Origin of the sequence: Streptomyces cyanogenus, from assembly GCF_017526105.1 — a bacterium.
Taxonomy (GTDB): Bacteria; Actinomycetota; Actinomycetes; order Streptomycetales; family Streptomycetaceae; genus Streptomyces; species Streptomyces cyanogenus.
In genome coordinates this window covers 1,375,566-1,594,615 of record NZ_CP071839.1, presented here as the reverse complement: position 1 = coordinate 1,594,615, position 219,050 = coordinate 1,375,566, and the positions used below count along the sequence as shown (strand labels likewise).

Here is a 219,050-nt window from a genome sequence, read left to right as displayed (position 1 = left end):
TCTACATCCCGGCGGCCTCGGTGCCCGGCCTCACCGCGATCGACGCCCCGTCCGGCGCGGCACGCGCGCGTGCGGTGCTGCGCGAGCTGCAGCACCTGCCGCTGGAGGGCGAGGAGCGCGCCGTCGAGCTGGGCTCCGCACGCGCGGACGACGCCAAGGAACTCGACCGCCTCCCCGGCTCGCCCGTCCTCGTCGTCACCACCCGCTTCCTCGCCCAGGGGCGCACCGCCGCACTGTCGGTGGCCACCTACCGCGCGGACACCTGCCGGCTGACCTTCGGCGAATCGGCGGGCGTGGAGATACACCACGACCCGGGGCGGCGGGCTTCCTGAGCCCTGAGGCAGCCCGCACACCGGGCTCCGCACGACTCCGGACGCGGCCAACCCCCCAGGGGCGCGGGGGCGCATCGAACGTGCGGCTCCGCCGCGCGGGCGCGACCGGCCACGACGCCGCCGCGGCGCTACGACGACCCGCGCCTCGTCGCACAGCTCAGCGCCGGGTAACCGTTCCCTCCACGGCGAACAACTGCTCCTCCACATGGTCCAGAGCCAAGCGCAGCGCCCCCGTGGCGACGGCCGCCTCACCCAGTAAGGACAACGCCACCCGAGGCGGCCGCAGGCAGTAGCGGGCGAGTTCCCGCCGCAGCGGTTCCAGGACGCCGTCCAGACCCGCCGCCCAGCCCCCGATCACGACCAGCTCCGGATCGAGCGCCAGCACCAGCGCGGCGACATCGTGCACCAGCCGCTGGATGAACCGTTCCACGGCCGCCCGGGCCTGCTGGTCGCCCTTCCGGGCCAGCGCGAACACCTCGGCCACCGCCTGCTCGTCCAGCGGGTGCAGCGGCTCGTCGGTGGTGGACAGCAGCGCCTCCGGCGTCGCCTCCCGGCCCAGCAGATGCAGCGCGCCGATCTCCCCGGCCGCCCCGCCGTAGCCCCGGTGCAGCCGCCCGCCGATCAGCGAGCCGGCCCCGGGGCTCAGCCCGGCCAGGACGAACACCACGTCGTCCGTCTCGGTCGCCGCGCCCTTCCAGTGCTCGGCGACGGCCGCCGCGTTGGCGTCGTTCTCCACCAGGACCGGGCAGCGGAAGGAACGGCTCAGCCGCTCCGCGAGCCGCAGCCCCGTCCACTGCGGCAGGGCCGTGCTCAGCCGCACCGTGCCGTCCGCCTCCACGATGCCCGGTGTGCCCACGCCCACCGCCCGCAGCGAGCCGCGCGCCACCCCGGCCCGGCGCAGCAGTTCGGCGACCGCGCCGCGCAGCCGGTCCAGCCGCTCGTCCGCCGGGGCCGTCTCGTCGACCTCCTTGGCCTGGGCGCCCAGCACCCGTCCGTCCAGGTCGGACAGGAGCGCGGCGACCCGGTGCGGCCCGACCTCCAGGCCCAGCAGATGCCCCGCCTCGGCCCGGAACCGGAACCGCCGGGCGGGCCGCCCCTGGCGTCGGGCGCCGCCGTCGTCGGCCGCCGCCTCCACCACGAGGCCGCCCTCGATGAGCCCCTCCACCACGCCCTCCACGGTCGGCCGGGACAGCCCGGTGACGCGGGTGATCTCGGTGAGTGTCGCGCAGCCCGTGGCACGCAGCGCGTGCAGCACCACCGCGGAATTGATCCTTCGCAGCAGCGAGGGATCGCCGCCGGTCAGCTGCCCCACCGTCCGTCCCTCCCAGCTCGCGGGCGTGTTGGCCGGATGGTACTCGGCCCGTCGCACCCCGGCGAACGCCGGGCCCCGCCCGCGGCCGGAGCCCTCGCTCAGCCCGGCTCCACGAAGCCCGACTCGTAGGCCGCGATCACCGCCTGGGTGCGGTCGCGCGCGCCGAGCTTGGCCAGGACGGCGCTCACATGCGACTTCACCGTCTCCGCGCCCACCACCAGCCGGGCGGCGATCTCGGCGTTCGACAGCCCCCGGCTCATCAGCCGCAGCACCTCCGCCTCCCGCTCGGTCAGCCGGGCCCGCTCCAGCACCGCCCGCGCCGGGCGGTCGCCGTCGCCGTACCGGGCGGCGAGCCGTCGTACCGAGGCCGGGAACAGCAGTGACTCGCCCTCCGCGACCAGCCGCACCGCGTGCACGATCTCGGCCGGGCGGGCCCGCTTCAGCAGGAAACCGTCGGCGCCCGCGCGCAGCGCCTCGTACACGTGCTCGTCGTCCTCGAAGGTCGTCACCACGAGGATCTTCGGCGGCTCCGGCACCGTGCGCAGCACCGCGCGCGTGGCCTCGATGCCGTCCATCAGCGGCATCCGCACGTCCATGGCGACCACGTCGGGCCGCAGTTGCCGCACCAGCGGGATGACCGCCGCACCGTCGGCGGCCTCGCCCACCACCTCGATGCCGGGCTGCGCCTCCAGCACGGCTCGCAGACCGGCGCGCACCAGGGGTTCGTCGTCGACGAGGAGTACGGTGACCGGCATCCCGCCAGCGTAGATCAGCCGGCGGGCAGCTCCGCGCGCACCTGCCAGTCGCCCTCGTCCGGGCCGGTCCTCGCGGTGCCGCCGAGCAGCGCGGCCCGCTCCCGTATGCCGCGCAGGCCGTTGCCCCGCCCGGGGCCGGGTATCGCCCCCGGCAGCGGATTGCGGACCTCCAGGGTGAGCGTCCCGCCGGTGACCGCGACCCGGACCCGGACCGGGACGGCCCCCGCGTGCCGCAGCACATTGGTGAGCGCCTCCTGCAGGATCCGGTAGCCCTCACGGGACACCGGGCCCGGTACGGCCTCGACCGCGCCCGTCACCTCGGCGTCGATCTTGGCGCCGGAGGCCCGCGCCGACTCCAGCAGCCGGCCGGCGTCGGCCAGTGTGGGCCGGGCGCTCACCGGCCGTTCGGTCTCCCGCAGCACGCCCAGCACCCGCTCCAGGTCCTCCAGCGCGGCCCGGCCGGTCTCCTCGACGGCGGCCAGCGCCCGGTCGGTGAACTCCGGATCGCCGGCCGCGCGCGCGGCACCGGCCTGCACCACCGCCACCGTCAGCGCGTGCCCGATGGAGTCGTGCAACTCCCGCGCGATCCGGGTGCGTTCCAGCAACTGCTCGGTGCGCTCCTCCAGCGCGGCCAGCCGCTCGGCCGCCGACGGCCCGAGGAGGCGGCGCGCGGCGGCGGTGAGCAGCTCTCCGAGCCCGACCACCGCCCCGTACAGGGCGAGCAGCGGCAGCGGCGCCAGCAGCGCCCAGGCGGGGTGCGGCGGCAGCCGGTCCAGCAGCGGGACCCCGGCCGGCGCCGCGTCCCACGCGCACCGCGCCAGCTCGACGCTGGTGACGGGCAGCCACACCGAGGCGAACACGGCCGCCGCGCCGAGCACCATGCGCAACTCCAGCCACAGCACCGTACGCAGCCGGTCCCGCCAGGTCGCAGCCGACGCCTCGGAGATGCCCGGCTCCGGCTCGCCGGGCGTGAGCAGCAGCCGCGCCTGCACCCCCTCGCCCCGCCGTGTCGCGGGCACCAGTCCGAGCGGGACGAGCAGCAGCGCGGGCACCCACGGGGTCGAGGGGTCGACGAAGAGCCAGACGCTGACCAGCAGCATGGGCACCCACAGATGCAGCAGACGTGTGTACGTCGCCCCGCTCAGCAGCGGGCGCAGGAAGCGGGCCATGCGCTCATCGTCGCAGGCGGCACCGGCAACGGACCTCCCCCGCACGGGGGAGGCGGTCCCCACCGGCGGGGGATCAGCCAACTCCGCCGTACGGCCAGGCCGTTGCCATGACCAGCATCGACGTACGAGACCTCACCAAGGAGTACGGCGGCCGGCGGGCCGTGGACCGGCTCACCTTCCGCGTGCACCCCGGCCGGGTCACCGGCTTCCTCGGCCCCAACGGCGCCGGCAAGTCCACCACCTTCCGCCTCGTCCTCGGCCTCGACCGGCCCACCGCCGGCACCGCCACCGTCGGCGGCCACGCCTACACCGGGCTCCGCGACCCCCTGCGCCGGGTGGGCGCCCTGCTCGACGCCCGCGCCGCGCACGGCTCCCGCACCGCCCGGGACCACCTGCTCGCCCTCGCCGCGAGCAACCGCATCCCGGCCCGCCGGGTCGACGCCGTCCTGGCGGAGACCGGCCTCGCCGCCGTGGCCCGGCGCCGGGTACGGACGTACTCCCTCGGCATGCGCCAGCGTCTCGGCCTCGCCGCCGCCCTGCTCGGCGACCCCGAGGTCGTCCTGCTCGACGAACCCGCCAACGGCCTCGACCCCGAAGGCATCGTGTGGATCCGCGCCCTGCTGCGCCGGCTCGCCGCGGAGGGCCGCACCGTCCTGGTCTCCAGCCATCTGATGGGGGAGACCGCCGCCTTCGCCGACCACCTGCTGATCCTCGGCCGGGGCCGGCTGCTCGCCGACACACCGGTCCGGGATTTCATCCACGCGCGTGTACGGCCGCACGTCCGCATCCGCACCACCGAACCCGCCGCCCTGGAGGACCTCCTCGCCCGGCACGGTCACGACGCCTCCCGGGACGAGGACGGGACGTGGACCGTACGGCACGCGCGCGTGGACGACCTGGGCCGGCTGATGTCCGAGGCGGGCGTCCCGGTCCTGGAACTCGCGGCCCGGGAGGCCACCTTGGAGGAGGCCTACCTCGACCTGACCGCGGCCGAGGCCGAGTTCACCGCATCACGCCAGGAGGCCTGACCATGCCCTTCGCACCCGTGCTCCACGCCGAGTGGATCAAGATCCGTACCCTGCGTTCCCTGCTGGGCGCCCTCGCCGCGATCCTCGTCGCCACCGCCCCGTTGGCGGCGCTCGCCTCGGCCGACGCCGACGACTCCGACCCGCTGTTCTCTATGTTCTTCGGCATCGGCTTCGGCCAGGTCGCCGCGATCGCCTTCGGCACGACGGCCGTCTCGTCGGAGTTCCGGGGCGGTGCGCTGCGGCTGACGCTGGCGGCGGTGCCCGACCGGGGGCGCTGGTTCGCCGCCAAGGCGACGGCGATCGCCCTGCCGGCGCTGGCCGTCGGGCTGCTCACGGGGTTCGTCACGCTCCTGGTGGGCCGGGCGGCCCTCGGCACGTCCGCGCCCGGCCGGACCGAGGGGGTGCGCGGCGCGGTCGGCTGCGGCCTGCACCTGACGCTGCTGGCGCTGTTCGCCGCGGGCCTCGCCACGGTCCTGCGCAGCGGCGTGGCAACCCTCTCCGTGCTGATCCCGTTCCTCCTGATCGTCTCCTTCGTCGTGGGCGACCTGTCGGGCTCGGTCGCCGACTTCCTCCCCGACCGGGCCGGCCAGGTCGCGCTGCACAGCACCTGGGACGGCACCCTCGGCCCGTGGACCGGCCTCGCGGTGACCGCGCTGTGGACGGCGGCGGCCCTGCTGGCGGGCGCGTGGAGCCTGCGCCGCAGGGACGCCTGACGCCGGTCGGGGCACCCTGACAGACCGCCAGTTGTCAGTGGTGCCCGCTTTACTGGACGGCATGGACATCGTGCAGTGCCTGACCCTCATCGACCTGCTGTGCGCCCGGGAGTTCCCCACCGCGCGCGGCAGGACGGAGCACGGCGAGAGCGGGCCCGGCTACCACATAGCCACGTTACAGACGAGCGAGGACTTCTGGGAGGACGACGGCAGCGCACGGGAGGAGACCGCGGACCAGTACGAGGCCGACCGGGACGGCCTCGCCCAGCGGCTCGGCGACCGCTGGGGCCCGCCGCACCACGTCAGCCTGTACAGCGTCCTCGACCGGACCCTGGCGGGCGAGGACATCCCCGAGCCCTGGGCCGGTCTGAGCTGCCACGTCCCCGACGTCCAGCTGTGGCAACTCCCGCGGACCGACCGCTGGCTGGCCCTCGGCATCTCCCAGTGGGACAAGGAACTGCCGTTCCAGCTGCTCGGCATAGTGACCAGCACGGCCCCGCCCTGACAGCCGCTCCCGCCTGCCGGGCCATTGCCCTCGGGGACCCCCTCCGCCCAGGATGGCCACGATCATCGGGGTGACGGCAGGAGTCCGGTGTGGTGGCAGGGGCAGGAGCGGCCGAACTACTGCTGGGCGGCGTCGTCGCGGTGGCTGCTTCCGTGCAGTGGCTCACCGGCATGGGCTTCGCGCTCATCGCGGTCCCCGTGCTCGTGCTGACGCTCGGACCGGCGCAGGGCGTGGTGCTCGCGAACTGCGCGGCCGGCGTCATCAGCATCGGCGGACTCGCCGCGGGCTGGCGACGGGTACGGATCGGTGCCATGGTTCCCCTGGTCGCCGCCGCCGCGTGCACCGTGCCGGTCGGCTCGTGGGCGGCCGCCCGGCTTCCCGAGCCGGTGCTGCTGGCCGGCATCGGAACCCTGGTGACGCTCGCCGTGGCGCTCGTGATGGCAGGCGCGCGCATACCGGCCCTGACCGGAACCAAGGGCGCCGTGACCGCGGGTGCCGTGGGCGGCTTCATGAACTCCGCCGCGGGTGTGGGCGGGCCACCGTACTCGCTGTACGCCTTGAACGCGGGCTGGCGGGTCCACGAGTTCGTGCCGAACGCCCAGTTCTACGGCATCGCGGTGAACGTCCTCTCGGTTGCCGTCAACGGGGTGCCACGGCTGAGCGGGCCGGCCTGGTCGGTGGCCGTGGCCGCCATGGTGGCGGGTGCCCTCGTCGGCAGGGCGCTGGCCCCGAGGGTCCAGGAGCGCGGGGTGCGCCGGCTCATCTTCGTCCTGGCCCTCGCCGGTGGCTTCTCCGTACTGGTCAAGGGGCTGCTGGAGATGGCATGACGCCCACGCGTCGCACCGGCCCTGACCGCACCCTCCCGGGTCGCAGCCGCCCGGGTCGGTGCCGAAGGCTGCCGGGCGGGCCGTTCACCCGAAGGGCCGTCGGGGCACGTCCCCGTCCGCGGCCTCCCGCAGCCGGGCGTACTCCTGCGCCATCGTGGCCGCGGTCCAGTGGGCGTTCAGGCCGCTGGGGTTGGGCAGGACCCAGATGCGGGTGTCGCCGATCGTGCTCTGCTGGGGGCCGATCCGGGCGGTGCGGTCGGCGAAGGCGGCACGGTAGGCGGTCACGCCGACCACGGCCAGCCACCGCGGCTTCAGACGCGTCACCTTGGCGGTCAGCAGCCGGCCGCCCTCGGCGTACTCCTCGGCGCCCAGTTCGTCCGCCCGCGCGGTGGGCCGGGCGACCACGTTGGTGATGCCGAGGCCGTAGGAGAGCAGCTCCTGCTGCTCGGCCGGCCGCAGCAGCCGGGGTGTGAAGCCGGACAGGTGCAGCACCGGCCAGAACCGGTTGCCGGGGCGGGCGAAGTGGTGACCGGTCGCGGCGGTCATCAGACCGGGGTTGATGCCGCAGAACAGCACGCGGAGGCCGTCCGCGACCACGTCCGGGACGAGGCGGTCGCGGGCGGCCTCCAGCTCCGCCTGGGTGAAGCGGGGAGAGCGCGGTGTGCGGCTCAGAGGATCGCTCCGGGGGTGTACCCGGCGGCCTCCGGGTGCTGCTTGACGATCTCCTCGATCCGGGCGACGACCACGCCGACCTGGTCGGCGGCGGCACCCGTGAAGGACAGCTTGTCGGCCATCAGCGCGCCCAGCCGCTCGCGGTCCAGCGGCAGCCGCTCGTCGGCGGCGAGCTTGTCGAGCAGGTCGTTGCGCTCGGCGCCCTGCTCACGCATCGCGAGCGCGGTCGCCACGGCGTTCTCCTTGATCGCCTCGTGCGCGACCTCGCGGCCGACCCCGGCCCGCACGGCGCCCATGAGCACCTTGGTGGTGGCGAGGAAGGGGAGGTAGCGGTCCAGCTCGCGGGCGACGACGGCCGGGAAGGCGCCGAACTCGTCGAGGACCGTCAGGAAGGTCTCCAGCAGGCCGTCCAGCGCGAAGAACGCGTCCGGCAGGGCCACCCGGCGCACCACCGAGCAGGACACGTCGCCCTCGTTCCACTGGTCGCCCGCCAGCTCGCCGGTCATCGAGGCGTAGCCGCGCAGGATGACCATGAGGCCGTTGACGCGCTCGCAGGAGCGGGTGTTCATCTTGTGCGGCATCGCGGAGGAGCCGACCTGGCCGGGCTTGAAGCCCTCGGTCACCAGCTCGTGGCCGGCCATCAGCCGGATGGTCTTCGCCAGCGACGACGGAGCGGCCGCCAGCTGGACCAGCGCGGTGACGACCTCGTAGTCCAGGGAGCGCGGGTAGACCTGGCCGACGGAGGTGAAGGCCTGCGAGAAGCCGAGGTGCCCCGCGATCCGGTTCTCCAGCTCGGCGAGCTTGGCGGCGTCACCGCCCAGCAGGTCCAGCATGTCCTGCGCGGTGCCGACCGGGCCCTTGATGCCGCGCAGCGGGTAGCGGCCGAGCAGCTCCTCGACGCGGCCGTGGGCCACCAGCAGCTCGTCGGCGGCGGTCGCGAAGCGCTTGCCGAGGGTCGTGGCCTGCGCGGCCACGTTGTGCGAGCGGCCGGCCATGACCAGCTCGGCGTACTCGCCCGCGAGCTTGCCGAGGCGGGCCAGTACGGCCACCGTACGGTCGCGCACCAGCTCCAGCGAGAGCCGGATCTGCAGCTGCTCGACGTTCTCCGTGAGGTCACGGGAGGTCATGCCCTTGTGCACGTGCTCGTGCCCGGCGAGGTCGTTGAACTCCTCGATCCGCGCCTTCACGTCGTGCCGGGTGACCTTCTCGCGCTCGGCGATCGAGGCCAGGTCGACGGTGTCGAGGACACGCTCGTAGTCGGCGATCGCCTCGTCCGGCACCTCGATGCCGAGGTCCTTCTGGGCCCGCAGCACGGCGAGCCAGAGCTGCCGCTCCAGCTTCACCTTCTGCTCGGGGGACCAGAGCGTGGCGAGCTCGGCGGAGGCGTAGCGTCCGGCGAGGACGTTCGGGATGCGGGGCTTGGCGGGCGCAGAAGTCACGTGTCCAGATTCTACTGGCGCTTCGTGCAGGCCAATGCCATGGGGGCGTTCGGCGGAAGCTACGAGAGCCCCGTCACGCCGTCCGCCCCCGCTCCAGGGAGGAACGGGCCCGGGCGGCCTACGCCAGGTCCTCGTACGGCAGGAGGTCCGGACGCTTGGCCGGGCGGCCGTCGCCCGAGGAGCGGCCGGTCAGGCGGCGGCCTATCCAGGGGAGCAGGTGCTGCCGGGCGAACCGGACGTCGGCGGTCCGCCGCGTCAGCCAGCCCGGCGGGGCCGTCGCCGGCATCGGTATGTGCCAGTCGGTGTCCTCCGGGTCGTACCCGAGCGTCTGCCACACCGCCTCGGCGACCCGGCGGTGTCCCTCCGCCGTCAGGTGCAGCCGGTCCACGTCCCACAGCCGCGGGTCGGCCAGTGCGGGCGCCCCGTACAGGTCGACCACCACGGCGCCGTGCTTGGCGGCCAGCTCGTCCACGCAGGCGAACAGCTCCTCCATGCGCGGCCGGAACCGCTCCAGCACCGGGCCCTGCCGTCCGGGGCTGCGCATCAGCACCAGCTGCCTGCAGGAGGGCGCCAGCCGCTCCACGGCCTCGGTGAGCAGTCCCCGGACCCGGCCCATGTCGCACTTGGGGCGCAGGGTGTCGTTGAGGCCGCCGACCAGGGTGACGACGTCGGCGTTCATGGCTGCGGCCACCTCCACCTGCTCGTCGACGATCTGCCCGATCAGCTTCCCGCGCACGGCGAGGTTGGCGTACCGGAAGCCGGGCGTACGGGCGGCCATCCGCGCGGCGAGGACGTCGGCCCAGCCCCGGTAGGAGCCGTCGGGAAGCAGGTCCGACATGCCCTCGGTGAAGGAGTCGCCGACCGCGACCAGGCTGGTGTAGGCGGGAGGTGTGGGATTCGTCTGCATGGCGACAGCGATGGTATCCCGAGGCCAATACCAGCCGGTCGGTCAGCCCTGGGTACCGGGCAGCCGCTCCCGGCCCTCAGCTCTGGGCCGGCTGGCCGAACAGCTGGCGCAGGACGTCCTCCATCGTGACCAGGCCCGCCAGCCGGCCGTCGTCGCCGAGGACGGCGGCGAGGTGGGTGCGGCTGCCGCGCATCGCGGTGAGGACGTCGTCCAGCGGGGTGCCCTCGCGGACCCGGGCGATGGGGCGCATGTCGCGCAGCCGGAACGCCACGTCCCGCGGCGAGGCGTCCAGCGCGTCCTTGACGTGCAGGTAGCCGACGATCCGGCGGCCGGTGTCGACCACCGGGAACCGGGAGAAACCCGACTCGGCCGACAGCCGCTCCAGCTGCTCCGGGGTGACGCCCACGCGCGCGTAGACGACGCGTTGCAGCGGTACGACGACGTCGCGCACCGGCCGGCTGCCCAGCTCCAGGGCGTCGTGCAGCCGCTCCTGCGCCCGGTCGTCGATCAGGCCCGCCTCGCTGGCGTCCTTGACGATCTCGGCCAGTTCGGTGTCCGTGAAGGTCGCCGCGACCTCGCCCTTCGCCTCCACCCGCAGCAGTTTCAGCAGCCCGTTCGCGAAGGCGTTGACCGTGAAGATCACCGGCCGCAGCGCCCGGGACAGCGCGACCAGCGGCGGGCCGAGCAGCAGCGCGCTGCGCACCGGCTCGGCGAGCGCGATGTTCTTCGGGACCATCTCGCCGAGCAGCATGTGCAGATAGGTGGCGAGGGTCAGCGCGATCACGAACGACACGGCGTGCCCGGCGCTCACCGGCACGCCCAGCGCGTGGAACACCGGCTCCAGCAGATGGGCGATCGCCGGCTCGGCGACCACACCCAGTACCAGCGTGCACAGCGTGATGCCGAGCTGGGCGGCGGCCAGCAGCGCGGACACGTGCTCCAGGCCCCACAGCACGCTCCGCGCGCGCCGGTCGCCCTCCTGGGCCAGCGGCTCGACCTGCGAGCGGCGCACGGAGATCAGCGCGAACTCGGCGCCCACGAAGAAGGCGTTGACGACGAGGGTCGCCAGACCGATCAGCAGCTGTACGGCGGTCATCGCGTCCCCTCCCGCGTCCCACGGGTTCCGTAGGTGCCGTGGGCACGCTCGTCGTCCAGCGGCGCGTGCAGCAGCACCCGCGCGGCCCGGCGGCCCGAGGCGTCGACCACGTCCAGCCGCCAGCCGGCCACCTCGACGCTGTCCCCGACGGCGGGTATCCGGCCCAGCTCGGTGGCGACCAGGCCGGCCAGTGTCTCGTAGGGCCCCTCGGGCACGCGCAGTCCCACGCGCGCGAGCTGGTCGGTGCGGGCGGCGCCGTCCGCCGCGTACAGGGCCCGGCCCCGCTCGTCCGCGCCGGCCGGGGCGAGGTCGGGCGTCTCGTGCGGGTCGTGCTCGTCCCGCACCTCGCCGACGACCTCCTCCACGATGTCCTCCAGGGTGGCCACACCGGCCGTACCGCCGTACTCGTCGATGACGACGGCCATGGTGCGCCGGCCGCCGAGCCGGTCCAGCAGCCGGTCGACGGTCAGGGACTGGGGCACCAGCAGCGGCTCGCGCATGATCTGTGCGACCGTGCGGTGGCGCCGCTGGTCCGCGGAGACGGCCAGCACGTCCTTGATGTGGGCGGTGCCGACGACGGAGTCCAGGCTGCCCCGGTAGACCGGGAACCGGCTCAGTCCGGTCGCCCGGGTCGCGTTGGCCACGTCCTCGCAGGTCGCCTGGGTGTCGAGGGCGATGACCTGGACGCGCGGGGTCATCACGTTCTCGGCCGTGAGGTCGGCCAGGTTCAGCGTCCGCACGAACAGTTCGGCGGTGTCCGGCTCCAGGGCACCCTCCTTGGCGGAGTGCCGGGCGAGCGCGGCCAGCTCCTGCGGCCCGCGCGCGGAGGCCAGCTCCTCGGCGGGCTCGACGCCGAGCCGGCGGACGAAACGGTTCGCGGTGTTGTTCAGGTGGGTGATGAAGGGCCGGAAGACCGCGCTGAACCAGCGCTGGGCGCTGCCCACCCGCTTGGCCATCGCCAGCGGCGAGGAGATCGCCCAGTTCTTCGGCACCAGCTCGCCGACGACCATCAGGAACACCGTCGACAGGGCCGTGCCCAGCACCAGCGCGACCGAACTCGCCGTGGTCGGGGACAGGCCCATCGCCGTGAACGGCCCGGCGAGCAGCTTGGCGATCGACGGCTCGGCGAGCATGCCGACCACCAGGTTGGTGACGGTGATGCCGAGCTGGGCGCCGGAGAGCTGGAAGGTGAGGTTCCGTACGGCTTTCAGGGCGCCCGCGGCACCACGCTCGCCACGCGCGGCGGCCCGCTCCAGTTCGCCGCGTTCGACCGTGGTCAGGGAGAACTCGGCCGCCACGAAGGCGCCGCAGGCGAGCGACAGCAGGATCGCCACCAGAAGGAGGAGCACTTCGGTCATCGGTTCACCCCCGTCCCATGATCGGACAGGGTGGGACGGAACGCGCGGTGTCGCGGACTGGGAGGCTCGCCCATGGGCGGACGCTCACAACCTTTCATAGAGGGCCGAGTGCTCCCTCAAGAGTAAAGGATGGGCAAAAAAGCCTTCCGGTGCCCGGTCCCGGCCCCCGGTGTCAGTCCGTGAGCGGCTTCACCCAGCGCCGCCAGTGCTCCTCCGGCCCGTACCCGGCGGCGCTCCACGCGTGCTGCGCCCTCTCGTTGCGGACCAGCACCATCGCGTCCGCGCGCCGCCCGCCGAGTCCCGCGAAGCGCTCCTCGGCGGCGGCCAGCAGCGCCGAGCCGATGCCCTGCCGCCGCCGCTCCGGGTGCACCGCGAGCCGGTACAGATGGCACCGCCAGCCGTCGAAGCCGGCGATCACCGTGCCCACCAGCTCACCGTCCAGCTCGGCCAGCACGAGCGCCTCCGGGTCCCGGTCGACCAGCCGCTCCACACCGGCGCGGTCGTCGCTGATGCTCGTCCCCTCGGCAGCCGTCTTCCAGAAGGCGAGGACGGCGTCGAGATCCTCGGGCCCGGCGGCGCGTACACGCAGATCGGTCATGGCGCCATCATGATCGCCGGCTCCCGGGCGCCGCCCGGCATCTCCATCATGCGGACTCGTCCCGCAGCCGTTCCATCACCGGCGCGAACGCCTCCATGAACGGCTCCAGCACGGTCAGGTACGAGAACCCGAACCGCTCGCGCTGCGCCCGCACCTTCGCCACCACGTCGTCCAGCGGGCCGGCCAGCACGATGGGCAGGGCCAGAGCCTGCTCCACGGTCATCCCCGGCCGCCCCGCCAGCAGCGGCTCCAGGGCCGGCTCGGGATCGTCGGTGACGGCCACCAGCTGGATCAGCAGGTTCAGCTCGGCGGGCTCGGCGCGGTCCGCCGCCAGCGCGCGGTACCGGGCCACCCGCTCGTCCAGCTCCTCGGCGTCCAGCGGGTCCAGGGTGCCCGCGGACTTCCCCGGCCGGGCCCCGGTGAAGGCCGCGATGTCCGCGTGCTCGGCGGTCAGGCGCAGCATCCGGTCGCCGTTGGCGCCGATCAGCACCGGCACCCGGGCCTGGGCGGGCCGGGGAGCGTGGTCCCCGGAGCCGAACAGCCGCTCCAGTTCCGTCACCGTGCGCTCCAGGTGGTCCACCCGCTCGCGCGGCGAACCGTACGGCAGCCCGGCCGCCTCGTGCTCCGCCCGCACGTACCCGGTGCCCAGGCCCAGTTCGAGCCGGCCGCCGGTCAGCGCGTCGGTGGTCGCCACCTCGCGGGCCAGCAGCGCAGGGTTCCAGAAACCGGAGTTGAGCACGAACGTGCCGAGCCGCGGCCGCTGCGTCGCCTGTGCCGCCGCGACCAGCGCCGGGAACGGCGCGGGCATGCCGAGATGATCCGGGACGAGGATCACGTCGTAGCCCAGTTCCTCGGCGCGACGACACGTGGCGCGCCACTCGGCGGCGGGCGCCGGCGTGAGCAGGTTGACTCCGAAGCGGAACGGACGCACCATCACATCTCCCCGTTGGCACACGACTTGACCGGGCTCGATTCCATCACGTCCGCTCCGGCACGATCACCGGGGCATGCTCACTCGTGGGCGATCGCCGCCAGCACGTTCATCCGCGACGCCCGCAGCGCGGGCAGCAGCGCCGCCACCACGCCCACCACCGCCGAGCCGATCACCACCGCGACGATCGTGCCCCACGGGATCGCGAGCACCGTCAGCCCGCGCAGGGCCAGCACCCGCTGCATGCACACCCCCCACACGAGACCCAGGCCCAGCCCGAGGACCGCCCCGAACACCGCGATCACCACCGACTCCAGCCGGATCATCCGGCGCAACTGCCGCCGCCCCAGCCCGATCGCCCGCAGCAGCCCGATCTCCCGGGTGCGCTCCACCACCGACAGGGCGAGCGTGTTGACCACGCCGAGCACGGCGATGACGATCGCCAGCCCGAGCAGCGCGTACACCAGGTACAGCAGCACGGCGATCTGGTCGTGCACCAGATCCTTGTAGTCGGCCTGGTCGCGCACCTGGACCTGCGGGAAGGAACGCAGCGCCCGCTCCAGCCGGGGCCGCAGGTGCGCCGGGTCGGTGCCGGGGGCCGCGTCGACGTAGAGCGCGGCGTCCTGCCCGTTCGGCACGTACCTCTCCAGCGTCGCCAGCCCGAAGAAGAGGCCGCCCTGGTTGCCGAAGCCGTCGGCCGCCTCCTGGTCGGTCAGCGCGGCGACGGTCAGCTCCGCCCGGCGTCCGCCCGGGAACTCGACCGGCAGCACACTGCCGACCCGCACACCGTGGTCCTCCGCGTAGCCGGCGTCCAGGGCGAGGTGCCCGTCGGCCAGGGCCGCCGCCGAGCCGCCCCGCGCGTACGCGATGTGGGCGACGTCGTCGAGCCGCGGGCCGTAGCCGGCGGCGGACGTCGTCACCCGACGGCCGTCCGGCAGGCGTACGGCGATCGGGGTGAGCCGCTGCCGTACGACCAGCCCGACCCCGGGTGTCGCGGCCGCCCGGTCCGCGATCTGCCGCGTGAACGGCATGAAGTTGGCGTTCTGGACGACGAAGTCGGCGCCCAGCGTGCGGTCGATCTGGCGGTCGAACGACGCGGACATCGAGGCGCTCGCCACCGACATCCCGCAGACCAGGGCCAGGCCCACCATCAAAGCGGAGGCCGTGGCACCGGTCCGGCGCGGATTGCGCAACGCGTTGCGCCGGCTCATCCGGCCCACCGGGCCGAACAGCGCGGGGAAGGCAGCGCCCAGCACCCGGATCACCGGCCGCACCAGCAGCGGGCCGGCCACCACGGTCCCGATCAGCGTCAGCACGACACCGACGCCCAGCAGCGCGGCGGCCGGCGCGGCCCGCGTCGCCGCCGCGCACCCGGCCAGCGCCGCCGCGCCGGCCGCCCCGACCACCGCACCGGCGATCCCGCGCGCCGCCAACGGCCTGCCCGCGCCGGCCCCTTCGGCGACCCCGTCACTGGCGAGTGCCGCCATCGGCGAGACGGCCGCCGCGCGCCGAGCGGGCAGATAGGCGGCCACGAAGGTCACGCCGAACCCGACGACGTAGGCCGCGACCGGCGTCCCCCAGCCGATCACCATCTCCGTGGCCCTCAGGTTCATCCCGAACGCGCTCATCAGCCGGATCAGCCCGAACGCCAGCCCGATCCCGGCGGCCAGCCCGAGCGTCGAGCCGACCAGCCCCAGCAGCAGCGCCTCGGTGAGCACCGAGCGCCGCACCTGGCGCCGGTCCGCGCCCAGCGCCCGCAGCAGGCCCAGTTCCCGGGTCCGCTGGGCGATCAGCATGGAGAAGGTGTTGACGATCAGGAACACGCCGACCAGCAGGGCGACACCGGCGAAGCCCAGCATCACGTACTTGACCACGTCGAGGAAGGTGCCGAGCGCGGCCGCAGCCGACTCGGCCTGTTCCCCGGCGGTCTTCAGGTCGTACGTCCCGGTGCCGACCACCGCGCCGACCCGGCGCTCCAGTTCCGCGTCGGACACGCCCGGTGCCGCGTCCACCGCGATGCCCGTCGCCCGCGCGGACGAGCCGAGCAGTTCCCGGCCGGCCACCGCCGGGTCGAGGTAGAGCCGGGCCGCGCCCGGATTGGTCGTGGTGAAGGTGACGATGCCCACGACCCGGACCCGGAAGGTACCCGGCTGCGCCTGCACGGTCAGCGGGTCCCCGATCCGTACGTGCCTCCGGCCGGCCGTGTCCGCGTCCAGCAGTGCCTCGCCGGGCCCGCTCGGCGCGTGACCGGAGGTCAGCCGCACCGGGCTGCGACCGGTGGCGTACCAGGCCGCGGCGACGGTGGGGGCGCCGGTGGTCGGGCCGACGGACCGGTTGCGGCGGTCGACCACCACCACGTTCTGCACGGTCACCTCCGCGCGCGCCGCCGCCACCCCGTCGACCCCGGCCACCCGGTCCCGCAGGGCGGCCGGCACGGTCTGCACCGCACCGCTCGTCCGCGCCGACCCCAGGTCCTGCCGGGGCTGGACCGTCACATCGGCGGCGGTGGAGGCGAACAGGCGGTCGAAGGTGCGGCCGACGGTGTCGGAGAAAATCAGGCTGCCCGCGACGAACGCCACCGACAGGATCACGGCCAGCGCGGACAGCGCCAGCCGCCCCTTGTGCGCGAGAAAGCTCCGCAGGGTCGCCTTGAGCACCGGGTCAGCCCTCCTCGTCGGTGCGGCCGTCGCGGGGCCGGCCCCGGACCGCGTCGAACCGCGGCGGCCGGGGGTCCCCGCCGGGAACGACACGCATGCGCTCCAGCACGGCCTCGGCCGTCGGCCGGGCCATCTCGTCCACGATCCGCCCGTCGGCGAGGAAGAGCACGAGGTCGGAGCGGGCGGCGGCACCCGGATCGTGCGTCACCATGACGACGGTCTGCCCGAGGTCGTCCACGGCACCGCGCAGAAAGCCCAGCACCTCCAGGCCGGCCCGCGAGTCCAGGTTGCCGGTCGGCTCGTCGGCGAAGATCAGCTCGGGCCGGGAGGCCAGCGCCCGCGCGCAGGCGACGCGCTGCTGCTGGCCGCCGGAGAGCTGGGCCGGGCGGTGCGCGAGGCGGTCCCGGAGCCCGAGCGTGTCGACGATCAGGTCCAGCCACCGCGCGTCGGGCTTCCGGCCGGCGATGTCCATCGGCAGGGTGATGTTCTCGGCCGCGGTCAGCGTCGGGATCAGGTTGAACGACTGGAACATGAACCCGACCCGGTCCCGCCGCAGCCGGGTCAGCTCCCGCTCCCGCAGCCCCGTGATCTCGGTGTCGCCGAGCCAGACCCGGCCGGACGAGACGGTGTCGAGGCCCGCGAGGCAGTGCATGAGCGTGGACTTCCCCGACCCCGAGGGGCCCATCACGGCGGTGAAGCGGCCCCGCGCGATGTCCACGTCCACCGCGTCCAGGGCGAGCACGGCCGTCTCGCCCGAGCCGTACGCCTTGGTCAGAGCGCGGGCACGGGCCGCGATCCGGCCGTCCGGCGTGCGGCCGGGTGCGTGCTGAGCAGCAGGTGTCGACAAGACCGCCTCCCGGTCGCCAAAACCGCCTCCGCGGGCGAGCGTACGGCTCCGCCCGTCCCGAGCGGGTGCAGGGGCGCACCGCCCGTACCGAGCGGGCGTACGGCTTCCGCCCGCCCCGGGCGAGCGTAAGGGACGCGCGGGCCCGGCGCAGCGCCTCCGTGCGCCCTTGCCGGCGCTAGCACCCCGGCGCTAGCGTCGAGGCATGGCGAAGACCCAGCTGAACGTGCGTGTGGACGAAGAGACCGCCCGCGCGGCCCGCGAGCGCGCGCTGGCCCGCGGCATGAGCGTCAACCGCTACATCGAAGAGCTGGTCAGACAGGACACCGGCGAGGCGGGCCGCACCTTCGTGGAGGCCGCCGCCGACTTCATGAAGAGTTACGAGTCGGTGTTCGCCGAGGAGTTCACCGAGACCCGCGGCACCGACGCCGGCGAAGGCCGCCGCTGATCCCTTGAACGAGCTCAGTATCGACCTCGCCTGGCTCCTCATGCTCGCCGAACAGCGGACCCCGGGAGACCCTCAGGTCACCGACTGGGGCGCCCTGGTCGCCGCCGTCGCCCGGCACCGGGCCGAGATATTCGGCGTGCCCGTCTACGACACCCCGCAGGCCCGCGCCGCCGCCCTCCTCCAACTGCTGATCCACGTCCCCGCGCTGGAGCGCTCCAACGCGCTGTTCGCCTCGGCGGTCGCCTACGCCTACCTGGTCGCCAGCGGCGAGAAGGTCGCCACCACCCCCCAACAGGTCAGGGACCTCGCCCGGCTGGTCAAGGACGGCGCGGCGAGCGTGGACGACATCGCGCGGGAACTGCGCGGCTGGAGCATCTGATCAGCGGGCGTCCGGCTCGTCCGGCCGCCAGGCGACGCCGAGCGAGCAGTACGACGTCGGCAGCGCCGGCCCCTTTTCCGGCAGCAGCACCCGCCGGTGCGGGCCGAGGCGGAACCCGGCGGCGCGCAGCGCGGCGACCGGCTCCCGGGACAGATGACAGCCGCCGCTCACGACCGGCCACAGGGTGCGGTCCAGGGCCTGCTGGGTCAGCGTCATCACCCGGCCGCCGCCCCGCCCGTGCTCGAAGAACCGCACCTCGCCGCCGGGCCGGAGCACCCGTCGTACCTCGCCGAGCGCCCGCTCGACATCCCGCACGCTGCACAGCACGAGTGACAGAACGGCCGCGTCGAACGCCTCGCTCTTGACCGGCAGGGCCTCCGCCGCGCCCGGCACCACGTCGACCGGCACCTCGGCGCGCAGCGCGGCATCCAGCGCCAGCTGCCTGAGCAGCGGCTCCGGTTCGATCGCGACGACCTCCGCGACCGTGCCCGGATAGTGCCGGAAGTTCAGCCCGTTGCCCGCGCCGATCTCGATCACCCGCCCGGACAGCCCGGCGAGCAGCCGCTCCCGCACCCCGGCCATCCCGAGCCGGGACTCGGCGCCCACGCTGATCCGGGCGTAGCAACGGGCGAACAGCGGATGGTGGACGGGACTGCGCGCAACCCGGCCGGAACCGGTGGACAGCAGGCGCATGGCAACCTCCCTGGACAGCACGGTCCTGGGACCTGCCGTCGCGGGGCGGACGGGAGTCCGACGACGGGGCCCAGCAAGAGTGTCCCCCAGGACACGCCCGGGCATCCCCACCGAACGGCTCCCGCGGCCGGCCGTACTGCCGGCCGCGGCCCCTGCCGGCTCACCCGGCACGCGCGTCCACCGCTGCCACGGGAGTCCTGGGGCGGGGGCGTGGGGTGGTGCCGGCTGTGGGCTCTGCCGGTTCGGCCGGGGTGGGCGTCCACCGTTGCCACGGGAGTCCTGGGGCGGGGGGCGGCTACGGCGCCTGCCGGATCGTGAAGGCCTCCGCGTCCCAGGTGCCGTCCAGCCGGGGAGCGAGCCAGCCCGGTGCCGACGTACGGAACTCCGCGGGCGGCAGCGCCCCGGCCCCGGCGGGCACCGCGCCCAGCAGCGGGGCGCCGGCGACCTCCGGCAGGTCGGCCACGTTGCAGCGGGTGGCCAGATCGGGGGCGTCGGGCCAGCTGCCGATCACCACTCCGGCCAACTCCAGCCGACGACGCTCCAGCTCGCGGGCCGTCAGCTCCGTGACGTTGAGCGTGCCGAGCCCGGCCTGGGCGACGACCAGCACCGGCGCGTTCAGCAGCCGGGCCACGTCGGCCAGCGTGCCGCCCGTCGCGTCGAACCGGACGAGCAGCCCGCCCGCCCCCTCGACCAGCACCAGATCGTGCTCGGTGGCCAGCTTGGCGGCCCGCTCGGCCACCTCGTGCGGGTGCACCGGCGCCATCCCGGCCCGCCGGGCCGCCGTACCCGGCGCCAACGGCTCGGGGAACCGCGCGAGTTCGGTGGCCGTGACCGGACCGGCGAGCCGCGCCACCTCGTCGGCGTCCCCGCGCTCGTCCGGCCGTACGCCCGTCTGGGCGGCCTTCAGCACGGCCACCGAGCGCCCGGCCGCGAGCGCCGCGGCGGCGACGGCGGCCGTGGTGACGGTCTTGCCGACCTCCGTGCCCGTGCCCGTGATCACCAGTACCGGCATGTCATCCCTCCCGCGCCGCGGCGCACACCGCGCGCGCGATCCGTGCCACGTCCTCGTCCGAGGTGACGTACGGCGGCATCGTGTAGATCAGGTCGCGGAACGGGCGCAGCCACACGCCCTCCCGCACGGCGGCGTCGGTCGCGGCCTTCATGTCCACCGCGTGGTCGAGCTGGACCACCCCGATGGCCCCGAGGACGCGGACGTCGCGCACCCCGGCGAGGTTGCGCGCCGGCGCCAGGCCCTCGCTCAGCCCGGTCTCGATCCGCTTGACCTCGGCGCGCCAGTCCTGCCCGAGCAGCAGCTCGATGGAGGCGCAGGCCACGGCCGCCGCCAGCGGGTTGCCCATGAACGTCGGGCCGTGCGCGAGCACCGGCACCTCGCCCCGCGAGATGCCGTCGGCGACCCGCGCGGTGCACAAGGTGGCCGCCATCGTCAGATAGCCGCCGGTCAGCGCCTTGCCCACGCACATCACGTCCGGGCTGACGGCCGCGTGCCCGGCCGCGAACAGTTCGCCGGTGCGGCCGAAGCCGGTGGCGATCTCGTCGAACACCAGCAGCACGTCGTGCGCGTCGCAGGCCTCGCGCAGCACCCGCAGATAGGCGGGGGAGTGGAAGCGCATGCCGCCGGCGCCCTGCACCACCGGCTCCACGATCACCGCGGCCAGCTCGTGGGCGTGCCGCCCGATCAGCTCGCGCAGATGGTCCGCGTACGACTCCTCGTACGCGGCGGGCGGCGCGTCCGCGAACACCTGGCGCGGCAGCACACCGGTCCACAGCTCGTGCATCCCGCCCTCGGGGTCGCACACCGCCATCGGCTGCCAGGTGTCGCCGTGGTAACCGCCCCGCCAGGTCAGCAGCCGCCGCTTCTCCGGCCGGCCGAGCGAGCGCCAGTACTGCAGGCACATCTTCACCGCGACCTCGACCGACACCGACCCCGAGTCGGCCAGGAACACATGCTCCAGGCCGTCGGGCGACATGTCGACAAGGTGCTTCGCGAGCCGGACGGCGGGCTCGTGCGTGAGCCCGCCGAACATGACATGGCTCATCCGCCCCAACTGCGTGCGCACGGCCTCGTCGAGCACCGGGTGGCGGTAGCCGTGGATGGCCGACCACCAGGACGACATGCCGTCGACCAGTTCGCCGGAGCCGTCGGCCAGCCGCAGCCGGACCCCGCTCGCCGCCTCCACGACGAGCGGTTCCACGCGCCCGGGCATCGGGCCGTACGGATGCCACACATGCCGCCGGTCCAGTTCCAGCAGCTCCGGCACACCGAGGTCAGGCATTGGGCGCGAGGTCCGTTCCGGCGCCCCGGCGGCGGACCGCGACCAGATCGGTGCGCGGCTCGGCGGCCGTGGCAACAGCCGCCGTACCGCAGACGCCGCCACCTTCGTGCGAGCCGCAGCCCGCCTCGGCGTGCGACCCGCAGCCGGCCTCGGCGTGCGAGCCGCAGCCCGTCTCGGCGTGCGACCCGCAGCCGCCCCCGACGGCCGCCGCCCGGTGCTCCGGCAGCGTCACCTCGCCGGCGCCCTCCACCTCGAAGCCGGCGTCCGCGATCATGTCCAGGTCGGCCTTGCCGGCCTGGCCCTCGCTGGTCAGGTAGTCGCCGAGGAAGATGGAGTTGGCCAGGTGCAGCGCCAGCGGCTGCATCGTGCGCAGGTGGACCTCACGGCCGCCCGCGATGCGGACCTCCACGTCCGGGCAGACGAACCGGACCATCGCCAGGATCCGCAGGCAGCGCTGCGGGGTGAGGTTCCACTCCTTGGCCAGCGGGGTGCCCTCGAACGGGATCAGGAAGTTCACCGGCACCGAGTCCGGGTCCAGCTCCCGCAGCGAGAACACCACGTCGACAAGGTCCTCGTCGGTCTCGCCCATGCCCGCGATCAGACCCGAACAGGCGGACAGGCCGGCCGCGTGCGCCTTCTGCACCGTTTCCACCCGGTCGGCGTACGTGTGGGTGGTCGTGATGTCCCCGTACGTCCCCTCGGACGTGTTGAGGTTGTGGTTGTAGGCGTCCGCGCCGGCCTCGCGCAGCCGTTCGGCCTGGCCGTCGGAGAGCAGGCCGAGGCAGGCGCACACCTCGACGCCCTCGTTCTGCTCCTTGATGGCCTTGATGGTCTGCGAGACCCGGTCCACGTCCCGGTCCGTCGGGCCGCGCCCGCTGGCCACCAGGCAGACCCGCTTGGCGCCGCCCGCGAGACCCGCGGCGGCGGCCTGGGAGGCCTCGTCCGGCTTGAGCCAGGTGTACTTCAGGATGTCGGCCTTGGAGCCGAGCCGCTGGGAGCAGTACGAGCAGTCCTCGGGACACAGGCCCGACTTGAGGTTGACCAGATAGTTGAGTTTCACCCGGCGCCCGAACCAGTGCCGGCGCACCTTGCCGGCCGCGGCCACCACGTCGAGCAGGTCGTCATCGGAGGTGGCCAGCACGGCGAGCGCTTCCTCGCGGGTCGGCAGCTCGCGCCGAAGCCCCTTGTCCACCAGCGTGTTCAGCAGGTCCATGAGGCCCGATCCTGTCCTACGGGACCGCCCCTGGCCAAGGAGACTTCGCACAACAGAGCCGGATCACCGTGTGGGTATTGCCACACGGTGGGCGGCCGGACGTACCGCTAGGGTCTGTCCGCTACCTACAAAAGCACCGGAGGACCCATGGCGTTCGGCTGGATCGACCAGCAGGCCGAGGCGCGCCGCCGCGCCGGACTCGTGCGCACCCTGCGCCCGCGCCCCGCCGACTCGCCGCTGCTGGACCTGGCGAGCAACGACTACCTGGGCCTGGCCCGCCACCCCGAGGTCACCGAGGGCGCGGCCGCGGCCGCCCGGACCTGGGGCGGCGGCGCCACCGGTTCCCGGCTGGTCACCGGCACCACCGGGCTGCACACGGAGCTGGAGCGCGCGCTCGCGGACTTCTGCGGGTTCGAGGCGGCCCTGGTGTTCTCCTCCGGGTACGCCGCCAACCTGGCCGCGGTCACCGCGCTCGGCCCGCACGGCTCGCTCATCGTCTCCGACGCGGGCAACCACGCCTCCCTCATCGACGGCTGCCGGCTCGCCCGTGGCGAGCGGCAGGTCGTCGGGCACGCCGATCCGGAGGCCGTGCGCAAGGCCCTGGCCGCGCACGAGGGCCCGGCGATCGCCGTGTCCGACACGGTGTTCTCCGTCGACGGCGACAAGGCCCCGCTGGCCGAGGTGGCCGCGGCCTGCCGGGAGCACGGTGCGGGACTGGTCGTGGACGACGCGCACGGACTGGGCGTACTGGGTGACGGCGGCCGGGGCGCGCCGTACGAGGCCGGGCTGGCGGGCGCCGAGGACGTGGTCGTCACGGCCACCCTGTCCAAGTCGCTGGGCAGTCAGGGCGGTGTGGTGCTGGGCCCGGCCCGGGTGATCGACCACCTGGTCAACGCGGCCCGGACGTTCATCTTCGACACGGGGCTGGCGCCGGCGGCGGCCGGTGCCGCGCTGGCGGCGCTGCGGCTGCTGGAGCGCGAGCCCGGCCGGGCGGCGCGGGCCCGGGAGGTGGCCGCGGAACTGCACGGGCGGCTGACCGCCGCGGGTCTGGAGGCGGTGCGTCCGGACGCCGCGGTGGTCTCCGTGCGGGCTCCGTCCCCGGAGCAGGCGGTGCGCTGGGCGGCCGACTGCCGTACGGCGGGACTGGCCGTGGGCTGTTTCCGCCCTCCCTCCGTGCCCGACGGCATCTCCCGGCTGCGGCTGACCGCCCGCGCGGACCTGTCCGGGGCGGAGATCGAACGCGCTGTACGAGTCATCGGCGAAACGCGACCATGAGTCGGCGTGACACGGCCGCGTGTCGCCCGCATGCGGTCAGGTACTGATCGATTTTGATCAGAGTGCGGTCAGGAAGCCCGTCCAGCTCGCGAGGGAGAAGAGCAGGGCGGGCCCGGACGGCTGCTTCGAGTCGCGCACGGCGAGCAGTCCGGCCCCAGGGCCGGAGCGCGGCCGTGCCGTCTCCACGCAGTTGTTGGCTCCGGTGCTGTAGCTGCTGCGCAGCCAGCGCACGTCGTGCAGGTCGGTACTGGCAGGGACGTTCCGAGGCAGGGCTGACATGGTGCCTCCTTACGCGCCGTCACCTATCCCGGCGATGTAGTCCAACGATTCCTCGGGGGAAAGGGCGTGGAACTGAAGGGCGTTGAAGGCCTCGGAGTAGGCCATCAGGTCTTCTTTCCGTTCCAGGTAGAGGCTACTCGTCAACTGGTCGAGAACAACCACATCCAGATCAGAAGTGCTCGGAAATGAGAAGATAACGAAAGGCCCGGTGAGGCCGACATGCGCTCCCGCGGCGAACGGCAGGACCTGCAGCCGTACCTGGGGCAGGCGCGCCGCCTCCATCAGCCGCTCCAGCTGCCGGTTCATCACCCCCGGACCGCCCACCTCGCGGCGCAGCACCGCCTCGTCCAGTACGGCGCTCAGCACCAGCGGCGGGTTCGAACGGAGTACGTCCTGCCTGGCCAGACGGACCTCCACCAGCGCGTCCAGGCGCTCCTCGTCCAGGTCCTTCACGGCCGCCCGGGTCACCGCGCGGGCGTACTCGGCGGTCTGCAGCAGCCCGGGCACGACCGTCGTCTCCAGGGTGCGCATGACGCTGGCCTGCGACTCCAGGCTGATGAAATCGCGGTACGTGGGCGGCAGCACCCCGCGGTAGGCGTGCCACCAGCGGTGCCGGCCGCCCGCGTCCTCCGACCCCGCCAGCATCAGCAGCAACTCGCGCAGATGTCTGTCCCGCACCCCGTAGGCGTCCAGCAGTAACCGCAGATCGGCCGGTTTCACGCCGCTGGCGCCGGTCTCGATACGGCTCACCTTCGACTGGTGCCAGCCGACCAGCCGGGCCGCGTCACCGCTCGTGAGCCCAGCGCCGGTACGCAGCGTGCGCAGTTCGGCGCCCAGTTTGCGGCGCCGCACCGCCGGACCGTTCTGCATGGGCTTCTCCTTACTCCTTCCGGGCCGCCCGAATACGCTCTCGCGTCGTAGAGTTCACCGCTTCGGGCGACAGATATATGCATATCTTGGTGGATCGCACCCCGTGGCGGCCCGTTGATGGCACGCTGGCGAACAAGCACCAGTCCGGGACCGTACTCGAACCCTCCGCCGTCTGTCGGACCGCGGTCCCGTGGGAAAGGGACGACGTCGCCATGGCAGACCATCTGGAAGCATCCGTCACTCTGCCGAGCGATCCCGCCTCGGTCTCCGCCGCCCGCGCCTACGTCGTGGGCACCCTCGCGGAGTGGGGCCTGCCGTCCGACACCGAGACGGCCGACACCGTCCGGCTCATCGTCTCCGAACTCGCCACGAACGCCGTACAGCACACCTTCGGCCAGTCACCCACCTTCACGGTCGATGTCGCGCTGCACCATGACGAACACCTGCGCATCGGCGTCACGGACAGCCATCCCCGCTTCCCGAAGAGACTGCCCGCCGCCGTCCAGCAGGACAACGGGCGCGGCCTGGTCATCATCCGCTGGCTCACCGCCGAGTGCGGCGGCAGACTCCGTATCCGCCCCACCCGCGAGGGCGGCAAGACCGTCTCCATCGAACTCCCCTGGAGCCTCCCGGCCGCACCGGTCCCGGCGGGCCGCCCGGAGTAGCCCTCCGGACGGAGCCACGCCGGTGCCCCGGGCCCCCATGGGACAGGTGACGCACGGCAGTTTCCCCGAGGCGTCGGCCCACATCGGGAACCTGTGGCCGCCGACCGGCGCACTCAGCCGCCCGTGCTTCTCCCCGCCCGCCCGAACGCCCCCCGCAGCAGCGCGCGAAAGGCGTCCGCGGCCGGATTCGTCTCCTCTGCGCGGTACGCCACCGAGATCGTGCGCCGCAGCCGGCCGCCCTCCAGGGGCCGCATCCCCACCGGCGTGGTCGCGGTCCGCGCCACCATCTCCGGTACGACGGCCACCCCGAGCCCGGCACTGACCAGCGCGCACACCACGGCGTACCCGGGCGTCGGCACCAGCAGCGCCGGCGTGGCGCCCACCTCGGCGAGCAGCGCCTCGATCTCCCGCCGGGCCTGGTGGTGCGGCGCCATGCTGATCAGCGGCTGGCCGGCCAGCTCCGCCAGCGGCAGCCGGGACGCGGCACTGCCGAGCGCGTGCCCCGGAGCGGTCACCAGCACCAGCTCCTCCACCAGCACCGGCTCCAGCCGCACCGCCGCCGGCACCGGGACGGGTTCGGCCGGGTGGTACGTGTGGGTGAGCGCGAGGTCCACCTCGCCGGCGGCCACCGCCGTGACCCCGGCCGGGGGGTCGTAGTCCGCGACCGAGAGGCGTACGTCGGGATGCGCCCGCCGGAACGCGCTCAGCGCCGGCGGCAGCAGATGCACCCCGGCGGTCGGGAAGGTGCCGAGCCGCAGCGCGCCGCCGGTGAGCCCGGTCAGCCGCGCCAGTGCGTGCCGGGCCCGCTCCAGCTCGTCGAGCACACACCGGGCGTGTGCCACCAGCACCTCGCCCGCCTCGGTCAGCCGGGCCCCGCGATGGTGGCGCACCAGCAGTGCCGTGCCCGCCTCCCGCTCCAGCTTGGCCAGCTGCTGGGAGAGGGCGGGCGGCGTGTAGCCGAGCCGGTCGGCGGCCCGGGTGATCGAGCCGGCCTCCGCGACCGCCACCAGCGCGGCCAGGCGCGTCGGGTCGTACATGCCGCCAGGCTAAAGCATTGCTTAAGGCCTGCCCAGTGAAGTCGACATACCTGCTGAAGGCTCGCGCGGGGCAGGCTGGGCGGCATGGACGGACAGCTCATCGCCTTCACCGGCATCGCCGCGGGCCTGGTCGCCATGCCGGGCGCGGACTTCGCCGTGGTCGTACGCAACGCGCTCGTCTCGCGCCGGGCCGGGGTGGTCTGCGGGCTCGGCATCGCCGGCGGGCTCCTGGTGCACACCACGCTGGCGGTGGCCGGCGTCGCCGCCGTCCTGGTCGCCGTACCCACGCTGTTCCGGGCGCTGCAACTGCTCGGCGGCGCCTATGTGCTGCACCTCGGAGTGCGCGCCCTGCGGGCCCTGCGGCGGCCCGCCGCGGCCCCCGAGGAGACCGCGGCCGGAACCGCCCACCCGCTCCGGCAGGGGTTCGTCACCAACGTGCTCAATCCGAAGGCCTCGCTGACCTTCCTGAGCCTGCTGCCCCAGTTCGTGCCCGCGGGCAGCCCCGCCCTGCCCCGGACCCTGCTGCTCGCGCTGATCGTGTGCACGCTGGCACTGGTCTGGTTCCAGCTGGTCGCCCTGCTGGTGGAGCGGCTCGGCAGGTGGCTGCGCCGGCCCCGGGCCGCCCGAGGGCTTCAGGCGGGCACCGGGGCGGCGCTGACGGCCCTGGGAGCGGCCCTGCTGCTGGAGCCGCTCCTGGCCTGACGGCAGGTCAGCTGACCCGGCCGTACCAGACGCTCTTCGTCCAGATCTTCTGGAGCTTCACCACGTCCCCGGTCTTCGGGGCGTGCCAGATCTTGCCGTGGCCGGCGTAGATGCCGACGTGGTAGACGCTGGAACCCGAGTGGAAGAAGACCAGGTCGCCCGCCTTGCGGTTGCGGGCGGAGATGTGGTGCGACTTGTTGTACTGCTGGGCGGCGGTGCGCGGCAGCTTCTTGCCGGCCTTCTTGTACGAGTAGAGCGTCAGCCCCGAGCAGTCGAACCTGCGCGGTCCGGTGGCTCCCCAGGCGTACGGGGCGCCCTTCTTGGAGGCAGCGATCTGGAGTGCTTTCGTCGCCGTGGTCGCGGCGGAGGCGTCGGTGGCGAGACCGGGCACCGCGATCGAGCCGCCCACGGCGGCAAGGGTGAGGGCCGAGGCCGTGCCGGCCCGGGCCATCAGCGACGGGACACGATTGAGCGCAGTCATGCGCAACCCTTCGTCAGCCGCCTGTGAAGGATGACCTGTCGGATTCGGGCTGGCGAAGTTGCCCGGCCGCGTTGCCGCGGCTTCACCCCAAGGGTTGCTCGGAGCCTGACGCCCGTCCGTGTCGAACAGACGCACATCCGGTCCGGCGACCCGTCTTGCTTGGGTCCTCCACTCCTGCCGATCCACTCCTGTCGACCGGTCATCCGGGCGGCGGCAGGACTCGGCGTCCGCCCGGACCGCCCCGCCGCGGTGGCGGGGGCTTGTCGTCAGACAGGGATCTTGACTCACGACTGTCCGAAAATCCCAATGGAATCGGGGATTTGTGGTGTTACTCACCACTCACCCGTTCGGGTGGACACTGCTCCGTTCGAGCCTCCGTCAACTTCCGGACGTACCCCCCGACCTGGGGCGAAGCACCTTTCCGGCGGCCCATGGACCCGCGCGCCGTGCAACTCGGGAGGCCCGGAAAACGATCTGCAACTACCCGGTCGGCGGTACGTCGTTCGGGGCGTTTGGCGTGCCGTCCGAGCGGCGCGTGTCGACGCCGGGTACCCGGCGGGCCCCGACCGGCGTCCGCCTCAGCAGACGCCGTCCGGCGGGAGCGCGACGCGAGCGACCCGGCGCTCACCGTCCAGCACCCGCAACGCCCGTGCCAGCGTGTCCCCGTGCAGCTCCGCCTCGCCCCGCTGGTGCATCAGCGCGAGCGCGTCCCGCAGCTCTGCCGCCTTGCGCACCAGGGCCTGGGCCGCGCGGAGCCCGTGGTAGGTGTCCCCGGACCGGGCCGGATTGATACGGCCCAGCAGGTCCACCGCCTCCAGGTAACGGTCGATCAACTCGCCCTCGGCACGGGTCAGCGCGGGCAGCGGCGGAAGGTCCGGCAGCATGGGCGGCTCACCTCGCGTCCGGTGCGCCGGGCGTGTCCCGGCGGCCGGGCACGATGCCGTCCACCAGACCGTAGGCGACGGCCCCGGCGGCGTCCAGGACCAGGTCACGCTCGAGGTCCGCGTGGACCTGTTCGGGCGTGCGCCCCGTGTGCCGGACGAGCATCCGCTCCAGCGTCGCCCGGGTCCGGAGCAACTCCTCGGCCTGGATGAGCAGGTCGCTGGGCTGGCCGCGCACCGGTTCGGGCAGCGCGGGCTGCTCGATCACCATGCGGGCGCCGGGCAGCGCGAACCGCTTGCCCGGGGCGCCGGCCGCGAGCAGCACCGCGGCGGAGGCGCCGGCCTGGCCCAGGCAGTAGGTCACCACGTCGCAGCTGACGTACTGCATGGTGTCGTAGATCGCCGCCATGGCGTCGAAGGAGCCGCCCGGCGAGTTCACGTACAGCGTGATGTCCCGGTCCGGCGCCGCGTGTTCCAGGTACATCAGCTGCGCGGTGACATCGCTCGCCGCCGCGTTGTCGACCGGTGTGCCGAGGAAGACGATCCGGTCCTCGAAGAGCTTCGCGTACGGGTCGAGTGTGCGGACGGCGTTCCCGGTGCGCTCGCTGAACTCGGGCAGCACGTGTCGGGCGGCCGGTCGGTGCATGGACATACCCCTCCTCATGACGAAGCCCCGGAGGGCTCGACTTCTGTAAAAAATGTACAGGACGTACGTGACGTTAGAATGGGGGTATGGCCTACGAGATTCCGGTGACGCAAGCCAGGGCTGAACTCGCCGACCTGATCAACCGCGTCGTGTACGGCGGTGAGCGCGTCGTCGTGACCCGGCACGGCAAGCCGCTGGTCGCGTTGGTCTCGGCCGCCGATCTGGAACGGCTCGACGCGCTGGACGAGCCGGCCGACGAGCAGATCATCAGCTCGGTGTCCCGCGTCCGCGAGGCCGGTTCCGTACCCCGCGACCAGCAGCGCTTCGGGATCGCGGCGGAGCACCGGAGGCCGGGCGCGTCCTGAGCCGCCCGTCTCGGCGGGAACCCATCGGCCGGTCATGGGCCGATCAAGGTCTGGTTAACGTCGCTGAAACTCCGGCGTTCTAGCCTGCCGAACCACGCCACCAGGGGTTTTTCTGCCCGGGTTGACGAAGATCCGGCAATTTGTCTGTGTGTTACACCTGTCCCCGTCGCGGTGGCTGCGGCAACCGGACCCCGCACGGTCCGGAGCAAGAACTGTGAGGTGGGACGTGCAACTGACCCCGCACGAGCAAGAGCGGCTGTTGATCCACGTGGCGGCCGACGTCGCCGAGAAGCGCAGGGCCCGCGGGCTCAAGCTCAACCACCCGGAAGCGGTCGCCCTGATCACGTCGCACATCCTGGAGGGCGCGCGCGACGGCCGCACCGTCGCCGAGCTGATGTCCTCCGGCCGCAAGATCCTGACCAGGGACGACGTCATGGACGGTGTCCCGGAGATGATCCACGACGTCCAGGTGGAGGCCACCTTCCCGGACGGCACCAAGCTCGTCACCGTCCACGAGCCGATCATCTGAGGGGGCCGCGATGATTCCCGGAGAGATCCTGTTCGCGGACGACCCCGTCGTCTGCAACGAGGGCCGCGACGTCACCCGGCTGACCGTGCTCAACGCCGCCGACCGGCCGGTCCAGGTCGGCTCCCACTACCACTTCGCCGAGGCCAACCCGGGCCTGGAGTTCGACCGCGCCGCCGCCCGCGGCAAGCGGCTGAACGTCGCCGCGGGCACCGCCGTCCGCTTCGAGCCCGGCATCCCCGTGGAGATCGAACTCGTCCCGCTGGCCGGCGCCCGGACCGTGCCCGGACTGCGCGGCGAGACCGGAGGTGCCCTCGATGCCTGAGATCTCCCGCGCCGCCTACGCCGACCTGTTCGGCCCCACCACCGGCGACCGGATCCGGCTCGCCGACACCGACCTGCTGATCGAGATCGAGGAGGACCGCTCCGGCGGACCCGGCCACTCCGGCGACGAGGCGGTCTTCGGCGGCGGCAAGGTCATCCGCGAGTCCATGGGCCAGTCCCGCGCCACCCGCGCCGAGGGCACCCCCGACACCGTGATCACCGGTGCCGTCATCGTCGACCACTGGGGCATCGTCAAGGCCGACGTCGGTATCCGCGACGGCCGGATCACCGCCCTCGGCAAGGCCGGCAACCCGGACACCATGGACGGCGTCCACCCGGATCTCGTCATCGGCCCCGAGACCGAGATCATCGCGGGCAACGGGCGCATCCTCACCGCCGGCGCCATCGACGCGCACGTCCACTTCATCTGCCCGCAAGTGGCCGACGAGGCGCTGTCCTCCGGCATCACCACGCTGGTCGGCGGCGGCACCGGGCCCGCCGAGGGCTCCAAGGCCACCACCGTCACCCCCGGCCCCTGGCACCTGGCCCGGATGCTGGAGGCGATGGAGGCCTACCCGGTCAACGTCGGCTTTCTCGGCAAGGGCAACACCGTCAGCCACGAGGCGATGCTCTCCCAGATCCGCGGTGGCGCCGTCGGCCTGAAACTGCACGAGGACTGGGGCTCGACGCCGGCCGTCATCGACGCCGCGCTGACCGTGGCCGACCGCACCGGCATCCAGGTCGCCATCCACACCGACACCCTGAACGAGGCGGGCTTCGTCGGCGACACCCTCGCCGCGATCGCGGGCCGGGGCATCCACTCGTACCACACCGAGGGAGCCGGCGGCGGCCACGCCCCGGACATCATGACGGTCGTCTCGCAGCCGAACGTGCTGCCCAGCTCCACCAACCCGACCCGGCCCTTCACCGTCAACACGACCGAGGAACACCTCGACATGCTGATGGTGTGCCACCACCTCAACCCGGCCGTCCCCGAGGACCTCGCCTTCGCCGAGTCCCGGATCCGCCCGTCCACCATCGGCGCGGAGGACATCCTGCACGACCTGGGTGCGATCTCGATCATCTCCTCCGACTCCCAGGCCATGGGACGGGTGGGCGAGGTCGTCCTGCGGACCTGGCAGACCGCGCACGTCATGAAACGCCGGCGGGGCGCGCTGCCGGGCGACGGACGTGCCGACAACCACCGGGTACGGCGCTATGTCGCCAAGTACACGATCAACCCGGCGCTCGCCCAGGGCCTCGCCGCCGAGATCGGCTCCGTCGAGACCGGCAAGCTCGCGGACCTGGTGCTGTGGGAGCCCGCGTTCTTCGGGGTCAAGCCGCTCCTCGTCATCAAGGGCGGCCAGATCGCGTACGCGCAGATGGGCGACGCCAACGCCTCCATCCCCACCCCGCAGCCGATCCTGCCCCGCCCGATGTACGGCGCGATCGGCCGGGCCCCCGCGGCCAACTCCGTCAACTTCGTGGCCGGAGCGGCGATCGAGGACGGGCTGCCGGAGCGGCTGGCACTCGGCAAGCGGTTCGTGGCGATCGAGTCCACGCGCGCGGTCACCAAGACCGACATGCGCGAGAACGACGCCCTGCCGGACGTCCGGATCGACCCCGACAGCTTCGCCGTGCACATCGACGGCGAACTGGTCGAGGCCACGCCGGCCGCCGAACTGCCCATGGCCCAGCGTTACTTCCTCTTCTGACGGCGGCGTGATGTCACGGGCAGCACTCCTGGTCCTGGCCGACGGCCGCTTCCCCGCCGGCGGGCACGCGCACTCCGGCGGGGCGGAGGCCGCCGTCAAGGCCGGCCACATCACCGACGCCGCGAGCCTGGAGGATTTCTGCCGGGGCCGGCTGCACACCACTGGGCTGGTCGCGGCAGCCCTCGCGGCGGCGGCCGTGCTCGGCGCCGACCCCGCCGGGCTGGACGCGGCGGCCGACGCCCGCACGCCGTCCCCGGCGCTGCGGACCGCTGCGCGGCGCCTGGGCCGGCAGCTGCTGCGGGCCGCCCGGGCGACCTGGCCGTCCGCCGAACTCGACGCGCTGGCCCGGCGGTTCCCCAAGGGCGCCCATCAGCCGGTGGTGCTCGGACTCGCCGCCCGTGCGGCCGGACTCGGGCCCGAGGACGCGGCGCACTGCGCGGCGTACGAGAGCGTCAGCGGGCCGGCGACGGCCACCGTGCGGCTGCTGAGCCTCGACCCGTTCGACGCGACCGGGGTCCTCGCCCGGCTGGCCCCGGAGCTGGACCGCGTCGCGGACGCCGCGGTGGAGGCGGCGCGGAGGGTGGCCGACGAGGGCACCGACGCCTTGCCGGCGGCCTCGGCACCGCTGCTGGAGGTCATGGCCGAGCTCCATGCCGCCTGGCCCGTGCGGCTGTTCGCGTCCTGACCTCACCCATCCGCCCTCCTGACCTCACCCATCCGCCGCCTGGCCTCGCACCCGGCCGTGCCGCCTCGCACCCCCGTCGTCCCGGCCTCGCACCCCCGCGGTCCTGGCCTCGCCCGCCCGCCACCACCCACTCCCTCGGACGAACAGTGGCCCTCTCGGCACCGGGTCACTCGCACAAGGAGCCGTACATGCACCTCGATCACGCCCACTCCGGTCCCGCCGCCGTCGGCGCGGACGCCCACCGTCCCGACGGGACCCGCCGTGCCCTGCGCATCGGGCTCGGCGGCCCAGTCGGCTCCGGCAAGACCGCCACGGTCGCCGCGCTCTGCCGGGCGCTGCGCGACGAGTTGTCCCTCGCGGTCGTCACCAACGACATCTACACCCGCGAGGACGCCGAGTTCCTGCTCCGGGAGGCCGTGCTGCCGCCCGAGCGGATCACCGCCGTCGAGACGGGCGCCTGCCCGCACACCGCGATCCGCGACGACATCTCCGCCAACCTCGAAGCCGTCGAGGACCTGGAGGACGCGGTGGGCCCGCTCGACCTGATCCTCGTGGAGTCCGGCGGCGACAACCTCACCGCCACCTTCTCCAAGGGGCTCGTGGACGCCCAGGTCTTCGTCATCGACGTGGCCGGCGGCGACGACATCCCGCGCAAGGGCGGCCCCGGCGTCACCACCGCCGACCTGCTCGTCGTCAACAAGACCGACCTCGCCCCGTACGTCGGCTCCGACCTCACGCGGATGGCCGCCGACGCCAAGGCGCAGCGGGCCGAACTCCCCGTCGTCTTCCAGTCCTTGCGCGGCGAGAGGGGTGTCGCGGACGTGGCCGCGTGGGTCCGCGAGCGGCTCGCCGCGTGGACGGCGTGACCGTCACCGGGGTCCGGGCCGGCGCCCGGATCGTCGCCCGCGCCGACGGCCGCGGCGGTACGGCCCTGCCCGTCCTGGACGGCGAGGGCCCCCTGGCGCTGCGCCGCACCCGGTCGACCGGACCCGGGACGAAGGTCATGATCGTCGGTGCGATGAGCGGACCGCTCGGCGGCGACCGCTTCACGCTGTCCGCCCGGGTGGAGGAGGGCGCCCGGCTGCACGTCGGATCGGCCGCCGCCACCCTCGCCCTGCCGGGCCAGACCAAGGGCGAGGCGCGCTACGACGTCCGCCTCGACGTGGCCGGCGGAGCCGAACTGCACTGGCTGCCCGAGCAGTTGATCTCCGTCGAGGGCAGTGACCTGTACGTCGCCACGCGGGCCGAACTCGGCGCCGGTGCCCGGCTCGTGCTGCGCGAGGAGCAGGTGCTGGGGCGGACCGGTGAGCAGCCCGGCCGGCTCACCAGCCGGCTGACCGTGCGGGTCGCGGGCCGCACCGTGCTGGACCAGGAGCTGTCCTGCGGCCCCGGCGCCCCGGGCGGCTGGGACGGTCCGGCGGTGCTGGCCGGGTATCGTGCGGTGGGGCAACTCGTGGTCGTGCGGGAGGAGTTCGCGCGGTCGGCGGTCGAGGCGCAGGTGCTGGGCGAACGTGCGGCCCTGATTCCGCTGGCCGGCCCGGCGGTCCTGGTCAGTGCCGTCGCGCCGGACGCCTTGCGACTGCGACGGATCCTGGACGAGGCGCTGACCAGGCTCAGCTGACGGTTCGCCGCCCGAACATGATCATCCGGTTATCGGATTGGTAAAGAAGCCCGGAAAACCCTGTTCCCAGCGGCCTCACAGCCGAGAGGATCCCCGCCTGACCACTCACAGCGAGGTACGGGGAGGGGCCCACTTGAGGGACAACAGACCGAAGAGCCGCCTGCTGGCACTCGGTTCCGCCGGAGCGCTTGTCACCGCCACCCTGATCGCCGGCGTCGTGTCGGCGCCCACGGCCGGTGCCGCCGGGCGGACCGCGCCGGACCGGGAGGCCAAGGGTGCGGAGATTGCCGCCGCCCGCGCCGCCAAGGCAGGCGTCAAGTGGCACGACTGCCCGGACGACTGGGGGCTGGAGAAGCCCATCCAGTGCGGCTGGGTCAGCGTGCCGCTCGACTACGCCCACCCCTACGGCAAGCAGATCAAGCTCGCCGTGGACCGCATCGGCAACACCGGCACCAAGAAGGAGCGCCAGGGCGCGCTCATCTACAACCCGGGCGGCCCCGGCGGCTCCGGCCTGCGCTTCCCGCGCCGGGTCACCACCAAGAACGCCCTCTGGGCGAACGTCGCCAAGGCCTACGACTTCGTCGGCTTCGACCCGCGCGGTGTCGGCCACTCGACGCCCATCTCCTGCGTCGACCCGCAGGAGTTCGTCAAGGCGCCGAAGATGGACCCGGTGCCGGACAGCCAGGCCGACAAGACCGCGCAGCGCAAGCTGGCCCGCGCGTACGCGGACGGCTGCGCCAAGCGCAGCGGCGCGATGCTGCCGCACATGACCACGCCGAACACCGCCCGCGACCTGGACGTCATCCGGGCCGCGCTGGGCGAGAAGAAGCTCAACTACCTCGGCGTCTCCTACGGCACCTACCTGGGCGCCGTCTACGGCACCCTCTTCCCGGGCCACCTGCGCCGCATGATCGTGGACAGCGTCGTCGACCCGTCGCGGGAGAAGATCTGGTACCAGGCCAACCTGGACCAGGACGTCGCCTTCGAGCGCCGCTGGAAGGACTGGCAGAACTGGGTCGCCGCCAACGACGCCGCCTTCCACCTCGGGACCACCCGCGCCGCCGTCCAGGCCAAGTGGCTGGAGCTGCGGGCCGCCGCGAAGAAGCACCCGATCGGCGGGGTCGTCGGCCCGGCCGAGCTGATCTCCTTCTTCCAGGGCGCGCCGTACTACGACTCCTCGTGGGTGCCGGTCGCCACCGTGTTCAGCAAGTACTTCGCCGGTGACACCCAGGCGCTGGTCGACGCCGCCGCCCCGGACCTGTCGGACACCGCGGGCAACATCTCCGCGGAGAACAGCAACGCCGTCTACACGGCCGTCGAGTGCGCCGACGCCAAGTGGCCCACCAGCTGGCGGAAGTGGGACCGGGACAACACCCGGCTCAACAAGGACTACCCGTTCCTCACCTGGGCCAACGCCTGGATGAACCTGCCGTGCGCCACCTGGTCGGCCAAGCAGCACACGCCGGTCGACGTCACGACCCACAAGGGCCTGCCGAAGGTCCTGATCGTGCAGTCCACGCGCGACGCCGCCACCCCGTACGACGGCGCCGTCGAACTGCACAAGCGCTTCAAGGGCTCCCGCCTGATCACCGAGAAGAACGCGGGCTCCCACGGCGTGACCGGCCTGGTCAACCCCTGCATCAACCAGCGCGTCGACGCCTACCTGCTCGACGGCACGCTGGACGGCAAGGACGTGACCTGCGCCCCGCACGCCACGCCCAAGCCGTAACCCCACCCGTACGGTGACGAGGGGCGGCCGGACTCTTCCGGCCGCCCCTCTGCCGTGCCCCCGCTAAGCGGTGCGCCAGGCGTCCTCCGCCGCGTAGTCGAACAGGTCCGGATAGACCTGCGCGAGGAGCGGGAAAGCCGCCCGCCAGTCCCGCCCGCGCAGCGCACCGGTCAGCCACTCCACCGTCTCCGGCAGGGTCTCGGCGTACGACACCACCGGCCGGTAGCCCAGTTCCCGCTCGGCGGCGGACATGTCGAACACCACCGGCCGCGGCACCGACCACGGAGTCCGGCCGACGGAACCGGCCGGCGGCCCGTCGAGGTACGCGGTCCGGGTCTCCACCCCCATCACGGCGTCGATGGCCGCGCCGATGCCGGCGACCGTCGGCGCGTCCCCGTCACAGGCGTTGAGCACCCGGGAGCCCGGCCGGGCCGCCGCCAGCCGTACCAGCTCGGCGATGTTCCGGGCACTCGAAGGGTGGAACCGGCTCTCGCCCCGGTGGGCCAGCACCCGGTCACGCCGCCCGTCCAGATTCCGCTTCACGAAGTACAGCTCGCGCGGCAGCGGGCTGTACGGCCCGTGCACGGCCCCCGCCCGCAGCACCGTCACCGGCAACTCGCTGCGCACCGCGAGGAGTTCACGCTCCATGGCGACCTTACGGGTGCTGTAGGTGGCCTCACCGGGAGCGACCGTCGGCTGTGTCTCGGCCACCGGCACCGGATAGTCCGGGAAGCCGTCCGGCTCGCCCAGGGTGTCGAAACCGCGCCCCGCCCCGTCCTGGTACACGGACACACTGGAGATCACCACCGCCGAGCCGATCCGGTCCGTGAGACCCGTCAGCTGCCGTGCGTGCCCGGCGTCGTAGGCGACCACGTCGACCACCAGGTCGCAGCCGTCGCCGACCACCGCGGCCAGGGCCGCGTCGTCGGCACGGTCCAGCCGGACCGTCCGCACCCCCTCGTCCCACGCCGTGTCCCGGCCGCCGCCGCGCGAGGCGGCCGTCACCGCCCACCCGTCCCGCGCCAGCGCCTCCACCACCGGACGCCCGATCTGCCCGCTCGCCCCGATCACCACAGCTGTCCTCATGCGGCGAGCCTAGGCACCGGGCTCCGCCGTGACGTCTTCCTTCTGCCGACGGCAGAGGTCAGACGAGTGGCGCCCGCGGGAACCTGCGCTTCGCGTTCTGCTCCGCCACCTGCCGTTCCTTGACCACCGCCGCGTACTCGTCGACGTACTCCTGCCCGGACAGCGTCAGGATCGCGTAGACGATCTCGTCGGTGACCGCCCGCAGCACGGCCTTCTCGTTCTCCAAGCCGGCGTAGCGGGAGAAGTCCAGGGGCGCGCCGAAGCGGATGGTCACCGGGCGGATCCTGGGGACGACCTTCCCGGGCGGCTGCGCCTCGAACGTGCCGATCATCGCGCAGGGCACCACCGGCACCCCCGCCTTGAGGGCCATCACGGCGACCCCGACCTTGCCCTTGTACAGCCTGCCGTCGTGCGAACGGGTGCCCTCCGGATAGATGCCGAGCAGTTCACCCTTGCGCAGTACTCCGAGGCCCTCGCGGATCGCGGCCTGTCCCGCCTCCTTGCCCGAACGGTCCACCGGGATCTGCCCGGCGCTGCGGAAGAAGAACGCGGTGAGCCGGCCCTTCACCCCCGGCCCGGTGAAGTACTCCGCCTTGGCGAGGAAGGTGATGCGGCGCTTGAGGATCGCCGGCATCAGGAAGTGGTCGGAGAAGGACAGGTGGTTCCCGGCGATGATCGCCGGCCCCGACGCGGGCACGTGCTCCAGGCCTTCGATCCGCGGACGGAAGACCAGTCTGAGCAGCGGACCCAGGAAGACGTACTTGAGCAGGTAGTAGAACACGGCTCGCTCCTCTTCTCACCGGGTCCCGTGAGAACCGGTATCGCCCCAGGTCAGACAGGTACCCAGGGCATGGGCTCGGGGTACCTGTGCTCATCTGTAACCATGTTCGGCCGGTCTCATGCTGGCCCGGTGCCGCATCAGCTGATGGATGGTCAGCGTGGGGATCGCGCGGCGGTTGCGGTGGCGGAGGCGTCCGAGGGCCGATCCGGGTGGAGCACATGCGCAACACGCCTGCTCTGTAACGGAATTGCGTTAGGCGACGATGTCGACACCGCCGTGCTGTATGTGTGGTGCACCGTACTGTCGTGGGTCGTCTATGGACGGGGGAGCGATGACGCATACGACGGCATGCCCCGGATGCGGTCGGGGCACAGCGACATGGTCCACGCGCTGCGGCGCGTGCGGTACGCCCCTGAACGCCCCGCAGCCGGCCGCCGTGCGGACCAAGCCGCCTGCCGCCGCGCCGCTCGCGGCTCCGGGACCCACCACGTGGGGCGGCGGACAGCATCAGATCCCCGCGATCCGGTGGGGCGGCGGCCAGGACGTCACCAGATATCTGTGCGCGGCCGCGTACCTGGATCGCGCGTATGCCGAGCTGCTCATCAAGCAGATCGCCGCGGAACCCCACCTGGGGGTGGGGGCGGCCCCGGCATGCGATGTGTCCGTGGTGCTCCGCCACGCCTACGCTGCCAACGCGCGCCGCCACCAGCGGGACCTCCTGCTCACCCCGCTGTGTGTGCTCGCCCTGCTCTTCTTCTTTTGGGCCTACGACTCCGGGGTCACCATGCTGGTGCTGTTCCTGGCCTGGATGACCGTGTTGGCCTTCGAACTGTCGACCCGATACGGCAGCCACCTGCAGAGTCTGCGTCCGAACCGGTTCGACCCGGCGGCCGCGCCCCCGCCGCGCAACGCCGGCATCGCGACCCGGCTCGCTCAGATCAGTGCGTACGCCGGCGGAAACACCACGGTGTACAGCGGCTATTCCCCCTTCGTCGGTTACGGGGTCCCTCTCGACACATGGTCCCTGACATTCGACGTCACTGCCCCGGGCCCACTGGGAGGCACTCCGCAGGACTTCGACGTGACGGAGCTCTACGACCAGGTCGCCAGGCGCCTCGGCACGCTGGCCCTGCCCTGTCTGGAGATCGAGGAACGGCTCTTCGTCGAGGGATCGACGGTCCTGGGGGATCCCCGATTCCTTGCCGACCCACTCGGCAGGCCCGTGCCACGGGTGGGTCGGGCCCAGATGGATCAGTTGAAGCGTGCGCCCGAAGAAGGCGCCCGCCCCTATCTGGCCGTGCACTCCACGGGCTGGGGCGGTGAACTGGTCACCTCGCTCTTCCTCCGTTTCGTCCGGTCCGACTCCAACTTGTGCGTGGAAGCGGCTCAGACGGTGTTGTTCCCCCTGGACGACCGCTACCGGATCATCGACACCCTCATGCCCCGGCCCTCCCTGCGCGAGGTGGGGAAGCTGCTGTCGGCGACCCTGGCCAGCACCCTGTTCGTCCTGCTGGCGTCACCGGTACGCGCGGTCACGGGCTTCTCCCCCGACTATTGGATCACGTGGCGCGTGCGGCGGCAGAACAAGCAGATCACCTCGCTGCGCCGGTTCGACTACGGAGCACGGTGGGGCGTGCGTCAGCAGGCCGCCACGACCCGTCATCAGCGCCACTTCCAGAAGACCGACAGCGGCCTCGCCCTCAAGATGATCGAGAGACGTGCCCTGGACGCGCTCATCGAATTCGCCGAGGCGCGAGGCATCGACGTGAGCGAACTGGTCCAGCGCCAGCAGTTGATCGTCAACAACGGCATCATCGCGACGGGCGGGGCGCAGGTGGCGTCCAACTCGATCGCCTCGGGAACGCACTCTCGCATCTCCATGCGTCTGCTCAACAAGATCCCGCTGGTGAACACGGACTGATGTCAGGACAGGTGCGGGCGCCCCGGAAGAGAAGGTATGGAGGAACGGAATGAACAGCAATTACGGGATCACCGCGACCGGCGGTTCACATGTCGCCGGGAACGCCGTCGCCAGCGGCGCGAACGCGAAGGCCGACGTCCGGGACAGTGGCCCCGCACGGTCCGAGGAGGACCGGAGGCTCACGCCTCAGGAGATCGGCGACCTGCTCGCCCAACTGATCGAGGAGCTGCGCCGGTCCGAGCATCCCGGCTCCGCCGACCTGATCGAGGCCGCACAGGACGCGCGCGAGGAACTCGACTCGGAGGCACCGCGTGTGGGCAAGCTGAAGCTGTTCTCGCGGGCACTCGTGGACGCGGTGCCGGGGGTCACGGCGCTGACCTCCCTGGCCACGACGATCCAGCAGGCCATCCACAGGTTGTAGCCGGGCCGGCCCGAGTGTGGCCTACATGTCGCGAAGGCCGTGCTTCTTCCAGATGGCCTTCCCGCACAGCACGGTTCCGTCGCCGGGTTTCCAGAGGCGGTCGTTCCCGCAGGCGTCGTCGGGAGCGCCGCCGGGGAACACGTTCGTGAGCCGGACGGTGTACTGGTACTTGTCGGGGATGTTGGCGTCGCAGGGAGTGGTGGCGTTGAAGTACATCGAGAGCTTCTCGCCGTCGGCCTCTGCGAACATGCACTGGCCGGTCACGTAGTTGCGATCGAGACAGAGATTGGTGTCGGAGTAGTCGCTGTTGCTGTGGTACCAGGTCATGTCGTCGGAGGTGCAGGTGCCGTCCTCGATCGACGTGACACGGAAGTAGGCGTCGGTGTCGGAGCAACTGGTCGTCGTCGGCGTCGAGGAGGACCAGGACCCGTCCTGGTAGTAGTCACTGAGGCAGTCGCCGCGGGAAACCTCGCTGAATGCCAGGTCCTCCGCGCTGGGGGGAGTGGTGCTGGGGTCGGCCGCCGCCGCGCCGCCACTGTCGCTGCTGCTCGCGTCGCCGTAGGAGCCGACGCTCGGGTCCTCCGACGTCTCGCTGGTGTCGTCCCAGGAGACGGTGGGCTGGGGTGAACTGTTCGACGCGGAGCTGGAACCGCCGTCCGAGTGCGTGGCCACGAACGCGACGATGATCACGATCACGGCGACAACGGCAGCGAGTCCCGTGAGCACGGATCCGTTGACACCGGTGGGGTTTCCCGCCGGACCCCGCACGGACCCCGTCGGGCTCCCTCCGCCGGGGCTGCCGGGTGAGGATGTCCGGGGCCCGTGGTGGGCCCTGCCTCGGACACCAGGCGCCTTGGCCGGGACGGTCGACGCGGTGGGGGCGGCCGCGCGGAGTTGCTCGGTCCATGCGGCCGGGGTCGGTCTGCGGGCCGCGTCGGGGTTGAGGCCGGCGCGGGCGAGGTCGCCGAGTGCCGGGCTGAGCGCGGTCAGGGCGGCGGGGTCGGTGGTGGTCTGATCGCGGGCGAAGAGCCGGATGGCGAGCAGCGCGAGCTTGTACACGTCACTGGCGCGGGTGGCCTTCTCCTCGCCTGCGAGGACCTGCCAGTCGGGTGTCTCGGCCTGGGGCAGCACGGTGGCGCCCCGCACGCGCATGGCGTCACAGTCGATGAGGAAGCACTGAGGCTGGGGGGCTGTGGTGAAGAGCAGGTTCTTGGGTGAGAGGTCGCCGACCGTGATGCCGAGGCGGTGCAGGTGCGTGAGGGTGGCCGCCAGGTCGGCCAGGATCTCCAGCCGGTCGCGTTCGCTGATGGTCAGGCCGATCCCTGCGACGTACGCATCGTCGTTGAGCAGGTATTCCAGGTTGGCCAGGCGCTTGGTTCCGGTGGACGTGCCGGCCAGGCTCCGGAAGGCGAAGCGGAAGGGGTCGGGCACGGCACGCATGAGGAAACCGCAGGCCTGGCCCTGTCGTTCGACCACCGCCGCGGGCCAGGCGGTCCTGTCGCACAGCCACCGGCCCTCATCGGCGCTCAACTCGCCGAGCAGGCCCACCTGCGATGCGAGTGCGGCCGCGTCGAGGTCGGGCAGCACGGCGGTGGCGTATTCCTTGTAGGCCACGTCCCAGCCGCCGTTCTCGGCCTCGTTGATCTTCTTGTTGGTCACCTGATGGACCGTGCCCTGGCCGCCTTGGCCCAACTGGCGCCCCAGGGCGAGCGTGCCGCGTTCGACCACCGGTAACGGCTTGGGGGTCATCGTGGCTCCGTCGCGGCGCGTGGCCAGACGGCCAGCAGGGTGCGGTCGTCGTCGAAGGTCTCCCGGGAGAAGTCCAGCAGGTGTGCCAGCCACAGCGTGGGCGGCGGGGAGGCGAGATGGCGGGCGAACAGAGCACCGACCTGGCCGTCACCGTCGCCGAGCGGATCCCCGAAACCGTCCGTGCCGATCAGCAGCACCTGACCGGAGTCCAGAGTTGCGCTGGTGTGTTCCAGCGCATCGGGGACATGGGGCAGCGGCGTCACCTCGTTCGACACCACCAGCGCATCGGAGGCGGTCTTCGAGCCGAACAGCGGCTGATACCGCGAGCTGGGTGGGTCCAGGACCCAGGCTCCCGAGTCCCCGATACGGAAGACCTCGGTCACGGGCCCCGCAGGATGGGCGCGCACCACGCCGGCTACGAGCGTCGTCGCGTACAGGCCCGCCACCTCGCTCGGCTCGGGCTCCTTGCCGTTCAGACGCCACTGGGCGAGCTGCCGCAGTCGCTCGGCGGCATGGCGGGCCACATCCTGAAAGGACAAGCCGCTGTCGTCCTGCGAGAGCTGGTGGAGCAGCATTTCGATGGAGGCCCGGCATGCCTCGACGGCGCCGAGCTCGGAGTTCGCGGCACTGGAGACGCCGTCGGCCACTGCGAAGACGACATGGCCCGTGGGCCCGTGCACCGCGGCACGCGCGGCATCCTGTCGCGGCTGGCGGTAGTACCGGTGTTTGGCGCCACGCACCGAGGCAAAGCGCAGTGACAACAGGTCGGTTGACCAACCGTCACATTCGGTGTCGGGAAAGTCGAAGTCGTACTGGCCGGGCGGCCGTGCCTCGAACTCGGGGCCGGGCACCCCCACCGCGACCCGTTGCCAGGGCGCGGGCCCCGGCGCGGCCACGGGAGCGACCCCCGATGCCGCGGGCTCGCCGCCGCTCGCGAACCTCACTAGCCCACCTCGTCGATCGCCATGGTGAACTGGTCCGGCCGGTTCACCACCAGCTGCGGACTGCCCGAGTTCAGTGCCTGTCCCGAGGCGACCAGGCTCGCGGTGAGCGCATGGAAGAACTCGGCGATGGCACGGCCGATGTCGGTCCCCGGCTTGGCGACGAAGGCGAACTCCTCGCGCGTCGCGACCTCGACCATCGTGTGCGCCTGGGCATCGCCGATGCCGCAGGCCACGATGTTCGGTGCGGCCGGCGTGGTGGCCCGGTCCGTCAGCCTGGCATGGGGCTGACGCCAGGCCCCACCGTCGGTGGGCTGCCCGTCGCTCAGGAAGAACACCACCGGACGGTGCACCTTGTACCCTTCACCGCGCAGCCACTGGACGTCGGACGGAATCCGGTCCAGCAGATCGTCGAACACCGCTTCGTAGTTGGTCAGGCCCCGGATGCTGACCCGGGGCAGGCTGGTCTCGGTACGCATGTCGGCCACCGCGAGGCGCACCTGCACGTCATCGGAGAACCCGAGCACGGCCAGCCGGAGCTTGGCCGCGATCATCGGCTCCGCCCGAAGGCCTTCGCACAACGACACCAGGCCATTCGACAAGTCCTGCCGGTACGGTCCCATCGACTGCGACTCGTCGGCCAGCACATAGGCCGGCAGCAGTACGCCCCTGGTCTCCGCCATTGGGTTCGGTCTCCCCGTTGTGTGGTGTGCCGTGCGGTGCCGGAAGTGTGTCGGGTTGGGTGAACTCCTATAAGTACCACGCGAGTTGAAGTATGTTCCGGCGATGGGTGCATAGGCTAGCGATACGGGGTGGAGTTTCGGTGGGGAATCACTCCTGGAGCAACGAATCCGACGGGCCGAAGCTGCCCACCTGGCAGCAGACACCCCGCGCCGTGCCACCGCCCCAGGGGCGGCCCGTGCCGCTGCCACCCACCCGGTCCGGAGCAGGCGGAGCTGCCGGTCGAGGCGGGCCGACCGGGGCCGCCACGGGTGCGAAGTCTCCACCGGGCACGGGTGGACCGCCGCCTCCGGCCGGGACGAGGGGATCGACGTGGTCCGGTCCGGCGGCGCCGCAGTCCGCACCACCGCTGTCGCCGGGGCCCGGACCGGCCCCGGGACCGCCACCCGGACCATCGCACCGGCCGGGGTACGGGACCGGCACCTCCGTGGCCACCGTGCTCACGCACGGCACCGGCCGCTGGGTCGTGCTCGTGGCGTTCGCCGCGGTCGCCGCCCTCGTTGCGGCACTGCTGACCTGGCGCGGCTCCGGGACGTCGCCCACCGATCGCCGGGCGCCGTTCGCCACCGCCCTGGTGGACCTGGCCCTCCAGCAGGGCGTGCGGTACCGCACGGCGACCGACGGGGCCGGCTGGACGGAGGCACGGGTCACCACCACCGGTGAGGCGCTCGGCGAGGCACCGTACGCCGGGACCCGTGTCCAGACGCTGACCGTGGGCGGGACCACCTACGTCAAGATGCCCGACCCCCTGCCCGCCGCTCTCGGTGGTGCGGACGGCCGGACGGATCTCGCGGGCAGGTGGGTGGCCGGGGCCGCGAAGGCCGATGCCGCGAGCGGTGCGACACCCCGCGCCGGAATGAGCCCCACGACGCTGGCGAACGCACTGCTCAAAGCGGTCGACAGCGCGAGCACGACCCTGCCGGACCCCGAGGCCACGCCCGTGAGTGTCGACGGCGTGCCCGCGCTGAGGGCCGCCACCGCCCAGGGCGATGTGTACGTCTCGAAGGCGCGCCCCCACCGCTTCCTGGAATTCGTACCGCGGACCTCCCCGAGGACCGGGCAGAGCCTCACGCGAGCCGCCATGCAACAGGCCGTCGCGCACGAGCCGGCCGCCGCGAGCCGCCTCGCCGCCCGGGCGAGCGCACCGCCTCCCGGGGCCTTCACGACATCCGCGTTGTCCGGACCGGAGAGCAGAGCCCTGAGGAGTGAGATCCGGGCCCGCACCGCGCAGTTGTCGGGTGCCCTGGATGCCGGCGTCACGGCACGTCTGGAGGAGCAACCGCAGGTGAGCTGCTCCGCCACCGGATGCGAGGTGGGCAGCCACATCACCGGTGTGTTCCCCAGCCGCGAAGCCAGGAAGCGGATCACCAGCGGACGGGTGACCGTCGAGCTGACGGCGACAGTGACGATCGAGGGCCGGCCGGCCGGCACCTGCACCGCCACCGAGGAACTGCCGCTTGACAGCACCGGCGACATCACCTGCAGTGCCGCGGACGCCGGCGCGGTCTTCGCCGAACGGGAGGCCGAGAAGAAGCAGCAGGCGGAGTCCGAGTCCCGGGCCCAGGGCGGGACGCCCGTTCCCTTCGACCTCCATTACACCGCCGACACCTACGTCCGCGTCCTGGCACAGGTGGACGTGGCGGCCGTACAGCAGGCGCTGGAGCAGGAAGAGGAACTGACCCGGGAAGCACCGGCCCCGGCCGATGTGGTCGAACGGGCGGCGCCGGCCCAGGACGACGACGAGGCTCGGGACTGCACCCGTTCCCGCCCGGACAAGGCGGTCGACAACGGTGCCGGCTGGATCCTCAACACCCTCGGCACCAATCACCGCAGCGAAACCGGTCAGGCCTGCCTGAAGAACCCACCCAACAACAGCAGCAGGGAAGCCAAGACCGACCCGGTCGGCTATCGGGAGGCCCAGGCGAAGGTGCGCAGCCTCGGCCGGGAGCCCGAGGCGGATCTGGCGCGCTGTCACATCGTCGCGGCACGCTTCGGAGGGTCGAACAAACTGGCGGCCAATCTGAGCCCGTGCGGCCAGCTCGTCACCAACAACGGCCCACTCGGGATGTCGGCGTTCGAGAACCAGGTGGCCGAGGAACTCGCACGCCAACCGTCCGGTAGCGTCCGCTACCTGGTGGAGCCGTTCTTCGCGTCGGCCCGGAGCAGCATTCCCAAGGGGTTCGTGATGATCGCCATCGCCTACACCCCTGACGGGTTCCCGAACGAGGTCGTCTCGCGATCGGTCCTGAACGTGGTGGAGTCGGCCGGCGGCACCCTGACGAACCTGGGCGACTGAGGCCGACCGCGTCCCTCGTCCGCTGCGACCCCGCCGCCCGAAGGAGTGGCTCGGCCTCGGCCCACCGGCCGCACCCCGGCGTGCCCCCGCACGCCGGCCGCATCCGGCCCTCGTACGATGTCCCCGATGACCGGCACCCGAGCACACGCCCAGCGACCGCCCCGGCGGCGGCACCGCGCGCTGCTCGTGGTCGCCCTGCTGGCCGGGCTGCTCGGCATGCACGCCCTGGCACCCGGCGGGGGCATCGCACACGCCGGACACGCCCCGGCCGCGCACACTGCGGTGAGCGTCACCGCGCCGGACGACTGCCCGGACGGTGCCGGTCACTGCGGCGGCCACCGGCTGCACCACGCCGACCCCAGCTGTGCCTCGGGCGCGCTGGACGGCGGCCCGCAGCTGCCCGCGCCGGCCCCGGACCCGGTGGCCGTCGTCGCACCGGCCCCCCGCCCGTGCCCCGGTCCGGCCACCGCCCCGGACGGCGCCCGCGCCCCGCCCGATCTGGCGGAACTCCAAGTCCTGCGGATCTAGAGGCCGCCCCGGCCGCCGCCCTGCCACGGCGCAGGTGCCGCGGTTGTGCGCACGCGTGCCCGAAATCCCCTCAGAACAGCAGGAGTTCCCCGTATGACCATCCGTACCCTGACGCGCCGTGCCGCCCTCGCCGCGGTCGCCGTGACCGGAGCCCTCGTCCTGGCCGCCTGCGGCGGCGACAACGACGGCACCGGGGCCGGCCACACCGGCCACGGCTCCTCCGCCACCGCGGGCGCGCCGGCCACTCGGAGCGCGTCGGCCGCCGCGCACAACGCCCAGGACGTCTCCTTCGCGCAGGGCATGATCCCGCACCACCAGCAGGCCCTGGAGATGGCGAGGCTCGCCGCCGGCCGGGCCGCCTCGGCCCGGGTGAAGGACCTCGCCTCGCGCATCGAGAAGGCCCAGGACCCGGAGATCCGCACCATGACCGGCTGGCTGACGTCCTGGGGCGAGGACGTCCCCATGGCCGGCATGGGCCACTCCGGCCACACCGGGATGCCCGGCATGTCCGGGATGATGAGCGAAGCCGGCATGACGGCCCTGAAGAAGGCCACCGGCAAGGACTTCGACACCAGGTTCCTGTCGATGATGGTCGACCACCATGAGGGCGCCGTCGAGATGGCCACCACCGAGAAGGCGAAGGGCGAGTACGGCCCCGCCAAGACCATGGCGGACGCCATCGTCACCGCGCAGAACGCCGAGATCAAGGAGATGAAGCAGCTCCTCGGCAGCCGGTGACGGCACGGCGGGCGGGGGCCGGTGCCGCCACCGGCCCCCGCCCGCCCGTCCCTCAGCCCAGCACCTTCTCCAGCGCCGCCAGGGCGGACCGCAGCTCCTCCGCCGTGATGGTCAGCGGCGGCGCCAGCCGGATCGTGGAGCCATGGGTGTCCTTGACCAGGACGCCCTCGCGCATCAGGCGCTCACTGATCTCGCGGCCGGTGCCGAGCGCCGGGTCGACGTCCACGCCGGCCCACAGCCCGCGCGAGCGGAACCCGGTCACGCCCTTGCCGACCAGCTCGGTCAGCCCGTCCCGCAGGATCACACCCAGCTCGGCCGCCCGGCGCTGGAACTCGCCGGTCTCCAGCAGCTCGACCACGGCCGTGCCGACCGCCGCCGCGAGCGGGTTGCCGCCGAACGTCGAGCCGTGCTCGCCCGGGTGCAGCACGCCCAGCACCTCGCGCCGGGCCACCACCGCCGACACCGGCACGATGCCGCCGCCCAGCGCCTTGCCGAGCAGCAGCATGTCCGGGACGACGTCCTCGTGCTCGACGGCGAGGGTACGGCCCGTGCGGCCGAGGCCCGACTGGATCTCGTCCGCGATGAACAGGCAGCCCTTGCGGCGGGTCAGTTCGCGCACCCCGGCGAGGTAGCCGTCGTCCGGGATGATGACACCGGCCTCGCCCTGGATGGGCTCGATCAGCACCGCCGCCGTCGTCTCGTCGACCGCCGCCTCCAGCGCGGCCAGGTCGTTGTACGGCACGACCCTGAAGCCCGGCGTGAACGGCCCGAAGCCGGCGCGGGCCGTCTCGTCCGTGGAGAAGCTGACGATGGTCGTCGTCCGGCCGTGGAAGTTCTCCGCCGCGACCACGATCGTCGCCTGCCCGGCCGGGACGCCCTTCACGTCGTACGCCCACTTGCGGGCCACCTTGATGCCGCTCTCCACCGCCTCCGCGCCGGTGTTCATCGGCAGCACCATGTCCAGGCCGGTCAGCTGCGTCAGCCGCTCGGCGAACTCCGCGAGCCGGTCGTTGTGGAAGGCGCGGGAGGTCAGCGTCAGCTGGTCGAGCTGGCGGTGCGCCGCCTCGACGAGCGCGGGGTGCCGGTGGCCGAAGTTGAGGGCCGAGTAGCCGGCCAGCAGGTCGAGGTAGCGGTTGCCCTCGACGTCCTCCACCCAGGTGCCCTCGGCCCGGGCCACGACCACGGGCAGCGGGTGGTAGTTGTGCGCGAGAACCGGCTCCTCCGCGCGGATCAGGTCGTCGGACGTACGGGTGCGCGCGGGTGCAGTCATCAGCGGATCTCCTGGGTGCAGCACTTGATGCCGCCGCCGGCCTTGTGGAACTCGGACAGGTCGACGGGGACGGGGACGTAACCGTGGTCGGCGAGGCGTTCGGCGAGCGCCTCGGCGCGGGGCGCGATGAAGACGTGCCGGCCGTCGGAGACGGAGTTGAGGCCGAACGCCAGCGCGTCCTCGCGGGTGGCGAGCACCGCGTCCGGGTACAGCCGCTTGAGGACCTCCCGGCTGCCCGGCGAGAACGCCTCCGGGTAGTAGCAGATGTTGTCGTCGTCCAGGACGAACAGCGCCGTGTCCAGGTGGTAGAAGTACGGGTCCACCAGGGTCAGGCCGATCACCGGGTGGCCGAGGAACTCCTGCGCCTCCCGGTGCGCCTCGCGGGTGGTGCGGAACCCGGTGCCGGCGAGCACGTACCGGCCCGTCCACACCAGGTCCCCCTCTCCCTCCGTCACCGACTCCGGCCGGTAGACGTCGTAGCCGGCCGCCTTGAACCAGGTGTCGTAGTGGACCGACTCCGGGCGCCGCTCCGGAGCGTGGAACAGGGAGCCGAACACCCGGCCGCCGACGACGAACGCCGCGTTCGCCGCGAACACCATGTCCGGCAGGCCGGGGACCGGCTCTACGGCGTCGACGGTGTGACCGTGGGTCCGGTAGGCGCGGATCAGCGCCTGCCACTGCTCCTGGGCCAGGTCCAGGTCGACGGGACGGTCGGGATTCATCCAGGGATTGATCGCGTACTGGACGGCGAAGTGTCTGGGTTCACAGACGAGAAAGCGCCGTGGACGCGGCACACGACTGTCGGACACAGAGGGTTTCCTCCGCTTTCCTGTGTGTCACTGAGGGGTGACACCACGGTAGGAAGGGAGGAAGTCGGACGACAAGCGAGAAGAGCTGCGTGGTGGTGCAGCATTGCTGCGTTCTCGGCAGGATGCGCGCACGATCCCTGCGCGTTCCGAGGTCACTCGGGAGCCGCGTGGGTGGCGCCGGCTTCCGGGCTTTCCGGGAGCAGATGGGACAACACCATCACACTGATCGTCTTCCGGATGAACGGCTCGGCACGGATCCGCTCCAGCACCTCCTCGAAGTGCTCCACGTCCCGGGCGCGCACGTGCAGCAGTGCGTCGGCGCCGCCGGTCACCGTCATCGCCGCCGCGATCTCCGGATGGTTGCGGACGACCTCCGCCAGCCGCCGGGGCGGGGCCGCGCCCTCGCAGTACACCTCGACGTACGCCTCCGTGCGCCAGCCCAGCGCGGACGGCTTGACCGTCGCCGTGAACCCGGTGATCACCCCGGTCTCGCGCAGCCTGTCCACCCGCCGTTTGACCGCCGTGGCGGACAGCCCGATCGCCGCTCCTATCTCGGCGAAGCTGGTCCGGGCGTTCGCCATGAGCGCGGTGATGATCTGGCGGTCCAGCTCGTCGAACGAGGGCGTCCTGCTGTTCATGCGGGCACTGTAGCCAGCCCCGCCCCGGCCGACCGGCTCAGGACTGGGTGACGACCAGGGTGAGGGTCAGCAGACCCAGCACCACCCATCCGAACCACAGCCAGCCGTTGCTGCCGAGCGCGACCGTGTAGGCGGTCACGAGGACCAGCCCGCCGACCGTGAGTGCCCCCATCGTCCTGATGGAACCGTTCGTGGAACCGGGCATCGCGACACCCTCCTCATGGTCCGTTACCGACCATGGTGCCCCGATTCCCGGGAAACGGCGCCTGCCGGGAGGATACGGCTGCTCAGCCCTCGCGCGCGTTCAGCGAGGCCAGATAGGCGTTGTACGCCGCCAGCTCCTTGTCGCCGTCCCGGTCGGCGGCCCGGTCCGTGCGCTTGGCCTGCCGCTGCTCGGAGCGGTACCACTGGAACAGCAGCGCGATCAGCACCAGCACCGACGGGATCTCGCTGAACGCCCAGGCGATACCGCCCGCCGCGCTCTGATCGGACAGCGCCTCGACGCCGAGCGAGCCGGGCGGGTGCTGGAAGGTCTCCACCATCGGCGTCGACGCCATCATCAGCGCGATGCCGAAGAACGCGTGGAAGGGCATGCCCGCGAACAGCTCCAGCATCCGCATCAGGTGACCGGGCCGGTGCGGGCCGGGGTCGACACCGATGATCGGCCAGAAGAACACGACACCGACCGCGAGGAAGTGGACCATCATCGCGACGTGCCCGGTCTTCGAGCCCATCAGGAAGTCGAACAGCGGGGTGAAGTACAGGCCGTACAGGCTCGCGATGAACAGCGGGATCGTGAACGCCGGGTGCGTGATGATCTGCATGTACCGGCTGTGCAGCAGCATCAGCAGCAGCTCGCGCGGACCCTTGCGGCCCCTCCCGGCCGTCGGCAGGGCGCGCAGCGCGAGCGTGACCGGGGCACCGAGCAGGATCAGGATCGGCGACAGCATGCTGATCACCATGTGCTGCACCATGTGCACGCTGAACATGACCATGCCGTAGTCGTTCAGCCTGGTGCACATGACCAGCGCGATCGTGAGCACACCGACGACGTACGACACCGTACGCGACACCGGCCACGCGTCCCCGCGCCGCCGCAGCCGCACGACCCCCCAGCCGTAGAGCGCCAGACCGGCGAGGCAGGCCACGAGGAAGAACGGGTCGGCCGACCACTGAAGACCCCGCCCCAGCGTGAACGGCGGCAGATCCATCATCATGCCGTGCCCGCTGTGATCCATCCGGCCGCTCCTGGTTCGTGGGGGTTGCGCGGTGTCTGTCCGCAGCTGTCTTGTCCGCACCAAGAGTAGAACCGGCCCCGGTCACCATCGTGACCGGGGCCGGTTTGTTCTCACCGGAACCACTGCGTCAGAGGACGCACTCCGCCTCGTCGTACCGCTCGGTGGGCACCGTCTTCAGTGTCTCCACGGCCTCCGCCAGCGACACCATCACGATGTCCGTCCCGCGCAGCGCCGTCATCTTGCCGAACTCGCCCCGGTGCACGGCCTCCACCGCGTGCCAGCCGAAACGGGTCGCCAGCACCCTGTCGTACGCGGTCGGCGTGCCGCCCCGCTGCACGTGCCCGAGGATGACCGGACGGGCCTCCTTGCCGAGCCGCTGCTCCAGTTCGACCGACAGCTGCCGGGCGATACCGGCGAACCGCTCGTGGCCGTAGATGTCCTTGCCGCCCTCGTCGAACTCCATGGAACCGGGCCGCGGCTTGGCCCCCTCCGCGGCGACCACGATGGCGAACCGCTTGCCCGCCTCGAACCGCTCGCCGACCTTCCGCGTCAACTCCTCGATGTCGAAGGGCCGCTCGGGTACGACGACGGCGTGCGCGCCGGCCGCCATGCCCGAGTGCAGCGCGATCCAGCCGGTGTGCCGGCCCATGACCTCCACGATCAGCACCCGCTGGTGCGACTCGGCGGTGGTCTTCAGCCGGTCCAGGGCCTCGGTCGCCACGGTCACCGCGGTGTCGAAGCCGAAGGTGACATCGGTGACGGCGATGTCGTTGTCGATCGTCTTGGGCACGCCCACGATGGGCAGCCCGCTGTCCGACAGCAGCCGGGCCGCCTTCAGCGTGCCCTCGCCGCCGATCGGGATGATCGCGTCGAGGCCGAGTTCCGCGACATGGCCCTTGGCCCGCTCCACACCGTCCCGCAGATGCTCCGGGCGGACCCGGGAGGAGCCGAGGATGGTGCCGCCGCGGGCCAGGATGCCGCCCACGGCGTCGAGGTCGAGCTTCAGGTAGTCGCACTCCAGGAGGCCCTTCCAGCCGTCCCGGAAACCGATGACCTCGTCGCCGTGGTCGGCGACGGCACGGTGCACGACGGACCGGATGACGGCGTTCAGGCCGGGGCAGTCGCCGCCGGACGTGAGGACACCAATGCGCATAGCCCGAAATACCTTCTCAACGTGGGCCGGGTAACCGGACCACGTTGTCCGGCGGATTCCCGGTCACCCTACCGGCGGAAGGGGGTGGCTCCGTAGCGGGCGTCCGCCTGCTGGACGCGCCCGCACATGTGAGCGGACGGACCGTCAGGCGGGCCCCAGGGAGTCTGCCGGACCACGTTGAAATCCCGTGAAGAACGGGTTACGCAGGCTGCTGCGCAACTGTCACCTACGCAGGCTGCTGCGCAGCCGCGATGCGCTCGTTGCGGAGCGCCTCGTACCAGCGGTCGTCGATCGGCGGCAGCGCGTTGACGTCCAGCGCCAGCTTCAGCAGCAGGTCGGCGATCAGCGGGTTGCGGGCGAGCACCGGACCGTGCATGTACGTGCCGAAGACCGTCCCGTTGTACGCGCCCTCCGTGCCGTCCCCGGTGCCGTTGCCCTTGCCGATCTGCACGCGGGCGAAGGGGCGGGCGGTGGGGCCGAGGTGGGTGACGCCCTGGTGGTTCTCGAAGCCGGTCAGCTGGGGCAGGCCGAGCTGCGGGTCGATGTCGCCCAGCACGTCGCCGACGCACCGCTCGCCCTCGCCGCGCACCGACACCACGTCGAGCAGGCCGAGGCCCGGCTCGCGCTGGCCGAGGTCGTTGATGAACTCGTGGCCGAGGATCTGGTAGCCGGCGCAGACCGAGAAGACGATCGCGCCGTTCTCCACCGCCCGGTGCAGGTGCCCGTCACGGCGCAGCCGCTCGGCCGCGAGCCGCTGCGGACGGTCCTCGCCGCCGCCGATCAGGTAGATGTCGCCGGAGGTCGGGATCGGCTGGTCGCTGCGCACGTCCAGCCGGGCCACGTCCAGGCCGCGCTGCCGGGCCCGGCGCTCCACGACGAGCGCGTTGCCCTGGTCGCCGTAGGTGCTGAGCAGGTCCGGGTAGATCCACACCAGCCGCAGTTGGTTGTCGCTCATGAGGTGATCGCCCTTCGAAGATCAGTTGCCGACGCGGCGGCGCAGGTCCTGGAACGCGGTGTAGTTCGCGATGACCTCGATCCGGCCCGGCGGGCACATCTGCACGGCCTGGTCGAGGTCGTCGCAGACCTGGAAGTGCTGGTTCGCGACCTCCAGACGGACGGCGAGGTCCAGCTTCCGGTCGCCGATGACGAAGATCGGGTGGCCGGTCAGCCGGGTGTAGTCGACGTCCCAGAGCCAGGAGGTGTCGGTGCCGTCGGCGCCGCGGGCGTTCACCGACAGGATCACCGGCGCGGGCGGCGGGTCGATCAGGGAGAACGTCTCCAGCCAGCCGGCCGGGTTCTTGGCCAGCAGCAGCCTGAGGTCGCGGTTCTGGAACTGGACCACGTCGTACCGGCCGGCCACCGCCTGCACCTGGTACATCCGCTCCAGGGCGACCTGCGGCGGCACCCCGAAGACGGCGGCGACCGCCGCGGAGCTGGCCGCGTTCGCCTTGTTGGCCCGGCCCGGCAGCTGCAGGTGGATCGGCCAGGCGGACCCGTGCGGGTCCAGCACGTGATCGCCGGAGAGCGCCCAGGTCGGCGTGGGCCGGCGGAAGCCGCACTCACCGCAGAACCAGTCGTCGCCGGGGCGCTGCATCACGCCACCGCACGACGGGCAGGACCAGGCGTCGTCCTTCCACATCTGCCCGGCAGCGACCCAGATCACATTCGCGGAGGAGGACGCGGCCCACACCACCAGCGGGTCGTCGCAGTTGGCGACGACGACCGCCTTGGAGCCGGCCAGACCCTCGCGCCAGTTCTCGGCGAGCATCCGGGTCTCGGCGGCTCGGTCCAGCTGGTCGCGGGAGAGGTTCAGCAGGGCGATGCACTTGGGGGCGGTGTCCCGGGCCACTCCGGCCAGGTACTTCTCGTCCACCTCGATGACGCCGAACTTCGCGTCCGAGCCGCCCGCCAGCGCGGACGTGATGCCGGCCGGCATGTTGGCGCCGAGCGCGTTCGACACGACCGGGCCCGCGGCGCGCAGCGCCTCCGCGATGAGCCGGGTGGTCGTGGTCTTGCCGTTGGTGGCCGACACCAGGACGACGTCCAGGTTCTGGGCGAGCCGCCCGAGCAGATCGGGGTCGAGTTTCAGCGCGACCCGGCCACCGATCACCGACCCGCTGCCGCGTCCTGCGGCGCGCGATGCCGCAGCGACCGCCTTGCCCGCGGTCACGGCCAGCTTGGCCCGCGGCGAGAGCGGGTCCGAGTTGCCTGCCATCAGTTCTCGATCCTCCTTGCGTACGCGCCGCGCCTGGGGCCATCCGGCAACGTGGTGTGAACCTCAGCCTATCGAGATCCATTCCAGTGCCGAATCCCGGCCCCAGGCCTCGAGCGGCGGGCATGAGCTGAACGAACCGTACCCTTGCCGCCATGCGACACGGTTCCATTCCGGGCGCCCACGGGCGCGTCCGGCCTCTCACCCTGCTCGGCGACGCGGCGCTGCGCGAGCCCTGCCGGGACGTCACCGACTTCGGACCCGGCCTCGCGGACCTCGTGGAGGACCTGTTCGCCACGATGTACGCGGCGCGAGGAGTGGGCCTGGCCGCCAACCAGATCGGGGTCGGTCTGCGGGTGTTCGTGTACGACTGCCCCGACGACGAGGACGTCCGTCACCTCGGCCATGTGGTGAACCCGCGGCTGGTCGAGGCCGACGGTGTGGTGATCCGGGGCCCGGAGGGCTGCCTTTCCCTGCCGGGCCTGGAGGCGGGAACCGAGCGCTACGACCACGCGGTGGTCGAGGGCTTCACCATGACGGGAGACCCGGTCACCGTCCACGGCACCGGCTTCTTTGCCAGATGCTTGCAACACGAGTGCGACCACCTGGAGGGCACGGTGTACGCCGACCGCTTGGCGGGGTGGCGCCGCCGGAAGCTGGTGCGGCAGATCTCCCGAGCCCCGTGGCACCGGCCGGCTGCTCCCGCTCGGGGACGCGGGGAACTGCGCGACCAGCCCCCGCCGGCCCGCGGCTGAAGAGCGGCCGTCAGAAGCCGGGGCCTCCCATCCGGTCCCCGGCCGCGGCCAGACGACCCCACAGCAGGTCCGCGAGAGACCGCACCAACTCGGCGCGTGAACAGGGGCGTTCACCCAGCCACCAGTCACCCGCCGCGTGCATCATCCCGACGATCCCGTGCCCCCACACCCGAGCCAGCTGCTGGCTCTCCGGACCCAGGTCCACCCGCTCCTCGATGACCTGGGCCAGCTCCTCGCCCATCCGCCGGAGCAGCGGAGCGCTGTGCTTGCCCACGTCGAAGCCCTGGTCGCCCCCGGTGCTGCCCTCCGCCGGGTGCATCAGGAACCGGTACACCTGGGGCCGTGCCTCGATCGCGGCGAGGTAGGTGGCCAGCGTCGCCTCGACCCGCTCGCGCCGGTCGGCGGGTGCGTCCAGCGCCGCCCGCAGGGAGTCGAGCAACGCGTCGGTGTGCCGCTTGGCGAGCGCCGCGTACAGTCCGCCCTTGTCGCCGAAGTGCCGGTAGAGAATCGGCTTCGTGATACCCGCTTCCGCCGCGATCGCGTTCATCGACGCCTGCGGGCCGTCGCGCAGCACCACCCGGTCGGCGGCCTCCAGCAGTTCGCGTCGTCGGCGGTCGGCGGACCGCTGCTGCTCGGTCCGCTGCGTGGTGTCCATGTGCTCTCCCCACCCGTGCTGATTCGGTGACGCCTGCGCAAACTAACACTGACCGTTCCCCGCACATCGAACGGGATGCTGAGGTGTCATCACCGGTTGACTTTCCTTACCGATCAGTAACACACTTCGGGTTACCGCTAGTAACACCGCACTGCCGCCCGCTGGAGGGGACATGGCCGAGTTCACCATGGAGCTGAACGAGGAACAGAGGGAAGTACGCGACTGGCTCCATGGCTTCGCCGCGGATGTGATCCGTCCCGCAGCGGCCGAGTGGGACGAGCGAGAAGAGACGCCATGGCCGGTCATCCAGGAGGCCGCGAAGGTCGGCATATACTCCCTCGACTTCTACGCGCAGCAGTACTTCGACCCCACCGGCCTCGGCATCCCGATGGCCATGGAGGAGCTGTTCTGGGGCGACGCGGGCATCGCCCTCTCCATCGTGGGCACCGGCCTCGCCGCCGTGGGCGTCCTCGCCAACGGGACCGAGGAGCAGATCGGCACCTGGATCCCGCAGATGTACGGCGACCAGAACGACGTCAAGGTCGCCGCGTTCTGCTCCTCCGAGCCCGACGCCGGCTCCGACGTCGCCTCCCTGCGCACGCGTGCGGTGTACGACGAGGCCAGGGACGAGTGGGTGATCAACGGCACGAAGACCTGGGCGACCAACGGCGGCATCGCCAACGTCCACGTCGTGGTCGCCGTGGTCGACCCGGAGCTGGGCTCCAAGGGCCACGCCTCCTTCATCGTTCCGCCGGGTACGGCCGGTCTGTCCCAGGGCCAGAAGTTCAAGAAGCACGGCATCCGTGCCTCGCACACCGCCGAGGTCGTCCTCGACAACGTCCGGGTGCCCGGCTCCTGCCTGCTCGGCGGCAAGGAGAAGCTGGACGAGCGCCTGGCCCGGGCCCGCGAGAAGGCCGGGGCGGCCGGAGGCTCGGGGAGCGTGAAGAACGCCGCGATGGCCACGTTCGAGGCGTCCCGCCCGGCCGTCGGCGCCATGGCGGTCGGCACCGCCCGTGCCGCGTACGAGGTCGCCCTCGACTACGCCAGGACCCGCGAGCAGTTCGGCCGGCCGATCATCGACAACCAGGGGGTCGCCTTCCAGCTGGCGGACATGCGGACGCAGATCGACGCCGCGCGTCTGCTGGTCTGGCGGGCCTCGTGGATGGCGGTCAACGGCAAGCCGTTCACCGCGGCCGAGGGCTCCATGTCGAAGCTGTTCGCCAGCGAGACCGCCAAGAAGGTCACGGCCCAGGCGATCCAGATCCTCGGCGGCAACGGCTACACCCGCGAGTACCCGGTCGAGCGGATGCACCGGGACGCGGCGATCTACACCATTTTCGAGGGGACGAGCGAGATCCAGCGGCTCGTCATCGCGCGGGCCCTGTCCGGGATGCCGATCCGGTAGCACCGTCCTTGCAGTAGGACGCGCATAGATCGTTCACGTGAGAAAGGCCCTCCCGGACAACCCGGGAGGGCCGCTGCGGCGTGCTGAAGTCAAGATCCAATCAGGCTTGGGAGACGACTGGGAGATCGTTTCTGGCGGGGCATCTGGAGCGGGGGATACGGGCCGAACTCGCGGCGGTCCACGACCACCCTCAACGAGTCCTCCCAAAGGCGTTGGAGGTACTCGGCGATCGCCAACTCCATCGCCAACGTCACGTGCGAGTAGGTGCCTTCGACGCCCTGGAGCACATGCCCCATCCGCGCCTCAACAGCAACTCTAGGATGATTGCCCTCATCCAGCCAGACCTTCTGCGAGTGCCGTAGCCCATGCGGCGTCAGCCCCTCAACGCCGAGCACCGGCCTGATCCCGACCCGTGCCTTCGCGCCCCTCACGACACCGCGCGGCGCCCGCCCGGACACCAGCGGCTGCCAGGTGTCCTTGTACCAGTCACCTCCCCGTAGCAGCCGACCGCCCTTGGGCGCGGTGAAGACCCATTCGCTGCCCGGCCGGGAGTCCATCAACTCCTGCAGCAGCTCGGCGAGGAACCGCGGCAGAATCAGTCCGCGGCCCGAGTCGTACTTGTTGGCGATCTCCGTGAACACGCCGTCGATGTACTGGCTCTGCTGTACGGAGTGCAGGCGCGCCCCCTCACCGGTGTCCTTCAGGGCCAGCTGGTCGCGGTGCACGCCGGCCAGCTCACCGATCCGCAGGCCGGTGTAGGCCGACGTGAGAACGAGGACGTACTCGTTGAGGCCTCGCATCTCCAGCGCATTGCGGGCAATGAGGAGCGCCTGGCGCGGGGTGGCGATGACCTTCTCGTCCTTCGGCTTCGGCTTGTACCGGCCGCGCCGGCCCGACTTTCGGGTGGCCACCGGGTTGTCGCCTCGCAGCTTCTCTGTGACGGCGTCATCGAGCATCGTGCGGAAGACGCTCATCACGCCGTCCGCGTAGTTCTTCGCCAGCCGCTGGCGTAGGCCCTTTTCCCAGGTGGCGATCGCGGTGGGGGACAGGTCTCCGATCGCCACACCTCCCCACTCGGGGAGGATCTGGTTCTTCAGCCGCAGCCGGTATTCCTTCTCGGTGAGGGGGCCGACGTCGATGGACGGCAGCCAGGCCGCCGCCCACTCTGCGACGGTGATCCGACCGTCACGGGGGTTGATGAACTGCTTGCGCCGGACGTCGACTTCCAGGCCGTGTGCGTACTGCTCGGCAGCGCGTTCCGTGTAGAAGGGCTGACCTTGGTCGTCCTTGGAGACTGACCCCCACTTGCCGTTGGGGAGCTTGTACCGACCTCGATACCGCCACTTGCGGGCGCGCTTGTCGTAGCCGCGCTTCTCTCCGTAGGCCATCGATCACCTCTGGGCTCATCCAGTGACCGCACGCAGTGCGGTCCGGACCATGGTCTCGTCGAGCCGTTGCCAGCCGGTGATGGTGACGTTGAGGATTTGCTGAAGGGCCAGGGCGCCGTCGTCCTGGATCAGACTCTCGTCGATGTAGACGTTGAAGCGTCCGTCATCCCGGTCGTCGACCCAGATGCGGACTTTTTTGGGCATTCCCGAGACTGACAGAACCCGCACACACATAGGTCCCCCAAGACCACTGCGGGCGCCCTCCATTGTGGTGTCCGCATATGACACCACACTTCCGGGTGATGCTGGAAGGGATCGTGCACGACCAGTGAGGGCCGAGTTACGAGCCGTTGGCAGCCTGCGGCTCGTCTCCGTTGTCGTCATCGTCGTCTGGCAGCCGGTGCAGCTTGCGCTCCGCCCGGCGCCAGGCCAGCAGAGCCTCCTGGATTTCCTGGGGTGTGGCGTCCGGCTGGCCGTGGACAACGACCGTCATGCGGGCGCCCTTCGTGCCGGGAAGCTGGATGACCTGTGAGTCGATGAGCGGATCGTCGCTCTCCAGTTCATCGACGACCCGCAAGGGGAGCTTCCGGCGGAGCTTGTCTTGCCCGACGCGCAGCTCGGCCGACCCCTCGTGAACGACCGGCACGCGGGTGGGCTCTCCACCGCGTAGCACTTCGAGCCCCGAGCCGGGGGCCCATCCGAGGTGCGGCTCGACCTTGCCAAGGGAGGGTGGAATCCGTGTGCGGGACTCGCCGCTCTCCAGATTCTGGACGCTGCCTTCGCTGATGCCGGCGAGCTCGGCGAGGGCGACCTGGGTGAGCCCGCGTGCTTCGCGGGCCGACCTGATGGCATCCGCGAGCTTGGGCCACTGCCGTTTGGTCCGGTCCTCTGTCATGTCGGCCATCATGCCGCACGGTTTGGCAACACGCACCTACCGGATCCCCCAATTGACCTGGATTGATCGGTCTTAGGGGCGCATTTTTGTTGCTTCGTTAACGGCTCGTTGCGCTTGCGCGCCGTGCATGCGCCGCTGCGCGCCGTACTTCTCTGGCCACAGCTCTCGTCATCGAACCCGCAAGTAGGCCCAAGTAACCCAGAACAACACCCAAAGAAACCAGCGCTAGCCGCTTGCCGTTGCGGCTTCATTAGGTCTACGTTGTGTCTCGTGAGACCGAACGGAGCCGCAATGAAGGCCATCCGCGAGGCACGGGGAATCAGCCTTCAGCAGCTCGCGAAGGACATAGGCAGAGACCCCGGCTTCCTCTCCCGAGTCGAGAACGGCCAACAGGGAGCAGGGGCCGGAACCCTCCACCTCTACGCCTCACGCCTGGACGTGCCTATCGCAGCCATCACACACGAGGAGAGAACCCGTGACCAGGAACGACCTGGCTCCCCCCACCGACACGACGCTGATCCTGCGACTCACCGAGCTGACGGCAGCGGTTGAGCGTCTGGCGTCCGCCCCCACCGCGGCCGAGCTGGAGCTCAAGTGCTTCACCCCCGAGGAGGCCGCAGCCATCCTCGGCAAGACGACCAACTGGGTCGTCGAGTCCATCCAGGCCGGCCGGATCCCCCACACCTACGTCGGCAAGTCGCCGCGCATGACCGCCGCCCACATCCGCTGGGTCCAGGCCCAGGGCGAGCGGGTGCCGAACCAGTACGCCAAGCCGATCTCCCGCCGCCCGGCCCGCGCCGCCGCCTGACGCGGCAGCAAAGAGGCCGCCCCGCGCCTACGGGACGACCTCGAACGATCCACCCCTCACGAACCTCACGAACGAAAGGGGCTTCACGTGCCTCAAGTATCACCCAACCTGATCGCGGCGATCGACACGATCGACCTCTCGGAGGCGGCTGACACGATCCGCCCCACGAACTCCGCCCTCGCCGACCTGCTTGACGCGGTCGATGACGTCGAGCGGGACAGCCTGCACACGATGGTCGAGTGGCCGAACGGCGAGACCGAGTGCAATGAGGACTGCGCTCCGTGCACCGCCAAGTACGCCGCCCAGGTCGTGGCCCACCAGTACCTGCGAGCGATGGCGAGGGCGGCGTCATGAGCGACCTGACCCCGGAGCTGATCGCCGACATCGAGGAAGCCCTCCTCGGCGACTGGGACGACGACGTGATGGCGGTCGTCCGCCAGGGCTACGTCGCCGGTGCTCTGACCGCCTACGCCTGGCGTGACGGCGGCGCCCACATCCCCACCGACACCGAGAACGGGGGCGCGCTGTGAGCGACTACCCGGAGATCGCCGCCCGGTTCACCCGCGACACGGCCGGCCACCAGATGACCGTCCTGCACGACGACGGCCTCTACCGGCACCTGCGGTTCACCAACAACCCGCGCGGCTACGGCGAGTACTGGTTCGACCTGATCACCTGGCCCGGACGGCTGGCCATGTGCGGTGACCTGGGCGACGACTACGTCTTCAGCCGCATGCCCGACATGTTCGAGTTCTTCCGCGCGGACCGCAGGTGGGGCATCAACCCGCACTACTGGGCGGAGAAGCTCGGTGGTGGGCGCCGGTCCGTCAAGGAGTACTCCGAGGAGCTGCTGCGACAGCGAGTCGTGGAGCAGTTCGTCAATGACGCCAAGTGGGGCGGAGTCCCCGCCGGAACAGGCAAGCACCTGCGCACCTGGGTGCTGAACGAAGACCTGAGCGACGAGCACACGGCACGGAACGTGCTGGAGGACTTCGCGTTCCAGGGCTACGAGTTCAAGGACGTCTGGGAGTGGGACTTCCACGACTACGAGTCGTCCTTCATCTGGGCCTGCTACGCGATCCAGTGGGGCATCGCCCGCTACGACCGGGTCCGCAAGTACGGCCTGCAGAAGCTCGCCGTTCCGGCGCCCGTCGAGGGCAAGGCGGGTGAGTCGCGATGACCGTCGACCTGTCCCGTCTGGACGTGCGGCTGCCGGTGGTCGAGGCCGACGCCGCACTGCAGGCCCTGCTCGCCGAGCCGCCCGCCGGCCACACCCCGAACCTGCAGCCCGCCGACTGGTACGAGCGCGTCTTCGACGCCATGGCCTGCGCCCACCCCGAGGCGTGCACGTGCAACACGGAGCCGGTCCGGTGACCGCGGCCGTCGACCCGGCCGACGAAACGCACCCCGCGATCGTCAGCCTGCGGGCCCGGGTCGCCGAACTGGAGGCCCAGCTCGTCGCACTGGAGCGGACCAACTTCGAACTGAAGGCCGCAGCTGAGACGAGCCGCAACTTCCGGGCCGACCGCGCTGCCGGGCACATCATCGACCTCGACAACTGGGGACAGCCGTGAGCCTCACCCTCATACCCGGCCGCACGAACCGGCCCGCCCGCAAGCACCGCGCTATCGACCGGCTCGCCCAGCGTGAGCAGGAACTCGCCGAGCTGCAGCGGCGGCTCGCCGACGCCGACGCGCTGATCCTGCGGCAGGCCACCCGGCTCAGCGAGCTGGAGACGGCCAACGAGCAGCTGGCTGACCGGCTTCAGCAGACGCGGGACGCGCTGATCAACGTCGGCCGGGACCGCGACGCGCTGGAGCGGTACGTCGGCGAACTCGAAGGCCAGGTCGCCGACAGGGACCGGCGTCTCGACATCCGCACCTGGGCTCACGCCGCGGTCACCCGCACGCAGGAGATGCCCGTCGTCGAGGTCGTGCCGCTGCACCGCGCACCGTTCGCCGTAGTTGACGAGGAGGTCGTCGCATGACCGTCCGTCCCCCGATAGTCGGCGCGGCCCTGTGGACCGCGGTGATGAGGAATGCCGGCCACCGGTGTGAGTGCCGGGGCGCCTGCGGCAAGAAACATTCCGCGCCGGGTCAGCGCACGCAGGGCCGCTGCGACCTGGAGAACGGCAAGCACATCTCCAAGCGTGGCGAGGTGGTCCTGATCGCGATGCCGCGGGACCCGATCAACGAGGGCGACTTCGTGACCGCAGCCTCGTTGCCTGCCCGGCGCCTCGCGGCGATGTGCCCCGACTGCTACGACGCGGTCCGCCGAAAGATCGCCAAGGCGATCAAGCAGCTGCCACCGCAGGAAGACGGCCTCTTCGCCGTCGAGGAGTTCCGCGTCAGCCCGGCCAGCAAGAAGCAGGTCGACGTCGGAGCCGCATAAGCCCGTCGGTCGGGCGGTCGACCTCGCGTCCCGTCCGGCCGGCGCGCCCAACTCCACAGCCGCCGCGTGAGCGCACCCCCTCGCGCTCCGCGGCACCCGAGGCGGCTCGCCCCGCAACCCCCCGGTCGGGGCGAGCCGCCACCCATCAGCACACCCATCTGGAGCCTTCATGAACGCCAAGCGCCCCAAGATTCCCGCCGAGGTCGCCTGTCACGTCCTCTCGCACTTCGGTCGTGGCGGCTACCCGGCGGGGGACTGGACCGAGTCCCTGATCAGCCTCATCGACCGCGCCGACGCCGTGAACCGGGTCAAGCTCTGCACCACCTTCCCCGACTACGGCGACGCCATCCTCCTCGCCAAGTACGACGAGAACGGCATCGCTGTCCTGCAGGCCATCGCCCGCGGGCAGGCGGCAGCGTGAGCCCGCTCGCCTGCCGCCAGTGCGGCAACACCGACGGACCGTTCACCCGGGACGGCCTCTGCGAGGACTGCGAGGACGGGACCGGAGCGGCGCCGGCCGAGGTCGAGCCGGGTCTGTATGACATCCCCGCCGACCTGTATCACCGGGACCCGATCCCCGGCGGCAGCCTGTCGTCGACCGGCGCCCGCAAGCTCGTCACCGAGTGCCCCGCCAAGTTCAAGCACTGGCTCGACAACCCGCAGCCCCACAACAAGGCCCTCGAACTCGGCACCGCCGCGCACAAGCTCGTCCTCGACGACGGCCCCGAGCTCGTCCTCGTCGACGCCCCGCGGTGGGACACCGACAGCATCAAGGCCGAGGTCGCCGCGATACGAGCGGCCGGCGACATCCCGCTCAAGCGCCACGAGCTGGAACAGGTCCACGCCATGGCCGCCGAGCTGCGCGCCAACGAGGAAGCAGCCGCCCTGCTGGAGCCCGGCTCCGGACTCGCCGAGATGTCCGCCTTCTGGGAGGACAACGGCGTCTGGCGCCGCTGCCGCTTCGACTGGCTCCGCCACGACGGCCAGATCGTCGACTACAAGACCGCCCGGTCCTGCCGCCGAGCGGACCTGGAGAAGGCATTCAACGAGCACGGCTACCACCAGCAACAGGGCTGGTACGAGGACGGCGGTGAAGCCCTCGGCGTCGCCGACCCCGAGCGCCCGATGCAGTTCGTGGTCCAGGAGAAGGACCCGCCCTACCTGGTCGTGGTCACCACCTGCGACCCGATGGCCCGCAGCATCGGCCGCCACCTCAACGAGGTCGCCCTCAACACCTACGCCATCTGCCGCGAGCGCGGCGAATGGCCCGGCTACCTGCCCAACCCGATGATCTCGCTCCCCTCGTGGGTCGAGCGCCAGTACGCCTAGGAGCAACCCGCATGTCCCAGCTTCCCCAGCCCGTCCGCACCGCGCGGCCCGCCCAGCAGCAGGACGCCCCCGGGCAGTTCGCCTTCCGCCCGGCGAGCAAGGCCGGCCGCAAGGCCCGCCTGTCCATCCAGGGCATGTCCGGCTCCGGCAAGACCTGGACCGGCCTGTCCATCGCCCACGGCCTCTCCGAGGGCCGCAAGTTCGGCGTCATCGACACCGAGGGCGGAGCGGCCAGCCTGTACGCCGGGATCGGCGGCATCCAGTTCGACGCCGTCTCCCTGGACCGCTACGACCCGCGCGACCTCATCCGCATCCTCGACTCCGCCGCCAACTTCGGCTACCCCACCGTCTTCGTCGACAGCCTCTCCCACTTCTGGAAGGGCACCGACGGCACCCTCGACCAGGTCGAGAAGGCCAGCAGCCGGTACGGCGGCAACAAGTTCGCCGGCTGGAAGGACGGCACCCCCATCCAGAACGACATGGTCGCCGCGATCCTCGCCTACCCCGGCCACGTCGTCTGCTCGATGCGCTCCTACACCGAGTGGGTGCTGAACGGCGGCAAGCCCGAGCGGGTCGGTATGCGGCCCGAGCAGCGCAAGGGCATCGAGTACGAGTTCGACGTCGCCGTGGCGATGGACCTGGAGAACACCCTCGAAGTCCTCAAGTCCCGCTGCCCGGACCTCCACCGCAAGGTCATCAAGCGGCCGGTCGGGGCCCGCGACATCGCCGGCCCGCTCCTCGCCTGGCTGAACGCCAAGCCCGAGCCCACCGAGCAGTAGCCCGCACAGCGGAGGCCGCCCGCGGGCAGTGCGGGCGGCCACGGACCAAGTAGACCCCGAGTTCGACTTCGTGGCGAACAACCGCCACATCAAGAAGTCGCGCCCGGTCAACTGACCAGGGAGAACCACGTCATGCATGATCGTGGAACATCGCGTGAAACCAAGCGCGTCAGTGTCGTGCCTTCGAATCCTGGCATGACCTCCATCCAGCCCGCCCTCGACGGCAGCATCCCCGAGCCCAGCAAGACGAAGACCCGGCAGCAGGCCGAGGACTACGAGTCCTGGCTCTCCGTGGTCTGGCCCAAGTTCATAGCCGCCGCCGCTACCGGACGCACCTTCACCTGCTACGAGGTAGCCGACGCCCACCATCTGCCCGACCCGCCCAACCCGCAAGCTCACTGGGGTCGACTGATGACCCTGCTGAAGGACGAAGGCTACGTCCGCACCGCCGGCTGGGCCTGCAGCGACCGACCCAGCGTGCACCACAGCGGCGTCCGCACCTGGCGCGGCACCGCCGCCGCGAGGAGGGCCGCCTGATGGTCCGCTACTTCGCTCTCGCATGGCTGGCCGCGATCGCGGTCGGGACGCTCGTCGGCGCCACCGCTGGTGCCTGCCTCAGCCTCGCCGACTGGGTTCGCGCCCGTCACGGCATCCGCCGCCTCGAACAGCACGCCAACCAGACCAGCATCCGGAAGGAGAAGCCGTAATGCCCCGCCGCACCGGAGAACCGCCGCACCACCACAACCTCACCTGCTACACCAACTACGGCTGCCGCCTCCCCGAATGCGTCGAGCGCTACAACGCAGCAGAGCGGGATCGCCGCAACCGCAAGCAGCAGGGCAACTACCAACGCTTCACCGAAGCCGGACCGGTACGCACCCACGTGCAGCAACTCATCGCGGCCGGAGCCACACCCCGCGGCATCGCCATCAAGGCCAACGTCGGCGACAAAGTCGTCCGGGGACTCCTCCCCACACGGGCCGACGGAACCCGCATGCCCCTGAAGCACCGCCTCGTCGCTGACAACGCCGCCAAGCTCCTCGCCCTCACAGCAGATGACGTCGTACCCCAGTACACGCCGGCCTTCGGAACCATCCGACGGCTGCAAGCACTCGCCGCCGACGGCTGGCCGCAGAAGGTCATCGCTCGGCACGTGGGCCTCTACCCGAGCTACATCAGCCAGTTGCTGTGGCGGGCCAGCACCAACGCCGAACTTCAGGTCCGCGGCAGCACCGCCCTCGCCGTCGCCCGCGCGCACGACGCCCTCCGCGGGAAGAAGCCCACCCGCAATGGCGTGGCCCGCAAGGCCTACAAGCTGGTGCGCGCGGCAGCTCAAGAGCACAACTGGCCGCCTACCAGCTACTGGGACCAGCACCCGGGCGCGATCGACGACCCCCACTTCGAGCCCCTGTACGGCGTCACCCGCCGAGAGATCGTCGCCCAAGACGCCGCCTGGGTCATGCGCACCGCCGGCCTCGACCGGCACGCCGTCGCCGAACGCCTCGGCGTCCACAAGAGCTACCTCGACCACGCCTTCCGCGAGTACCCCCAGTACGCGATCGGGGTGGCCGCGTGAACGGCTCCCGTGTCGGCCACGGCGCCCGCGAGCGCCTGTACGCCTCCACCACTGACACCTTCGACTCGGACAACGACCTCGACTACATCGCCATCGAGTACGCCCTCAACGGCGAACGCGTGAAGCTCACTCCCGCCGAGAAGATCCACGCCGCGCAGATCCTCGCCAACCGCGGCTTCAGCGACAAGGCCATCGGTGACCGCGTCGGATGCAGCGCCTCCACCGTGGACGGCTGGCGGGCCAACGGATGGAAGCCCGGCCCAGCACCCACGCCTCAGCCCCGGCAGAAGCGGCCCGAGCCGGTCTGTGGCGAGCCGCGCATGTACCGCCGGCACCTGAAGAACGGCGAGAAGTGCGACGTCTGCCGGGCTGCGAACGCCGCAGCCGACCGCCGCTACCGACTCACCGGCAGTCAGAGGCCCGCGTGACCGCGGGCCGCCGGCCCCGCGACCGGCCCTAGCAGCAACACACCCCACCCCATCCGAACACAGAGAGGAGGACCGCGTGAACGACATCGCACTGCCGACGCAGGAAGAGGCACGCGCCCTCACCGACCGAATCAAGATCGCTGTTGAAGGAACCTGGCAGCTCATCCGCGAGGCCTACACCACCCGCACCTGGGCGGTCCTCGGCTACGACACCTGGGACGCCTACTGCACCGCCGAGTTCGGCGAGACACGGCTCCGGCTCCCGCGCGAGGAGCGGCAAGAGGTTGTCGCCTCCCTGCGCGACAGCGGTCTCAGCGTCCGGGCTATCGCCTCCGCTACGGGGGTCGGACGAGGGACCGTCGAACGGGATCTTGCAGGTGTCCCATCTGGGACACCTGGCACACGGTCTGTAGTCGGAACCGACGGTCGGGTGTACGCGCAGTCACGGGCGAGCGACGCCGACATCGTGGACGCCGAGTTGGTCGACGAACCCGCCCGCCCCGAGCCTCCAAAGGTCAAGCGACGCCCGCTGCCGGAGGCGTTCACCGACGCCGGCCGCGACCTCACCCGAGCCGCCGAGCGCCTCGCCCGGCTCACCGAAGACGACCGGTTCGCACGCAACCGGGAGACCACCCACCACCAGGTGCCCGAACTCCTCGGCGCCCTGGAACACACCACCCGGCTCGTACAGGCCATGAACCTGCCCACCGCCGAGGCAAGCGAAGAGGCCCGCCGCTGGTGGGCGACGAGCCTCCACAAAATCAGCGACGCCCTCGCCGACGTCGCCAACTCCCTCGAGAAGGAGCTGTAATGCCTAAGCCCAAGGTACCCGCGATCACCGGCCCTCAGTACCGGGTCGTCGACGTCACACCGGCACTCGCCGAGAAGTGGCTCGCCCAGAACACCCACAACCGCAACCTGCGCGAGCGCGCCGTCCTTGCCTACGCCCGCGACATGGAAGCCGGCCACTGGGCCGAGAACGGCGAGTCCATCAAGTTCGCCAAGGGCGCTGTCCTGCTCCTGGAGGGGCAGCCGCCCCTGTACGGCGGAACCCTCCTGGACGGCCAGCACCGCCTCCAGGCGGTCGCGCTCGCCGGAGTCACAGTCAAGCTGCTCGTCGTCACCGGGCTCGAGCACCGCACCCAGGAGACAATGGACGACGGGCGTAAGCGAACCTTGGCTGACGCCCTCGCCCTCCGCAGCGAGCAGAACGCGGTGGCGCTGGCCTCCGTACTCCGGCGCGCCCTGATGTGGACGCAGGGCCAGTACCGCAACACCGGCGCCTACACCCCCACCAACACCGAGTGCCTGACGTTCCTCGAGGAGCACCCGGAGACCCGCGAGTCGGCCAACATAGCCAAGGCTCTGCGAGTTCCCACGAAGCTCCCTTCGTCGGTGCTCGGACTCACGCACTGGGTGTTCACGCAGATCGACGCCGATGACTCCGCCTGGTTCTTCGAGCGACTTGGCACGGGCGCGAACCTCGAGCAGCACCATCCCATCCTGACGCTCCGCAAGCGCGCCCAGGAGCTCGACAAGGAATCCGGCCGGGTCCCCGAGGACGTCCTCCTCGCCTTCGTCATCAAGACCTGGAACGCCTACCGCAGCGGAGAACAGCTCAAGCTCCTCCGCTTCAAGCCGGGCGGTGCCAACCCGGAGAAGTTCCCCCTCCCGAAGTAGCGCCCTGCGGGGCTGCCATCCGTGGCGGCCTCGCCCTTCCCGAACTATCCGCTTCAGCCGAAGGACTACCGCCGTGACCTTGGACGCCATGCACTGGGTGTGGAAACACTCCCAGTCGAGGGGGAACGCCAGGCTCGCCATGCTGTTTGTGGCGGACCAGGTGCGCACGCCGGCGTGCGAAGTGCGGCTGAGTTATGCCGACTTCGTCGAAGCGCTCAACGCGTCCAGGTCCGTCGTCAAGGCGGCCGTACAAAAGGCGGCCGAAAGCGGCGAGCTGGAGATCGTCGAGCAGGGGAAGGGGACGCGCCCCTCGCTCTACAAGCTGCCGAAGGCCGTTGGCTTCACTCGCCCCACCGCTTCTAGTGGGCCGGAATCAGGCCCACTAGACACCCCCCGCGACTCACCTAGTGGGCCGGAATCAGGCCCACTAAGCCCCAATCGTGATCACGCTAGTGGGCCGGAATCAGGCCCAGAGTGGGCCGGAATCAGGCCCTCTAGTGGGCCGGAATCAGGCCCACACTCCCCATCCCCATCACCCAGCAAGCAGGAAGCGCCGGAACAGCCAGCCGGCAGCAGCGACTGGGGGATCCCCGACGAGGTCCGTCCGCTCGTCGACAGCATGACCGCGAGCGGGGTCATCGTCCGCTGGCCCTTCAAGGGCGACCAGTGGTTCCCCGTCATCGCCCTCATCCGTAAATGCGGCATCCCAGCCCTCGTCGCCTACGCCCGCCGGACCGCCGACCGAACCCACATCGACTCAGCCCGCTACTTCATGCGCGGCTGGACCGAACTCCCGCCCGCACCCGCCGCCGGCACACCCGTCGTCCGCCACCTCCGGCCCGTCGCCGGCCAGAGCCCCGAAGACAGGGGGATCTTCTAGTGACCACCGAACTCGAGCCCGACTACACCGGGATCCCGCTCGAGCGCGTACCGCCACAGGACTTCGACGCCGAGCAGTCCGCCCTCGGCGCGTGCCTGCTCACTCGCACCGCACTCCGCGAAGTCCGCGACACCGTCGACATCGCAGCCTTCTACCAGCCCCGCCACCAGCTCATCTTCGCTGCCATCCTCCACATGGACGACCGCGGCCTGTCCGTCGACCAGATCACCCTCGCCAAGTACCTCGCCGACACCGGCGACCTTGCCCGCATTGGCGGCTCCCAGTACCTGTACGAACTCACTCGCGCTGTACCCACCGCCGCCAACGGCGAGTACTACGCCGAGATCGTCCAGGACCGCGGCCTGCGTCGAGCCCTCATCGAACTCGCCACCCGCATGGCGCAGGCCGGCTACGGCACCACCGGCGAGACCAGTGACCTCATCGAAAAGTTCGTCGCCGAAGCGCGCGAACTGCGAGACCGCGGCATGGCCTCCGAAGACCTGCCCGTCGAAGACATCCTCGACTTCGTCAAGAAGGAAGACGTCTACGACTGGGTGGTCCCCGGGCTGCTCGAGCGGCAGGACCGGCTGATCCTCACCGCGTCCGAAGGTGGCGGCAAGTCCACCCTGCTCCGGCAGATGTCCGTCACCCTCTCAGCCGGCATTCACCCGTTCCGCACCTGGGAGATCATCGACCCCGTCAAGGTACTCACCCTCGACTGCGAGAACGGGGAAGCCGCCTCCCGCCGCAAGTTCCGACCCCTCCTCGCTGCCGCCGAGAGCCTCGAGCAGCCGGTACGCCGCGGCCAGTTCCACATCGAATGCCGCCCGGCCGGGCTCGACCTCACCCGCCCTGCAGACCGGGCCTGGGCCATGCGCCGCGTCGAGAAGATCAAGCCCGACGTGCTGATCATCGGTCCCGTCTACCGGCTCCATGCCGGCAACCCGAACGACGAAGAGCTCGCCCGCAAGGTCTCCGTCGTCATCGATGAGGCCCGCGCCACGGCAGGGTGCACCGTCCTCATGGAGGCCCACGCCCCACACGGCAACGGCCTCGGCCCGCGCTCCCTGCGCCCCCTCGGCTCTTCGCTGTGGATGCGCTGGCCCGAGTTCGGCTTCGGCCTGCGGCCTGTCGAGGACGAGAAGTCTGCGCAGAACGTCGAAGGCGCCCGCGGCCGAAGGGTCGTGCCCTGGCGCGGGAGCCGCGACGAACGCGACTGGCCGCACTTCGTCAGGCAGGGCGAGCGCTGGCCCTGGATCTCCTACAAGCCCATCGACGCCGACCCCATCACCGGCTGGAGCGAGACGGGAGCGATCTGGTGACGGACACCTGCCCCCGCTGCTGCCGCCGCAACGTCCCGCCTCGCGCCGAGCGCACCGACGCCGGCCAGATCCGCAGCGCCTACCGCTGCCCCGCCTGCGGCCACGCCTGGATCACCAGCCGACAGCGTGCCGCCTACCCCGCCGCCTAACCCAACCCGAAGGAGAACCCATGTCTTACCCGCAGTTGCTCACCCCGGAAGAGAAGCTCGCCGACGCCAAGGAGCGTCTCAACATCCCGCACGTCGTCGTCATCTGCGGCAGCACCCGGTTCATGCAGCAGATGGCCGACGCCGACCGCTCCCTCACCTGGGCCGGCCACATCGTCGTCAAGCCCGGCTGCGACATGAAGCAGCCGCACCCCCTGTGGGCGGACCCGGCCGCGGCCGAGGCCGGCAAGGCCCGCCTGGACGACCTGCACCGGGCGAAGATCCGCCTCGCCGACGCGGTCCTCGTCGTCGGCGACTACATCGGCGACAGCACCCGGGCCGAGATCGAGTACGCGCGGTCGCTGGGCAAGCCGGTCGAGTTCACCCACCCGCACGTTGACCCCGCCGCCTGATCCCGTCCGCGCCCCCACCGCCCGCCACACCGGCAACCACCCACCACGGAGACACCGATGAGCCAGACCTCCCGCCAGAACCCCGACGGCACTTGGAGCCCTGCCCAGCCCTTGCCGCTTACCCGCGACTTTGACGCCGAGGTCTATGGCACTGGGCCGTGGACGTGGATCGCCTACCGAGCGGGCGTCGAAGCAGCCTCTGGCCGCGCCCGCACCAAGTTCGGCCTACGCGTCGCCCTGCTTCGGGCCCGCGTCCGCACCGCTCGCCCCGCCCAGCCCGCCGTCTGACCGGCCCACCACACCGCAACGGAGACACCATGACCGACCAGCAGCCCGACCTCGACGTCCTGGACGCGCTCGCCGACGCCGCCACCCCCGGACCGTGGACCGTGGACTCATCCATCCCCTACGGACACCGGGTCGGCAGCAGCGACAACGCCGACTGGGTCGCGTGGACCGGCGAGCACGGCGAGACCGGCTCCGAGGCCGACGCCGCGTACATCGCCGCGATGAGCCCCGAGGTGGCGAAGGCGCTCGTCGCCGAAGTCCGCCGCCTCCGCGCCGCCATGGAGGAGATCCGGCACCTGCACAAGGACTCCCCGATGGGCCCCTGCCCCGTCTGCATCGACGCCGACGCCATCGCGGAGGGCCGGGACGGGCTGATGCCGTACCCGTGCCCGACAGGCCGTCTCGCGGGCGCACAGGACTGCGAGCCCGCCGCCCCCGTTGTCCGGTCCGCCGCCGACTGAGGAGCCATACCGTGGCACAGCGCCGGCCGCCCCTGCAGCAATCAGGGGCGGCCGGCACCCCGAACCTACCCGACCACCTGGAGTTGATCGTGAACGACCGCCCGTTCCGCGACGAACCCACCGAGGTGCTGCAAGCCGCCCTCGACCTCGCCAACACCCACGCCCAGCAGGCCGCCCGCTTCCGCCCAACGCAGCCGGACGACGCCCTGCCCGCCGTTGCTGGCCTCTTTCAGGCCGAACTGCAGCACCGAGGCGATCACACGCTCCCGGCGCCGCAGGGCCCCGAGTACAGGCGCTGCAGGGTGTGCAGCCACATCGAGCCCGAACACGAGCCGAACGCTGGCCCCTGCCTGGTCTGCGACTGCGCCGGCTACCAGCTGGTGGAAGCCTCCGCCTGGATCGACGGCGACCCGCTGATGGAGGCCATCGCCGCCGCAGTGTGGGAGCACTGCCGGACCGAAGGCACGAGCCTCGTCGTCGACGACCCGCGGAACATCGCCGCCGCCGTGTCTGCTGTGGTGTCCCCGCCGACGAGCCGGGCCGAACTGAGGGACCGCATCGCCGAGGTGCTGGTCACCACGTCCCGCGAGGAATGGCCTTACACGCCGGGCCAGGAGAAGTGGGACCACCACAAGCACGGCGAGCGGCCCGGCCACACGTACAGCATCTCGTGCGCCCTGTGCACCAACGACGTGGACCGGCTGGCCGATGCGGTGCTGGCCGTGCTCGGCGAGCAGACAGACCGGGCCGCCGAGGCGCTGGCCACGGCGCGCGCCACCAACCAGCGCCTCAACCGGCGCGCCCAGAAGCTGGAGTCGGAACTCGCCGCCTACCGCCGGGCGGTCGCCGACTGGGAGATCAGCGACCGTGGTACCTACGTGCCGCTCCGCACGCTGGCCACGATCGCCAAGGCTGCCGGGATCGACGTGCCCGCCAAGTGGGAGCTGCACCACGAGCGTATCGAGCGACTGGAAGCGGAGCTGCGCCGTCTGGTCGTCGAGCACGGAACCGAAACACGGCAGCAGGACGACACCGAGTGGGCCGAGCTCGACCGGCGGGACGCGCTCATGGACGCGCAGCGCTGGTACGACGAGATGCGGCAGCAGCCCACCGGCGAGGACGTGGTCGAGACACACCGGCTCGCCCTTTCCGAAGCGCTCGGCCTCGGCAGCGGCGCCCCGTGGGACGCGATCCGCGAGCGGGCAGCCGAACTCCACGCCGCCCAGCCCGTCCCTGGGGCGGAGCAGCCCGCGGCAGCCCACTCGTGCCCGAACTGCGAGGGCGTCGACCCGACCAGCTGCCTGGCGAACCCGGGCCGGCAGCAGCCCGCGGCGGCCGACGACGAGGAGACGCCCGTCCACGCCTGCCCCGGCCCGGACGACAACGGCATCAGCCCCTGCTGCGGACGTCAGCCGTTCGACTTCCGCGGCGAGCACCTCACCCGCGACCCCGGCAAGGTCACCTGCCGAGGACCGCGCCCCTGACTCGCCCGGCCTCGGCTGTCACCGTGCGGGCGGCCGGGGCCGAGACGGGGCCAGGAACGCCCCACGCGCCCGCCTGAGCCACGAACAGGCCACGCAAGCCCCGCACTAGCCCCACGCCCGCCACAGCCCCTCCAGCGCCCACACAGGCGCCCGACGAACGGAACCCACCGTGCCCCGCAACCTCACCCACCCACTCAGCCCTGGCGAACTCGCCGCCCTCCGCCTCGCCGCGTCCGGCTACACCAGCCGTCAGATCGCCCGCCGGCTCGGCACCACCGAGAGCGGCATCCACCTCCGGCTGAAGTCCGCAACGGCCAAACTCGGCGCCCGCTCCCGCACCCACGCCGCCGTGACCGCAGTCGCCAACGGACTCATCCACCTCGACGAACTCGAACTCCCCGACCAGCAGCGAGAGGTAGCAGCGTGACCGTTGCCCCCGCCCTCTGCGAGCACCACTATGAGACGCACCTGCTCGGCGGCCACCCGATCAGCGTCCGCGTCTGCCTCTTCTGCCGCACACCCGACTGGCCCGACCTCTACGAGCAGGCCGTTCAGCTGTACCAGTGGGGCCGCGACGAGGAACTGGCCGGCCGACCGCCCCGGGCGACGCTCAGCGCCTACGACATGCCCCACCAGCCCGCCCCCGCGGCCGGCCCGACCATCGCCGAATGCGCCGACAACGACCGCAGCGACGACGAGGACGCCGGGGCCGGTTCGCTCATCCCGCCGGAGGTGCTCGCCGCCATTCGCCGGGCCGAGGCCGAGAGTGAAGCCACCATCGCCGCCATCGCCCGCTTCGACGAGGGGCCGACCGTCGCCGAAGCAGCCGCCAACGACCGGCGCTGGCCACTGGAGAAGGAGGGCGAGTGATGACCGCCGACCAGCTCTCCCTCGGTGACTGTGACCCGATGTGGTCCGACTGGGAGGAGCTCTGCCAGCGCGGCGCCGAGGAACTCGCCGACCCCGTCGAGCCCCGCTGGCGTGACCTCCGGCATCAAGGCCTCACCGCCCACCAGTACCACCGGATTGTCGACGTGCACGTCGTCGGCGACTGGCTCTAACCACCGCACGAAAGGCACCGCCATGGACGCGCCCGCCGCATGCATCGTCTGTCGCAACGACCTGTTCGACGACGAGTGGGACCGCTACTGTTGCCGCCCCTGCCAGAACCACATCGACGCCGACCTCGCCGCACTCGCCGGGCCGCCCCTCTGGCAGGACACCAAACACGGGCGCCGACTCGTCTCCGGCCTGTTCACCGCGCTCACCGGCGAGTTGGAGCCCGGCACCAGCGCCGGCGGGCCCCGCGTCTCCGGCAGCAAGACGGCGCCCATACCCGCCCGGATGGAGCCGCTCAGCCAGTCCGCGCACGGTGGACTCGTCAACGATCTGGAGGAATGGGTTCGGGACTGGGAGCACCGCGGGTACGCCACCAGCTGCCAGGCCGTCCGCCCCCAGTACCGGATGGACCAGGCTGTCGCCACGCTGCGCTTCAACCTCGACATCGCCGTCCGCAAGCACGAGGCGATCAACAGCTTCGCCGAAGAACTCACCATGATCAGAGGCACCTGCGAAGCATTGATCATCGGAGCTGTGCCGCCACGCCCGCTCTCGGCGATCTGCCCCTGCGGAACCCGCATCAAGTTCCACTTCGACAGCCCCATCCGCCACTGCAGGGGCTGTGGCAGCGACTACGGGCACCACGCTCTCATCGCTCTCGCCGTCGCCACCCAAGCCGCATGACGAAGGCCCCGACCGCGAGTGCGGTCGGGGCCTTTCGTCGTTCACTGGGTCGGCTGCCCACTCCCTGGGCATGTCTCCCGGCTGCCGTCCGGCTTCTGGTGATGCGCGGCCGGCTGCCCCTTCTCCGCACCCACCCACGCCCCACACTCCGAACACGCCGCCTCTAACCGTGACGGATCGAACTGACTGTGCACGCTGGCCCCCTCACTCGACGGGATCACTCACGCGCACCATGCGCCTGCAGCGAGACAGCCGGAAGGGGGTCAGACCAGGCGCACGAAGGCACGCTCCCCGTTGTGGAAGAACACCGTCAGCCCCTTGCGCTGGTCACCCTCCCGTGCCGACCACACGTCGATCCGCTCCGTGTCCGCCGACTCAGCCGCGCCGATCACACCTGCCAGCCACGCGTCCGGCGTAGCACTCACAGGCGCGGCCTGGAATGAGGCCGGCGCACCTTCCACAGCAGCCGTCGCATGATCATGCTTCGCACCCTCCGCCAGCTGGCCGATGATCTGCCAGCGCTGCTCACGGCCGGCCGCCGTCACAGCCAGCGCATACGGGTACGGGCCACCCTCCCAGACGTCAACCTTCTGCACGTCAGGGGTGTTCTTCAGCACGTCAACCAGGAAGTCGCGGTAATCGGCGGGGCGCATGAGCAGCGGTTCCTTTCGTGGGGCGTCAGCCAGTGTAGGAGGGTAGAGAAAAGCGAGCAGTGAAAGGGCGCCCCGCCACAGCGAGGCGCCCCAGGCGCGCAAATGAGCTACAGCTCGGTCAGCTCGTACAGGCTCGGCAGCTCAGGCAGTGGCACCCGCAGCACGCGGCCCAGCATCGAGCGGGCGATCATCTCCCACTCCGCCTCCGGCTGGCCCGCCGGACGCACGAACAGCAGGGTGCCGTCCGCCCGGACGTAGGCGCCACCGGTGAAGCCCGGGTCCGTCTCCAGCGTCGACACGTCGACGCTGTACTCCGTCAGCAGATCGGCGAGCGGGGCATCCATCAGGTGGTCGACCGGGGGATTGCGCTGGGCAGCGGCCTTGGACTGCGTTAAGGTCATGGGTGAACCTCTTCTCTGAACGGATGGGGTACTGATCGCGAGTGGCGACTCGCGGTTGGCAGAACAGGCCGGGCGTGGCGACGCCCGGCCGTTCGCGTTTCTAGGACACCGGGATCTGCTCCCCGGGGGCGTACACGTCCTCCCAATAGCCGAGCGGACCCTTGTCGTCGTGGAAGGTCACGTTCGTGACGAGCACGGCCACAGCCATGTGCGCGGGCACATCGAGCTGAAGCGCGTCGATCTCGTCCTGCGATGCCTGCCGAGCGTGGGCCGTCCTCTGCCCCTTGGTGACCTCGCGGCCCGTGCGTTCGGTGTAGATATCGCCGAAGTAGCGCTCCATCCGCTCCTCCTCGGCCAGCTCGGGCACCTCCGCCACAGTGCGCGGCGGGTAGACCGAGACACCGACACTGGTCGGCCGGCCGTCCTGCCGGAACGTGCGAATGCGGATGACGACCTCTTCGCCCGGTTCGACGTCGAGCGCCTGGCATACGCGCCCGTCGACGACCGAGCGCCGCATGACGCGATGGCCTGTCGAGTCCTCGCCAGCCCCGTAGCGTCGTCCGGTTCGGTGCAACCGGTCGAGCCGGTCGACGCCACTGATGACTACAGCGGGGCGCGCCGCGACGACGGTGCCCACTCCGGAGCGGCTGACGATGAGCCCTTCCGTCTTGAGGAGGTCGTAGGCCCTGATGACCGTCGTTCGGTTGACCCCGAACTGTTCGGCGGCCTTGTTGTACGACGGCATCTCGTCCCCGGGGTTCAGCTCGCCATCGGCGATCTGCCGCCTGAAGTGGGTCGCGATTTCGGCATATCCAAGCATCGCTCCTTCCTCTCCCTTCGCTGGGTTGGTGCTTGACCATAGGGCGACTCACCGCCGTGGGTCAACCGGTTGACGACCGGTGGACCACCGGTCTACCGTCATTCTCGCACCGCCGGAGCTCGACGACACGGCGGCCCCAGCCTCCCTATGCCTTGAGGAAGGAACCTCGCCATGGTCGCGCCTGCCCTCACCCCCACCGCCCCGCTGCCGCCGGCCGCCGTCGACGTGATGCGCCGCCTGGAGCTGGCGCTCGCCGCCCCGGATGTCGTCCGTGCGATCGTCCGCTACGAGGTGGCCTCGGCCCGGACCGCCGAACTGTCCGCCGAGATGGACACTCGCGACCTGACGGGCGCCGAGTTCGACTCGCTGGTTCTCGCGCAGGACGTGATGGCCGCCTCCCGCACCGTGCTCGCCGCCGCCGGCCAGCTGCACCTGATCGAGGTGGACCGGTGAGCGTCTCTGAGGCCTACAAGCGGCGTTGGCAGCGAGCCGCGTACCGGGTACTCGGTGAGTTCCTGAAGGTCGACCTGCCTGCCGTCTCCTGGTCGATCCCCGTGTCCGGCGCACTGGTCGGGGATGTCGACTCGCTGACGTCGACGCCGGCCGAGCAGCGGGCCGCGTTCGCGGCGTGGACCCAGTATCTGGACGCCGACGTGATGCCGGAGCGGGTCGACTCGGATGGTGTGACCCGCCTGTACGCCAAGTTCTGGCGGCACGGCGACCGCGACGGTGTCCGCGGCGCGATCCGCGCCAGCATCTACCCGTCAATGGGCGACGAGGAGGCCGCCCGGTGACCGCCACCGCGGCGCCCCGGATCCCCGCGGACGCATCCGACGACCTGGTGCTGCGCCTGTATCAGGAGACGGCGCGGCAGGTGCCGGCCGAGCAGCGGGTGACCTGCCCGATCCACCTGAACTGGCGCGACCGCTGCGCGCACCTGCACGTGCGCTAGCCCCCTATAGCCGCCGCGCTGGCGGCATCCATCCATCCCCCGCCAGTCCGCCAGCGCGGCACCACCGTCCCATCCCAGCCTGACCAGCCGAGGAGATCCGTCATGCCCGCTTCCGCCCAGACGGCCAGCGAGCACGTCCACCGGTACCGCTGCACCATCCACGACGGTGACGGCTGTGACAGCCACTGCGACGTCACCGTCGACCAGCTGATCGCCCAGCACGCCGACACCGTCGCGGCCGTCATCGGGCAAGCCCCGGCCACCACCCTGGCCGACTTCGTCAACCAGATCAGCACCGCGTCCTGCCGCATGTACGACGCCGGCATTGTCGAAGCCGAATTCCTGGAAGACGCAGCCATCTACCTCGGCGTCTCCACCGAAACCAGCGGCGACGAGCAGGCCGGGCTGATGAAAAAGGCCCGGGACACCCTCACCGGTCTCGCCGCCCTGGTCGACGAGTACCGGGCCATCGCCTGACCCGCCAGACATCCACCCCATCCCAGCCCCATCCGACCAGTGAGGAAGATCCGTCATGTCTCCGTTCCTGTCCAGCGCTGATCTTGCCGTCACCGACCTGGGTCGCCACTTCCGGTCCACGATCACCGTCGGCGACGCCGTCGACGCGAACGTGGCCGCCCTGTTCGTCGACTACGCGACCGCCCTCCGTACCGGCCGCACCGACGTGGCCGGCCTGATCCGGGACCACGCCGCCGCCATCGACCCCGGCCTCGTCGACGAGCTCGACGGCTTCGACTACCCGGCCGCCGCCTGATGGCCGCCACCGAGTACGAGCGGCTGCCGCCCGGCACCGTCCGCGACCCCGAGGCCATGGACGACTGCCCGCCGCAGATCTGGGGTCCGGACGACGACGAGGAGGACTGACCAGCTGCCCGATCCGCCCGTCTCGCACGGGCGGTGAGGGGAGCCGGGACAGTCCCAGCCCAGGAAGGAGCCCATCGTGGCCCGCACTGAAGGAAAGAACCGCGCCGAGCGCCGCGCCAACGTCAAGGCGCTCCGTGAGGCGGACGCCGCCCTCCACGCCAACCAGCGCCGGGAGGAGGCCGCCGGGGTCGACCACGAGACGCCCGAGTACCTGCGGCTGAACGGTGCCGCCAACAAGGCCGCCGACAAGGTGTCCCGCTGGCGCGGCGGCAACCGCTAACCCCCAGCCCCGGCCCAGCCGCGAGGGTGCCGGATCGAATCCGGCCCGGGGCGCGCACCACCAACCCACTCACCTACCGAAAGGACCAGCTCATGTTCGGACGCAAGGCCGCCGAGAAGCTCGACAGCGCCGCCGCTGCTCTGCATCGCGCAGGCAAGAAGGTCGGAGGCGAGAAGGGCGGCCGGGCCGGTGACGCCCTCGCGAATGCAGCGATCGCCCCCGTCCGCCGGCACATCGACACCGGCTGCACCCGCGGCAAGTGCAAGCAGCACTGACCCGCTGACCGTCGACCTCGGTCCGCGTCTCGCACGCGGGCCCTGGCCATCGATCAGCCAACCCCCATCCGTCTCGACCCCGAAGAGGTCGCCATGCTCCGCATCATCGCCGTCGCCCTGTTGGGGCTCTACCTGATCGCCGTGGGTCTGTGGCCGCCGGCTGCGGCCCCGATCGCCGCCGCGCTCACCGGTGCCGCCGTGATCGTCGGCCTGATCCCGGGCCCGGTCTGGCTCGGCCTCGGCGCCATCGTCTGGCACCGAAACCGGAAGGCGGTCGCCTGATGGCACGGGACAAGGCGCACGGCGCCCGCACCGACGACAGCCGACGACCGCAGGACACCGCGCCCGTCCGCACCAGCGTCCCCGGCGACAGCCTCGTCCAGGGCTGCACCCCGAGCACCACCAGCGACCACATCCGCCGGCGCCCCCGCGTCAAGGCCAGCTGACCGCAGAGAGGACTGATCCCCGTGACCGCCGCATCCGTCGAACGGGTCAACGGCACGCCGCTGCCCGCCGAGCCCCGCTTCGAGTACGACCCGGTGGCGCACGCCGAGGCGGAGGCGATCCGGACCCGCGCCGAGGCCGAAGCCGAAGCCGCCCGCATCAAGGCCGAGGCAGAGGCTGAGGCCGAGCGCATCAGGGCCGCCGAGGAAGCTCGCAAGCAGAAGATCGCCAACGACAAGGCCGAGGCCCGTGCCCGTGAGGAGCAGGCCGCCCGCGAGGCCCGCATCGCCAAGCTCAACCGGGAGCGCGAGGAGCAGGAGCGCGCCGCCCGTGACGTCGAGGAGAAGGCCGCCGCGCAGGAGCAGGCCGAAGCGGCGAAGGCCGCCGAGATCGCCGCCGCCGAGGAGCAGTGGCGCCAGTACGCGCTGCGGTTCTACGCCGTCTGCGCGATCGTCGCCATGCCCGTGCAGATCGCCGCGTTCTACAACCCGAACGCGCTGTGGCTGATGGCCGCGCCGCTCATGCTCGAAGGTGGGGCGTGGGTCGTCCTCAAGGGCGCCCGAGCCGCCGCCGCCGGCCACCGGCCGCACTGGCACTACCGGCTCATCGCCTGGATGCTCGCCTTCATCGCCGCCGCCATCAACCTGTGGCACGGGCTGCACGCCTTCGACCCGGCCACCGCGGTCGGCACCGCGTTCGCATCCATCGCCGGCCCCGGCGTGTACGACCTCCACGAGCACGGCCAGATCCGCAAGCGCGACGGAAAGCTGACATGGCGGCAGCGCCGCGCACAGCGCAAGACCGAACGCGCCGAGGCCGCACGGAAGGCCGCCGAAGAGGCACAGCGCGCCGCCGAACGGGAGGCTGCCAAGCAGGCCGAGGAGGAGCGTCTCAAGCAGCTCGCCGAGAACCGCGCCAACGACTTCCCGAAGGTGTGGGCGCACGCCCTGAAGCTTGCGGCTGCGCTCGGCGAGACCACCGTGACCGAGCCGATCTGGATCCGCGCGCACGTCGACATCGAGGGCTGCGAGCCGGGCGACTCCGTCGACATCATCCGCACCCGCAACATGAACGCGAAGCGCGTCGAGCTGGCCCGCGAAAGCCGCTCGGTGAACACCGTCAGCAAGACCGCGAACGCGCAGCGTGCGATCCAAATTAACGGCTCTCCGCGCCGGTCTTCGTACAAGCCCGTTCCGCCCCGCCGCACGCCCGGCGACACGGCCCCCTACCACCCCCTCGCGAGGCGCGCCCACGGCGAGACCAAGCGCCGTTTGAACGCCACCAAGAAGGCCTCCGAGAAGAAGGACTGAGAGGACCCGCCATGGCCATGCCGCTGCCCGAGGAACGGGCCACACTCACCCTCGTCCCGTCGATCGAGTCGGCCCCGGTCTTCAAGGACGAGCCGGCCGGCCGGAAGCCGCTGGAGTCGGTGCGCTTCATCGCCGAGCGCACCAACCGGATCGCCTCCCTGACCCTGCTCCCGCGCACCTTCCGCGGCTACCGGCAGCTCGGCCGGCTGTGGCTGGAGAGGTTCCACGACGACTACCCGCAGATGATCGCCACCGCCAGCCAGGCGGTCCGAGAGGCCGAAGGCGACATGCACGCGGAAGCCGCCGCCAAGAAGCGGCGGGCCGAGCTGCGAGCCGAGTACAAGCGGCACCGCCTCACGTACACCGGCAAGACCGCCGGCGTAGCCGGAGCGGTGGCCGGGGGAGTGTCCTTCGGCGCCGTCACCGGCAGCCTCTGGATCGACCTGCTCGCCGGCCTCGGCGTCTGGGGGCTCGGCGCCTTCCACGGCCGCAACCGCAGCCAGCCCGACGCGGATGAGGTGCTCGGCCTTCCCGCCGAGGAGACCGTCCGCGCCCACGGCTCGGTCACGCTCGACGACCTGCCCGAGGGTGCCCGGCCGTTCCCGATCCGCCGCGCCGAGACCCCGCAGCAGGCCGCGGTGTGCGTGCTCCTCGCAATGGTCGCCGAGGGCGTGCCCGTAGTAGAGGTGTGGGACATGGAGCGGCAGCCGTGGGGCTGGCAGTGCAAGGTCCGCGTCAGCGAAGGCACCCCCGAGGCCATCATCGCCAAGGCCGGCGGCCTGGAGACCCGGTTCGACCTGCCCACCAACGGCGTCCGGCCGCAGCCGCTGAAGGAGCGGCGCGCCTGCGCCATCCTCCGCCTCGTCGAGGGCGACCCGTTCGCCACCGCGCCCGGCCTGCCCTACCGTGCCCCGAAGTCCATCAGCATCACGGACAAGTCCCGGCTCGGCACCTCGGTCGGCGGCGACCCGCTGGATGCGGCGTTCGCCGGTGTCATGGGCCTCGTGGTTGCCGCATCCGGCGGCGGTAAGACCGGCATGCTGCAGGCCATCGGCGAGATCACCACCGCCTGCTACGACAACATCACCATCGACCTCGACCCGCACGGCGACGGCCTGGAGGACTTGCACGACGCCGTTCGGATCACAGCGCGCAGCCACGAGCAGATCGAAGCGGTGCTCATGTTCCTGCTGATGCTGTCCAAGGCTCGGGCCCGGCTCCGGAAGAAGCTCGGCATGGGCAAGAAGTGGAAGATCAGCAGGCAGCGCCCGCACTTCACCGTGATCTTCGATGAGTTCCCGAAGGGCTCCGAGCTGGCCAAGCGGCTCGCCTTCGAGCTCCTCCTCGTCGGCCGCAAGGAAGCCGTCACGCTGATCATCGCCTCACAGGGCGGCACCAAGCTGTACCTGGGCGAGAACATCGCCCAGATGATCGCCCTCAAGGCCGTCGGGCCCTGCAAGGTCGGCGACACCCGCGCCGTGTTCGGCGACGGCGCGGTCGCCGAGGGCTGGCTGCCGCACAAGCTGTCCCCAGCCACCGACACCGACCCTAAAGACGCCGGCCACATCTTCGTCCAGGGCGTACCCGGCATGGCTGACGAGCCGATCGAGTACGCCATCCACCCGACCCCGTCCGACACGCTGCGCAAGCTCGCCGTCGAGCGGAAGGCGGACGGCCTGGTCGACCCCGACCAGGACTCGTTGCGCGCCACAGCCGAGGTGGACCTGCCCGACATCGGGATGCCGCTGCCGAAGCTCCTCACCTGGGAGCAGCTGCTCCGCCTGTGCGACGCCGACCCGAGCGAGGGCGCGACAGCCGACGGCGAGGCACGGATCCTCATCGAGGACGCGGTCGCGGTGATGGAGAAGGAGCGCGTCGACCGGATGAAGACCGAGGCGCTCCTGCTGGCCCTGCGCGACTTCGACGAGGCCTACCTGGAGTGGACCGTCGACGAGCTGAAGGCGGCCCTGAAGCCCAGCGTCGGCTCCCCGGAGACGCTCGGCCGGATCGGTGATGAGCAGAACCCGCGTGGCTACAAGCTCGCGAGGCTGACCGCCCTGCTGTGACCGTTACGCGGAGTATGTACCCCTGATCAGGGTCTGCTCAGCCCTGATCAGACCTCAAACCAGCAGGTCACAGCCGCTCACGCTGCTGCTCACGGCCTGCTCACCCACTGCTCTGAGCAGCCCCTGATCAGAGCAGTGAGCAGCCCTCACCTGCACTAACGCCCGCTGAGCAGACCTGAGCAGCGGGAACAAACCACCACGCATCAGACAGGAGATCACTCATGGCCGGACGCAGCTGGGAGCCCACCAAGAAGGGCGCCAAGGACCTCAACCGCTTCATCCGCAAGGGCACGACCGTCTACACCATCCGTAAGACCGCGAAGAACATCGCGCCCTACGAGGCCGACGAACTGTACGCCGCCCACACCTTCGACTGGCGGTCCCCGATCACCGGCAACTGGATGACCGGCCACCTCTCCGCCGAGGGCCTCCTCGCCCAGGAGGGGACCGTCTACGAGCGGAAGCCGGAGATGCGCGAGATCGGCAGCCCCGGCCCGCAGGTTACCGGCCCCACCTCGCAGGGCGTCCTCGACCGGCTCCGCGGCGGCGACCGCGCCAAGGCCGGCAGCCGCCGATAGCCGCAACCCGACAACCCGACCCACCAACCACCAAGGAGAGCTCATGACCACGCAGTCCGACGCCGTCCGCCGCTTCACCGACGCCTGGAAGTGCGGCGACGACGACACCATCAACCAGATCACGATCGAGATCACCCAGAGCGGCAACGACGCCGACATCGTCGCCATGAGCCGCGTCATGGCGAAGACCACCTACGCCAGCAGCAAGTAGTGCCGCCGGGGCGCCCCTCGAAGCCTGCCAGCAACCCAGGGGCGCCCCGCCACCCATCCACACGTCACCGCGCAGAGAGCAGACCCACATGACCACGACCACTGCCCCCACGACAAGGCCGCCCCGGGCCCTCACCTTCGACGAGCGGCTCGCGCTCGCACCCCTCGCCATCGATGCCCGCATCGCCACCACACCGCTCGACCTCGCCGACGTCATCCGCCTCCCCGTCGACACCCGGCCCCCGGCCGCCCCCGGCCCGTATCGCACCCCGCTCGCCGCGCTCCTCCACCGGGCCGCCGTCCGCATCGAGACCGACGGCTGGGCGACTGGCGCCTGCCGAGACGAGGACGGCCGCCGCTGCCTCGTCGGCGCCATCCGCGCCGAAGCCAGCAGCCGGCGTCTGGCCGACGACGCGTGCACGCTCCTCCTCGACGTCATCCGGCGCGAGTTCGGCGGCGCCGACGACACCGTCCCCAGCTGGAACGACCGCCAGACCAGCCCGCGGCCCGTCCTCCTCGCCCTCGGCCGCGCCGCCCAACTCGCCAGCGACCGCAACCGGTAAGGAGCCCGACATGGCCTTCGAACGCATCAGCAAGATCCTCGAAATGCCCGACGGCTCGTTCGTCTACGCCCAAGCAGATCACGCCGCGAACGCGTTCCGGGTCGTCTGTTCCGGATGCCCCGAACTCCAAAAGACGCCCTACAACAGTGGGACCGGCGCCATGCTCGCCGCCTCTTTCCACGCCGAACACGACCCCGACCAGCGCCACGTGCCGACAAGGGTCTGACGCCCACCGAAAGGAAGAACACATGGCCGTCACCCTGCAGCAAGGCCACGCCTGGGACGCCTACCAACAAGTCGCACACCACCTCGACGACCCCACAGCCCCCGGTGTCCCCTGGATTGCCGCCATCGTCGAAGACGCCACTGGACGACCCATCGTCACATCCGATCCCGCAGCCACCGAGCAGGCAGCCCGCGCCGACGCCGAAGGCAAGTACGAAGCATGGAAGCAACGGAACGGGGCGTCTTGATGGGAATCAGCATCAGCCACGGAGCGCGCGGCCCCCGGTCCGCCCTCACCATCTCCAACCTCGGCCAGCACCTCGCCAACACCCTGAACAGCAGCGAGTGGAGGGAGCTCGCCGACCTGTTCGACGGCTCCTTCGCCGACGTCGCCAGCATCCCGCCCCGCGAAGCCAGCCGCATAGGCGACCTCCTCCACAAGGCCGCCCGGCACCGGCTCATGCCCGCCGACTGGGGCAGCCTCGCCGCGGAGATCGGCGACGCCGCCCACCGGGCCGCCCGAGCCCGCCAGAACTGGGAATGGACCTGACCATGCCGATCCCCGTCTGGTGGCCGCGGATCGTGGCCGCCGCCGACCGCCGCCGGCACGTCACCGGCATGCTCCTCGCCCACGCCACACCCACCCTCGACGACGGCGTGCTGCGGCTCCACTTCGCCGACCCGCGCGTCGCCGCCGCCTGGCAGGAGAGTGGTGCCCAGGCCGCGCTCGAAGGCGCGATGAAGGCTGGCGGCATCGATATGCCGGTCGAGACGACAGCCAACCAGAAGTTCAATCGGAGGACCCAGTGAACACCGATGAGGCCAACGCCGTTGAGGACGACTACGAGGAGCCCGAAGCGTGTGGAGAGGGCATGTGCCAATGTGCCTGCGGCGGCTGCCACGTCTGCGGATGCGACTGCTGGCGCTGCCCCTACTGCCAGCAGCTCCCCGAGGACTGCGAATGCGAGGACGACTAGTAGCACCTACTTGCTAGCTGCTCGTTGAAACTGTAACCTCCGGAATTGATGGTGGAACACCCATCACAAGAGCACTCCAGAACCCCCGCCGTGAACGAGCCGGCGGGGGCTCTCGCGTACCGGGGAGGTGGCCGTGCCGACCTTCCCAAACCCCGAGCTGTACGAGCTCTACCAGCGGGACCTCGGTGACATCTGGGAAGCCGCCCGCGTAGCCGGTGTGAAGCCCGGCACCATCCGCGTCTGGGAGACCAGAGGCAAGATCGAACGGGTGCGGCTCGACGACGATCGGCCGCTCTACCACCTGCCCACCATCAAGGCAGCCGCCCAGGTGAAGCCCGGCCGCCCCAAGGCCGCCTGATGCGTCCCGTCGTCCGCTCTCCGTCCCGGACGGCGGGACTCGCAGTGCTGGGAGGCGGCCGTGGCTTACGACGAACTCTCAGACCGTTGCTGCGGATGCGTCGGAGAACAGTGCTGCAAATGCGGTGAGGCTCCCTGCTCGGACAACGAGGACGATCCGCCGGTGCAGTGCTGGCACACGGAACCGGGTACGCCTTGCGACTGGGACGTCTGCCGTCAGCCTGAGCGGCTGGCTCGCGGGGACATCGGCATCGACCCCCGCTACGGGGCCTAGCCCTGATACGTCCCGCCGCCCGCCTCCGTCCCGGACGGCGGGACTTTACCCGTTCTGGTTGCTGTCACCCGGGGCTGGTGCGACGATCCGCGCACTATCAGCTCCACTGCGGGGGACTCATGCGCACCACTGTGACGGCGGCTCTGGCCGGCGCTATCGGGATCGTCATCGGCGCGGCAGGCTGGGCGGTGATCGGCCCGGAGAAGACGAGGACCGTCGATGCCAGGCCGAGCGCTGCGGCCACCGCTTCACCCACCCTGGCCGATGGCAGCCGTCACTACAGCTCGGCCCAGCAGATCGCCGATGCGCTGCAGACCCACGGCATGACGGTGTCGATGCTGCACAAGAGCAGCGAGGACACCTACATAAGCGAGGTCGGTGGCAGCTCCTACGACTTCACCGTCAGCGACAAGGCCGGCCAGCCCGCACCGGGTGACGCCGGGATCAACATGTTCCCGAACCGTGAAGCGTTGACGTCATGGGTGGAGCTCTCCAAGAGCATGGGTGGTATCGCTGTCACCGGGGATACCTGGGCAGTCAGCCTCCCCACCACCAGCACAGCAGCCCGCACGGACAGCAAGCGCCTAGCCCCACTGGTGGCCAAGGCCCTGGACGGCACAGTGCAGCAGTAGCTCCTGCCTCACTCAGACCCTGTAGGCCGAGCACGGTGGGGTATGCACCGCCTGCCCTGCCCGCCCCTGCCCTACCCGTACCGCCTGGGTGTGGAGGTGCCATGGCCTACAGCAAGGGACGCTCGGGCACTGCGTGGGCTGCGATGCGGGCAAGGGTGTTCGCCGAGGAGTCGCACTGCTGGATCTGCGGCCAGTGGGTGGACCAGGCACTGCCTCGAACGCACCCGATGAGCCGGACGGTGGACCACATCGTCCAGCTGTCGCACGGCGGGGCGCCTCTGGACCGGGCGAACTGCCGGCTGGCCCACCGCCGGTGCAACGGCCGGCGGGCGGAGCCGCGGGAGCCCCGGCGGAGGCCGAGGCGATGGGTATCGGTCGAGGCGACAAGCCTCTGACCTGCGGAAACGCGCCAGCGTGGGGGGAATGTCCGTTTTTTGATTTGATCTTGCTTTGACCCCGCGCCCCCTTCAAAAAAATCTCCCCCCGAAGAAAAAGTTCGAGGGGTTCGATCTTGGTACCGGGGGGGATCATGGCCACGAAGCGGCCGACGGGACTTGGTCCTCGCGGCTCTCGGCTCTGGCGGGAGATGACGGGCTCTGGCTCTCTGACTCCGGCGCACTTGGTGCTGTTGGAGGAAGCTTGCCGTCTCGCTGACCGGCTCGATTGGCTCAACGCGATTCTGGCGCGGGTCTGTTCTCCGGTCAAGGCGGACGACGGAGAAGACTCGGGTGAATCTCCGGCGATCGGGCCTCTTCTCGCCGAGGCTCGGCAGCAGGCGACGGCTCTTCGGGGTCTTGTGGCGGAGATTCGGCAGGCGCAGAAGGGGTCGGCGGCCCCCGTGGGGAAGCCGGCGGCGAAGGCGGGGGGTTCGGGTGTCGCGGATCTCTCGGCGCGAATCGCTGCACGGCGCGGCCAGGCCCAGGGTTGAGTGCGTCCCACCGGCGGCCTACTCGCTCGGCGATGAGGCGGTGGAGTTGGCGCGCCGGGCCGGCTTGGTGCTGGATCCGTGGCAGGCGGATTCGATCCGGCTGATGCTGTCCGTGCGGGAGGACGGCAAATGGGCCTGCTTCGAATACGGCGAGATCGTCGCGAGGCAGAACGGCAAGGGTGCGATCCTTGAAGCCCGCGCTCTGGCGGGCCTGTTCCTTCTCGACGAGCGCCTCATCATGTGGAGCGCCCACGAATACAAGACGGCGATGGAGGGCTTCCGTCGGTTCAAGGCTCTGCTGAAGGGCCTGGGCGAGCCGCTGTCGGAGAACCTGATCGACGTCGACGGCGTCCACATCAAGGTCATCAACACCAATGGTGAAGAGAGCTTCGAGCGGCTCGACACCGGCGCGAGGGTCAAGTTCATCGCCCGGTCGAAGGGCTCGGGGCGCGGCTTCTCGGGTGACTGCAACATCATCGACGAGGCGTTCGCGTATACGCTGCTGCAGCAGGATGCGCTGATGCCGACGATGTCGGCCCGCCCGAACCCGCAGATCGTCTACACCTCGTCGCCGCCGCTGGACGGGGACGACGGCTCGGGCGAGGTGATGTTCGCGCTGCATGCCCGCGCGGAGGCTGGCGGCGACGACTCGTTCGGCTGGCGGGACTGGGGGATCGAGGGCGACCTCGACCACCTCGACGCGATCGACCTGGACGACCGGCGTCTGTGGGCGGCGTCGAATCCGGCGCTTGGCTACCGCCTGTCGGAAGAGGCGGTGCTGCGAGAGCGCCGCAGCATGGGTGACGCCGGGTTTGCGCGGGAGCGGCTCGGGGTGTGGCCGCGGAAGAGCGAGGGGAACGCCGTCATTGACGCGGCGGCCTGGGCGCGGCTGGCGGATCCGGAGTCGGAGCGGGACCGCGACTGCGGGGTGGCGATCGGTGTGGACGTGTCGCCGCTGCGTGACTATGCGGCGGTGTGTGTGTACGGGGTCCGTGGGGACGGGCTGGGGCACACGCAACTGGCGGACTACCGGCCGGGCACGAAGTGGCTGGTGCCGCGGCTGATCGAGCTGCGAGAGGCGCTCGGCCCCATCTCGGTCGCGATGGGGCGAGGCACGTTCGCGTTCTTGGAGACGGCGCTGGACGCCGCGGACTTTCATCGACCGGAGGATCCTGAGGCGCCGCAGCCAGGCGATCTGGCTGTGACGAACGCGGTGGACATGGCCGCAGCGGCCGGCCAGCTGTTGGAGGCGGTACGCGAGGAAAGCTTCCGGGTCGTGCCGAACAGGCAGCTGGATGTGGCGGTGGCGTCGGCGAAGACGCGGGCGACGGGCGACACGATCGCCTGGACGACGAAGGGTGTGCAGGGCGACATCAGCCCGCTGGTGGCAATGACGCTGGCTCGCTGGTCCTACGTGACCCGCTCGCACCTGCTTGAGGGATCCCAATACGACGTCCTGCAATCGATCTTCTAGGAGGGCGTGCTCCATGTCTGAGCACCTGCAAGTGAAGAAGATCGGCCACTGCGTTCCGGTCTCGGGGCAGCAGCTGCTGGATGCAGGGCTGCCGCTGCCGGATGGCATGACGCCGCCGCCGTCGCCGCCGCGACCGTCCCTGTACCGGCGGTGGCGCTGGGCGTACCTGGACGCTGTCCGGCGAGGCCGTGAGCGAGTCGGCTTCTGGATCGCCGGCTACGAGCCTGATGACAGCGGCTGGTGGGAGGCGTGATGGGCATTCGACGTTGGTTCCGTCGCGCTTCGAGCCGGCCAGCGGAGAACGCGGGGCCGGTACTTGTGGGTGACGTGTGGATGGAAGCCCGCGGTCGTTCCACGAGCAGTTGGCGGGCGACCGCCCGCGCTACATGGGGTCGTCGGCTCGGCTTTGTGGCTCATGGATTTCGGCAACTCGGTGCCTGGGTTGTTGGGGTGGAGACGCGGTCACGGACCGAGCAGCGCTCTATCGACTCGGTGCCCTGGGCGCAGGGCGGCGGGGGAGGCAACGGCTCGGTCGGTGTGGACCGGGTGCTTCGCCTGGCCCCCGTGTATGCGGCAGGGCGGCTGCTGTCGTCGAACATCGCGGCGGCACCGCTGCGACAGTTCCGGGAGTCCAGCGGCTCGGTTCAGCAGCTGCCGCTGTCGAGCTTGTTCGCGAACCCATCGGTGCAGGGCAACTTGCACGACTGGATCAAGCGGGCTGTTCTATCGATGGTGTACCGGGGGAACGCGGTCGGCTACGTCACGGCCCGGGACTACCTCGGCTATCCGGTGATGGTTGAGTGGCTGCCGATGGACTGGGTGCAGGTCGTCGACTCGGCTCCCTCCGGCGAGGGGTCCTTTGTCAATCCGATCTGGTACGTGCTCGGCAACCGTGTGGACCGCACGGACATCGTTCACATTCCGTGGTTCACGCTGCCGGGCAAGGTGCTGGGCCTGTCGCCGATCGGCGCGTTCGCCTCGATGGCGAGGACGAATCTGGCCGCGCAGGAGTACATGGAGGCGTGGCACTCGACGGGCGGGGTTCCGCCGGGCACCTTCAAGAACACCACCCAGACGGTAGACCAGGCGGACTCCGCAGTCATCAAGGCCCGCCTGATGGAGGCTATCCGGACCCGGCAGCCGATCGTCTATGGCAAAGACTGGGACTACAACCCCATCACCGTGCCCGCTTACGAGGCGCAGTTCATCTCCACGCTGAAGCTTGGCGCCACGCAGCTGGCGGCGATCTACGGGGTGCCGCCGGAGCTGATCGGCGGCGAGACCGGCGGCAGCATGTCGTACAGCTCACCCGAGCAGCGGGAGATCGAGTTGATCCAGCTGACGCTGCTGCCGTGGATGAGCACGCTGGAGTCTCATCTGTCCATGCTGATTCCGCGCGGCCAGTGCGTGAAGTTCGACGCTGACGCCCTGATCCGCCTGGACCCGCTGACCCGCTGGTCGATCTATGAGAAGCAGCGGCTCATCGGCGGCGCGAACATCGACGAGATCCGCAACAAGGAGAACATGCCGCCGCTGCCGGACGACCAAGGACGGGACTACACCCCCTTGCCGATCGCAGCCGGCGTGTCGATCAGTCCGCCATCGATCCGCAGCACAGAGGATCCCAGGCTGCGTCTCGTCCGTGAGGAACGCGACCGTGCCTGATCGCAACATCACCCGGACCGCCGTAGGAGGCAGCACCGTGGAAATCGAGCGCCGGTACACCTCCGGCGATACCGGCAAGGCAGAACTGCGCGCCGACCAGGGGCAGAAGCGCATCGGCGGCTACGCCGCAGTCTTCAACCGTCAATCCCGCAACCTGGGCGGCTTCGTCGAGATCGTCGACCCGATCGCCTTCAACCAGTCCCGCGGCGACGGGTGGCCCGAGGTCATCGCCCGCTACAACCACGACGACAACCAGCTGCTGGGCACGACGGCGGCCGGAACTCTTCGGATGAGCCTGGATGCCTACGGGCTGTCCTACGACGTGCTCCCGCCGGCCGCGATGGCGCACGTGGTGGAGCTCGTGGAGCGCGGTGACGTCCGTAAGTCGTCGTTCGCATTCCGCACGGTCGCCGACGACTGGTCGACGACCGAGCAGGGTTACCCGCTGCGCCGCCTGACGGGCGTGCAGTTGGTTGATGTGGCCCCGGTGAACACCCCGGCCTATGCGGACAGCACTGCGGGCCTGCGCTCGCTGGCGCACAAGTTCGACGCGCCCCTAGAGGAGGTGCGGTCGCTGGCTGAGCAGGACGAGCTGCGCAAGTTCTTCGTCCGCACCGATGGGCCGCAGCCGAAGAAGGTGCGTCGCGGCATGGCGGGTCACGCCGCTGCAGCCGCTCTGCTGGCCCGCCGTGAAGACCCCTACGTCTGAGCCTCGCCTCAGACCCCCCTAAGACCCCCGTTTCATGGGGGCGGTACGCCGTTCTTGGACCGCGTAGCCGCACTGCCACGGCGTCGACTTGGGCTCTCCCGGTCGGTGTCCGCTCTGGGTGCGGTGAAGCACACAACGGGCCAGCGTGCGACACGAGGCAGCGATCAGCGGACCGCCGGTAGCGAAAAGGCGCCGGCCGCAGGCATCCACCAGGGTGCGGGACCGCGCGGGCTCCCCGTTCGAGATCGATTTCGAGCGGACGAGGAGTCCACACCCATGTCGGAAATGGTTCAGAGGCTTCGTGAGCGGCGCGCCCAGGTCTGGGAGCAGATGAAGACGATCGCCGACCGCAGCACGGAGGAAAACCGCAATCTCACGGCCGAGGAGCAGGGCCAGTGGGACGTGATGAACGAGGAGCTCGACAAGCTTGACCAGCGCATCAAGGCGGCGCTGGACACCGAGCAGCGGGCGAAGGACGCCGACGAGGCCTTCGAGAGGCTGCACGGCGGCGGCCAGCGCTCGGGGGGCTCCGGCGGTGGTCAGGTGGAGCGCCGCGGCGAGCAGCCCGCGGCGCAGGGCGGCAACAGCGAGGAGCTGCGGTCGTTCCTGCGCGGTGAGCGGGGCCGGTTCTTCGACGTGACTCCGGACGGGCCGGTCGACTACCGGACGCTGGTGAAGGGCACGGCGACCGCGGGCGGCAACACGGTTCCGACCGGCTTCTACGACCGGCTGATCGCGCACCTTATTGAGGTGTCGGCGATCATGCAGGCGGGTGCGACGATCCTGAACACCAACTCGGGTGAGGTCATCCAGGTCCCGAAGACGACCGCGCACAGCTCGGCGGCGATCGTTACCGAGGGCAACGCGATCGGCGTCTCTGACCCGGCGTTCGGGCAGGTACCTCTCGGTGCCTACAAGTACGGCACGATGATCCAGGTGTCGCGCGAACTCCTCGACGACACCGGCGTCGACCTGGAGGGCTACCTCGCCATGCAGGCCGGTCGCGCGCTGGGTAACGCGTTCGGTGCGCACGCCATCGCAGGTACCGGTACCGGCCAGCCGCGGGGCATCCTCACCGACGCCACGCTCGGCGTGACCGGGCAGTCCGGTGTCACGGGCGGCTTCTCCGGCGACAACATGATCGACCTGTTCTACTCGGTCATCGCGCCGTACCGGGCGTCCGCATCCTGCAAGTGGATCATGCGGGATGCGACCGTCGGTGCCGCCCGCAAGCTGAAGGACACCACCGGCCAGTACATATGGCAGCCGTCCCTGCAGGCCGGGGCCCCCGACCTGCTCCTCGGCAAGCCGGTCCTGACCGACCCGAACGTGCCGGCTGTCGGCCTGTCCGCCAAGTCGGTCCTGTTCGGCGACTTCAGCCAGTTCTTCGTCCGCTTCGCGGGCGGCGTCCGCTTCGAGCGGTCTGACGACTACGCGTTCAACACGGACCTGGTCACCTTCCGGGCCCTGCTGCGCGCCGACTGCTCTCTCGTCGACCTCACGGGCGCCGTGAAGTACTACGCCGGCAACGCAGCGTAGGCCGCGGCGCATCACCGGGGAGCGGCCTGTCGGTTCGCTCCCCGGCCGTCAGTCACACCACAGGAGAAGTCCATGACCAAGGGGCAGCAAGTCCTCGGGACGGACGGCGCACTGGCAGTTCGAGCCAGTCTGGCCGATCTGACGAGCGCCGCGGGCACACCCGCTGCGGGGACGGTCGACGTCACCAGCACCCCCACCCAGTCAACGATCAACAACAACTTCGCCACGCTCGTGCAGCGCATCAACGCCCTGACGGCGGCCCTGCGCGACGCCGGGATCATCGCCAACTGAGAGAGGCAGATCGATGCGTGTTCGCATGATGACCGACGTGTCCGGCTCGCGTGACGGCCAGCCGTGGCCCAAGCGCGGCGAAGCCTTCGACGTCTCCGACGAGGAAGGGGCGTCGCTGTGCGCATCCGGCATCGCGGAGCCGGTCGGCGACAAGGACCGGGACGTCGAGAGGGCGGTCCCGGGCGACGCGGAGAAGCGTGGCGTGCCGACCTTCGACGGGCCGGTCGGTGACGCCTACCTGCCCAAGGACGGCGGCCGGGACCCCGTGGTGCAGGGCCAGAAGGATGTGGCGATGGTCGCCGCCGAGCCGGAGAACCGGGACGTGGCCGCCCGCGCCGACGACCAGCACCCGCCGCACGAGGTCACCCAGGACGTGGAGCAGGCGCAGGCTGAGAAGCCGTCGGCATCGGCGGCCGAGTCGAAGCCGCGCCGCAGCACCCGGGCGAAGCCCTCTGAGAGCAGCAAGGGGGCGTGATGGAAGCTCAGTCCTTCGTCCTGACGGTGGAGGCCAGCGGGGAAGTCGTTCCCGCTGGCGGCCAGCAATCGGAGGCCGACGAGCCTTGCGAGGAGGAGTCGACCGATGGCTGAGGGGCTGAGCACCACGCTGGTGTCGAACTGGCTGAACACATTGCGGAGTGCAGGCGCAGCGTTCGGCCCGGTGTCGACCTACGTCCAGCTGCACACCGCCAACCCGGGTGCCGCGGGCACAACGGCGATCAGCGCGGGTTCGACGACCAGGATCCAGGCGACGTTCTCTGCCTCGTCGTCCGGGTCGGCGCTCGCCCTGTCGGGGGCGGTGGGCCCGTGGACGAACGGTGGCACGTCGGAGACGCTCACGGACATCTCGGTGTGGACGGCCAGCAGCGCGGGGACTTTCCTGTTCTCCGTGGCGTTGTCGGCGTCGAAGGCGTGGGCGTCGGGCGACACTTTCACGCTGAACACGCTCGGTGTGAGCCTCAGCCCGCAGGCGAGCTGACGCCCTGACGGGGAGGGCTCGTGACGACCTTCACCGACGACTTCAACAGGGCGAACGGCGCCCCGGGAGCCAACTGGGTTGACTTGACCGGCCTCTGGACAATCGTCTCCAACCAGCTCTCGTCGGGGACTGCGGGCGGCACGATCATCATCCGTGCCGCGACCGCGATGGCCACCAACGATCACTCCGCGCAGGTGACGATCGCCGCCACCGGAGCTGTCAGCCACGGTGTCTGGTGCCGCGGCAACACGGCCTTCACCAGCGGCTATCTGTGGCGGAATGACGGCACGTCGTGGGTTCTCTTCTCGAACGTGGGCGGCAGCTTCACCTCCATCGGCTCCTTCTCCGGGGCAGCCGTCGCTGGTGACGTCGCGAAGATCCAGGCGGTCGGCTCGACGATCAAAGGGTTCGTCAACGGCGTCGCACGCGTCACGGTGACCGATACCGCCGTCACGACCGGTACCAGCGTCGGGCTCCGCGCCGAGTCGACGAACCTGCTCCGTTTCGATGACTTCACCGCGGCGGATGTCACCTCCGGCGTCACCGGCGACGCAGCACTGTCCAGCACCGCAACACTGTCCGCGTCAGGCCTGCGCGCCACCGCCAGCGGCGCTGCCCAGGCGGCCACGGCGGGACTCTCGGCGGCAGGTCAACTGGCCGCAGGCGGGTCGGCCTCCGAATCGGTGACCGCAACGCTCACCGCGGGTGGCACGCGCAACGCTTCCGCGGCGGCGTCCAGTGCCGTGACCGCTGCAATCTCCGCTGCAGGGGCGGTCGCCGCGGTGGGGGTCGCACCCGCCTCGGCTGCGGCAGGCCTGTCGGCATCCGGGACGGCGGGATTCACCGACGGCGCGTCACTGGCAGGCTTTGCCGGCTTGTCTGCGGGCGGCATTCGGGGCAGGTACGGCGTCGGCGCTGTGGCTGCGGGAGTCGCACTGTTGGCCGCGGGATCGGTGGCGTCCGCGGCGGTTCGGGGGACGTCGGGACCTGGCGTGACGGCTTCGCCGAATGCGGGTGCGGGCGCAGGGAGTGCTCCGACGGCATCGAGCGGCAAGGTTCTGGTTCCTACGGCGTCGGGAGGCTCCACGTGATTGACCTCGGCGCCGTGCAGCAGATCGCTGTCGATGTCCGCGACGCGGCCGGAACGTTGACGGACCCGTCGTCAGCGACGCTCACGCTCACCCTCCCCGACGGCAGCACGCTCACCCCGGCCGTTCCGCTGCCGTCGACCACCGCGGGCAAGCTGCGGATCGACTACGTCACAACGCAGGTCGGCCGTCACGCGTGGCGGCTGGTCACCTCGAATCCGACGACCGCGTATGCGGACGTCTTCGATGTGCGGCCCGCGGTTCCGGTCGGCATCGTGTCGCTGGCGGATGCGCGCGCCCAGCTGAACATGGGCCCAACGGAGACCGCGGACGACGATGAGTTGCGCGGCTTTATCGGGGCGGCGACGAGCGCGGTGGAGCAAGCGCTCGGCCGGGTCGTAGTGCGGCGCACGGTTGTGGAGCGGCAGCAGGTCGGCCGGACCAGGGAGGTGCTGCTCCGGCAGGTACCGGTGCTGTCCCTGACGTCGGTCGCCGCCGCGGATGGCTCGGCCGCGTGGGACCCGATGAACCTGCGGGTCGACCAAGGGACGGGGCTGCTGACGGTCACGTCTGGGGCGTTGCTCGCGGGGGCCGTGGACTTCACGTACCAGGCGGGTGAGGCCGTCATCCCAGAGAGCTACCGTCTCGCGGCGCTGATCATCATTCAGCATCTGTGGGAGACGCAGCGCGGCGCCATGGGCGTTCAGCTCGGAGGCGACTCCGACAACTGGTCGGCTGGCCGCGGTTTCGCGATACCGCGCCGCGCCCTGGAGCTGCTCGGCCCGCAGCTGCCGGGGGTGGCGTGATGCCGTGGTCCTCGAAGGTGCCTGCCGCGATCGAGGGACTCGTCGTGGCGTTCGCTGCATGGCCTGGCCTCGCCAAGGTGAAGATCCTCGACGGACCGACGACCTCCCAGCAGACACTGCAGGAGGTTCTGACGGTGGGTTGGACAGGCGGCGAGGACGACTCGGACGCGGAGTCCACGCTGCTGACGGAGGGCCTCGGCGGTGCAGCGGACCGGGAGCAGTTCACGATCCGCTGTGCTGCGGCGGTCCTGCGCGGCACGGACGATCTATCGGGGGCCCGTCGCCGCGCCTACGAGCTGCTGACGGAGGCCGGGGCAGCTATCGCCCAGGATCGTCGACTGCGAGGCGCGGTGATGAGAGCGATGGTCGCCTCGCACAGCCTCTCACAGGAGCTGACGCAGCAGGGTGCGCAGGCTGTCGTCGTCTTCGAGGTGTCTTGCGACGCCTACTCCGGCGCCTGACCGAGGCGCCGACATCTCGCCCGTTGGGCCAGTCAGAAGGAGAGACCGCGGATGACCGCGCTCGTCACCAACGTCGTGCCCAATGCGGGGCTCGACATCGGCTCACTGCCCGTGGCAGCCACAAACGGCGACACCGCCGCCTGCGGCTCCGGCACGTTCCTCTACGTCAAGAACACCAACGCCAGCGCATGCACGGTGACGCTGACGACACCGGGGCAAATCGACGGCCGCCTCGCCGTGGCGGACTCGACGTTCAGCGTCGCCGCGAACACGGGCATCGGGGTCATTCCGCTGATCTACAACCTGTACGCGGACCCGACGACGGGGCTAGCCACCATCACCTACTCCGTGACCAGCGGCGTCTCCGTAGCGGTGGTGAGGGTCCCGTGAACCAGACGATCACCATGCGACACCCGACCCTGCCCGCCGATCAGGAAATCGTGGTCCCCAAGGACGCGATGCCGCACTACACGGCCGCGGGCTGGCAGCTGGTACCGCAGGAGGAACTCGACGAGCGGGCCGCAAGGGCGAAGGCCGCAGCCGAGGAGTCGGCCGATAAGCAGACCACCGACGAGCCGGAGCAGCCACAGCCGGCGGATGAACCCACCGACAGGCCGGCGCGGTCGCGCACCAAGGCGGCCCCCAAGAAGGACGAGGAGAGCTGAGACATGGTCGCCACGCCGATTGCCGCAACCAGCCGGTACATCCCGCCGGGCACGACCCGCTACTACTGGGTCGCGTCCATCTCGAACTACCAGTCGCCGACCCGCGCGGAGCTCAACGCCGGCAGCGACCTGACCGCAGAGATCTCCGCAGTGTCCGGGTTCGCCACCAACAGCGACCAGCAGGACACCCCCGACCTCGGTTCTCGCTTCACCGGCAAGATCCCTGGCCGGATCACCGCCGACGACTCCAGCATCACGATGTACGCGTCGTCGACATCGTCGGACGCCCGCACGCTGATGCCGCGGGACACTGCCGGCTACATCGTCATCTTCCCGGAGGGCGACATCACCGGGCAGAAGATGGACGTCTTCCCCGTCAAGGTCACCGGCGTCCCCAAGAGCCGCGACGTCGAGAACCCGGCCGCCATGACGTTCCAGTTCGCCATCACCAAGATCCCGGCCGAGAACGTCACCATCCCGTGAGTCTCCCGCACGTACCCGACTCTGTATCCCGGCACACCGTCATGGCCATCTGCGAGCACCTGGAACTTGATCCCAAGCTGGTCGAGTCGCTGGAGTTCAGCACCTACGGCCTGTACGTCGCGTTCCATGCCACCAATAGCGCGGGGCGCCGCCTGTCCGATGGTAGCGGCGTAGCCCGGCACCGCATCTACATCCCGTACACGGAGGAAGGTGCGCTGTGATCGAGATCCGCACGGGCGAGGAGCTTCGACGCATCAGCGCCCAGTTGCGGCGGCTGGACAACCCGGAGCTCAAGAAGCGGTTCCGGAAGGAGCTGCGGGCTGTGGCCAAGCCGCTGGTGCCGCTCGTCCGGGAGTCCATCCGGAACATCCCGTCCAAGCGGGGCTACAGCCCCGAGGGCTTGCGCGCCCAGATGGCGAAGGCCGTCCGGGTCGAGGTCCGCACGACTGGCAAGGATGCGAACGTGTCGATCCGTGTGGACGGCCGCAAGATGCCCACCCACATGCGATCCCTGCCGTCTATGGCCGAAGGCAAGAAGCGCTGGCGTCACCCCGTCTTCGGTAACCGTGAGGTCTGGGTCACCCAGACTTCACGCCCCTACTTCTACAAGGTGGTCCGGCCCGCCGGCGCCGCCTCCCGCCGAGCTGTCAACCGCGTGCTCGACGGCATCACCCGAGACATTTCCTAGGAGCACCATGGCCCTCAACCGCGACGCCATCCTCGGCGTCAACGACCTCCTGACCGAGAAGGTCGACGTTCCCGAGTGGGGCGGCGAGGTCATCGTCCGCGGGCTGACCGGCGAGGAGCGCGACGCCTACGAGGCCTCCCGTCGGCAGATCCGCAACGCCGGCACTCCGCAGCAGGAACTCGTCATCCTCTCCGAGAACATGAGGGCGGGCCTGCTCGTGAAGTGCCTGATCGACGAGAACGGCGACCGCCTGTTCACTGACCAGGACGCTGGCCTGCTCGGCATGAAGAACGGCCGCACCCTCGACCGGCTCTTCGACGTCGCGTCCCGGCTCTCTGGGCTCAGTGACGAGGAGGCCGAGCAGATGGAGGGAAACTCCGTGACGGCGAGCGAGGACGCCGCTTCTACTTCGTCCTCGCCCGAGACCTCGGATGCACCGTCGCAGAGCTACTGAGGCGCATCTCCTCTAGGGAACTGACCGAGTGGGAGATCTTCTACCGCATTGAAGCCGAGGAACGCGAAGTCGCCGAGGTCGAAGAAGAGAAGCGCAGCAGCCGCAACTGGCCCTGACTCGCCCGCAATGTGAGGGGAGGCGGCCATGGCGTCCACTGCTGTCGTCTACCGGCTCATCGCCCGCGACAACGCGTCCCGCGTGTTCAACAACGTCGGCCGGTCCGCGCAGCGTCTGCAGACCACGTCCGAGCGGGTGGGCGCGGCCCTCAAGAAGGGCCTGACCATCGGTGCGATCGCCACAGCCGGGCTCGGCGCGAGCGTCGTGCAGATGGCGGGCGACTTCGAGAAGAACATGAACCGCGTCGAGGCCCTCAGTGGCGCGACGGGTTCCCAGCTGAAGAAGCTGCGTGACCAGGCCAAGGATCTCGGACGCAGCACCCAGTACAGCGCCTCCCAGTCCGCGGACGCCATGGCGCAGCTCGCCACGGCCGGCCTGAACGTCAACCAGATCTACGGCTCGATGCCGTCGGTGCTGGCGTTGGCGTCCAGCGAGCAGCTGGACCTGACTCGCTCTGCGGAGATCTCCACGTCGGTCATGACCGGCTACGGCATGACCGTCAAGCAGATGCCGCACGCCATCGACGCCATGGTGAAAGCGTCCGTCAAGGCCAACACCTCGGTGGACGATCTCGGTGAGGCGTTCAAGTACGCCGGCCCCATCGCACACACCGCCGGGCTGAAGTTCGAGGAGACGGTTGCCTCGATGGCCCTCATGGGCAACGCCGGCATCAAGGCGTCCATGGCCGGTACCGCGCTGCGCGGCGCGGTGACGCGGCTCCTGTCACCCACCAACAAGATCACGGAGACGCTGGACGACCTGGGTGTCAAGGTGTCGACGGCGGACGGCAAGCTGCGCCCGCTCAACGAGATCGTGCAGGATTTGGCGAAGCACGGAGCAACAACCGGCCAGATCATGACGATCTTCGGGCAGCGAGCTGGCCCCGGTATGGCCGCACTGATCCAGCAGGGGTCGGACAAGCTCGTCGGCCTCACCAAAGAGCTGGAGAACTCCGGCGGCACCGCCGACCGCATCTCAAAGATTCAGATGAAGGGCTGGCGCGGTGAGATCACCAGGTTGAAGAACGCCTGGGAAGGACTGATGATCGCCATCGGCGACAGTGGCGTCCTCACCGTCGCGACCAAGGCGCTGTCTGGGGTGACGACAGCCGTCGGCGGTTTCGCGAGCTGGGTCAACGAGCGCGGGGTTCCAGCAGCGCAAAACATCAAGAGCCGCCTGGGCGACATCGTTCCTGTCGGAGACATCAAGCGCCAGTTCGGTGAAGCAAAGACGGCCGTCTCCGACTTCCTCGCCGGCCTGTCCGGTAACAACGTGAAGAACGTCGCCGTCCCCAGCATCGACAAGGCGCCCGTGATGGTGTCGAAGGGGCACGCCGCGGACATCGGCCGGTCCATCCATGACGCCATCGCTGGCGGCGTCAAGGACATCGACTGGGGAAACCTCGGCAGCATCCTTGGCAAGGGCCTGTCCGATGCAATCGGCTGGGTCGGTCAGCACGCGGCCGACATGACGAAGAAGTTCGCTGGAATCCTCGCGGGCATCGACTGGGTGAATGTTGGTAAGGGCGTGGGCGGCCAGGCGATCCCGTTCGCGATCGGCTTCATCAATGACCTGTTCAAGCCGCTGTTCTCCCTCGACTTCTGGAAGAAGCACTGGCTCGACGCGATCATCGCTGTCTTCTCGGTGATCCCGATCGGACGCATCGCCGGGGTGCTGGGGAAGCTGTTCAGCAAGATCCCCATCCTCAAGATCTTCTCGCCGATCCTGCGCGGCATCGAGGGTCTGGGCGGGACTGTCGAGAAGGGTCTGATGAAGACCATCCTCAAGCCGCTCGCCCGGTTCGGGCGGGCCGTGTGGGACGGCATCGTCAAGGGCTTCACCAAGGTCTTCCCTCAGGCTGCTGGCAAGATCGACGAGTGGGCCGGGAAGATGGCCCTGAACATCCTGGGCTACGCCGGCCGTATGGCCGCCGCAGGACTGCGCATGATCCAGGGCCTGGGTCGAGGCATCCTGTCCTTCGGAACGAAGATCGGCGAGTACATCGGCCGCGTGATCGGCTGGCTGGTCAAGCCGTTCGCCCGAGCGGGCTCGTGGCTGTGGACCAAGGGCAAGGCCATCGTCGTCGGCCTCAAGGACGGCGTGGTCTCCGCAGCCCGGGGTATTGCAGGCTGGGCTTGGCGTAACGTCGGGCGGCCAGCCGTAGACGCCTTCAAGGGCGTCGGTAGCTGGCTGTGGTCTAAAGGTCGAGCCTTCGTCGTCGGCCTGAAGAACGGCGTCGTTGCGGGCGCCAAAGGCATCGGGGGCTGGATCTACAGGAACGTCGTGGCGCCCCAGGTGACCACGTTCGCTCGTGCCGGTTCCTGGCTGTGGTCCCGAGGCAAGCAGCTCGTCGGCGGCATGAAGAACGGCGTGCTCTCCGCAGCCAAGGGCATCGGAGGCTGGGCATGGCGCAACGTCGGCCGACCGGCCGTAGACGCCTTCAAGAATGCTGGTAGCTGGCTGTGGTCTAAGGGCAAGCACCTGATCTCTGGACTAAAGGACGGCATCGTCTCGGGCGTCGAGGGCATCGGTGGATGGATCAAGACGAACCTGATCGACCCGGTCGTGGGGGCGGTCAAGCACTTCTTCGGTATCCGCTCACCAAGCCGCGTATTCATGGGCATCGGCGGTCACCTCGTCAGCGGCCTCATGAAGGGCATGGCGAAGACGTCGGGCACGGCAATCGCCAAGAAGGTCTTCGGCAGCCTGCCCAAGGCCCTCGGGTCGATCGTGAAGAAGGGGCTCGTCAAGGTCAGCGAACTGCCTGGGAAGGCACTGAAAGCGTTGGGTTCCCTCGGCGGGGACTTCCTCGGCCTGCTCGGGCTCGGTGGTAGCGGTGGCAGTTCCTCGGCCAACCAGAAGATCGGGCAGATGCTCGCGGCTGGCCGCGGATGGTCCGGGCAGCAGTGGATCGCCCTGCGAGCACTGTGGAACGGTGAGTCCGGCTGGAACGAGCGAGCGCTGAACAAGGCGTCCGGCGCCTACGGCATCCCGCAGTCGCTGCCCGCCTCGAAGATGGCCTCGGCCGGCTCCGACTGGCGGACCAACGCGGCCACGCAGATCAAGTGGGGCCTGAACTACATCGCCGAGCGCTACGGAAGCCCGCTGCACGCCTACTCGCAGTGGCTCGCGAGGTCGCCGCACTGGTACGCGAAGGGCACCGGCGGCGCCGCCCCGGGCCTTGCCTGGGTCGGCGAGCGCGGCCCGGAGCTGGTGAACTTCAAGGGCGGTGAGGACGTCCTCAGTCACCCGCAGTCCATGGCATTCGCCAAGGCCCACGGCATCAAACTGCCCGGGTACGCCTCCGGCACCATCGAGAACGCCGCGGACCGGCAGCGCCGGGCCCGGCAGAAGGTGGAGGACGCCAAGGACGACCTTGCCAGGGCCAAGCGCAGGCACAAGGGCGTCGCCGCGGCAGAGAAGCGTCTCAAGGCCGCAGAGAAGGAGCTGCAGGCCGCCGAGATCGCCCTCCGCAACGCGAAACGGTCGGCGAAGAACACCATCGCCAACAGCATCAAGACCGGCTTGGAGAAGACTCTCGCCACCGGCACGGCGTCGGCCATCGGCTCGGCCATCAAGAGCCTGGCCACGAAGCTGCTGAACGCCGGCTACGGCCGCACCGCGGCACGCGTGCAGAAGCAGGGCGCCAAGCTGCAGAGGCTCTCCACAAGGCGCGCCGACATCCAGAAGCGCATCGCGGAGGCCAACCAGTACGCCGCCGATCAGGCCGGGAACATCCGGGACTTCCTCAGCATCTCGGGGACGTCCGCGACGAATGTCGGCGACCTCATCTCCCAGATGGGGGGCCAGCAGAAGACCGCCTCCAACTTCGTGGCCCTCACGAAGTCCCTGAAGGCGCGTGGGGCGTCGAAGGCGCTGCTGCAGCAGTTGTCCGATGCCGGTCCGGGCAGCCAGCTCGCGACCATCCTCGGCCAGAAGAATGTCACCACGGGCGACATCGCCAAGCTGAACAAGCTGATCAGCTCGGGCGGCAAGCTCGCGACGTCCTTCGGTCGCGACATGGCCGACATGATGTACGACAGCGGCAAGGACGCCGGAAAGGGCTTCCTCGCCGGCCTGAAGGCGCAGGAGAAGGCGCTCGGCAAGCAGATGGCGAAGCTAGCCAAGGACTTGATCAAGGAGATCAAGAAAGCGCTGAAGATCAAGAGCCCATCGGGTGTCTTCCGCGACGAGGTCGGAAAGAACGTCGTCCTAGGCATGGCCGAGGGAATCGATCTGCACGGTCACCTCGTCGGCGCCGCAGCCCAGCGGCTCGCCGGCAGCGCCACCGACGCCTACAAGACCCGCCGCTATGTCCCCACCACCCCCCGCAGGAGGCCCGCGCCGCACGACGATCAGGTGTGGGAGCGGCTCGCCGCCGCTCTGGAGTCCCTGGCCGCGGAACTGGGTCCGGAGGTCCACGTCCATTTCAACGACGATCGCCTGCGGAACCTCATCGACGTGCAGGTCCGGCCGAAGATCAAGGCGTCCGAGGATCGGCAGGCCTACCTGGCGCGGGTAGGGAGGAGGCTGAGGTGACCATCTCGTTCGGCAGCACCGGAGCCCAGGTCAGCCACACCGACACCATCACACCCGTGGTGGCTGGTACAGCCGGGCACCTGGCCATCTTGCAGGTGGTCTCCGGGCATCCGAACGACAACATCCCCTCGACCCCCTCCGGGTGGACGCTTGCGGGAAGTACATCCGGTGGAGGCGGCGTCTTCGGCGCCTCCACCGGACCACGACGCCTCACCTGGTTCGTGCGCGTGCTCGTCGGGGGAGACGCCAACCCCACCACCGCCATACCCTCAGGGTCGGCCGGCTCCATCATCACCGGCCGCATCGTCAGCCTGTCTCGGACCGCTGGCACCGGCTGGCGCTGGGCAGTCAGCTTCGGCGACGACCAGACCAGCGGCACCGGCTTCTCCGCCACCGGCACCACAGCCCTGACCTGGAGGTCAGGGGACTGGGCTGTCATCGGCTACGGCGTCGCATCGAACGCCGACAGTTACACCGCAGAGGCCATCTCCGTCAGCGGTGTCACTTTCGGAGCCGTGACTGAGCGAGCAGACACCGCAGTCGCCACCGGAAACGGAGGCACCGTGGCCCTGGCGACAGCCTCCGTCTCGTCCGGCACCGCCACGCTCGGCCCCACCCTCACCGCCACCTTGGCCAGCGCATCCACCGGCATCGCCGGGGTGCTGCGCGTCCGGGAGGCGTCGACGGACATCACCGCCAGCGCACAGTCCGTCTTCCCGCCGCGGAACCTCGTGTCTGCGACCGGGCTCACCGGAGACGACATCGTCACCGCCACTCTGTATCGGCAGGTCGGCACCGACCTCACAGCTGTGCGAGCAGCCAGCAACGTCGACGTCACCGGGCAGGCGTCGCTGCTGCGCGTCGACGCCGAGCAGCCATTCGGGGTCAGCCTGACCTATGCCGCCGTCCTCACCGACGTCAACGGCGCCCAATGGACCATCTACTCGTCGTCACTCACATCCACCGTGACCAGCGACGTCATCTCCGACGCCATCCGAGGCGTCGGCGCCGCCGTCAAAGTGGAGTCGCCGCTCGGATGGAAACGCGACCGCGACAGCAGCAGCTTCAACATCAACGGACGCATCGTGGTCGTGGGCCGGCCCCGGTCGGCCCCCTCCGCGACCATCACCGTCCGCACGGAGACCGACGAGGCCGGCGACGCCCTCAACGAGATCCTCGATCACGCCACCGAGGGCACCATTCTGCTGCGCCGGCAGACATCGCTGCCGCGACTCGACGGCACCTACGCGCTCATCGACGACAGCGAAGACCCCAACTGGTACGACACCTACCGCTGGTTCCAGCTGAACCTCGTCAAGAGCGACGACTGGCCGGACGTGATGGAGGCGGCCGGATTCACACTGCAGGACATCGCGAACAACTTCTCCACGCTCCAGGACATCGCCAACGCCTTCCCCGGCACACTCCTGAGCCTCGCCCAGCACGACTTCGGACCTTGACATGCTCGATATGTCGACAACTGCGCTCGCTGTCGTGCAGGGCAGCTACACCATGGCCATGCGCGCCGAATCCTGGCTCGACGGCCAGCTCATCGCCGACAACATCCCCATAGCCGACGGCTCCGAGAGCCGCGACCGCTCCCTCGCCGTCCCCGAACAGATCAGCCTCACGATCCCGCGCCGGGAAGGCGGCTTCGACTGGGACCCCGGCACCGACCCCGAGCACCCCCTCGCCGCCTACGGGCAGCAGCTCCGCATCGACTACGGCGTCGACGTCGGCGGCCAGTTCGAATGGATCAACCGGGGCTGGTTCCTCGTCACCGAGTCCGGTACCGACGGCGAAACCGTCTCTGTCACCTGCCAGGGCCTGCTCACCCTCATTGACGAGGCCAAACTCATCAGCCCGTACCAGCCCAGCACCAGCGACACGCTCGGCACCGTCATCCGCGGCCTCGTCGAGCCAGCCCTCACCGTGTCGTTCGACGGTGGCCTCACCGACCGTTCGGTGCCGCTCGGCATGCAGTGGGACAACGACCGGCTCGCCGCCGTCACCGAAGTCCTCAACGCCTGGGGCGCCGAAGCCAGTGTGACCGCGGACGGCTACCTGCTCGTCGAGCCCGTCAGCGACTTCGGCGCCCCGCTCCTGGAGATCACCGATGACCGGGCCACCGGCACCGTCGTCCGCTGGCAGGGAGCCACCAGCAGAGAAGGCGCCTTCAACGTCGTCGTCGCCCAAGGCGAGGACTCCACCGGCAACCAACTGCAGGGCGTCGCCTACGACGGCGCGGGCGACTCCCCGTACCGATACGGCGGCCCTTTCAGCCCGCTCCCCGTCCCCTACACCTACCAGTCCAGTCTGCTCACGACAGTCTCCCAATGCCGCACAGCCGCCTCCGCACAGCTCAAGCTGCTACGTCGGCAGGCCTTCCGGAAACTCGGCGTGACCATGGTGCCCCACCCCGGCCTCGTCCCCGGCGACATCCTCTCCGTCACCGGCGCCGGCCTCACCCAAGCGCTCTGTGTCATCGAGTCGATGACTCTGCCGTACTCCCCAGGCGAGCAGACCCTCACCATCCGCGTTCTATAGGAGGTGCGATGGCCAGCCTCGCCGGCACCCGTGTCTCTCTCGCTGGTACGGGCACCCTCCGCGGCACGGCCGTATCCACCGTGTCCGGCAACGCCTGCTTGGTCATGGTGGGCGGCATCCAGGTGACAGCCCGGGTGGCCACCACTCTGACCGTCGCAGTCGGCAACGTCCTGCTGCTCGCCCGCCTAGGCAGCACGTACTACGTCATCAATGTCGTCCCGCCCGCCCCGACGACCACGCCGACGACGCCAACCCCCGTGGACAACACCCCCCCTGTCGACACCGGGGACAAGCCGCCGCCGCCCAAACCCACGACGACGACCGGCACGCTGACGTGCGTCCCCGTGGCCACCGCCTGCTACCGGGACGGCTCTTGGCGCTCCGACGGCGACCCCGTCAACAGCTTCGACCTGTACCAGGGCCGCTACGGCGGCTCCTCTTACGGCCGCAACACGGGCGTCGCCTTCTACGGCTCCAAGCCGCACACCTTGTCGGGCGCCACCTGCACCAAGGCGACCGTGAAGATCAAGCGGCTGTCCGCTGGTGACTATTCCGCTCGCTCGGCAACGCTCCGGCTTGTCTCCCAGACGACCCGGCCCGGCGGGGCGCCGACCCTGAACGAGTCGACCAGCGGGCCCAGCCTGAAGATCGGCGACTCCACCACGTTCACGCTGCCCACCTCGTGGGGCCAGGCACTGATCGACGGCACCCGCGGCGGCATCGGCATCAGCATCAGCAGCGACGACCCGTACATCCACCTCGCCGGACGCAGCTCCTGGTCCGCCGCCTTCACCGTAACGATCTCCTGGAGGCGCACCTCGTCATGACCGCCAACACCTCCAAGGGCATCACCTATCCCCAGAGCACGGACCACACCCGGATCTGGGAACACATGCAGACGCTCGCCACCACAGCCGACAACATCATCTTCGGCAACATCGACCGGCAGATCTTCACCTCCAGCGGCACATGGACACGCCCCGCAAACGCCATCCGCATCTTCGTCCAGGTGCAGGCCGCAGGCGGCGGATCCGGGGGAGTGGCGGCGACCGGCGCAGGACAGGCCGCCTGCGCCCCGGGCGGCGCCGGCGGCGAGTACGCCGAAGGCTGGTTCACCCCGGCCGCGACCGGTGCCGGCGTCTCCGTCATCGTAGGCGCCGGAGGCACGCCCGGCTCAGCCGGGGCAAATGCTGGCGGCGACGGCGGGCAATCCACCTTCGGCGCGCTCATCACCTGCAACGGAGGCGGCGGATCAGCAGGCGGAACCGCCTCGGCCGCCACCTCCATCGGCGCCCCCAACGGCGGCACCGGCGGCACCGGTGGTGACTTCCGCGTTGCCGGCGGCGACGGCGGCAACGGCCAGGTCATCGGCGGCGTCCCCGTCAAGTACAACAACGGCGGCTACGCCTTCCTCGGCGGCGCCCGCCGTGCATCCGGCGTCGCCGCGTCGACGACCACCGGGTTCAACGGTTACCCCTACGGCGGCGGCGCCTCCGGTCCCGCCAACGGTGCCTCGCAGGCCGCGGTAGCCGGATCCACTGGCGCTAGCGGCATCGTCATCGTCACCACCTTCACCGCATAAGGAGCCCCGATGCCCCTCGATCCGCCCCAGACATCGACCAGCGACGTCACCTGGGTCGTCAACGGCCGCTACAACGCCAACAGCGTCACCAGCTTCCAGGTGCACATCAGCGTCGAAGGCCCCTCCGACGAGGACGAAGGCGACGCCTGCCTCCAGGCCCTCGTCGACCTCCTCCGCACCCGCTTCGCCGGCGTCACCGGCACCAAGGGCTACACCTCCTACACCACCCGGGCCATGACCCCGTCCTGACCGACTACTACAGCCCGGCAGCAGCCCCTCCGGGGGCATTTTTCATGCCCGAGGAGCTCCATGCGCACGCACGTCTTCCACCCGTCAGACCCGCGGCTAGGCCGGCACGTCCAGCACGATCCCCGCTCTCTGCGGTACGCGCACGGTGTCCTGCCGAAGTCCGCGTTCCGGAGCGTCGACTGGGTCCGCCGGGCGCCCATCTTCGACCAGGGGCAGTTGGGCAGCTGCACGGGCAACGCGGCGACGGGCCTGCTCGGCACGGACTCCGCGGTCAGGCCGGGCCTTACCTCGGTGACGGTCTCCGGGAACGTGCTGCCCGTCGACGAGACTCTGGCCGTGCAGGTGTACAGCCTCGCCACACAGCTCGACAGCATCCAGGGCGCCTACCCGCCCGACGACACCGGTTCCAGCGGGCTCGGCGCCGCGAAGGCCCTCGTGCAGCTGGGGCTGGCCACCAAGTACCGGCACGCCTTCAGCGTCGACGCGGTGAAGAGTGCCCTGCAGTCGGCGCCCGTCATGGTCGGCACGATCTGGCTGGACAGCATGTTCGACGTCGACACCGGCAGCGGCTACGTCCACGTCGACCGCGGCACGGCCGTGGCCGGCGGTCACGAGTACATCATCAGCGCCTACGACGCCTCCACCCACGCCTTCCGTCTCGACAACTCATGGGGCGAAGGCTGGGGGGTCCGTGGCAGCGCGTGGCTCGCCCAGACAGACCTGCAGTGGCTGCTCTCCCAGGACGGAGACGTCACCGTCCCCGTCTGGACCGTCGCCCCCGCACCCAAACCCGCGGTCACGGCCGCAGACCTCGCCGAGCAGGTGCGGTCCCTCCTCGCAGCGAACGGAGTCTGACCATGGTCGACCTGTGGATGCCGGGCGCGACTCGGCACTCCCTCGGCAACACCGGCGCGATGAACGGCGGGCCTGCTCGCGCCGTCTGGCACATCACGTCCAACGCCAAGGACTGGACCTTCGCGCGCGAGCTGGGCTGGTTCACGGGCGGCGGCGCCTCGGTGGCCCCGCATCTGCTGTGGGACCCGTTCACGGGAGAGATCGCGCAGTTCTTCCCCGCGGACTCCCGCAGCCTAAGCCTGCAGAACGCTGGCGACGTGAAGACGAACCGCACTGGCAAGTACTGCATCCAGATCGAGATCGTCTTCACCGAGGGCGAGACCGTCAACGGCAAGAAGTACGCCACCGTGCGGGACACCCCATGCAAGAACCTCGACAAGATCGTGGCCTGGCTCCGCAGCCTCGGCATCCCCGACACCTGGCCCGGCGGCGCGCCCACCGGCTTCACTCGTGACACCGTCAGCCTCGACGCGTGGCTCAAGCTCGGCGGCCACTACGGACACAACCAGGTCCCCGGAAATTCGCATGTCGACCCGGGCCCCATGCCGAACCTCTTCGCGACCGTGCCGGCCCCGCAGAAGCCGCCCACGACGAAGCCCAAGGTGTCCCTCGCCCACGTCGTGTACGCGGCCAAGCACGACCCCGCTGCTGCGCAGGGCCACACCTCATACAAGAGCGAGGTGCTGCTCGTCGAGAAGGCCCTGGCTGCGGAGAAGCTGCTCGCCTCCCAGTGGGTCGACGGCTCCTACGGCACCAAGACCCTGACGGCCTACGCCGCCTGGCAGCGGAAGCTCGGCTACACCGGCTCGGACGCCGACGGCACCCCAGGCAAGACCAGCCTGACCAGGCTCGGTGACAAGCACGGCTTCGCCGTCACAGCCTGACCCCTACTCGCAGAACGGTACCTCTCATGCCCACGTACAGAATCTTCGGCCGCGAACCGGCGGCGGTCCTGGCCTTCATCAGCGTCATCGTGAAGCTGGTCTCCGCCTACGTCTTCCACGCCTCCGAGACCCAGCAGGCCACCGTCAACACCGTCGCCGCCTGCGCCGTGGCCCTGCTCATCGCCATCAGTGCCCACGACTCGGTCGGTGCCGCCGTGTTCAATCTGGCGCAGGCCGTCATCGCCGCAGCGGTCGGCTTCGGACTCAAGCTCGACGCCGACCACCAGGCCCTGTGGCTGTCCCTGGTGACCGTCGTCATCGGCCTGTGGTCCCGCACCCAGGTCATCGCGCCCACACCGGTGCCCGCGAGGACGGCACCGCGAAGCGTCTGAGCCAGTGCACGTCTTATCAGCAGGGGAGGGCGCGGTGAGCACGGTCTTCGGTATCAACCCGGGAGGCGTCGGGCTCGGCGCGCTCCTCACCCTCGTCATCCTGTTCATCCTCACCGGCCGCCTCGTCCCCCGGAAGACCCACGAGGATGCCCTCGCCGACCGTGACCGCTGGCGCGAGGCGTTCCTCCAGAGCGAGGCGGCCCGCCAGCTGGAGCACGAACAGACGGGGGAACTGCTAGAGATGGCGCGACTCGGCGGCCGTATCCTCACCGCACTACCCCACCCGGGGCGCGCGGACAAGGAGGAGGTGAGGAGCGGTGGCGATGCCAGCCTGGATCCGACGCCTCATACACAGCTCTGACCGCCACGATCCCTGTGACTCCGAAGCCGCGCTGGCTCGGGCCTGTGAGGCGCGGCGGGCCGCCGAGGCTCGCCGGCCAGTCGTCGAAGCGGTGGCCGCGCGGCTACGGCAGGCTCGCGAGGAGAACCACTTCCGGGAGCGCATCGAGCAGGCCTTCCGAGGAGCCGAACAGTGAGAGAGATGAGCGTCGACATGTGGGTGAATGTGGCCGCGTCGGTGCTGGCCGCTGCGGCGTGTGTCGTGTTCGTGGCGACGTACCACCTCCACGCCTCTTGGTGGAGGTCAGAAGTCGGCCGCAACCTGATGGGGTTCGCCGCCGCCGTCGGCATGCTGTGCCTGTACACGGTGCTCGTGACGGTGTGGCCGACTGGCTGCGTGGCCATCCTCCTGCGCGCGATCCGCACGGTCGTACTGCTCGCGGTGGCCGCGCTGATGGTGCAGCGCACCCGGTTGCTGATCAAGGCTCAGCGGGAGTACCGCGACCGAACTGGAGTGTGAAATGCCCGAACCGCCGCACCCCCGGGAGGATCCCGGCGCTGCCGACATGCGGGTGCTCGTGCAGCTGGGCCGCGAGGAGTCGCCTCCCGTACCCGCGCCGGCCACCAACCCGTTCCTGGAACCGCAGTACCCCGACGGCGCCTGGACTGACGGCACCGATCCCGCATGAGAACGCCCCCGCTCCTCGCCGCGTACAGCGGTTGGGGAGCGGGGGCGTTTCTTCGTCTCAGAACGGGGCCTGGCCGCTGCCGAGGATGCGGATGACGAAGGGGTTGCCGTCGTTGCTGGTCCAGTCCGACCGGTCGGGGCGGATGAACTCGCCGGGCTTCCCGTCGATGAGTAGGTGGCCGTCGTCGACGTTCAGCAGCACCGGAACGAGGGCCTGATCGTGGAAGGTGAGAGTTCCGCGCCAGCTGCCGGACGGGTCCTTCGTGAGGTCTGCGGCGGTGTCGAACTGCCGGCCGTCGTCGACGAGGAGGACGGCAGGGCCGTTGTACGTGGTCATGGTTGGAGGCTAGCGGCGGCGTCAAGCGAGCTGTTCATCAATCGGTCGTTACATGGCGGCGGCCACCAAGGGGCGTAGTTCGGGCGTAGTTTCCTGCGATCCGTTCATCAAACGGTTCATCAACCGCTAGCGTTCAACTAACTACACCTACCCCTTTGATGAATGAGAGGCTGCATGGCCCTGGTTGGACTCGTTCGCGTATCCACCGACAAGCAGAACGTCGACCGGCAGCACGATGCGCTCGACCCGATCTGCGTCAAGGTCTTCGAAGAGAAGGTCTCCGGCAAGCTGGCCGTCGTAGACCGCCCCGGCCTCAGCGCCGCCCTCGACTACCTACGCGACGGCGACATGCTCTGCGTCCAGGAAGTCGACCGCCTCGGCCGCGACACCCTCACCGGCCTCATGACGCTCGCCGAACTCTTCGAGCGAGGCGTCGCCGTGAAAGTCCTGACAGGCGTCGGCGCTGGCGAACACAAGGAGATGAACCTGCTCCTCGAACTCGCCCTCGTCCTTGCGTCCGAACGGCGCCGGGACATCGTCAAGAAGACCAAGGACGGCCTCGCCGCCGCCCGCGCGCGCGGACGTGTGGGCGGGCGCCGGCCCGTCATGACCGAGGCCCTGACGATCCAAGCTGTGGCCCTACGCGAGAAGGGCTTCAGCATCCGGCAGATCCAGCCGCACCTGCGGATCGCCGACGGCAAGAACAAGGGGAAGAACCCCAGCACTGGCGCCATCTCCCAGGCGCTGCGCGCCCACGACGCGGCCAAGGAGATGGCGGAGTGACCGACCAAAGGCCAGGGAAGTGGGCCATCGTTCAGCACTGGGCCGCTGAGCCCTTCGGGTATGAGGTGTTCGCACCACACCTCGACGCCGGTAATCCATGCTGCTTCGCCTGCGGTTGGCACTCCGAACGATGGGCGGAAGGGCGTAGCCCCCGCAAGGCGTGGGAGCGGGCAACCCTGGAACGCGCGCACATCGTCCCGGCAGGGCTGGGCGGCTCCAATGCGGCCAACAACATCATCCTGCTGTGCGGTCCCTGTCACCGCGATGCGCCGGACTGGCACGACCCCTGGGAGATGGCCGTCTGGATATCCCGCCGGGCCGAGCGTGCAAGCAAGGAGCTAGAGCACGTGGATACATGGCTTCGAGCTGCCGAAGCGGTACCGCTCTTCAAGCAGGCACTCGGTGAGGTGGTGGCCCGGGGTGGCTCGGCGGAGCAGACCGTCGAGGTGATGCGCCGACACACCCGTCGTGCGGTCGTGCACAGCGGAGAGCTGAGCCAAGGAACGATGGAGGCGATCCTGCGAGCCACAGCCCGCGAGCTACTGCCCTGATCCGGTAGTGCCCCGCCGCGCAGTCCCCCTCCTGGCGGGCATCTATTTCCAGCCGACGTCTTCCTGAGTGGCTGGTTCGTGATGCATGGTGTTCCGCACGGGAATCCCCCAACCCCCAGGTGGACTCCCCTCTCGGGCCCTGCCGTCTGCTGCGGACGGCGGGGCCCGCCGCACCTCCCGGCTCCCCACGGGAGGCCCTGTGGCTGCCGTGCGTGGCCTACGCCACAACCCCACTGCACTGCCAGTGCACACGGCACCCGCGGGCCCCGCCACGATGAGTCCCATGACCGAGCTGCTGCACGAGCTGTACGAGGTGGAACGCCTCCAGATCCTCGCCGGGGACCCAGAGGGCGCGCACCTTCGCCGCGAGTACTTGCTGCGCCGGGCCGCGGTCCTGGACCGGCTGGCAGAGACACCGGAGCGGGTGGACTGGGTCATCGACTACGTCATCCACGCCGCCCTCGCCGCGCGCGACCTACTTGAGCACGATGCAACGCACTCCAGCACGCACGGTGCAATCCCCGCTGATGCGGCTTGCTGGGGGAACGACCCCCGCGGCTACGCCCGGCAAGAGCACCGGGCCTGGATCATCGACACCCTGTAGGAGGACACCATGGACAGCGTGTGGGACGACTACGTCACCGCCGACGGCACTCGCGTACACGTCAGCACCGACGGCTATCGGCACGCGATCAGCCAGCACGGCGTCACCAGCCAGCCTGACCCGCACCACTCGCCGGCCGACGCCGCCGCCCTTGAACGCGGGGACATCGACATCGTTGAGTACCGGCGCCGCTACAACCGGCGGGCGGCTCAGTCCAGGTAGCCGAGCGCCGAGTCGGGGCGGCAGTGCGGGCAGGCGGGCACGCCCTCGGTGAGCGCTCGCAGTGCTACGTCCCGGGGCACGCCGCGGCTGCGTTTGGCCGCGTTCCAGCAGCCGCCTTCGTGCACGTACACCGGCACGGCGTCCCGGCCGATGCCCAGCTCCAGCATCCAGTCGGGCGCCGGCGGCCGGGCCTGCTCGCCCTGCTGCCGCTCCGCCTCCCGCCGCTCGGCCTCGGCGATCTGCTGCCGGACCCGGTCGAGGCTCACGGCGAGCCACGTCTCCAGGGTGCGGAGCCGGGGAAGATCGGGCGGCAAATCGTTCACGGGTTCGATTCTATGATGGTGCTCGTGACGAGCAACCCCGACCCCAGCCGCTACCACCTGCTGCTCACCTCCGACGGCCGGCCGATCCAGCACGGCTGGTGGGGGAGTGAGGAGACCGCGCGGGACAAGTTCCGGCGCTGGATCGGCGAGCACGGCAGCCTGCCCGACGCCCGCGTCACCCTCACCGACGAGGACACCGGCGAGCAGCTGGACGCCTGGCCCGACGACAGCCCCGGCATTGTTAGTGGGCCGGGTTAACGTGGTGGGGTCATTGTTCGTGCCCGCTCTGCACGGCTGACTGCTCGAATGGCGCCCCGCCGGAGTGATGCCCGGCGGGGCGTTGCGCTATCAGGCCGCCTTCTGTGCTGCTCGACGCTTGGCAGCGAACTCGCGCTGACGGCGATTATGGCAGGCGATACAGAGCCGAGCGCCAGTCGCCCGAATGATGCGGGTGTTCTCCGGCGTGAACTCGTGGCCGTGCTTGCAGTGGGTTCGCAGGTGGCGCCCAGCTTTGGTATGGGGCGAGCGGGTGCGGTTCTCGCTCTGGGTGACCGCGTCGAGGTGGTACGGGTTGATACACCGGTGATGAATGCAGTAGGTGCCGCCAGGGCACTCCGGGTCTCGATTGTGGCAGGCGTGGTCGATGACGAGGCCTGGCGGTATCGGACCCTTGACGAGCACGTAGGCGGCTCGGTGCGCGTACTCAGCATGGCCGGAGCCGAGGGAGATCTGGCCGTACCCGGTGACTGGGTTGGATGTTCCCGTCCAGATCATGCATCCGTTGCGACCAGCTACCACGCGGCTGAACAAGCGGACCAACGCGGGCTCAGGCTGTATCGCCTCGAAGGTGCCCGTCTTCTTCAGGGCGTAGACGTGCCGCTGGTAGCAGTTCCGGCACCGCCCGCGGGTGAGGCTCTGGCGGCGCTCCTCGGACTTCGGCTTGCCGCAGTTGATGCAGCTGTCGATTGGTTCAGTCATCCGTCTGCGCCTTCCGCCAGTAGGTGGCGTCGGGGCGTTCGGGCAGCTCGGAGTCGGGGCGCCGGATGTACCAGTCGATGAAGGCCCGGATGACGGCTGCACGCTCACTGCCTTGGGCTTTGGCGGCGAGGTCAAAGTCGTACCACTCGTCGCCGATGCGCATCTGGCGGGCGGGGGTCTTCGGCTGGTTCGGCATGCGTGAACCGTAGCCGGGTGTAGCTACGACAGCCATTTCTTGATCCTTTCTCGCGGGTGCTTGCGGTGTAGCTACACCTACTCTACGGTGTAGCTACACCTGGATCAACCACCCGCGCTCAACCCACCGCCACCGAAAGGACCCCGCCGTGGAGATCGTGAAGCTGGACAACGACGGCACCGTCACCGTGAAGATGACCGCCGCAGAGGCGAAGGAGGTCCGCGACGACCTCGGCGGCATCGCGTTCACCCTGGTGACCAAGTCCGGCGACAAGCTGCACAGCCTGCTGGAGTGCGTCACGCCGAACCAGCGCACCAGCCGGGCCCGGCCGACGTTCCCCGGCGGCGGCTTCTGACCCGCACGCCCGCCGCCTGACCGCCCGACACGACAGGATGGACCCCATGGCATTCACCACAGGAACCCGCGTCACCGTCCCCGAGTACAGCGTTCCCGACAACTGGGCGCGCGAGGGCGAGATCGCCGAGAGCAACGACGAGACCGCTGTAGTGGAACTGGACGACGGGCACCGTCAGGAAATCCCGCTGGACGAACTCACCATCGCCGACTGACCACCTCTGCAGAACCCGAAGGCCCCGACCCTGCCGCCCAGGATCGGGGCCTTCCTCCTGCGCTTTACGCCGCGGTCGCCATCTCCCCGCGGTCGGCCGCGATCCACTCATCCCGCAGCTGCTCGTACCGGTCCCGGGTAGGCCCCCACAGCCAGCCACCCGTCTCCTGCATCAACGCACGGATCTCCGCCTGCACGACCTCGGCCGGCCGCGGCGCACCCTCGGGCGGGGGAGTGGTGGACATGATCCGACTGTATCGGCCGGGTCTGACAGTGGCCTAGGAGTTCGAGCGGTCGGCGATGTACGTGCCCTTCGCCGGCAGCGTTACGACGAGACCGCGCTCCCGTAGATCCTCGACCGCCCGCCGCACGGTGCCCACCGCGACGCCGACCTGCTCGGCCAGCTCCCGCTCGCCCTCCAGGCGCGCGCCCGGCTGCAGCTCACCCGAGTCGATGCGGGCCGCGATCCAGTCGGCGACCTGCCGCCACACGTAGACGGGCCGCTGCGGATCCACCACCGGCTCTTGATCACCCATGCTCCGAAGCTAGGGCGGCATACCACAGCCCATCTCGGCAGGTAGCTCCATACAGCGGCATGGAGCAGTGTGTAGCGGTACCGTCTGATCAGGACAGCACAGACCCCCGCGACCGCGCACACGGCCCGGGGGCACGGCCGACGGAGTGGAATGTCGACATGGGTGAGAGTAGACCCGAACCCCCCGCCGCGAACCCAGTCCGGCTGGGCAAGCTCAGCCCGCTGCAACGGGCCTGGCGCGACTACCGCCGCCACACCGACAGCTGTGGCCGGTGCCGAACGAGGGCCGGCGGCCGGTGCGAGGAGGCTGCCCGTCTCTGGTCTGCACACCGTGCACTATGCGACGAGGCCTACGCCACGCTCGCCGCCGACCAGGACCGGTCGTGCCCGTAAGGCAAGGAATGGGCGCGGTCGTTGCCTGTAGGGAAAGTCCTGGCCAGGGGGTGGGCGCGCTACGTGGCGGTAGCTGTGTGCGGCGTTAGATAAATGCAGCGCGCAGCCTTCCCTCGCGGGGGCAACCTGTTGTTGAATCTTCTTCAACGGCCGGTCAGGAAGCGGCTGCGCCGTCCCCTGCTGTCAGCCGTGCAGGAGGTCGGTGACGTGTACGCGGAGGGCGTGAGCGACGTGAAGCAGGTGGCTGAGTTTCATCTCGGAGCCGGCTTCCATGCGCTGGATCGTGGACCGGTCGACGCCGGCCGCGTGGGCGAGGGTCTCCTGGGTCATGTCCAGATGCAGCCGACGCACGCGGATGCGGTCGCCGACGGCCCGACGGGCGTCGATGATCCACTGCGGATGGTCGGAGGCTGGCACCCGACACACGCTTTAACGATCATGGTCTCACGTCAGCAGCAGATCTGAGGCATTTTTTGATCATGAAGCCTTGTGGTCTGGCATATGCCGCAGGGCTCGCTGTAGTGTCCAGAAATAGAACACGTGTTCACTCGAAGGGGTGAACTGTGGCATCGACCTGCATCCATCCGGCAATCCGGAAGGTCGAAGCATCCAAGACGTGCCGGTGGGTCACGCAGCGGCGCCCTCCGTTGTGGGCCACCGGCGCGAGCCCGCCCCCGGTCGCAAGACTGGGGGCGGGCGCTCGTTTTGGGAGACGACTTGGGAGACGATCATGCAGGCGGAACCCCGAGAAGCACCCAAGCAACCCGGAACAACGCAGCCAGACAGCCCGTAAGGACGTGGGTTTTCGTGAGCAGGGGCAGGCAGTGCACCGGGACGCGGCGATCTACACCATTTTCGAGGGGACGAGCGAGATCCAGCGGCTCGTCATCGCGCGGGCCCTGTCCGGGATGCCGATCCGGTAGCACCGTGGGGCGGGGGTGCGCTGCGGGCATGCCGGTTCATCCCGGCCTGTCCCGCAGTGCCCCGCGCCCCCGACGAGTCACCTGTGCCTGAGCGGCGTCAGCTGCTGGATGTCGTACTTGGCCCGCAGCGCCTCGATCGCCTCCTGGTCCGGCGGGCCGCCGTCGGCAAGGATCTCCAGCAGTTCCTCGAAGTAGCGCTCGTGATCCGGTGGGGGAGAGGCCTGGAAGAACATCTTGGCCGGGGTCTCCGTCGGATTGGCGAAGGCGTGGGGGCAGCCCGGAGGTACCACGACGACCGTGCCCGGCGTCGCGCGGACCACGCGGTTGCCCGAACGGGACTCCCACTTCTGCCAGTTGTCGGGGGTGCGGACGCGTGGCTCGAAGGCGAGGACGTCCAGCTCGCCCTCCAGCACGTAGAACAACTCCTCGCTGCGCGTGTGCACATGGGCGCCCACGTCGAAGCCCGGCGGGACCTCCACCTCGAAGGTGGAGGCCATCCGCGAGTGGGTGCCGGTGACCTTGAAGGTCACCCGCTGGGCCGGAGTCGCCACGACACGGCCGTGGCCCGGCGGCACGTACAGTCCCTCGGTCTCGGTCATGGGCGGCTCACCAGGTCACCGGAAGGGATTCGGGCCCCCGGATCAACGCGCCCTTGCGGAAGGTGACCTGGTCCGGCGGTACGGCCAGGCGCAGCCGCGGGACCCGGTCCAGCAGGGCGTCCATCAGCAGTTCCTCCTCCAGTCGGGCCAGCATGCCGCCGGGGCAGTAGTGCGGGCCGAAGCCGAACGCCACATGCGGGTTGGGGCTGCGGGAGAAGTCGATCGTGTCCGGGTCGGTGAAGACGGCCGGGTCGCGGTTGGCGGCCAGGTAGGAGACGTACACCGGGTCGCCGGCGCGGATGCGGACGCCGCCGATGTCCACGTCCCGCAGGGCGATCCGGGACAGGCCGACCGCGTTGCGGTGCGGGATCCAGCGCAGGAGTTCGTCGATCGCCCGGGGGCGCAGCTCCGGCTCCGCGCGCAGCCGCCTCAGCAGGCCGGGGCGGGTCAGCAGCAGGTAGAACATCTGCCCGCTGTTGTTGGTGACCGCCTCGCCGCCGATCTGGAGCAGGACGGCGAGGCCGACGGCCTCCTCCAGCGTGACCTCGCCCCGGCCCAGCGCGGCGCCGAGGAGCGAGGTGACGTCCTCGCCGGTGCTGTTCTCGCGCAGGCCGATGAGGTCCGCGAAGTAGGCGCTCATCTCCCGCTTGGCCGTCTCGCTGACGTCCTTGCCGTGCGCGGCCGACAGGATCAGCTGGGTCCAGGTGTGCATGCTGTGCCGGTCGCCGGCCGGGACGCCCATCAGCTCGCAGATCACCGCGATCGGGAACGGGCCGAGGACCGCCGCCGTGAGATCCGCGGGAGGACCGCCCTGGAGGAGGTCGTCGACCAGCTCGGCGAGCATGCTCCGGGCCCGGGCGCGGACCCGCTCGACGCCCTTCGCCGTGAAGGCGGCGGCGACCGAGCGGCGCAGCCGGGTGTGGTCGGGCGGGTCGAGGAAGCCGACCGCGTCCCGGTCGGGGATGAAGTGCGGGGCGAGCCGGGTGACCTGCCGGTCCATGACGGCCGCACGGCTGAAGCCGGGGTCGTTGGTCACCCTGCGTACATCGTCGTACCGGGTGACCAGCCAGGCCCAGCCCTCGCCGTTGGGCAGCTGGACCCGGGTGACCGGGCCCTCGGCCATCAGTTCCGCCAGCACCGGGTCGAACTGCGTTCCGGTGAGGTCGAGCGCCGGCCAGTGCCGGACCGGGGGCCGGGTCTCGGGGAGCGTGGTCTGCCCGATCATCGGGTGTCCCCGTCGGCGTCGACCCAGCGGCCCACCGTCATCTCGGCGGTGATACCGGGGCCGAAGCCGGCGAGCAGTCCACGGGCGCGGTCCTCGGCGCCGCCTTCGTCGAACAGCCGGCGCAGCGCGTCCAGGACGACGGCGCTGGCGATGTTGCCGTACTCGGTGAGCGTGGCCCGGCTGAACCGGAAGGCGTGCGGGTCGACCTGCAGGAACTTGCTGAGGTCGTCGAGTATTCGGGGACCGCCCGCGTGGATGATGTAGAAGTCCAGGTCGGACGCGTCCCAGCCGTGGCTGCCTGCCAGGTCCTTGAGCGCCGGGGCGAGCGGTTCCATGGTCGCCGGCACCCGCTTGTCCAGCAGGAAGTGGAAGCCGGTGGCCCGGACGTCGTAGGCGATCCAGTCCTCGGTCTTCGGGATCAGGTAGGAGCCGTTGCGCTCCAGGCTGACGCCCGTGCCGCCGCGCCCGCGCACCACGGCGGCGGCGATGCCGTCGCCGAACAGTCCGTTGGAGAGCAGCGAGCCGACGCCGAGGTCGGTGGGCTGGTAGCACAGCGAGCAGAACTCGCAGGCCACGATCAGGGCGTTGGCGTGCGGGTAGGCCGAGCAGAAGTCGTGCGCCCGGTTGATCGCCGCACCGCCGGCCGCGCAGCCCAGCTGGGCGATGGGGAGCTGGCGGGTGGTGCTGTCGAAGTCCATCTCGTTGATGAGCCACGCCGTGAGCGAGGGCATCATGAAGCCGGTGCACGAGACGTAAATGATCACGTCGATGTCGCTGGTGAGCAGCTCCGCGTCGTCCAGCGCACGCTGGATCACCGCCGGGACGCGGGCCTTGGCCTCGGCCTCGTAGAGCTTGTTGCGCTCCTCGAAACCCGGATGCTTCAGGGTCTCCTCGATGGGCTGCACGATGTGCCGTGTCCTGACGCCGGTGTTCTCGATCAGCCTCAGGGCGAGTGGCAGTTGAGGGTGGTCCGCGTGGCGGGAGCGCGCCAGCTCCAGCGTCTCCTCCATCGTGATCACGTGCTCCGGGACCGACACCGAGGGTCTGCACAAAGTCGCCATGAACCGTCCCTGCTTTCCGCTCTCCGGAGGGCCTGGGCCCCCGGCCAGAAGGTGGGTTCACCTCTGTGGGTGCTACACCCACCGTCACCCGGGAGGACGACGATCTCGCGCTGGGTTACTCCGAATCGGGGACCCGCGGTCCGTCGCGCAGGGCGATTCATGCCGCCGGACGAGGGAAAACGCGGGAACGGCGGTTACGGCGCCGGACGGAGGAACGCGGGGAACGGCGGTTACGGCGCCCCGCTGCTGTGCGCGATGCAGGCGACGTCGATACGGTCCGCCAGTTTCGCCAGCTCGATGGTGAGCGCGGCGACGGTGTCCTCGTCCAGCACCTGCTCCCCGGCCTCGACCAGATGCAGCCACCGCGCACCCACGGTCCGCAACAACTTACTCACGTCGGCCGCGGCCACCTGCAAGGTACCGCGGTCGTCGACGATCAGAGGCAGGGTCACTTCGCGGTTCACAAAACGGGATGGTAGCCGCGAGGCGCTCACGCACCCTGCCAAACCGTGGTGATGTTGCAGAACTCCCGGATTCCGTGCCCGGACAGCTCACGCCCGTACCCGGACCGCTTCACCCCGCCGAACGGGAACGCCGGATGGGAGGCGGTCATCCCGTTGACGAACACGGAGCCGGCCTCCAGGTCCCGCGCGAACCGCTCCACCTCGTTCTCGTCACGCGTCCAGACGTTGGAACTCAGCCCGAACGGCGTGTCGTTGGCGATCAGTACGGCCTCGTCCACGTCGTCCGCCCGGTACAGCGTGGCGACCGGTCCGAAGGCCTCCTCGCGGTGGATGCGCATCTCCCGGGTGATGCCGGACAGGACGGTCGGCGGGTAGTACCAGCCAGGCCCGTCGGGCCGCTGCCCGCCGCACAGCACCTCGGCCCCGCTGCGCCGGGCGTCGTCCACCAGCTCCTCCAGGTCGGTCCTGCCCTGCTCGCTGGCGAGCGGCCCGATCTCGGTGTCCTCCGCCAGCGGGTCGCCGATCCTGAGCGCCTCCATGCCCGCGACGAACCTCTCGGCGAAGGCGTCGTAGACGTCGGTGTGCACGATGAACCGCTTGGCGGCGATGCAGGACTGCCCGTTGTTCTGCACGCGCGCGGTCACCGCGACCTCGGCCGCGCGGTCCACGTCGGCGGAGGGCATGACGACGTAGGGATCGCTGCCGCCCAGCTCCAGCACCGTCTTCTTGATCATCTGGCCGGAGGTGGACGCGACCGCCCGGCCCGCGGGCTCGCTGCCGGTCAGGGTGGCCGCCTTCACGCGCTCGTCGCGCAGGATGTCGTCCACCGCGCCGGACCCGATCAGCAGCGTCTGGAAGCAGCCCTCCTGGAAGCCCGCCCGGTGGAACAGGTCCTCCAGGTACAGGGCCGTCTGCGGGACGTTGGAGGCGTGTTTGAGCAGGCCGACGTTGCCGGCCATCAGCGCGGGCGCCGCGAACCGGACGACCTGCCACAGGGGGAAGTTCCAGGGCATCACGGCGAGCACCGGACCGAGTGGCCGGTAGCGGACCCGGACCCGGCCGGCGCCGGAGTCGCGAACGTCCTGCTCGGGGGGCTCCTCGTCGGCCAGCAGCCCCTCGGCGCGTTCCGCGTACCAGCGCATCGCCTTGGCGCACTTCGCGGCCTCCGCGCGGGCCTGCCTGACCGGCTTGCCCATCTCGGTGGTCATGATCCGGCCGATCTCCTGCTGGTCCTCGTCCAGCAGGTCGGCGGCCTTGTTCAGCAGTCGGGCGCGGTCGGCGAAGGAGGTCGTCCGGTACGTGCGGAAGGTGGCCTCGGCGAGTTCGAGCCGGCGTTCCAGCTCGTCCTCGTCCATGGGCTCGTACGTCTTGAGCGTCTCGCCGTTCGCCGGGTTCACCGTCGCGATGGGCATGGCTGACCTCCCTGGGAGCGGGCTTGTCTCGACCTTCGCGCGCGGCCCCGCAAGTCGCAACGCGACAGGCCTCCGGGCGGTTCCTTCCGGTCGCCGCAGGAGCGCGCCTCCTAGCCCGAGTGCTCCGCCAGCCGGTCGAGAAACGCGGCCTGCGCCGTGACGATCACCTCACGGGCCCGGTCCAGACCGAACCACTCCACCCGGTCCAGCTCGGGGAACTCCTGCGTCCGGCCGGACCGCGGCGGCCATTCCATGGTGAAGGTCCCCGGGGTGATCGTCCGCGGGTCGAGGTCCGCCGCCACCGCCCAGGCCGTGACGATCTTGCCGTTGCGCTGCACGACCTCGCCCAGCGGCACGGCCTCCCCGTCGGGCGGCGCCAGCCCCAGCTCCTCCTGGAACTCCCGCCGGGCCGCCTCCCAGGCCGGCTCCCGCGGGTCGTACGCGCCCTTCGGCACCGTCCACGCTCCCGCGTCCTTCTTCGCCCACAGCGGGCCGCCCATGTGCCCGAGCAAGACCTCCAGCCCCTGATCGGTGTGCCGGAACAGCAGCAGTCCAGCGCTGCGCTTCGTCGTCCGTACCGTCACGGCGTGACCTCCGGGTGGGCTGCCAGCAGGGCCTCCACGGTATCGGCGTCCTCGGGGCGCTTGTCCTCGCGGTAGCGGACCACGCGGGCGAAGCGGAGGGTGACGCCGGCCGGGTAGCGGGAGGAGCGCTGGAGGCCGTCGTAGGCGATCTCCACGACGAGTTCGGGGCGGACCCGGACCACCCAGCCGTCGTCCTCGACCGCCAGCTCCCGGAGCTTCTCGGTCTGCCAGGCGAGCATCGCGTCGGTCATGCCCTTGAAGGTCTTGCCGAGCATGGCGAAGCCGCCGTCCGGGGTGCGGGCGCCGAGGTGCAGGTTGGACAGCTTGCCGGTGCGGCGGCCGTGGCCCCACTCGGCGGCCAGCACCACCAGGTCGAGGGTGTGCACGGGCTTGACCTTCAGCCAGGCGGCGCCGCGCCGGCCCGCGCTGTAGGGCGCGTCGAGCGCCTTGACCACCACGCCCTCGTGGCCGCGGGCCAGGGTGTCGGCGAGGAACCGCTCCGCCTGCGGGATGTCCTCCGGGCCCGGGACCACCGTGCGCCGCACCCGCATCGGTTCGGGCACCAGCCGGGCCAGTTCCGCGTGCCGCTCGGTGAACGGCAGGTCGAGCAGGTCACGGCCGTCGACCGCGAGGGCGTCGAAGAAGACGGGGGAGACCGGGGTCTCCTCGGCCGCCCTCGCCACGTCGGTGCGCGAGCCGACCCGGCCCGCCGTCTCCTGGAAGGACCGTGGCCGGCCCGCCGCGTCGAAGGAGATCACCTCCCCGTCCAGGATGAACCGCTCGCCCCGCAACTCCATCGCGGCGGCCGTCACTTCGGGCAGCCGGTCGGTGATGTCGTCCAGGGTGCGGGTGTGGATCCGTACCGTGTCCCCGTCCCGGTGCACCTGGACCCGGATGCCGTCCAGTTTCTCCTCCACCGCGCAGGCGCCCAGCTTCTCCACCGCCTCGGCGACCGAGGAGGCGCTGTGCGCCAGCATCGGCAGTACGGGCCGGCCGACCGTGAGCCGGAACCGCTCCAGCGATCCGGGCCCCTCGCCGAGCACGGCCCGGGCCACCGTCTGCAGCGATCCGGCGAGCATCACGGCCCGCCGTACGTCCGCCGGGTCCGCGCCGGTCGCCTGGGCGAGGCCCTCCACCGCGACCGCGTCCAGGGCGCCCTGCCGGACCTCGCCGGTGAGCAGGCCGAGCAGGAAGCGCTGCTCCTCCTCGGTGGCCGCGCCCATCAGCTCGCCGACGAGCCGGGCCCGCTCCGCCTGGGAACCGGGTCCGGACACCTTGCCCAGCTCGCTCAGCCGGGCGTCGACCTCGCGCACGGTGAGGGACGGCTCGGCGGCCGGCGGGACCGGGTGGCCCAGCACTTTCCAGCCGACACCGAGCCGGCCCTGCGGCAGCCGGCCGGCGAGATAGGGGATGACGACCGGCACGTCGTCCGCCTCCGCGTCCCGGAACAACTCCGCGAGCAGCGCGATCTTCCGGGACCGCGCCGCTGTCGCGGCGACCTCCCGGGACACCTGGGCCAACCGGGTCAGCAGCATGCAGTCATCGTGCCTCAGCGCTCTGCCGGGTGCGCGGTTCCCTTGCGTGCGGGTGCGTGGGGGATTGCGTGGTGGGGCCCCGCGCCCCTTACGGGGCGCCGGCGTCCAGGCCGGCCATCAGGAGCTCTCCGTTGATCGCGGCCCCGGCGCGGTAGCCCCGGCTCGCCGCGTTGACCACCTGTTCGGCGAAGCCGCTCGCGTTGCCGGCCGCCCACAGGCCGGGCACGGTGGTCAGGCCCCGCTCGTCGATCACCGGGTAGCTGCCGAACGGGGTCTCCCGCAGCTCGGCGCCGAGCCTGATCAGCAGGTCGTTGTCGGGGACGGCGCGCGGGGCGGCGTACAGGACCTCGCGGTCGTGGACCGTGCCGTCAGCCAGCCGGACGCCGGTGAGGCGGTCGTCGGCCGTCACGAGTCCGGCCACCTCGCCGGGTACGACCGTGACGCCGGCGGCTGCCAGCAGGCGCAGGTCCTCGTCGGTCAGCGCCGCCTCGCTCACCTCGTGCAGGAAGAGCCGTACGTCCTCGGACCACTGGGTGACCATGAGCGCCTGGTGCACGCTCGGCGGGGACGTGGCGAGGACGCCGGTGGGCAGGTCGCGTACCTCCCAGCCGTGGCAGTAGGGGCAGTGGACCACGTCCCGGCCGAACCGTTCGGCGAGTCCGGGGAGCGGCGGCAGCTCGTCCCTCAGACCGGTGGCCATCACCAGCTGCCGGGCCCGCACGGTCCGGCCGCCGGCCAGGACGGCGGTGAAGTCCCCGCCCTCCTCCCTGGCCGCGTCCACCACCCGGTCCCGGACCAGCTCCACCCCGTACCGGGCGATCTCCTCGCGTCCGACGGCCAGGAACTCGGCCGGGGACATGCCGTCCCGGGTCAGACAGCCCTGCAGGTGCGCGGACGGCGCGTTGCGCGGCTCGCCCGCGTCGACGACCAGCGTGCGCCGCCGGAACCGGCCCAGGACCAGGGCCGCGGACAGCCCGGCCGCTCCGCCACCGACGACGACCACTTCGTACCTGTTCTTCCCGGTCATGAGGCGACGGTCGCCGGAGCACTGCGGGATTGACAAACACGTTTGCCGTTCCTGCAATAGAGGTCATGAGCACAGACGACGTACTGGCGGACGTGGGCCCGAGGCTGCGCCGCATCCGCAAGGAGCGGGAGGTGACCCTGGCCGCGCTGTCCGAGGCCACCGGCATCTCGGTGAGCACGCTCTCCCGGCTGGAGTGCGGCCTGCGCAGGCCCAGCCTCGAACTGCTGCTGCCGATCGCCCAGGCCCACCGGGTCCCGCTGGACGAGCTGGTCGGCGCGCCGCCGGTGGGGGACCCCCGGGTGCGGTCCAAGCCGGTCGTCCGTGGCGGGCGCACCCACTGGCCGCTGACCCGCCGGCCCGGTGGCCTCCAGGCCTTCAAGGTCCTCGAACCCCAGCGCAGGCAGCAGCCCGAACCGCGGACCCACGAGGGCTACGAGTGGCTCTACGTCCTCTCGGGCCGGCTCCGCCTGGTCCTCGGGGAGCACGATGTCGTGCTGTCCGCGGGCGAGGCGGCCGAGTTCGACACGCGGGTGCCGCACTGGTTCGGGTCGACGGGGGAGGGGCCGGTGGAGTTCCTCAGTCTCTTCGGGCCCCAGGGGGAGCGGATGCACGTGCGGGCGCGGCCCGCCCGCACGTGACCCACGCTACTGTTCCCTGATCGGCAAGCGACCGCTTAGTATGCCGTCGGACCCGGTCAGACGAAGCAGTCCCGTGGAGGCCCCGCATGCAGGCATGGCAAGTGCACGAGAACGGCGAGCCGCGTGAGGTGATGCGCCTCGCGGAGGTGGAGCGCCCGACACCCGCCGACGGCCAGGTGCTGCTGCGGGTGCGCGCCGCCAATGTCAACTTCCCGGACGCGCTGCTGTGCCGGGGCGAGTACCAGGTGCGCCCGCCGCTGCCCTTCACGCCGGGCGTCGAGATCTGCGGCGAGACCGAAGACGGCCGCCGGGTGATCGCCAACCCCGCGCTGCCCCACGGCGGTTTCGCCGAGTACGCCCTCGCCGACGCCCGCGCCCTGCTCCCCGCACCCGAGTCGCTGGACGACGCCGAGGCCGCCGCCCTGCACATCGGCTACCAGACCGGCTGGTTCGGCCTGCACCGCCGCGCCCGCCTGGAGGCCGGCGAGACCCTCCTGGTGCACGCCGCCGCCGGTGGCGTGGGCAGCGCAGCCGTACAGCTCGGCAAGGCGGCCGGCGCCACGGTGATCGGCGTCGTGGGCGGCGCGGACAAGGCCGCCGTCGCCCGGGAGCTGGGCTGTGACGTGGTGGTGGACCGGCGCACCGAGGACGTCGTCGCCGCCGTGAAGGAGGCCACCGCAGGCCGGGGCGCCGACGTGATCTACGACCCCGTCGGCGGCACGGCCTACGCCCAGTCCGCGAAGCTGGTCGCCTTCGAGGGCCGGATCGTCGTCGTCGGCTTCGCCAGCGGCACCATCCCGAGCCCGGCCCTCAACCACGCCCTGGTGAAGAACTACTCGATCCTCGGCCTGCACTGGGGCCTGTACAACACCAAGAACCCGAAGCTGGTCCAGCACTGCCACGAACAGCTCACCGAGCTGGCCGCGCGGGGCGCCGTCAAACCGCTGATCAGCGAGCGGGTGCCGCTGGCCGGCGCCGCCGAGGCCGTGCAGCGGGTCGCCGACGGAGTGACCACCGGCCGGGTCGCCGTCCTGCTGGAGAACGGAGCCGCCGCATGACCGACGCCGACGACCTGCGCCGCCTCACACGAGAGTTGCTGGCCGCACATCCTCCCGCCACGACCGACCGCCTGGAGTTCCTCCGGGCCCGCTTCGACGCCGGGCTCGCCTGGGTGCACTACCCGAAGGGCCTCGGCGGACTCGGTGCCCCGCGCTCCCTGCAGGCCGTGGTCGACGCCGAGCTGGAGGCCGCGGGCGCCCCCGACAACGACTCGCGCCGCAACGGCATCGGACTCGGCATGGCCGCCCCGACGATCCTCAAGTACGGCACCGAGGAACAGAAGCAGCGCTATCTGCGCCCCCTGTGGACCGGGGAGGAGGTCTGGTGCCAGCTGTTCAGCGAGCCCGGCGCCGGCTCCGACCTCGCCGCGCTCGGCACCCGCGCCGTCCGTGAGGGCGACGACTGGGTGGTCAACGGCCAGAAGGTGTGGACGTCCGGCGCGCACAACGCCCGCTGGGCCATCCTCATCGCCCGCACCGACCCGGACGTGCCCAAGCACGCGGGCATCACCTACTTCCTCTGCGACATGACCGACCCCGGTGTCGAGGTCCGGCCACTGCGGCAGATCACCGGTGAGGCCGAGTTCAACGAGGTCTTCCTCACCGACGTCCGCATCCCCGACTCCTGCCGCCTCGGCGAGGTCGGCGACGGCTGGCGCGTCGCCCAGACCACGCTCAACAACGAGCGCGTCGCCATCGGCGGCATGCGACTGCCTCGCGAGGGCGGCATGATCGGCCCGGTCGCGAAGACCTGGCGGGAACGCCCCGAGCTGCGCACCCACGACCTGCACCAGCGACTGCTCGAACTGTGGGTCGAGGCCGAGGTCTCCCGTCTCACCGCCGAACGCCTGCGCCAGCAACTCGTCGCCGGCCAGCCCGGCCCCGAGGGCGCCGGCATGAAGCTCGCCTTCGCCCGCCTCAACCAGCAGATCAGCGGCTTGGAGGTCGAACTCCTCGGCGAGCAGGGCCTGTTGTACGACGACTGGACCATGCGCCGCCCGGAGCTCGTCGACTTCACCGGCCGGGATGCCGGCTACCGCTACCTGCGCTCCAAGGGCAACAGCATCGAGGGCGGGACCAGCGAGGTCCTGCTGAACATCGTCGCCGAGCGCGTCCTGGGCCTGCCCGCCGAGCCGCGCACCGACAAGGACGTCGCCTGGAAGGACCTCGCCCGATGACGGATCTGCTGTACTCCGAGGAGGAAGAGGCGCTGCGGGCCGCGGTCCGCGACCTGCTCACGGACCACTGCGCACCGGCCGACGTGATCGCCCGCAGCGAGTCGGCCACCCCGTTCGACCGCGGCCTGTGGAAGTCGCTGGCCGAGGGCATGGGCCTGGCCGGCCTGCTGGTGCCCGAGGACCAGGGCGGGCAGGGCGCGACCCACCGGGAAGCCGCCGTCGTGCTGGAGGAGCTGGGCCGAGCGGTGGCTCCGCTGCCGTACCTGACCAGCGCGGTCGTGGCCACCGAGGCCCTGCTGGCCTGCGACGACCGGGAGCTGTCGGCGCAGTTGGCCTCCGGGCGCACCATCGGCGTGCTCGCCGTCGGCCTGCACACGGCGCCGGGCGCCGCCGTCGAGACCGTACGGGTCGAGAACGGCACCCTGCACGGCGAGCTGACGGGGATCGCGGACGCGGCCGTCGCCGACGTGCTGCTCGTCCCGGCCGACGACGGCGGCCTGTACGCCGTCACCGCCGACGCCGCCACCATCACCCCGCAGGTCGCCCTGGACCTGACCCGCCCGCTCGCCGCCGTCACCCTCGCCGGCGCGGCCGGTCGCCGTGTCGGCGACGCGGAGCCCGCCGTACGACGGGCCCTGCGCGCCGCCGCCGGACTGCTCGCCTCCGAGCAACTGGGCGTCGCCGACTGGGCGCTGACCGAGACGGTCCGGTACCTGAAGGAGCGCAGGCAGTTCAACCGGCCGGTCGGCGGCTTCCAGGCGCTCAAGCACCGGCTCGCCCAGCTGTGGCTGGAGGTCGTCAACCTCCGGGCCGCCGCCCGCGCCGCCGCCGACGCGCTCGCCTCCGGCGAGGACACCGACATCACGGTGGCCGTCGCCCAGGCGTACGCCTCCCCCGTCGCCGTACACGCCACCGAGGAGGCGCTGCAACTGCACGGCGGGATCGGCATGACCTGGGAACACCCGGTCCACCTGTACCTGAAGCGGGCCAAGGCGGACTCGATCGCCTACGGCACCGCGGGCGCCCACCGCGAGGCACTGGCCGAGCTGACCGACCTCCAGGCACCCTGACCGGCCGACGGTGAAGCCCGCCCCACCCGGGGCGGGCTTCTTCCGCATGTGCCCGCGGAGGAGGTGAACAGCACACCAACTCCCCGCGCGACAGGCCTCTTTGGGCGGTGAGTGCCCGCATACTCTCCCCGGTCCCCTCACCCCCAGGGAGGCAGTGCATGGCCCTCACCACCCGTCGCAGAGCCCTCACCACCCTCGGTGCCGCCCTCGCCGGCACGCTCGCCCTGCCCGCGAGCCGCGCGTCGGCCGGTGACCGCGGGCCCCGCCCGCTGTGGCACGCCCACGCCCACAACGACTACGCGCACCCGCGGCCCCTGTACGACGCCCTCGACCACCGCTTCGGCAGCGTCGAAGCCGACGTCTTCCTCGTCGGCGACCAGCTCCTCGTCGGCCACGAGGCATCCGACCTCGACCCGTCCCGCACCCTGGAATCCCTCTACCTCGAACCGCTCGCCGCCCGCGTCCGGGCGCACCACGGCGCCGCCTACCGCGGGTGGCGCCGGCCGCTCCAGCTCCTCGTCGACATCAAGACCGAGGGCTCCTCGGCCTACCTGGAACTCGACCGCCAGCTGCGCCGCTACCCGCACCTGTTCACCCGGTACGCGCACGGCCGCGTCCACCCGGGGCCGGTCACCGCGGTCGTCTCCGGCGACCGGGCGGCCCGTACCCCGATGGAGGCACAGACCGAGCGCCGCGCCTTCTACGACGGCCGGCTGTCCGACCTCGGCGGCTCCGCCCCGGCCTCCCTCATCCCGCTGATCAGCGACAACTGGACGCAGAACTTCACCTGGAGCGGCGTCGGGGCGTTCCCGGACGCCGAACGGCACAAGCTGCGCGGCATCACCGGCGCCGCCCACGCGCGCGGGCAGCAGGTCCGGTTCTGGGCCACCCCGGACACCGCCGGCCCGGCCCGGGACGCGCTGTGGACCGAGCTGCTCGACGCCGGCGTGGACTACCTCAACACCGACGACCTCGCCGGCCTGGAGGCCTTCCTCGACGTCCACCCCGCCGGGTAAGACCACACGATCGGAGGACACGTCAGCCGCCCGGACGAACCCTCCGCTACGCCACACTTGCGGCCGAACGCCGCACACGGGGCGTGGCGGAGGAGGGTTCCCGATGGCCGTTTCCATCTCTGTGGTGCTGCTGCTTCTGATCCTGGCCGTGATCTTCATTCGCAACTGCTCGCTGAAGATCTCCCACGCCCTGGTCTGCCTGCTGCTCGGCTTCTATCTCGCCAGCACGAGCGTGGCGCCCACCATCCACAGCGGGCTCACCGCGACCGCCGACCTGGTGAGCAGCCTGCGGCCCTGAGTCACTGCGCGGAGAAGACGCCGATGCCGTTGGGCACCGGACGTTCGGCGCCGCCGCTCGGGTGGTTGCGCACCGACACGGCCGTCTCGCCGGGGTCGCGGGTGACCAGCTCCGTCGAGCCGCCGCCGTCCAGGTTGAAGGCGTCGGTGGCCCCCAGCGACCGCATGGTCTGCGCCTCCTCCGCGACGGTCAGGCCGGTGCGGTAGGCCGCGGCGCCGTCCAGCGCCAGGAGCAGCAGCCGCCGGCCGTCGTCCGTGAAGCCGGCGACCGTGCGCACCGCCGACGTGGCGGTGTCCAGGCCGGACAGCGGGGCGCCGTCGCGCAGGATCGGGAAGCCGCCGATGGCGAACGTGTACGGCACCCCGGACGAGGAGGCCACCAGGGTGTGGTTGACGTCCACCGGGTCACCGACCGACAGCTCGCGCAGCTGCTGCGCGCCCGCCTCGCGGCCCACCAGGACCGTGGTGCCCGCCGGGATCGTGCCGCTGCCCGGGGCGTCGGAGGCCGAGACCACCCGGCCGCCGCGCACCTTCACCTCGTACGTGTCGCTGCTGCACGGATCCGACCGCCGGCTGTCGGTGCCGCACACGGCCCGCACCCGGGAGGCGCTGCCCCAGCGGGTGGTGAAGGCGCCGACGGAGTCCACCGGCAGGGCGTACTGGTTGAGGCCCTTGAGCGGCAGCCGTCCCGCCGGCGTGCCGACCGAGCCGCTGAGGGAGAGACGGTCCAGCCGGGCCCGGCCGTCGGTGCCCACACCGAACACGTCCCGGGTGCTGCCGCCCGGGGGCAGCGCGGGCCCGAACCGCTGGCCGTTCGGCACCGCCGCCTTGAGCATCTCTCCGCCCGCCACCGCCGGTCCGACGGGGGCACCGGTGGCCTCCACGCCCGGGTGCTGCGTCTCGCTGATGTCGAAGAAGTCCCCGTTCACCCCGGCGACCGCCCCGGCCGAGTCCGCCAGCCGGGAGACCGTGGCCCGGGCCGCCACCGCGCCCGGGTACAGCAGGTCGACGCGGACGTGCGGATCGGCCAGGTCCACCGTGACCAGGTGGGCGCGGGCCGTCCCCGCCGCCGCGGGCACGTCGAAGTCCCGGTAGGTGACGCCCGGCGCGAGCCGTCTGCCCGCGGGTGCGGCACCGGCCGGTGCCGCACCCGTCAGGGACGCACCGGCCAGCACACCGAACGCCGTGACCACCGTGAGAACCGCTCTGCCCGCTGCCGAACGCCTGCGACCTCTCGTCACCCTGTCCCCTGATGTCTCGTCAGCTGATCCGTGCGCAGGGGCAGTGCACCAGACGCGGGCGGGCGGGGGGCCGACTAGGCGTCGACGACGCGAGAACGGGTGAGAAAACGCACCCCCTCGGGTGCTTCGAGCGAGAAGCCGCTGCCGCGCCCCGGTACGACGTCCACGATCAGCCGGGTGTGGCTCCACGCCCGGTACTGGCTGCGCGACATCCAGAACGTGACGGGCTCGGGCACCCCCGCGACGTCCAGCTCGGCCAGCAGCACGTCCGAGCCGCCGGTGCGGAACTCGCCGTCCGGGTAGCACATCGGGGCGCTGCCGTCGCAGCAGCCGCCGGACTGGTGGAACATCAGCGGGCCGTGCTCCTCGCGCAGGCGGCGCACCAGCTCCGCGGCCTGCGGGGTGAGTTCGACGCGCGGGGTCTCCTCTTCCATGTCACCGTCCCTGACAGCCGGGGCCTCGGGTCCGCTCCAGTCTCACGGACGGTCACGAAGCCGTCCAGGACGCCTCGTTCCCCTGCCGGGCCGGAGCGGGTCGTGACGTGCGCCGCCCACCGGGACGGCGTTAATCGCTGGTGTGCGGCGCGGTGCCCCTTGTAGGTTGGCGGCGCGACCGCGCCTTCCGATGCGCTCGGCTGCGGCTACTTCCTTCTGACAACCAAGTGACGCCGCCGCCCCTTTGATCTCGGCAGGCGCGGCCGTTTCCTGCCCCGTCGGCCTGTGTGGCCGGGGCCGATCGATCCTTTGAATCCGGGGGGATTCACTGCCTCGTCACAGCCCACGCGTCTCCAAGATATGGCCCGAGATGCTCGTGGCCCCGCACGTCTCGGCGGCCGCCCGCTCCCTGCACCCGCCACGGCCCCCTCACCGGCCCGCCACGCCGGGCTTCCGCACCTACGCGGGCGGCCCGGCCTTCGTCCGGGAGCCCCGCGAGGAGCTGTTCCTCCTCGCGGTCGGCAACTTCGTCTCCCAGCGGACCTTCTACGAGAGCGGGGAGGAGCGGGACGACCGGTACACCCGTCTCGTCGGAGAACTCGCCGTCCAGGACCCGGTGTGGACGGCCGGCCTGCTGCGCTGGCTGCGCGTAGAGGGCAACATGCGCACGGCCTCCCTGGTGGGCGCCGCCGCGTACGTACGGGCCCGGCTCGACGCCGGGGCGTCCGCGGGCCCCTCCAACCGGTCCGTGATCGACTCGGTGCTCCAGCGCGCCGACGAACCCGGCGAGCTGCTCGCCCACTGGATCTCCGCGTACGGGCGGAACGTGCCGCAGCCCGTGAAGCGGGGCATCGCCGACGGCGTACGCCGGCTGTACACGTCCCGCTCCCTGCTCAAGTACGACACCGCGTCCAAGGGCTTCCGCTTCGGCGACGTGCTCAACCTGGTGCACGCCTCCCCCGACCCGGACAAGCCCTGGCAGGGCGCGCTCTTCCGGTACGCCCTGGACCGCCGCCACCACCCGGAGCAGGCGGTTCCGCCGGCCTCCGACCGCCTGCTGACCGCCCACCGGGCGCTGATGGAGTCGGCTGCGGACGAGCGGCGGGCGGTGGTGACCGGGCCCGGCGGCCCCGAGCGGCTGGCCGCGGCGGGTATCACGTGGGAGGCCCTGGCGGGCTGGCTCCACGGACCGATGGACGCCGCCGTCTGGGAAGCCGTGATCCCCGCGATGGCGCCGATGGCCCTCCTGCGGAACCTGCGGAACTTCGACGAGGCGGGGGTCTCGGACGAGGTCGCGGCCCGGGTCGCCGCACGGCTCTCGGACGCCTCCGAGGTCGCCCGGTCCCGGCAGTTCCCCTTCCGCTACCTGGCCGCCCACCGGCACGCCCCGTCGCAGCGCTGGGCAGCCGCTCTGGAACGGGCCCTGGGCCACTCCCTGGCCCACGTACCGTCCCTGCCCGGGCGGTCCCTGATCCTGGTGGACCGGTCCGACTCCATGTTCTGGGACACCGTCTCCGAGCGGTCGAAGCTGACCCGGGCGGACGCGGCGGCCCTGTTCGGCACCGCGCTGGCCCTGCGGGCCGAGCAGGCGGACCTGGTGGAGTTCGGCTGGAACAGCGCACCGGTGCCCTTCGCGCCGGGCGAGCCGGTGCTGGAGGTGCTGAACCGGTTCCACAGCCTCGGAGGCACCTGCACGACGAAGGCGGTGCGGACGCATTACCGGGGACACGACCGGGTCCTGATCGTCACCGACGAGCAGTCCGCCTCCTACGACCCCGGAGGGCCGGCCGACCCGGTCCCGTCCGGCATCCCCGTGTACACGTGGAACCTGGCGGGGTACCGGCCCGCCCACGGTCCCACGGGCCCCCACCGGCACACCTTCGGCGGCCTCACGGACGCCGCGTTCCGGATGGTCGGTCTCGTCGAGGCCGGCCGTGAGGCCGCCTGGCCGTGGACCGCCGAGCCGGCCTGACCCCCGTCCGCGTCCCTGGCGTGGCCGCCGGTGAACCGTGGCGGGGCGCCCGGCTCAGCGCGCGGAGTCGCGGCGCCTGCGGCGGGCGCGGAGGGCCTCCGGGAGCAGGGGCAGCAGCGACACGACGACCACCAGGGCGACCAGCGGCAGCAGATAGTCGTCGATGTGGGGGACCGAGGCGCCCAGGGTGTATCCGGCGAGCACCAGCGTCTGCGACCAGAGCACCCCGCCCACCGTCTGCCAGAGGGTGAAGGTGCCGGCCGGCACACCCAGGGCGCCGGCCACCGGGTGCAGCACCGACCGCAGCAGCGGTACGAACCGGCCGATCACCAGTGCCTTGCCGTGGCCGTAGCGCGCCAGCAGCCGCTCGGCCCGCGCGGCCGTGGCCTTCGCCCGGCCGCTGGACGTCCGCGCGAGCAGCGCGCGGCCGCCGTGCCGTCCGATCAGATAGCCCACCTGCCCGCCCGCCACCGCCCCGACGGCCGCGCACAGCAGCACCTGCCACAGCGTCAGCCGCGGCGGCTGGCCGGCGCTGCCCGCACACAGCACCCCGGCCGGGAACAGCAGCGTGTCACCGGGCAGGAAGAAGCCGACGACCAGCAGACCCGACTCGGCGAAGATCACCGCGAGCACACCCAGCGCGCCGAAGGCGGCCAGCACCGAGGCGCTGTCCATCGGGTTGACGGCGATCACCGGCCGAGCCTCCTGGCCTCCTCGGGGGACCTGTCCGCCCAGCATCGCGCGTCCGGCGCGCCCATGCCCGCCGGTCGCGGAGGTCAGGCGCACGAGGTGCGCCGGGACCGCGGCGGCAGCACGTCGCCCGCCGACGGGTGCGCCGGGAGGGCCGTCCGGCCCCCCTTCGCCACCACGTTTCCGCGGGCCGTTCTCCGGTCGGGGCGGGACCGGTGGCCCTCACCGGCGGCCGCCGCCGCGCTCAGCATGGAAGGCGATCCCCCGCACCGGGCGAAAGACGGGCCGGCCCGGCGCTGCCCGCGGTGGTGCCGCTCAACTTCGCCCTGGGCAATGACGGAGCGGTGCCGCTGCGCACCTCGGCGGGCTACGAGCTGGCCCGCGCGGTCGACGGCGCCGTCGTCGCCTTCGAGGCGGACGCGGTCGACGCGGACACGTACTCCCGCTGGAGCGTCGTCGTCACCGGCCGCCCCGAGATCGTGACGGATCCGGCCGGGGCGGCACGCCTGGAGTCGATCGTCCCGCTCTCCTGGGCTCCCTCGCCCCCAGGAGGTCCTCGTGTGCATCGGGCCCGAACTGGTCACGGGGCGCGAACTCGTCGGTGGCCGGACCCTGTGCGGCCTGCACCCGGCCTTCTGACCGCAGGCGCACGTGCCCGCCGGGCCGCCGGCCGTGGCAGTCCGTCCGGGCGTGGACGCTCCCGCCGATGCCCGGCGCGGCTTCGGGGAGGTTCGCAGACCGTACGGCAGCTCCCGGACCGCGATCAGACGTCGTCGGACTCGTCGTCGGCGGCGAGCCGGATGCCGGTCACCAGATCCGGGCGGATGCGTACCGCGTAGTCCATGGACCGGTGCACCCAGGGGCTGAGCAGGGACCGGTAGCGGGCCAGCTCCTCCGGGTCGGTCACCAGGTGCGCGTAGCCGGTGACCACGACGCTCCAGCCGAGGTGCGTGTCGGGGTCGATGGCGTCGGCCTCATAGGCCACCACGACGCCCTGGCCCCCGGTCTGCCCGGCGCGCGCGGTGAGCGCCGCGCCCTCGTGCGTGCGGATGACGATGTCGCCGTCGTCCAGCACGTGGTTGACCGGGCGGACGGTCGGCAGCGCGTGGCGGGTGAAGACGATGCGCCCGAAGGACACGCTGCCCAGCAGCCGCAGGGCTTCGTCGCCGTCCAGCTCGATGCTGCGGCGCGGCCCGGCCGGGAGGCCCTGAGCGGGGTCGAGGGTCGTGGCGGGCTTCCGCGTGGACTCGTCGCTCACTGCTGCGTGTCTTCGGCTGGTGCGGCGAGGCGGCTGCACGGTCTGTCGCCGTGGTCGCGGCCGGTGCGCCGGAACGGCATGTGCGTCGTCCCTTCGAGACGTGGAGGCTGCCTGTCCGCGGCACCCGCCGGGAGTCACGGAAAGACGTGATCAGGCCATTGGAACGGCACCGCGGCTCCTCACACCAGGGCCGTTCGGCCCTGGTCCGTGTCCGCTCGACCCGCCCCGGCACCACGCAGGCAGGCCTGTTCCCGGGGAGGGCGTCGCAGTCGGCGTGCGCCGTGAGCCCTTCGTGAGCCGCCGGTCCATGGCGATGGTCATGTCGGACGGCGCATCGGCAGCCGCTTCTGCCCGTTGCACGGCCGGCCTCATGACGGGTCGTCGGGGGGGGGGGGAGCCTCCGTCGACGAGAGAAGTCGGCGGCGGCCGACGGTGTGCGGGCGTGAGCGGCACCGCGGGGGATCGGTGCCGCTCACGCCTTCACTCTCGTCCTGTCCGGTCCCCGCCACCAGGTGCCGATGGTCCCTTCCGGGGGCTGACCGGCACGGGTCAGGCGAGGCCGGGTGGCCCGTGCCGCGGCGGAGGCCGTGAGGGGCTTCAGCCCCGGCCGCCCTGGGCACAGCCGCCGCGCCACGGAGGCGGAGTGGCCGACCCGCGGGTCTCCTCCCTGCGGTGCGGTACAAGGTTCACCTGGCTGCGCAGGCGGTCCTGCAGCCGGTCCGCCAGTTCGTGTGCCGTGACCTCCTGGGCGTGCACGACGACGAGGGTGTTCCCGACGACGAGCTCGGCCCGGGCGGACCAGGGCCGCTCGGTGTGCTGCGCCACCGCCCTGGCGATCTTCACCGCACCGCTCACGGCCGGAACCCCGGGCCGGCCGAGAACCGCGCCGACCTTCTCACGGACGTATGCGACGGCTTCCTCCTCCACATCGCCTTCGACGCACACCTCGACGGCGACGGTGCCGGTGACCTGGGTGCCGGTCTCCTTGGCAGCCATGTGCACGCTCCTTCTGATCGTTCCGCAGCGGTTCCAGGCTTCTGGCGGTACCGGTTCCGGCCCAGGGCCGGCAGGCCCCGGCCGCGGGGCCGTCGGACCCTCACCCTGCGGGGTGGCGTGATGCGGGTCCGCGCGGTGCGAAGACCTTCGAAGGGGCCGACGGGCCGTTCCCCACCGCTGCGGCGGCGGTGCCTCGTGGCCGCGGGACACTCCGGGCGGACAACAGGGCCGATCGGCCCTGGCCCTTCGGCCCGCGCGCGGGAAAGGATCCCGGTAGGAAGGGCCGATTCCCGTCCACGAGCGGACATCGGCGCGGAACGCGGAACCAGGGAGCGTTTTTGATGGCGGACAGCGAGCAGCCCGGCGCCGGTAACCCGATCCGGGTCTTTCTGCTGGACGACCACGAGGTGGTACGGCGCGGAGTGCGCGACCTGCTGAACGACGAGCCGGACATCGACGTGATCGGGGAGGCCGGCACGGTGGAGCAGGCGCTGGTGCGGGTGCCCGCGTTGCGTCCGCAGGTGGCGGTGCTCGACGTCCGCCTGCCCGACGGCGACGGCGTGACCGTGTGCCGGGAACTGAGGTCACGCATGCCGGAGCTGGCCTGCCTCATGCTGACCTCCTTCGACGACGAGGAGGCACTGCTCGACTCGATCATGGCGGGCGCCTCCGGCTACGTCCTGAAGCAGATCCGGGGCTCGGACCTGGTGTCCGCGGTGCGCACCGTGGCCGCCGGCCAGTCCCTGCTCGATGCCAGTGCCACCACCAGGCTGATGGCCCGGCTGCGCGGTGGCGGGCAGGAGGAGGAGCAGCCGGACGGACTGCAGGGGCTGACCGAGCGGGAGCGGGAGATCCTGGCCCTGATCGGCGAAGGCCTGACCAACCGCCAGATCGGCCAGCGGCTGTACCTGGCCGAGAAGACGGTGAAGAACCACATCTCCCGTCTCCTCGCCAAGCTCGGCGTCGAGCGCCGTATCCAGGCCGCCGTCATCGCCACGCAGGTCCAGGACCGGCAGAGGCAGGAAGGACGCTGAGGCCCTGAGGCCGGCCCCTGCCGTGCGACGTCCGGACGGCCCCGTAGCGTCCCGTCCGGATGGCCGGTTCCTGCCGTCCGACGTCCGGATGAGCCCGCACCCTCCCGACCGGGTGGGCCGGTCCCCGCCGTGCGACGTCCGGATCACCTCTACCGTCCCGACCGGGTGCCCCTTCTTCACCGGCCGGTGAGCGTGATCCCGTACCGCTTCCTCTCGTGGGCGGATAGCGTGGTCCGGACAGGGACGGCCGGCCGTTGGTGGGCTGGAGCTTGGAGGAACACTGGTGGGAGGCTCCGAGGGAGGCCGCGTACGGATGCCGCAGCTGCGGCTGGACGAGCTGCTGGAGGAACTCCAGGCCCGGCTCGACGCGGCCCGCGGTACTCGCGACCGGGTGCACAGCCTGCTGGAGGCGGTGCTGTCGGTCGGCCGGGAACTGGACCTGGAGCAGGCGCTGCGCAGCATCGTGGAGGCCGCGGCGGCCCTGGTGGAGGCCGAGTACGCGGCCCTGGGCGTGATCGGTCCCGACGGCAAGCGGCTGTCGGAGTTCCTCACGGTCGGCGTCACCGAGGAGCAGATCGCGCGGATCGGCCCCTACCCGGAGGGCCACGGCATCCTGGGAGAGCTGATCCGGCACCCCGAGCCGCTGCGCCTGGCCAAGCTCTCCGAGCATCCCGCTTCGTACGGCTTCCCGCCCCACCATCCGCCGATGAACACCTTCCTCGGCGTGCCGATCCGGGTGCGCGACCAGGTCTTCGGCAACCTCTACCTGACCGAGAAGCGCGGTGGGGGTCAGTTCGACGAGGAGGACGAGTCGGTCCTGTCGACGCTGGCCGTGGCGGCCGGTGTGGCCATCGACAACGCCCGCCTGTACGAGGAGTCCCGGCTGCGCGAACGCTGGCTGCGAGCGAGCGCGGAGATCACCCACAGCCTCATGTCCGGCAGCGACCGCGGTGAGGTCCTCGGGCTGATCGCGGAACGCGCGATGGAGATCACCTCGGCGGCGCTGGCCGTGGTCGCGGTACCGATGGAGGGCACCGACGCGCTCGCCGTGGAGCTCGCCCTGGGACACGAGGCCGAGGCGCACCGCGGGCTCGTCCTGCCCGCGGACGACAACCTGATGGGACAGGCCTTCTCCAGCGCCTCGCCGGTCACCAGCCCCGATGTGTCCCACAGCGAGGCGGAGGCCACCCCGTCCGGGGACCGCGGTGACGCCTCGGCCACCGCTTCCCGCTTCAGCGGACTCGGCCCGGCCGTGGCCCTGCCCATCGGCTCCGGTGACGGTGTGCGAGGCGTCGTGCTGCTGGCCCGTGCGGCGGGCCGCACCGTCTTCTCCGAGAAGGAGACCGAACCGTTGCGGGGTTTCATGGCCCAGGCCGCGGTCGCCATGGAGCTGGCGGAACACCGCAAGGACGCCGAGCAGATCGCGGTGCTCCAGGACCGCGACCGCATCGCCCGTGACCTGCACGACCTGGCCATCCAGCGGCTGTTCGCCACCGGCATGACCCTGCAGAGCGCGGGCCGCTTCATCGAGCACGCGGAGGCGTCCGAGCGCGTGCTGCGGGCGGTGGACGATCTGGACGAGACGATCAAGATCATCAGGTCGGCGATCTTCGGTCTGCGCTCGCGTGACGACGGCACCGCCGGGGCCGGCCTGCGCGCGCGTGTGGTGCGGGCGGTCGGCGAGGCGGCCCCGGTGCTGGGCTTCGCGCCGAGTGTGCGCATGGAGGGCCTGCTGGACACCGAGGTCCCGAAGGAGATCGCCGACCATGCGGTGGCCGTCCTGTCCGAGTCCCTGACGAACATCGCCCGCCACGCGCACGCCGACCGCGCCGAGGTCGGGCTGGTGACCGACGGGCGGGAGGTGCGGCTGAAGGTCACCGACAACGGCGTGGGCATTCCGCCCGACGGCCGCCGCAGCGGCCTGCGCAACATGGCCGAGCGGGCGGAGCAACTGGGCGGAAAGCTGGAGTGGACCAGCCCGGCGGGCGGCGGCACGACGCTGGTCTGGCGGGTGCCCGTGGCAAAGGAGTAGCGGGGCCCGGGCAGGATCCCGCCGGCCGACGGGGAGTCGCCGTGTGCCGCAGTCGGGGTCGCTGTCGCGGAACTCCTCCTCCGGCAGCAGGCCGGCCGCAGGACGCTGACCTCCCGGTCGGGACGTGCGCATCGCCGCCTCCAGGGCACTGTGCCCGAAATCCGCGCTCGCCAAGGAAGGCCACGGTGCGGGCGCTGGCTGACCGACCGGATCCCACGGCCGGGTGACGGCGGTCGCCCGCTCGCGCGCACGAGGTATGCCGCCCACCTCGTCACCAAGGCGCTGTCCCCCAGGGGACGTTCAGCCCGAGGGAAGGACGGCGGCTTCCGCGGTCTCCCCGCGATCGAGGCGACCCGGGCACGGCGGAACCGCCGGCGGTTCACGTTCGAGCCGCAGGTCGCGCAGCCACGCCTCGTGCGCCGCCCACCCCCGGCCGTGTGACCAGCGGCTGCCCCCCTTCCGTGCCGACCGCGGCAGGACGGGCCGACCGGCGCTGGGCCGAATGGGCCAGGGAAGAGCCCTTGCGGTCCCTACCCGGCCGAGTCGCCTCAGGAAGACGCCGGCGGTACCCAGCAGGACCAAGCGCAGGAGGTGCGCACATGCTGTCGCCGTCATCGCCGGAGTGGACGGATCGGCCGAGAGCCTCGCGGCCGCCGAGTGGGCCGCTCGCGAGGCGCTGCTGCGGCACCGGCCGCTGCGACTGGTGCACGCCTGGCGACCACCTGCCCGACGCCCGGGGCGAGGACGTCGTCTCCGGAGTCCGCGACGCCGTGCCCCTGACGAGCTGAAGACGCTCCACCTCCGTTCGCACGTCGAACTCGGCGACCACCTGCGCACGCTGGAAACCACTACCGCGACCTGTGCGACATGGAGTTCACCGTCGAACATGGTCCCGCCGCGCCAGGCGAAAAGCGGCCGTTGAAGAGTGGTGCACACCTTCCGGCGCGGCGGCGGTGTACCGCCGTGACGGCGGGCACTCGGGCGGGCGCGGCCGTAGTGCGCCGACGCGAGGGGCGTGCGGCCGCACGCGACTGGGCGGACCGGACCGACGGGCCCAGTCCTCCAGGGCGGTTCGGCCCTGGTGCGGGCGACGGCCGCACCGGATGATCGATGTGCCGGTCGAACCCGCATGGCGGGCCCGGCCGTGGCGGTGAAGCCGTCCCTCCACCTACTCACAGCTCAGGGGAGTTCCATGCTTTCGCCCGAGTCGGCAGTTGTCGTCCGTGCCACCCTGCCCGCCGTCGGCGGCGCACTGGACGAGATCACCGCACGCTTCTACGGCACCATGTTCGCGGAGCAACCCGAGCTGCTGGACGGTATGTTCAACCGGGGCAACCAGGCCAGTGGCGAGCAGCGCCGGGCCCTGGCCGGGTCCATCGCGGGCTTCGCCCAGGCCCTGCTGGCCGACCCCGACGCCCGCCCGGACGCCCTCCTCGCCCGGATCGCGCACAAGCACGCCGCGCTCGGCGTCACCGAGGACCAGTACACGATCGTCCACAAGTACCTCTTCCGCGCCATCGCCGAGGTACTCGGCGAAGCGGTCACCCCCGAGGTGGCCGCCGCCTGGGACGAGGTGTACTGGCTGATGGCCGGTGCCCTCATCGCCCGGGAGGCCCGCCTCTACCAGGACGCCCAGGTCGACCCGCGCAAGCCGTGGCGGCAGTGGACGGTCGTGGAACGGCGGGAGGAGACCCCCGACGCGGTGTCCTTCCTGCTGCGCCCGGCCGACGACGGCCCCCTGCCGCAGGCGCGGGCCGGCCAGTACGTCAGCGTCCGGGTGCTCATGCCCGACGGCATCCACCAGACCCGCCAGTACAGCCTGTCCAACGGTCCCGGCGACAGCCTGCGGCGCATCACCGTCAAGCGGGTCGCGAGCGTCGGCGACGCCCCCGAGGGCGAGGTCTCCAACCAGCTGCACCGCGCCGTGCGGGTCGGCGACGAGCTCACCCTGTCCGCCCCGTTCGGCGACGTGGTCCTCGACGACTCCGACACCCCGCTCCTGCTGGTCTCCGCCGGTATCGGCTGTACCCCGATGGTCGGCATGCTCGAACACCTCGCCAGCACCGGCTCGTCGCGGCCGGTGTGGGTCCTGCACGCCGACCGCACCCCGGCCGACCACGCCCTGCGCGCGGACGTCCGACGCCTGGCGGACCAACTGCCCGACCCCATGGTCGAGTTCTGGTACGAGCAGGAGGGGAGCGAGGAAGCCGGCTCCCACACGGGCCTGATGGACCTCGACGCCCTGGACCTCCCCGCGGACGCCGACGTCTACCTGTGCGGCTCGCTCCCCTTCATGCGCGCCGTCCGCACCCAGCTCCTTCAGGCCGGCATCCCCGCCCGCAGCATCCGCTACGAGGTCTTCGGCCCCGACCTCTGGCTGGTCCACGCCGAGCGCTGAGACCCCGGCGTCCGCGAGGGGGCGGGCGCTCACCGTCACCGACCGTCAGAGCAAGCTCCCGGGGGATGCAGGTCCCGGTCGGCCATGCGGGGGGTGACGGGGCCGGGCGTCCCCGGGGATGCTCCGTTCGGCTGTCAGCGGCAGGCGTGGCCCGAACGGCCCTGTCGGAAGCCCCGTGCGGCGCCGGAGGGTGGGGGTGCAGAGTCCGGCCCGCACGGTACCCGGTCACTGTCCCGACTCGGAAAGGAACCCCGATGTCCGTCGACACGCAGGCGCCCGCCCGGCTGGAGGAGGACCAGCTGAGGTCGCTGGACGCCCACTGGCGCGCCGCGAACTATCTCGCCGTAGGCCAGATCTACCTCATGGCCAACCCCCTGCTGACCGAACCTCTGCGCCCGGAGCACGTCAAGCCGCGGCTGCTGGGCCACTGGGGCACCTCGCCCGGCCTGAACCTGGTGCACACCCACCTGAACCGCGTCATCAAGGCCCGTGGTCTGGACGCCGTGTGCATCTGGGGGCCCGGTCACGGCGGTCCGGCGGTGCTGGCCAACTCCTGGCTGGAGGGCTCGTACACCGAGACGTATCCGGACGTCCCGCGGGACGCGGCCGGCATGGCGCGGCTGTTCAGGCAGTTCTCCTTCCCCGGCGGCGTACCGAGCCATGTCGCCCCGGAGACGCCGGGCTCGATCCACGAGGGCGGTGAACTCGGCTACTCGCTCTCCCATGCCTACGGTGCCGCGCTGGACCATCCGGACCTGCTGGTGGCCTGTGTGATCGGCGACGGCGAGGCGGAGACCGGTCCGCTGGCCGCGTCCTGGCACTCCAACAAGTTCCTCGACCCGGTCCACGACGGCGCGGTCCTGCCGATCCTCCACCTCAACGGCTACAAGATCGCCAACCCGACCGTGCTGTCCCGCCTGCCCGAGCACGAACTCGACGCACTGCTGCGCGGCTACGGACACGCCCCCCTGCACGTCACCGGCGACGACCCGATGGTCGTCCACCGGGCGATGGCCGCCGCGATGGACGACGCACTGGAGCGCATCGCGGCCATCCAGAGCAGCGCCCGCGAGGACGGCGTGGGGGAGCGGCCGCACTGGCCGGTGATCGTGCTGCGCACCCCCAAGGGCTGGACCGGCCCGGCCGAGGTCGACGGCCTCCCCGTGGAGGGAACCTGGCGCTCCCACCAGGTCCCGCTGGCCGCCGTACGGGACAACCCCGAGCACCTGCGCCAGCTGGAGCAGTGGATGCGCTCCTACCGGCCGGAGGAACTGTTCGACGAGCACGGCGCCCCGCGCCCCGACGTGCTCGCCTGCGTCCCCGAAGGCAGGCACCGGCTGGGCGCCAACCCCCACGCCAACGGAGGCCTGCTGCTGCGCGAGCTGCCCCTGCCGCCGCTGGAGAAGTACGCCGTCGAGGTCGACAAGCCCGGCGCCACCCTGCACGAACCCACCCGTGTTCTCGGCGACATGCTCCAGGAGGTCATGCACGCCACGAGTGAGCGGCGCGACTTCCGCCTCGTCGGCCCCGACGAGACCGCCTCCAACCGGCTCCAGGCCGTCTACGCGGCCAGCGGCAAGGCCTGGCAGGCCCAGCTGCTCCAGGTGGACGAGCACCTGGAGCGCCACGGCCGGGTCATGGAGATCCTGTCCGAACACACCTGCCAGGGCTGGCTGGAGGGCTACCTCCTCACCGGCCGGCACGGACTGTTCTCCTGCTACGAGGCGTTCGTGCACATCGTCGACTCGATGGTCAACCAGCACATCAAGTGGCTGCGCACCACCCGCCGCCTGCCCTGGCGTGCTCCGATCGCCTCGCTCAACTACCTGCTCACCTCGCACGTGTGGCGCCAGGACCACAACGGCTTCTCCCACCAGGACCCCGGCTTCGTCGACCACATCCTCAACAAGAGCCCCGAGGTGGTACGGGTCTACCTGCCCTCGGACGCCAACACGCTGCTGTCCGTGGCCGATCACGTCCTGCGCAGCAAGGACTACGTCAACGTGATCGTGGCCGGCAAGCAGCCCTGCTTCGACTGGCTCTCCATGGCGGAGGCGAAGGCCCACTGCGCACGCGGCGCCGGCATCTGGGAGTGGGCGGGCACCGAGGACGGCTCCCGTGAACCGGACGTGGTGCTGGCCTGCGCGGGGGACGTCCCGACCCAGGAGGTGCTCGCCGCCGCCCAGTTGCTGCGCCGCCACCTGCCCGAGCTGGCCGTGCGGGTGGTCAACGTCGTCGACATCGCCCGGCTGCTGCCGAGCGAGGAACACCCCCACGGAATGAACGACTTCGAGTACGACGGCCTGTTCACCACCGACAAGCCGGTCATCTTCGCCTATCACGGCTACCCGTGGCTGATCCACCGCCTGGCCTACCGCCGTACCGGGCACCGCAACCTGCACGTGCGCGGCTATAAGGAGATCGGCACCACCACCACGCCGTTCGACATGGTGGTCCGCAACGACCTCGACCGCTACCGCCTCGTCATGGACGTCATCGACCGCGTCCCCGGGCTCGCGGTCCGCGCGGCGACCGTACGCCAGCGCATGGAGGACACCAGGCAGCGCCACCACTCCTGGATCCGGGAACACGGCCTGGACCTGCCCGAGGTCACCGACTGGACGTGGGACGGCTGACCAGCCGTCTTCCGCGTGCGGGGGCGCGATCACCGATGGCACTCCACAGGCGTCTGACCGGCCGGTGAGAGGCTCCGTCCAGGCACCCGTCACCTCTCCGCGGAGCGAAGGCGGCCAGGTCCACGGCCGCGCCATGCACGTGCTCTACGCTCCCCAAGCAGGGCCGCCCTACGAGATCTCTTCCATTCCCTCTGGCATCCCACCCGCCACGCCGGCCTGAGCCGCCCGGTCATGACGGGGATGTGGAAGCCGGCCCGGCGCCCGCGTGCCCGCAGACGCGTGGTCGGCCTCGTCGGCCCCCTCGCCATGGTGACGGTGGTCGGCCTCTGGGCCGTCATCCTCATCCCGCGCTGGGCGGTCATCTACTGGCCCCACATGCCGAGGGCCTTCACCCTCACGCCCGGCTCCAAGGCCGCGCAGCAGCCCGCACTCCTCGACTCCGTCTGCCTGTCACTCGTCACCGTCGCCACCCTCGGGCTGGGTGACATCACACCCGGCCAGGGGTGGCTCCGCCTGGTCGCGCCCCTGGAGGGGCTCGTCGGCTTCGCCCTCCTGACGGCCACCGTCTCCCGGGTGCGGGAGATCCACCCCGCGCTGACCCGCAGGAGGGTGCTGGCCATGCACTGGGGATGCGTTGCCGTGGTGGCGAGCGATTGCCGGCAGGGCAGAAGAACAGGCCAGTGTTCCGGAGGGTTTCCCGGCGGCATGCACCGGTTCCGGCAGCCGAACGCGGGCTGCTGATCCAGGTGTTGCCTGGTCTTCCGACCGCTTCTCAGCCGTTCCGGCCCGCAGAAGCGCTCTCGTGACCACCTGGCTGCGCGGGGGGCGGGGCCGTGGTGGCCCGGGGAACCAGGTGCGTCGGGAGGACGATGTGCTGCTTGTGATCCGGGTCCGCATCATGGATGAGCTTCAGTGCCAGCTCGCCGGCGAGGCGGCCCATGTCCGAGGGTGACTGGGCGACCGTGGACAGGTCTGTCCATTCGGCCATCTGATGGTCGTCGAAGCCGATGACGGACATCCGCTCGGGCACCGGTATCCGGGCCTTGCCCAGGCAGTGGACGATGGCGATGGCCAACTCGTCCGTCTCGGCGAAGATGCAGGTGGGCGGCTCCCTCAGGCTCAGCAGGTTCCCGAGTCCCTCGGTGATGCCCCGCCTGTCCTCGAAGGACATCGTGACCACCAGGTCGTCGTCCAGGGGAATGTCCGCCTCCGTGAGCGCCTGCTGGTAGCCGAGCAGCCGTTCGCGCGAGCTGAAACAGAAGCCGCTGGCGCCCAAGGTCGGCGTGAAGGCGATCCGGCGGTGGCCGAGGTTGAGCAGGTGCCGGGTGGCCTTGACGGCTCCGGCCACGTCGTCCACGTATACGCTCGGGCGGCCCTCGACGTGCTGGCTGACGTAGATGACCGGCATTCCGAGGTCATCCAGCCGCAGGGTCTCCTCGTCGGTCAGATCGAACCCGAACACCACCAGCGCGTCCGCGTTCCGCCCGGCCGGAAGGCGCTCGAAGAACGCGGTGCGTTCGGCCATGTCACGTATCGCGTAGACGGACAGCTCCATGCCTGCCGCGCGCAGCAGCGGGCCCAGGCTGGACAGTGCCGACCCGTGGAACCAGGAGTTGAGCGTGGGTACGAGCACCGCCACGACCCCGGTCCTCCCCGTGACGAGACTCGCGGCCTGTCGCGAGACCGCGAAGTTCAGCTCACGAGCGGCCTCTTCGACCCGGGCGCGGACCTGCGGCGAGACGCTGGGCAGGCCGCGCAGCGCGCGCGAGACGGTGGATGGGGAAACCCCCGCCCGTTCGGCGACGTCGACCATCGTGGGGAGCCGTTGAGCGGATGACATGAGCGGAAGTTAGCACAGGTGCGTCCGATCTGTTCGCTGGCTCATAACAACGCTGTCACCGCCTCCTGTTCGGCACGGTTTTATCCCTTTTGGTCGTAAATGCGGCTGTACGGTGCGCCGATGTCCGGCCTTATTACCGGCTGGTTACGCATTGACATCCCACAGGTGCACTCCTAGCGTGCAAGCGTTGTCTCGACGAGATCGAATTCGCTCCCCCGAAGCAGTCATTTGGCTTGCTGACCAGCAGCTTTCTTTCATGCAACGTTGCGACAGCACTGTCCGTCACACTTCGGTTTCCGCACGACCAGGAGAAAGAAAGACAGTGAAGACCAAGACCACCAGAGCTCTTCAGGGTTCCGCGATCCTCGCCACCGCCGGGCTTCTCCTCAGCGCCTGCGGCTCGTCCGGAGGCACAGACTCAGGGGAGCAGGCCGGGAGCACGTCCTTCCAGGGCCGCGGACCCATCACGTACGTGGCCGGCAAGGACGCCACGGGCGTCGTCCCCAAGGTCATCGCCCGTTGGAACGCGCTGCACCCGAAGGAGAAGGTCAGCTTCGTGCAGCTGCCGACGGACGCGGACTCGCAGCGGCAGCAGATGATCCAGAACGCGGAGACGAAGTCCGACGCCTACACGGTGCTCTCCCTCGACGTCGTGTGGACCTCGGAGTTCGCCGCCCACCAGTGGATCGACCGCTTGCCCGAGCAGCAGTTCCCGCTGGCGAAGATGCTCAAGCCGGTGGTGGAGACGGCGAGGTACCGCGGTGGTCTGTATGCGGCACCCGCCAGCTCGGACGGCGGCATGCTGTACTACCGCACCGACCTGCTGAAGAAGGCCGGCATCACCCGGCCGCCCGTCACCTGGGCGGAGATGACGGACGACTGCGCCAAGGTGAGGAAGCTGCCCGAGGCGAAGGACATGTCGTGCTACGCCGGTCAGTTGCAGAAGTACGAAGGCCTGACGGTCAACTTTGCCGAGGCCGTGAACTCCGCGGGCGGCACCGTCACCGATGCCGGCGGGAAGCCCGACGTCGACACGCCCGAGGCCCGCGCGGGGCTGGACTTCCTCGCCGGCGCGGTCAAGGACGGGACCATCCCCAGGGAGGCGGTCACCTACCAGGAGGAGGAAGGGCGTCAGGCGTTCCAGGCCGGCAAGCTGGTATTCCAGCGCAACTGGCCGTACATGTACGCACTTGCCGAGAAGAGCAAGCTGGCGGGGAAGTTCGCGGTCGCGCCGCTGCCCGGCCTCAACGGTCCCGGCTCCTCCAGCCTCGGCGGCCACAACCTGGCCCTGTCGTCCTTCGCGAAGAACAAGGCCACCGCACTGGACTTCATGAAGTTCTTCAGCAGCGAGACCAGCGCGAGCACGTTCCTGAAGGACGCCTCCCTCGCCCCGCCGTACGCGAACCTCTACGACGACCCCTCGCTGGTCAAGCAGTATCCGTACCTGCCCGTTCTGAAGCAGTCGATCCTGCGTGCCGTCCCGCGCCCGCGGGTCGTGAGCTACGGCGACGTGACGTCGGCGATCCAGCAGGAGGCGTACGCCGCGCTCACCGGCAGCAAGAGCAGCGCGCAGGCGCTCAAGGACCTGCAGAGCGACCTGCAGAAGTCCACGGCGCAGTGAGGAGCGTGGTCATGGCCGACACCAGGACCCCGCCCGACACAGAGGCGGAAGAACCCGGCACCACAACCGGCAGTCCTTCAGTACGGCCCGCCGGGCAGGCGAACCCTCGTCGCACGCGCACCAAGGCGACCGCGGGCTCGGGATGGACGGCGGCCCTGCTGGTGTCCCCGACGCTCCTGGTGCTGTCGATCGTCGTGCTCTATCCGACGCTGATGGCGCTGCGGGAGTCACTGTACGGGGTCAAGGGGCTGGACCCGACGACCGGTTTCATCCGCACCACTGAACCTTTCGTCGGCCTGGAGAACTACAGCCAGATCTTCGGCGCCGCCGGAGACCGCTTCTGGAACGCCTTCTGGAACACCACCTTCTTCACCGTCGTCACCGTGGGGCTCGAAACCGTGATCGGGGTGGCCATGGCCCTGATCATGCACAAGGCGTTCCGCGGCAGAGCGCTGGTACGGGCCGGCATCCTCGTCCCCTGGGCGGTGCCCACAGCCATCTCCGCCCTGCTGTGGCGCTGGATCTTCCACAGCGACGGCGTTGCCAACGCCCTCATCGGCCACCAGATCCTGTGGACCACCGAAGGCTTCCACGCCAAGGTCGCGGTCATCGTCGCCGAGGTGTGGAAGACCGCGCCGTTCATCGGTCTGCTGGTCCTGGCCGGCCTGCAGGTGATCCCGAATGAGGTCTACGAGGCCGCGCGCATCGACGGCGCAGGCGCCCTGCGCCGGTTCTGGCACATCACCCTGCCCCTGGTGAAGCCCGCGCTGCTGGTAGCGGTGCTGTTCCGCTGCATGGACGCGCTGCGGATGTTCGACCTGCCCTACATCCTCATCGGCGCGCAGAAGAATTCGGTGGAGACCCTGTCGATGCTGGCGCAGCACGAGGCTTCCAACGTCCGCTTCGGACCGGCCTCCGCCTACGCGGTGCTCCTCTTCCTCTACGTCTTCCTCATCGCGTTCGCCTTCGTCCGGCTGCTCGGTACCGACCTCGTCGGCGGCACCGAACGCAGCAGCAGTCCGGGAAGGACCAGGCGTCGGCGCTTCGCGGCCCTGCGCCGTGCGGAGGTGGCGGCATGACCACGACGGCGAGATGGCGGAACCGACTGCTCTACGTGGGTGTGGTCGCGGTGGTGGCCTACTGCCTGGCCCCGTTCTACTGGATGCTGGTCTCCAGCCTGCGGCGCAGCTCGGACATCTTCGACACCTCACTGTTCCCCAGCACGGTGTCGTTCGAGAACTACCGCGCGGCGTTCGACCCCTCGCAGGGCTTCACCAAAGCGCTGCTCAACAGCCTGATCGTGGCCGGTATCACCACCGCGCTGGCGCTGCTGCTGGCCACCTGCACCGCCTACGCGATGGCCCGGCTGGACTTCCGGTTCAAACGGCTCATCCTCACCCTGATCATCGCCACCTCGATGTTCCCGGTGGTGTCCATCGTGGTTCCCCTGCTGAAGCTGTTCACCGACATCGGCTGGATCAACACCTACCAGGCGATGATCGTGCCGAGCATGTCCTTCGCGCTCCCCCTGGCGGTGTGGAACCTGACCACCTTCTTCCGGCAGATGCCCGACGAACTGGAGCACGCCGCCATGATCGACGGATGCACGCGCGGTCAGGCCTTCCGCAAGGTCATCATCCCCCTCGCCGCACCGGGCATCTTCACCACCGCGATCATCACGTTCATCGCTGCCTGGAACGAGTTCCTCATCGCCCTGTCGATGACCAACAAGCCGGGCATGCAGACCGCACCGGTCGCCATGTCGAAGTTCGCCGGCGCCACCCAGTTCGAGACCCCGTTCGGCAGTCAGATGGCAGCGGGAGTCCTGGTCACCGTGCCCCTGGTGGTCGTGGTGCTGCTCTTCCAGCGCCGCATCGTCGCCGGACTCACCGCAGGCGCGGCCAAGTAGCCACCGGACGGCACGCCCGTCCCTCCCTCCCCATCCCCGAAGGAGCAACGCAGCAGCATGTCCGGTACTGCACCGTGGTGGCGCGACGCCGTCATCTACCAGGTCTACATCCGCAGTTTCGCCGACGGAAACGGCGACGGCGTCGGCGACATCGCGGGCATCCGCTCCCGCCTTCCGTACCTGAAGTCGCTCGGCGTCGACGCCATCTGGATCAACCCGTGGTACAAGTCACCGATGGCGGACCACGGTTACGACGTGGCCGACTACCGCGCGATCGACCCGCTGTTCGGCACGGTGGCCGAGGCCGAGGAACTCATCGCCGAGGCGCATCGACACGGGATCCGAGTCATCCCCGACATCGTGCCCAACCACACTTCCGATCAGCATGCCTGGTTCCAGGCCGCCCTGGCGGCCGGACCCGGCAGCCCGGAACGCGAACGCTACGTCTTCCGGCCCGGCCGCGGACCCGACGGGGGCGAACCCCCCAACGACTGGGTCTCCTGCTTCGGCGGCCCGGCCTGGACACGGCTGCCCGACGGGGACTGGTACCTGCACTTGTTCGCCCCCGAGCAGCCCGACCTCAACTGGGAGCACCCCGAGGTGCGGGCAGAGTTCGAGTCGATCCTGCGCTTCTGGTTCAGCCGGGGTGTCGACGGCTTCCGTATCGATGTCGCCCACGGCCTCGTCAAGCACCCCGGACTGCCCGACCTGCCTCCCCGTCAGCAGCCGGCCCAGCAGGGTCCCCTCGCCACTGCCGACCCCTCGCAGGAGGGGCCCCAGCAGCACACCGACCACCCGCACTGGGACCGCGACGAGGTCCACGAGATCTACCGTGCCTGGCGCAAGGTGGCCGACGAGTTCCCCGGCGACCGGTGTTTCGTCGCCGAAGCGTGGGCCGACACCCCTGAACGGCTCGCCGCCTACGTCCGCCGGGACGGTCTGCACACCGCCTTCAACTTCGACTTCCTCATGTCCAGTTGGAGCGCAAAGGACCTGCGCGCTGTCATCGACGACTCCCTCGGCATGCTCGGGGCGGTGGGCGCACCGGCCACCTGGGTGCTCTCCAACCACGATGTCATGCGCCACACCAGCCGCTACGGCCGCACGACGGTCAAGCGATGGGCGGTCAACGAGCCCTACCGGCCCGAAGGCCCCGTGGATCTGGAACTGGGCACCCGGCGCGCCCGTGCCGCAGCCCTGCTGATGTTGGCCCTGCCCGGCGGCGCCTACATCTACCAAGGTGAGGAACTCGGTCTCCCCGAGGTCGAGGACCTGCCCGAAGCCGTACTCCAGGACCCCATCTGGGAGCGGTCCGGACACACGGACCGAGGCCGCGACGGCTGCCGGGTACCCATCCCCTGGTCCGGGCGGACGCCACCGTACGGCTTCAGCCCCGAGGACGCTTCCGCGGCGCCCTGGCTGCCGCAGCCGGCGGACTGGGCTGAGCACACCGTGGAAGCGCAAACCAGGGACGAGACGTCCATGCTCGAGCTCTACCGCGGCGCCGTGCGGCTGCGCCGTGAGCACCCCGCGCTCGGCGACGGCACCCTCACCTGGCTCGACGCCGCCGAGGGCGTCCTGGCCTTCCGGCGGGACCCGGGCTTCGTATGCGTCGTCAACCTCTCGGCCACGGCATACCGGCTCCCCGACCACACGTCGATCCTGCTGGCCAGCGGTACCGCGCAGGGCGGGCTGCTGGCACCTGACGAGGCGGTCTGGCTCTCCGTGTAGCCGTACGCCTGCCCGGGACCTGTCCGGTGTTCCCCCTGCTCACCGGACAGGCCCTGGGCCCTTCTGGCCGCGCGTCCCGGTCCGGGTAGCCGCACTCGGTCCAGGACGCGCGTGGGGAGCCGGAGACGCAGCGTCCTCGGGGAGCGCCGAGGTGGGCGGCGTGCCTCTGCTGCAGACCTGGCTCTAGAAGAAACCGAGCTTCCTCGGCGAGTACGACACCAGGAGGTTCTTCGTCTGCTGGTAGTGCTCCAGCATCATCTTGTGGGTCTCGCGGCCGATCCCGGACTGCTTGTAGCCGCCGAACGCCGCGTGCGCGGGGTAGGCGTGGTAGCAGTTGGTCCACACCCGGCCCGCCTGGATCGCCCGGCCCGCCCGGTAGGCGGTGTTGATGTCCCGGGTCCACACGCCCGCGCCCAGGCCGTACAGCGTGTCGTTGGCGATCTTGATGGCGTCGTCGAAGTCGTCGAAGGAGGTCACCGACACGACCGGTCCGAAGATCTCCTCCTGGAAGACCCGCATGCGGTTGTCGCCCTCGAAGATGGTCGGCTGGACGTAGTACCCGCCCTTCAACTCGCCTTCCTGCTCGATGCGTTCACCGCCGATGAGGATCCTCGCGCCCTCCTGGCGGCCGATGTCCAGGTAGGAGAGGATCTTCTCCAGCTGGTCGTTGGAGGCCTGGGCGCCGATCATGGTGTCGGTGTCCAGCGGATGGCCCGGCTTGATGAGCCGGGTGCGTTCGACGGCCGCCTCCAGGAACTCCGCGTAGTGCCCGCGCTGGATCAACGCCCGGGACGGGCAGGTGCAGACCTCGCCCTGGTTGAGCGCGAACATCGTGAAGCCTTCGAGCGCCTTGTCGCGGAAGTCGTCGTCCTGCGCCCACACGTCGTCGAAGAAGATGTTCGGTGACTTCCCGCCGAGCTCCAGGGTGACCGGTTTGATGTTCTCCGAGGCGTACTGCATGATCAGCCGCCCGGTCGTGGTCTCCCCGGTGAACGCGATCTTCGCCACCCGCGGGCTCGACGCCAGCGGCTTGCCCGCCTCCGCGCCGAAGCCGTTGACGATGTTCAGCACGCCCGGCGGCAGCAGGTCCGCGACCAGGCTCAGCCAGTAGTGGATGGAGGCCGGGGTCTGCTCGGCCGGCTTCAGGACCACCGCGTTCCCCGCGGCCAGCGCCGGTGCCAGCTTCCAGGCGGCCATCAGGATCGGGAAGTTCCACGGGATGATCTGCGCGACGACCCCGAGCGGCTCGTGGAAGTGGTAGGCCACCGTGTCGTCGTCCACCTCGCCCAGCGATCCCTCCTGCGCCCGGATCGCCCCCGCGAAATAGCGGAAGTGGTCGATCGCGAGCGGGATGTCGGCCGCCAGCGTCTCCCGCACCGGCTTGCCGTTCTCCCAGCTCTCGGCCACCGCCAGCGGCTCCAGGTACGCCTCCATCCGGTCGGCGATCTTCAGCAGGATCTCCGATCGCTCCGCCACCGGCGTACGGCCCCACCCGGGTGCCGCCTCGTGCGCCGCGTCCAACGCCCGCTCGACGTCCTCAGCGGTACCGCGCGCGATCTCCGTGAACGGCTGCCCGTTGACCGGCGACGGATTCTCGAAGTACCGCCCACGCGCCGGCGGCACATAGGTGCCGCCGATGAAGTGGTCGTAGCGTGCCTGGTAGGAGACGATCGCGCCTTCGGTGCCCGGCGCCGCGTAACGAGTCATGCTGGTCTGCCTCCTGGTGCGGCGCTGCCCGCCGTTGGGCAGCTCTCGGCGCGAGGCTAGGCAGGCGGACGTTGCACGTACGTTGCACCGCAGGTCCGCCCCGGTGCCCGTCCGACCGGTACCGCCAGCTCGGCCTCCAGCGCGGCGAGCCGGGCGCGGACCGGGGCCGTCGGGCGCACCGCCGCGAGCGCCCGCCACACCTCGAGGTCGTCCTCACCCCAGGGCGCGTGCGCCCAGTCCGCCAGCAGGTCGGGATCCCGGTGCGCGATCAGCGCCGTGCGCAGCGCGCCCGCGAGCCGCTCCCGCAGCCGGACGATCGCCGGGGCCTGCGAGCCGGGCAGCAGGGGCCCGGTGTAGGCCTCCGCCGCCGCGGTGAGCGCACCCGTCTCCAGCCGCCGCTCCACGACGGTGGCGTCCGACTCGACCGTGGCCGTCAGCCGGTAGGGCCGCGAGGCGAGCAGCCCCGGACCCAGCAGCCTGCGCAGCCGGGCCAGTTCGGCCCGCAACGTCACCGGGGTCACCGACTCGTCCGCGTACAGGGCGCACAGCAGCTCGTCACCGCTCAGGCCCTCGGGATGCCGGGAGAGCAGCAGGAGGATCTCGCTGTGCCGGCGGCTCAGCCTGATCCGCCGCCCGTCCAGGGCGAGTTCGGCCTCGTCCCGGCCCAGCGCTCCCAGCAGCGGCCCCTCCCCGGCGGCGGGCGGCGGGGCCAGCAGGGCGAGCTGTGCCTCGGCGGCCCGCGCCACCGCCTGCACGAAGCCGAGGCTGTGCGGATGGGCGAGCCCGTCCCCGCCGGTGATGTCCACGGCCCCGAGGACCCGACCGGTGCGTGGATCGTGCACCGGAGCGGCGGCGCACGTCCACGGCTGCACGCGCCGTATGAAGTGCTCCGCGGCGAACACCTGCACGGGCCGGCCCACGGCGACCGCGGTCCCCGGCGCGTTGGTGCCGACCGCGCTCTCCGACCAGCGGGCCCCGGGCACGAAGTTCATCCGGTCCGCGCGGCGCCGGGTGGCCGCATGCCCCTCCACCCACAGCAGCCTGCCGTGCGCGTCGCACACCGCCAGCAGATGCTCGCCGTCGGCCGCGAACGTCCCCATCAGCTCCCGGAACAGGGGCATCACCCGGGCCAGCGGATGCTCCGCGCGGTAGGCACCCAGGTCGCCGTCGGACAGCTCCACGCACGCGGTGCCGTCCGGCCCGACACCGGCCAGCGCGCTGCGCCGCCAGGACTCCGCCACCACCGACCGCACCGGGCGCGGCACCGTCCCCGCCGTGGTGAACGTCTCGTGCGCCCGGCGCAGCACCCGGACCCGCTCGGCGGGGTCGGCCCCCGGCTCCAGGGCAACCCACGGATCGGTCAATTCGGCCTCCCCGGACGTGATGGCGGTGTTAAGGCGGCGGGGACCATCGTCACCCCGGGTGTTCGCGCGGACAACCGGTGCGACGGGGGCTGCGCCGCGGCTAGGCGAAGTTGACCAGTCTGATGTAGCGCACCCAGTCCCAGGCCGGTCCCGGGTCGGTGTGGTCGGTGCCGGGCACCTGATAGTGGCCGATGATGTGCTCGCGGTCGCGGGGGATGCCGTACGCGGCGCAGATCGCCGCCGTGAGCTTCGCCGACTCCTCGTAGAGGGCGTTGGTGAAATAGCCGGGCCGGTCCACCCAGCCCTCGTGCTCGATGCCGATGCTGCGCGTGTTGTAGCTCCAGTTGCCCGCGTGCCAGGCGATGTCGGCCTCGTGCACGCACTGCGCGACATGCCCGTCCGCCGAGCGGACCACATAGTGCGCGGAGACCTTCTTCGTCGGATTGCCGAAGATCGCCAGCGTGTTGGTGTACGTCTCCTGCGTCACGTGGATGACCACCCGGTCGATCGCGTAGTCGCTCGGTCGTTCGGCCATCGTGTAGTTGGAGATGCTCGCCGGCTGCCACTCGGCCGGCGGGTAGTCGACGAAACCGGTCTGCGCTCCGGCACGCGGGTCGGGGAGCAGAGCGTAGGGGACGGCGGCGAGCGCCGCGCCCTTCAGCAGCCGTCGTCGGCTGAGCCGCGGTTCGGCTCGGTCCATGTCCATGGCGGGATGCCTTTCGGGATGCCTGCGGAAGGCCCTTCGGGAGTCAGAGGTACGGCGGAGACGTCAGCCGCGCGGGGTTCGTGCGGTCTCCGGCAGCCGCGCGTGCACGCCGCGGTACGTCTCCCGCGCGGGCAGCCACTGCGTGCGGGGCTTGGCCACGCACGTGTAGTTGGTGTCGCACACGGCGGCCAACGGCGATTCGACCGCCTGGGTCGCGGATTGGTGCGCGTCCAGCTCACTGAACCCGTAGTCGCGCACCAGCCACTCCACCAGGTCGAGCTGGGATATCCGGAACGCGTCCTCCAGCGGGCGGGCCGAGCGGGCGTGTCCGTCGCCGAGGCCGAGCAGGGCCCCCTCGGCGTTGACCCCCAGGTCGCACGTGATGCTGGCTCGTATCTCCGGCGTGGCCATGTTCCCGCCGTGCGCGTCCGGCATCCCGGTGGAGCTGCCCCTGGACCCGAGGCACGGCACGGCGGGCGTGGCACCCGCCGACCCGGAGGTGCGCTCGGCCCTGGTCTCGGAGCGGACCCGGTGGGCGAAGCAGTCCTTGGTGTCCAGGGCGAGGACGGTGCCGGGTGCGATCCGTGCCGGCGCCGCCGCCCCGCCGAACGTCCAGGCGTACCGGTCCGGTTCCGGGCGCACGGTGATGATCCGGGGCTCGGTCATCGTGACGTGGCTCCCTTCAGCGGAGCCCGCCGGCAGACCGGTGCGTCGGAACGGCCGGGCCGTGGTCGGCGCCGCCGTCGGAAGGCTGCCGCCGGTGGAGGCGGCGCCGGACGGCCTCGACGCGGCCACCGCGGCGGCCGGTGCCGTCGCCGCGATGCTCCGGAACAAGGCCTCGCCCGATCCGATGGCGTCGCGTCGCAGTGCCTTGATCGGCTCCCGGTCCATATGTCCCCCCGAATGTGTCGGTCCGCTGCCGCCTGCCGCCTGCGCGCTTGCGTCATCTCGCGGGCCCCCGACCGTTCATGACGGTCCGTCGGCTGCGCTTCGCGTGAATTCACGGTACGGCTCGGGGCGGTCGGGCAGAAGGGCGTGCCGCGGTTCCGTGGACAAGTCGAGGCTTGTGGACAACTCGATCACCCGATCGGGCGAGGCTGGGGACACACGGGGCCGGGGAGCCGGGTCAGGCGCGCTCCGCCACCACGGCAGGATCGTCCAGTACCGCCCGGACGACCGAGTGCGCGGCGCCCAGCAGCGGGCCCTGGGGTCCCAGCGGGGACACCGTCACCGGGCAGGCCGGGCCTGCCGTACGGCCCGTCAGCTCCGTCTCCAGGGACGGCAGCAGCCAGGGGGAGAGGCCGGCCAGGGCGCCGCCCAGGACCACCGTCTCCGGGTCGAGCAGGTTCACCGCTCCGGTCAGGGCGATGCCGAGGGCCGTACCGGCGTCCCGCAGGGCCGCCCGCACGGCCTCGTCGCCCGCCACGGCGCGCTCCGCGAGCAGGCCCACCAGGTCCTCGTGCGGCTCCAGCCCGGCCGCGCGCACGACCGCCTCCTCGCCCGCGTACTGCTCCAGGCAGCCCCGGCCGCCGCAGGGGCAGGTGGGCCCGTCCGGCCGTACCGGTACATGGCCCAGTTCGCCCGCGAATCCCCGGGTCCCGCGCAGCAGCCGGCCGTCGACGACGACCGCGGCACCGATGCCGATCTCGGCCGACACGTGCAGGAAGTCACCGGGGGTGCCGGCCCCGAGCCACAGCTCCGCCAGGGCGCCGAAGTTGGCCTCGTTGTCCACGGTCAGCGGCCAGTCGTCGGGGAGCAGCCGGCCGAGGTCGGTGTCGTGCCAGTCGAGGTTCGGGGCCCGTACCACCGTCCGTCCGTCCCGGGCCACGAGCCCTGGCACGGCGACCGCGAGCCCGGCGGGCCAGAGTTGCGCCCGTTCCGCCTCCGCGACGACCCGGCGGATGAGCGCCGTCAGCTCCGCGATCACAGGCTCGGCGGCCCGGCCCCGGTTGGCGCCGTGCCGTACCGCCCGGGCACGGACCTCGCCGCGCAGGTCGACCGCGCACACCGCGAGATGGTCGACGCCGATCTCCGCCCCGATCCCGGCCGGACCCCGGCCGCTCACCGCCAGCGCGGACCCGGGCCGGCCGACCCGGCCCGGCCGTTCGGGGCCCAGTTCCTCCAGCAGGCCCCAGCGGATCAGCTCGTCCACCAGCGTCGACACCGCGGCCCGGGTCAGCCCGATCCGGGAGGCGACCGCCGCCCGGGACAGTGAGCCCTCGGCACTGACTGCGTGCATCACCCGGGCGAGGTTGCGCCGGCGCATGCCCTGCTGGGTGTCCGGCAGGGGGCGCCCGGCGCCCGGTGGGCGCGCCTCGTGCAGCGGTGCGGTCATGCCTCCGTCAATCCTCGGTGTCTGCCGCCCGGCGGCGGGCGGGCGGCTCGGTCACGGGGTGTGTGTCTCCCGCTCCAGCAGCGGGGCCGCGTCGGAGAGTACCCCGGTGATCCGTTCCAGCGTCGACCCGTCTCGCTCCACGGCCTCCAGGACCGGGCCCGCGGCCGTGTTCCAGCGGCGGGCCACCGCCGCGGGATCCTCGCCGGTCAGCAGGCCGGCCGCCTGCGCCGCCGCGCCCAGAGCTACCAGTTCCCCGGCCTCGGGCACCTGGACGGGCCGCCCGGAGAGCCGGCGCACCGTCTGCTGCCAGGCCGTACCCCGGGCCCCGCCGCCGATCAGGAGCAGCGGGGTGCTGCGGTCCGCGTCCTCGTCGAGGACCAGGTCGAGCGCCCCGAGCAGTGCGTGCACCGCGCCGTCGTATGCGGCCTGGAGCAGCTGACCCGGCGTGGTGTCGTGGCGCAGTCCGTGCAGCAGTCCGGAGGCGTGCGGAAGATTCGGGGTGCGCTCGCCGTCCAGGTACGGCAGCAGCGTCACCGAGCCGCCGGGTTCCACGGCCTCCCGGTCCAGGTTCAGCAGGGCCGCGACGCGGTCCACCGCGAGGGTGCAGTTCAGGGTGCAGGCCAGCGGCAGCCAGCCCCCGCGCGCGTCGGCGAAGCCCGCCACCGTGCCGGTGGGGTCGGTGGGGCGGCGCCGGGAGACGGCGTACACCGTGCCGGAGGTGCCGAGGCTCAGCACCGGGGTGCCGGGCCTCAGGCCGAGGCCCAGCGCCGCCGCCGCGTTGTCGCCGGTCCCCGGGGCCACCAGGGTGCCCTTGGAGAACGGCAGGTCGTGGCTGTCGCGCACGGTGCCGGCCACCTCGCCGGGGCGGACCACCCGGGGCAGCAGCGCCGGGTCGAGTCCGATGTGGGCCAGGGTCTCCTCGTCGTACGCCTCCGTCCCGGACGCCCACCAGCCGGTGCCCGAGGCGTCGCCGCGGTCGGTCGTGCCCTGCCCGGTCAGGCGCTCGGTGAGGTAGTCGTGGGGGAGCCGTACCGCCCGGGTCGCGCGGACCGCCTCCGGCTCGTGCTCGGCGAGCCACGCCCACTTGGTGACCGTGAACGACGCGCCGGGGACGCTGCCCGTGCGCTCCGCCCAGGCCTTCGCCCCGCCCAGTTCCTCCACCAGCCGGCGGGCCTGCGGTGCCGAGCGGACGTCGTTCCACAGCAGCGCCGGGCGTACCGGCTCGCCGTGCTCGTCCAGGGTGACCAGGCCGTGCTGCTGGCCGCCGATCGACACCGCCGCCGCCTCGTGCGCCGCGTCACCGCACTGGCGCAGCGCCGCGCACAGCGCGTCCCACCACTGACGCGGATCGCTCTCCCGGCCCGCCCCGGCGGTCACGGTGTGCGGGGCCTGGCCGCTCGCCACCACCTGACCGGTGGCCGCGTCGACCACCAGTGCCTTCGTGGACTGGGTGGACGTGTCCACCCCGACGACGAGCGGACCCTCGACTGCTGACATCGGGCTCTCCTCTTCCGCGGCTCCGCGGGAATGTGCGGTGGGCTGTCGAAGACACCTTGCTGTCGAAGACATCTTGTTTCTTCCCAGCGGTGCGTCGGCATACTAATTTGTAAACTGCCATGACGAATAGGCGTACGCACCAAGGAGCCGCGGCATGAACTACCAGCCCACCCCCGAGGACAGGTTCACCTTCGGCCTGTGGACCGTCGGCTGGCAGGGAAGGGACCCGTTCGGCGACGCCACCCGCCGCGCCCTCGACCCGGTCGAGACGGTGCAGCGCCTGGCGGAGCTCGGCGCCCACGGAGTGACCTTCCACGACGACGACCTGATCCCCTTCGGCTCCTCGGACACCGAGCGCGAGTCGCACATCAAGCGGTTCCGGCAGGCCCTGGACGCCACCGGCATGACCGTCCCGATGGCCACCACGAACCTGTTCACGCACCCCGTCTTCAAGGACGGCGCGTTCACCGCCAACGACCGCGACGTACGCCGCTACGCCCTGCGCAAGACGATCCGCAACATCGACCTGGCGGCCGAACTGGGCGCGAGGACGTACGTCGCCTGGGGCGGCCGCGAGGGCGCCGAGTCCGGGGCCGCCAAGGACGTACGCGCCGCCCTGGACCGGATGAAGGAGGCCTTCGACCTCCTCGGCGAGTACGTCACCTCCCAGGGCTACGACCTCCGGTTCGCCATCGAGCCCAAGCCGAACGAACCCCGCGGCGACATCCTGCTGCCCACCGTCGGACACGCGCTGGCCTTCATCGAGCGCCTGGAGCGGCCCGAGCTGTACGGCGTCAACCCCGAGGTCGGCCACGAGCAGATGGCCGGGCTCAACTTCCCGCACGGCATCGCACAGGCCCTGTGGGCGGGCAAGCTCTTCCACATCGACCTCAACGGCCAGTCCGGGATCAAGTACGACCAGGACCTGCGGTTCGGCGCGGGTGACCTGCGGGCCGCCTTCTGGCTCGTCGACCTCCTGGAGAGCGCCGGCTACGACGGGCCGCGGCACTTCGACTTCAAGCCGCCGAGGACCGAGGACCTCGACGGTGTGTGGGCGTCGGCGGCGGGCTGCATGCGCAACTACCTCATCCTCAAGGAGCGTGCGGCCGCTTTCCGCGCCGACCCGGAGGTGCAGGAGGCGCTGCGCGCGTCGCGGCTGGACGAGCTGGCCCGGCCGACCGCGGCCGACGGACTGCAGGCCCTGCTCGCCGACCGCGCGGCCTTCGAGGACTTCGATCTGGCGGCGGCCGCCGCGCGCGGGATGGCCTTCGAACGCCTCGACCAGCTGGCCCTGGACCACCTCCTGGGCGCGCGGGGCTGAACGGAGAAGGGCCGGGGTGAGCGGCAGCGGCTCACCCCGGCCCGCCCGGCCCCGAGGCCGGTGTCACCGCTTCTCGGGCAGCCGCACGTACGTCACCGTCGTCCTGACCCCGCTGTCGACCAGTCGGCCCTCGGCGTCGAACGCGCCCGCCCCGTCGGTCATCCCGAAGTCGTTGTCGTTGACGAGCGCGAGCGTGTCGCGATCCACGCGCGCGATGCCCTCGATCTTCCCGGGCACCCCGGCGACCTTGCCCAGGTCCACGACGAGCTGCTTGGACAGCACCGGCACACCCGCGGTCGCGGGGTCGTCCAGCTGCTCCAGCGACGGCGACGTGGTGTCGTCGTCCCAGGGGCCGCCGAGGATGTCGGAGGTGTTCCGCAGCCTGACCAGCTGCAGCCGGGCCGTCTTGTCCGTGCGCTCCTCGACCAGCAGCCGGTCGCGGCCGGCCGCCACCACCGACGAGATCTTCAGCGCGGAAGGGTCGTCCTCGCCCGGGTCCACCACGCCGACCGGGTCGAAACGGTAGGCGTACTCGGCCGTGACGGCCTTCTCGCGCGGCGAGAAGCGCAGCAGCCGCGTGGTGCGCGAGGCGTCCCCGGCGTCCGCGTCCGGCAGCGAGAGCGGGCTCTGCAGAGCCATCACCAGGTCACCGCCGGGAAGCTGCGCCAGTCCCTCGAACCCGCGGTTGGTCTTCCGGTGCAGCAGGACCGACGGCAGCGCCTCCACCACCGGGTAGTCCGTGCCGGTCGTACCGAGCCCCTTGGGGACATAGCGCGCGAGGACCCTCCCGCGCGCGGATACGTGCACCAGGGACGGCCCGTACTCGTCCACGAGCCAGAAGCTGCCGTCCCCGGCCCGGACGATGCCCTCGGTGTCCAGGCCGTCCGGGTCGTAGGAGAGCGGCGTCCTCGCGTCGTAGGTGTACGGCGCCTCGTCCCGGCCCTTCTGGTTCGGCAGCCCGGTGACGGCCTTCCCGGAGGAGGTGGTCAGCGGGATCGCGTCGACGACCTCGACCCTGTCCCCGGAGACCCGGATCCTCACGATCGCCGGGTCGAATCCGGGCACCGGGAAGGTGCGCCGCTTCTTGCCGTCGATCTTGACCTGACCGTTGGGGCCGCGGTCGGTCACCGTCCAGTACTCGTCCTTGCGGCCCGCCGGGTACATGTCGCTGCCGATGCCACCCAGCTTCACCCCGTGGTCGTCGGCCACACTGCCCGGCAGCAGCCCGTTGCTGAACGTGCCGAGCGGGATCTCGCCGAGGGTCGCCGTGCGGACGACGCGGGCGTCCCCGGACGGCGCCGCCGTGGCCGTCCCCGCGGCCACGAGGACGGCGGCCAGGGTCAGCGGCAGGCCCGTGGCGACGAAACGGTGGACGCGGTGCCGGCCGGCGGCATGCGGGGACATCAGGCCTCCTGGAGACAAGGTCATTGGCTGCGGCCACCCTTGGGCCTCCGGAGGAACGCCCGCCGACCGCTGGGTGAACGGCCGGCGACCGCGGCTCGTCGGATCATGCCGGTCCCGTGCCGACCGCATGTCACAGGCCTTCCGGTCCATCTGCGCCGGGCCGTGCCGAGGCCAGTGCCGTGGCGGGGTCGGAGTCCGCCCCGCCCGCCGGTATCCAGCGGCCGCCCTCGTCGCGGTACGGCCACCAGAGGCCCTCGCGCCCGAGCCGCAGCTGAACGCCTCCGCCGTGGACGGTCCACCGGTTGCCGCTCCGCTGGAACTCCGGCCGCTCGTCCGCCTCCCAGGCCGCAACCAGGGCGGCACGCGCGCGTGCGAGCGTCACGCCCTCCACCTCCCGTTCCTCGTCGAGCACGGTCAGCGCCGCCGCGCCCCCCAGCCGCCAGGCGCGGACGGCCGCCGCCAGCCCGGCACGGTCCCGCCCCGACCCCGTGGCGAGCCGCTCGGCGACGGCGGCGGGCGCCGGTCCACAGGCCAGCCGTACGGCGTCCTGGGCGGCCGTGAGGTCGGTGCCGGCCTGTGTGTCACCGCACCGGGCCGCCGCCAGCAGCCTGTAGGCCTCCACGGCGGTTCGGCCGGCCAGGTGCTCCAGTGCCGCGGGGTCGATCCCGGGCGCCGCCGCGGCCTCGGCGGTGAGGGACGGCGGTGTGCCGATGCCCTCCGGGAGCCCGGGCAGTGCCGGCAGCGGCGGCAGGACGTCGGCAGCCGCCCACGCCTCGGCCGCGTCCACGCCCGCGGCCGCCGGTGTGGCCCCGGACCGCTCCGTGGTGCCGCGGACGTGCAGTTCGGCCAGGAAGGCGTCCTTCCCCCGTCCACGCACCAGCAGCAGCAGAAGCGGATCCTCGTCCAGCAGCCGCGCCACCTGGTGGCACAGCGCGGCCGTGTGTCCGCAATGGTCCCAGGCGTCGCAGTCGCACTCCGGTTCCAGATCACCGAGGCCCGGCAGGAGGTCGATCCCCGCCACCGCCGCGTCCTCGATCAGATGGGGCGGCAGTTCCCGGTCGAGCAGCGCGGCCATGTGCCCGGCCTGCTCAGCAGCGAGATCCTCGAACCGCCCCCACTCCTCGTCGGACAGCTCAGGCAGCAGGACATCGGCCCGGTGGGCCCCTCCACCGGGGTCACGTACGACGGCCGTGACCCGGCCCGGCCGCACGGTCACCGCGCCCACGCCGCCCGCGCGCGCGAGCCGGCGTCCCGCCTTGACCGCCGCCGTTTCCAGTGCCGCGTCCTCCAGGGCCTGCAGCCAGGCGCGCCCCCACCAGCTCCGGGCGAAACCACGCCCGCGCGCGGGCGGCAGTGCGGCGAACGTGCGCCCGGCGTCCCGCCCGTGCTCGTCCTCGCAGCGGTTCATCGCGCCTCCCCGCGCAGTTCCACCAGTGCGGCCAGTTCCTCGTCCGACAGTTCCGTCAGGGCCGCCTCGCCGGTGCCGAGCACGGCCTCGGCCAGCTGCCGCTTGCGGCCCAGCATCTCCGCGATACGGTCCTCCAGGGTCCCCTCGGCGATCAGCCGGTGCACCTGCACCGGGCGGGTCTGCCCGATGCGGTACGCGCGGTCGGTGGCCTGTGCCTCCACCGCCGGATTCCACCAGCGGTCGTAGTGCACGACATGCTCGGCCCGGGTGAGGTTCAGTCCGGTTCCGGCGGCTTTGAGCGACAGCAGGAACACCGGCGCCTCGCCCGCCTGGAAGCGCCGGACCAGAGTCTCGCGCAGGGCGACCGGCGTCCCTCCGTGCAGCAGCAGCGAGGGCACCCCGCGGGCCGTCAGATGCCGTTCGAGCAACCGGGCCATGCGCACGTACTGGGTGAAGACCAGCACGCCCGACCCCTCCGCCAGGATGGTGCCGAGCAGTTCGTCCAGCAACTCCAGCTTCCCCGAGCGGCCCGCGAGCCGCGGATCCTCCTCCTTCAGGAACTGCGCCGGATGGTTGCAGATCTGCTTCAGGCCGGTGAGTAGCCGCACGATCAGGCCCCGGCGGGCCATGTCGTCCGCGGTCGCGACACGAGCCAGGGTCTCGCGCACCAACGCCTCGTAAAGCCCTGCCTGTTCGGCAGTGAGGGCCACCGGGTGATCCGTCTCGGTCTTCGGCGGAAGCTCGGGGGCGATGCCCGGATCGGACTTGCGCCGCCGCAGCAGGAACGGCCCGACGAGCCGGGCGAGCCGTTGCGCGGCGGCGGGGTCGCCGCCGCCCTCGACGGGCTGCGCGTACCGCGCGCGGAAGCCGCCGAGACCGCCGAGCAGGCCGGGTGCCGTCCAGTCGAGGATTGCCCACAGCTCCGTGAGGTTGTTCTCCACCGGGGTGCCCGTGAGCGCCACGCGCGCGCGTGCGGTGATCGTGCGCAGCGCCCGCGCGGTCGCGGAGTAAGGGTTCTTCACGTGCTGGGCCTCGTCGGCCACGACCATTCCCCAGGGCACCCCGGCGAGCCGTGCCGCGTCCAGGCGCATCGTCCCGTAGGTCGTCAGGACGAACTCCCCGTCCGCCGGAGCCCCCAGGTCGCGCCCGGGGCCGTGGAACCGGCGCACCGGGACGCCGGGGGCGAAGCGCTCGACCTCACGCTGCCAGTTGCCGAGCAGCGAGGCCGGGCAGACGACGAGCGTGGGCCCGGCCGTCGAGGGGGCCGTCCCCCGGTGCAGGTGCAGCGCGATCAGCGTGATCGTCTTGCCGAGCCCCATGTCGTCGGCCAGGCAGCAGCCCAGACCGAGGGAGGTCGTGCGGGCCAGCCAGTCGAGGCCGCGCAGCTGGTAGTCCCGCAGGGTCGCGGCCAGGCCCGGCGGCTGTACGGCGCCGGTGTCCGGCTCGTTGGCCGTGAGCCGCTCCCGCAGCCCCGCCAGCCATCCTGTGGGGCGTACGTCGACCGGCCGGCCGTCGACCTCGGCCGCACCCGTCAGCGCCGCGGCCAGCGCCTCGACGGGAGTGAGGGAACGGTCCGGCGCGGTCCGCGCACGTTCCGCCTCGCGCGGATCGACCAGGACCCACCCGTCACGCAGCCGCACCAGCGGGCGCTTGGCCCCCGCGAGCCGGTCGAGGTCCTCCCGGGACAACTCCCGCCCGTCCAGGTCGAACCACCAGCGGAACGTGACCTTCGTGTCCGCGGACGGGAACGACGGCGGGGCCGAGGCCGCTCCGGGCGAGCCGGTGCCGTCGTCCGGCGGGCCGATGGCCGCGTGCGCGGTGAGGCCGCGCGCCAGGTGCTTCGGCCAGTGCACCTCGACCCCCACGGCGGTCAGCGCCCGCGCACCCTCGCCCAGCAGCTCGGCGATCTCCTCGTCGGCGAGGTCCACCGCGTCGGGAACGGCGGCGGAGAGCAGGGGGGCCAGCGGGGGCCAGGCCCGGGCGGCGCGCCGCAGGGCCAGCAGGGCGTCCGCACGCGCGCGTGGAGCGGACGCCAAGCGCCCGGTGTCCGCACCGGTCCACAGACCGGCGGCATCCATGACGTCGTCCGATCCGCTCCGACCGTGCACCTGGAGCACAGCGCGGAAGCGGACCTGAGCGTCGTCCCGGGGCAGCACGTCGTCGAGGCCGGACGCCTCCACGCGGAGCGACAGCCGCACTCCCGCGTCATGGCCGGCGGCGATGTCGTCGGCCCAGGCACGCAGTGCGGGCAGATGCTGGGGCTCGGGTGCCGCGTACGCGGGGCCACCGGTCACCAGCGGGGCGGCGGGGGAGCGCGGGAGTACGTCGGCGACCGCGTCCAGGAAGGCGCGCAGCAGCGGCTCCGGTTCGGGCAACAGCGGCGGCCCGTCGCCCGGGAGCGGCACGGCACGAGCCTCCGGGGGCATGGCGGCGGCGAGTTGCCGGACCAGCTCCGCATCGGGTGCGGACAGCGGACCCACGCGCCAGGTGTCGTGGCCTCCGGGGGACAGGCCCGGCAGGAGCCGGCCGCGCGCCAGGAAACCCAGCGCGAGTTCGTACGCGGTGCGCCAGAAGGCCGCGGCCCGGTGTTCCCGCGGCAGCGCCCGCGCGCGCGTGAGCACCGCGAGCGCACCGCTGACCGGCAGCAGGAGGACGGGCACCGGGACGCGTTCGACCCGGCCGTCGGCCGCGGGCTTCGCCAGCTCCAGATCGGTCAGGGAACTCTGCGCGCACGTGGGCGGGGTCCCACCGTCCGGTCGCCAGAACCCGATCCGGCCCGCCCGCGCCGGGTCGGACGGCAGGAAGACCACGCCGCACCCGGCGAGTTCGGACAGGTCGGAGGGTGGTGCCGAGGGAATCGTCTGCACAGCTCTGCCGCACTCCTCAAATTTGACTACTCGGCTGGAGTCGCCGAGGGTACAGCACGATTTCCACCCGTGCTGTCGAGTCCCGGGGGCGAGCCGCAGCCCGGTACCGCGAGGAGAGGCACCTAGGGGCTGGGTCTCGGGGATGTCTCAGGGGCAGCGTGCGGAACCGCGGGGAGCGGGAGGCCGTTCTCAGATCAGAGAGCGGCAGTGGCCGCGAAGGAGGCGACACTCATGTCGATGAACGCGAAGATCGCCGCAGGCGGCGTGGCGGTCGGGCTGATCCTGCTGATATGGCTGCCCTGGTGGGTGGCGTTCCTGATCGTCGTGGGAGTCCCGGTGGTCGCGTACCTCGCCCTGGATCCCTCGCAGCGCCGCAGGGTGCGTCGGGTCACCCGCAAGGAGCTCGGCCGCTGAGGCGCCGGCGCACGGCGGGGGACCGGTCCCCGAGGCACCCACGCGGGCCGGCCGAGCCGTCGGTGGCCGCGCCGCCACCCGCGGCGCGGCTCGTGGAGCGGCACGGCTGGCCTCGTACGGCCGTCCAAGCTCACAGAGGCCGTACGGCCATCTTGTCGAGCGCCTCCAGCAGTCCCGGCAGCTCCGGGCCGCGGCCCACCGGCAGGACCTCGCCGGGCTCCTCGTCGAGCAGGACGAACGCGATGTCGTCGGTGCGGGCCACGATCGACCAGCCGGGGCCGTCCGCGCGCAGGGTCCGGGCCTCCCCCGGGGCGAACGACGAGCGCACCCGGCCGAGCGGCGGCGGGGAGTCGACATAGCCGCGGGCCTCCGCGAGCACCCGGCGGACGCCGGGGTGGCCGCCGGACGAAGCACCCTCCTCGCCCTCCGGCGCGGCGGGCTCCGCGGCCTTCGGCTGCTCATCCGGCGCGGGGAAGTCGGCGTCGTTGATCTGCTCCCGCCAGGCGGCCCACTGCAGCGCGATCTCGTCGGCACCCAGGCGGCGCTGGGCCGGCCCCCAGGAGCCGGTGTCCGGCGGGCTGAGCGCCGGTTGGCCCGCCTCCTCGGGAGCGGGGTCGTGCGGTGCGGGCACGCCGGGCGCCGCGACGGCGACGGCCAGGGGCCACCCCGGCAGGGCGGTCACGACCGCGCGCTCGTCCGGCGACAGCTCGTACTCCATGCCGCAGTCCCAGGAAGCTATCGCCACGGCGACCAGCGAGACATCGTCGATGACGACCGTCCAGCGAGCACCGTCCCCGTCCTGGCCCAGCACCAGGCCGTACCCGTCGGCACGCGGCGCGAGGCCCAGTGCCGCGCACGCCTCCGGATAGTCGTCGCCCAGCACGCTCGGAAACTGCGCCGGCGTCAGCAGCACCGCCGTCAGCACGTACAGCGCATCGTCCGCGGCGGCGACGGCCTCATCGTCCGTCCCAGCCATCCCTGCCTCCCCAGTCGTGGTCCATCGGCGCGCACCCTAGTGCGAGCGGAAGCAGCTTGTCACGACTCCGCGCACCACCCGGAGCTGCAGGTTTCCGCCTGGACAGGGGCGAAACGGGCCGCAACTGGAGAGGTCTGTTCCGCTCAGGCCGCGGGCAGCCCGAGAAGGCCGCGGGCCACGGCGTCCGGGGACTCGGCGCGTTCCCGGGCCAGTGCGAGCACCGCCCGGCAGGCCAGTTCGCTCACCCCGAAGGACAGCGCCTCCGGCGACACCCAGGCCGCCGCCTCCTCGATCCGGTCCTGGTCGTCCTCCGCGCGGGCCGCCACATAGACGGCCGCCGCTTCGAACAGGTTGTGCGTGCGCCTGTCCCGGGTGCCCTCCGGCCGCGCGGGCGCGGACGTGCGGAACCTGCCTGCGTACCTGCGGATCATGTCGAACACACGGACCATCCTCTCCCCGGACGGGCGTCGGAAGGACGCTCATCTTCTGTCTCACAACGTAGAGTTGGAGATCCGGCGGCAGAAGGGGGACGACGGGGTGAAGCGGTTCGAGCGGCTTGAACGGATCCGCCGGATGGACCCGGTGGCGGACGCGCCGGAGATCTACCGGATCAGTGTGGCGTACGAGTTCCCCTGGGACTATGCCCGAGCCCTCGAACTGGCCCTCTACCGCACCTACGCGGTGCCCGGCATCGGCCGGCTGCTCGCGCGGACGGCGGAGCTGACCGAGCGGACGCAGAAGCGGTACGACGACACCGCGCTGCTCCTCGACACCATCGTGGAACACGGCTTCGCCGCGCAGGAGGGGCGCACGGCGATCCGCCGCATCAACCAGATGCACCGCAGCTACGACATCGGCGACGACGACATGCGGTACGTGCTGAGCACCTTCGTGGTGGTGCCCCGGCGCTGGATCGACGCCTACGGCTGGCGGCGGCTGTCCCGGCACGAGATCGTCGCGACCACCGAGTACTACCGCACCCTCGGCCGGCACATGGGCATTCCGGACATCCCCCGCACCTATGAGGAGTTCGAAGCCCTTCTCGACGCCTACGAGGAAGCCCACTTCGGCTGGGACGAGGAGGCCCGGCGGGTCTCCGACGCCACCCTCGGGCTGATGGCCTCCTGGTACCCGCGCCCGCTGGCGCCCCTGCTGCGCACGGCGACGCTCGCCCTGCTCGACGAGCCGCTGCTGCGCGCGTTCCGCTACCCGCGGCCCGGGGCGGCCACCTCCGCGCTGGTGCGCGGCGCCGTACGGACCCGCGGCCGGCTGGTCCGGCTGCTGCCGCCGCGCCGCAGCCCCCACTTCGCACGCCAGAACCGGGAGATCAAGGGCTATCCGAACGGCTACCGCGTGGCCGACCTGGGGACGCGCCCGGTCCCCGGGCTGCGCGGCTGCCCGGTACGGCACCGGGACACGTCAGCGGCCGACCCCGTCGAGTGACGCCAGGGTGTCGCGGAGCCAGGCCAGTTCGGCCCGGCTCGTGGCACGCGCGATGGTGAGGACACCCCGCCGGAACGGGTCGTCCAGTTCCTCGGCGCGCAGCGGCCGCTCGCCGTCGTAGAAGAAGCTGGCCGGCTCTTCCAGGAAGGCCAGCCGGCGCCGCAGTACGGCCGCCTGCGCGGCGGGGTCCTCCAGGTGCCGCAGAAACGCGAGCAGCGTGAACCAGTGGTTCTCGTCGGTGATCTCACGCTGGGCGGATTCGGCGAGCCGGCGCCTCAGCTCGCGCCCGCCCTCCTCGGTCAGCCGCAGCACATGGCGTGGCGCGGCCACGGCACCGGGCTCGGTCGCCCGCACGAGCAGACCGGCCTTCTCCAGGCGCTTGATCGCCGGGTACAGGGTGCTCTCGGCGACGGGCCGCACGTGGCCGGTGAGCGCCGCGATGTGGCGGCGCAGGACGTAACCGTGCAGCGGGGCGTCGTACAGGAAACCGAGGATGGCGAGTTCGAGCATGACCGCATTCTTCCGCAGGGATACATCGTCCAGCCAATACCACCTTGACAGTATACATCGGCACCGAGGTATCGTGGGTGTCGCGGAACTCGGGGAGGGGCACGGTGCAGCAGGCCACGTTCGACAGCAGGGGAAGTCACATCCGGTGGACCGAGGTGCCCGGGGCCGACCCCGCCCGGGTGTACCTGCACGGACTGGGATCGATGTCCGCCGTGTACCACGCGCACATCGCTGCCCGCCCCGGACTCGCGGGCCGGCGCAGCCTGTTCGAGGACCTGCCCGGGCACGGCACGAGCGACCGGCCCGCGGACTTCGGGTACACGCTGGAGGAGCACGCCGACGCGGTCGCGGTCGCCCTGGACGCGGCCGGAGTCACCGGCGCGGAACTGATCGCGCACAGCATGGGCGGCGCCGTCGCCATCGTCCTCGCCCACCGGCGGCCCGGACTCGTCTCCCGGCTGGTGCTGACGGAGGCCAACCTGGACGCGTTTCCGCCGTCGACCGCCGCCAGCAGCGGTATCGCCGCCCACGAGGAGGACGAGTTCGTCGAACGGGAGCACGCGCGCGTGCTCGCGGCGGTCGGCCCGCTGTGGGCGGCGACCATGCGGCTGGCCGACCCGCGTGCCCTGCACCGCAGTGCCGTCGGACTGCGCAAGGGCTCGGACCCCGTGATGCGCACGCTCCTGGAGGGGCTGACCGTCGACCGCGTCTTCCTCCAGGGCGAGCACAGCGGCGAACTCGCGGGCCGGGAACGCCTGGAAGCCGCCGGGGTGCGCGTGGTGACGGTGCCCGGCGCCGGGCACAATGTCATGTTCGACAACCCCGACGCCTTCGCGGCGGCCGTCGCCGGTACGGACTGACCCGCCTGGCGCCGTCAGCCCTCGCGCACCGCGAGCGCCAGGAAACGGGCGTCCTCGTCGACGTACGACGTCATGCGCCAGCCGGAACGGGCGAGGAGCGGCCGGAGGTTGGCCTCGGCTCGCAGATCGTCGGGAGTGATCCGGCGGCCCTGGCGTGCCGCCAGAGCCGCGCGGCCGACGGGGTGGAAGAGTGCGAGCTTGCCCCCCGGCCGTACCCCGCGGGCCAGTTCCCGCAGATTGTCCACCGGATGCGGCAGGTGGGCGATCAGGCCCGCCGCGAACACGGCGTCCAGGCAACCCGAGCGCAACGGCAGCGCGGCGACGTCGGCGAGCATCAGCCGCCCCGCGCGGTCCCTGCCCGCCTCTGCGGCGGCCCGGAGCATCGCCGGGGTCAGATCGACGCCCAGCACCACTCCCGAGCGGCCCACCGCGGCCCGCAGGGCCGGCAGGGCGCGTCCCGTACCGCAGCCGGCGTCCAGCACGCGATCCCCCTCCCGCAGGCACAGGTCGGCCACGGCGGCCGCGTAGGCCGGGCCGTCGTCGGGGAACCGGCTGTCCCAGTCGGCGGCGCGGGCGGTGAAGAACTCCTGGACACGTGTGTGGTCGTCGCTCATGTTCCGCATGATCCCTCACCATCAGGAGGGACGTCTCTGTGCGCATGTTCGAGCGGGACGCGATCGTTCCATCGCAACTGTGCGCCACATTCCGGCACTTTTCGAAATGCGCCCCCTTTGTGCGCCCCTGCTCCCGCTAGCGTCCCGGGGCCATGGGACACCTGGACCACGCCGCCTTCGGCTGGCTGACACCCGTGCTGTCGTACGTGATGGCCTGTATAGGCGCCGCACTCGGACTGCGCTGCACCGTCCGTGCGCTCGCCACCACCGGCCGCTCGCGCCGCAACTGGCTCGTCACCGCGGCCTCCGCCATCGGGACGGGCATCTGGACCATGCACTTCGTGGCCATGCTCGGCTTCCGGGTGAGCGGCAGCGACATCCGCTACGACGTGCCGCTGACCATCCTCAGCCTGCTGGTCGCCATGGTCGTCGTCTGCGCCGGCGTCTTCGCCGTCGGCTACAGCCGCGACCGCACCCGCGCCCTCCTCCTCGGCGGGCTCACCACCGGACTGGGCGTGGCCAGCATGCACTACCTGGGCATGGCGGCGGTCCGGCTGCACGGCGACGTCAGGTACGACCCGGTCCTCGTCGGACTGTCGGTCCTGATCGCCGTGGTCGCGGCGACCGCGGCCCTGTGGGCGGGACTGAACATCAAGTCACCCCTCGCGGTCACCGTCGCCTCCCTCGTCATGGGAGCGGCCGTCAGCAGCATGCACTACACCGGGATGTTCGCGGTGAGCGTGCGTGTGGACCCGTCCGGCGACGCCCTGCCCGGGGCCACGGCGATGCAGTTCATCTTCCCCCTCGCCGTCGGCCTCGGGTCCTACCTGTTCATCACCTCGGCCTTCGTCGCCCTCTCACCCACCGCGGACGAGCGCGAGGCGTCCGCCTCCGCCCAGCAGACCGTCGAGAGCGTCGCCCGCTAGCGGGACCCCGGCCCGAGCGCACCGACCCGAGCGAGGAGGCCATGCGCCCACCCCGTACCACCGAGAACGCCGCCGCCCCGGCACACCGCCCGCGCGGACGACGTGCACACGCCGGACCGCCCGCCGACGAGGGCGCCGACCGCCCGCTCGGCACACCGTCCGGCACGGCACGCGCGCGTGGGGGCCACCTGCGCCTGCGCCCCCGGACCGTGCGCGCCAAGGTCGTCAGCCTCCTCATGGTGCCCGTCGTCTCCCTCCTCGCCCTCTGGGCCTACGCCACCGTCAGCACCGCCCAGGACGTCGCCCGGCTGCGCCAGTCCCAGCGGGTCGACGCCGAACTGCGCACCCCGGTGGCCGACGCCGTCACCGCGCTGCAGGCCGAACGCACCGCGGCCGTGCACTACGCCACGGACCCGCGCGCCGGGAACAGCGGCGACCTCGAAGACCTCGCGGCCCGCACCGACCGGGCCGTGGCCAGGCTCCGGCTCGGCGGACACAGCACCGTCGCCGACAGCCAGGAACTGCCCGCCGGGGTCTCCGGGCGCCTCGCAGCCTTCGTCACCGGCGCGGAGCACCTGCGCACGCTGCGGACGGCCGTACGGGACCACACGGCAGGCTGGGACGAGACGTACACGCGGTACACGAAGGCCATCGGCGCGGCCTTCGCCGTGGACGGCGCCCTCACCGGCGTCCAGCAGGCCGACCTCGCCTCCGACGCACGCGTGCTGCTCGAATTCTCCCGGGCCGCCGAGGCACTGGCCCAGGAAGACGCCCTGCTGGACAGCGCACGGACCACCGGCTCCCTGCAGGGAAAGCGGCTACGGCTGTTCGGCGCCGCCGTCGCCACCCGCCGCGCCCTCACCGCTACCGCCGTCGCCGATCTGCCCGCCGCCCAGCGCACCGCCTGGCAGGACCTGGCGCACAGCCGTGCCCACACCGCCCTGGGCGCCGCCGAGGACAAGCTGCTCGCCGCCGGACCGGGCGCCAAGCCGGCCGACGCCGCACCGCAGGGCGCCTGGAGCGCCGCCCACGCGCGCGTGCAGGACGGCATGCGGGCCATCGCGACAGCCACGGGCCGTGCCGTCGCCGGCCGCGCCGACCCGGTCACCCGCGGCCTGCTCAGCCCCGCGGGCGCCGCCGTACTCCTCGGGCTCGCCGCCGTCGCCGCCTCCCTCGTCATCTCCGTCCGCATCGGCCGGGCACTCGTGGTCGAACTCGTGAGCCTGCGCAACGATGCACTGGAGATCGCCCGCCGCAAACTCCCCGAGGCGATGCGGAAACTGCGCACGGGCGAAGAGATCGACATCCAGGCCGAGGCGCCCGCCGGGCCACCCGCCGAGGACGAGACGGGGCAGGTCGCGGAAGCCCTGACCACCGTGCACCGCGCCGCGCTCCGCGCCGCCGTGGAACGCGCCGAACTCGCCAGCGGCATCTCGGGAGTCTTCGTCAACCTGGCCCGCCGCAGCCAGGTCCTGGTCCATCGCCAGCTCAGCCTCCTGGACAGCATGGAGCGGCGCTCCGACGACCCCGACGAGCTGAGTGACCTGTTCCGCCTGGACCACCTCACCACCCGGATGCGACGCCACGCCGAGAGCCTGATCATCCTCTCCGGTGCCGCGCCCGGCCGGGCCTGGCGCATGCCGGTGTCCCTGACCAACGTCGTACGCGCCGCCGTCTCGGAAGTCGAGGACTACGCGCGCGTGGAGGTGCGCCAGTTCCCGGAGGCCCACGTCGTCGGCGCGGCGGTCGCCGACCTCACCCACCTGCTCGCCGAACTGGTCGAGAACGCCGCCCAGTTCTCACCGCCCCACACGCGCGTGCGCGTCACCGGCGAACCGGTCGGCAACGGCTACGTCCTGGAGGTCGAGGACCGGGGACTCGGCATGGGCGCCGAGACCCTCACCGAGGCCAACCGGCGCATCGAGCAGTCCGAGGCGCTCGACCTCTTCGACAGCGACCGTCTGGGACTCTTCGTGGTCAGCAGGCTCGCCTCCCGGCACGACATCAAGGTGCACCTGCAGACCTCGCCGTACGGAGGCACCACCGCCGTGGTCCTGCTGCCGACCGCCCTGCTGCACGGCGGCGCGACGGAGCGTTCCTCCCGGGAGGAACGGCAGGGCCGCGCCGACCCGGAACGCGTCCACGCGCACGTGCCCGGCGCGGTCCCGCCCCAGGAAGCCGCCGTCGCCGCACGGCCGGACCGGCCCGCCCTGGCGGCCACCGCACCCGGCGCACACAGCACCGCCCAGCCACCCGGCCCCCACGACATCGGCACGCCGGCCGGCTCCCCCAGCACCCGGCCCCTGACCGGCCCGGAGGACCCGGGCCCCTACGGCACCGCGGACGAACCCCCGCCTCCCGGCGTCACCGCCCTGCGGCTGCACCGCCCCCCGGACGACTCCGAGCCCTCCGACGGCCTCCCGCGCCGTGTGCGCCAGGCGAGCCTCGTCCCCCAACTGCGCCACCGGCACACGGAAGAGCCGACTGTCCAGCCCGCCCCTGACGACCGGCGCACCCCCGACGTCGTACGGGACCGTATGACCGCATACCGCGACGGCTGGGCGCGCGGCGGTGGCAGGCAACCCGGCCGCGGCGCCGTCCCCAAACCCGAAACGGGCAGTCACAGCGAAGGAGACCCGGCATGATCCAGGACCCGAACACCGGCCAGCGGTCCGGCGAACTGGACTGGCTGCTCGACGATCTGGTCATGCGCGTGCGCGATATACGGCACGCCGTCGTGTTGTCCAACGACGGCCTGGCGGTCGGCGCCTCGACCGATCTCGCACGGGAGGACGCCGAACACCTCGCCGCCGTGGCATCCGGCTTCAACAGCCTCGCCAAGGGCACGGGACGGCACTTCGGCGCGGGCGGGGTACGCCAGACCATGGTCGAGATGGACGATGCGTTCCTCTTCGTGGCCGCCGCAGGCGACGGCTCCTGCCTCGCCCTGCTCACCGCGGTCACGGCCGACATCGGGCTGGTCGCCTACGAGATGGCCCGCCTGGTCAAGCGCGTGGGTGAGCACCTCTACACGCCGCCGCGCGTCGCAGCGCAGCCGCCCGCCGCCGGATGAGCCGCGGAGAGACCGCACGATGACCGAGAACCCGACCGACGGGGCCCGCGAGCCGGGCAGCCAGTGGTACGACGGCGAGGCCGGGCCGCTGGTCCGCCCGTACGCCATGACGGGCGGCCGCACCCAGCCGGGACCCACGGGTGTGCGCTTCGATCTGATCGCGCTCGTCACCCTCGACACCACCGCACCGGCGCTCGACGGCGACACCGCACTCGGCCCCGAACACCGGACCCTGATCGACCTGTGCCGCCCGGAGACGCAGTCCGTCGCCGAACTCGCCGCGGACGCGGACCTTCCGGTCGGCGTGGTCAGGGTGCTCCTGGGGGACCTGCTGGAACTGGGCTGCGTGACGATCAGCCGTCCCGTGCCCCCGGCGCACCTGCCCGACGAGCGGATTCTGCGCGAGGTCATCGCGGGATTGCGAGCGCTGTAGATGCACGTTCGGACCCCGCCGTACGCCTCGCCGCGTCCGCATCCGTACGCCTGGTCGCGTTCCGATGTGTCCGAAGCGGGCACGTTGCGCCACCGATCGGGCGCCAGCCGGTCACATCAGGCGTACTTCGCTGAAATCCCCCGGACCCCTGCCCCCGTTGTCATCATGCTGCCTTCACCACCGGAGCACGCGGACGCCGGCCGCAGCCGGCCCTCCCGAGAGAAGTGATCATGGTCTCCGAGCACTCCGACACCGCCGGCGACACGTCCGCCCTGGCGCTGAAGATACTGGTCGCCGGTGGCTTCGGCGTCGGCAAGACGACCCTGGTGGGGGCCGTCAGCGAGATCCGGCCGCTGCGCACCGAGGAACTCCTGAGCCAGGCCGGACAACTGGTGGACGACACCGACGGCGTGGACCAGAAGGTCAGCACCACCGTGGCCATGGACTTCGGCCGGATCACGATCCGTTCCGGCCTGTCGCTCTACCTCTTCGGTACACCCGGCCAGGACCGCTTCTGGTTCCTGTGGGACGAACTGGCCCAGGGAGCCCTCGGTGCCGTGGTCCTCGCGGACACCAGGCGGCTGGAGGACTGCTTCCCCGCCGTCGACTACTTCGAGCACCGGCGCATCCCGTTCGTGGTGGCCGTCAACTGCTTCGCCGGCGCCCGGGGTTACGACGCCCACGACGTCTCCCGGGCGCTCGACCTGGACCACGGCACACCGGTGGTCCTGTGCGACGCACGCGACCGGGACTCCGGCAAGGAAGTGCTGATCCGGCTGGTCGAGTACGCCGGGCGGATGCACACCGCCCGGCTTCTGGACTCGGTGGGATGACCCCGGGGCTCAGGCCGCCAGGTCCCGCACCGCCACCACCTTGTCGATCCTGACGCGGACGAGGAGTTCACCCGGCACGCCGTTGCGGGCGCCGTACTACTCGGCCCGGTCCTCGCCCATGTACCGGGCGGCGATCCGGGTGGCCCAGTGACGCACCTCGGCCAGATCCTCCGACAGCCGGGCCCGTCCGTTCAGCACCACGAAGTGGAACGGCGGACGGTCGTCGTCCACGCACAGGCCGACCCGGCCGTCACGGGCCAGATTGCGCCCCTTCACGGTGTCCTTGCCGGTGTTGAACACCAGCTCGTCCCCGTCCAGGAGGAACCAGATCGGAGCCACGTGCGGGCTCCCGTCGGCGCGGACGGTGGACAGCTTGCCGGTGCGGGTGCCGTCCGAGACGAACGCCCGCCATTCCTCATCGGTCATCTTCTCTGCCATGGGCCCATCCTGCTTGCCCGCGCGCCGGTCGTGGGGAAGGCTGGCGGGGAGTTCCTCCAAGCCAGGGGGAGACATCACACGGGGAGACGGACATGGCGCAGAACCAGGGTCTCGACTGGCTCCTGGACGATCTGACCGGGCGGGTGGACCACGTACGCCACGCACTGGTCCTGTCGAACGACGGACTGGTCACCGCAGCGAGTACGGGCCTACGCCGCGAGGACGCCGAGCATCTGGCCGCCGTGGCCTCCGGGCTGCACAGCCTGGCGAAGGGCTCGGGACGCCACTTCGGCGCGGGCAGAGTGCGCCAGACGATGGTCGAGTACGACGACGCCGTGCTGTTCGTGACCGCGGCCGGCACGGGCAGCTGTCTGTGCGTGCTCAGCGGTGCGGAGGCCGACATCGGCCAGATCGCCTACGAGATGACCCTGCTCGTCAACCGGGTCGGCGAACACCTCGGCGTCGACGCCAGGCAACCGGAGCGGACTCGCCCATCAGACACCTGACCTGCGGCTTTTCCCGCTCCCATGGAGTTATCCACAGGCTCGCCACGAGGTGCGGCAGAACGGCTACGGTGTGTGCACGGCGAACGCACCGGGCGTGAGCCACGGACTCCACGGGGGAGTACGACCATGTCGGCACGCACCTTCGACCCACCCCGCCCCAGCACCTGCACGCCGAGCCGTGCCGCTCGCGAACTCGGACTCAAGCGAAGCGAGTTCGACCTCGCCGTGCGGCTTGGCTGCATCCGGACGGTGCCCGACGAGGGCGGGGGAGGAGGCCGGCGCGTGGAGCGCGCGGAGATCGACCGCCTCCGCGCCGAGGGCGACTTCCCTGAATCCCTGCGGCGGCGCGTGCAGGTCGTGGGTACGGCGGAGGGTGCCGCCCTCATGAAGATCCCCGCCGGCCGGTTCAGCCGGCTCGCCCGCCTGGGACTGCTCGTGCCCGTCACGTTCTACCTCAACCGCTACCGAGCCGTGGTCTGGCTCTATCTGGCGGAAGAGCTGAGCCGGTTCGTGGCTGCCCCGGAGAACGCACACCTGCTCAAGGGGCGTACGCCCGAGACGCTGCGGAGCCAGCTGGCGGCCGGAGTGGATGTGCGGGCACGCAACTGGCGCGGACGGCACCTCGGATTCCTGCTGCGACAGGCCGAGGACCCGTGGGCCCGCGCCGGGGCCGTGGCCGCCCTCCTCGCGCCCGTCGAGGTGGCGGACGTCGTCAAGGACCCGTACGAGCGCGCCTGCCTGAACCGGTTCCGGCCCGCACCACCGGGCCACGGCCTCCCGGGGTCCCCCTCGGCGCACCTCGCCGAGCGGATCACGACGGCGCAGGACGCGGACGAGATCGGCTGGCTGCGCAGCGAACTGGCCCGCTCGGTCGCAGAAGCCCGCGACGCCTCGCCCACCACCCCCCGCCCGGCGGCCCGCCGCGTACCGCCGACGCACCGCGCCGTCGCACGGCCCATCCCACCGATGGCACGGACGGTCACCGGGCGGGCGGAAGAGCGGACGGTCACCCGGCCCGCGGGAGAGACGACAAGGCATCTGGCACCGGTGCCACGGTCCGCGGAGCCTACGGCCCGACACGCCCCGTCGGTGGTGCACACCCGGGAGCCCTGCGCGCAGCCCCCGGAGTCCGCGGGCCGGCCGGCGGTGCAACCCGTTCCCCGGGACCACGGGCCGGTCCACCCTGCTCCGCCGCGGTCGTCCCGCGGTCTGCGGGCCTGGTTGCGGCGCAGAAGCCCCCGCCCGGTGCGGCCGGAGCGGGTCTGACCACCCACACCCGCGGCGGCCCCGAAACTGCTACAGGGACCTGAACAGGCCCTCCTGCACGACCGACACGAGCAGTCGCCCCTGCAGGTCGTAGATGCGCCCGCGGGCCAGCCCGCGTCCGCCTGTCGCGATCGGTGACTCCTGGTCGTACAGGAACCACTCGTCCGCGCGGAACGGCCGGTGGAACCACATGGCGTGGTCCAGCGAGGCCATGTCGAAGTTCCGCGGCCCCCACAGGGGCTCCACAGGGATACGCACTGCGTCCAGGAGGGTCATGTCGCTGGCGTAGGTCAGCGCGCACGTGTGAACCAGCGGATCGTCACCGAGCGGCCCGACCGCGCGCATCCACACGGCGCTGCGCGGCTCGGCGCCCTCGATCTCCTCGGTGTTCCAGCGCAGCCGGTCGACGTACCGGATGTCGAACGGCTGGCGGCGCGCCATCCGCTCCAACTGTTCCGGCAGCGCCCCCAGATGCTTGCGGACCTCCTCGGTGACCGTCGGCAGCGACTCGGGGGCCGGCACCTCGCGGGCCGGCGGCAGCTGGTGCTCGAACGGTCCTTCCTCAGGCTTGTGAAAGGAGGCGGTCAGATTGAAGATCGTGCGGCCCTGCTGCACGGCCGTGACCCGGCGCGTCGTGAAGGAGCGCCCGTCGCGGACCCGTTCCACCTGGTACACGATCGGCACGCCCGGCCGGCCCGGGCGCAGGAAGTACGCGTGCAGCGAGTGCACCGGGCGTTCGCCGTCCGTGGTGCGGCCGGCGGCGACCAGCGCCTGGCCCGCCACCTGGCCGCCGAACACCCGTTGCAGGGACTCCTCGGGACTGCGGCCACGGAAGATGTTGACCTCGATCTGCTCCAGGTCGAGCAGGTCGACCAGTCTCTCGGCCGGATTCGTCATGGGTGGGATTCTCCTTGGCTTGCCACTGACCGCGAGCTGCTCACAGCTGGCCGACATCGGTGACGCGTACCACGGCGCGGCCCTCGGCGTCGGAGGCCGCGAGGTCGATCTCCGCGCTGATGCCCCAGTCGTGGTCGCCGTTCGGGTCGTCGAAGATCTGGCGGACGCGCCAGAGGCCGTTCTCCGGCTCCTCCTTGATGACCAGCAGCTTGGGACCGCGGGCGTCAGGACCGGTGCCGAGGTCCTCGTACTCGTCCCAGTACTTGTCCATCGCCTCGCCCCAGGCCTCGGCGTCCCAGCCGGACTCGGCGTCCATCTCGCCCAGTTCCTCGACCTGGTCCAGGGCGGCCAGCTCGACCCGGCGGAACATGGCGTTGCGGACGAGGACGCGGAAGGCGCGGGCGTTGGCGGTGACCGGCTTGACCTCGTCGGCTTTCTCCTGGGCCTCCTCGGCGGTCATCTCCTCCGGGTTGGCGAGCTGCTCCCACTCGTCCAGCAGGCTGGAGTCCACCTGGCGCACCATCTCGCCCAGCCACTCGATCAGGTCCTGCAGGTCCTCGGACTTCAGGTCGTCCGGGATGGTGTGGTCCAGGGTCTTGTAGGCGCTGGCCAGATAGCGCAGCACGATGCCCTCGGTGCGGGCCAGCTCGTAGAAGGACACCAGCTCCGTGAAGGACAGCGCCCGCTCGTACATGTCCCGGATCACCGACTTCGGCGACAGCGGGTGGTCGCCGACCCACGGGTGGCTCTTGCGGTAGGTGTTGTACGCGTGGAAGAGCAGCTCTTCCAGGGGCTTCGGGTAGGTGATGTCCTGGAGGCGCTCCATGCGCTCCTCGTACTCGACACCGTCCGCCTTCATCGCGGCAACGGCCTCGCCGCGCGCCTTGTTCTGCTGGGCGACGAGGATCTGCCGAGGGTCGTCCAGGGTGGACTCGACGACGGAGACCATGTCGAGGGCGTACGACGGCGACTCGGGGTCGAGGAGTTCGAACGCGGCCAGCGCGAACGTGGACAGCGGCTGGTTCAGGGCGAAGTCCTGCTGGAGATCGACCGTGAGGCGGACGATGCGGCCCTCGGCGTCCGGCTTGTCGAGCTTCTCCACGATCCCGCCGTCGAGCAGGGAGCGGTAGATCGCGATCGCCCGCCGGATGTGCCGCAGCTGCTGCCGGCGCGGCTCGTGGTTGTCCTCCAAGAGGTGGCGCATCGCCTCGAACGCGTTGCCCGGGCGCGCGATCACCGACAGCAGCATCGTGTGCGTCACCCGGAATCGCGAGGTCAGCGGCTCCGGCTCCGACTCGATCAGCTTCTGGAAGGTGTTCTCCGTCCAGCCGACGAAGCCCTCCGGCGCCTTCTTGCGCACCACCTTGCGCCGCTTCTTCGGGTCGTCGCCCGCCTTCGCCAGCGCCTTCTCGTTCTCGATGACGTGCTCCGGCGCCTGCGCGACCACCAGACCCGCGGTGTCGAAACCGGCCCGCCCGGCCCGGCCCGCGATCTGGTGGAACTCCCGCGCCCGCAGCGTGCGCACCCGGCTGCCGTCGTACTTGGTCAGCGCAGTGAACAGCACCGTGCGGATGGGCACGTTGACGCCGACGCCGAGCGTGTCCGTGCCGCAGATGACCTTCAGCAGACCGGCCTGGGCGAGCTTCTCCACCAGACGCCGGTACTTGGGCAGCATGCCGGCGTGGTGCACGCCGATGCCGTGCCGGACGTAACGGGAGAGGTTGCGGCCGAACTTGGTGGTGAAGCGGAAGTTGCCGATCAACTCGGCGATCTGGTCCTTCTCCTCCCGCGTGCACATGTTGATGCTCATCAGCGCCTGCGCCCGTTCCACGGCCTGCGCCTGCGTGAAGTGCACGATGTACACCGGCGCCTGCTTGCTCTCCAGCAGGTCGGTGAGCGTCTCGGTGAGCGGGGTCAGCTTGTACTCGTAGGAGAGGGGCACCGGGCGGGTCGCCGAGCGGACGACCGCGGTGGGACGGCCGGTGCGGCGGGTGAGGTCCTTCTCGAAGAAGGACATGTCACCCAAAGTGGCCGACATCAGAATGAACTGCGCCTGCGGAAGCTCCAGCAGCGGGATCTGCCAGGCCCAGCCGCGGTCGCCCTCGGCGTAGAAGTGGAACTCGTCCATGACGACCTGGCCGACGTCCGCGTGCTTGCCGTCGCGCAGCGCGATCGACGCCAGCACCTCGGCGGTGCAGCAGATCACGGGCGCGTCCGCGTTCACGGACGCGTCACCGGTGAGCATGCCCACGTTCTCGGTGCCGAAGAGCTTGCACAGCTCGAAGAACTTCTCCGACACCAGGGCCTTGATCGGTGCCGTGTAGAAGGTGACCTCGTCCCGGGCCAGCGCGGCGAAGTGCGCGCCTGCGGCGATCATGCTCTTGCCGGAGCCGGTGGGCGTCGAGACGATCACGTTCGCCCCGGAGACCACCTCGATCAGCGCCTCCTCCTGGTGGGGATAGAGGGTGAGGCCCCGCTCCTGCGCCCACGACTCGAAGGCTTCGTACAGGGCGTCGGGGTCTGCGGTCGGCGGCAGCTGATCGATGAGGGTCACGCCCCCATCTTGCCTGGCCTTGGGCCCGAGCGGGGAATCGGCTGCGGGTGCGAAGATCACGGCCGCTACGCTGTGTCGCCGACGCAGCGTCAGCGCACCAGGTCAACTGGACAGCGGCACAAAAGGAATGGGGCGGGGAGCGGCCATGATGGGACCAGCACACTCACTGTCGGGGGCCGCGGCCTGGCTGGGCGTCGGGGCCGCCGCCGCGGCGGCCGGGCATCCCATGCCCTGGCCGGTCCTCCTGTGCGGCGCGCTGATCTGCGCAGGCGCCGCGCTCGCCCCGGACCTCGATCACAAGGCGGCCACCATCTCCCGGGCCTTCGGACCGGTCTCCCGCTGGATCTGCGAGATCGTGGACAAGCTGTCGTACGCCGTCTACAAGGCGACCAGGAAGCAGGGCGATCCGCGCCGCTCCGGCGGTCACCGTACGTTGACGCACACCTGGGTGTGGGCGGTGCTGATCGGCGCCGGCTGTTCCGCGGCGGCGATCACGGGTGGCCGGTGGGCGGTGCTGGCGATCCTGTTCGTGCACATGGTGCTCGCGATCGAGGGTCTGCTGTGGCGGGCGGCGCGCGGTTCCAGCAGCGATGTCCTGGTCTGGCTGCTCGCGGCGACCAGCGCGTGGATCCTGGCGGGAGTGCTGGACAAGCCCGGCAACGGCTCCGACTGGCTGTTCACCGCGCCGGGGCAGGAGTACCTCTGGCTGGGGCTGCCGATCGTGCTGGGTGCGCTGGTCCACGACATCGGGGACGCCCTGACCGTGTCCGGCTGCCCGATCCTGTGGCCGATCCCGGTGGGCCGCAAGCGCTGGTATCCGCTGGGGCCGCCGAAGGCGATGCGGTTCCGGGCGGGCAGCTGGGTCGAGCTGAAGGTGCTCATGCCGGCGTTCATGCTGCTCGGCGGAGTGGGCTGCGCCGCGGCTCTCAACGTGATCTGAGGAAGCCCTTGCGATCAGGTCGCCTCGCCGGCGTCCCCCGCGCCGTACCGGCGCTCGAAGCGGGCCACGCGGCCCTCGGTGTCGACCGTGCGGGCCTTGCCCGTGTAGAAGGGGTGGCTCTCCGAGGAGATCTCCACGTCGATCACCGGGTAGGTCTGGCCGTCGTCCCATTCGATGGTCTGCTCGCTCTGCGCGGTGGACCGGGTCAGGAAGGCGTAGCCGGCGGCGCGGTCGCGGAAGACGACCGGGTGGTAGTCGGGGTGCTTCTCCTGCTGCATGGCGGCTCCTCGTGCGGGGCGGTCGGGACGGGCGGACCCGCAGGCTCCGGCTCAGCCGGGGAGCGCGTCCTCGTCGACGATGTGCATCGCCGCTTCCTCGGCGGAGGCGGCGGCACCGTCGATACCGACGTCGGTGGCGACGAGGGCTTCCTCCTCGTCCTCGTGCGTGCCCTCGTCGGGGGCCACCAGCCGGCCGGAGCGGGAGTCGCCGACCTCGTTGTCGAGGAGTTCCCCGTCGGTTCCTGCGCAATCCCCGATGCCGTCGCCGTCGGGCGCGGCGAGATCCGGCAGCTCCTCGGCGAGCCGCTGGTCGAGGGTCTCGCCCGCCTGGCGCTCGGCCGCCGTCACACCGGTGTGTTCGACCGCCCACGGTCGCTCGGGAGGGGACCAGCCGCGGTCGAGGGGGTCGGCGACGCCGTCGAAATCCAGAGTGTCCTCGACGTCGAGCACCCCCGAGTCCTCCCGGATCTCCGCGGGATCGGGCTGGTAGACGTCGTCCCCCCAACCGTCGGCGCTGTCCACGACTACCTCCAGGTGGTGAGGACGGCCGGGTGCCGCCCCAGCGGACGGCGGGCCGTCGGCACGCAGGACGCGGGATCACCCGCCGGGAACCTCCTGGTTCCCGGATGCACCCGGAACCGGTGCCGCTCTCCAGCCTTCCACCCCTGCTCGCCCCCGCGCAACGGCACGGCTCCCGGCGGGGCGGCGCGCCCCTGTACCGGTCTGGTGCGCGGCCCACCGCCCTGGCGCCCGAAGGGGTCGCCCCCCTCGCGCCCCGAGCCCCGGCCGTCGTCGGCGGGGGCACTTCCAGGGGCCGGTACATCCCCGGCGGACCGGGTAGACAGGTCCCCCCTACCCAGGCACCCCTGTCGCCGCAGGCACCCCCGCCTGCGGCGAGCCGACCCGAACGGCCCTCCTCGGCGCGGACCCCCAGCCGGCCACCCGTCAGGCCGTCACCCGTGCCAAGACCGCCACAGCGCCGCGTACGCGCCCTCGGCGGCGACCAGGTCGTCGTGGCTGCCCAGCTCGCTGATGCGGCCGTTCTCCACGACGGCGATCACGTCTGCGTCATGGGCGGTGTGCAGACGGTGGGCGATGGCGACGACGGTGCGGCCGTCGAGGACCCGGGCCAGGGAGCGTTCCAGATGGCGGGCCGCGCGGGGGTCGAGCAGCGAGGTCGCCTCGTCCAGGACCAGCGTGTGCGGATCGGCCAGCACCAGCCGCGCCAACGCGATCTGCTGCGCCTGCGCCGGAGTCAGCGCCAGGCCGCCGGAGCCCACCTCGGTGTCCAGGCCGTCGTCCAGCGCCCGCGCCCACTCGTCCGCGTCGACCGCGCCCAGGGCCGCCCACAGCTCGGCGTCCGTGGCGCCGGTGCGGGCCAGGAGGAGGTTGTCGCGCAGGGAGCCCACGAAGACGTGGTGCTCCTGGTTGACGAGGGCGACGTGCGAGCGGACGCGTTCCGCGGGCATCCGGGACAGCTCGGCCCCGCCCAGGGTGACCCGGCCGTCACGGGGCGCGTAGATCCCGGCGATCAGCCGGCCCAGGGTGGACTTGCCCGCGCCGGACGGGCCGACCAGAGCGAGCCGGGTGCCCGGTGCGACCTCCAGGGAGACCTTGCGGAGCACGTCGACGCCCTCGCGGTAGCCGAAGTGCACCCGGTCGGCGTGCACGACCCGCCCCTCCGGGGACACCGAGGCGTCCCCGGCGTCCGGCTCGATGTCCCGGACACCGACCAGGCGGGCCAGCGACACCTGGGCGACCTGCACCTCGTCGTACCAGCGCAGGATGAGGTTCACCGGATCGACCAGCATCTGCGCGATGAGCGCGCCGGTGGTCAGCTGGCCGACTCCGATCCAGCCGTGCAGGACGAACACACCGCCGACCATCAGGACCGAACCGAGCACGAGGAGGTGGACGGCGTTGATCACCGGGAAGAGGACGGAGCGGAGCCAGAGGGTGTAGCGCTCCCAGGCCGTCCATTCCTTGATCCGCCGCTCGGACAGGGCCACGCGGCGGGCGCCGAGGCGGTGCGCCTCGATGGTGTGGCCCGCGTCCACGGTCTCGGCGAGCGCGGCGGCGACGGCGGCGTACCCGGCGGCCTCCGAGCGGTAGCCGGACGGCGCCCGCTTGAAGTACCAGCGGCAGCCGGCCACCAGGACCGGCACGGCGAGCAGCACGGCCGCGGCCAGCGGCGGGGCCGTCACGACCAGCCCGCCGAGCAGCAGCAGGGCCCACACGACACCGATGGCCAGCTGTGGCACGGCCTCACGCATGGCGTTGGCCAGGCGGTCGATGTCGGTGGTGATGCGGGAGAGCAGGTCGCCGGTGCCCGCCCGTTCCAGCACGCCCGGCGGCAGCCCGACGGACCGGACGAGGAAGTCCTCGCGCAGGTCGGCCAGCATCCGCTCGCCGAGCATCGCGCCCCGCAGCCGTACCTGGCGGACGAACCCGGCCTGCACGACCAGCGCGAGCACGAACAGCCCGGCGGTCAGGCCCAGGTGCAGTTCCTCGGCCTCGTCCGTCACCCGCTCGACCAGACCGCCCAGCAGGTACGGCCCCACCATGGAGGCGATCACTGCCACCGTGTTGACGGCGATGAGCAGCAGGAAGGCCCGCCGGTGGCGGCGGAACAGCTCGGTGACGTAGGCGCGCACGGTCGCCGCGGCGCCGACGGGCAGGGTGGTGGCGGTCGTCGGGGCCGCCGGGTCGTACGCCGGTGGCGCTACGCCGATCATGCGCTCTCCTCGATCTCTTCCAGCTCCTGGAGCGCGTCCAGCAGCATGCCCTCGTCGGCTGCGGACAGTTCCTCGTCCGTCTCCCGGGTCACCACGGCCCGGTACCGCGGCTCGCTGTCGACCAGCTCGCGGTGGACACCGACCGCCACGACCTCGCCCTCGTGCACGAGGGCGACCCGGTCCGCGTGGTCGAGCAGCAGCGGGGAGGAGGTGAACACCACGGTCGTCCGTCCCGACCGCAGTCGGCGCAGTCCCTCCGCGATCCGGGCCTCGGTGTGCGAGTCGACCGCGGAGGTGGGCTCGTCCAGCACCAGCACCTCCGGGTCGGTGATCAGCGACCTGGCCAGGGCGAGCCGCTGGCGCTGGCCGCCGGACAGGGAGCGCCCGCGCTCGGTGATGCGGGCGTCCATCGGGTCGGCGGCGTCCAGTGACCCCTGGACGAGTGCGTCCAGCACGTCCTCGCACTGTGCCGCCGCCAGCGCGTCCGCGGCCGGCACGGCACCGGAGGCGGGCACGTCGAGCAGGTCGCGCAGGGTGCCCGAGAGCAGCACCGGGTCCTTGTCCTGGACGAGGACGGCGGTCCGGGCGCTGTCGAGGGGGAGTTCGTCCAGGGGCACCCCGCCGAGCAGGACCGACCGGCCCGGCTCCGCGGGGTGGCCGCCCAGCCGCTCGGCAAGCCGGCCCGCCGCGTCCGGGTCGCCGCACACCACGGCGGTGAACCGGCCGGCGGGAGCGAGCAGACCGGTCGCGGGGTCGTACAGGTCACCGCCCGGCACTTCGGCAGCGCGGATGCCGTCGGTTGCCGTGGACCGCTCCAGCGCCAGCACCCGCGCGGCACGTCTGGCCGAGGGGCGGGAGAAGGAGTACGCCATGGCGATCTCCTCGAAGTGCCGCAGCGGGTAGTTCAGGACCATGACCGCGCTGTAGACGGTGACGAGTTCGCCGACCGTGATCCGGCCCTGGCGGGCCAGGCCGATGCCGTGCCAGACGACGGCGATCAGCAGCAGTCCGGGCAGCAGCACCTGGACGGCGGAGATCAGCGACCACATCCGGGCGCTGCGCACGGCGGCGTGCCGTACCTCCTGGGACGCCCGGCGGTAGCGGTCCAGGAACAGTTCCTCGCCACCGATGCCGCGCAGCACCCGCAGTCCGGCGACGGTGTCCGAGGCCAGCTCGGTGGCCCGGCCCGCCTTCTCGCGCTGGACGTCGGCGCGGCGCGTCGCCCGGGGCAGCAGCGGCAGTACCGCGAGGGCCACGACGGGCAGGCCCACGGCGACGACCACACCGAGCGCGGGCTGGTACACGAGCAGGCCGACGCAGACGACCACAACCGTCAGCGCGGCGGCGGAGAATCGGGAGACCGCCTCGACGAACCAGCCGATCTTCTCCACGTCGCCGGTGGAGACGGCCACCACCTCGCCGGCGGCCACCCGCCGGGTCAGGGCGGAGCCCAGCTGGGCGGCCTTGCGCGCCAGCAGCTGCTGGACACGGGCGGCGGCGGTGATCCAGTTGGTGACGGCGGCCCGGTGCAGGAAGGTGTCGCCGAGCGCGATGCCCGTACCGCAGATCAGCATCAGACCACCCGTCAGGGCGAGCCTGCGGCCGGAGCGGTCGATGGCCGCCTGCACGGCGAGACCGACGCAGAAGGGCAGGGCGGACACGGAGACGAAGTGCAGCAGGCCCCAGGCGAGCGACTTCAGCTGCCCGCCCAGCTGGTTGCGCCAGAGCCACCACAGGAATCGGGGACCGGAACGCGTGTCCGGTACGCCCGGATCGGGATACGGAAGGTCTTGAATCTGCATGACGTCCCAGTGGCTCGTGTCAAGGGGAGGGCAGGGGAGGAAAACAGCGGAAAGCCGCGGCGAGCGGCAACAAGCCGTGAAAGGTTCGCGTCGCAGAGTGGTGAAGTTCAAACGGTTTTCCTCGACGGCCCGCGAAATCCGCCCACTTCCGGCCACGGTCGCCGCCGGCCCGCCCTCCGAGCCGCGAGCAGCCCTGTCACCCGGCACGGTGACGGCCCGGAAGGCCGCAGCACCCGGCCGGTTCGCGATGACAGCATGGGGAGGTGCAGATCAACACCGTGCGGCGTATGACGGTGGCGGCGGCCCTCGGCACCCTCCTCGCGACGCCCTCCGCCTGCGGCAGCCCGGCCCCCGCGCACGGTGTCCAGGGTGCCCACGGCCGGCGCGCCCCCGCGGCCGCCACTCCCGGCCCGACCCGCATCCCGGGCCTCGGCGACCGTCTGTACCGGCGGATTCCCGCCGACTCCCGCCAGGTCGTGGCCGTGTACGGCGAGCACCGGGACTCGGCCGTCTCCCGGGTCGTGCTGTACACCCGACAGGGCGCCGGCTGGCGCCCGGTGGGCAGTTGGCCCGCGCACAACGGGCGCGGCGGCTGGACCGAGCACCACCACGAGGGCGACCGGCGCAGCCCGGTCGGCGTGTTCACCCTCACCGACGCCGGTGGTGTGCTCGCCGACCCGGGCACCCGGCTGCCCTACGACCGGGACGAGGGCGCCTACGCACCCCCGGCCGGCTGGGACGAGGCGCACCGGCACGACTTCGACTACGTCATCGCCATCGACTACAACCGCGTCAAGGGCACCCCGCCGCGCGACGCCACCCGCCCCTGGGGCGCTGACAAGGGCGGCGGCATCTGGCTGCACATGGACCACGGCAGCGGCACCTCGGCCTGCGTCAGCGTCTCCAGGGAGGCCATGGAGGTCCTGCTGCGCACGCTGGACCCGGCCGGCGACCCCGTGGTGGTGATGGGGGACAGGGCCGCGCTGACGGCCTAGCGAGAGGACACGGCGGCCCCTCGTCCGGCAACCGGATCCGGGCTTCGACTCCGCTACCGCTGGGCCGGATCCGCCTGGTGTCCCGGCGATCCCGCCGCCGCGGAGCTCACCACGTCCACGTCGCTCGCCCGGACGTAGGCGAGCCGGTGGCCGAACTGGATCTCGTAGTACCTCTCCCGGCCCCACACCACCGGGTTGGGTGTGTCGCTGAACGACTTGGCGGTGTAGGAACTGCCGACGCCGGCCTGTGTCACGTACCGCTGACCGGCCAGGAGGCCGTACGGCAGCGGGGACGCGGCCGGCTCGTCCATGTCGTCCGGGTAGGCCTCCTCCTCCGGGAGGGCGCGCCCGTACACCGGGATCTCGTCCAGGCCTTCCTTCGGCGTGATCATGCGCCCGGCCGCTCCGACGGCGGTCGGCTGCTGCCTGGGGTTCTTGAACCAGGCCTTCCGTCCCTGGAACCAGATCGCGGTCCAGTCGCCGCTGCGGTCGGCGACGGCGAAGGTCTGACCGGCGGAGACGCGCGAGCCCAGGTCGTTGACGTCCACCGTGGAATCCTCGCCGTCCGGCTTGCGGCCCGGGTCCTGGATCAGCGGGGCGCGCTCGTCCGGCGCGGTGTACAGCCGGACGGCGCTGGAGCCGTGCGGCCGACACGGTGAACCGCTGCCGGCGCACCCCGTGAACGGCGGTTTGTGCTTGCCGTAGTCCGGCAGGATGGTCACCATGTCGCTGTCGGGTCCCGCCGTGGCGCGCAGCGGTGCGCCGAGGAGGTCGAAGTAGTGCCGCCAGTCCCAGAAGGGGCCCGGGTCGTCGTGCATCTCGGGGATGGTGTCGGCGGTCGGCGCGGGAACGTTGTCGTGGCCGAAGATGTGCTGCCGGTCGAGCGGGATGTCGTACTTGTCCGCCAGGTACCGCACCAGGCGCGCCGAGGACCGGTACATCCGCTCCGTGTACCAGGTTCCGGGCTGGGTGAGGAATCCCTCGTGCTCGATGCCGATGGAGCGGGCGTTCACGAACTGGCTGCCGGAGTGCCACGCTTCGTCCTTGGTCCTGATGTGCTGGGTGACGTGACCGTCGCTGGAGCGGATCGAGTAGTGCCAGGAGGACTCCGTCGGATCCTGCACCGTCTGGAACATGCTCGGCAGTTCCGCCTCGGTGTCGTGGATGACGATGTACTCGATCGGCTGGTCCCTGGGCCGGTCGGCCAGGTCGTGGTTGCCGTACTCGCTGTCGCCGATCTCCTCGTACGGCGCACCGAGCCAGTCGCAGGCCAGTTCGGCAGGGCACTCGACCTGCTTCGACCGCTGCGGGCCCTGCGCGCGGGGGGTGCGGGGGTGCGGTCGCAGGCTGGGGGTGGCGGCCAGGGTGACGTCCTGCCCCTCGGCGGTGGTGCGGTGCGCGCCCCGGCGGATGAGGGCGAAGACGTCGTCGGCGTACGCCGCTGCTGACGCGACGTCACGGGTGCCCGGGAAGCGCGCCACCGCCTCCCACCAGTCGGCCGGGTTGGGGCTCAGCGGCTTGCCGAGCTGTCGTTGTGTGGCGGCCAGCAGTGCCGCTCCGCCGCGTACGTTGGCGACGACGTCCGTGCGCAGCCGTCCCGCCGGGGCCTGGATCAGGCGCGCCGCGTGCTGCAGGTCCGCCGGCTGCACGGCGTGCCCGGCCGAGGCGCCCGTGGACAACTCGGTCGTGCCCGCGGACGAGCCTGCCGCGCCCGCGGATGACTCCGTCGTGCCCGCGGACGACCCCGCCGTGCCCGTGCGAGGCGGGGCCTTGTCGCCGAGTGGTGCTTGGGAGTCGGGTGACGGGGCGGCGGGCCGGACGCGCTCGGCGTCCACCAGGTGCATCGGCCCGAAGCCGCCCGTGACGCTGGGGGTGCCCGGGTGCGAGTCCCAGCGTGACTGCATGTAGGAGACGCTCATCAGCACACTGCGCGGCACCTGGAACTCGCGCGCGGCGTCCGTGAAGGCGTCCTGCAGACGCCGGTCCGCCGTCTCGTCGGCGCTGGACATCGGGAGGATCAGCAGCGGCGGCAGGAGAGCCGCCCCCGCGATCACACAAGCCGTCAGGCGGCATCTCCGGATGGCCGCGGGGACATGTGCAGAAACATTTCTTCTCATCGCAGAGGCTCTCCCAACCACGCTCGCTCGCAACCAGGGCGAAGGAGTTGCCCGTGGTGCCACCCCTCGTACGTTTCCGTGCCCCGCGCGCCGTGTCGTGGCGAGCGTCACCGGGGTGGACCAGCGGCACGGCAGAGGCCACCCGGTCGGCGGCAGCGGCTCCGCTGCCTGGGGCAACCATGCCGGTCCGGGTGCGGCTCAGTCCTCGACCGGGTCGGCCTGCCAGTCGGGATGGCCGGGCATGGGTGGGGTGTGGGCGCCGTAAAGCCACGGCTCCAGGAACGGGTTGAGGTCCTCGCCCGCGACCCGGGACGCGAGCGCGACGAAGTCGCGGGTGCCCGCCGCACGGCCCCGGTACTCGGTCGCCCAGGCGCGCTCGATCCGGTCGAAGGTCTCCTCGCCGACCTTCTCCCGCAGTGCGAACAGCACCAGCGCCGAGCCGTCGTACCGCATCACCTTGAACAGCGTGTCCTCGGTGGGCTCGGCGGGTGCTCCCTCGTCGTGCCGCCACTGGTCGTGCTGCTCGTAGGCGGCCCGCATGGCGGACTCCAGGCTCACACCGCCGTGCTCGTCGGAGTAGAGCCGCTCGTAGAAGCGGGCGTGGCCCTCGCTCAGCCACAGGTCGGACCAGCGCCGGATGGCGACGCTGTCACCCGTCCAATGGTGCGTCAGCTCGTGGACGAGATTGCGCTCGGCATCGACCCGGTCGCCCAGCAGGTCGTCGCGCGGTACGACGGAGAGCGACTGGGTCTCCAGCGCCACCGGCAGGTCGGTGTCCCCGACCAGCACGCCGTAGCGGCGGAACGGATAGGGGCCGAGCCGCCGTTCCAGCCAGGCCAGGTGCTCCGGAGTGAGCGAGCGGTACTTCTCGGTGTCCGTGACCAGCCCGTCCGGCACCACGTCCCGGACGGGCAGCCCGTGCGGGCCGCTGCTGTCGACGAACGTGAACCTCCCGATCGCCAGCTGGACGAGCTGTGCCGCGATCGGCTGCTCGGAGTCGTACGTCCACCGGGTGCGGCCGTCGGGGCGCCGGACGGTGCCGACGAGCCGGCCGTTGGCCACCGCGCTCAGCCCCGCGGGGGTGGTGATGTGGAAGGTGACCGGTGCCCGCAGGCTCGGGTGGTCGTCGGCCGGGAAGATCATCCGGGCTCCGTCGGGCTGCGCGCAGACGAGGGTGCCGTCGGGGGTGGGGACCCAGCCGTAGTCCTGGATCGCGTCGTCGCGGTGCCGTCCCTGGGTCGGGTCGGCGGTGTAGGCGACGTGGACGGTGAACGCGCGGCCGCGGGGGATCGGCCGCGCGGGGGTGACGACGAGTTCGTCGCCGTCGCGGCGGGCGGTCGCCGGTGTGCCGTCGACGGTGACGCGGTGCAGCGTGTTGCCCGCGAAGTCGAGGTCGAAGCGGGACAGGGCCTGGGTGGCGGTGGCGCTGATGGTGGCTCCGGCCTCGAAGGGCGTCCGGGGCGCTTGCCAGTCGAAGTCGAGCGTGTAACGGCGGACGGCGTAGCCGCCGTTGCCGGCGAGCGGCATGAGCGGGTCGCCGATGCCCGGTGCGCCGGGCGCCGGGGGCGGGCCCGACGAGGCGGCCGGACCGGGTGCGGGTGAGCCCTCGGCTCCGTGCGGAAGCGTGCCGGCGAGGACGGCGGCACCGGTGACCGCGCCCGCTCCGACGACGGTGAGGGCGAGGACCGTGCGACGGGAGAGTGACCCCTTTGCGATCTCCATGAGCGCACTATGCCAGTACTATCCGCTTATATCAGGAAACGCTCCCCCCGTGAGTACCTGTCTTGGATACCCGTCGGGGTCGCGCCGTGGCCGTCCGTATCGCGCCGATCTGCCGAGGCGTCATTGCGGGGCTGCCCGACTCCCCGTAGAACACGGCCATGAGTAGACGGATGGTCATGTCCATGCTCGCCGGAGCGACCCTCTTGGTGAGCGCGTTCTTCGGCGCGGGCACACCGGCGGCCCGAGCCGCCGAGGTGCCGGCCGAGTTCGGCACCGACTGGCACGACCCGGTGACCGCGGCCCCGCCCGTCGACCGGCCGCACAGCACGTCCTGCCAGGTCACCCTCGCCGACGTGCAGTTCCGTGACTTCACGCCCTACCGCGGCACGTACACGCCCCCGAAGGGCTGCGGCGACCGCTGGAGCAAGGTCGTCCTGCGCCTCGACGGGAAGGTGAAGGGCCGTCAGTACGACCGGCTGGGCTATCTGCACGTCGGCGGGGTCGAGATCCTGCGGACCTCCACGCCGGAGCCCTCACCCGACGGCATCGAGTGGCACGTCGAGAAGGACGTCACCCGCTACAGCGACACCTTCCGCGGCTCCCGGGACGTCGAGATGCTGATCGGCAACGTGGTGGACGACACGTACACCGGTGTCATCGACGTGCACGTCACCCTCACCTTCTACGCGGGCCGCCCCACGGCCCCCGCACCCGACCGGGTCCTCACTCTCGCCGACACGCCCGCCGGTACGACCCTCACCACCCCGCGCAACAGCGAACGGATCGTCGCCGAGGTGTACGCGACCGGTTCGGGCGGCGGGTGCGAGGAGTTCTGGTACCTGACCGTGGCGGACCCGGCGTCGTACTCGTGCAAGGCCGACCACGGCCCCTACCGGGAGGTGCAGATCACCGTCGACGGCCGGCTCGCCGGCATCGCGGCGCCCTTCCCGAACGTGTGGACGGGCGGCTGGTCCAACCCCTTCCTCTGGTACGTCGTCCCGGCCCCGCGCGCCTTCGACGTCCGGCCCGTCGAGTACGACCTCACCCCCTTCGCCGGCATTCTCAACGACGGCCGCCCGCACCGCGTCGAGGTGTCCGTCGTCGGCGTGCCCGCAGGCCGGTCGGGCTGGAGCACCCCCGTGAACGTGCTGGTCTGGCAGGACGCGCACCGCACCCACGTGCCCGGCGCGCTCACCGAGGACGAGGCGACGGGCCTCGCCAACTCCTCCGTCCACACGCCCGGTACGGAGAACCGGGTGCAGACCGAGGCCGGTCACGGGCTCACCGTCTCCGGGTACCTGGACACCTCGCACGGGCGCGTGACCACCACCGTCACCCGTACGCTCGCCAACACCTCGGTCCACCGCTGGACCGACGGCGAGACCACGGACGGACTCGACGCGACCTGGACCGACGACGAGACGGTCAGGACCGCCGGCCACGGCCCCGCGCGGACGACGCGTACGCACCGGACGTACACCGTGAACGGCGCCACCACCCTCGGCCCGGACGACCGGCTGCGCACCGTGCTGGCCCTCGGCGACCGGGCCTCCGAGGAGGCCCGAGAGGGCGGCCGGCGCACCTCGTGGTCGCGGCTGGACGACACCTACCGGGGCGACGCGACCTACACGATCAACGTCGCGCGCGAACAGCGGCACGCGGTCGGCACGTCCGCCGAGCGGTACCGCCTCTTCGGTCCGGACGGCTGCCACGACCGTTCACTGACCACGGTTCAGGGGGTGCTGACGGAGGATCGCAGCCGCTGCTGACACCTGCGGCGCGGGGTGCGCCAGCCGCGGGCGTGACGTACGGGGCTGTGACGCGGGCGTCTTCGAAGGGCTCGACGACGGCCTCCGACGCTCGTGCCGGCCGGCAAGGGCATGGCGGGCGTGCCCGGTTCGGCCTTCCTCGCGCCGTCCCCGACCGCCGCCTCGCCGGGCGACGTCGACCGCCACCTCACCGTGAAGGAGCCGCTCCCGAGGCCGGCTGACCTTCGCCGTGCATGTGCCGTGGCCCCCGCTCCGTCTCCGGAGCGGAGGCCACGACAGTTCAGCAGCGCTGGGCAACGTCCCCGTCGATCAGTGTGTCCAGCAGGACGCCGAGCACCTGGCGCTCCTTGTCCGTGAGCGGTGCCAGGATCTCCTCGGCCGCCGAGCGCCGGGCGCCGCGCAGTTCCCGCAGGGCCGCGCGTCCCTCGTCCGTCAGCTCGATCCGGGTCACGCGCCGGTTCGCCGGATCCGGCACCCGCCGCACCTTGCCGCTCGCCTCCAGCGCGTCGACCAGCGTCGTCACCGCGCGGGGCACGACCTCCAGGCGCTCGGCCAGGTCGGCCATGCGCGGGGGCGAGGCGTAGTGCGCGAGAGTGCGCAGCAGCCGGGACTGTGCTGGGGTGATGCCCAGGTCTCGCTGTTCCAGATGGCGTTTCTGGATGCGGTGCACCCGGCGGGTCAGCCGTAGCAACTGCTCGGCGAGCAGGCCGTCCGGATCGGGGGTGGTCATGCGGGAACAATAACAGGATGCCGTTCATTGTGAGTATAGGTAACAATGAGCTACGATCCGTTCCGTCACCGTCGGCCGCCCCCTGACCGGCGCCCCTCACCCCCGTAGGAGCCCATGCACCCCGACCGTGAACCCTCCTGGACCCCACCTGCCGACGCCGGCGAACAGCCCCGGCAGGTGCGCCGCATCCTGCGGCTCTTCCGTCCCTACCGCGGGCGGCTCGCCGTCGTCGGCCTGCTCGTCGGCGCCTCCTCGCTGGTCTCGGTGGCCACGCCCTTCCTGCTGAGGGAGACGCTCGACGTCGCCATCCCGCAGGGCCGCACCGGCCTGCTGAGCCTCCTCGTGCTCGGCATGGTCCTGAGCGCCGTCCTGTCCAGTGTCTTCGGTGTACTGCAGACACTGATCTCGACCACCGTGGGCCAGCGGGTCATGCACGACCTGCGCACCGCGGTCTACGGCCGCCTCCAGCGCATGTCGCTCGCCTTCTTCACCCGCACCCGCACCGGCGAGGTGCAGTCCCGCATCGCCAACGACATCGGCGGCATGCAGGCCACCGTCACCTCCACCGCCACCTCCCTGGTGTCCAACGCCACCAGCGTGGTCGCCACCGTCGTCGCGATGATCGCCCTGGACTGGCGGCTGACCATCGTCTCCCTTCTCCTGCTGCCGGTGTTCGTGTGGATCAGCCGCCGCGTCGGCAACGAACGCAAGAAGATCACCACCCAGCGGCAGAAGCAGATGGCCGCGATGGCGGCCACGGTCACCGAGTCGCTCTCGGTCAGCGGCATCCTGCTCGGCCGCACCATGGGCCGCTCCGACTCGCTGACCGCCTCCTTCGCCGAGGAGTCCGAACGCCTGGTCGACCTGGAGGTCAGATCCAACATGGCCGGGCGCTGGCGCATGGCCGTGATCACGATCGTCATGGCCGCGATGCCCGCCGTCATCTACTGGACGGCCGGACTCGCCCTCACCTTCGGTGGCCCCGAGGTCTCGCTCGGCACCATCGTCGCCTTCGTCTCGCTCCAGCAGGGCCTCTTCCGCCCGGCCGTCAGCCTGCTCGCCACCGGCGTCCAGATCCAGACCTCCCTGGCGCTCTTCCAGCGCATCTTCGAGTACCTGGACCTGCCGATCGACATCACCGAGCGCGAGCGGCCGGCCCGCCTCGACCAGATCAAGGGCGAAGTCCGCTTCGAGAAGGTGGAGTTCCGGTACGACGACAAGGGCGGCCCCGTCCTCGACGGCGTCGACGTCACCGTGCCGGCCGGCGGCAGCCTCGCCGTCGTCGGCCCGACCGGAGCCGGCAAGTCCACGCTCGGCTATCTGGTGCCCCGGCTGTACGACGTCACCGGCGGCCGCGTCACCCTGGACGGCGTGGACGTCCGCGACCTGGACTTCGACACCCTCGCCCGCGCGGTCGGCGTCGTCTCGCAGGAGACGTACCTCTTCCACGCCTCGGTCGCCGAGAACCTGCGCTTCGCCAAGCCGGACGCCACCGACGAGGAACTGCACGCGGCGGCGAAGGCGGCGCAGATCCACGACCACATTGCCGCCCTGCCCGACGGCTACGACACGATCGTGGGCGAACGCGGCCACCGCTTCTCCGGCGGCGAGAAGCAGCGCCTGGCGATAGCCCGCACGATCCTGCGCGACCCGCCGGTCCTCATCCTGGACGAGGCGACCAGCGCGCTCGACACCCGCACGGAAGCCGCCGTCCAGGAGGCCATCGACGCGCTGTCGGCCGACCGCACGACGATCACCATCGCCCATCGCCTGTCCACCGTCCGTGGCGCCGACCAGATCGTGGTGCTGGATTCCGGACGCGTCGCCGAGCGCGGCACGCACGAGGAGCTCCTGGAGCGCGACGGCAGGTACGCGGCCCTGGTGCGCCGGGACGCGCAACTACAACCGACGAACTGAACATAATGCCGGGTTTAGCGTGATATGCGTATTACCGTGCCCGCATGCAGACGAACACTCCGCCACGGAGCACGATCCGACTGACACGCCGGGGCAGACTCGCCCTCCTCGTGACCGGCGCCGTCGTGGCCGGCACCGCCGTGGCGGTGCCGCTGCTGACGCTGGCGGACCGCGGCGCGCAGGAGAAGACCGCCACGATGGTCATCCCGGAGGGCTGGCGCGCCGGCCAGATCTACGACGCGGTCGACAAGGCCCTCGGGCTGCCCCCGGGCAGCACCCGCAAGTCCCTGGAGAAGGCCCCGCTGAGACTGCCGAACGAGGCCGCGGGCAATCCGGAGGGCTATCTCTTCCCGGCGAAGTATCCCGTCCGGAAAGGGGCGACACCCCAGTCCCTGCTGCAGCTCATGGTCGACACGGCGGGCAAGAAGTTCAACGGCGCACCCGTCGCGGCCGGGGCACAGCGCAACGCGATGAACGTCTACCAGACGGTCACCATCGCCAGCATCGTCCAGGCCGAGGCCTCGACGAAGGCGGACATGGGCAAGGTCGCCCGGGTCATCTTCAACCGGCTGAACAGCGGAATGCCGCTGCAGATGGACTCGACCATCCACTACGCGCTGAACGGCGACACCGCCCGCACCAGTCAGAGCGGCGACCGGATCGAGAGCCCGTACAACTCCTACCAGCGCATGGGCCTGCCCCCGACGCCGATCGACAACCCCGGTGAGGCCGCGATGCGCGCCGCCCTCAACCCGACGCCGGGCGACTGGCTGTACTTCGTCACGATCAAGCCCGGGGACACGCGCTTCACGGCGGACTACAACGAGCACCTGCGGAACGTGGCCGAGTACAACGCCGTCCACCAGGGTGCCGCGTCGGGCCCGCCCCAGAGCAGCAGCCCGCTGGGCACCCCCGCCCCGGAGCCGTCGGGCAGGTGAGCCGGCACGGCCTCAGGCGGCGACCGGGTCCTGCGCCAGCAGCCGCCGAATGTCCCGGACGGCAGCCCGCCCGGCCCGGTTGGCACCGACGGTGCTGGCCGAGGGGCCGTAGCCGACCAGGTGGATCCGCGGATCGGCGACCGCTCGGGTGCCCTCCACCCGGATCCCGCCGCCCGGCTCGCGCAGCCGCAGCGGGGCGAGATGGTCGAGCGCGGCCCGGAACCCGGTCGCCCACAGGATCACGTCGGCGTCGACCCGACGGCCGTCCCGCCACTCCACGCCGTCCGGGGTGATCCGGTCGAACATCGGCTGCCGGTCCAGCACCCCGTCCGCGAGGCCCTGCCGGATCGCGTCGTTCAGCGGCAGCCCGGTGACCGAGACCACGCTGCGCGGCGGCAGCCCCTGACGCACCCGGTCCTCCACCAGCGCGACGGCGGCACGGCCCGCCTCCTGGTCGAACGGCCCGTCGCGGAAGACCGGGGGCCTCCGGGTGACCCAGGTGGTCGCGGCGGCGTAGGGGGCCAGCTCCAGCAGATGCTGGGTGGCCGAGGCACCACCGCCGACGACCACGACCCGCTGCCCGGTGAACCGCTCGGGACCGGTGTACTGCGCGGTGTGCAACTGCCGCCCCCGGAAGGTCTCCTGGCCGGGGTAGCGCGGCCAGAACGGCCGGTCCCAGGTGCCGGTCGCGTTGATCAGCGCCCGCGTCGCCCAGGTGCCGTCCGACGTCTCCACGAGCAGCCGCCCTCCGCTGCCCTCGCGCACCGCCCGCACGTCCACGGGCCGCCGTACCCGCAGGTCGAAGGTGCGCTCGTACCGGTCGAAGTACTCCCGCACGACCTCGGCCGAGGGCCGAGCCGGGTCGGCGCCGGCCAGCTCCATGCCGGGCAGCGCGTGCATCCCGTGCACCTTGCCGAAGGTCAGCGAGGGCCACCGGAACTGCCAGGCGCCCCCCGGACCGGGGGAGTGGTCGAGGACCACGGCATCGCGGCCCGGCTCGAAACCGGTGCGCTGCAGGTGGTAGGCGGCGGCCAAACCGGCCTGGCCTGCGCCGATCACGACGACCTCGACCTCGTGCACTTGGTTCACGCCTCAACCAACAGTGGGCCGGGCGCGGCTCTTCCCGGCAGCTCAGCCCTTGGCCGGGGCGTCGACGGCGGCAGGCCGCCGTTGTAGCGCCGGTCGACGAAGTCGGCGAAGTCCACCTTCCCCGGGATGAGTGCTTCACGGAGGCCAGTGCCACCTCGTAGGGCAGTCCGGTGTCCTGGGACCACACCTTGGCCCACTCCTCCGGGGGGTCGTACACCCAGGCGGTGGCCCGCCGCAGCCGTACCAGGCAGTCCTTGACGGCGGCGGCCTTCTTCGGGTCCTCCAGGGCGGCGGGAGCCGCGACCTGGAAGGTGAGGGCGTTGGTGATGCCGTCACCGGTGGTGAGTACGCGCCCCTGCGCGGCCTGGAGGATCTGCGAGGTGTACGGGTCCCAGACCGCCCACGCGTCGACCTTGCCGGAGGTGAACGCGGCGAGCGCGTCGGCCGGCTGGAGGTACTCGACCCGGACGTCGGACAGGCTCAGCCCGGCCGCCCTGAGCGAGGCGACCAGCTGGTGGTGCGCGGAGGAGTCCTGTGCGACGGTGATTGGACCTGCCCTTGAGCTGCCGGGGCCTGGTCAGCTCGGAGCCGTTCGGCACCAGGACGGCGTCGCCCCTGGAGGTGCCGTGCCAGGCGGCCACGACGGTGATCCTGGAGCCGGCGCCGGCCGCGAAGACGGGCGGGGTGTTGCCGACGCCGCCGATGTCGACGGCCTTGGCGTCCACGGCCTCCAGCAGCGGCGGCCCGGAGGTGAAGGTCGACCACTTGATCTTGTAGTGCAGGTCCTTCGGCTCGCCACCGCCGCAGGCGGTGAGCAGCAGGGCGGAGGGGACGAGCAGTGCGGCGGGGGCGAGCCGTCGTCGCATGGCGGTCCCGTTCGCGTTCGGGTGGGCGTTCAGGCGGCGGCGGTGTCGACGCCGAGCCGTTCGAGCAGGCGGGCACGGAGGGCGGCGAACCGGGGGTCGGTGATCTCGCGCGGCCGGTCCAGGTCGATGCGCTGCTCGTGGGCGATCCGGCCGCCGGTCATCACCAGGACCCGGTCGGCGAGCAGCACCGCCTCCTCCACGTCGTGCGTGACCAGCAGCACCGCGCAGCCCCGGCGCTGCCACAACTCTCCGACCAGACGCTGGGCCTTGACCCGGGACAGGGCGTCGAGGGCGTCGAACGGCTCGTCGAGCAGCAGCAGTTCGGGCTCGCGCACCAGCGCGCGGGCCAGGGAGACGCGCTGGGCCTCGCCACCGGACAGGGTCTTCGGCCAGGCGTCGACGCGGTGGCCGAGGCCGACCTCGTCCAAGGCCCGCTCGGCGAGGGAGCGTTCGGGTCTGCCCGGCAGCCCCAGCAGCACGTTGCGCCACACCTTCTTCCACGGCATGAGCCGGGGTGCCTGGAAGGTGACGGCCCGGCGGCGCGGGACCAGGGCCGTGCCCGTGATGTCCCGGTCGAGGCCCGCGAGGATGCGCAGCAGGGTCGACTTGCCGCAGCCGCTGCGCCCGAGCAGGGCGACGAACTCGCCGGGCGCGATGTCGAGTCGGAGGTCGTCGATGACCGCGCGGCCGTCGAAGGAGCGGGTCAGCCCCTCGACATGCACCGCGTGCCGGGTCACCGGCCGGTGAACGTCGGTCGCCATTGCAGCAGCAGCCTTTCGAGGGAGCGGACGGTGAAGTCGGCGAGCAGGCCGAGGAAGGCGTAGACGATCAGGCAGGCCACGATCACGTCGGTCCGCAGGAAGTCCCGTGCCTGCACCGTCCGAGGTGGAGCGGGAAGGTCACGCCGAGCGTGATGATGGCGATCTCCGGGGTCTCGCCGATCCCGAACCAGATGACGAACAGCGGGATGAGACCGGCGAACGGCACCGTCCGCAGCATCTGCACCGGCGGTCCACCAGATCCTCGCCGATCCGCAACAGGCCGGAGCAGGGCGAGTCCGGTGCCGGTCACGGTGCCGAAGAGCAGTCCGAACGCTAGCTGTCGGAGCGAGGTCCCCATCACCGACGGCAGTGAACCGTCGCGGGGTGGGGCATGACTGATGCTCATGGGTGCTCCACGGGGAGGAAGCCGGGAGTGAGGAACGCGGCGTCCGGGGCCTCTATGTCATGCAGGGTTCAACAGTGGGCGAGCGTGACACAGGGACGGGCCGACAGGGCCCGCACAAGGAAAGGAGAGAGGAAGAAGGGCGTCAGCAGCCGCGGCGACAAGCGGCGGAGGCCACCCGCAGCAGGTCGATGTGACCGCGCGTGGTGAGCAGGGCTGAACACAACATGCGGCAGAACGTAGCCAGATGGAAGCGGGCTGGTCAACGGTGTCTCGCGCAGTGGACCACCCGTCTCGAAATCGGCGGCGCCGCGGGGTGTGAGAACCGGCGTATGGGTCAGGATGGGGGCATGTCCGATGCCTTCACCACACGCATGCTGCACGTCTCCACCGGTTCCCGGGAGCGCGTCGTCGATCTCACCGCCGACTGCGAGGAGTTCCTGCGGGAGGCGGCGGCCGGCCGTGACGGTCTGCTCAACATCTTCGTCCCGCACGCCACCGCCGGGATCGCCGTCATCGAGACGGGTGCCGGCAGCGACGACGACCTTCTCGCGGCCCTGCACACGCTGCTCCCCGCCGACGACCGCTGGCAGCACCGGCACGGCAGCCCAGGCCACGGCCGCGACCACGTCCTGCCCGCCATCGTCCCGCCACACGCGACCCTCCCGGTGATCGGCGGGCGCCTGGAACTGGGCACCTGGCAGTCGGTGTGTCTGGTGGACACCAACAAGGACAACCCCGACCGCCGGGTCCGGCTGAGCTTCCTGGGCTGAGCCCCTCCGAGGGTGTGTACGGCGGGCCGGGCGTCCGCCGGGCCCGGGTCAGGTACGGCGGGCCCAGGCGGCCTGCGCCGATCCGGGCGACGGCACCAGGCCGAGGCGCTGGGCGCGCAGCACCGTGCCGACGCGGTCGCGGGTGCCCAGCTTGCGGTAGATGTTCTCGACGTGCTTGTGCACCGTGCGGACCGAGATGCCGAGGCGGCGGCCGATCGCGTCGGCGGTGAGCGCGTCGGTGAGCAACAGCAGCACGGCGGTCTCCCGCGGGGTCAGCGCGCAGTCCGCCGCCCGCTCCTGCGGCGCGCCGGACGGGCCGAGCACCCGCCGCCACTCCACCAGCAGCTGCCGTTGCCGCTCGACCGCCGTCAGCAGCGGCTGGGCGCGCTCGGCCACGACCAGCTCGTCGTCGGTGAAGTCCGTACCGGCGCGGTACACGAGGCACCCGGTGATCGGCGCCGAGCTTCCCGGGAGCGGCACTCCCAGCACGTGGTCGACGTCGAGGACCTCGCGGAGCAGGCGCGCCGTCGGGCTGTGCGGCCAGGTACGGCCCGCCGCCCGGTGCGCGGTGACCGGTGTCCGGTCGGTTCCGGGCCCGTAGTGACCGGCGAAGGGGTAGCCCGCGCGCAGCAGGGCGACGTCGGCCTCCCCGAGCCGGGCCAGCTCCGCGGCTGCCCCGTCGGGCACCGTGCCGATGGTGCCGCTGCGCTCGCTCCAGTCGTCCGGCTTGTGGATGACCGTCTCACCCCCGCACACCTCGGCCAGCGTGCCGGCCAGCAGCGGCCACAGCAGCTCGGGTTCCTGTTCGTGCAGGGCCGCCACGGCGACGGCCATCATGCGCTCGTAGGCCTTCTCCAGCCGCACGGGTTCCTCTCCGGTTGCCTCGCGTACTCGTCCTCCCCGCGGGCGTACGTACTTGTACGCATACCCTCGCGGTCCCCGTCCGGCGCACACTTCAACCCGGCGACACCGGCCTGCGCGGACGCATCGCGTCCGACGGGCCGCCGGCACGGGGGAACGGCGGCCCGTCCGGTGTCGCCCTTCCGCATGCCCGCCTCCCGACCCGGCAGGTGCGCCCCACAACGGACGACGCCCCCCGGGCGGAGCCGGAGGGCGTCGGGGTGAGCGGGAAGGGTCAGCGGCGCTCGGCGTCGCTCTCCTTCGGCTCCCGCTTCAGGTTCTTCAGGCGCGCGGCCTCCTTGCGGACCTCGGCCTGGGTGGCGCGCTCCTTCTCCAGCCACTCGGGCTGCTCCTGCTTGAGCGCCTCGATCTGCTCGGTGGTCAGCGCCTCGGTGACCCCGCCCCGGGCCAGGCCCGCGATGGAGACGCCCAGCTTGGCGGCCACCACCGGACGCGGATGAGGGCCGTTGCGCCGCAGCTCGCGCAGCCACTCCGGCGGGTTGGCCTGCAGCTCGTTCAGCTCGGCGCGCGAGACCACGCCCTCCTGGAAGGAGGCGGGGGTGGCGGGGAGGTACACACCCAGCTTCTTCGCCGCGGTCGCGGGCTTCATCGTCTGGGTGCTCTGCTGCGACTTCATGACGTCAAGGGTATCGGCCGTGGACGGGAGGACCGACCACGGCCGGTGGCCGGGGCCGCCCCCGCAGGCCGGTAATCTGGCCTGATGACAGGCTCGGAGGATGCACCCTCGTTCCGGCTCGCGTACGTTCCCGGGGTGACGCCCGCCAAGTGGGTGAAGACCTGGAACGAGCGCCTGCCCGACATCCCGCTCACCCTCGTCCAGGTCCCGGCCGCCCAGGCGTCCGAGGTGCTGCGCGCGGGCGAGGCGGACGCGGGTCTCGTCCGGCTGCCGGTCGACCGCACGTTCCTCAGCGCGATCCCGCTGTACACCGAGACCTCGGTGGTCGTCGTCCCGAAGGACCACCTGATCACGGCCGCGGACGAGGTGTCCCTGGCCGATCTCGCCGACGACGTGCTCTTCCACCCCCTGGACGACGTCTTCGACTGGGACGCCCCGCCGGGCGAACCGGCCTTCGAGCGGCCCGCCACCACCGCGGACGCCGTCGAACTGGTGGCGGCGAACGTCGGCCTGCTGATCGTCCCGCAGTCCCTGGCCCGCCTCCACCACCGCCGGGACCTCACCTACCGTCCGGTCGTCGACGCGCCCCAATCGAGCGTCGCCCTGTCCTGGCCGGAGGAGGCCACCACCGACCTGGTGGAGGACTTCATCGGCATCGTCCGCGGCCGCACGGTCAACAGCACCAGGGGCCGTACGGCGGCGAAACCGGCCGACGCCGAGCGCAAGCGCTCCGACCAGGGCGGCAGCCGGCAGACGGCTGGAGCGAAGGCGCCGGGCAGGTCGTCCGGGAAGCCGGCGGGCCGCACGGCACGCGCCCGCACCGGCGGCGGCAAGCCGGCCAAGCGGGGCAAGCCGCGCCGGAGGTCGTGAGCCCGGCCTCTCGCATGCGGGGCTGCATCGCCCCCCTGGCCTCTTGGGTTCGGTGCTGCACCCCCTCCCTGGTGCCGGCCTCTCAGACGCGGTGAGGCACCCCCTCGCTGGTGCCGCTGGTCTCTCAGGTGCCGGGCTGCACCGCCTCCCCCGCGCCGCCCTCTGCCGGACCGCGCCCGACCGTCTCCCCGGCGCCGCTCTGTCCTGGACCCCGCCCGACCGTCTCCGCGGCCGGTTCGGGCCGCACCTGCCGTTCCCGCAGGTCGGCGACCGCCAGCACGAGGGCGAGCACGATGATGCCCACGGCGGAGAGCAGCCCGAGCTGCATCGCCGTGTCGGTGCGGCCGTGATTGGCGAGGTGCGCGAAGTACACCGAGCCCACCACCGCGATCCCGGCCGCCGAGCCCACCCGCTGGCCCGTCTGGAGCACGCCCCCGGCCGCGCCCGCACGGTGCACGGGGACCCGGGTCAGGGTGAGGGTGGTGTTCGGGGACACCGTCAGACCGGAGCCGATGCCTCCCACGAGCAGTGGCAGCGCCGACGCCCAGCCCAGGTTCCGCCCGGGCACCAGCTCCACCGCCACCATCACCCCGAGCAGCCCCAGGGCCACCCCGCCCAGCCCGAGGACGACCAGCTTGCGGCCGAACCGCACCACCAGCCGGCCCCCGGCGGCGGCGCCGACCGCCGAGGCCGCCGCGAAGGGCAGGACGGTGAGACCCGAGGCCAGCGCGCTGTACCCGACACCGTTCTGCAGATACAGGGCGTACAGGAAGAAGACGGTGGTGAAGCCCGCGAAGTAGGTGAGGCTGATCAGGGCGCCGAGCGTGAAGGAGCGCAGGGAGAACAACCCCAGGTCCACCAGCGGAGCGCGCCCGCGCAGCCCCTGCCGTTTCTCCCACGCCCAGAACCCGCCCAGCAGCACCAGGGCCACCGGCAGCAGCGCCCACTTCTCCCGGCCGGTCCACTGCTGCTCCTGCACCAGGGGCAGCATGAGCGCGAGCACGCCCGAGCCGAGGAGCAGCACCCCGAACAGGTCGAACTCCTCGTGCTTCCCGGTCGCCGGGTAGCGGGGCAGCAGCCGGAGCCCCGCGGCGAAGGCGGCCACCCCGATCGGCAGATTGACGAAGAACACCCAGCGCCAGCCGTCGTCGGTGCCGACGGCGTCGATCAGCAGGCCGCCCGCGAGCGGGCCCGCCGCCGTCGACACCCCGATGACCGTGCCGAGCACGCCGAACGCCTTGGCCCGCTCGGAGCCCTGGAACATCTGCTGGATCAGCCCGGAGGTCTGGGGCGCGACCATGCCCGCCGCCGTTCCCTGGATCAGCCGGAACACCACCAGCCAGGAGGGGCTGGCCGCGAGCCCGCACGCCAGCGAGGCCACCGTGAACAGGGCGAGCCCGATCAGGAAGGCCTGGCGCCGGCCGCGCATGTCGCCCAGCCGGCCCGCCGGGACCAGCGCGAGTCCGAACGTGAGGGCGTACCCGGAGACCACCCAGGACTGGGTCGCCTCCGAGGCGCCCAGTCCGCGCTCCAGCGAGGGCAGTGCCACGTTCACGATCGAGGTGTCGAGAAGCGAGATGAAGCCCGCTGCCAGACAGACCCCGAGCGCCTTCCACCGCCGCTCGTCGGGTGCGGGACGTGCCGGGACTGTAGTCATGGGGTCACGCTATGCAGTCACGGCCCGCAGCGCACGGTGAAGCACCGCGCCGGACCTCCGGTTCGGTGCCGCCCGCCCTCACGCCACGTAGGACGCCGTCCGGGCCGTGCGCGCCACGGCGTCGCCGTCCGCACGTGGCAGCCGCCCTTCGGCCACCCAGGTGTCGGCGACCTTCGCCACGTGGATCACCAGCGCCCCCTTGCTCCGGAAGGGTGCCCCCGCCCACACCGCGTCGAGCAGCGTGGTCCCGTCGGGGCGGACGGGGTTGGCGACCCCGGAGTCGAGACCGCCGAACACCACCCGGGGTCCGCTCCGGCGGACGTACGCGTGGGTCGGGTCCTCGGTGCCTCCCAGGAAGGGGCGGACTCCGTGCCGTTCACGGTGTAGTGCAGCGAGGAGCCGGGGACCGGGGTCAGAGACGGCAGCATCAACGGTACCGGCGGGTCAGGGAGTTGTTCAGCGGGCCGTGTCCCGCAGCCAGGCATACGCCGACTCCGCCGTGAACTCGGCCTGACCGCCCCGCAGCAGCAGGGACGCGGTGGCGAAGTCGGGGGCGTCCGCCTGGGCGGCGACGTAGGGGACCGCGATGCAGCGCATGCCGGCCGCGTGGGCGGCGGCCGCGCCGGGGGCCGCGTCCTCCACCACCACGCAGTCGGCCGGGTCGGCGCCGAGCCGGCGGGCTGCCTCAAGGAAGACGTCGGGGGCGGGCTTGCCGTGCGGCACCTCGTCGGTCGAGACCACCGTGCGCAGGTGGCCGGCCAGACCGGTGCCCGCCAGGATCGCCTCGATGGCCTCGGGGGAGGAGCCCGAGGCCACCGCCATCGGCACGTCCGCGGCCGCCAGCAGCTCCACGAACGCCCGCATCTGTGGGTACGCGGGCGTGTGTCTGCGGGCCAGGTCCAGATAGCGGCGGTTCGTCGCGGCCAGCAGCTCCGCCGCCGGGGCGCGCAGGCCGTATCGCTCCCGCCAGAGCGCCACCGTCTCCCGGGTGCTGATGCCGACGTAGCTCTCGTGGTCCGCCCAGCTGAAGCCGGGGACGCCGTGCTCGGCCAGGGTCTGCTGGCTCGCCTCGTAGTAGTTCGGCTCGCTGTCCACCAACGTGCCGTCGAGATCGAAGATGACCGAGAGGACGCCAAGATCGCTCATGGCGTCCAGGATGCCAAGCGTCAGGCGCCGGCCGCCCGGCCGACCGACTCCACCAGGGGCAGCAGCCGGTACGGGACGCGCTCGCGCAGCGCCACCTCGGTGCGGGTGCGCACCACGCCCGGCAGGCTGATCAGCTTCTGGATCACGTCCTCCAGGTGCGCGTTGTCCCGGCCCACCACCCGCGCGAGCAGATCCCCGCCCCCGGTGATCGAGAAGGCCTCCACGATCTCCGGTACGGCGGCGAGCGCGTCCCCCACGTCGTCCAGATGGCCCTGGGTCACCTCGATGTGCACGAACGCCAGCACCGGATGGCCCAGCGCGGCGGGGGAGAGGGAGGGGCCCGTGCCGGTGATCACGCCGTCCCGTTCCATCCGGTCCAGCCGGGCCTGGAGCGTGCCGCGCGCGACGCCGAGGATGCGGGCGTACTCGCGCACGCTGGTGCGCGGCTGCTCCAGGAGCAGCCGCAGGATGCGGGTGTCCAGTGCGTCCACGGCCATGATGGACGACTGTACCAATGGCTCAGCGTCCCTGGACCGACCTGTGCCGCCCGACCTGGTCCGTTGGCATTCCGACGGGTGTGACGGCCCGACGCGGGCTGTGCCAATGGATCAGTGATCCGGGGCCCACTTGAGCCAGTGACCTCGGTGATGCTCTCATGGGGGTGTCGATGGCGCTGCGGATTCCCGCGGCGCCTTTTCTGTGCCGGCGTTTCCCAGGGGAGGGCAGTAGTGCTGAAGAGGGTGTTCGTGGCTCCGGACCCGGGGCGGGCGCGGTTGCGTTTCGCCACGCGGGCCGTCCTCGGCATCGGCCTCGCGGTCGTGGTCTGCGGACTCGCCGGACACTCCCTGGCCGGTGCGGTCACCGGCGGCCTCGCCGCGCTGCTCGCCCTGTTCACCGTCGCCGACCCGACCGTGCGCGGGCAGGCGGTCACCACCGCCCTGCTGCCCGTCGTGGGCCTGCCGGTGCTGGCCGCCGCGGCCGAGCTGCACGACACGCCCGTGGCCCGCGACCTGACCTTCCTGGCCGTCGTCGGCGCCGGCGTCTATGCCCGCCGGTGGGGTCCGCGCGGGCACAGCCTCGGCGTGTTCGCCTTCATGACCTTCTTCGTGGCCCAGTTCCTGCACGCCACGCCGGGGCAGTTGCCCGAGCTGTACGCCGCCGTGCTGCTCTCCGTGCTCACCGCGGCCGTCGTGCGGTTCGGCGTGTGGTGCTACGAGCGCCGGCTGCCCCCGGCCGCCGTACCCGCCCCGCCCGCCGGGACCGGGCTGGCCCGGGTGACCACCCGGCAGGCCGTCCAGGCGACCGCGGGCGCCGGTTTCGCGCTCGTCGTCGGGCAGCTGGTGTCGGGGCAGCGCTGGTACTGGGCCGTCGGCGCCACCTGGTGGATCTTCGTCAACACCACCTCGCGCGGCGAGACGCTGGTCCGCGGCTTCCGCCGGGTCCTGGGCACGGTGATCGGCATCGGCCTGGGCTTCCTCGTCGCCGTCCCCGTGCACGGCGCGCCCGTCCCGACGGCCGTCCTCGTCGCGGCCGCCGTCTTCGGCATCTTCTACACGGCAGCCGTCTCCTACACCTGGATGATGCTCTGCGTCACCCTGCTCGCCGAGCTGCTCTACGGCCTTCTCGGCGTCCTCGGCCCCGGGCTGCTGGCACTGCGCCTCGCCGAGACCGGTGTCGGTGCGCTCGGCGCCGCCCTCGCCGTCCTGTTCGTGCTGCCGGTCACGACGCACGCCACCACCGACGCCTGGATCCAGCGGGCCCTGCGCTGCGTGCACGCCTGCACGGCCGAGGCCGCCGCCCGCCTGGCCGGTTCCGCCACCGCCGACCCCGCACCGCGCGTGGCCGAACTGGAGCAGCTGCTCGGCCGGGTCCGGCTGTCGGTGGCCCCGCTGGTGCACCCGCTGAACCCGATGCCGACGCGCAAGGCGCGGGCCCGCCGGGTCCTGGCGCTGCTCGACGACTGTGCCCGCGAGATCCGGGGCCTGGTCGCGGTCGCCGCCGACCCCGAGGCCTCCCACGACGCCCGCCTCGCCGCCGCCTGCTGGCGGGTGGAAGCCGCCGTCGAGGCCCTCACCGCCGGCCGCGCCGACGCCCTGCCCCACCCCGCCGAACCGCCCGCCGAAGGCGCCCTCGCCCACCTGCACGGCCTGGAGCGGGCCCTGGCCGACCTCGCCGAGCCCCTGCGAACCCCTACCGGCTCCCGACCGGTCGGCGCCTGATCGGTCGCGGCGGCGGGGGAGGGTGCGTGGGGAACGGTTGTGTCGCCGTGTACCGCTCCGCCCTGCTGGAGGCGTTGTCGGCCTGCCTGCCGGGTCGGCGCCTGATCGTCCCGGTGGTGGGGAGGGTGCGTGGGGAACGGTTGTGTTGCCGTGTACCGCTCCGCCCTGCTGGAGGCGTTGGCGGCCTGCCTGCCGGGTCGGCGCCTGATCGTCCCGGTGGTGGGGGAGGGTGCGTGGGGAACGGTTGTGTTGCCGTGTATCGCTCCGCCCTGCTGGAGGCGTTGGCGGCCTGCCTGTCGGGTCGGCGCCTGATCGTCCCGGTGGTGGGGGAGGGTGCGCGGGGAACGGCTGTGTGGCCGCGTATGACCCCGCCCTGTCGAAGGTGCCGTCGCCCACTTGCCGGTTCGTCGGTCGCGGTGGCGTGGGAGGCTCCGCACGGATCGTCACTCTTTTGGTCTAGACCGGTACTGATCGACTGCTACCGTCGGCCCCGCAGCGGCTCGACGGCTCGACCGAGAGGGGACAGCGGTGGCACACGACGGCAGGACGGGCAGACGCCGGGCGTTCATCGGATCGTTCACGGCGGCGGGCGGCCCCGGACTGGTGACCGCGGAGGTCACCCCGGACACCGGGGCCCTCACCCTCGTCTCCGCTGTGCAGGACCTGCCCGACCCCTCCTACCTGGCCCTCTCCCCGGACGGACGCACGCTGTACGCGGTCAGCGAGACCGCGGAAGGCGCTGTCGCCGCCTACCGGGTCACCGGCGACCAGCCGGAACCCGTCGGCGCACCCGTGCCCGTGGACGGCAGCAGCCCCACGCACCTCGGCCTGTACGCCGGGCACGTGCTCACCGCCAACTACGGCTGCGGCAGCGTCACCGCAGTCCCGCTGCGCCCGGACGGCGCCCTCGCCGGCGCCCCCTCCGGACGGCTCCAGCACACCGGCTCCGGACCGCACGACCGGCGCCAGCGCGGCCCGCACGCCCACCAGGTGCAGCCCGACCCCAGCGGCCGATGGGCGGTCAGCGTCGATCTGGGGACGGACTCGGTGCGGGTGTGCACCCTCAGGGACGGCACCCCCGCCGTGCACCGCGAGATCGCCCTGCGCCCCGGCTCCGGCCCGCGCCACCTGGCCTTCCACCCCGACGGCGAGCACGCCTACGTGGTCAACGAGCTGACCCCCACGGTCACCGTGTGCCGCTGGGACGCCCCCGACGGCTCGCTCAAGCCGCTCACCGAGGTCCCCGTGCTGCCCGGCGCACCCGCCGGCGACGCCTACCCCTCGGGCATCGTGGTCTCGCCCGACGGACGCTTCGTGTGGACCGCGACCCGCGGTGAGGACGTCCTGTCGGTGCTCAGCGTCCAGGAGGGCGGTCTCCGGCTGATCGGAACCGTGCCCTGCGGCGGGCACTGGCCGCGCGACCTGGCCGGGCACAACGGCTTCCTCTACGCGGCCAACGAGCGCTCCGGCGACGTCACCTGGTTCGCCGTGGACGAGACGACCGGCACCCCGCGCTACGACGGCTCCCTGCGGGTCCCCGCGGCCTCCTGCGTCGTCTTCGGCTGAACACCCGGGGCGCCGGCCGATGTGCGCGCCCGGACAAGGCGAAGGGCCCGCTCCGGGACGGGAGCGGGCCCTGTGTCGTACGGATGCCGAATGCCGGGGCGTCAGCGGACCGGGGCGCCCTGCGGCTGCTGCGGGGCGATGCCCAGCGCCGTCGTGTACTTGGCCAGCGCGAGCTTGCCGATCGCCGGGTACGCGCCGAGCGCCTCGGAGGTGGAGCAGCCCGCCTCCTCGGCCGCGGCGGCCAGCAGCGCCGGGTCGATCTCCGGGCCGATCAGGTACGGCGCCAGGGCCAGCTGCTGCGAGCCCGAGGAACGCAGCTGCTCGGCCACGGAGGCGATGGAACCCTCCTGGTCCAGGGCCGCCGCCATCACCGGCACGGCCAGGCGCGCGGCGAGCAGCATGCCGGTGATCCCGGCCGCCTGCGCGGCCTCCTCACCGCCCACCGAGGCCAGGACGATGCCGTCGGCGGCGGTGGCCACGGTGAACAGCCGGGCGCGGTCGGCGCGGGCCAGGCCCGCCTCGGACAGCCGCACGTGCAGCGCCTCGGCGAGCAGCGGGTGCGGGCCGAGGACATCGGTCAGCTCGGCGGCGACCCGGCTGTCCATCACGGACTGACGGATCTGCCGCAGCAGCGCGCTGTCCGGACCGGCCAGCAGCGGGACGACGACGGCGACCGGGCCGTCGGGCTCCTTGATCCCCTCGACCCCGGCGGCGACGGCCTGCTCGTAACGCGCGGTGCGCTCCTCCGCGGCCCGCGCCAGCACGGAACGCAGCGTCGGGAACTCGGTGTCGTCCCCGTCCAGGTACCCGATCCGGGCGTCGAGGCCGGGCAGCTCGGAGCGGGCGATGCTCACGACCTCCTCGGCAAGGCTGCGCGTGGTGGTGCTGGGCACACCGGGCACCGCGAGGACGAGCGCGGGCGCGCCCTCGGGAGCCACCAGCGGTTCCGGGCGGCGGTGCCGTCCGGGCTGGCGGGGTCGCGGCATTCGTACGGGCAGGCCGGACTCGGGTCCAGTGGGGGAGCTCATGGCGCCGAATGTTACTGGCTTCTTCCCATCCGCCGTTCGGGGAGGGTACAGGTGAGCGGTATCCGTCCGGTTTTGTCTGATGAGTTACGCGTGGTTGGCACATGCATCGGGGCATGAACCGGGCGCATGGGCGGGGACTGGGACGGAACCCCCCGGTCTGGGGGGGCAGGTCACGTTGCGCCGACACCCGGGGTGCGGCGCACGTACAGCATCGCCCGGTCACCCGGCAGGGCGAGCCGCCCCGCGGCCAAGTCCGTCGCGATCCGCACCGAACCGTGCAGCGGATCCCCCTCGGCCGGCACCTGCCGGGCATGCGGCAGCCTGCGTGCCAGCTCCTCGCGCAGGGGTGTGAGGAGCTGGTCGCCCATCTTGAACAGGCCGCCGGTGAGCGCCACTTCGGGTGTGCCGTCCGCCGGGCACACGGCGGCGGCGGAGTCGGCCATGTGCCGGGCCGCCGCGCGCAGGATGTCCGCGGCGACCGGGTCCTGCGCGGCGCACGCGGCCACCCGGGGCGCGAAGGAGGCCAGTACGGCAGCCCGGTCGGTACGCGGGTACAGCAGGCCGGGCAGCCCGCGCACCGGGCCGAACTGCTCCTCCGCGCCGGCCAGCAGCGGTGCGGAGCCGCCGGCGCGGCCGTCGTGGGCGCGCAGCGCCGCCTCCAGACCGGCCCGCCCGATCCAGGCTCCGCTGCCGCAGTCGCCCAGCAGATGCCCCCAGCCGTCGGCCCGCCGCCAGCCCGTCAGATCCGTGCCCACCGCGATCAGTCCGGTGCCCGCGGCGAGGACCGCACCCGGGCGCGGACCGAGGGCGCCGACGTACGCGGTGACGGCGTCGGCCGCCAGCGCCACGGTCCGCACGCCCAGCTCCCGGGCGAGCGCGCCCGGCAGTTCGGCGCGCAGGGCGTCGCCCAGGGTGGCGAACCCGGCGGCGCCGACGACGGCCGTGCCCAGCTCGCCCACGCCCGCCTCGGCGGCCAGCGCGCGGGCCACGGGCACGAGTTGGTCCATCAGGTGGGCGGGGTCGATGCCCCGGGCATTCGTGCGGACCGGGTCCCGGGTCTCCCGCCGAGCCGAGGGCTCCCGCCCGGGCACACCGACGGCGACCCGGAGGCCGGAACCACCGGAGTCCACGGCGAGGTACCCGGCGGGGGTCACGGCAGACGCCAGTCCACCGGCTGCCCGCCCTGCTGCATCAGCAGGTCGTTGGCCCGGCTGAACGGCCGTGAGCCGAAGAAACCGCGGTCGGCCGACATGGGCGAGGGGTGCGCGGACTCCACCGCCGGCAGCCGGCCCAGCAGCGGGCGCAGATTGCGGGCGTCCCGGCCCCACAGGATGGACACCAGCGGCTTGCCGCGCGCCGCCAGCGCCCGGATCGCCTGCTCGGTGACCTCCTCCCAGCCCTTGCCACGGTGTGCGCCCGGGCTGCGCGGCGCGGTGGTGAGGGCCCTGTTGAGCAGCAGCACGCCCTGCTCCGTCCACGGCGTGAGGTCCCCGGTGGACGGCTGCGGCAGCCCCAGGTCGCTGGTCAGCTCCCGGAAGATGTTGATCAGGCTGGGCGGCAGCGGGCGGACCTCGGGCGCCACGGAGAACGAGAGTCCCACCGCGTGCCCCGGGGTCGGATACGGGTCCTGACCCACGATCAGGACCCGTACCTCGTCGAAGGGTTGCTGGAACGCCCGCAGGACGTTCGGCCCGGCCGGGAGGTACGTGCGTCCCGCGGCGATCTCCGCGCGCAGGAAGTCGCCCATCTCGGCGATCCGTCCGGCGACGGGTTCCAGGGCCTTCGCCCAGCCCGGCTCGACGATTTCATGCAAGGGTCGTGGTGCCACGGGCGTCACCCTACTGCCGGATACCCGCCGGCGATCAACCGATGGCCCTCGCCCGTGCGCGCGGTCAGCCGACCACCGCCGCCCGCACGCACAGCACGTCCGGCAGGTGCGCGGCCAGCTGCTGCCAGCTGTCGCCGTCGTCGGCCGAGGCGAACACCTCGCCGTTGCGGTTGCCGAAGTACACCCCGGCCGGATCGCCGTCGTCCGTGCACAGCGCGTCCCGCAGGACCGTGCCGTAGTGGTCCTCCTCGGGCAGTCCCTTGGACAGCGGCTCCCAGGTGCGGCCCGCGTCCGCCGTGCGGAAGACCCGGCAGCGGTGCCCGGCGGGCACCCGGTCCGCGTCGGCGTTGATCGGGAAGACGTACGCCGTGCCGCCCCGGCGCGGGTGCGTGGCCACGGCGAAGCCGAACGTCGACGGAAGTCCTTCGCCGATGTCGGTCCAGTGCGCGCCCGCGTCGTCGCTGCGGTACACACCCCAGTGGTTCTGCAGGTACAGCCGGTCCGGGTCGGCCGCGTCTCTGGCGACCTTGTGCACGCACTGGCCGAACTCCGGGTCGGGGTCCGGCAGGAACACCGCGGACACACCGGAGTTGGACGGTGCCCAGCTCGCCCCGCCGTCGGCCGTGCGGAACACCCCGGCCGCGGAGACGGCCACCGTCACGGCCCGCGGATCGCGCGCGTCGGTGAGCACCGTGTGCAGGCCCTCACCGCCCCCGCCGGGCACCCACCGCGAGCGGGTCGGGTGCTCCCACAGCGGCCGGACCAGCTCGAAGCTCTCGCCGCGGTCCGCCGAGCGGTACAGCGCGGCCGGTTCCGTGCCCGCGTACACCACCTCCGGCTCGGCGGCGGACGGGTGCAGCTGCCAGACGCGCTCCAGCGAGGCACCGGTGTCCTTCGGGAACTTCACGGCGGCCCGGGACGGTTCCGTCCACGTACGGCCGAGGTCGTCGGAGTGGAACACCGACGGGCCCCAGTGCGCGCTGTCGCCGCCCGCCAGCAGCCGGGGCCGGGCGCCCCGGGTGTCGATCGCGACCGAGTAGACGGCCTGGGCGTTGAAGTACGGACTCCCGTCGAACTCCCAGGGGCCGCCGCCTCGCCGCCGCGCGATGAAGAGGCCTTTGCGGGTGCCCACCGCCAGCAGTACCTCGGTCATGCCGATCACCTCCGGGACGCCGTTGTCCGGGTAGTCGTTCAGATATCGGCCAGTCTGCACCCCACCACTGACACTCCTCCCAGGAGTCGGCGTTCGCACAGGTCAGCGCCTGTGTCGCGGGATCGTGGCGAGGATCGGCCGGTTCCGTTCCGGCATGCGCCTGCGCGGGAGGGGGGTCCCGTGCGACCGTCGGGGAGACGGCTCGTCGTGAGCAACGGAGCGATCTCTCCCGTATGGGAGGGCGGTCCGGCCGGTCGGTGCGCTCGTGAGGAGGATGCCTTTGAAGGCGTTCCGTGGTCCGAAGGTGTGGCTGTGGCGCTGGCGGCGCAACCCGCTCAAACGCCGGGCCGACGTGGTGGAGGCCTGGGTGGTGCTCGGTGCCTGTCTGCTGACCGTGCTGGCCGGGGTGCTGGCCGGCCTCGCGGCGGCCGGCTCGGTGGAGGACGGGCTCGCCCGGGAGCGGGCCGCCTGGCGGCCCGCGGTGGCCCGGGTGGTGGCGCAGGTGCCGGGGTCGTCCTCCGCGCACAGCCACAAGGCCTCCCCGGGTGAACGGATCTGGACCGAGGTCCGCTGGACGGTGCCCGACGGCTCGGCGCACACCGGCCAGGTCCGGGTGGAACCCGGCAGCAAGCCCGGTACGCCGGTCACCGTGTGGACCGACCCGCAGGGGCACCTCGTCTCCCGCCCCACCACCGCCTCCGAGGCCGCCTTCCGGGCCACCCTGACAGGCCTCCTGGTCGGTGTGAGCGCCGCGGCCGTCCCCTTCGTCGCCGGCCTGGCCGTACGGACCCGCCTCGAACGCCGCCGCATGGACGCCTGGGACACCGAGTGGTCCCGCCTGGGCCCCCAGTGGGGACGCATGGTCTGACCCCGGGCCCCGCCGGGAGCCGTCGCGGCCCGGGGCGGTGGCGGTCCCGGCCGGGAGGCGTCGGCCCCGCCTACGCCCCGCGGGCAGCCTTGAGCCGCCTACGCCCCCGTGTGCCGCCTGGCCGGGCTACGACCCCTCGGGCAGCCCCTGGCCCGCACCAGGCCTCCGGGCCCGCCAGGCCCCGCGGGCAGCCCTTGACCCGCCTACGCCCCTGTGGACAGCCCGGCCCGGCTTCCGCTGGCGCCCCTTGTGCCGCCCAGGCCTCCGTGGCAGTCCTCGCCCGCCAGGCCCCGCGGGCAGCCCCTGACCCGCCTACCCATGAACCCCCGCCGGCCCCCCCGCAGGCGCCCCTTGGCCCGCCCAGGCCTCCGCGGCAGTCCCCGCCCAGGCCCCCGCGGGCAGCGCCTGAACCGCCTACGCCCCCGTGGACAGCCGCAGTCCACCAGCCCCGCGGGTAGCCCCCGGCCCGCTACACCTCCGCCCGCAGCCCCCGGCACATGCGCAGCAGTTGCTCGTCGTCCGGGATGGCGCGGTCGCCGTATGAGCCCTCGGCCGCCGTGTGGCGGCGGGGGCGGGCCAGTTCTGTGGTGATCAGGTCGTAGAGCGGAGCCGCAGCGGGACCCATGGTGGTCAGGCAGCGGGCGATGGGGGCGCGGGTGCGCGGGTCCGCCGTCCAGGCGGTCCGGAACACGGGAAGGACCGGCTCCGGGTCCCCGGCGATGTCCCACAGCGCGCACGCGGCCGGTACGCGTTCCCACGCCGGCCCCGAAGCGGCGAGCCGGCGCAGCGCGGGCAGTGCGGCGTGCGCGGCCGGGCCCAGCCTGGCGAGCTGCCGGGCGGCGCTGCGGCGGGCGTCCGGATCCGGTTGCGCCAACTCCCGCAGCAGGACCGGGAGTACGGCGGTGGTGTCCCCGTCCGCGGACCACAGCGCGCCCGCCGCGGTGGCCGCGTGCCGGGTGCGCAGCAGCGTGCGCAGAAGCGGCGCCGCCTGTGCGGACGCGCCCAGCTGCACCAGCGTCTCGATCACCTGGCCGACGACCGCGTCCCGGGCTCCCAGACCGTCGGGAGCGCCCGAGAGCAGCCGCAGCAGCTCGGGAACGGCGTCCCCGTCCCCGACGGCCCCGACCGCCGTCAGCAGCGGAGCGGCGAGCCGGGAGGCGGTGGGGGAGGCCAGCGGGACACGGCCGAGGCGGTGGCGCAACGCGGGGGCCAGCGCGGCGGCGGCCCGGCCCAGGTGCACGACCTCGTAGCCCAGCCCGACGGGTGCCGCCGGGCCGGCCAGCAACTGGGCCAGCGGCGGCACCGCGCGCGGATCGCCGGTCCTCGCCAGCGCCTTGAGCGGGCCGCCCAGCATGGGCGGGCAGCGCTCCCAGCGATGTGTCCACAGGTCGGGCCGCGCGGTCACCAGCGCGTGCAGGTCGTCCGCCGCCGGCGCGGCCAGGTCGAACAGCTCGGCCAGGACCGAGACCGCAGCGTCCCGCAACCTGTCCTGCTCACTGCCTAGTTGGGCGCCGAGCAGCCGCACCGGCCCCTCGTACGCGCCGCGCCAGCCGCGGAACAGCCCCGCCGACATCCACACGGCGTTGCACCGGTCCACCGGATCCCCGCTGGTCAGCTGCCCGGTGAGCAGGGTGATCCGGTCGTCCACCCGGTCGCCCAGGGCGTTGTGCAGGGTGCGCAGCAGCACGGCGCCCTGTTCGTCGGAGGGCCGCAGCCGCCGTAGCCGGCGCACCAGGGTGTCCGTGCCCGGGTGCTCCTGGCGCCGCAGACGCTGCGCGGACCGCTGGTGCAGCAGCCGGACCGCCGCCGGTACCAGGTCGGCGGGGAGCCGGTCGGGCGCGCGGAGCGCGAGCTGGCCGAGCGCCGCCAGCCGCAACCCCGGCGCGTAGGGCGGCGCGCTCTGTTCGGCCAGGAGGTCCACCGCGCCGTCGGCGTGCGACGGGTACCGGTGCGCGAACAGGCCCAGGGCCTCGGTGAGGGCCAGC

246 protein-coding genes and 7 pseudogenes (2 of these 253 cut by a window edge) are annotated in these 219,050 nt (G+C 71.7%); 151 read left to right on the top strand and 102 right to left on the bottom strand.

What is annotated here, in order from left to right:
- Positions 1-332: the end of a GntR family transcriptional regulator gene (locus S1361_RS07060; RefSeq protein WP_208030985.1), read on the top strand. It extends 430 nt beyond the left edge of the window; 332 of the gene's 762 nt are visible here — the last part of the coding sequence; the start codon falls outside the window, past its left edge; its stop codon occupies positions 330-332.
- Between the two features lie 157 nt (positions 333-489).
- On the opposite strand, the gene S1361_RS07055 is transcribed toward S1361_RS07060, so the two are convergent.
- From S1361_RS07055 to S1361_RS07045, 3 genes are all read right to left on the bottom strand, one after another.
- Positions 490-1,644, bottom strand: a complete 1,155-nt coding sequence (locus S1361_RS07055) for an ROK family protein (RefSeq protein WP_208030984.1) — start codon at positions 1,642-1,644, stop codon at positions 490-492.
- 98 nt (positions 1,645-1,742) lie between these two features.
- A complete protein-coding gene (locus tag S1361_RS07050) occupies positions 1,743-2,399 on the bottom strand; it encodes a response regulator transcription factor (RefSeq protein ID WP_208030983.1) in 657 nt (218 codons plus the stop codon).
- A 14-nt stretch (positions 2,400-2,413) separates the two neighbouring features.
- Entirely contained in the window at positions 2,414-3,568 is a 1,155-nt protein-coding gene (locus tag S1361_RS07045; RefSeq protein WP_208030982.1) for a sensor histidine kinase, read from the bottom strand.
- 107 nt (positions 3,569-3,675) lie between these two features.
- Between S1361_RS07045 and S1361_RS07040 the strand changes: the two genes are divergently transcribed.
- The 4 genes from S1361_RS07040 to S1361_RS07025 all read left to right on the top strand — a co-directional run bounded on the left by S1361_RS07040 (position 3,676) and on the right by S1361_RS07025 (position 6,641).
- Positions 3,676-4,596, top strand: a complete 921-nt coding sequence (locus S1361_RS07040) for an ATP-binding cassette domain-containing protein (RefSeq protein ID WP_208030981.1) — start codon at positions 3,676-3,678, stop codon at positions 4,594-4,596.
- A 2-nt stretch (positions 4,597-4,598) separates the two neighbouring features.
- Positions 4,599-5,309, top strand: coding sequence for an ABC transporter permease (locus tag S1361_RS07035; RefSeq protein WP_208030980.1), 711 nt, complete (start codon positions 4,599-4,601; stop codon positions 5,307-5,309).
- Between the two features lie 61 nt (positions 5,310-5,370).
- The gene (locus tag S1361_RS07030; RefSeq protein WP_208030979.1) at positions 5,371-5,814 is read left to right on the top strand and encodes a hypothetical protein; all 444 of its coding nucleotides are present in this window, start codon (positions 5,371-5,373) and stop codon (positions 5,812-5,814) included.
- Between the two features lie 92 nt (positions 5,815-5,906).
- Positions 5,907-6,641 (top strand): sulfite exporter TauE/SafE family protein, encoded by a 735-nt coding sequence (locus tag S1361_RS07025; RefSeq protein WP_208030978.1) that lies wholly within the window; start codon positions 5,907-5,909, stop codon positions 6,639-6,641.
- Between the two features lie 84 nt (positions 6,642-6,725).
- On the opposite strand, the gene mug is transcribed toward S1361_RS07025, so the two are convergent.
- The 9 genes from mug to S1361_RS06980 form a co-directional block, all read right to left on the bottom strand.
- Positions 6,726-7,238, bottom strand: coding sequence for a G/U mismatch-specific DNA glycosylase (gene mug / locus S1361_RS07020; RefSeq protein ID WP_208030977.1), 513 nt, complete (start codon positions 7,236-7,238; stop codon positions 6,726-6,728).
- Positions 7,239-7,309: 71 nt separating this feature from the next.
- Entirely contained in the window at positions 7,310-8,752 is a 1,443-nt protein-coding gene (gene purB, locus S1361_RS07015; protein ID WP_208030976.1) for an adenylosuccinate lyase, read from the bottom strand.
- A gap of 118 nt (positions 8,753-8,870) precedes the next feature.
- Positions 8,871-9,659 carry an SGNH/GDSL hydrolase family protein gene (locus S1361_RS07010; RefSeq protein ID WP_208030975.1) on the bottom strand — a complete coding sequence of 263 codons (789 nt, stop codon included), beginning with the start codon at positions 9,657-9,659 and terminating at the stop codon, positions 8,871-8,873.
- Between the two features lie 76 nt (positions 9,660-9,735).
- A complete protein-coding gene (locus S1361_RS07005) occupies positions 9,736-10,755 on the bottom strand; it encodes a hemolysin family protein (RefSeq protein ID WP_208030974.1) in 1,020 nt (339 codons plus the stop codon).
- The gene (locus S1361_RS07000) at positions 10,752-12,113 is read right to left on the bottom strand and encodes a hemolysin family protein (protein ID WP_208030973.1); all 1,362 of its coding nucleotides are present in this window, start codon (positions 12,111-12,113) and stop codon (positions 10,752-10,754) included. Before S1361_RS07000 ends, S1361_RS07005 begins: the two co-directional genes overlap by 4 nt.
- A 172-nt stretch (positions 12,114-12,285) precedes the next feature.
- Complete coding sequence (locus S1361_RS06995; RefSeq protein ID WP_208030972.1) at positions 12,286-12,711, bottom strand: GNAT family N-acetyltransferase; 426 nt, start codon at positions 12,709-12,711, stop codon at positions 12,286-12,288.
- A gap of 46 nt (positions 12,712-12,757) precedes the next feature.
- Positions 12,758-13,645, bottom strand: a complete 888-nt coding sequence (locus S1361_RS06990) for an LLM class F420-dependent oxidoreductase (protein WP_208030971.1) — start codon at positions 13,643-13,645, stop codon at positions 12,758-12,760.
- 77 nt (positions 13,646-13,722) lie between these two features.
- Positions 13,723-16,299 carry an ABC transporter permease gene (locus S1361_RS06985; protein WP_208030970.1) on the bottom strand — a complete coding sequence of 859 codons (2,577 nt, stop codon included), beginning with the start codon at positions 16,297-16,299 and terminating at the stop codon, positions 13,723-13,725.
- 4 nt (positions 16,300-16,303) lie between these two features.
- Positions 16,304-17,146, bottom strand: coding sequence for an ABC transporter ATP-binding protein (locus S1361_RS06980; RefSeq protein ID WP_208030969.1), 843 nt, complete (start codon positions 17,144-17,146; stop codon positions 16,304-16,306).
- A 202-nt stretch (positions 17,147-17,348) separates the two neighbouring features.
- Between S1361_RS06980 and S1361_RS06975 the strand changes: the two genes are divergently transcribed.
- Both S1361_RS06975 and S1361_RS06970 read left to right on the top strand, forming a co-directional pair.
- Entirely contained in the window at positions 17,349-17,591 is a 243-nt protein-coding gene (locus tag S1361_RS06975) for a toxin-antitoxin system HicB family antitoxin (RefSeq protein ID WP_208030968.1), read from the top strand.
- Between the two features lie 4 nt (positions 17,592-17,595).
- A complete protein-coding gene (locus tag S1361_RS06970) occupies positions 17,596-17,970 on the top strand; it encodes a fic family toxin-antitoxin system, toxin component (RefSeq protein WP_208030967.1) in 375 nt (124 codons plus the stop codon).
- Here the strand turns inward: S1361_RS06970 and S1361_RS06965 are convergent, their stop codons facing one another.
- The 4 genes from S1361_RS06965 to bioB all read right to left on the bottom strand — a co-directional run bounded on the left by S1361_RS06965 (position 17,971) and on the right by bioB (position 22,170).
- Positions 17,971-18,663 (bottom strand): class I SAM-dependent methyltransferase, encoded by a 693-nt coding sequence (locus S1361_RS06965; protein WP_208030966.1) that lies wholly within the window; start codon positions 18,661-18,663, stop codon positions 17,971-17,973. It lies immediately after the preceding gene.
- A 295-nt stretch (positions 18,664-18,958) separates the two neighbouring features.
- Entirely contained in the window at positions 18,959-19,675 is a 717-nt protein-coding gene (bioD, locus tag S1361_RS06960) for a dethiobiotin synthase (RefSeq protein ID WP_208030965.1), read from the bottom strand.
- A 1-nt stretch (position 19,676) separates the two neighbouring features.
- Positions 19,677-20,957 carry an adenosylmethionine--8-amino-7-oxononanoate transaminase gene (locus tag S1361_RS06955; RefSeq protein ID WP_208030964.1) on the bottom strand — a complete coding sequence of 427 codons (1,281 nt, stop codon included), beginning with the start codon at positions 20,955-20,957 and terminating at the stop codon, positions 19,677-19,679.
- Positions 20,950-22,170: a biotin synthase BioB gene (gene bioB, locus S1361_RS06950; protein WP_208030963.1), complete on the bottom strand. Its 1,221-nt coding sequence runs from the start codon at positions 22,168-22,170 to the stop codon at positions 20,950-20,952. The genes S1361_RS06955 and bioB overlap by 8 nt, the downstream gene beginning before the upstream one ends.
- 147 nt (positions 22,171-22,317) lie before the next feature.
- Between bioB and S1361_RS06945 the strand changes: the two genes are divergently transcribed.
- Positions 22,318-23,445 carry an 8-amino-7-oxononanoate synthase gene (locus S1361_RS06945; RefSeq protein ID WP_208030962.1) on the top strand — a complete coding sequence of 376 codons (1,128 nt, stop codon included), beginning with the start codon at positions 22,318-22,320 and terminating at the stop codon, positions 23,443-23,445.
- 57 nt (positions 23,446-23,502) lie between these two features.
- Here S1361_RS06945 and S1361_RS06940 read toward each other — a convergent pair whose 3' ends face one another.
- Together S1361_RS06940 and S1361_RS06935 are read right to left on the bottom strand one after the other, a co-directional pair.
- Positions 23,503-23,724 (bottom strand): DUF397 domain-containing protein, encoded by a 222-nt coding sequence (locus S1361_RS06940; protein ID WP_208030961.1) that lies wholly within the window; start codon positions 23,722-23,724, stop codon positions 23,503-23,505.
- A gap of 9 nt (positions 23,725-23,733) precedes the next feature.
- The gene (locus tag S1361_RS06935; RefSeq protein WP_208030960.1) at positions 23,734-24,594 is read right to left on the bottom strand and encodes a helix-turn-helix domain-containing protein; all 861 of its coding nucleotides are present in this window, start codon (positions 24,592-24,594) and stop codon (positions 23,734-23,736) included.
- A gap of 212 nt (positions 24,595-24,806) precedes the next feature.
- Here S1361_RS06935 and S1361_RS06930 point away from each other — a divergent pair, with 212 nt between their 5' ends.
- Positions 24,807-25,259: an ATP-binding protein gene (locus tag S1361_RS06930; protein ID WP_208030959.1), complete on the top strand. Its 453-nt coding sequence runs from the start codon at positions 24,807-24,809 to the stop codon at positions 25,257-25,259.
- A 113-nt stretch (positions 25,260-25,372) separates the two neighbouring features.
- Here the strand turns inward: S1361_RS06930 and S1361_RS06925 are convergent, their stop codons facing one another.
- Positions 25,373-26,296 carry a LysR family transcriptional regulator gene (locus S1361_RS06925; RefSeq protein WP_208030958.1) on the bottom strand — a complete coding sequence of 308 codons (924 nt, stop codon included), beginning with the start codon at positions 26,294-26,296 and terminating at the stop codon, positions 25,373-25,375.
- A gap of 84 nt (positions 26,297-26,380) precedes the next feature.
- Between S1361_RS06925 and S1361_RS06920 the strand changes: the two genes are divergently transcribed.
- Positions 26,381-26,998 (top strand): LysE family translocator, encoded by a 618-nt coding sequence (locus tag S1361_RS06920; RefSeq protein ID WP_208030957.1) that lies wholly within the window; start codon positions 26,381-26,383, stop codon positions 26,996-26,998.
- A 7-nt stretch (positions 26,999-27,005) separates the two neighbouring features.
- Here S1361_RS06920 and S1361_RS06915 read toward each other — a convergent pair whose 3' ends face one another.
- From S1361_RS06915 to S1361_RS06905, 3 genes are all read right to left on the bottom strand, one after another.
- A complete protein-coding gene (locus tag S1361_RS06915) occupies positions 27,006-27,479 on the bottom strand; it encodes a C40 family peptidase (protein WP_208030956.1) in 474 nt (157 codons plus the stop codon).
- A gap of 578 nt (positions 27,480-28,057) precedes the next feature.
- Positions 28,058-28,363 carry a hypothetical protein gene (locus S1361_RS06910; RefSeq protein WP_208030955.1) on the bottom strand — a complete coding sequence of 102 codons (306 nt, stop codon included), beginning with the start codon at positions 28,361-28,363 and terminating at the stop codon, positions 28,058-28,060.
- 7 nt (positions 28,364-28,370) lie between these two features.
- The gene (locus S1361_RS06905) at positions 28,371-29,006 is read right to left on the bottom strand and encodes an ATP-dependent Clp protease proteolytic subunit (RefSeq protein WP_208036507.1); all 636 of its coding nucleotides are present in this window, start codon (positions 29,004-29,006) and stop codon (positions 28,371-28,373) included.
- Between the two features lie 86 nt (positions 29,007-29,092).
- On the opposite strand from S1361_RS06905, the gene S1361_RS06900 reads away from it, so the two are divergent.
- The 8 genes from S1361_RS06900 to S1361_RS06865 all read left to right on the top strand — a co-directional run bounded on the left by S1361_RS06900 (position 29,093) and on the right by S1361_RS06865 (position 35,971).
- Complete coding sequence (locus S1361_RS06900; RefSeq protein WP_208030954.1) at positions 29,093-29,371, top strand: type II toxin-antitoxin system Phd/YefM family antitoxin; 279 nt, start codon at positions 29,093-29,095, stop codon at positions 29,369-29,371.
- 226 nt (positions 29,372-29,597) lie between these two features.
- Positions 29,598-29,900, top strand: coding sequence for an urease subunit gamma (locus S1361_RS06895; protein ID WP_208030953.1), 303 nt, complete (start codon positions 29,598-29,600; stop codon positions 29,898-29,900).
- A gap of 10 nt (positions 29,901-29,910) precedes the next feature.
- The gene (locus S1361_RS06890; protein ID WP_208030952.1) at positions 29,911-30,222 is read left to right on the top strand and encodes an urease subunit beta; all 312 of its coding nucleotides are present in this window, start codon (positions 29,911-29,913) and stop codon (positions 30,220-30,222) included.
- Positions 30,215-31,936 (top strand): urease subunit alpha, encoded by a 1,722-nt coding sequence (locus S1361_RS06885; RefSeq protein WP_208030951.1) that lies wholly within the window; start codon positions 30,215-30,217, stop codon positions 31,934-31,936. Before S1361_RS06890 ends, S1361_RS06885 begins: the two co-directional genes overlap by 8 nt.
- A gap of 10 nt (positions 31,937-31,946) precedes the next feature.
- On the top strand, positions 31,947-32,621 hold the full coding sequence (locus S1361_RS06880) for an urease accessory protein UreF (protein ID WP_208030950.1): 675 nt from the start codon (positions 31,947-31,949) through the stop codon (positions 32,619-32,621).
- A gap of 188 nt (positions 32,622-32,809) precedes the next feature.
- Positions 32,810-33,487, top strand: coding sequence for an urease accessory protein UreG (ureG, locus tag S1361_RS06875; protein WP_208030949.1), 678 nt, complete (start codon positions 32,810-32,812; stop codon positions 33,485-33,487).
- Entirely contained in the window at positions 33,484-34,242 is a 759-nt protein-coding gene (locus S1361_RS06870) for an urease accessory protein UreD (protein WP_208036506.1), read from the top strand. Before ureG ends, S1361_RS06870 begins: the two co-directional genes overlap by 4 nt.
- 133 nt (positions 34,243-34,375) lie before the next feature.
- Positions 34,376-35,971: an alpha/beta hydrolase gene (locus tag S1361_RS06865; protein ID WP_208030948.1), complete on the top strand. Its 1,596-nt coding sequence runs from the start codon at positions 34,376-34,378 to the stop codon at positions 35,969-35,971.
- A gap of 63 nt (positions 35,972-36,034) precedes the next feature.
- Here S1361_RS06865 and S1361_RS06860 read toward each other — a convergent pair whose 3' ends face one another.
- Together S1361_RS06860 and S1361_RS06855 are read right to left on the bottom strand one after the other, a co-directional pair.
- Positions 36,035-37,045: an NAD-dependent epimerase/dehydratase family protein gene (locus S1361_RS06860; RefSeq protein ID WP_208036505.1), complete on the bottom strand. Its 1,011-nt coding sequence runs from the start codon at positions 37,043-37,045 to the stop codon at positions 36,035-36,037.
- A gap of 70 nt (positions 37,046-37,115) precedes the next feature.
- Positions 37,116-37,838 carry a lysophospholipid acyltransferase family protein gene (locus S1361_RS06855; RefSeq protein ID WP_208030947.1) on the bottom strand — a complete coding sequence of 241 codons (723 nt, stop codon included), beginning with the start codon at positions 37,836-37,838 and terminating at the stop codon, positions 37,116-37,118.
- A gap of 436 nt (positions 37,839-38,274) precedes the next feature.
- Between S1361_RS06855 and S1361_RS06850 the strand changes: the two genes are divergently transcribed.
- Together S1361_RS06850 and S1361_RS06845 are read left to right on the top strand one after the other, a co-directional pair.
- Positions 38,275-39,759: a zinc ribbon domain-containing protein gene (locus S1361_RS06850; RefSeq protein ID WP_208030946.1), complete on the top strand. Its 1,485-nt coding sequence runs from the start codon at positions 38,275-38,277 to the stop codon at positions 39,757-39,759.
- A gap of 49 nt (positions 39,760-39,808) precedes the next feature.
- Positions 39,809-40,180, top strand: coding sequence for a hypothetical protein (locus S1361_RS06845; RefSeq protein ID WP_208030945.1), 372 nt, complete (start codon positions 39,809-39,811; stop codon positions 40,178-40,180).
- 21 nt (positions 40,181-40,201) lie between these two features.
- Here S1361_RS06845 and S1361_RS06840 read toward each other — a convergent pair whose 3' ends face one another.
- From S1361_RS06840 to S1361_RS06830, 3 genes are read right to left on the bottom strand one after another with little or no spacing between them, the layout of a single operon-like run.
- The gene (locus tag S1361_RS06840; protein WP_208030944.1) at positions 40,202-41,929 is read right to left on the bottom strand and encodes a protein kinase family protein; all 1,728 of its coding nucleotides are present in this window, start codon (positions 41,927-41,929) and stop codon (positions 40,202-40,204) included.
- Positions 41,926-42,873 carry a protein phosphatase 2C domain-containing protein gene (locus S1361_RS06835; RefSeq protein ID WP_208030943.1) on the bottom strand — a complete coding sequence of 316 codons (948 nt, stop codon included), beginning with the start codon at positions 42,871-42,873 and terminating at the stop codon, positions 41,926-41,928. The genes S1361_RS06840 and S1361_RS06835 overlap by 4 nt, the downstream gene beginning before the upstream one ends.
- A complete protein-coding gene (locus S1361_RS06830; RefSeq protein WP_243769109.1) occupies positions 42,873-43,517 on the bottom strand; it encodes a vWA domain-containing protein in 645 nt (214 codons plus the stop codon). Before S1361_RS06830 ends, S1361_RS06835 begins: the two co-directional genes overlap by 1 nt.
- A 521-nt stretch (positions 43,518-44,038) precedes the next feature.
- Between S1361_RS06830 and S1361_RS39040 the strand changes: the two genes are divergently transcribed.
- From S1361_RS39040 to S1361_RS06815, 3 genes are all read left to right on the top strand, one after another.
- A complete protein-coding gene (locus S1361_RS39040; protein WP_243769108.1) occupies positions 44,039-45,907 on the top strand; it encodes a DNA/RNA non-specific endonuclease in 1,869 nt (622 codons plus the stop codon).
- A gap of 126 nt (positions 45,908-46,033) precedes the next feature.
- Entirely contained in the window at positions 46,034-46,435 is a 402-nt protein-coding gene (locus tag S1361_RS06820; protein WP_208030941.1) for a DUF6153 family protein, read from the top strand.
- A gap of 93 nt (positions 46,436-46,528) precedes the next feature.
- Positions 46,529-47,173, top strand: coding sequence for a DUF305 domain-containing protein (locus tag S1361_RS06815; RefSeq protein WP_208030940.1), 645 nt, complete (start codon positions 46,529-46,531; stop codon positions 47,171-47,173).
- A 52-nt stretch (positions 47,174-47,225) separates the two neighbouring features.
- Here the strand turns inward: S1361_RS06815 and rocD are convergent, their stop codons facing one another.
- The 8 genes from rocD to S1361_RS06775 all read right to left on the bottom strand — a co-directional run bounded on the left by rocD (position 47,226) and on the right by S1361_RS06775 (position 54,496).
- Entirely contained in the window at positions 47,226-48,443 is a 1,218-nt protein-coding gene (gene rocD / locus S1361_RS06810; protein WP_208030939.1) for an ornithine--oxo-acid transaminase, read from the bottom strand.
- Positions 48,443-49,252 (bottom strand): dimethylargininase, encoded by an 810-nt coding sequence (gene ddaH / locus S1361_RS06805; protein WP_208030938.1) that lies wholly within the window; start codon positions 49,250-49,252, stop codon positions 48,443-48,445. Before ddaH ends, rocD begins: the two co-directional genes overlap by 1 nt.
- A 152-nt stretch (positions 49,253-49,404) precedes the next feature.
- Entirely contained in the window at positions 49,405-49,890 is a 486-nt protein-coding gene (locus tag S1361_RS06800) for an Lrp/AsnC family transcriptional regulator (RefSeq protein ID WP_208030937.1), read from the bottom strand.
- 37 nt (positions 49,891-49,927) lie between these two features.
- On the bottom strand, positions 49,928-50,095 hold the full coding sequence (locus S1361_RS06795; RefSeq protein WP_208030936.1) for a hypothetical protein: 168 nt from the start codon (positions 50,093-50,095) through the stop codon (positions 49,928-49,930).
- An 82-nt stretch (positions 50,096-50,177) separates the two neighbouring features.
- Complete coding sequence (locus S1361_RS06790) at positions 50,178-51,128, bottom strand: cytochrome c oxidase assembly protein (protein ID WP_208030935.1); 951 nt, start codon at positions 51,126-51,128, stop codon at positions 50,178-50,180.
- A 127-nt stretch (positions 51,129-51,255) separates the two neighbouring features.
- The gene (locus S1361_RS06785) at positions 51,256-52,281 is read right to left on the bottom strand and encodes a 6-phosphofructokinase (RefSeq protein ID WP_208030934.1); all 1,026 of its coding nucleotides are present in this window, start codon (positions 52,279-52,281) and stop codon (positions 51,256-51,258) included.
- Between the two features lie 226 nt (positions 52,282-52,507).
- Positions 52,508-53,236 (bottom strand): type 1 glutamine amidotransferase, encoded by a 729-nt coding sequence (locus S1361_RS06780; RefSeq protein ID WP_208030933.1) that lies wholly within the window; start codon positions 53,234-53,236, stop codon positions 52,508-52,510.
- 21 nt (positions 53,237-53,257) lie between these two features.
- The gene (locus tag S1361_RS06775; RefSeq protein ID WP_208030932.1) at positions 53,258-54,496 is read right to left on the bottom strand and encodes a MurT ligase domain-containing protein; all 1,239 of its coding nucleotides are present in this window, start codon (positions 54,494-54,496) and stop codon (positions 53,258-53,260) included.
- 152 nt (positions 54,497-54,648) lie between these two features.
- On the opposite strand from S1361_RS06775, the gene def reads away from it, so the two are divergent.
- Positions 54,649-55,248, top strand: coding sequence for a peptide deformylase (gene def, locus S1361_RS06770; RefSeq protein WP_208030931.1), 600 nt, complete (start codon positions 54,649-54,651; stop codon positions 55,246-55,248).
- A gap of 10 nt (positions 55,249-55,258) precedes the next feature.
- Here the strand turns inward: def and S1361_RS06765 are convergent, their stop codons facing one another.
- Positions 55,259-55,903 (bottom strand): TetR/AcrR family transcriptional regulator, encoded by a 645-nt coding sequence (locus S1361_RS06765; RefSeq protein ID WP_208030930.1) that lies wholly within the window; start codon positions 55,901-55,903, stop codon positions 55,259-55,261.
- 172 nt (positions 55,904-56,075) lie between these two features.
- On the opposite strand from S1361_RS06765, the gene S1361_RS06760 reads away from it, so the two are divergent.
- Positions 56,076-57,308: an acyl-CoA dehydrogenase family protein gene (locus S1361_RS06760; protein WP_208030929.1), complete on the top strand. Its 1,233-nt coding sequence runs from the start codon at positions 56,076-56,078 to the stop codon at positions 57,306-57,308.
- A gap of 89 nt (positions 57,309-57,397) precedes the next feature.
- On the opposite strand, the gene S1361_RS06755 is transcribed toward S1361_RS06760, so the two are convergent.
- The 3 genes from S1361_RS06755 to S1361_RS06745 form a co-directional block, all read right to left on the bottom strand.
- Positions 57,398-58,696 (bottom strand): tyrosine-type recombinase/integrase, encoded by a 1,299-nt coding sequence (locus tag S1361_RS06755; protein WP_208030928.1) that lies wholly within the window; start codon positions 58,694-58,696, stop codon positions 57,398-57,400.
- A gap of 15 nt (positions 58,697-58,711) precedes the next feature.
- Entirely contained in the window at positions 58,712-58,900 is a 189-nt protein-coding gene (locus S1361_RS06750) for a hypothetical protein (RefSeq protein WP_208030927.1), read from the bottom strand.
- Between the two features lie 136 nt (positions 58,901-59,036).
- Positions 59,037-59,591, bottom strand: a complete 555-nt coding sequence (locus S1361_RS06745; protein WP_208030926.1) for a helix-turn-helix domain-containing protein — start codon at positions 59,589-59,591, stop codon at positions 59,037-59,039.
- 291 nt (positions 59,592-59,882) lie between these two features.
- On the opposite strand from S1361_RS06745, the gene S1361_RS40265 reads away from it, so the two are divergent.
- From S1361_RS40265 to S1361_RS06605, 28 genes are all read left to right on the top strand, one after another.
- Complete coding sequence (locus S1361_RS40265) at positions 59,883-60,143, top strand: helix-turn-helix domain-containing protein (RefSeq protein ID WP_208030925.1); 261 nt, start codon at positions 59,883-59,885, stop codon at positions 60,141-60,143.
- Complete coding sequence (locus S1361_RS06735; protein WP_208030924.1) at positions 60,067-60,399, top strand: MerR family transcriptional regulator; 333 nt, start codon at positions 60,067-60,069, stop codon at positions 60,397-60,399. Before S1361_RS40265 ends, S1361_RS06735 begins: the two co-directional genes overlap by 77 nt.
- An 87-nt stretch (positions 60,400-60,486) precedes the next feature.
- Entirely contained in the window at positions 60,487-60,753 is a 267-nt protein-coding gene (locus S1361_RS06730) for a hypothetical protein (RefSeq protein WP_208030923.1), read from the top strand.
- Positions 60,750-60,929, top strand: a complete 180-nt coding sequence (locus S1361_RS06725) for a hypothetical protein (RefSeq protein WP_208030922.1) — start codon at positions 60,750-60,752, stop codon at positions 60,927-60,929. The genes S1361_RS06730 and S1361_RS06725 overlap by 4 nt, the downstream gene beginning before the upstream one ends.
- Positions 60,926-61,579: a hypothetical protein gene (locus S1361_RS06720; RefSeq protein ID WP_208030921.1), complete on the top strand. Its 654-nt coding sequence runs from the start codon at positions 60,926-60,928 to the stop codon at positions 61,577-61,579. Before S1361_RS06725 ends, S1361_RS06720 begins: the two co-directional genes overlap by 4 nt.
- Positions 61,576-61,773 (top strand): hypothetical protein, encoded by a 198-nt coding sequence (locus tag S1361_RS06715; RefSeq protein ID WP_208030920.1) that lies wholly within the window; start codon positions 61,576-61,578, stop codon positions 61,771-61,773. Before S1361_RS06720 ends, S1361_RS06715 begins: the two co-directional genes overlap by 4 nt.
- Positions 61,770-61,973, top strand: coding sequence for a hypothetical protein (locus S1361_RS06710; protein ID WP_208030919.1), 204 nt, complete (start codon positions 61,770-61,772; stop codon positions 61,971-61,973). The genes S1361_RS06715 and S1361_RS06710 overlap by 4 nt, the downstream gene beginning before the upstream one ends.
- Positions 61,970-62,386 carry a hypothetical protein gene (locus tag S1361_RS06705; protein ID WP_208030918.1) on the top strand — a complete coding sequence of 139 codons (417 nt, stop codon included), beginning with the start codon at positions 61,970-61,972 and terminating at the stop codon, positions 62,384-62,386. The genes S1361_RS06710 and S1361_RS06705 overlap by 4 nt, the downstream gene beginning before the upstream one ends.
- Positions 62,383-62,790: a hypothetical protein gene (locus tag S1361_RS06700; protein WP_208030917.1), complete on the top strand. Its 408-nt coding sequence runs from the start codon at positions 62,383-62,385 to the stop codon at positions 62,788-62,790. Before S1361_RS06705 ends, S1361_RS06700 begins: the two co-directional genes overlap by 4 nt.
- A gap of 169 nt (positions 62,791-62,959) precedes the next feature.
- Positions 62,960-63,211 (top strand): hypothetical protein, encoded by a 252-nt coding sequence (locus tag S1361_RS06695; RefSeq protein ID WP_208030916.1) that lies wholly within the window; start codon positions 62,960-62,962, stop codon positions 63,209-63,211.
- Positions 63,208-64,119 carry a PD-(D/E)XK nuclease-like domain-containing protein gene (locus S1361_RS06690; RefSeq protein ID WP_208030915.1) on the top strand — a complete coding sequence of 304 codons (912 nt, stop codon included), beginning with the start codon at positions 63,208-63,210 and terminating at the stop codon, positions 64,117-64,119. Before S1361_RS06695 ends, S1361_RS06690 begins: the two co-directional genes overlap by 4 nt.
- Before the next feature lie 11 nt (positions 64,120-64,130).
- Complete coding sequence (locus S1361_RS06685; protein ID WP_208030914.1) at positions 64,131-64,898, top strand: ATP-binding protein; 768 nt, start codon at positions 64,131-64,133, stop codon at positions 64,896-64,898.
- A 195-nt stretch (positions 64,899-65,093) separates the two neighbouring features.
- Positions 65,094-65,435, top strand: coding sequence for a hypothetical protein (locus S1361_RS06680; protein ID WP_208030913.1), 342 nt, complete (start codon positions 65,094-65,096; stop codon positions 65,433-65,435).
- On the top strand, positions 65,435-65,605 hold the full coding sequence (locus tag S1361_RS06675) for a hypothetical protein (RefSeq protein ID WP_208030912.1): 171 nt from the start codon (positions 65,435-65,437) through the stop codon (positions 65,603-65,605). Before S1361_RS06680 ends, S1361_RS06675 begins: the two co-directional genes overlap by 1 nt.
- Entirely contained in the window at positions 65,605-66,474 is an 870-nt protein-coding gene (locus S1361_RS06670) for a hypothetical protein (RefSeq protein WP_208030911.1), read from the top strand. The genes S1361_RS06675 and S1361_RS06670 overlap by 1 nt, the downstream gene beginning before the upstream one ends.
- On the top strand, positions 66,471-66,902 hold the full coding sequence (locus S1361_RS06665) for a helix-turn-helix domain-containing protein (RefSeq protein WP_208030910.1): 432 nt from the start codon (positions 66,471-66,473) through the stop codon (positions 66,900-66,902). The genes S1361_RS06670 and S1361_RS06665 overlap by 4 nt, the downstream gene beginning before the upstream one ends.
- 76 nt (positions 66,903-66,978) lie before the next feature.
- A complete protein-coding gene (locus S1361_RS06660) occupies positions 66,979-67,713 on the top strand; it encodes a helix-turn-helix domain-containing protein (protein ID WP_208030909.1) in 735 nt (244 codons plus the stop codon).
- Entirely contained in the window at positions 67,713-68,582 is an 870-nt protein-coding gene (locus S1361_RS06655) for a hypothetical protein (RefSeq protein WP_208030908.1), read from the top strand. The genes S1361_RS06660 and S1361_RS06655 overlap by 1 nt, the downstream gene beginning before the upstream one ends.
- Positions 68,583-69,201: 619 nt before the next feature.
- Positions 69,202-69,462 carry a hypothetical protein gene (locus S1361_RS06650; protein WP_208030907.1) on the top strand — a complete coding sequence of 87 codons (261 nt, stop codon included), beginning with the start codon at positions 69,202-69,204 and terminating at the stop codon, positions 69,460-69,462.
- Positions 69,462-70,784, top strand: coding sequence for a DnaB-like helicase N-terminal domain-containing protein (locus tag S1361_RS06645; RefSeq protein WP_208030906.1), 1,323 nt, complete (start codon positions 69,462-69,464; stop codon positions 70,782-70,784). Before S1361_RS06650 ends, S1361_RS06645 begins: the two co-directional genes overlap by 1 nt.
- A complete protein-coding gene (locus S1361_RS06640) occupies positions 70,781-70,933 on the top strand; it encodes a hypothetical protein (protein WP_208030905.1) in 153 nt (50 codons plus the stop codon). The genes S1361_RS06645 and S1361_RS06640 overlap by 4 nt, the downstream gene beginning before the upstream one ends.
- A 20-nt stretch (positions 70,934-70,953) precedes the next feature.
- Positions 70,954-71,343, top strand: a complete 390-nt coding sequence (locus tag S1361_RS06635; protein WP_208030904.1) for a hypothetical protein — start codon at positions 70,954-70,956, stop codon at positions 71,341-71,343.
- Positions 71,344-71,660: 317 nt separating this feature from the next.
- On the top strand, positions 71,661-72,092 hold the full coding sequence (locus tag S1361_RS06630) for a hypothetical protein (protein ID WP_208030903.1): 432 nt from the start codon (positions 71,661-71,663) through the stop codon (positions 72,090-72,092).
- 11 nt (positions 72,093-72,103) lie between these two features.
- Positions 72,104-73,576, top strand: a complete 1,473-nt coding sequence (locus S1361_RS06625; RefSeq protein ID WP_208030902.1) for a hypothetical protein — start codon at positions 72,104-72,106, stop codon at positions 73,574-73,576.
- Positions 73,577-73,745: 169 nt separating this feature from the next.
- Positions 73,746-74,003 (top strand): response regulator transcription factor, encoded by a 258-nt coding sequence (locus tag S1361_RS06620; RefSeq protein WP_208030901.1) that lies wholly within the window; start codon positions 73,746-73,748, stop codon positions 74,001-74,003.
- The gene (locus S1361_RS06615) at positions 74,000-74,446 is read left to right on the top strand and encodes a hypothetical protein (RefSeq protein ID WP_208030900.1); all 447 of its coding nucleotides are present in this window, start codon (positions 74,000-74,002) and stop codon (positions 74,444-74,446) included. Before S1361_RS06620 ends, S1361_RS06615 begins: the two co-directional genes overlap by 4 nt.
- Entirely contained in the window at positions 74,446-74,637 is a 192-nt protein-coding gene (locus tag S1361_RS06610) for a hypothetical protein (protein WP_208030899.1), read from the top strand. Before S1361_RS06615 ends, S1361_RS06610 begins: the two co-directional genes overlap by 1 nt.
- A gap of 22 nt (positions 74,638-74,659) precedes the next feature.
- Positions 74,660-75,319 carry a hypothetical protein gene (locus S1361_RS06605; RefSeq protein ID WP_208030898.1) on the top strand — a complete coding sequence of 220 codons (660 nt, stop codon included), beginning with the start codon at positions 74,660-74,662 and terminating at the stop codon, positions 75,317-75,319.
- A 263-nt stretch (positions 75,320-75,582) separates the two neighbouring features.
- On the opposite strand, the gene S1361_RS06600 is transcribed toward S1361_RS06605, so the two are convergent.
- From S1361_RS06600 to S1361_RS06590, 3 genes are all read right to left on the bottom strand, one after another.
- Complete coding sequence (locus tag S1361_RS06600) at positions 75,583-75,972, bottom strand: hypothetical protein (protein WP_208030897.1); 390 nt, start codon at positions 75,970-75,972, stop codon at positions 75,583-75,585.
- Between the two features lie 107 nt (positions 75,973-76,079).
- On the bottom strand, positions 76,080-76,373 hold the full coding sequence (locus tag S1361_RS06595; protein WP_208030896.1) for a hypothetical protein: 294 nt from the start codon (positions 76,371-76,373) through the stop codon (positions 76,080-76,082).
- 100 nt (positions 76,374-76,473) lie between these two features.
- Complete coding sequence (locus S1361_RS06590) at positions 76,474-77,193, bottom strand: GntR family transcriptional regulator (protein ID WP_208030895.1); 720 nt, start codon at positions 77,191-77,193, stop codon at positions 76,474-76,476.
- A gap of 171 nt (positions 77,194-77,364) precedes the next feature.
- On the opposite strand from S1361_RS06590, the gene S1361_RS06585 reads away from it, so the two are divergent.
- The 51 genes from S1361_RS06585 (at position 77,365) to S1361_RS06340 (ending at position 111,638) form a co-directional block, all read left to right on the top strand.
- Positions 77,365-77,646, top strand: coding sequence for a hypothetical protein (locus tag S1361_RS06585; RefSeq protein WP_208030894.1), 282 nt, complete (start codon positions 77,365-77,367; stop codon positions 77,644-77,646).
- The gene (locus tag S1361_RS06580; RefSeq protein WP_208030893.1) at positions 77,643-77,987 is read left to right on the top strand and encodes a hypothetical protein; all 345 of its coding nucleotides are present in this window, start codon (positions 77,643-77,645) and stop codon (positions 77,985-77,987) included. Before S1361_RS06585 ends, S1361_RS06580 begins: the two co-directional genes overlap by 4 nt.
- Entirely contained in the window at positions 77,984-78,145 is a 162-nt protein-coding gene (locus tag S1361_RS06575; RefSeq protein ID WP_208030892.1) for a hypothetical protein, read from the top strand. Before S1361_RS06580 ends, S1361_RS06575 begins: the two co-directional genes overlap by 4 nt.
- 102 nt (positions 78,146-78,247) lie before the next feature.
- Positions 78,248-78,622: a hypothetical protein gene (locus S1361_RS06570; RefSeq protein ID WP_208030891.1), complete on the top strand. Its 375-nt coding sequence runs from the start codon at positions 78,248-78,250 to the stop codon at positions 78,620-78,622.
- A gap of 55 nt (positions 78,623-78,677) precedes the next feature.
- Entirely contained in the window at positions 78,678-78,917 is a 240-nt protein-coding gene (locus S1361_RS06565; RefSeq protein ID WP_208030890.1) for a hypothetical protein, read from the top strand.
- Positions 78,918-79,103: 186 nt separating this feature from the next.
- Positions 79,104-79,307, top strand: coding sequence for a hypothetical protein (locus tag S1361_RS06560; RefSeq protein ID WP_208030889.1), 204 nt, complete (start codon positions 79,104-79,106; stop codon positions 79,305-79,307).
- 92 nt (positions 79,308-79,399) lie between these two features.
- Positions 79,400-79,582 (top strand): hypothetical protein, encoded by a 183-nt coding sequence (locus S1361_RS06555; RefSeq protein WP_208030888.1) that lies wholly within the window; start codon positions 79,400-79,402, stop codon positions 79,580-79,582.
- Positions 79,583-79,675: 93 nt separating this feature from the next.
- Positions 79,676-79,864, top strand: a complete 189-nt coding sequence (locus S1361_RS06550; protein ID WP_208030887.1) for a hypothetical protein — start codon at positions 79,676-79,678, stop codon at positions 79,862-79,864.
- A complete protein-coding gene (locus S1361_RS06545; RefSeq protein ID WP_208030886.1) occupies positions 79,864-80,028 on the top strand; it encodes a hypothetical protein in 165 nt (54 codons plus the stop codon). The genes S1361_RS06550 and S1361_RS06545 overlap by 1 nt, the downstream gene beginning before the upstream one ends.
- A 21-nt stretch (positions 80,029-80,049) precedes the next feature.
- Positions 80,050-81,336, top strand: a complete 1,287-nt coding sequence (locus tag S1361_RS06540; protein ID WP_208030885.1) for a hypothetical protein — start codon at positions 80,050-80,052, stop codon at positions 81,334-81,336.
- Positions 81,337-81,347: 11 nt separating this feature from the next.
- On the top strand, positions 81,348-83,402 hold the full coding sequence (locus S1361_RS06535) for a hypothetical protein (RefSeq protein WP_208030884.1): 2,055 nt from the start codon (positions 81,348-81,350) through the stop codon (positions 83,400-83,402).
- A 221-nt stretch (positions 83,403-83,623) separates the two neighbouring features.
- Positions 83,624-83,980, top strand: a complete 357-nt coding sequence (locus S1361_RS06530; protein WP_208030883.1) for a hypothetical protein — start codon at positions 83,624-83,626, stop codon at positions 83,978-83,980.
- Between the two features lie 43 nt (positions 83,981-84,023).
- The gene (locus S1361_RS06525; protein ID WP_208030882.1) at positions 84,024-84,191 is read left to right on the top strand and encodes a hypothetical protein; all 168 of its coding nucleotides are present in this window, start codon (positions 84,024-84,026) and stop codon (positions 84,189-84,191) included.
- 88 nt (positions 84,192-84,279) lie between these two features.
- Positions 84,280-84,753 (top strand): DUF6197 family protein, encoded by a 474-nt coding sequence (locus tag S1361_RS06520; RefSeq protein ID WP_208030881.1) that lies wholly within the window; start codon positions 84,280-84,282, stop codon positions 84,751-84,753.
- A 10-nt stretch (positions 84,754-84,763) separates the two neighbouring features.
- A complete protein-coding gene (locus tag S1361_RS06515; protein WP_208030880.1) occupies positions 84,764-84,979 on the top strand; it encodes a hypothetical protein in 216 nt (71 codons plus the stop codon).
- A gap of 22 nt (positions 84,980-85,001) precedes the next feature.
- On the top strand, positions 85,002-85,226 hold the full coding sequence (locus S1361_RS06510) for a hypothetical protein (protein WP_208030879.1): 225 nt from the start codon (positions 85,002-85,004) through the stop codon (positions 85,224-85,226).
- A complete protein-coding gene (locus S1361_RS06505) occupies positions 85,226-85,528 on the top strand; it encodes a DUF7739 domain-containing protein (RefSeq protein WP_208030878.1) in 303 nt (100 codons plus the stop codon). Before S1361_RS06510 ends, S1361_RS06505 begins: the two co-directional genes overlap by 1 nt.
- Before the next feature lie 2 nt (positions 85,529-85,530).
- Positions 85,531-85,788 (top strand): hypothetical protein, encoded by a 258-nt coding sequence (locus S1361_RS06500; RefSeq protein ID WP_208030877.1) that lies wholly within the window; start codon positions 85,531-85,533, stop codon positions 85,786-85,788.
- 300 nt (positions 85,789-86,088) lie between these two features.
- Entirely contained in the window at positions 86,089-86,313 is a 225-nt protein-coding gene (locus tag S1361_RS06495; protein ID WP_208030876.1) for a MerR family transcriptional regulator, read from the top strand.
- Positions 86,314-86,705: 392 nt separating this feature from the next.
- The gene (locus S1361_RS06490) at positions 86,706-87,218 is read left to right on the top strand and encodes a hypothetical protein (protein WP_208030875.1); all 513 of its coding nucleotides are present in this window, start codon (positions 86,706-86,708) and stop codon (positions 87,216-87,218) included.
- 101 nt (positions 87,219-87,319) lie between these two features.
- On the top strand, positions 87,320-87,613 hold the full coding sequence (locus S1361_RS40260) for an HNH endonuclease (protein ID WP_208030874.1): 294 nt from the start codon (positions 87,320-87,322) through the stop codon (positions 87,611-87,613).
- 477 nt (positions 87,614-88,090) lie between these two features.
- Positions 88,091-89,620, top strand: a complete 1,530-nt coding sequence (locus tag S1361_RS06480) for a hypothetical protein (protein WP_208030873.1) — start codon at positions 88,091-88,093, stop codon at positions 89,618-89,620.
- 13 nt (positions 89,621-89,633) lie between these two features.
- Positions 89,634-89,873 carry a hypothetical protein gene (locus tag S1361_RS06475; protein ID WP_208030872.1) on the top strand — a complete coding sequence of 80 codons (240 nt, stop codon included), beginning with the start codon at positions 89,634-89,636 and terminating at the stop codon, positions 89,871-89,873.
- A 239-nt stretch (positions 89,874-90,112) separates the two neighbouring features.
- Positions 90,113-91,285, top strand: coding sequence for a phage portal protein (locus S1361_RS06470; protein ID WP_208030871.1), 1,173 nt, complete (start codon positions 90,113-90,115; stop codon positions 91,283-91,285).
- On the top strand, positions 91,278-91,994 hold the full coding sequence (locus S1361_RS06465) for an HK97 family phage prohead protease (protein WP_208030870.1): 717 nt from the start codon (positions 91,278-91,280) through the stop codon (positions 91,992-91,994). The genes S1361_RS06470 and S1361_RS06465 overlap by 8 nt, the downstream gene beginning before the upstream one ends.
- A gap of 276 nt (positions 91,995-92,270) precedes the next feature.
- Positions 92,271-93,533: a phage major capsid protein gene (locus S1361_RS06460; protein WP_208030869.1), complete on the top strand. Its 1,263-nt coding sequence runs from the start codon at positions 92,271-92,273 to the stop codon at positions 93,531-93,533.
- A gap of 72 nt (positions 93,534-93,605) precedes the next feature.
- Positions 93,606-93,824: a hypothetical protein gene (locus S1361_RS06455; RefSeq protein WP_208030868.1), complete on the top strand. Its 219-nt coding sequence runs from the start codon at positions 93,606-93,608 to the stop codon at positions 93,822-93,824.
- Between the two features lie 37 nt (positions 93,825-93,861).
- A complete protein-coding gene (locus S1361_RS06450; RefSeq protein WP_208030867.1) occupies positions 93,862-94,299 on the top strand; it encodes a hypothetical protein in 438 nt (145 codons plus the stop codon).
- 105 nt (positions 94,300-94,404) lie between these two features.
- Positions 94,405-94,800: a phage tail fiber protein gene (locus S1361_RS40255; protein ID WP_425086593.1), complete on the top strand. Its 396-nt coding sequence runs from the start codon at positions 94,405-94,407 to the stop codon at positions 94,798-94,800.
- A gap of 20 nt (positions 94,801-94,820) precedes the next feature.
- The gene (locus S1361_RS06440) at positions 94,821-95,891 is read left to right on the top strand and encodes a hypothetical protein (RefSeq protein WP_208030865.1); all 1,071 of its coding nucleotides are present in this window, start codon (positions 94,821-94,823) and stop codon (positions 95,889-95,891) included.
- Positions 95,888-96,694: a head-tail connector protein gene (locus tag S1361_RS06435; RefSeq protein ID WP_208030864.1), complete on the top strand. Its 807-nt coding sequence runs from the start codon at positions 95,888-95,890 to the stop codon at positions 96,692-96,694. Before S1361_RS06440 ends, S1361_RS06435 begins: the two co-directional genes overlap by 4 nt.
- The gene (locus S1361_RS06430) at positions 96,694-97,155 is read left to right on the top strand and encodes a hypothetical protein (protein WP_208030863.1); all 462 of its coding nucleotides are present in this window, start codon (positions 96,694-96,696) and stop codon (positions 97,153-97,155) included. The genes S1361_RS06435 and S1361_RS06430 overlap by 1 nt, the downstream gene beginning before the upstream one ends.
- A gap of 51 nt (positions 97,156-97,206) precedes the next feature.
- Positions 97,207-97,545 carry a hypothetical protein gene (locus tag S1361_RS06425; protein WP_208030862.1) on the top strand — a complete coding sequence of 113 codons (339 nt, stop codon included), beginning with the start codon at positions 97,207-97,209 and terminating at the stop codon, positions 97,543-97,545.
- On the top strand, positions 97,542-97,820 hold the full coding sequence (locus S1361_RS06420; protein WP_208030861.1) for a hypothetical protein: 279 nt from the start codon (positions 97,542-97,544) through the stop codon (positions 97,818-97,820). Before S1361_RS06425 ends, S1361_RS06420 begins: the two co-directional genes overlap by 4 nt.
- A 3-nt stretch (positions 97,821-97,823) precedes the next feature.
- Positions 97,824-98,303, top strand: a complete 480-nt coding sequence (locus S1361_RS06415; protein WP_208030860.1) for a phage tail tube protein — start codon at positions 97,824-97,826, stop codon at positions 98,301-98,303.
- Positions 98,300-98,524 carry a hypothetical protein gene (locus tag S1361_RS06410; RefSeq protein ID WP_208030859.1) on the top strand — a complete coding sequence of 75 codons (225 nt, stop codon included), beginning with the start codon at positions 98,300-98,302 and terminating at the stop codon, positions 98,522-98,524. The genes S1361_RS06415 and S1361_RS06410 overlap by 4 nt, the downstream gene beginning before the upstream one ends.
- The gene (locus S1361_RS39845; RefSeq protein WP_208030858.1) at positions 98,521-98,991 is read left to right on the top strand and encodes a hypothetical protein; all 471 of its coding nucleotides are present in this window, start codon (positions 98,521-98,523) and stop codon (positions 98,989-98,991) included. The genes S1361_RS06410 and S1361_RS39845 overlap by 4 nt, the downstream gene beginning before the upstream one ends.
- A 7-nt stretch (positions 98,992-98,998) precedes the next feature.
- Positions 98,999-99,445: a phage tail assembly chaperone gene (locus tag S1361_RS06400; protein ID WP_208030857.1), complete on the top strand. Its 447-nt coding sequence runs from the start codon at positions 98,999-99,001 to the stop codon at positions 99,443-99,445.
- Positions 99,446-99,589: 144 nt separating this feature from the next.
- The gene (locus S1361_RS06395) at positions 99,590-104,101 is read left to right on the top strand and encodes a phage tail tape measure protein (protein ID WP_208030856.1); all 4,512 of its coding nucleotides are present in this window, start codon (positions 99,590-99,592) and stop codon (positions 104,099-104,101) included.
- Positions 104,098-105,561 carry a hypothetical protein gene (locus S1361_RS06390; protein ID WP_208030855.1) on the top strand — a complete coding sequence of 488 codons (1,464 nt, stop codon included), beginning with the start codon at positions 104,098-104,100 and terminating at the stop codon, positions 105,559-105,561. Before S1361_RS06395 ends, S1361_RS06390 begins: the two co-directional genes overlap by 4 nt.
- 10 nt (positions 105,562-105,571) lie before the next feature.
- Complete coding sequence (locus S1361_RS06385; protein ID WP_208030854.1) at positions 105,572-106,648, top strand: hypothetical protein; 1,077 nt, start codon at positions 105,572-105,574, stop codon at positions 106,646-106,648.
- A gap of 8 nt (positions 106,649-106,656) precedes the next feature.
- Positions 106,657-107,475, top strand: coding sequence for a hypothetical protein (locus tag S1361_RS06380; RefSeq protein WP_208030853.1), 819 nt, complete (start codon positions 106,657-106,659; stop codon positions 107,473-107,475).
- A gap of 65 nt (positions 107,476-107,540) precedes the next feature.
- Positions 107,541-108,230 carry a glycine-rich domain-containing protein gene (locus S1361_RS06375; protein ID WP_208030852.1) on the top strand — a complete coding sequence of 230 codons (690 nt, stop codon included), beginning with the start codon at positions 107,541-107,543 and terminating at the stop codon, positions 108,228-108,230.
- Between the two features lie 9 nt (positions 108,231-108,239).
- Positions 108,240-108,479, top strand: a complete 240-nt coding sequence (locus tag S1361_RS06370; RefSeq protein ID WP_208030851.1) for a hypothetical protein — start codon at positions 108,240-108,242, stop codon at positions 108,477-108,479.
- 60 nt (positions 108,480-108,539) lie between these two features.
- Positions 108,540-109,334, top strand: a complete 795-nt coding sequence (locus S1361_RS06365; protein WP_208030850.1) for a C1 family peptidase — start codon at positions 108,540-108,542, stop codon at positions 109,332-109,334.
- A gap of 2 nt (positions 109,335-109,336) precedes the next feature.
- A complete protein-coding gene (locus tag S1361_RS06360) occupies positions 109,337-110,218 on the top strand; it encodes an endolysin (protein ID WP_208030849.1) in 882 nt (293 codons plus the stop codon).
- 26 nt (positions 110,219-110,244) lie between these two features.
- Positions 110,245-110,610, top strand: a complete 366-nt coding sequence (locus tag S1361_RS06355; RefSeq protein WP_208030848.1) for a hypothetical protein — start codon at positions 110,245-110,247, stop codon at positions 110,608-110,610.
- Positions 110,611-110,644: 34 nt separating this feature from the next.
- Complete coding sequence (locus tag S1361_RS06350) at positions 110,645-110,971, top strand: hypothetical protein (protein ID WP_208030847.1); 327 nt, start codon at positions 110,645-110,647, stop codon at positions 110,969-110,971.
- The gene (locus tag S1361_RS40250; RefSeq protein ID WP_425086592.1) at positions 110,934-111,146 is read left to right on the top strand and encodes a DUF7620 family protein; all 213 of its coding nucleotides are present in this window, start codon (positions 110,934-110,936) and stop codon (positions 111,144-111,146) included. Before S1361_RS06350 ends, S1361_RS40250 begins: the two co-directional genes overlap by 38 nt.
- Before the next feature lie 5 nt (positions 111,147-111,151).
- Complete coding sequence (locus S1361_RS06345) at positions 111,152-111,469, top strand: putative phage holin (protein WP_208030846.1); 318 nt, start codon at positions 111,152-111,154, stop codon at positions 111,467-111,469.
- Position 111,470: 1 nt separating this feature from the next.
- Positions 111,471-111,638 (top strand): hypothetical protein, encoded by a 168-nt coding sequence (locus S1361_RS06340; protein ID WP_208030845.1) that lies wholly within the window; start codon positions 111,471-111,473, stop codon positions 111,636-111,638.
- A 57-nt stretch (positions 111,639-111,695) separates the two neighbouring features.
- Here the strand turns inward: S1361_RS06340 and S1361_RS06335 are convergent, their stop codons facing one another.
- Positions 111,696-111,974: a hypothetical protein gene (locus S1361_RS06335; RefSeq protein WP_208030844.1), complete on the bottom strand. Its 279-nt coding sequence runs from the start codon at positions 111,972-111,974 to the stop codon at positions 111,696-111,698.
- A 174-nt stretch (positions 111,975-112,148) separates the two neighbouring features.
- Here S1361_RS06335 and S1361_RS06330 point away from each other — a divergent pair, with 174 nt between their 5' ends.
- The 4 genes from S1361_RS06330 (at position 112,149) to S1361_RS06315 (ending at position 114,134) form a co-directional block, all read left to right on the top strand.
- On the top strand, positions 112,149-112,757 hold the full coding sequence (locus tag S1361_RS06330) for a recombinase family protein (RefSeq protein WP_208030843.1): 609 nt from the start codon (positions 112,149-112,151) through the stop codon (positions 112,755-112,757).
- Entirely contained in the window at positions 112,754-113,308 is a 555-nt protein-coding gene (locus tag S1361_RS06325; RefSeq protein WP_208030842.1) for an HNH endonuclease signature motif containing protein, read from the top strand. The genes S1361_RS06330 and S1361_RS06325 overlap by 4 nt, the downstream gene beginning before the upstream one ends.
- 283 nt (positions 113,309-113,591) lie before the next feature.
- Positions 113,592-113,912, top strand: a complete 321-nt coding sequence (locus tag S1361_RS06320) for a hypothetical protein (RefSeq protein WP_208030841.1) — start codon at positions 113,592-113,594, stop codon at positions 113,910-113,912.
- 9 nt (positions 113,913-113,921) lie between these two features.
- Positions 113,922-114,134, top strand: a complete 213-nt coding sequence (locus tag S1361_RS06315) for a hypothetical protein (protein ID WP_208030840.1) — start codon at positions 113,922-113,924, stop codon at positions 114,132-114,134.
- Here the strand turns inward: S1361_RS06315 and S1361_RS06310 are convergent.
- On the bottom strand, positions 114,122-114,457 hold the full coding sequence (locus S1361_RS06310; RefSeq protein WP_208030839.1) for a DUF6233 domain-containing protein: 336 nt from the start codon (positions 114,455-114,457) through the stop codon (positions 114,122-114,124). The two genes, S1361_RS06315 and S1361_RS06310, sit on opposite strands and share 13 nt — an antisense overlap.
- Positions 114,458-114,481: 24 nt before the next feature.
- Here S1361_RS06310 and S1361_RS06305 point away from each other — a divergent pair, with 24 nt between their 5' ends.
- Positions 114,482-114,715: a hypothetical protein gene (locus S1361_RS06305; protein WP_208030838.1), complete on the top strand. Its 234-nt coding sequence runs from the start codon at positions 114,482-114,484 to the stop codon at positions 114,713-114,715.
- 90 nt (positions 114,716-114,805) lie between these two features.
- On the opposite strand, the gene S1361_RS06300 is transcribed toward S1361_RS06305, so the two are convergent.
- Positions 114,806-115,435, bottom strand: coding sequence for an HNH endonuclease signature motif containing protein (locus tag S1361_RS06300; protein ID WP_208030837.1), 630 nt, complete (start codon positions 115,433-115,435; stop codon positions 114,806-114,808).
- On the bottom strand, positions 115,428-115,631 hold the full coding sequence (locus tag S1361_RS06295; RefSeq protein WP_208030836.1) for a hypothetical protein: 204 nt from the start codon (positions 115,629-115,631) through the stop codon (positions 115,428-115,430). Before S1361_RS06295 ends, S1361_RS06300 begins: the two co-directional genes overlap by 8 nt.
- A 148-nt stretch (positions 115,632-115,779) precedes the next feature.
- On the opposite strand from S1361_RS06295, the gene S1361_RS06290 reads away from it, so the two are divergent.
- Both S1361_RS06290 and S1361_RS06285 read left to right on the top strand, forming a co-directional pair.
- The gene (locus S1361_RS06290; protein ID WP_208030835.1) at positions 115,780-115,986 is read left to right on the top strand and encodes a hypothetical protein; all 207 of its coding nucleotides are present in this window, start codon (positions 115,780-115,782) and stop codon (positions 115,984-115,986) included.
- 46 nt (positions 115,987-116,032) lie between these two features.
- A complete protein-coding gene (locus tag S1361_RS06285) occupies positions 116,033-116,200 on the top strand; it encodes an LSm family protein (protein ID WP_208030834.1) in 168 nt (55 codons plus the stop codon).
- A 64-nt stretch (positions 116,201-116,264) separates the two neighbouring features.
- Here S1361_RS06285 and S1361_RS06280 read toward each other — a convergent pair whose 3' ends face one another.
- The 3 genes from S1361_RS06280 to S1361_RS06270 all read right to left on the bottom strand — a co-directional run bounded on the left by S1361_RS06280 (position 116,265) and on the right by S1361_RS06270 (position 117,544).
- Entirely contained in the window at positions 116,265-116,444 is a 180-nt protein-coding gene (locus S1361_RS06280) for a hypothetical protein (protein WP_208030833.1), read from the bottom strand.
- A gap of 33 nt (positions 116,445-116,477) precedes the next feature.
- Entirely contained in the window at positions 116,478-116,735 is a 258-nt protein-coding gene (locus S1361_RS06275; protein ID WP_208030832.1) for a GntR family transcriptional regulator, read from the bottom strand.
- 575 nt (positions 116,736-117,310) lie between these two features.
- Entirely contained in the window at positions 117,311-117,544 is a 234-nt protein-coding gene (locus S1361_RS06270; RefSeq protein WP_208030831.1) for a helix-turn-helix domain-containing protein, read from the bottom strand.
- A 401-nt stretch (positions 117,545-117,945) separates the two neighbouring features.
- Here S1361_RS06270 and S1361_RS06265 point away from each other — a divergent pair.
- A pseudogene (locus tag S1361_RS06265) lies at positions 117,946-118,050 on the top strand (acyl-CoA dehydrogenase family protein); the annotation flags it as partial.
- Between the two features lie 77 nt (positions 118,051-118,127).
- On the opposite strand, the gene S1361_RS06260 reads toward S1361_RS06265, so the two are convergent.
- From S1361_RS06260 to S1361_RS06225, 8 genes are all read right to left on the bottom strand, one after another.
- Positions 118,128-118,649, bottom strand: a complete 522-nt coding sequence (locus S1361_RS06260) for a cupin domain-containing protein (RefSeq protein WP_208030830.1) — start codon at positions 118,647-118,649, stop codon at positions 118,128-118,130.
- Positions 118,650-118,656: 7 nt separating this feature from the next.
- The gene (locus S1361_RS06255; RefSeq protein ID WP_425086591.1) at positions 118,657-119,874 is read right to left on the bottom strand and encodes a cytochrome P450; all 1,218 of its coding nucleotides are present in this window, start codon (positions 119,872-119,874) and stop codon (positions 118,657-118,659) included.
- Positions 119,871-120,935, bottom strand: a complete 1,065-nt coding sequence (locus S1361_RS06250) for a type III polyketide synthase (protein WP_208030829.1) — start codon at positions 120,933-120,935, stop codon at positions 119,871-119,873. The genes S1361_RS06255 and S1361_RS06250 overlap by 4 nt, the downstream gene beginning before the upstream one ends.
- A 230-nt stretch (positions 120,936-121,165) precedes the next feature.
- Positions 121,166-121,399, bottom strand: a complete 234-nt coding sequence (locus S1361_RS06245; RefSeq protein WP_030340034.1) for a DUF6213 family protein — start codon at positions 121,397-121,399, stop codon at positions 121,166-121,168.
- 26 nt (positions 121,400-121,425) lie between these two features.
- Positions 121,426-122,811, bottom strand: a complete 1,386-nt coding sequence (locus tag S1361_RS06240) for an NADP-dependent succinic semialdehyde dehydrogenase (protein ID WP_208030828.1) — start codon at positions 122,809-122,811, stop codon at positions 121,426-121,428.
- Positions 122,812-122,921: 110 nt separating this feature from the next.
- Entirely contained in the window at positions 122,922-123,395 is a 474-nt protein-coding gene (locus S1361_RS06235; protein WP_208030827.1) for an NUDIX hydrolase, read from the bottom strand.
- Entirely contained in the window at positions 123,392-124,930 is a 1,539-nt protein-coding gene (locus S1361_RS06230; protein WP_208030826.1) for an ATP-dependent DNA ligase, read from the bottom strand. The genes S1361_RS06235 and S1361_RS06230 overlap by 4 nt, the downstream gene beginning before the upstream one ends.
- Before the next feature lie 88 nt (positions 124,931-125,018).
- Positions 125,019-125,957, bottom strand: a complete 939-nt coding sequence (locus S1361_RS06225; protein ID WP_208030825.1) for an NAD(P)/FAD-dependent oxidoreductase — start codon at positions 125,955-125,957, stop codon at positions 125,019-125,021.
- A gap of 65 nt (positions 125,958-126,022) precedes the next feature.
- Between S1361_RS06225 and S1361_RS06220 the strand changes: the two genes are divergently transcribed.
- The 6 genes from S1361_RS06220 to S1361_RS06195 all read left to right on the top strand — a co-directional run bounded on the left by S1361_RS06220 (position 126,023) and on the right by S1361_RS06195 (position 131,215).
- Positions 126,023-126,595 (top strand): helix-turn-helix domain-containing protein, encoded by a 573-nt coding sequence (locus tag S1361_RS06220; protein ID WP_208030824.1) that lies wholly within the window; start codon positions 126,023-126,025, stop codon positions 126,593-126,595.
- An 86-nt stretch (positions 126,596-126,681) separates the two neighbouring features.
- Entirely contained in the window at positions 126,682-127,653 is a 972-nt protein-coding gene (locus S1361_RS06215; protein ID WP_208030823.1) for an NADPH:quinone oxidoreductase family protein, read from the top strand.
- Positions 127,650-128,831, top strand: coding sequence for an acyl-CoA dehydrogenase family protein (locus tag S1361_RS06210; protein ID WP_208030822.1), 1,182 nt, complete (start codon positions 127,650-127,652; stop codon positions 128,829-128,831). The genes S1361_RS06215 and S1361_RS06210 overlap by 4 nt, the downstream gene beginning before the upstream one ends.
- Positions 128,828-129,901, top strand: a complete 1,074-nt coding sequence (locus tag S1361_RS06205) for an acyl-CoA dehydrogenase family protein (protein ID WP_208030821.1) — start codon at positions 128,828-128,830, stop codon at positions 129,899-129,901. The genes S1361_RS06210 and S1361_RS06205 overlap by 4 nt, the downstream gene beginning before the upstream one ends.
- A 158-nt stretch (positions 129,902-130,059) precedes the next feature.
- Positions 130,060-130,917: a phosphatidylinositol-specific phospholipase C/glycerophosphodiester phosphodiesterase family protein gene (locus S1361_RS06200; RefSeq protein ID WP_208030820.1), complete on the top strand. Its 858-nt coding sequence runs from the start codon at positions 130,060-130,062 to the stop codon at positions 130,915-130,917.
- Positions 130,918-131,020: 103 nt separating this feature from the next.
- On the top strand, positions 131,021-131,215 hold the full coding sequence (locus tag S1361_RS06195; RefSeq protein ID WP_208030819.1) for a hypothetical protein: 195 nt from the start codon (positions 131,021-131,023) through the stop codon (positions 131,213-131,215).
- A 1-nt stretch (position 131,216) separates the two neighbouring features.
- Here S1361_RS06195 and S1361_RS06190 read toward each other — a convergent pair whose 3' ends face one another.
- Together S1361_RS06190 and S1361_RS06185 are read right to left on the bottom strand one after the other, a co-directional pair.
- Complete coding sequence (locus S1361_RS06190; RefSeq protein ID WP_243769106.1) at positions 131,217-132,407, bottom strand: phosphodiester glycosidase family protein; 1,191 nt, start codon at positions 132,405-132,407, stop codon at positions 131,217-131,219.
- Between the two features lie 122 nt (positions 132,408-132,529).
- Complete coding sequence (locus S1361_RS06185; protein ID WP_208030817.1) at positions 132,530-132,889, bottom strand: DUF779 domain-containing protein; 360 nt, start codon at positions 132,887-132,889, stop codon at positions 132,530-132,532.
- A gap of 370 nt (positions 132,890-133,259) precedes the next feature.
- On the opposite strand from S1361_RS06185, the gene S1361_RS06180 reads away from it, so the two are divergent.
- Positions 133,260-134,861 carry a TROVE domain-containing protein gene (locus S1361_RS06180; RefSeq protein ID WP_208030816.1) on the top strand — a complete coding sequence of 534 codons (1,602 nt, stop codon included), beginning with the start codon at positions 133,260-133,262 and terminating at the stop codon, positions 134,859-134,861.
- A gap of 54 nt (positions 134,862-134,915) precedes the next feature.
- Here S1361_RS06180 and S1361_RS06175 read toward each other — a convergent pair whose 3' ends face one another.
- Positions 134,916-135,554 (bottom strand): DedA family protein, encoded by a 639-nt coding sequence (locus S1361_RS06175; protein ID WP_208030815.1) that lies wholly within the window; start codon positions 135,552-135,554, stop codon positions 134,916-134,918.
- A gap of 290 nt (positions 135,555-135,844) precedes the next feature.
- Between S1361_RS06175 and S1361_RS06170 the strand changes: the two are divergent.
- A pseudogene (locus tag S1361_RS06170) lies at positions 135,845-136,190 on the top strand (pyridoxamine 5'-phosphate oxidase family protein); the annotation flags it as partial.
- Positions 136,191-136,314: 124 nt separating this feature from the next.
- On the opposite strand, the gene S1361_RS06165 reads toward S1361_RS06170, so the two are convergent.
- Together S1361_RS06165 and S1361_RS06160 are read right to left on the bottom strand one after the other, a co-directional pair.
- Positions 136,315-136,809 carry a pyridoxamine 5'-phosphate oxidase family protein gene (locus S1361_RS06165; protein ID WP_208030814.1) on the bottom strand — a complete coding sequence of 165 codons (495 nt, stop codon included), beginning with the start codon at positions 136,807-136,809 and terminating at the stop codon, positions 136,315-136,317.
- 597 nt (positions 136,810-137,406) lie between these two features.
- Positions 137,407-137,805 (bottom strand): hypothetical protein, encoded by a 399-nt coding sequence (locus tag S1361_RS06160; protein ID WP_208030813.1) that lies wholly within the window; start codon positions 137,803-137,805, stop codon positions 137,407-137,409.
- Between the two features lie 341 nt (positions 137,806-138,146).
- Here S1361_RS06160 and S1361_RS06155 point away from each other — a divergent pair, with 341 nt between their 5' ends.
- The 6 genes and pseudogenes from S1361_RS06155 (at position 138,147) to S1361_RS06130 (ending at position 146,646) form a co-directional block, all read left to right on the top strand.
- On the top strand, positions 138,147-138,839 hold the full coding sequence (locus S1361_RS06155) for a response regulator (RefSeq protein WP_208030812.1): 693 nt from the start codon (positions 138,147-138,149) through the stop codon (positions 138,837-138,839).
- A gap of 313 nt (positions 138,840-139,152) precedes the next feature.
- Positions 139,153-140,871 (top strand): sensor histidine kinase, encoded by a 1,719-nt coding sequence (locus S1361_RS06150; protein WP_208030811.1) that lies wholly within the window; start codon positions 139,153-139,155, stop codon positions 140,869-140,871.
- A 613-nt stretch (positions 140,872-141,484) separates the two neighbouring features.
- Positions 141,485-141,640: pseudogene (locus S1361_RS39030) on the top strand (universal stress protein); the annotation flags it as partial.
- A 423-nt stretch (positions 141,641-142,063) separates the two neighbouring features.
- Entirely contained in the window at positions 142,064-143,269 is a 1,206-nt protein-coding gene (locus S1361_RS06140) for a globin domain-containing protein (RefSeq protein ID WP_208030810.1), read from the top strand.
- Positions 143,270-143,523: 254 nt separating this feature from the next.
- The gene (locus S1361_RS06135) at positions 143,524-145,905 is read left to right on the top strand and encodes a phosphoketolase family protein (RefSeq protein WP_208030809.1); all 2,382 of its coding nucleotides are present in this window, start codon (positions 143,524-143,526) and stop codon (positions 145,903-145,905) included.
- 231 nt (positions 145,906-146,136) lie between these two features.
- Positions 146,137-146,646 carry a potassium channel family protein gene (locus tag S1361_RS06130; RefSeq protein ID WP_243769105.1) on the top strand — a complete coding sequence of 170 codons (510 nt, stop codon included), beginning with the start codon at positions 146,137-146,139 and terminating at the stop codon, positions 146,644-146,646.
- A 31-nt stretch (positions 146,647-146,677) separates the two neighbouring features.
- Here the strand turns inward: S1361_RS06130 and S1361_RS06125 are convergent, their stop codons facing one another.
- Positions 146,678-147,745 (bottom strand): LacI family DNA-binding transcriptional regulator, encoded by a 1,068-nt coding sequence (locus S1361_RS06125; protein WP_341829286.1) that lies wholly within the window; start codon positions 147,743-147,745, stop codon positions 146,678-146,680.
- 322 nt (positions 147,746-148,067) lie between these two features.
- Here S1361_RS06125 and S1361_RS06120 point away from each other — a divergent pair, with 322 nt between their 5' ends.
- Genes S1361_RS06120 through S1361_RS06105 form a run of 4 tightly spaced genes read left to right on the top strand, consistent with a single transcriptional unit; the run spans position 148,068 to position 153,006 of the window.
- On the top strand, positions 148,068-149,366 hold the full coding sequence (locus tag S1361_RS06120; RefSeq protein ID WP_243769104.1) for an ABC transporter substrate-binding protein: 1,299 nt from the start codon (positions 148,068-148,070) through the stop codon (positions 149,364-149,366).
- A gap of 11 nt (positions 149,367-149,377) precedes the next feature.
- Positions 149,378-150,445 (top strand): carbohydrate ABC transporter permease, encoded by a 1,068-nt coding sequence (locus tag S1361_RS06115; protein WP_208030807.1) that lies wholly within the window; start codon positions 149,378-149,380, stop codon positions 150,443-150,445.
- Entirely contained in the window at positions 150,442-151,275 is an 834-nt protein-coding gene (locus S1361_RS06110; RefSeq protein WP_208030806.1) for a carbohydrate ABC transporter permease, read from the top strand. The genes S1361_RS06115 and S1361_RS06110 overlap by 4 nt, the downstream gene beginning before the upstream one ends.
- Before the next feature lie 57 nt (positions 151,276-151,332).
- On the top strand, positions 151,333-153,006 hold the full coding sequence (locus S1361_RS06105; protein WP_208030805.1) for a glycoside hydrolase family 13 protein: 1,674 nt from the start codon (positions 151,333-151,335) through the stop codon (positions 153,004-153,006).
- Between the two features lie 183 nt (positions 153,007-153,189).
- On the opposite strand, the gene exaC is transcribed toward S1361_RS06105, so the two are convergent.
- The 6 genes from exaC to xylB all read right to left on the bottom strand — a co-directional run bounded on the left by exaC (position 153,190) and on the right by xylB (position 160,615).
- Positions 153,190-154,713 carry an acetaldehyde dehydrogenase ExaC gene (gene exaC / locus S1361_RS06100; RefSeq protein WP_208030804.1) on the bottom strand — a complete coding sequence of 508 codons (1,524 nt, stop codon included), beginning with the start codon at positions 154,711-154,713 and terminating at the stop codon, positions 153,190-153,192.
- Positions 154,714-154,769: 56 nt separating this feature from the next.
- Positions 154,770-156,077 (bottom strand): GAF domain-containing protein, encoded by a 1,308-nt coding sequence (locus S1361_RS06095; protein ID WP_208030803.1) that lies wholly within the window; start codon positions 156,075-156,077, stop codon positions 154,770-154,772.
- 100 nt (positions 156,078-156,177) lie between these two features.
- Complete coding sequence (locus S1361_RS06090) at positions 156,178-156,777, bottom strand: N-acetylmuramoyl-L-alanine amidase (RefSeq protein WP_208036501.1); 600 nt, start codon at positions 156,775-156,777, stop codon at positions 156,178-156,180.
- Between the two features lie 69 nt (positions 156,778-156,846).
- Complete coding sequence (locus tag S1361_RS06085; protein ID WP_208030802.1) at positions 156,847-157,449, bottom strand: hypothetical protein; 603 nt, start codon at positions 157,447-157,449, stop codon at positions 156,847-156,849.
- 460 nt (positions 157,450-157,909) lie between these two features.
- Entirely contained in the window at positions 157,910-159,118 is a 1,209-nt protein-coding gene (locus S1361_RS06080) for an ROK family transcriptional regulator (protein WP_208030801.1), read from the bottom strand.
- Between the two features lie 51 nt (positions 159,119-159,169).
- Positions 159,170-160,615 (bottom strand): xylulokinase, encoded by a 1,446-nt coding sequence (xylB, locus tag S1361_RS06075; RefSeq protein ID WP_208030800.1) that lies wholly within the window; start codon positions 160,613-160,615, stop codon positions 159,170-159,172.
- A 154-nt stretch (positions 160,616-160,769) separates the two neighbouring features.
- Between xylB and xylA the strand changes: the two genes are divergently transcribed.
- On the top strand, positions 160,770-161,936 hold the full coding sequence (xylA, locus tag S1361_RS06070; RefSeq protein WP_208030799.1) for a xylose isomerase: 1,167 nt from the start codon (positions 160,770-160,772) through the stop codon (positions 161,934-161,936).
- Positions 161,937-161,999: 63 nt separating this feature from the next.
- On the opposite strand, the gene S1361_RS06065 is transcribed toward xylA, so the two are convergent.
- The 3 genes from S1361_RS06065 to S1361_RS06055 all read right to left on the bottom strand — a co-directional run bounded on the left by S1361_RS06065 (position 162,000) and on the right by S1361_RS06055 (position 167,615).
- Positions 162,000-163,340 (bottom strand): esterase-like activity of phytase family protein, encoded by a 1,341-nt coding sequence (locus S1361_RS06065; protein ID WP_208030798.1) that lies wholly within the window; start codon positions 163,338-163,340, stop codon positions 162,000-162,002.
- Between the two features lie 130 nt (positions 163,341-163,470).
- Positions 163,471-164,748, bottom strand: a complete 1,278-nt coding sequence (locus S1361_RS06060; RefSeq protein ID WP_208030797.1) for an SWF or SNF family helicase — start codon at positions 164,746-164,748, stop codon at positions 163,471-163,473.
- The gene (locus tag S1361_RS06055; RefSeq protein WP_208030796.1) at positions 164,745-167,615 is read right to left on the bottom strand and encodes a DEAD/DEAH box helicase; all 2,871 of its coding nucleotides are present in this window, start codon (positions 167,613-167,615) and stop codon (positions 164,745-164,747) included. The genes S1361_RS06060 and S1361_RS06055 overlap by 4 nt, the downstream gene beginning before the upstream one ends.
- A 231-nt stretch (positions 167,616-167,846) precedes the next feature.
- On the opposite strand from S1361_RS06055, the gene S1361_RS06050 reads away from it, so the two are divergent.
- Positions 167,847-168,029, top strand: coding sequence for a hypothetical protein (locus S1361_RS06050; protein WP_208030795.1), 183 nt, complete (start codon positions 167,847-167,849; stop codon positions 168,027-168,029).
- Between the two features lie 130 nt (positions 168,030-168,159).
- Here the strand turns inward: S1361_RS06050 and S1361_RS06045 are convergent, their stop codons facing one another.
- Both S1361_RS06045 and S1361_RS06040 read right to left on the bottom strand, forming a co-directional pair.
- Entirely contained in the window at positions 168,160-169,005 is an 846-nt protein-coding gene (locus S1361_RS06045; protein WP_208030794.1) for a hypothetical protein, read from the bottom strand.
- Between the two features lie 143 nt (positions 169,006-169,148).
- Positions 169,149-169,445, bottom strand: a complete 297-nt coding sequence (locus S1361_RS06040) for a hypothetical protein (RefSeq protein WP_208030793.1) — start codon at positions 169,443-169,445, stop codon at positions 169,149-169,151.
- 97 nt (positions 169,446-169,542) lie between these two features.
- Here S1361_RS06040 and S1361_RS06035 point away from each other — a divergent pair, with 97 nt between their 5' ends.
- The gene (locus S1361_RS06035) at positions 169,543-170,448 is read left to right on the top strand and encodes an oxygenase MpaB family protein (protein WP_208036500.1); all 906 of its coding nucleotides are present in this window, start codon (positions 169,543-169,545) and stop codon (positions 170,446-170,448) included.
- Here S1361_RS06035 and S1361_RS06030 read toward each other — a convergent pair.
- Positions 170,425-170,958, bottom strand: coding sequence for a PadR family transcriptional regulator (locus S1361_RS06030; protein WP_208030792.1), 534 nt, complete (start codon positions 170,956-170,958; stop codon positions 170,425-170,427). The two genes, S1361_RS06035 and S1361_RS06030, sit on opposite strands and share 24 nt — an antisense overlap.
- A gap of 104 nt (positions 170,959-171,062) precedes the next feature.
- On the opposite strand from S1361_RS06030, the gene S1361_RS06025 reads away from it, so the two are divergent.
- Complete coding sequence (locus tag S1361_RS06025) at positions 171,063-171,818, top strand: alpha/beta fold hydrolase (protein ID WP_208030791.1); 756 nt, start codon at positions 171,063-171,065, stop codon at positions 171,816-171,818.
- Between the two features lie 14 nt (positions 171,819-171,832).
- On the opposite strand, the gene S1361_RS06020 is transcribed toward S1361_RS06025, so the two are convergent.
- Entirely contained in the window at positions 171,833-172,432 is a 600-nt protein-coding gene (locus tag S1361_RS06020) for a class I SAM-dependent methyltransferase (protein ID WP_208030790.1), read from the bottom strand.
- A gap of 152 nt (positions 172,433-172,584) precedes the next feature.
- Between S1361_RS06020 and S1361_RS06015 the strand changes: the two genes are divergently transcribed.
- The 5 genes from S1361_RS06015 to S1361_RS05995 all read left to right on the top strand — a co-directional run bounded on the left by S1361_RS06015 (position 172,585) and on the right by S1361_RS05995 (position 177,697).
- Positions 172,585-173,358 (top strand): MHYT domain-containing protein, encoded by a 774-nt coding sequence (locus S1361_RS06015; protein WP_208030789.1) that lies wholly within the window; start codon positions 172,585-172,587, stop codon positions 173,356-173,358.
- Between the two features lie 41 nt (positions 173,359-173,399).
- Positions 173,400-176,003 carry a sensor histidine kinase gene (locus S1361_RS06010; RefSeq protein WP_208030788.1) on the top strand — a complete coding sequence of 868 codons (2,604 nt, stop codon included), beginning with the start codon at positions 173,400-173,402 and terminating at the stop codon, positions 176,001-176,003.
- Positions 176,000-176,431, top strand: a complete 432-nt coding sequence (locus S1361_RS06005; protein ID WP_208030787.1) for a roadblock/LC7 domain-containing protein — start codon at positions 176,000-176,002, stop codon at positions 176,429-176,431. Before S1361_RS06010 ends, S1361_RS06005 begins: the two co-directional genes overlap by 4 nt.
- A gap of 19 nt (positions 176,432-176,450) precedes the next feature.
- Positions 176,451-176,864 (top strand): DUF742 domain-containing protein, encoded by a 414-nt coding sequence (locus S1361_RS06000; protein ID WP_208030786.1) that lies wholly within the window; start codon positions 176,451-176,453, stop codon positions 176,862-176,864.
- 230 nt (positions 176,865-177,094) lie between these two features.
- Positions 177,095-177,697 carry a GTP-binding protein gene (locus S1361_RS05995; RefSeq protein WP_208030785.1) on the top strand — a complete coding sequence of 201 codons (603 nt, stop codon included), beginning with the start codon at positions 177,095-177,097 and terminating at the stop codon, positions 177,695-177,697.
- A 9-nt stretch (positions 177,698-177,706) separates the two neighbouring features.
- Here the strand turns inward: S1361_RS05995 and S1361_RS05990 are convergent.
- Positions 177,707-178,135 (bottom strand): annotated as a pseudogene (locus S1361_RS05990) (PPOX class F420-dependent oxidoreductase).
- 92 nt (positions 178,136-178,227) lie between these two features.
- Between S1361_RS05990 and S1361_RS05985 the strand changes: the two are divergent.
- Positions 178,228-178,641 (top strand): roadblock/LC7 domain-containing protein, encoded by a 414-nt coding sequence (locus S1361_RS05985; RefSeq protein WP_208030784.1) that lies wholly within the window; start codon positions 178,228-178,230, stop codon positions 178,639-178,641.
- 126 nt (positions 178,642-178,767) lie between these two features.
- Complete coding sequence (locus tag S1361_RS05980; protein WP_243769102.1) at positions 178,768-179,907, top strand: DUF6397 family protein; 1,140 nt, start codon at positions 178,768-178,770, stop codon at positions 179,905-179,907.
- 30 nt (positions 179,908-179,937) lie between these two features.
- On the opposite strand, the gene S1361_RS05975 is transcribed toward S1361_RS05980, so the two are convergent.
- A complete protein-coding gene (locus S1361_RS05975; protein ID WP_208030783.1) occupies positions 179,938-180,804 on the bottom strand; it encodes an acyl-CoA thioesterase in 867 nt (288 codons plus the stop codon).
- Positions 180,805-180,844: 40 nt separating this feature from the next.
- Complete coding sequence (locus tag S1361_RS05970; protein ID WP_208030782.1) at positions 180,845-183,358, bottom strand: DEAD/DEAH box helicase; 2,514 nt, start codon at positions 183,356-183,358, stop codon at positions 180,845-180,847.
- A gap of 145 nt (positions 183,359-183,503) precedes the next feature.
- Between S1361_RS05970 and S1361_RS05965 the strand changes: the two genes are divergently transcribed.
- A complete protein-coding gene (locus S1361_RS05965) occupies positions 183,504-184,298 on the top strand; it encodes a metal-dependent hydrolase (protein ID WP_208030781.1) in 795 nt (264 codons plus the stop codon).
- A gap of 14 nt (positions 184,299-184,312) precedes the next feature.
- Here S1361_RS05965 and S1361_RS05960 read toward each other — a convergent pair whose 3' ends face one another.
- From S1361_RS05960 to S1361_RS05945, 4 genes are all read right to left on the bottom strand, one after another.
- The gene (locus tag S1361_RS05960) at positions 184,313-184,576 is read right to left on the bottom strand and encodes a type B 50S ribosomal protein L31 (protein WP_208030780.1); all 264 of its coding nucleotides are present in this window, start codon (positions 184,574-184,576) and stop codon (positions 184,313-184,315) included.
- A 51-nt stretch (positions 184,577-184,627) separates the two neighbouring features.
- Positions 184,628-185,098, bottom strand: a complete 471-nt coding sequence (locus S1361_RS05955) for a DUF5709 domain-containing protein (RefSeq protein WP_208030779.1) — start codon at positions 185,096-185,098, stop codon at positions 184,628-184,630.
- A gap of 431 nt (positions 185,099-185,529) precedes the next feature.
- Positions 185,530-187,311, bottom strand: a complete 1,782-nt coding sequence (locus S1361_RS05950; RefSeq protein WP_208030778.1) for an ABC transporter ATP-binding protein — start codon at positions 187,309-187,311, stop codon at positions 185,530-185,532.
- Positions 187,308-189,113, bottom strand: coding sequence for an ABC transporter transmembrane domain-containing protein (locus S1361_RS05945; protein ID WP_208030777.1), 1,806 nt, complete (start codon positions 189,111-189,113; stop codon positions 187,308-187,310). The genes S1361_RS05950 and S1361_RS05945 overlap by 4 nt, the downstream gene beginning before the upstream one ends.
- Before the next feature lie 287 nt (positions 189,114-189,400).
- Here S1361_RS05945 and S1361_RS05940 point away from each other — a divergent pair, with 287 nt between their 5' ends.
- The gene (locus S1361_RS05940; RefSeq protein ID WP_208036498.1) at positions 189,401-190,108 is read left to right on the top strand and encodes a L,D-transpeptidase family protein; all 708 of its coding nucleotides are present in this window, start codon (positions 189,401-189,403) and stop codon (positions 190,106-190,108) included.
- Positions 190,109-190,161: 53 nt separating this feature from the next.
- Here S1361_RS05940 and S1361_RS05935 read toward each other — a convergent pair whose 3' ends face one another.
- Together S1361_RS05935 and S1361_RS05930 are read right to left on the bottom strand one after the other, a co-directional pair.
- Positions 190,162-192,117 (bottom strand): N-acetylmuramoyl-L-alanine amidase, encoded by a 1,956-nt coding sequence (locus S1361_RS05935; protein ID WP_243769101.1) that lies wholly within the window; start codon positions 192,115-192,117, stop codon positions 190,162-190,164.
- Positions 192,118-192,423: 306 nt separating this feature from the next.
- Positions 192,424-193,947 (bottom strand): M1 family metallopeptidase, encoded by a 1,524-nt coding sequence (locus S1361_RS05930; protein ID WP_243769100.1) that lies wholly within the window; start codon positions 193,945-193,947, stop codon positions 192,424-192,426.
- 158 nt (positions 193,948-194,105) lie between these two features.
- Between S1361_RS05930 and S1361_RS05925 the strand changes: the two genes are divergently transcribed.
- Positions 194,106-195,716 carry a peptide-N4-asparagine amidase gene (locus S1361_RS05925; RefSeq protein ID WP_243769099.1) on the top strand — a complete coding sequence of 537 codons (1,611 nt, stop codon included), beginning with the start codon at positions 194,106-194,108 and terminating at the stop codon, positions 195,714-195,716.
- A gap of 280 nt (positions 195,717-195,996) precedes the next feature.
- Here S1361_RS05925 and S1361_RS05920 read toward each other — a convergent pair whose 3' ends face one another.
- Positions 195,997-196,446: a MarR family winged helix-turn-helix transcriptional regulator gene (locus tag S1361_RS05920; protein WP_208030775.1), complete on the bottom strand. Its 450-nt coding sequence runs from the start codon at positions 196,444-196,446 to the stop codon at positions 195,997-195,999.
- 114 nt (positions 196,447-196,560) lie between these two features.
- On the opposite strand from S1361_RS05920, the gene S1361_RS05915 reads away from it, so the two are divergent.
- The gene (locus S1361_RS05915; RefSeq protein ID WP_208030774.1) at positions 196,561-198,363 is read left to right on the top strand and encodes an ABC transporter ATP-binding protein; all 1,803 of its coding nucleotides are present in this window, start codon (positions 196,561-196,563) and stop codon (positions 198,361-198,363) included.
- A gap of 44 nt (positions 198,364-198,407) precedes the next feature.
- Entirely contained in the window at positions 198,408-199,301 is an 894-nt protein-coding gene (gene mltG / locus S1361_RS05910) for an endolytic transglycosylase MltG (protein ID WP_208030773.1), read from the top strand.
- A 12-nt stretch (positions 199,302-199,313) separates the two neighbouring features.
- On the opposite strand, the gene S1361_RS05905 is transcribed toward mltG, so the two are convergent.
- From S1361_RS05905 to S1361_RS40245, 5 genes and pseudogenes are all read right to left on the bottom strand, one after another.
- Positions 199,314-200,390 (bottom strand): NAD(P)-binding domain-containing protein, encoded by a 1,077-nt coding sequence (locus tag S1361_RS05905; RefSeq protein ID WP_208030772.1) that lies wholly within the window; start codon positions 200,388-200,390, stop codon positions 199,314-199,316.
- Positions 200,387-201,256, bottom strand: a pseudogene (locus S1361_RS05900) (ABC transporter substrate-binding protein). The gene S1361_RS05905 and the pseudogene S1361_RS05900 overlap by 4 nt, the downstream one beginning before the upstream one ends.
- A 29-nt stretch (positions 201,257-201,285) precedes the next feature.
- Positions 201,286-202,017, bottom strand: a complete 732-nt coding sequence (locus tag S1361_RS05895; RefSeq protein WP_208030771.1) for an ABC transporter ATP-binding protein — start codon at positions 202,015-202,017, stop codon at positions 201,286-201,288.
- Positions 201,990-202,396: pseudogene (locus S1361_RS05890) on the bottom strand (ABC transporter permease); the annotation flags it as partial. The gene S1361_RS05895 and the pseudogene S1361_RS05890, both read right to left, overlap by 28 nt.
- 169 nt (positions 202,397-202,565) lie before the next feature.
- Positions 202,566-202,649, bottom strand: coding sequence for a putative leader peptide (locus S1361_RS40245; protein WP_366398292.1), 84 nt, complete (start codon positions 202,647-202,649; stop codon positions 202,566-202,568).
- A 121-nt stretch (positions 202,650-202,770) separates the two neighbouring features.
- On the opposite strand from S1361_RS40245, the gene S1361_RS05885 reads away from it, so the two are divergent.
- Positions 202,771-203,193 carry a secondary thiamine-phosphate synthase enzyme YjbQ gene (locus S1361_RS05885; RefSeq protein ID WP_208030770.1) on the top strand — a complete coding sequence of 141 codons (423 nt, stop codon included), beginning with the start codon at positions 202,771-202,773 and terminating at the stop codon, positions 203,191-203,193.
- Between the two features lie 48 nt (positions 203,194-203,241).
- On the opposite strand, the gene S1361_RS05880 is transcribed toward S1361_RS05885, so the two are convergent.
- Positions 203,242-204,057, bottom strand: a complete 816-nt coding sequence (locus S1361_RS05880; protein ID WP_243769098.1) for a helix-turn-helix transcriptional regulator — start codon at positions 204,055-204,057, stop codon at positions 203,242-203,244.
- Positions 204,058-204,328: 271 nt separating this feature from the next.
- Complete coding sequence (locus tag S1361_RS05875) at positions 204,329-204,730, bottom strand: DUF5997 family protein (RefSeq protein ID WP_208030769.1); 402 nt, start codon at positions 204,728-204,730, stop codon at positions 204,329-204,331.
- An 84-nt stretch (positions 204,731-204,814) separates the two neighbouring features.
- On the opposite strand from S1361_RS05875, the gene S1361_RS05870 reads away from it, so the two are divergent.
- Positions 204,815-205,600 carry a LysR family substrate-binding domain-containing protein gene (locus S1361_RS05870; RefSeq protein ID WP_208030768.1) on the top strand — a complete coding sequence of 262 codons (786 nt, stop codon included), beginning with the start codon at positions 204,815-204,817 and terminating at the stop codon, positions 205,598-205,600.
- A gap of 124 nt (positions 205,601-205,724) precedes the next feature.
- On the opposite strand, the gene S1361_RS05865 is transcribed toward S1361_RS05870, so the two are convergent.
- From S1361_RS05865 to S1361_RS05850, 4 genes and pseudogenes are all read right to left on the bottom strand, one after another.
- Positions 205,725-207,257 (bottom strand): MFS transporter, encoded by a 1,533-nt coding sequence (locus tag S1361_RS05865; protein ID WP_208030767.1) that lies wholly within the window; start codon positions 207,255-207,257, stop codon positions 205,725-205,727.
- A gap of 78 nt (positions 207,258-207,335) precedes the next feature.
- A pseudogene (locus tag S1361_RS39025) lies at positions 207,336-207,685 on the bottom strand (beta-L-arabinofuranosidase domain-containing protein); the annotation flags it as partial.
- A gap of 28 nt (positions 207,686-207,713) precedes the next feature.
- The gene (locus S1361_RS05855; protein ID WP_208030765.1) at positions 207,714-208,403 is read right to left on the bottom strand and encodes an HAD family hydrolase; all 690 of its coding nucleotides are present in this window, start codon (positions 208,401-208,403) and stop codon (positions 207,714-207,716) included.
- A gap of 20 nt (positions 208,404-208,423) precedes the next feature.
- The gene (locus tag S1361_RS05850; RefSeq protein ID WP_208030764.1) at positions 208,424-208,900 is read right to left on the bottom strand and encodes an Lrp/AsnC family transcriptional regulator; all 477 of its coding nucleotides are present in this window, start codon (positions 208,898-208,900) and stop codon (positions 208,424-208,426) included.
- Between the two features lie 231 nt (positions 208,901-209,131).
- Between S1361_RS05850 and S1361_RS05845 the strand changes: the two genes are divergently transcribed.
- Both S1361_RS05845 and S1361_RS05840 read left to right on the top strand, forming a co-directional pair.
- Positions 209,132-210,622, top strand: a complete 1,491-nt coding sequence (locus S1361_RS05845) for an FUSC family protein (RefSeq protein WP_208030763.1) — start codon at positions 209,132-209,134, stop codon at positions 210,620-210,622.
- Positions 210,623-211,150: 528 nt separating this feature from the next.
- Positions 211,151-212,188 (top strand): lactonase family protein, encoded by a 1,038-nt coding sequence (locus tag S1361_RS05840; protein WP_208030762.1) that lies wholly within the window; start codon positions 211,151-211,153, stop codon positions 212,186-212,188.
- A gap of 101 nt (positions 212,189-212,289) precedes the next feature.
- Here S1361_RS05840 and S1361_RS05835 read toward each other — a convergent pair whose 3' ends face one another.
- From S1361_RS05835 to S1361_RS05820, 4 genes are all read right to left on the bottom strand, one after another.
- Positions 212,290-213,216 (bottom strand): sirohydrochlorin chelatase, encoded by a 927-nt coding sequence (locus tag S1361_RS05835; RefSeq protein ID WP_208030761.1) that lies wholly within the window; start codon positions 213,214-213,216, stop codon positions 212,290-212,292.
- 170 nt (positions 213,217-213,386) lie between these two features.
- Positions 213,387-214,370, bottom strand: a complete 984-nt coding sequence (locus tag S1361_RS05830; RefSeq protein ID WP_208030760.1) for an N-acetylglucosamine kinase — start codon at positions 214,368-214,370, stop codon at positions 213,387-213,389.
- Entirely contained in the window at positions 214,367-215,044 is a 678-nt protein-coding gene (locus S1361_RS05825; RefSeq protein ID WP_208030759.1) for a uracil-DNA glycosylase, read from the bottom strand. Before S1361_RS05825 ends, S1361_RS05830 begins: the two co-directional genes overlap by 4 nt.
- A 64-nt stretch (positions 215,045-215,108) precedes the next feature.
- Entirely contained in the window at positions 215,109-216,197 is a 1,089-nt protein-coding gene (locus tag S1361_RS05820; protein WP_243769500.1) for a WD40/YVTN/BNR-like repeat-containing protein, read from the bottom strand.
- 280 nt (positions 216,198-216,477) lie between these two features.
- On the opposite strand from S1361_RS05820, the gene S1361_RS05815 reads away from it, so the two are divergent.
- Complete coding sequence (locus S1361_RS05815; RefSeq protein ID WP_425086590.1) at positions 216,478-217,065, top strand: Rv1733c family protein; 588 nt, start codon at positions 216,478-216,480, stop codon at positions 217,063-217,065.
- Positions 217,066-217,534: 469 nt separating this feature from the next.
- Here S1361_RS05815 and S1361_RS05810 read toward each other — a convergent pair whose 3' ends face one another.
- Positions 217,535-219,050: the 3' portion of a HEAT repeat domain-containing protein gene (locus S1361_RS05810; RefSeq protein ID WP_208030757.1), read on the bottom strand. Its footprint extends 503 nt past the window's final position; only the last 1,516 of its 2,019 coding nucleotides appear in the window; the start codon falls outside the window, past its right edge; it ends in the stop codon at positions 217,535-217,537.

What these genes read in the sequence shown, in the direction of transcription:
- S1361_RS07050 (WP_208030983.1), bottom strand. Translation starts at nt 2,399, where the DNA reads ATGCCGGTCACCGTACTCCTCGTCGACGACGAACCCCTGGTGCGCGCC.
- S1361_RS07045 (WP_208030982.1), bottom strand. Translation starts at nt 3,568, where the DNA reads ATGGCCCGCTTCCTGCGCCCGCTGCTGAGCGGGGCGACGTACACACGT.
- S1361_RS07040 (WP_208030981.1), top strand. Translation starts at nt 3,676, where the DNA reads ATGACCAGCATCGACGTACGAGACCTCACCAAGGAGTACGGCGGCCGG.
- S1361_RS07035 (WP_208030980.1), top strand. Translation starts at nt 4,599, where the DNA reads ATGCCCTTCGCACCCGTGCTCCACGCCGAGTGGATCAAGATCCGTACC.
- S1361_RS07030 (WP_208030979.1), top strand. Translation starts at nt 5,371, where the DNA reads ATGGACATCGTGCAGTGCCTGACCCTCATCGACCTGCTGTGCGCCCGG.
- S1361_RS07010 (WP_208030975.1), bottom strand. Translation starts at nt 9,659, where the DNA reads ATGCAGACGAATCCCACACCTCCCGCCTACACCAGCCTGGTCGCGGTC.
- S1361_RS07005 (WP_208030974.1), bottom strand. Translation starts at nt 10,755, where the DNA reads ATGACCGCCGTACAGCTGCTGATCGGTCTGGCGACCCTCGTCGTCAAC.
- S1361_RS07000 (WP_208030973.1), bottom strand. Translation starts at nt 12,113, where the DNA reads ATGACCGAAGTGCTCCTCCTTCTGGTGGCGATCCTGCTGTCGCTCGCC.
- S1361_RS06995 (WP_208030972.1), bottom strand. Translation starts at nt 12,711, where the DNA reads ATGACCGATCTGCGTGTACGCGCCGCCGGGCCCGAGGATCTCGACGCC.
- S1361_RS06990 (WP_208030971.1), bottom strand. Translation starts at nt 13,645, where the DNA reads ATGGTGCGTCCGTTCCGCTTCGGAGTCAACCTGCTCACGCCGGCGCCC.
- S1361_RS06975 (WP_208030968.1), top strand. Translation starts at nt 17,349, where the DNA reads ATGGCGAAGACCCAGCTGAACGTGCGTGTGGACGAAGAGACCGCCCGC.
- S1361_RS06965 (WP_208030966.1), bottom strand. Translation starts at nt 18,663, where the DNA reads ATGCGCCTGCTGTCCACCGGTTCCGGCCGGGTTGCGCGCAGTCCCGTC.
- bioD (WP_208030965.1), bottom strand. Translation starts at nt 19,675, where the DNA reads ATGCCGGTACTGGTGATCACGGGCACGGGCACGGAGGTCGGCAAGACC.
- S1361_RS06955 (WP_208030964.1), bottom strand. Translation starts at nt 20,957, where the DNA reads ATGCCTGACCTCGGTGTGCCGGAGCTGCTGGAACTGGACCGGCGGCAT.
- bioB (WP_208030963.1), bottom strand. Translation starts at nt 22,170, where the DNA reads ATGGACCTGCTGAACACGCTGGTGGACAAGGGGCTTCGGCGCGAGCTG.
- S1361_RS06945 (WP_208030962.1), top strand. Translation starts at nt 22,318, where the DNA reads ATGGCGTTCGGCTGGATCGACCAGCAGGCCGAGGCGCGCCGCCGCGCC.
- S1361_RS06940 (WP_208030961.1), bottom strand. Translation starts at nt 23,724, where the DNA reads ATGTCAGCCCTGCCTCGGAACGTCCCTGCCAGTACCGACCTGCACGAC.
- S1361_RS06935 (WP_208030960.1), bottom strand. Translation starts at nt 24,594, where the DNA reads ATGCAGAACGGTCCGGCGGTGCGGCGCCGCAAACTGGGCGCCGAACTG.
- S1361_RS06930 (WP_208030959.1), top strand. Translation starts at nt 24,807, where the DNA reads ATGGCAGACCATCTGGAAGCATCCGTCACTCTGCCGAGCGATCCCGCC.
- S1361_RS06925 (WP_208030958.1), bottom strand. Translation starts at nt 26,296, where the DNA reads ATGTACGACCCGACGCGCCTGGCCGCGCTGGTGGCGGTCGCGGAGGCC.
- S1361_RS06920 (WP_208030957.1), top strand. Translation starts at nt 26,381, where the DNA reads ATGGACGGACAGCTCATCGCCTTCACCGGCATCGCCGCGGGCCTGGTC.
- S1361_RS06915 (WP_208030956.1), bottom strand. Translation starts at nt 27,479, where the DNA reads ATGACTGCGCTCAATCGTGTCCCGTCGCTGATGGCCCGGGCCGGCACG.
- S1361_RS06910 (WP_208030955.1), bottom strand. Translation starts at nt 28,363, where the DNA reads ATGCTGCCGGACCTTCCGCCGCTGCCCGCGCTGACCCGTGCCGAGGGC.
- S1361_RS06905 (WP_208036507.1), bottom strand. Translation starts at nt 29,006, where the DNA reads ATGCACCGACCGGCCGCCCGACACGTGCTGCCCGAGTTCAGCGAGCGC.
- S1361_RS06900 (WP_208030954.1), top strand. Translation starts at nt 29,093, where the DNA reads ATGGCCTACGAGATTCCGGTGACGCAAGCCAGGGCTGAACTCGCCGAC.
- S1361_RS06890 (WP_208030952.1), top strand. Translation starts at nt 29,911, where the DNA reads ATGATTCCCGGAGAGATCCTGTTCGCGGACGACCCCGTCGTCTGCAAC.
- S1361_RS06885 (WP_208030951.1), top strand. Translation starts at nt 30,215, where the DNA reads ATGCCTGAGATCTCCCGCGCCGCCTACGCCGACCTGTTCGGCCCCACC.
- S1361_RS06880 (WP_208030950.1), top strand. Translation starts at nt 31,947, where the DNA reads ATGTCACGGGCAGCACTCCTGGTCCTGGCCGACGGCCGCTTCCCCGCC.
- ureG (WP_208030949.1), top strand. Translation starts at nt 32,810, where the DNA reads ATGCACCTCGATCACGCCCACTCCGGTCCCGCCGCCGTCGGCGCGGAC.
- S1361_RS06845 (WP_208030945.1), top strand. Translation starts at nt 39,809, where the DNA reads ATGAACAGCAATTACGGGATCACCGCGACCGGCGGTTCACATGTCGCC.
- S1361_RS06840 (WP_208030944.1), bottom strand. Translation starts at nt 41,929, where the DNA reads ATGACCCCCAAGCCGTTACCGGTGGTCGAACGCGGCACGCTCGCCCTG.
- S1361_RS06820 (WP_208030941.1), top strand. Translation starts at nt 46,034, where the DNA reads ATGACCGGCACCCGAGCACACGCCCAGCGACCGCCCCGGCGGCGGCAC.
- S1361_RS06815 (WP_208030940.1), top strand. Translation starts at nt 46,529, where the DNA reads ATGACCATCCGTACCCTGACGCGCCGTGCCGCCCTCGCCGCGGTCGCC.
- rocD (WP_208030939.1), bottom strand. Translation starts at nt 48,443, where the DNA reads ATGACTGCACCCGCGCGCACCCGTACGTCCGACGACCTGATCCGCGCG.
- S1361_RS06800 (WP_208030937.1), bottom strand. Translation starts at nt 49,890, where the DNA reads ATGAACAGCAGGACGCCCTCGTTCGACGAGCTGGACCGCCAGATCATC.
- S1361_RS06795 (WP_208030936.1), bottom strand. Translation starts at nt 50,095, where the DNA reads ATGCCCGGTTCCACGAACGGTTCCATCAGGACGATGGGGGCACTCACG.
- S1361_RS06790 (WP_208030935.1), bottom strand. Translation starts at nt 51,128, where the DNA reads ATGGATCACAGCGGGCACGGCATGATGATGGATCTGCCGCCGTTCACG.
- S1361_RS06785 (WP_208030934.1), bottom strand. Translation starts at nt 52,281, where the DNA reads ATGCGCATTGGTGTCCTCACGTCCGGCGGCGACTGCCCCGGCCTGAAC.
- S1361_RS06780 (WP_208030933.1), bottom strand. Translation starts at nt 53,236, where the DNA reads ATGAGCGACAACCAACTGCGGCTGGTGTGGATCTACCCGGACCTGCTC.
- S1361_RS06775 (WP_208030932.1), bottom strand. Translation starts at nt 54,496, where the DNA reads ATGGCAGGCAACTCGGACCCGCTCTCGCCGCGGGCCAAGCTGGCCGTG.
- def (WP_208030931.1), top strand. Translation starts at nt 54,649, where the DNA reads ATGCGACACGGTTCCATTCCGGGCGCCCACGGGCGCGTCCGGCCTCTC.
- S1361_RS06765 (WP_208030930.1), bottom strand. Translation starts at nt 55,903, where the DNA reads ATGGACACCACGCAGCGGACCGAGCAGCAGCGGTCCGCCGACCGCCGA.
- S1361_RS06760 (WP_208030929.1), top strand. Translation starts at nt 56,076, where the DNA reads ATGGCCGAGTTCACCATGGAGCTGAACGAGGAACAGAGGGAAGTACGC.
- S1361_RS06755 (WP_208030928.1), bottom strand. Translation starts at nt 58,696, where the DNA reads ATGGCCTACGGAGAGAAGCGCGGCTACGACAAGCGCGCCCGCAAGTGG.
- S1361_RS06750 (WP_208030927.1), bottom strand. Translation starts at nt 58,900, where the DNA reads ATGCCCAAAAAAGTCCGCATCTGGGTCGACGACCGGGATGACGGACGC.
- S1361_RS06745 (WP_208030926.1), bottom strand. Translation starts at nt 59,591, where the DNA reads ATGACAGAGGACCGGACCAAACGGCAGTGGCCCAAGCTCGCGGATGCC.
- S1361_RS40265 (WP_208030925.1), top strand. Translation starts at nt 59,883, where the DNA reads ATGAAGGCCATCCGCGAGGCACGGGGAATCAGCCTTCAGCAGCTCGCG.
- S1361_RS06725 (WP_208030922.1), top strand. Translation starts at nt 60,750, where the DNA reads ATGAGCGACCTGACCCCGGAGCTGATCGCCGACATCGAGGAAGCCCTC.
- S1361_RS06715 (WP_208030920.1), top strand. Translation starts at nt 61,576, where the DNA reads ATGACCGTCGACCTGTCCCGTCTGGACGTGCGGCTGCCGGTGGTCGAG.
- S1361_RS06700 (WP_208030917.1), top strand. Translation starts at nt 62,383, where the DNA reads ATGACCGTCCGTCCCCCGATAGTCGGCGCGGCCCTGTGGACCGCGGTG.
- S1361_RS06695 (WP_208030916.1), top strand. Translation starts at nt 62,960, where the DNA reads ATGAACGCCAAGCGCCCCAAGATTCCCGCCGAGGTCGCCTGTCACGTC.
- S1361_RS06685 (WP_208030914.1), top strand. Translation starts at nt 64,131, where the DNA reads ATGTCCCAGCTTCCCCAGCCCGTCCGCACCGCGCGGCCCGCCCAGCAG.
- S1361_RS06680 (WP_208030913.1), top strand. Translation starts at nt 65,094, where the DNA reads ATGACCTCCATCCAGCCCGCCCTCGACGGCAGCATCCCCGAGCCCAGC.
- S1361_RS06675 (WP_208030912.1), top strand. Translation starts at nt 65,435, where the DNA reads ATGGTCCGCTACTTCGCTCTCGCATGGCTGGCCGCGATCGCGGTCGGG.
- S1361_RS06670 (WP_208030911.1), top strand. Translation starts at nt 65,605, where the DNA reads ATGCCCCGCCGCACCGGAGAACCGCCGCACCACCACAACCTCACCTGC.
- S1361_RS06655 (WP_208030908.1), top strand. Translation starts at nt 67,713, where the DNA reads ATGCCTAAGCCCAAGGTACCCGCGATCACCGGCCCTCAGTACCGGGTC.
- S1361_RS06650 (WP_208030907.1), top strand. Translation starts at nt 69,202, where the DNA reads ATGACCGCGAGCGGGGTCATCGTCCGCTGGCCCTTCAAGGGCGACCAG.
- S1361_RS06635 (WP_208030904.1), top strand. Translation starts at nt 70,954, where the DNA reads ATGTCTTACCCGCAGTTGCTCACCCCGGAAGAGAAGCTCGCCGACGCC.
- S1361_RS06630 (WP_208030903.1), top strand. Translation starts at nt 71,661, where the DNA reads ATGACCGACCAGCAGCCCGACCTCGACGTCCTGGACGCGCTCGCCGAC.
- S1361_RS06610 (WP_208030899.1), top strand. Translation starts at nt 74,446, where the DNA reads ATGACCGCCGACCAGCTCTCCCTCGGTGACTGTGACCCGATGTGGTCC.
- S1361_RS06605 (WP_208030898.1), top strand. Translation starts at nt 74,660, where the DNA reads ATGGACGCGCCCGCCGCATGCATCGTCTGTCGCAACGACCTGTTCGAC.
- S1361_RS06600 (WP_208030897.1), bottom strand. Translation starts at nt 75,972, where the DNA reads ATGCGCCCCGCCGATTACCGCGACTTCCTGGTTGACGTGCTGAAGAAC.
- S1361_RS06595 (WP_208030896.1), bottom strand. Translation starts at nt 76,373, where the DNA reads ATGACCTTAACGCAGTCCAAGGCCGCTGCCCAGCGCAATCCCCCGGTC.
- S1361_RS06590 (WP_208030895.1), bottom strand. Translation starts at nt 77,193, where the DNA reads ATGCTTGGATATGCCGAAATCGCGACCCACTTCAGGCGGCAGATCGCC.
- S1361_RS06585 (WP_208030894.1), top strand. Translation starts at nt 77,365, where the DNA reads ATGGTCGCGCCTGCCCTCACCCCCACCGCCCCGCTGCCGCCGGCCGCC.
- S1361_RS06570 (WP_208030891.1), top strand. Translation starts at nt 78,248, where the DNA reads ATGCCCGCTTCCGCCCAGACGGCCAGCGAGCACGTCCACCGGTACCGC.
- S1361_RS06565 (WP_208030890.1), top strand. Translation starts at nt 78,678, where the DNA reads ATGTCTCCGTTCCTGTCCAGCGCTGATCTTGCCGTCACCGACCTGGGT.
- S1361_RS06555 (WP_208030888.1), top strand. Translation starts at nt 79,400, where the DNA reads ATGTTCGGACGCAAGGCCGCCGAGAAGCTCGACAGCGCCGCCGCTGCT.
- S1361_RS06550 (WP_208030887.1), top strand. Translation starts at nt 79,676, where the DNA reads ATGCTCCGCATCATCGCCGTCGCCCTGTTGGGGCTCTACCTGATCGCC.
- S1361_RS06545 (WP_208030886.1), top strand. Translation starts at nt 79,864, where the DNA reads ATGGCACGGGACAAGGCGCACGGCGCCCGCACCGACGACAGCCGACGA.
- S1361_RS06535 (WP_208030884.1), top strand. Translation starts at nt 81,348, where the DNA reads ATGGCCATGCCGCTGCCCGAGGAACGGGCCACACTCACCCTCGTCCCG.
- S1361_RS06530 (WP_208030883.1), top strand. Translation starts at nt 83,624, where the DNA reads ATGGCCGGACGCAGCTGGGAGCCCACCAAGAAGGGCGCCAAGGACCTC.
- S1361_RS06525 (WP_208030882.1), top strand. Translation starts at nt 84,024, where the DNA reads ATGACCACGCAGTCCGACGCCGTCCGCCGCTTCACCGACGCCTGGAAG.
- S1361_RS06520 (WP_208030881.1), top strand. Translation starts at nt 84,280, where the DNA reads ATGACCACGACCACTGCCCCCACGACAAGGCCGCCCCGGGCCCTCACC.
- S1361_RS06515 (WP_208030880.1), top strand. Translation starts at nt 84,764, where the DNA reads ATGGCCTTCGAACGCATCAGCAAGATCCTCGAAATGCCCGACGGCTCG.
- S1361_RS06510 (WP_208030879.1), top strand. Translation starts at nt 85,002, where the DNA reads ATGGCCGTCACCCTGCAGCAAGGCCACGCCTGGGACGCCTACCAACAA.
- S1361_RS06505 (WP_208030878.1), top strand. Translation starts at nt 85,226, where the DNA reads ATGGGAATCAGCATCAGCCACGGAGCGCGCGGCCCCCGGTCCGCCCTC.
- S1361_RS06500 (WP_208030877.1), top strand. Translation starts at nt 85,531, where the DNA reads ATGCCGATCCCCGTCTGGTGGCCGCGGATCGTGGCCGCCGCCGACCGC.
- S1361_RS06490 (WP_208030875.1), top strand. Translation starts at nt 86,706, where the DNA reads ATGCGCACCACTGTGACGGCGGCTCTGGCCGGCGCTATCGGGATCGTC.
- S1361_RS40260 (WP_208030874.1), top strand. Translation starts at nt 87,320, where the DNA reads ATGGCCTACAGCAAGGGACGCTCGGGCACTGCGTGGGCTGCGATGCGG.
- S1361_RS06475 (WP_208030872.1), top strand. Translation starts at nt 89,634, where the DNA reads ATGTCTGAGCACCTGCAAGTGAAGAAGATCGGCCACTGCGTTCCGGTC.
- S1361_RS06460 (WP_208030869.1), top strand. Translation starts at nt 92,271, where the DNA reads ATGTCGGAAATGGTTCAGAGGCTTCGTGAGCGGCGCGCCCAGGTCTGG.
- S1361_RS06455 (WP_208030868.1), top strand. Translation starts at nt 93,606, where the DNA reads ATGACCAAGGGGCAGCAAGTCCTCGGGACGGACGGCGCACTGGCAGTT.
- S1361_RS40255 (WP_425086593.1), top strand. Translation starts at nt 94,405, where the DNA reads ATGGCTGAGGGGCTGAGCACCACGCTGGTGTCGAACTGGCTGAACACA.
- S1361_RS06430 (WP_208030863.1), top strand. Translation starts at nt 96,694, where the DNA reads ATGCCGTGGTCCTCGAAGGTGCCTGCCGCGATCGAGGGACTCGTCGTG.
- S1361_RS06425 (WP_208030862.1), top strand. Translation starts at nt 97,207, where the DNA reads ATGACCGCGCTCGTCACCAACGTCGTGCCCAATGCGGGGCTCGACATC.
- S1361_RS06415 (WP_208030860.1), top strand. Translation starts at nt 97,824, where the DNA reads ATGGTCGCCACGCCGATTGCCGCAACCAGCCGGTACATCCCGCCGGGC.
- S1361_RS06400 (WP_208030857.1), top strand. Translation starts at nt 98,999, where the DNA reads ATGGCCCTCAACCGCGACGCCATCCTCGGCGTCAACGACCTCCTGACC.
- S1361_RS06395 (WP_208030856.1), top strand. Translation starts at nt 99,590, where the DNA reads ATGGCGTCCACTGCTGTCGTCTACCGGCTCATCGCCCGCGACAACGCG.
- S1361_RS06385 (WP_208030854.1), top strand. Translation starts at nt 105,572, where the DNA reads ATGTCGACAACTGCGCTCGCTGTCGTGCAGGGCAGCTACACCATGGCC.
- S1361_RS06380 (WP_208030853.1), top strand. Translation starts at nt 106,657, where the DNA reads ATGGCCAGCCTCGCCGGCACCCGTGTCTCTCTCGCTGGTACGGGCACC.
- S1361_RS06375 (WP_208030852.1), top strand. Translation starts at nt 107,541, where the DNA reads ATGCAGACGCTCGCCACCACAGCCGACAACATCATCTTCGGCAACATC.
- S1361_RS06370 (WP_208030851.1), top strand. Translation starts at nt 108,240, where the DNA reads ATGCCCCTCGATCCGCCCCAGACATCGACCAGCGACGTCACCTGGGTC.
- S1361_RS06365 (WP_208030850.1), top strand. Translation starts at nt 108,540, where the DNA reads ATGCGCACGCACGTCTTCCACCCGTCAGACCCGCGGCTAGGCCGGCAC.
- S1361_RS06360 (WP_208030849.1), top strand. Translation starts at nt 109,337, where the DNA reads ATGGTCGACCTGTGGATGCCGGGCGCGACTCGGCACTCCCTCGGCAAC.
- S1361_RS06355 (WP_208030848.1), top strand. Translation starts at nt 110,245, where the DNA reads ATGCCCACGTACAGAATCTTCGGCCGCGAACCGGCGGCGGTCCTGGCC.
- S1361_RS40250 (WP_425086592.1), top strand. Translation starts at nt 110,934, where the DNA reads ATGCCAGCCTGGATCCGACGCCTCATACACAGCTCTGACCGCCACGAT.
- S1361_RS06345 (WP_208030846.1), top strand. Translation starts at nt 111,152, where the DNA reads ATGAGCGTCGACATGTGGGTGAATGTGGCCGCGTCGGTGCTGGCCGCT.
- S1361_RS06340 (WP_208030845.1), top strand. Translation starts at nt 111,471, where the DNA reads ATGCCCGAACCGCCGCACCCCCGGGAGGATCCCGGCGCTGCCGACATG.
- S1361_RS06335 (WP_208030844.1), bottom strand. Translation starts at nt 111,974, where the DNA reads ATGACCACGTACAACGGCCCTGCCGTCCTCCTCGTCGACGACGGCCGG.
- S1361_RS06330 (WP_208030843.1), top strand. Translation starts at nt 112,149, where the DNA reads ATGGCCCTGGTTGGACTCGTTCGCGTATCCACCGACAAGCAGAACGTC.
- S1361_RS06320 (WP_208030841.1), top strand. Translation starts at nt 113,592, where the DNA reads ATGACCGAGCTGCTGCACGAGCTGTACGAGGTGGAACGCCTCCAGATC.
- S1361_RS06315 (WP_208030840.1), top strand. Translation starts at nt 113,922, where the DNA reads ATGGACAGCGTGTGGGACGACTACGTCACCGCCGACGGCACTCGCGTA.
- S1361_RS06300 (WP_208030837.1), bottom strand. Translation starts at nt 115,435, where the DNA reads ATGACTGAACCAATCGACAGCTGCATCAACTGCGGCAAGCCGAAGTCC.
- S1361_RS06295 (WP_208030836.1), bottom strand. Translation starts at nt 115,631, where the DNA reads ATGCCGAACCAGCCGAAGACCCCCGCCCGCCAGATGCGCATCGGCGAC.
- S1361_RS06285 (WP_208030834.1), top strand. Translation starts at nt 116,033, where the DNA reads ATGGCATTCACCACAGGAACCCGCGTCACCGTCCCCGAGTACAGCGTT.
- S1361_RS06280 (WP_208030833.1), bottom strand. Translation starts at nt 116,444, where the DNA reads ATGTCCACCACTCCCCCGCCCGAGGGTGCGCCGCGGCCGGCCGAGGTC.
- S1361_RS06275 (WP_208030832.1), bottom strand. Translation starts at nt 116,735, where the DNA reads ATGGGTGATCAAGAGCCGGTGGTGGATCCGCAGCGGCCCGTCTACGTG.
- S1361_RS06260 (WP_208030830.1), bottom strand. Translation starts at nt 118,649, where the DNA reads ATGACCGAGACCGAGGGACTGTACGTGCCGCCGGGCCACGGCCGTGTC.
- S1361_RS06255 (WP_425086591.1), bottom strand. Translation starts at nt 119,874, where the DNA reads ATGATCGGGCAGACCACGCTCCCCGAGACCCGGCCCCCGGTCCGGCAC.
- S1361_RS06250 (WP_208030829.1), bottom strand. Translation starts at nt 120,935, where the DNA reads ATGGCGACTTTGTGCAGACCCTCGGTGTCGGTCCCGGAGCACGTGATC.
- S1361_RS06240 (WP_208030828.1), bottom strand. Translation starts at nt 122,811, where the DNA reads ATGCCCATCGCGACGGTGAACCCGGCGAACGGCGAGACGCTCAAGACG.
- S1361_RS06230 (WP_208030826.1), bottom strand. Translation starts at nt 124,930, where the DNA reads ATGCTGCTGACCCGGTTGGCCCAGGTGTCCCGGGAGGTCGCCGCGACA.
- S1361_RS06225 (WP_208030825.1), bottom strand. Translation starts at nt 125,957, where the DNA reads ATGACCGGGAAGAACAGGTACGAAGTGGTCGTCGTCGGTGGCGGAGCG.
- S1361_RS06220 (WP_208030824.1), top strand. Translation starts at nt 126,023, where the DNA reads ATGAGCACAGACGACGTACTGGCGGACGTGGGCCCGAGGCTGCGCCGC.
- S1361_RS06215 (WP_208030823.1), top strand. Translation starts at nt 126,682, where the DNA reads ATGCAGGCATGGCAAGTGCACGAGAACGGCGAGCCGCGTGAGGTGATG.
- S1361_RS06210 (WP_208030822.1), top strand. Translation starts at nt 127,650, where the DNA reads ATGACCGACGCCGACGACCTGCGCCGCCTCACACGAGAGTTGCTGGCC.
- S1361_RS06205 (WP_208030821.1), top strand. Translation starts at nt 128,828, where the DNA reads ATGACGGATCTGCTGTACTCCGAGGAGGAAGAGGCGCTGCGGGCCGCG.
- S1361_RS06200 (WP_208030820.1), top strand. Translation starts at nt 130,060, where the DNA reads ATGGCCCTCACCACCCGTCGCAGAGCCCTCACCACCCTCGGTGCCGCC.
- S1361_RS06195 (WP_208030819.1), top strand. Translation starts at nt 131,021, where the DNA reads ATGGCCGTTTCCATCTCTGTGGTGCTGCTGCTTCTGATCCTGGCCGTG.
- S1361_RS06185 (WP_208030817.1), bottom strand. Translation starts at nt 132,889, where the DNA reads ATGGAAGAGGAGACCCCGCGCGTCGAACTCACCCCGCAGGCCGCGGAG.
- S1361_RS06180 (WP_208030816.1), top strand. Translation starts at nt 133,260, where the DNA reads ATGCTCGTGGCCCCGCACGTCTCGGCGGCCGCCCGCTCCCTGCACCCG.
- S1361_RS06160 (WP_208030813.1), bottom strand. Translation starts at nt 137,805, where the DNA reads ATGGCTGCCAAGGAGACCGGCACCCAGGTCACCGGCACCGTCGCCGTC.
- S1361_RS06155 (WP_208030812.1), top strand. Translation starts at nt 138,147, where the DNA reads ATGGCGGACAGCGAGCAGCCCGGCGCCGGTAACCCGATCCGGGTCTTT.
- S1361_RS06150 (WP_208030811.1), top strand. Translation starts at nt 139,153, where the DNA reads ATGCCGCAGCTGCGGCTGGACGAGCTGCTGGAGGAACTCCAGGCCCGG.
- S1361_RS06140 (WP_208030810.1), top strand. Translation starts at nt 142,064, where the DNA reads ATGCTTTCGCCCGAGTCGGCAGTTGTCGTCCGTGCCACCCTGCCCGCC.
- S1361_RS06135 (WP_208030809.1), top strand. Translation starts at nt 143,524, where the DNA reads ATGTCCGTCGACACGCAGGCGCCCGCCCGGCTGGAGGAGGACCAGCTG.
- S1361_RS06130 (WP_243769105.1), top strand. Translation starts at nt 146,137, where the DNA reads ATGACGGGGATGTGGAAGCCGGCCCGGCGCCCGCGTGCCCGCAGACGC.
- S1361_RS06125 (WP_341829286.1), bottom strand. Translation starts at nt 147,745, where the DNA reads ATGTCATCCGCTCAACGGCTCCCCACGATGGTCGACGTCGCCGAACGG.
- S1361_RS06115 (WP_208030807.1), top strand. Translation starts at nt 149,378, where the DNA reads ATGGCCGACACCAGGACCCCGCCCGACACAGAGGCGGAAGAACCCGGC.
- S1361_RS06110 (WP_208030806.1), top strand. Translation starts at nt 150,442, where the DNA reads ATGACCACGACGGCGAGATGGCGGAACCGACTGCTCTACGTGGGTGTG.
- S1361_RS06105 (WP_208030805.1), top strand. Translation starts at nt 151,333, where the DNA reads ATGTCCGGTACTGCACCGTGGTGGCGCGACGCCGTCATCTACCAGGTC.
- exaC (WP_208030804.1), bottom strand. Translation starts at nt 154,713, where the DNA reads ATGACTCGTTACGCGGCGCCGGGCACCGAAGGCGCGATCGTCTCCTAC.
- S1361_RS06090 (WP_208036501.1), bottom strand. Translation starts at nt 156,777, where the DNA reads ATGGACCGAGCCGAACCGCGGCTCAGCCGACGACGGCTGCTGAAGGGC.
- S1361_RS06085 (WP_208030802.1), bottom strand. Translation starts at nt 157,449, where the DNA reads ATGACCGAGCCCCGGATCATCACCGTGCGCCCGGAACCGGACCGGTAC.
- S1361_RS06080 (WP_208030801.1), bottom strand. Translation starts at nt 159,118, where the DNA reads ATGACCGCACCGCTGCACGAGGCGCGCCCACCGGGCGCCGGGCGCCCC.
- xylB (WP_208030800.1), bottom strand. Translation starts at nt 160,615, where the DNA reads ATGTCAGCAGTCGAGGGTCCGCTCGTCGTCGGGGTGGACACGTCCACC.
- xylA (WP_208030799.1), top strand. Translation starts at nt 160,770, where the DNA reads ATGAACTACCAGCCCACCCCCGAGGACAGGTTCACCTTCGGCCTGTGG.
- S1361_RS06065 (WP_208030798.1), bottom strand. Translation starts at nt 163,340, where the DNA reads ATGTCCCCGCATGCCGCCGGCCGGCACCGCGTCCACCGTTTCGTCGCC.
- S1361_RS06060 (WP_208030797.1), bottom strand. Translation starts at nt 164,748, where the DNA reads ATGAACCGCTGCGAGGACGAGCACGGGCGGGACGCCGGGCGCACGTTC.
- S1361_RS06050 (WP_208030795.1), top strand. Translation starts at nt 167,847, where the DNA reads ATGTCGATGAACGCGAAGATCGCCGCAGGCGGCGTGGCGGTCGGGCTG.
- S1361_RS06045 (WP_208030794.1), bottom strand. Translation starts at nt 169,005, where the DNA reads ATGGCTGGGACGGACGATGAGGCCGTCGCCGCCGCGGACGATGCGCTG.
- S1361_RS06030 (WP_208030792.1), bottom strand. Translation starts at nt 170,958, where the DNA reads ATGCTCGAACTCGCCATCCTCGGTTTCCTGTACGACGCCCCGCTGCAC.
- S1361_RS06020 (WP_208030790.1), bottom strand. Translation starts at nt 172,432, where the DNA reads ATGAGCGACGACCACACACGTGTCCAGGAGTTCTTCACCGCCCGCGCC.
- S1361_RS06015 (WP_208030789.1), top strand. Translation starts at nt 172,585, where the DNA reads ATGGGACACCTGGACCACGCCGCCTTCGGCTGGCTGACACCCGTGCTG.
- S1361_RS06010 (WP_208030788.1), top strand. Translation starts at nt 173,400, where the DNA reads ATGCGCCCACCCCGTACCACCGAGAACGCCGCCGCCCCGGCACACCGC.
- S1361_RS06005 (WP_208030787.1), top strand. Translation starts at nt 176,000, where the DNA reads ATGATCCAGGACCCGAACACCGGCCAGCGGTCCGGCGAACTGGACTGG.
- S1361_RS06000 (WP_208030786.1), top strand. Translation starts at nt 176,451, where the DNA reads ATGACCGAGAACCCGACCGACGGGGCCCGCGAGCCGGGCAGCCAGTGG.
- S1361_RS05995 (WP_208030785.1), top strand. Translation starts at nt 177,095, where the DNA reads ATGGTCTCCGAGCACTCCGACACCGCCGGCGACACGTCCGCCCTGGCG.
- S1361_RS05985 (WP_208030784.1), top strand. Translation starts at nt 178,228, where the DNA reads ATGGCGCAGAACCAGGGTCTCGACTGGCTCCTGGACGATCTGACCGGG.
- S1361_RS05980 (WP_243769102.1), top strand. Translation starts at nt 178,768, where the DNA reads ATGTCGGCACGCACCTTCGACCCACCCCGCCCCAGCACCTGCACGCCG.
- S1361_RS05975 (WP_208030783.1), bottom strand. Translation starts at nt 180,804, where the DNA reads ATGACGAATCCGGCCGAGAGACTGGTCGACCTGCTCGACCTGGAGCAG.
- S1361_RS05965 (WP_208030781.1), top strand. Translation starts at nt 183,504, where the DNA reads ATGATGGGACCAGCACACTCACTGTCGGGGGCCGCGGCCTGGCTGGGC.
- S1361_RS05960 (WP_208030780.1), bottom strand. Translation starts at nt 184,576, where the DNA reads ATGCAGCAGGAGAAGCACCCCGACTACCACCCGGTCGTCTTCCGCGAC.
- S1361_RS05950 (WP_208030778.1), bottom strand. Translation starts at nt 187,311, where the DNA reads ATGATCGGCGTAGCGCCACCGGCGTACGACCCGGCGGCCCCGACGACC.
- S1361_RS05945 (WP_208030777.1), bottom strand. Translation starts at nt 189,113, where the DNA reads ATGCAGATTCAAGACCTTCCGTATCCCGATCCGGGCGTACCGGACACG.
- S1361_RS05940 (WP_208036498.1), top strand. Translation starts at nt 189,401, where the DNA reads ATGACGGTGGCGGCGGCCCTCGGCACCCTCCTCGCGACGCCCTCCGCC.
- S1361_RS05935 (WP_243769101.1), bottom strand. Translation starts at nt 192,117, where the DNA reads ATGTCCAGCGCCGACGAGACGGCGGACCGGCGTCTGCAGGACGCCTTC.
- S1361_RS05930 (WP_243769100.1), bottom strand. Translation starts at nt 193,947, where the DNA reads ATGGAGATCGCAAAGGGGTCACTCTCCCGTCGCACGGTCCTCGCCCTC.
- S1361_RS05925 (WP_243769099.1), top strand. Translation starts at nt 194,106, where the DNA reads ATGAGTAGACGGATGGTCATGTCCATGCTCGCCGGAGCGACCCTCTTG.
- S1361_RS05920 (WP_208030775.1), bottom strand. Translation starts at nt 196,446, where the DNA reads ATGACCACCCCCGATCCGGACGGCCTGCTCGCCGAGCAGTTGCTACGG.
- S1361_RS05915 (WP_208030774.1), top strand. Translation starts at nt 196,561, where the DNA reads ATGCACCCCGACCGTGAACCCTCCTGGACCCCACCTGCCGACGCCGGC.
- mltG (WP_208030773.1), top strand. Translation starts at nt 198,408, where the DNA reads ATGCAGACGAACACTCCGCCACGGAGCACGATCCGACTGACACGCCGG.
- S1361_RS05895 (WP_208030771.1), bottom strand. Translation starts at nt 202,017, where the DNA reads ATGGCGACCGACGTTCACCGGCCGGTGACCCGGCACGCGGTGCATGTC.
- S1361_RS40245 (WP_366398292.1), bottom strand. Translation starts at nt 202,649, where the DNA reads ATGTTGTGTTCAGCCCTGCTCACCACGCGCGGTCACATCGACCTGCTG.
- S1361_RS05885 (WP_208030770.1), top strand. Translation starts at nt 202,771, where the DNA reads ATGTCCGATGCCTTCACCACACGCATGCTGCACGTCTCCACCGGTTCC.
- S1361_RS05875 (WP_208030769.1), bottom strand. Translation starts at nt 204,730, where the DNA reads ATGAAGTCGCAGCAGAGCACCCAGACGATGAAGCCCGCGACCGCGGCG.
- S1361_RS05870 (WP_208030768.1), top strand. Translation starts at nt 204,815, where the DNA reads ATGACAGGCTCGGAGGATGCACCCTCGTTCCGGCTCGCGTACGTTCCC.
- S1361_RS05865 (WP_208030767.1), bottom strand. Translation starts at nt 207,257, where the DNA reads ATGACTACAGTCCCGGCACGTCCCGCACCCGACGAGCGGCGGTGGAAG.
- S1361_RS05855 (WP_208030765.1), bottom strand. Translation starts at nt 208,403, where the DNA reads ATGAGCGATCTTGGCGTCCTCTCGGTCATCTTCGATCTCGACGGCACG.
- S1361_RS05850 (WP_208030764.1), bottom strand. Translation starts at nt 208,900, where the DNA reads ATGGCCGTGGACGCACTGGACACCCGCATCCTGCGGCTGCTCCTGGAG.
- S1361_RS05835 (WP_208030761.1), bottom strand. Translation starts at nt 213,216, where the DNA reads ATGAGCTCCCCCACTGGACCCGAGTCCGGCCTGCCCGTACGAATGCCG.
- S1361_RS05820 (WP_243769500.1), bottom strand. Translation starts at nt 216,197, where the DNA reads ATGACCGAGGTACTGCTGGCGGTGGGCACCCGCAAAGGCCTCTTCATC.